Annotated in this window: 213 protein-coding genes, 6 tRNA genes, 1 other RNA gene, 3 pseudogenes and 1 riboswitch (2 of these 224 only partly in view); of the genes and pseudogenes, 117 read left to right on the top strand and 106 right to left on the bottom strand. The window is 61.5% G+C overall.

Going from position 1 to position 225,117, the window contains the following annotated elements; genetic code table 11:
- Both glyA and CKW09_RS18750 read left to right on the top strand, forming a co-directional pair.
- On the top strand, positions 1-1,169 hold the 3' portion of the coding sequence (gene glyA, locus CKW09_RS18755) for a serine hydroxymethyltransferase (RefSeq protein WP_061796459.1). Its footprint begins 85 nt before the window's first position; 1,169 of the gene's 1,254 nt are visible here — the last part of the coding sequence; its start codon lies off the left edge, out of view; its stop codon occupies positions 1,167-1,169.
- Positions 1,170-1,324: 155 nt separating this feature from the next.
- The gene (locus CKW09_RS18750; protein ID WP_061796460.1) at positions 1,325-2,470 is read left to right on the top strand and encodes a 3-phenylpropionate MFS transporter; all 1,146 of its coding nucleotides are present in this window, start codon (positions 1,325-1,327) and stop codon (positions 2,468-2,470) included.
- Here CKW09_RS18750 and csiE read toward each other — a convergent pair whose 3' ends face one another.
- On the bottom strand, positions 2,471-3,736 hold the full coding sequence (gene csiE / locus CKW09_RS18745) for a stationary phase inducible protein CsiE (protein ID WP_061796461.1): 1,266 nt from the start codon (positions 3,734-3,736) through the stop codon (positions 2,471-2,473). It abuts the gene before it with no gap.
- 181 nt (positions 3,737-3,917) lie between these two features.
- On the opposite strand from csiE, the gene CKW09_RS18740 reads away from it, so the two are divergent.
- Both CKW09_RS18740 and CKW09_RS18735 read left to right on the top strand, forming a co-directional pair.
- A complete protein-coding gene (locus CKW09_RS18740) occupies positions 3,918-4,553 on the top strand; it encodes a DUF1007 family protein (protein WP_370671111.1) in 636 nt (211 codons plus the stop codon).
- Positions 4,544-5,566, top strand: coding sequence for a nickel/cobalt transporter (locus tag CKW09_RS18735; RefSeq protein WP_095098843.1), 1,023 nt, complete (start codon positions 4,544-4,546; stop codon positions 5,564-5,566). The genes CKW09_RS18740 and CKW09_RS18735 overlap by 10 nt, the downstream gene beginning before the upstream one ends.
- Positions 5,567-5,636: 70 nt before the next feature.
- Here the strand turns inward: CKW09_RS18735 and suhB are convergent, their stop codons facing one another.
- The gene (gene suhB / locus CKW09_RS18730) at positions 5,637-6,440 is read right to left on the bottom strand and encodes an inositol-1-monophosphatase (RefSeq protein WP_061796468.1); all 804 of its coding nucleotides are present in this window, start codon (positions 6,438-6,440) and stop codon (positions 5,637-5,639) included.
- A 119-nt stretch (positions 6,441-6,559) separates the two neighbouring features.
- Here suhB and trmJ point away from each other — a divergent pair, with 119 nt between their 5' ends.
- From trmJ to CKW09_RS18620, 22 genes are all read left to right on the top strand, one after another.
- Positions 6,560-7,294 carry a tRNA (cytosine(32)/uridine(32)-2'-O)-methyltransferase TrmJ gene (gene trmJ, locus CKW09_RS18725; protein WP_061796470.1) on the top strand — a complete coding sequence of 245 codons (735 nt, stop codon included), beginning with the start codon at positions 6,560-6,562 and terminating at the stop codon, positions 7,292-7,294.
- 193 nt (positions 7,295-7,487) lie between these two features.
- Positions 7,488-7,982, top strand: a complete 495-nt coding sequence (iscR, locus tag CKW09_RS18720; protein WP_020828166.1) for a Fe-S cluster assembly transcriptional regulator IscR — start codon at positions 7,488-7,490, stop codon at positions 7,980-7,982.
- Between the two features lie 55 nt (positions 7,983-8,037).
- Positions 8,038-9,252, top strand: coding sequence for a cysteine desulfurase (iscS, locus tag CKW09_RS18715; RefSeq protein ID WP_061796472.1), 1,215 nt, complete (start codon positions 8,038-8,040; stop codon positions 9,250-9,252).
- A 24-nt stretch (positions 9,253-9,276) separates the two neighbouring features.
- Complete coding sequence (gene iscU / locus CKW09_RS18710) at positions 9,277-9,663, top strand: Fe-S cluster assembly scaffold IscU (protein ID WP_061796473.1); 387 nt, start codon at positions 9,277-9,279, stop codon at positions 9,661-9,663.
- A gap of 62 nt (positions 9,664-9,725) precedes the next feature.
- Positions 9,726-10,049 (top strand): iron-sulfur cluster assembly protein IscA, encoded by a 324-nt coding sequence (gene iscA, locus CKW09_RS18705; RefSeq protein ID WP_061796474.1) that lies wholly within the window; start codon positions 9,726-9,728, stop codon positions 10,047-10,049.
- A gap of 62 nt (positions 10,050-10,111) precedes the next feature.
- Entirely contained in the window at positions 10,112-10,633 is a 522-nt protein-coding gene (gene hscB, locus CKW09_RS18700; RefSeq protein ID WP_061796475.1) for a co-chaperone HscB, read from the top strand.
- Between the two features lie 26 nt (positions 10,634-10,659).
- Entirely contained in the window at positions 10,660-12,510 is a 1,851-nt protein-coding gene (hscA, locus tag CKW09_RS18695; protein ID WP_095098840.1) for a Fe-S protein assembly chaperone HscA, read from the top strand.
- Positions 12,511-12,512: 2 nt separating this feature from the next.
- Positions 12,513-12,848, top strand: coding sequence for an ISC system 2Fe-2S type ferredoxin (gene fdx, locus CKW09_RS18690; protein ID WP_004952086.1), 336 nt, complete (start codon positions 12,513-12,515; stop codon positions 12,846-12,848).
- 32 nt (positions 12,849-12,880) lie between these two features.
- Positions 12,881-13,081, top strand: coding sequence for a Fe-S cluster assembly protein IscX (gene iscX / locus CKW09_RS18685; RefSeq protein ID WP_061796479.1), 201 nt, complete (start codon positions 12,881-12,883; stop codon positions 13,079-13,081).
- An 83-nt stretch (positions 13,082-13,164) separates the two neighbouring features.
- Positions 13,165-14,460, top strand: a complete 1,296-nt coding sequence (gene pepB / locus CKW09_RS18680; protein WP_061796480.1) for an aminopeptidase PepB — start codon at positions 13,165-13,167, stop codon at positions 14,458-14,460.
- A gap of 89 nt (positions 14,461-14,549) precedes the next feature.
- The gene (sseB, locus tag CKW09_RS18675; RefSeq protein ID WP_061796481.1) at positions 14,550-15,380 is read left to right on the top strand and encodes an enhanced serine sensitivity protein SseB; all 831 of its coding nucleotides are present in this window, start codon (positions 14,550-14,552) and stop codon (positions 15,378-15,380) included.
- 164 nt (positions 15,381-15,544) lie between these two features.
- The gene (ndk, locus tag CKW09_RS18670) at positions 15,545-15,970 is read left to right on the top strand and encodes a nucleoside-diphosphate kinase (RefSeq protein WP_004952077.1); all 426 of its coding nucleotides are present in this window, start codon (positions 15,545-15,547) and stop codon (positions 15,968-15,970) included.
- 236 nt (positions 15,971-16,206) lie between these two features.
- Positions 16,207-17,403 carry a bifunctional tRNA (adenosine(37)-C2)-methyltransferase TrmG/ribosomal RNA large subunit methyltransferase RlmN gene (locus tag CKW09_RS18665; protein WP_061796483.1) on the top strand — a complete coding sequence of 399 codons (1,197 nt, stop codon included), beginning with the start codon at positions 16,207-16,209 and terminating at the stop codon, positions 17,401-17,403.
- 97 nt (positions 17,404-17,500) lie between these two features.
- The gene (pilW, locus tag CKW09_RS18660; protein ID WP_061796522.1) at positions 17,501-18,250 is read left to right on the top strand and encodes a type IV pilus biogenesis/stability protein PilW; all 750 of its coding nucleotides are present in this window, start codon (positions 17,501-17,503) and stop codon (positions 18,248-18,250) included.
- Positions 18,240-19,223: a cytoskeleton protein RodZ gene (gene rodZ, locus CKW09_RS18655; RefSeq protein WP_095098834.1), complete on the top strand. Its 984-nt coding sequence runs from the start codon at positions 18,240-18,242 to the stop codon at positions 19,221-19,223. The genes pilW and rodZ overlap by 11 nt, the downstream gene beginning before the upstream one ends.
- A 47-nt stretch (positions 19,224-19,270) precedes the next feature.
- On the top strand, positions 19,271-20,392 hold the full coding sequence (gene ispG / locus CKW09_RS18650; protein ID WP_061796486.1) for a flavodoxin-dependent (E)-4-hydroxy-3-methylbut-2-enyl-diphosphate synthase: 1,122 nt from the start codon (positions 19,271-19,273) through the stop codon (positions 20,390-20,392).
- Positions 20,393-20,531: 139 nt separating this feature from the next.
- Positions 20,532-21,806 carry a histidine--tRNA ligase gene (gene hisS / locus CKW09_RS18645; protein WP_061796487.1) on the top strand — a complete coding sequence of 425 codons (1,275 nt, stop codon included), beginning with the start codon at positions 20,532-20,534 and terminating at the stop codon, positions 21,804-21,806.
- 13 nt (positions 21,807-21,819) lie between these two features.
- Positions 21,820-22,440, top strand: a complete 621-nt coding sequence (locus CKW09_RS18640; protein WP_095098831.1) for a YfgM family protein — start codon at positions 21,820-21,822, stop codon at positions 22,438-22,440.
- Between the two features lie 11 nt (positions 22,441-22,451).
- Positions 22,452-23,633, top strand: a complete 1,182-nt coding sequence (gene bamB, locus CKW09_RS18635) for an outer membrane protein assembly factor BamB (RefSeq protein WP_061796489.1) — start codon at positions 22,452-22,454, stop codon at positions 23,631-23,633.
- A 177-nt stretch (positions 23,634-23,810) separates the two neighbouring features.
- Entirely contained in the window at positions 23,811-25,295 is a 1,485-nt protein-coding gene (gene der, locus CKW09_RS18630) for a ribosome biogenesis GTPase Der (RefSeq protein WP_095098828.1), read from the top strand.
- A gap of 88 nt (positions 25,296-25,383) precedes the next feature.
- Positions 25,384-26,340: an AEC family transporter gene (locus CKW09_RS18625; protein ID WP_061796492.1), complete on the top strand. Its 957-nt coding sequence runs from the start codon at positions 25,384-25,386 to the stop codon at positions 26,338-26,340.
- Positions 26,341-26,492: 152 nt separating this feature from the next.
- Positions 26,493-26,714 (top strand): zinc ribbon domain-containing protein, encoded by a 222-nt coding sequence (locus CKW09_RS18620; RefSeq protein WP_095098825.1) that lies wholly within the window; start codon positions 26,493-26,495, stop codon positions 26,712-26,714.
- Between the two features lie 4 nt (positions 26,715-26,718).
- On the opposite strand, the gene CKW09_RS18615 is transcribed toward CKW09_RS18620, so the two are convergent.
- From CKW09_RS18615 to CKW09_RS18605, 3 genes are all read right to left on the bottom strand, one after another.
- Positions 26,719-27,063: a protealysin inhibitor emfourin gene (locus CKW09_RS18615; protein WP_095098822.1), complete on the bottom strand. Its 345-nt coding sequence runs from the start codon at positions 27,061-27,063 to the stop codon at positions 26,719-26,721.
- The gene (locus CKW09_RS18610) at positions 27,060-28,085 is read right to left on the bottom strand and encodes a M4 family metallopeptidase (protein WP_095098820.1); all 1,026 of its coding nucleotides are present in this window, start codon (positions 28,083-28,085) and stop codon (positions 27,060-27,062) included. The genes CKW09_RS18615 and CKW09_RS18610 overlap by 4 nt, the downstream gene beginning before the upstream one ends.
- 63 nt (positions 28,086-28,148) lie before the next feature.
- The gene (locus CKW09_RS18605) at positions 28,149-29,231 is read right to left on the bottom strand and encodes a LacI family DNA-binding transcriptional regulator (protein WP_061796498.1); all 1,083 of its coding nucleotides are present in this window, start codon (positions 29,229-29,231) and stop codon (positions 28,149-28,151) included.
- Positions 29,232-29,593: 362 nt separating this feature from the next.
- Between CKW09_RS18605 and CKW09_RS18600 the strand changes: the two genes are divergently transcribed.
- Together CKW09_RS18600 and CKW09_RS18595 are read left to right on the top strand one after the other, a co-directional pair.
- Positions 29,594-30,901 carry an MFS transporter gene (locus CKW09_RS18600; RefSeq protein ID WP_061796499.1) on the top strand — a complete coding sequence of 436 codons (1,308 nt, stop codon included), beginning with the start codon at positions 29,594-29,596 and terminating at the stop codon, positions 30,899-30,901.
- An 11-nt stretch (positions 30,902-30,912) separates the two neighbouring features.
- On the top strand, positions 30,913-33,279 hold the full coding sequence (locus CKW09_RS18595; protein WP_061796500.1) for a glycoside hydrolase family 31 protein: 2,367 nt from the start codon (positions 30,913-30,915) through the stop codon (positions 33,277-33,279).
- A 5-nt stretch (positions 33,280-33,284) separates the two neighbouring features.
- On the opposite strand, the gene xseA is transcribed toward CKW09_RS18595, so the two are convergent.
- The gene (gene xseA, locus CKW09_RS18590; RefSeq protein WP_061796501.1) at positions 33,285-34,661 is read right to left on the bottom strand and encodes an exodeoxyribonuclease VII large subunit; all 1,377 of its coding nucleotides are present in this window, start codon (positions 34,659-34,661) and stop codon (positions 33,285-33,287) included.
- Positions 34,662-34,831: 170 nt separating this feature from the next.
- Here xseA and guaB point away from each other — a divergent pair, with 170 nt between their 5' ends.
- The 5 genes from guaB to CKW09_RS18560 all read left to right on the top strand — a co-directional run bounded on the left by guaB (position 34,832) and on the right by CKW09_RS18560 (position 40,717).
- Positions 34,832-36,295: an IMP dehydrogenase gene (gene guaB, locus CKW09_RS18580; protein ID WP_061796503.1), complete on the top strand. Its 1,464-nt coding sequence runs from the start codon at positions 34,832-34,834 to the stop codon at positions 36,293-36,295.
- Positions 36,296-36,419: 124 nt separating this feature from the next.
- Positions 36,420-37,997, top strand: a complete 1,578-nt coding sequence (gene guaA, locus CKW09_RS18575) for a glutamine-hydrolyzing GMP synthase (RefSeq protein ID WP_061796504.1) — start codon at positions 36,420-36,422, stop codon at positions 37,995-37,997.
- Between the two features lie 381 nt (positions 37,998-38,378).
- Positions 38,379-39,056, top strand: a complete 678-nt coding sequence (locus CKW09_RS18570; RefSeq protein ID WP_231922088.1) for an IclR family transcriptional regulator — start codon at positions 38,379-38,381, stop codon at positions 39,054-39,056.
- 81 nt (positions 39,057-39,137) lie between these two features.
- A complete protein-coding gene (locus CKW09_RS18565) occupies positions 39,138-39,533 on the top strand; it encodes a GlcG/HbpS family heme-binding protein (protein WP_095098814.1) in 396 nt (131 codons plus the stop codon).
- Positions 39,530-40,717 (top strand): MFS transporter, encoded by a 1,188-nt coding sequence (locus tag CKW09_RS18560; protein ID WP_095098811.1) that lies wholly within the window; start codon positions 39,530-39,532, stop codon positions 40,715-40,717. The genes CKW09_RS18565 and CKW09_RS18560 overlap by 4 nt, the downstream gene beginning before the upstream one ends.
- 71 nt (positions 40,718-40,788) lie before the next feature.
- Here CKW09_RS18560 and CKW09_RS18555 read toward each other — a convergent pair whose 3' ends face one another.
- Positions 40,789-41,163: a winged helix-turn-helix transcriptional regulator gene (locus CKW09_RS18555; protein WP_061796512.1), complete on the bottom strand. Its 375-nt coding sequence runs from the start codon at positions 41,161-41,163 to the stop codon at positions 40,789-40,791.
- 124 nt (positions 41,164-41,287) lie between these two features.
- Between CKW09_RS18555 and CKW09_RS18550 the strand changes: the two genes are divergently transcribed.
- Positions 41,288-42,121 (top strand): enoyl-CoA hydratase/isomerase family protein, encoded by an 834-nt coding sequence (locus CKW09_RS18550; protein WP_095098808.1) that lies wholly within the window; start codon positions 41,288-41,290, stop codon positions 42,119-42,121.
- A gap of 43 nt (positions 42,122-42,164) precedes the next feature.
- On the opposite strand, the gene CKW09_RS18545 is transcribed toward CKW09_RS18550, so the two are convergent.
- Entirely contained in the window at positions 42,165-43,946 is a 1,782-nt protein-coding gene (locus tag CKW09_RS18545) for a hybrid sensor histidine kinase/response regulator (protein WP_095098805.1), read from the bottom strand.
- Positions 43,943-44,575 (bottom strand): LuxR C-terminal-related transcriptional regulator, encoded by a 633-nt coding sequence (locus CKW09_RS18540; RefSeq protein ID WP_061796516.1) that lies wholly within the window; start codon positions 44,573-44,575, stop codon positions 43,943-43,945. Before CKW09_RS18540 ends, CKW09_RS18545 begins: the two co-directional genes overlap by 4 nt.
- A 178-nt stretch (positions 44,576-44,753) precedes the next feature.
- Here CKW09_RS18540 and CKW09_RS18535 point away from each other — a divergent pair, with 178 nt between their 5' ends.
- Both CKW09_RS18535 and CKW09_RS18530 read left to right on the top strand, forming a co-directional pair.
- The gene (locus CKW09_RS18535; RefSeq protein ID WP_061796517.1) at positions 44,754-45,068 is read left to right on the top strand and encodes a lipoprotein; all 315 of its coding nucleotides are present in this window, start codon (positions 44,754-44,756) and stop codon (positions 45,066-45,068) included.
- A 216-nt stretch (positions 45,069-45,284) separates the two neighbouring features.
- Positions 45,285-48,296, top strand: coding sequence for an autotransporter outer membrane beta-barrel domain-containing protein (locus tag CKW09_RS18530; protein WP_095098802.1), 3,012 nt, complete (start codon positions 45,285-45,287; stop codon positions 48,294-48,296).
- Between the two features lie 15 nt (positions 48,297-48,311).
- Here CKW09_RS18530 and rluF read toward each other — a convergent pair whose 3' ends face one another.
- Entirely contained in the window at positions 48,312-49,091 is a 780-nt protein-coding gene (gene rluF / locus CKW09_RS18525) for a 23S rRNA pseudouridine(2604) synthase RluF (RefSeq protein ID WP_095098791.1), read from the bottom strand.
- Between the two features lie 291 nt (positions 49,092-49,382).
- On the opposite strand from rluF, the gene CKW09_RS18520 reads away from it, so the two are divergent.
- Positions 49,383-49,826: a DUF2778 domain-containing protein gene (locus CKW09_RS18520; protein ID WP_231922086.1), complete on the top strand. Its 444-nt coding sequence runs from the start codon at positions 49,383-49,385 to the stop codon at positions 49,824-49,826.
- The gene (locus CKW09_RS25005) at positions 49,774-50,082 is read left to right on the top strand and encodes a DUF1158 family protein (RefSeq protein ID WP_095098782.1); all 309 of its coding nucleotides are present in this window, start codon (positions 49,774-49,776) and stop codon (positions 50,080-50,082) included. The genes CKW09_RS18520 and CKW09_RS25005 overlap by 53 nt, the downstream gene beginning before the upstream one ends.
- Positions 50,083-50,375: 293 nt before the next feature.
- Here CKW09_RS25005 and CKW09_RS18510 read toward each other — a convergent pair whose 3' ends face one another.
- The 3 genes from CKW09_RS18510 to CKW09_RS18500 form a co-directional block, all read right to left on the bottom strand.
- Positions 50,376-50,690, bottom strand: a complete 315-nt coding sequence (locus CKW09_RS18510) for a CcdB family protein (RefSeq protein ID WP_061800777.1) — start codon at positions 50,688-50,690, stop codon at positions 50,376-50,378.
- Positions 50,690-50,935 (bottom strand): type II toxin-antitoxin system CcdA family antitoxin, encoded by a 246-nt coding sequence (locus CKW09_RS18505; RefSeq protein ID WP_061800779.1) that lies wholly within the window; start codon positions 50,933-50,935, stop codon positions 50,690-50,692. The genes CKW09_RS18510 and CKW09_RS18505 overlap by 1 nt, the downstream gene beginning before the upstream one ends.
- Positions 50,936-51,002: 67 nt before the next feature.
- Positions 51,003-51,452 carry a winged helix-turn-helix transcriptional regulator gene (locus CKW09_RS18500; RefSeq protein WP_095098773.1) on the bottom strand — a complete coding sequence of 150 codons (450 nt, stop codon included), beginning with the start codon at positions 51,450-51,452 and terminating at the stop codon, positions 51,003-51,005.
- 95 nt (positions 51,453-51,547) lie between these two features.
- Between CKW09_RS18500 and CKW09_RS18495 the strand changes: the two genes are divergently transcribed.
- Positions 51,548-52,762, top strand: coding sequence for an MFS transporter (locus CKW09_RS18495; protein WP_095098764.1), 1,215 nt, complete (start codon positions 51,548-51,550; stop codon positions 52,760-52,762).
- A gap of 11 nt (positions 52,763-52,773) precedes the next feature.
- Here the strand turns inward: CKW09_RS18495 and CKW09_RS18490 are convergent, their stop codons facing one another.
- A complete protein-coding gene (locus CKW09_RS18490) occupies positions 52,774-53,199 on the bottom strand; it encodes a GNAT family N-acetyltransferase (protein WP_095098757.1) in 426 nt (141 codons plus the stop codon).
- A 73-nt stretch (positions 53,200-53,272) separates the two neighbouring features.
- Positions 53,273-53,364, top strand: a riboswitch (TPP riboswitch).
- A 35-nt stretch (positions 53,365-53,399) separates the two neighbouring features.
- Here CKW09_RS18490 and thiM point away from each other — a divergent pair.
- The 3 genes from thiM (at position 53,400) to CKW09_RS18475 (ending at position 55,536) form a co-directional block, all read left to right on the top strand.
- On the top strand, positions 53,400-54,194 hold the full coding sequence (thiM, locus tag CKW09_RS18485; protein WP_095098754.1) for a hydroxyethylthiazole kinase: 795 nt from the start codon (positions 53,400-53,402) through the stop codon (positions 54,192-54,194).
- Positions 54,191-54,991 carry a bifunctional hydroxymethylpyrimidine kinase/phosphomethylpyrimidine kinase gene (gene thiD, locus CKW09_RS18480; protein WP_095098751.1) on the top strand — a complete coding sequence of 267 codons (801 nt, stop codon included), beginning with the start codon at positions 54,191-54,193 and terminating at the stop codon, positions 54,989-54,991. The genes thiM and thiD overlap by 4 nt, the downstream gene beginning before the upstream one ends.
- Before the next feature lie 86 nt (positions 54,992-55,077).
- Positions 55,078-55,536: an inhibitor of vertebrate lysozyme family protein gene (locus CKW09_RS18475; RefSeq protein WP_095098748.1), complete on the top strand. Its 459-nt coding sequence runs from the start codon at positions 55,078-55,080 to the stop codon at positions 55,534-55,536.
- A gap of 40 nt (positions 55,537-55,576) precedes the next feature.
- Here the strand turns inward: CKW09_RS18475 and gutQ are convergent, their stop codons facing one another.
- The 15 genes from gutQ to yegS all read right to left on the bottom strand — a co-directional run bounded on the left by gutQ (position 55,577) and on the right by yegS (position 70,359).
- Entirely contained in the window at positions 55,577-56,548 is a 972-nt protein-coding gene (gene gutQ, locus CKW09_RS18470; protein ID WP_095098745.1) for an arabinose-5-phosphate isomerase GutQ, read from the bottom strand.
- On the bottom strand, positions 56,541-57,314 hold the full coding sequence (gene srlR / locus CKW09_RS18465; protein WP_061796540.1) for a glucitol operon DNA-binding transcriptional repressor SrlR: 774 nt from the start codon (positions 57,312-57,314) through the stop codon (positions 56,541-56,543). The genes gutQ and srlR overlap by 8 nt, the downstream gene beginning before the upstream one ends.
- 83 nt (positions 57,315-57,397) lie before the next feature.
- Entirely contained in the window at positions 57,398-57,754 is a 357-nt protein-coding gene (gene gutM / locus CKW09_RS18460) for a transcriptional regulator GutM (protein ID WP_095098742.1), read from the bottom strand.
- Between the two features lie 46 nt (positions 57,755-57,800).
- Positions 57,801-58,580: a sorbitol-6-phosphate dehydrogenase gene (srlD, locus tag CKW09_RS18455; RefSeq protein ID WP_095098739.1), complete on the bottom strand. Its 780-nt coding sequence runs from the start codon at positions 58,578-58,580 to the stop codon at positions 57,801-57,803.
- 10 nt (positions 58,581-58,590) lie between these two features.
- On the bottom strand, positions 58,591-58,953 hold the full coding sequence (gene srlB / locus CKW09_RS18450) for a PTS glucitol/sorbitol transporter subunit IIA (RefSeq protein WP_061796544.1): 363 nt from the start codon (positions 58,951-58,953) through the stop codon (positions 58,591-58,593).
- A 22-nt stretch (positions 58,954-58,975) separates the two neighbouring features.
- Positions 58,976-59,947 (bottom strand): PTS glucitol/sorbitol transporter subunit IIB, encoded by a 972-nt coding sequence (gene srlE, locus CKW09_RS18445; RefSeq protein ID WP_095098736.1) that lies wholly within the window; start codon positions 59,945-59,947, stop codon positions 58,976-58,978.
- Between the two features lie 14 nt (positions 59,948-59,961).
- Positions 59,962-60,510 (bottom strand): PTS glucitol/sorbitol transporter subunit IIC, encoded by a 549-nt coding sequence (gene srlA, locus CKW09_RS18440; protein WP_095098733.1) that lies wholly within the window; start codon positions 60,508-60,510, stop codon positions 59,962-59,964.
- 234 nt (positions 60,511-60,744) lie between these two features.
- Positions 60,745-61,794: a class I fructose-bisphosphate aldolase gene (gene fbaB, locus CKW09_RS18435; protein ID WP_061796546.1), complete on the bottom strand. Its 1,050-nt coding sequence runs from the start codon at positions 61,792-61,794 to the stop codon at positions 60,745-60,747.
- 203 nt (positions 61,795-61,997) lie between these two features.
- Positions 61,998-62,684: a GntR family transcriptional regulator gene (locus CKW09_RS18430; protein ID WP_061796547.1), complete on the bottom strand. Its 687-nt coding sequence runs from the start codon at positions 62,682-62,684 to the stop codon at positions 61,998-62,000.
- Positions 62,685-62,782: 98 nt separating this feature from the next.
- Complete coding sequence (locus CKW09_RS18425) at positions 62,783-64,114, bottom strand: MFS transporter (protein WP_095098730.1); 1,332 nt, start codon at positions 64,112-64,114, stop codon at positions 62,783-62,785.
- 14 nt (positions 64,115-64,128) lie between these two features.
- Positions 64,129-65,607 carry a mannitol dehydrogenase family protein gene (locus CKW09_RS18420; RefSeq protein WP_095098727.1) on the bottom strand — a complete coding sequence of 493 codons (1,479 nt, stop codon included), beginning with the start codon at positions 65,605-65,607 and terminating at the stop codon, positions 64,129-64,131.
- A 54-nt stretch (positions 65,608-65,661) separates the two neighbouring features.
- Positions 65,662-66,951 (bottom strand): MFS transporter, encoded by a 1,290-nt coding sequence (locus tag CKW09_RS18415; protein WP_095098724.1) that lies wholly within the window; start codon positions 66,949-66,951, stop codon positions 65,662-65,664.
- Between the two features lie 89 nt (positions 66,952-67,040).
- Positions 67,041-68,057: a Zn-dependent oxidoreductase gene (locus CKW09_RS18410; RefSeq protein ID WP_095100255.1), complete on the bottom strand. Its 1,017-nt coding sequence runs from the start codon at positions 68,055-68,057 to the stop codon at positions 67,041-67,043.
- Positions 68,058-68,071: 14 nt separating this feature from the next.
- Positions 68,072-69,286, bottom strand: a complete 1,215-nt coding sequence (gene manD, locus CKW09_RS18405; protein ID WP_061796552.1) for a D-mannonate dehydratase ManD — start codon at positions 69,284-69,286, stop codon at positions 68,072-68,074.
- Between the two features lie 173 nt (positions 69,287-69,459).
- A complete protein-coding gene (gene yegS, locus CKW09_RS18400) occupies positions 69,460-70,359 on the bottom strand; it encodes a lipid kinase YegS (RefSeq protein ID WP_061796553.1) in 900 nt (299 codons plus the stop codon).
- Between the two features lie 25 nt (positions 70,360-70,384).
- Here yegS and CKW09_RS24615 point away from each other — a divergent pair, with 25 nt between their 5' ends.
- Positions 70,385-70,600, top strand: coding sequence for a hypothetical protein (locus CKW09_RS24615; protein ID WP_145957255.1), 216 nt, complete (start codon positions 70,385-70,387; stop codon positions 70,598-70,600).
- Between the two features lie 242 nt (positions 70,601-70,842).
- Here CKW09_RS24615 and trhP read toward each other — a convergent pair whose 3' ends face one another.
- The 8 genes from trhP to CKW09_RS18360 form a co-directional block, all read right to left on the bottom strand.
- A complete protein-coding gene (gene trhP / locus CKW09_RS18395) occupies positions 70,843-72,195 on the bottom strand; it encodes a prephenate-dependent tRNA uridine(34) hydroxylase TrhP (protein WP_061796554.1) in 1,353 nt (450 codons plus the stop codon).
- 178 nt (positions 72,196-72,373) lie between these two features.
- Positions 72,374-72,712, bottom strand: coding sequence for a YegP family protein (locus CKW09_RS18390; protein ID WP_095098721.1), 339 nt, complete (start codon positions 72,710-72,712; stop codon positions 72,374-72,376).
- 232 nt (positions 72,713-72,944) lie between these two features.
- Positions 72,945-73,661, bottom strand: a complete 717-nt coding sequence (gene baeR / locus CKW09_RS18385; protein WP_061796591.1) for an envelope stress response regulator BaeR — start codon at positions 73,659-73,661, stop codon at positions 72,945-72,947.
- A complete protein-coding gene (gene baeS / locus CKW09_RS18380; RefSeq protein ID WP_061796593.1) occupies positions 73,661-75,043 on the bottom strand; it encodes an envelope stress sensor histidine kinase BaeS in 1,383 nt (460 codons plus the stop codon). Before baeS ends, baeR begins: the two co-directional genes overlap by 1 nt.
- Positions 75,040-76,470, bottom strand: a complete 1,431-nt coding sequence (gene mdtD, locus CKW09_RS18375) for an MFS transporter (protein ID WP_095098718.1) — start codon at positions 76,468-76,470, stop codon at positions 75,040-75,042. The genes baeS and mdtD overlap by 4 nt, the downstream gene beginning before the upstream one ends.
- A 10-nt stretch (positions 76,471-76,480) precedes the next feature.
- Positions 76,481-79,561, bottom strand: coding sequence for a multidrug efflux RND transporter permease subunit MdtC (gene mdtC / locus CKW09_RS18370; protein WP_095098715.1), 3,081 nt, complete (start codon positions 79,559-79,561; stop codon positions 76,481-76,483).
- Complete coding sequence (locus CKW09_RS18365; protein WP_061796600.1) at positions 79,558-82,677, bottom strand: MdtB/MuxB family multidrug efflux RND transporter permease subunit; 3,120 nt, start codon at positions 82,675-82,677, stop codon at positions 79,558-79,560. The genes mdtC and CKW09_RS18365 overlap by 4 nt, the downstream gene beginning before the upstream one ends.
- Positions 82,677-83,930 carry an MdtA/MuxA family multidrug efflux RND transporter periplasmic adaptor subunit gene (locus CKW09_RS18360; protein ID WP_115939791.1) on the bottom strand — a complete coding sequence of 418 codons (1,254 nt, stop codon included), beginning with the start codon at positions 83,928-83,930 and terminating at the stop codon, positions 82,677-82,679. The genes CKW09_RS18365 and CKW09_RS18360 overlap by 1 nt, the downstream gene beginning before the upstream one ends.
- A 268-nt stretch (positions 83,931-84,198) precedes the next feature.
- Here CKW09_RS18360 and CKW09_RS18355 point away from each other — a divergent pair, with 268 nt between their 5' ends.
- Both CKW09_RS18355 and CKW09_RS18350 read left to right on the top strand, forming a co-directional pair.
- Positions 84,199-85,152 carry an aldo/keto reductase gene (locus CKW09_RS18355; protein ID WP_061796604.1) on the top strand — a complete coding sequence of 318 codons (954 nt, stop codon included), beginning with the start codon at positions 84,199-84,201 and terminating at the stop codon, positions 85,150-85,152.
- A 67-nt stretch (positions 85,153-85,219) separates the two neighbouring features.
- On the top strand, positions 85,220-85,837 hold the full coding sequence (locus tag CKW09_RS18350) for a pyridoxamine 5'-phosphate oxidase family protein (RefSeq protein ID WP_095098709.1): 618 nt from the start codon (positions 85,220-85,222) through the stop codon (positions 85,835-85,837).
- A 28-nt stretch (positions 85,838-85,865) separates the two neighbouring features.
- Here the strand turns inward: CKW09_RS18350 and CKW09_RS18345 are convergent, their stop codons facing one another.
- Together CKW09_RS18345 and yegD are read right to left on the bottom strand one after the other, a co-directional pair.
- On the bottom strand, positions 85,866-86,429 hold the full coding sequence (locus CKW09_RS18345; protein ID WP_061796608.1) for a GNAT family N-acetyltransferase: 564 nt from the start codon (positions 86,427-86,429) through the stop codon (positions 85,866-85,868).
- A gap of 48 nt (positions 86,430-86,477) precedes the next feature.
- Complete coding sequence (gene yegD, locus CKW09_RS18340) at positions 86,478-87,830, bottom strand: molecular chaperone (RefSeq protein ID WP_061796610.1); 1,353 nt, start codon at positions 87,828-87,830, stop codon at positions 86,478-86,480.
- Positions 87,831-88,009: 179 nt separating this feature from the next.
- Here yegD and alkA point away from each other — a divergent pair, with 179 nt between their 5' ends.
- Positions 88,010-89,491, top strand: coding sequence for a DNA-3-methyladenine glycosylase 2 (alkA, locus tag CKW09_RS18335; RefSeq protein WP_061796683.1), 1,482 nt, complete (start codon positions 88,010-88,012; stop codon positions 89,489-89,491).
- 4 nt (positions 89,492-89,495) lie between these two features.
- Here alkA and mgtE read toward each other — a convergent pair whose 3' ends face one another.
- The 4 genes from mgtE to ppk1 all read right to left on the bottom strand — a co-directional run bounded on the left by mgtE (position 89,496) and on the right by ppk1 (position 95,022).
- On the bottom strand, positions 89,496-90,929 hold the full coding sequence (gene mgtE, locus CKW09_RS18330) for a magnesium transporter (protein ID WP_095098706.1): 1,434 nt from the start codon (positions 90,927-90,929) through the stop codon (positions 89,496-89,498).
- Between the two features lie 106 nt (positions 90,930-91,035).
- Entirely contained in the window at positions 91,036-91,215 is a 180-nt protein-coding gene (locus CKW09_RS18325) for a YfgG family protein (protein ID WP_061796615.1), read from the bottom strand.
- A 182-nt stretch (positions 91,216-91,397) separates the two neighbouring features.
- Positions 91,398-92,948: an exopolyphosphatase gene (gene ppx, locus CKW09_RS18320; protein WP_061796616.1), complete on the bottom strand. Its 1,551-nt coding sequence runs from the start codon at positions 92,946-92,948 to the stop codon at positions 91,398-91,400.
- 10 nt (positions 92,949-92,958) lie between these two features.
- Positions 92,959-95,022, bottom strand: a complete 2,064-nt coding sequence (gene ppk1, locus CKW09_RS18315; protein ID WP_061796618.1) for a polyphosphate kinase 1 — start codon at positions 95,020-95,022, stop codon at positions 92,959-92,961.
- A gap of 396 nt (positions 95,023-95,418) precedes the next feature.
- Here ppk1 and CKW09_RS18310 point away from each other — a divergent pair, with 396 nt between their 5' ends.
- From CKW09_RS18310 to CKW09_RS18295, 4 genes are all read left to right on the top strand, one after another.
- Positions 95,419-97,587 carry an ABC transporter permease subunit gene (locus CKW09_RS18310; RefSeq protein WP_095098703.1) on the top strand — a complete coding sequence of 723 codons (2,169 nt, stop codon included), beginning with the start codon at positions 95,419-95,421 and terminating at the stop codon, positions 97,585-97,587.
- Positions 97,584-99,233: a phosphate ABC transporter permease PstA gene (gene pstA / locus CKW09_RS18305; RefSeq protein ID WP_061796622.1), complete on the top strand. Its 1,650-nt coding sequence runs from the start codon at positions 97,584-97,586 to the stop codon at positions 99,231-99,233. Before CKW09_RS18310 ends, pstA begins: the two co-directional genes overlap by 4 nt.
- A gap of 28 nt (positions 99,234-99,261) precedes the next feature.
- A complete protein-coding gene (gene pstB / locus CKW09_RS18300) occupies positions 99,262-100,074 on the top strand; it encodes a phosphate ABC transporter ATP-binding protein PstB (RefSeq protein WP_061796624.1) in 813 nt (270 codons plus the stop codon).
- Between the two features lie 276 nt (positions 100,075-100,350).
- The gene (locus tag CKW09_RS18295) at positions 100,351-101,154 is read left to right on the top strand and encodes a hypothetical protein (protein ID WP_095098700.1); all 804 of its coding nucleotides are present in this window, start codon (positions 100,351-100,353) and stop codon (positions 101,152-101,154) included.
- 30 nt (positions 101,155-101,184) lie between these two features.
- Here CKW09_RS18295 and CKW09_RS18290 read toward each other — a convergent pair whose 3' ends face one another.
- From CKW09_RS18290 to purM, 4 genes are all read right to left on the bottom strand, one after another.
- Positions 101,185-101,400 carry a hypothetical protein gene (locus tag CKW09_RS18290; protein WP_095098697.1) on the bottom strand — a complete coding sequence of 72 codons (216 nt, stop codon included), beginning with the start codon at positions 101,398-101,400 and terminating at the stop codon, positions 101,185-101,187.
- 199 nt (positions 101,401-101,599) lie between these two features.
- On the bottom strand, positions 101,600-102,154 hold the full coding sequence (speG, locus tag CKW09_RS18285; protein WP_061796628.1) for a spermidine N1-acetyltransferase: 555 nt from the start codon (positions 102,152-102,154) through the stop codon (positions 101,600-101,602).
- Between the two features lie 113 nt (positions 102,155-102,267).
- Positions 102,268-102,906, bottom strand: coding sequence for a phosphoribosylglycinamide formyltransferase (gene purN / locus CKW09_RS18280; protein WP_095098694.1), 639 nt, complete (start codon positions 102,904-102,906; stop codon positions 102,268-102,270).
- Positions 102,906-103,943 (bottom strand): phosphoribosylformylglycinamidine cyclo-ligase, encoded by a 1,038-nt coding sequence (purM, locus tag CKW09_RS18275; protein WP_095098691.1) that lies wholly within the window; start codon positions 103,941-103,943, stop codon positions 102,906-102,908. Before purM ends, purN begins: the two co-directional genes overlap by 1 nt.
- A gap of 255 nt (positions 103,944-104,198) precedes the next feature.
- Between purM and upp the strand changes: the two genes are divergently transcribed.
- Together upp and uraA are read left to right on the top strand one after the other, a co-directional pair.
- Positions 104,199-104,825, top strand: coding sequence for a uracil phosphoribosyltransferase (gene upp, locus CKW09_RS18270; RefSeq protein ID WP_006316899.1), 627 nt, complete (start codon positions 104,199-104,201; stop codon positions 104,823-104,825).
- 131 nt (positions 104,826-104,956) lie between these two features.
- Complete coding sequence (uraA, locus tag CKW09_RS18265) at positions 104,957-106,246, top strand: uracil permease (RefSeq protein ID WP_061796632.1); 1,290 nt, start codon at positions 104,957-104,959, stop codon at positions 106,244-106,246.
- Positions 106,247-106,295: 49 nt separating this feature from the next.
- Here uraA and CKW09_RS18260 read toward each other — a convergent pair whose 3' ends face one another.
- The 3 genes from CKW09_RS18260 to CKW09_RS24760 all read right to left on the bottom strand — a co-directional run bounded on the left by CKW09_RS18260 (position 106,296) and on the right by CKW09_RS24760 (position 107,392).
- On the bottom strand, positions 106,296-106,544 hold the full coding sequence (locus CKW09_RS18260; protein ID WP_004951888.1) for a GlsB/YeaQ/YmgE family stress response membrane protein: 249 nt from the start codon (positions 106,542-106,544) through the stop codon (positions 106,296-106,298).
- Positions 106,545-106,583: 39 nt separating this feature from the next.
- Positions 106,584-107,099 carry a hypothetical protein gene (locus CKW09_RS18255; protein WP_061796633.1) on the bottom strand — a complete coding sequence of 172 codons (516 nt, stop codon included), beginning with the start codon at positions 107,097-107,099 and terminating at the stop codon, positions 106,584-106,586.
- Positions 107,100-107,254: 155 nt separating this feature from the next.
- Entirely contained in the window at positions 107,255-107,392 is a 138-nt protein-coding gene (locus CKW09_RS24760; protein WP_157079227.1) for a hypothetical protein, read from the bottom strand.
- Here CKW09_RS24760 and hda point away from each other — a divergent pair.
- The gene (gene hda / locus CKW09_RS18250; RefSeq protein WP_061796634.1) at positions 107,362-108,063 is read left to right on the top strand and encodes a DnaA inactivator Hda; all 702 of its coding nucleotides are present in this window, start codon (positions 107,362-107,364) and stop codon (positions 108,061-108,063) included. The genes CKW09_RS24760 and hda overlap by 31 nt on opposite strands.
- A gap of 43 nt (positions 108,064-108,106) precedes the next feature.
- On the opposite strand, the gene arsC is transcribed toward hda, so the two are convergent.
- Together arsC and bepA are read right to left on the bottom strand one after the other, a co-directional pair.
- Positions 108,107-108,460, bottom strand: coding sequence for an arsenate reductase (glutaredoxin) (gene arsC / locus CKW09_RS18245; protein WP_061796684.1), 354 nt, complete (start codon positions 108,458-108,460; stop codon positions 108,107-108,109).
- Between the two features lie 20 nt (positions 108,461-108,480).
- Entirely contained in the window at positions 108,481-109,950 is a 1,470-nt protein-coding gene (gene bepA / locus CKW09_RS18240; protein WP_061796636.1) for a beta-barrel assembly-enhancing protease, read from the bottom strand.
- A 362-nt stretch (positions 109,951-110,312) separates the two neighbouring features.
- Between bepA and CKW09_RS18230 the strand changes: the two genes are divergently transcribed.
- The 3 genes and pseudogenes from CKW09_RS18230 to CKW09_RS18220 form a co-directional block, all read left to right on the top strand.
- Entirely contained in the window at positions 110,313-110,852 is a 540-nt protein-coding gene (locus tag CKW09_RS18230; protein ID WP_095098688.1) for an RrF2 family transcriptional regulator, read from the top strand.
- A 157-nt stretch (positions 110,853-111,009) separates the two neighbouring features.
- Positions 111,010-112,218, top strand: a complete 1,209-nt coding sequence (locus tag CKW09_RS18225; protein WP_095098685.1) for an NAD(P)/FAD-dependent oxidoreductase — start codon at positions 111,010-111,012, stop codon at positions 112,216-112,218.
- A gap of 23 nt (positions 112,219-112,241) precedes the next feature.
- Positions 112,242-112,433, top strand: a pseudogene (locus CKW09_RS18220) (LysE family translocator); the annotation flags it as partial.
- A gap of 57 nt (positions 112,434-112,490) precedes the next feature.
- Here CKW09_RS18220 and CKW09_RS18215 read toward each other — a convergent pair.
- Together CKW09_RS18215 and CKW09_RS18210 are read right to left on the bottom strand one after the other, a co-directional pair.
- Positions 112,491-112,643, bottom strand: a pseudogene (locus tag CKW09_RS18215) (GNAT family N-acetyltransferase); the annotation flags it as partial.
- A gap of 26 nt (positions 112,644-112,669) precedes the next feature.
- Positions 112,670-113,272 (bottom strand): XRE family transcriptional regulator, encoded by a 603-nt coding sequence (locus tag CKW09_RS18210; protein ID WP_061796639.1) that lies wholly within the window; start codon positions 113,270-113,272, stop codon positions 112,670-112,672.
- 43 nt (positions 113,273-113,315) lie between these two features.
- Here CKW09_RS18210 and CKW09_RS18205 point away from each other — a divergent pair, with 43 nt between their 5' ends.
- The 3 genes from CKW09_RS18205 to CKW09_RS18195 all read left to right on the top strand — a co-directional run bounded on the left by CKW09_RS18205 (position 113,316) and on the right by CKW09_RS18195 (position 117,568).
- On the top strand, positions 113,316-114,011 hold the full coding sequence (locus CKW09_RS18205) for a B3/B4 domain-containing protein (protein WP_095098682.1): 696 nt from the start codon (positions 113,316-113,318) through the stop codon (positions 114,009-114,011).
- Positions 114,012-114,226: 215 nt separating this feature from the next.
- Positions 114,227-115,306 carry a YncE family protein gene (locus tag CKW09_RS18200; protein ID WP_061796643.1) on the top strand — a complete coding sequence of 360 codons (1,080 nt, stop codon included), beginning with the start codon at positions 114,227-114,229 and terminating at the stop codon, positions 115,304-115,306.
- A 60-nt stretch (positions 115,307-115,366) separates the two neighbouring features.
- A complete protein-coding gene (locus tag CKW09_RS18195) occupies positions 115,367-117,568 on the top strand; it encodes a TonB-dependent receptor (protein ID WP_061796645.1) in 2,202 nt (733 codons plus the stop codon).
- 254 nt (positions 117,569-117,822) lie between these two features.
- Here the strand turns inward: CKW09_RS18195 and CKW09_RS18190 are convergent, their stop codons facing one another.
- Positions 117,823-119,799, bottom strand: a complete 1,977-nt coding sequence (locus tag CKW09_RS18190) for an alkyl/aryl-sulfatase (protein WP_061796647.1) — start codon at positions 119,797-119,799, stop codon at positions 117,823-117,825.
- Positions 119,800-120,474: 675 nt separating this feature from the next.
- On the opposite strand from CKW09_RS18190, the gene CKW09_RS18185 reads away from it, so the two are divergent.
- The gene (locus tag CKW09_RS18185) at positions 120,475-121,548 is read left to right on the top strand and encodes an AI-2E family transporter (RefSeq protein WP_061796652.1); all 1,074 of its coding nucleotides are present in this window, start codon (positions 120,475-120,477) and stop codon (positions 121,546-121,548) included.
- Between the two features lie 46 nt (positions 121,549-121,594).
- Here CKW09_RS18185 and bcp read toward each other — a convergent pair whose 3' ends face one another.
- Together bcp and CKW09_RS18175 are read right to left on the bottom strand one after the other, a co-directional pair.
- Positions 121,595-122,059, bottom strand: a complete 465-nt coding sequence (gene bcp / locus CKW09_RS18180) for a thioredoxin-dependent thiol peroxidase (protein ID WP_061796653.1) — start codon at positions 122,057-122,059, stop codon at positions 121,595-121,597.
- A 2-nt stretch (positions 122,060-122,061) separates the two neighbouring features.
- Positions 122,062-122,667: a glycine cleavage system transcriptional repressor gene (locus tag CKW09_RS18175; RefSeq protein WP_197701101.1), complete on the bottom strand. Its 606-nt coding sequence runs from the start codon at positions 122,665-122,667 to the stop codon at positions 122,062-122,064.
- Positions 122,668-122,777: 110 nt separating this feature from the next.
- Here CKW09_RS18175 and dapA point away from each other — a divergent pair, with 110 nt between their 5' ends.
- The 6 genes from dapA (at position 122,778) to ypfH (ending at position 129,527) form a co-directional block, all read left to right on the top strand.
- Entirely contained in the window at positions 122,778-123,659 is an 882-nt protein-coding gene (dapA, locus tag CKW09_RS18170; protein WP_061796655.1) for a 4-hydroxy-tetrahydrodipicolinate synthase, read from the top strand.
- A 17-nt stretch (positions 123,660-123,676) separates the two neighbouring features.
- Complete coding sequence (gene bamC, locus CKW09_RS18165; protein ID WP_061796657.1) at positions 123,677-124,729, top strand: outer membrane protein assembly factor BamC; 1,053 nt, start codon at positions 123,677-123,679, stop codon at positions 124,727-124,729.
- Between the two features lie 189 nt (positions 124,730-124,918).
- Positions 124,919-125,632, top strand: coding sequence for a phosphoribosylaminoimidazolesuccinocarboxamide synthase (gene purC, locus CKW09_RS18160; RefSeq protein ID WP_061796658.1), 714 nt, complete (start codon positions 124,919-124,921; stop codon positions 125,630-125,632).
- A 160-nt stretch (positions 125,633-125,792) separates the two neighbouring features.
- Positions 125,793-126,659 (top strand): KPN_02809 family neutral zinc metallopeptidase, encoded by an 867-nt coding sequence (ypfJ, locus tag CKW09_RS18155; protein WP_061796659.1) that lies wholly within the window; start codon positions 125,793-125,795, stop codon positions 126,657-126,659.
- Positions 126,660-126,711: 52 nt separating this feature from the next.
- Positions 126,712-128,724 carry a tRNA(Met) cytidine acetyltransferase TmcA gene (locus tag CKW09_RS18150; RefSeq protein WP_095098679.1) on the top strand — a complete coding sequence of 671 codons (2,013 nt, stop codon included), beginning with the start codon at positions 126,712-126,714 and terminating at the stop codon, positions 128,722-128,724.
- 113 nt (positions 128,725-128,837) lie between these two features.
- On the top strand, positions 128,838-129,527 hold the full coding sequence (gene ypfH, locus CKW09_RS18145; RefSeq protein WP_061796662.1) for an esterase: 690 nt from the start codon (positions 128,838-128,840) through the stop codon (positions 129,525-129,527).
- A 28-nt stretch (positions 129,528-129,555) separates the two neighbouring features.
- Here the strand turns inward: ypfH and CKW09_RS18140 are convergent, their stop codons facing one another.
- The 6 genes from CKW09_RS18140 to CKW09_RS18115 form a co-directional block, all read right to left on the bottom strand.
- Entirely contained in the window at positions 129,556-129,741 is a 186-nt protein-coding gene (locus CKW09_RS18140) for a YpfN family protein (protein WP_061796664.1), read from the bottom strand.
- 2 nt (positions 129,742-129,743) lie between these two features.
- Entirely contained in the window at positions 129,744-130,418 is a 675-nt protein-coding gene (locus CKW09_RS18135) for a M15 family metallopeptidase (protein ID WP_061796666.1), read from the bottom strand.
- The gene (gene dapE / locus CKW09_RS18130) at positions 130,415-131,542 is read right to left on the bottom strand and encodes a succinyl-diaminopimelate desuccinylase (RefSeq protein WP_061796668.1); all 1,128 of its coding nucleotides are present in this window, start codon (positions 131,540-131,542) and stop codon (positions 130,415-130,417) included. The genes CKW09_RS18135 and dapE overlap by 4 nt, the downstream gene beginning before the upstream one ends.
- On the bottom strand, positions 131,539-131,904 hold the full coding sequence (locus CKW09_RS18125; protein ID WP_061796686.1) for an ArsC family reductase: 366 nt from the start codon (positions 131,902-131,904) through the stop codon (positions 131,539-131,541). The genes dapE and CKW09_RS18125 overlap by 4 nt, the downstream gene beginning before the upstream one ends.
- A 187-nt stretch (positions 131,905-132,091) precedes the next feature.
- Positions 132,092-132,523, bottom strand: coding sequence for a GNAT family N-acetyltransferase (locus CKW09_RS18120; protein ID WP_061796669.1), 432 nt, complete (start codon positions 132,521-132,523; stop codon positions 132,092-132,094).
- Positions 132,524-132,532: 9 nt separating this feature from the next.
- Positions 132,533-133,012: a tetratricopeptide repeat protein gene (locus CKW09_RS18115; protein ID WP_095098675.1), complete on the bottom strand. Its 480-nt coding sequence runs from the start codon at positions 133,010-133,012 to the stop codon at positions 132,533-132,535.
- A 216-nt stretch (positions 133,013-133,228) separates the two neighbouring features.
- Here CKW09_RS18115 and ypfM point away from each other — a divergent pair, with 216 nt between their 5' ends.
- Entirely contained in the window at positions 133,229-133,288 is a 60-nt protein-coding gene (gene ypfM, locus CKW09_RS25000) for a protein YpfM (RefSeq protein ID WP_100396732.1), read from the top strand.
- Positions 133,289-133,409: 121 nt separating this feature from the next.
- Here the strand turns inward: ypfM and acrD are convergent, their stop codons facing one another.
- Positions 133,410-136,547: a multidrug efflux RND transporter permease AcrD gene (gene acrD / locus CKW09_RS18110; RefSeq protein ID WP_061796673.1), complete on the bottom strand. Its 3,138-nt coding sequence runs from the start codon at positions 136,545-136,547 to the stop codon at positions 133,410-133,412.
- Between the two features lie 289 nt (positions 136,548-136,836).
- Between acrD and CKW09_RS18105 the strand changes: the two genes are divergently transcribed.
- Positions 136,837-137,115 carry a winged helix-turn-helix domain-containing protein gene (locus tag CKW09_RS18105; protein ID WP_061796675.1) on the top strand — a complete coding sequence of 93 codons (279 nt, stop codon included), beginning with the start codon at positions 136,837-136,839 and terminating at the stop codon, positions 137,113-137,115.
- Positions 137,116-137,141: 26 nt separating this feature from the next.
- On the opposite strand, the gene CKW09_RS18100 is transcribed toward CKW09_RS18105, so the two are convergent.
- A complete protein-coding gene (locus tag CKW09_RS18100) occupies positions 137,142-137,774 on the bottom strand; it encodes a response regulator (protein ID WP_061796676.1) in 633 nt (210 codons plus the stop codon).
- 163 nt (positions 137,775-137,937) lie between these two features.
- On the bottom strand, positions 137,938-139,620 hold the full coding sequence (gene narQ, locus CKW09_RS18095; RefSeq protein WP_095100249.1) for a nitrate/nitrite two-component system sensor histidine kinase NarQ: 1,683 nt from the start codon (positions 139,618-139,620) through the stop codon (positions 137,938-137,940).
- A gap of 287 nt (positions 139,621-139,907) precedes the next feature.
- Between narQ and nudK the strand changes: the two genes are divergently transcribed.
- Positions 139,908-140,483, top strand: a complete 576-nt coding sequence (gene nudK / locus CKW09_RS18090) for a GDP-mannose pyrophosphatase NudK (protein WP_061796688.1) — start codon at positions 139,908-139,910, stop codon at positions 140,481-140,483.
- 285 nt (positions 140,484-140,768) lie between these two features.
- Here the strand turns inward: nudK and tkt are convergent, their stop codons facing one another.
- The 3 genes from tkt to rpiB form a co-directional block, all read right to left on the bottom strand.
- Positions 140,769-142,763, bottom strand: coding sequence for a transketolase (gene tkt, locus CKW09_RS18085; RefSeq protein WP_095098672.1), 1,995 nt, complete (start codon positions 142,761-142,763; stop codon positions 140,769-140,771).
- Between the two features lie 17 nt (positions 142,764-142,780).
- Positions 142,781-143,731: a transaldolase gene (tal, locus tag CKW09_RS18080; RefSeq protein ID WP_061799409.1), complete on the bottom strand. Its 951-nt coding sequence runs from the start codon at positions 143,729-143,731 to the stop codon at positions 142,781-142,783.
- 194 nt (positions 143,732-143,925) lie between these two features.
- Positions 143,926-144,384, bottom strand: coding sequence for a ribose 5-phosphate isomerase B (rpiB, locus tag CKW09_RS18075; protein ID WP_095098666.1), 459 nt, complete (start codon positions 144,382-144,384; stop codon positions 143,926-143,928).
- Between the two features lie 307 nt (positions 144,385-144,691).
- Between rpiB and CKW09_RS18070 the strand changes: the two genes are divergently transcribed.
- From CKW09_RS18070 to CKW09_RS18045, 6 genes are all read left to right on the top strand, one after another.
- A complete protein-coding gene (locus tag CKW09_RS18070) occupies positions 144,692-145,804 on the top strand; it encodes an MDR/zinc-dependent alcohol dehydrogenase-like family protein (RefSeq protein WP_061799405.1) in 1,113 nt (370 codons plus the stop codon).
- Between the two features lie 65 nt (positions 145,805-145,869).
- Complete coding sequence (locus CKW09_RS18065) at positions 145,870-147,135, top strand: MFS transporter (protein ID WP_061799403.1); 1,266 nt, start codon at positions 145,870-145,872, stop codon at positions 147,133-147,135.
- A gap of 35 nt (positions 147,136-147,170) precedes the next feature.
- Positions 147,171-147,941 (top strand): SDR family oxidoreductase, encoded by a 771-nt coding sequence (locus tag CKW09_RS18060; protein WP_095098662.1) that lies wholly within the window; start codon positions 147,171-147,173, stop codon positions 147,939-147,941.
- Positions 147,942-147,970: 29 nt separating this feature from the next.
- Positions 147,971-148,972 carry a dihydroxyacetone kinase subunit DhaK gene (locus CKW09_RS18055; protein ID WP_061799399.1) on the top strand — a complete coding sequence of 334 codons (1,002 nt, stop codon included), beginning with the start codon at positions 147,971-147,973 and terminating at the stop codon, positions 148,970-148,972.
- A gap of 3 nt (positions 148,973-148,975) precedes the next feature.
- Positions 148,976-149,632, top strand: coding sequence for a dihydroxyacetone kinase subunit DhaL (gene dhaL, locus CKW09_RS18050; RefSeq protein WP_095098661.1), 657 nt, complete (start codon positions 148,976-148,978; stop codon positions 149,630-149,632).
- Positions 149,633-149,732: 100 nt separating this feature from the next.
- Positions 149,733-150,695: a sugar-binding transcriptional regulator gene (locus CKW09_RS18045; RefSeq protein WP_061799396.1), complete on the top strand. Its 963-nt coding sequence runs from the start codon at positions 149,733-149,735 to the stop codon at positions 150,693-150,695.
- 53 nt (positions 150,696-150,748) lie between these two features.
- Here CKW09_RS18045 and CKW09_RS18040 read toward each other — a convergent pair whose 3' ends face one another.
- Positions 150,749-151,342 (bottom strand): lytic polysaccharide monooxygenase, encoded by a 594-nt coding sequence (locus CKW09_RS18040; protein WP_061799395.1) that lies wholly within the window; start codon positions 151,340-151,342, stop codon positions 150,749-150,751.
- A gap of 407 nt (positions 151,343-151,749) precedes the next feature.
- Here CKW09_RS18040 and CKW09_RS18035 point away from each other — a divergent pair, with 407 nt between their 5' ends.
- Positions 151,750-152,691, top strand: coding sequence for a LysR family transcriptional regulator (locus tag CKW09_RS18035; RefSeq protein WP_061799394.1), 942 nt, complete (start codon positions 151,750-151,752; stop codon positions 152,689-152,691).
- Between the two features lie 82 nt (positions 152,692-152,773).
- Here the strand turns inward: CKW09_RS18035 and CKW09_RS18030 are convergent, their stop codons facing one another.
- Positions 152,774-154,273, bottom strand: coding sequence for a glycosyl hydrolase family 18 protein (locus CKW09_RS18030; protein WP_095098654.1), 1,500 nt, complete (start codon positions 154,271-154,273; stop codon positions 152,774-152,776).
- A gap of 361 nt (positions 154,274-154,634) precedes the next feature.
- Here CKW09_RS18030 and CKW09_RS18025 point away from each other — a divergent pair, with 361 nt between their 5' ends.
- The 7 genes from CKW09_RS18025 to CKW09_RS18000 all read left to right on the top strand — a co-directional run bounded on the left by CKW09_RS18025 (position 154,635) and on the right by CKW09_RS18000 (position 158,939).
- Positions 154,635-154,892, top strand: coding sequence for a phage holin, lambda family (locus CKW09_RS18025; protein ID WP_231922082.1), 258 nt, complete (start codon positions 154,635-154,637; stop codon positions 154,890-154,892).
- Positions 154,882-155,283 carry a M15 family metallopeptidase gene (locus CKW09_RS18020; RefSeq protein WP_061799389.1) on the top strand — a complete coding sequence of 134 codons (402 nt, stop codon included), beginning with the start codon at positions 154,882-154,884 and terminating at the stop codon, positions 155,281-155,283. The genes CKW09_RS18025 and CKW09_RS18020 overlap by 11 nt, the downstream gene beginning before the upstream one ends.
- Complete coding sequence (locus tag CKW09_RS18015) at positions 155,280-155,660, top strand: DUF2570 family protein (protein ID WP_061799384.1); 381 nt, start codon at positions 155,280-155,282, stop codon at positions 155,658-155,660. Before CKW09_RS18020 ends, CKW09_RS18015 begins: the two co-directional genes overlap by 4 nt.
- Complete coding sequence (lysC, locus tag CKW09_RS24755; protein WP_165283073.1) at positions 155,641-155,814, top strand: Rz1-like lysis system protein LysC; 174 nt, start codon at positions 155,641-155,643, stop codon at positions 155,812-155,814. The genes CKW09_RS18015 and lysC overlap by 20 nt, the downstream gene beginning before the upstream one ends.
- Before the next feature lie 185 nt (positions 155,815-155,999).
- Positions 156,000-158,279, top strand: coding sequence for an NADP-dependent oxaloacetate-decarboxylating malate dehydrogenase (maeB, locus tag CKW09_RS18010; RefSeq protein WP_095098647.1), 2,280 nt, complete (start codon positions 156,000-156,002; stop codon positions 158,277-158,279).
- Between the two features lie 97 nt (positions 158,280-158,376).
- A complete protein-coding gene (locus CKW09_RS18005) occupies positions 158,377-158,586 on the top strand; it encodes a type II toxin-antitoxin system Phd/YefM family antitoxin (protein ID WP_061799380.1) in 210 nt (69 codons plus the stop codon).
- Positions 158,583-158,939: a type II toxin-antitoxin system death-on-curing family toxin gene (locus CKW09_RS18000; protein WP_061799378.1), complete on the top strand. Its 357-nt coding sequence runs from the start codon at positions 158,583-158,585 to the stop codon at positions 158,937-158,939. Before CKW09_RS18005 ends, CKW09_RS18000 begins: the two co-directional genes overlap by 4 nt.
- 5 nt (positions 158,940-158,944) lie before the next feature.
- On the opposite strand, the gene mmuM is transcribed toward CKW09_RS18000, so the two are convergent.
- Positions 158,945-159,883 (bottom strand): homocysteine S-methyltransferase, encoded by a 939-nt coding sequence (mmuM, locus tag CKW09_RS17995; protein ID WP_061799377.1) that lies wholly within the window; start codon positions 159,881-159,883, stop codon positions 158,945-158,947.
- Positions 159,873-161,282 (bottom strand): S-methylmethionine permease, encoded by a 1,410-nt coding sequence (mmuP, locus tag CKW09_RS17990; RefSeq protein ID WP_095098639.1) that lies wholly within the window; start codon positions 161,280-161,282, stop codon positions 159,873-159,875. Before mmuP ends, mmuM begins: the two co-directional genes overlap by 11 nt.
- A 193-nt stretch (positions 161,283-161,475) precedes the next feature.
- Between mmuP and CKW09_RS17985 the strand changes: the two genes are divergently transcribed.
- Complete coding sequence (locus CKW09_RS17985; protein WP_095098633.1) at positions 161,476-162,315, top strand: ChaN family lipoprotein; 840 nt, start codon at positions 161,476-161,478, stop codon at positions 162,313-162,315.
- An 18-nt stretch (positions 162,316-162,333) separates the two neighbouring features.
- On the opposite strand, the gene CKW09_RS17980 is transcribed toward CKW09_RS17985, so the two are convergent.
- The 3 genes from CKW09_RS17980 to amiA all read right to left on the bottom strand — a co-directional run bounded on the left by CKW09_RS17980 (position 162,334) and on the right by amiA (position 164,669).
- Complete coding sequence (locus CKW09_RS17980) at positions 162,334-162,789, bottom strand: YaiI/YqxD family protein (RefSeq protein WP_061799412.1); 456 nt, start codon at positions 162,787-162,789, stop codon at positions 162,334-162,336.
- On the bottom strand, positions 162,789-163,709 hold the full coding sequence (hemF, locus tag CKW09_RS17975) for an oxygen-dependent coproporphyrinogen oxidase (RefSeq protein WP_095098630.1): 921 nt from the start codon (positions 163,707-163,709) through the stop codon (positions 162,789-162,791). Before hemF ends, CKW09_RS17980 begins: the two co-directional genes overlap by 1 nt.
- A gap of 69 nt (positions 163,710-163,778) precedes the next feature.
- Positions 163,779-164,669: an N-acetylmuramoyl-L-alanine amidase AmiA gene (gene amiA / locus CKW09_RS17970; protein ID WP_095098627.1), complete on the bottom strand. Its 891-nt coding sequence runs from the start codon at positions 164,667-164,669 to the stop codon at positions 163,779-163,781.
- A 204-nt stretch (positions 164,670-164,873) separates the two neighbouring features.
- On the opposite strand from amiA, the gene CKW09_RS17965 reads away from it, so the two are divergent.
- Positions 164,874-165,299, top strand: a complete 426-nt coding sequence (locus CKW09_RS17965; RefSeq protein WP_061799365.1) for a GNAT family acetyltransferase — start codon at positions 164,874-164,876, stop codon at positions 165,297-165,299.
- 42 nt (positions 165,300-165,341) lie between these two features.
- On the opposite strand, the gene CKW09_RS17960 is transcribed toward CKW09_RS17965, so the two are convergent.
- The gene (locus CKW09_RS17960) at positions 165,342-165,740 is read right to left on the bottom strand and encodes a YgiW/YdeI family stress tolerance OB fold protein (protein WP_061799363.1); all 399 of its coding nucleotides are present in this window, start codon (positions 165,738-165,740) and stop codon (positions 165,342-165,344) included.
- 171 nt (positions 165,741-165,911) lie between these two features.
- On the opposite strand from CKW09_RS17960, the gene CKW09_RS17955 reads away from it, so the two are divergent.
- The 8 genes from CKW09_RS17955 to cysM all read left to right on the top strand — a co-directional run bounded on the left by CKW09_RS17955 (position 165,912) and on the right by cysM (position 173,165).
- Complete coding sequence (locus CKW09_RS17955) at positions 165,912-166,376, top strand: DUF2919 domain-containing protein (RefSeq protein WP_061799361.1); 465 nt, start codon at positions 165,912-165,914, stop codon at positions 166,374-166,376.
- Between the two features lie 156 nt (positions 166,377-166,532).
- Positions 166,533-167,117: an RpoE-regulated lipoprotein gene (locus CKW09_RS17950; RefSeq protein WP_061799359.1), complete on the top strand. Its 585-nt coding sequence runs from the start codon at positions 166,533-166,535 to the stop codon at positions 167,115-167,117.
- Positions 167,118-167,285: 168 nt separating this feature from the next.
- Complete coding sequence (locus tag CKW09_RS17945) at positions 167,286-168,185, top strand: Dyp-type peroxidase (RefSeq protein ID WP_061799357.1); 900 nt, start codon at positions 167,286-167,288, stop codon at positions 168,183-168,185.
- Positions 168,186-168,389: 204 nt separating this feature from the next.
- On the top strand, positions 168,390-169,412 hold the full coding sequence (locus tag CKW09_RS17940; protein ID WP_061799355.1) for a sulfate ABC transporter substrate-binding protein: 1,023 nt from the start codon (positions 168,390-168,392) through the stop codon (positions 169,410-169,412).
- Positions 169,413-170,246, top strand: coding sequence for a sulfate/thiosulfate ABC transporter permease CysT (gene cysT / locus CKW09_RS17935; protein ID WP_061799354.1), 834 nt, complete (start codon positions 169,413-169,415; stop codon positions 170,244-170,246).
- Positions 170,246-171,121, top strand: coding sequence for a sulfate/thiosulfate ABC transporter permease CysW (cysW, locus tag CKW09_RS17930; RefSeq protein ID WP_061799353.1), 876 nt, complete (start codon positions 170,246-170,248; stop codon positions 171,119-171,121). Before cysT ends, cysW begins: the two co-directional genes overlap by 1 nt.
- Positions 171,111-172,199, top strand: a complete 1,089-nt coding sequence (gene cysA, locus CKW09_RS17925; protein ID WP_061799350.1) for a sulfate/thiosulfate ABC transporter ATP-binding protein CysA — start codon at positions 171,111-171,113, stop codon at positions 172,197-172,199. Before cysW ends, cysA begins: the two co-directional genes overlap by 11 nt.
- 84 nt (positions 172,200-172,283) lie before the next feature.
- Positions 172,284-173,165: a cysteine synthase CysM gene (gene cysM / locus CKW09_RS17920; protein WP_095100246.1), complete on the top strand. Its 882-nt coding sequence runs from the start codon at positions 172,284-172,286 to the stop codon at positions 173,163-173,165.
- Between the two features lie 2 nt (positions 173,166-173,167).
- On the opposite strand, the gene CKW09_RS17915 is transcribed toward cysM, so the two are convergent.
- Complete coding sequence (locus CKW09_RS17915) at positions 173,168-175,117, bottom strand: MacB family efflux pump subunit (protein WP_167387255.1); 1,950 nt, start codon at positions 175,115-175,117, stop codon at positions 173,168-173,170.
- Between the two features lie 2 nt (positions 175,118-175,119).
- Positions 175,120-176,319 carry an efflux RND transporter periplasmic adaptor subunit gene (locus CKW09_RS17910; RefSeq protein ID WP_061799347.1) on the bottom strand — a complete coding sequence of 400 codons (1,200 nt, stop codon included), beginning with the start codon at positions 176,317-176,319 and terminating at the stop codon, positions 175,120-175,122.
- Positions 176,320-176,493: 174 nt separating this feature from the next.
- On the opposite strand from CKW09_RS17910, the gene CKW09_RS17905 reads away from it, so the two are divergent.
- Positions 176,494-177,174, top strand: a complete 681-nt coding sequence (locus CKW09_RS17905; RefSeq protein WP_061799345.1) for a response regulator transcription factor — start codon at positions 176,494-176,496, stop codon at positions 177,172-177,174.
- Positions 177,175-177,179: 5 nt separating this feature from the next.
- Positions 177,180-178,502 (top strand): ATP-binding protein, encoded by a 1,323-nt coding sequence (locus CKW09_RS17900; protein WP_061799410.1) that lies wholly within the window; start codon positions 177,180-177,182, stop codon positions 178,500-178,502.
- A 299-nt stretch (positions 178,503-178,801) separates the two neighbouring features.
- On the opposite strand, the gene crr is transcribed toward CKW09_RS17900, so the two are convergent.
- The 5 genes from crr to cysZ all read right to left on the bottom strand — a co-directional run bounded on the left by crr (position 178,802) and on the right by cysZ (position 183,704).
- Positions 178,802-179,311 (bottom strand): PTS glucose transporter subunit IIA, encoded by a 510-nt coding sequence (crr, locus tag CKW09_RS17895; protein ID WP_004936467.1) that lies wholly within the window; start codon positions 179,309-179,311, stop codon positions 178,802-178,804.
- Positions 179,312-179,360: 49 nt separating this feature from the next.
- Positions 179,361-181,088, bottom strand: coding sequence for a phosphoenolpyruvate-protein phosphotransferase PtsI (ptsI, locus tag CKW09_RS17890; protein ID WP_061799344.1), 1,728 nt, complete (start codon positions 181,086-181,088; stop codon positions 179,361-179,363).
- Between the two features lie 46 nt (positions 181,089-181,134).
- Positions 181,135-181,392 carry a phosphocarrier protein Hpr gene (gene ptsH, locus CKW09_RS17885; RefSeq protein WP_004936458.1) on the bottom strand — a complete coding sequence of 86 codons (258 nt, stop codon included), beginning with the start codon at positions 181,390-181,392 and terminating at the stop codon, positions 181,135-181,137.
- Between the two features lie 398 nt (positions 181,393-181,790).
- On the bottom strand, positions 181,791-182,759 hold the full coding sequence (gene cysK, locus CKW09_RS17880) for a cysteine synthase A (RefSeq protein WP_061799342.1): 969 nt from the start codon (positions 182,757-182,759) through the stop codon (positions 181,791-181,793).
- Between the two features lie 183 nt (positions 182,760-182,942).
- Positions 182,943-183,704 carry a sulfate transporter CysZ gene (gene cysZ, locus CKW09_RS17875; RefSeq protein ID WP_061799341.1) on the bottom strand — a complete coding sequence of 254 codons (762 nt, stop codon included), beginning with the start codon at positions 183,702-183,704 and terminating at the stop codon, positions 182,943-182,945.
- A gap of 221 nt (positions 183,705-183,925) precedes the next feature.
- On the opposite strand from cysZ, the gene zipA reads away from it, so the two are divergent.
- The 3 genes from zipA (at position 183,926) to CKW09_RS17860 (ending at position 187,248) form a co-directional block, all read left to right on the top strand.
- Positions 183,926-184,933: a cell division protein ZipA gene (gene zipA / locus CKW09_RS17870; protein ID WP_061799338.1), complete on the top strand. Its 1,008-nt coding sequence runs from the start codon at positions 183,926-183,928 to the stop codon at positions 184,931-184,933.
- A 78-nt stretch (positions 184,934-185,011) separates the two neighbouring features.
- On the top strand, positions 185,012-187,033 hold the full coding sequence (ligA, locus tag CKW09_RS17865; RefSeq protein ID WP_061799337.1) for an NAD-dependent DNA ligase LigA: 2,022 nt from the start codon (positions 185,012-185,014) through the stop codon (positions 187,031-187,033).
- Positions 187,033-187,248 carry a DUF3820 family protein gene (locus tag CKW09_RS17860; RefSeq protein WP_061799336.1) on the top strand — a complete coding sequence of 72 codons (216 nt, stop codon included), beginning with the start codon at positions 187,033-187,035 and terminating at the stop codon, positions 187,246-187,248. Before ligA ends, CKW09_RS17860 begins: the two co-directional genes overlap by 1 nt.
- 26 nt (positions 187,249-187,274) lie before the next feature.
- Here CKW09_RS17860 and CKW09_RS17855 read toward each other — a convergent pair whose 3' ends face one another.
- On the bottom strand, positions 187,275-188,267 hold the full coding sequence (locus CKW09_RS17855; protein WP_095098624.1) for a bile acid:sodium symporter family protein: 993 nt from the start codon (positions 188,265-188,267) through the stop codon (positions 187,275-187,277).
- A 97-nt stretch (positions 188,268-188,364) separates the two neighbouring features.
- Between CKW09_RS17855 and CKW09_RS17850 the strand changes: the two genes are divergently transcribed.
- Positions 188,365-189,285, top strand: coding sequence for a LysR family transcriptional regulator (locus tag CKW09_RS17850; protein ID WP_061799331.1), 921 nt, complete (start codon positions 188,365-188,367; stop codon positions 189,283-189,285).
- 94 nt (positions 189,286-189,379) lie between these two features.
- Here the strand turns inward: CKW09_RS17850 and CKW09_RS17845 are convergent, their stop codons facing one another.
- Positions 189,380-189,928, bottom strand: coding sequence for a nucleotidyltransferase family protein (locus tag CKW09_RS17845; RefSeq protein ID WP_095098621.1), 549 nt, complete (start codon positions 189,926-189,928; stop codon positions 189,380-189,382).
- A gap of 198 nt (positions 189,929-190,126) precedes the next feature.
- Between CKW09_RS17845 and CKW09_RS17840 the strand changes: the two genes are divergently transcribed.
- Both CKW09_RS17840 and eutC read left to right on the top strand, forming a co-directional pair.
- Positions 190,127-191,512, top strand: a complete 1,386-nt coding sequence (locus CKW09_RS17840) for an ethanolamine ammonia-lyase subunit EutB (RefSeq protein WP_095098618.1) — start codon at positions 190,127-190,129, stop codon at positions 191,510-191,512.
- Positions 191,509-192,300 carry an ethanolamine ammonia-lyase subunit EutC gene (gene eutC / locus CKW09_RS17835; RefSeq protein ID WP_061799325.1) on the top strand — a complete coding sequence of 264 codons (792 nt, stop codon included), beginning with the start codon at positions 191,509-191,511 and terminating at the stop codon, positions 192,298-192,300. The genes CKW09_RS17840 and eutC overlap by 4 nt, the downstream gene beginning before the upstream one ends.
- On the opposite strand, the gene CKW09_RS17830 is transcribed toward eutC, so the two are convergent.
- Positions 192,279-193,181 (bottom strand): LysR family transcriptional regulator, encoded by a 903-nt coding sequence (locus tag CKW09_RS17830; RefSeq protein WP_061799324.1) that lies wholly within the window; start codon positions 193,179-193,181, stop codon positions 192,279-192,281. The genes eutC and CKW09_RS17830 overlap by 22 nt on opposite strands.
- 452 nt (positions 193,182-193,633) lie before the next feature.
- Between CKW09_RS17830 and budA the strand changes: the two genes are divergently transcribed.
- The 3 genes from budA to CKW09_RS17815 all read left to right on the top strand — a co-directional run bounded on the left by budA (position 193,634) and on the right by CKW09_RS17815 (position 197,865).
- Positions 193,634-194,413, top strand: coding sequence for an acetolactate decarboxylase (budA, locus tag CKW09_RS17825; protein WP_061799322.1), 780 nt, complete (start codon positions 193,634-193,636; stop codon positions 194,411-194,413).
- Between the two features lie 33 nt (positions 194,414-194,446).
- On the top strand, positions 194,447-196,132 hold the full coding sequence (alsS, locus tag CKW09_RS17820) for an acetolactate synthase AlsS (protein ID WP_061799321.1): 1,686 nt from the start codon (positions 194,447-194,449) through the stop codon (positions 196,130-196,132).
- Between the two features lie 143 nt (positions 196,133-196,275).
- Positions 196,276-197,865, top strand: a complete 1,590-nt coding sequence (locus tag CKW09_RS17815) for an ABC transporter substrate-binding protein (RefSeq protein ID WP_095098615.1) — start codon at positions 196,276-196,278, stop codon at positions 197,863-197,865.
- A 28-nt stretch (positions 197,866-197,893) separates the two neighbouring features.
- Here CKW09_RS17815 and CKW09_RS17810 read toward each other — a convergent pair whose 3' ends face one another.
- The 9 genes from CKW09_RS17810 to CKW09_RS17770 form a co-directional block, all read right to left on the bottom strand.
- Positions 197,894-198,697, bottom strand: a complete 804-nt coding sequence (locus CKW09_RS17810) for an ABC transporter ATP-binding protein (protein WP_061799319.1) — start codon at positions 198,695-198,697, stop codon at positions 197,894-197,896.
- A gap of 17 nt (positions 198,698-198,714) precedes the next feature.
- Positions 198,715-199,752 carry an iron-enterobactin ABC transporter permease gene (fepG, locus tag CKW09_RS17805; protein ID WP_061799317.1) on the bottom strand — a complete coding sequence of 346 codons (1,038 nt, stop codon included), beginning with the start codon at positions 199,750-199,752 and terminating at the stop codon, positions 198,715-198,717.
- A complete protein-coding gene (gene fepD / locus CKW09_RS17800) occupies positions 199,752-200,807 on the bottom strand; it encodes a Fe(3+)-siderophore ABC transporter permease (RefSeq protein ID WP_061799316.1) in 1,056 nt (351 codons plus the stop codon). Before fepD ends, fepG begins: the two co-directional genes overlap by 1 nt.
- Before the next feature lie 206 nt (positions 200,808-201,013).
- Positions 201,014-202,021: a Fe2+-enterobactin ABC transporter substrate-binding protein gene (gene fepB, locus CKW09_RS17795; RefSeq protein ID WP_061799315.1), complete on the bottom strand. Its 1,008-nt coding sequence runs from the start codon at positions 202,019-202,021 to the stop codon at positions 201,014-201,016.
- Between the two features lie 186 nt (positions 202,022-202,207).
- Positions 202,208-202,333: non-coding RNA, RtT sRNA (locus CKW09_RS17790), on the bottom strand.
- A 73-nt stretch (positions 202,334-202,406) separates the two neighbouring features.
- Positions 202,407-202,482 (bottom strand) — tRNA-Lys (locus CKW09_RS17785).
- A 7-nt stretch (positions 202,483-202,489) separates the two neighbouring features.
- A tRNA-Val gene (locus tag CKW09_RS17780) sits at positions 202,490-202,565 on the bottom strand.
- Positions 202,566-202,605: 40 nt separating this feature from the next.
- Positions 202,606-202,681, bottom strand: a tRNA-Val gene (locus CKW09_RS17775).
- Between the two features lie 40 nt (positions 202,682-202,721).
- Positions 202,722-202,797: transfer RNA gene (locus CKW09_RS17770), tRNA-Val, on the bottom strand.
- Positions 202,798-202,853: 56 nt separating this feature from the next.
- On the opposite strand from CKW09_RS17770, the gene CKW09_RS24605 reads away from it, so the two are divergent.
- Entirely contained in the window at positions 202,854-203,084 is a 231-nt protein-coding gene (locus tag CKW09_RS24605) for a hypothetical protein (RefSeq protein ID WP_129543125.1), read from the top strand.
- Positions 203,085-203,089: 5 nt separating this feature from the next.
- The gene (gene gltX, locus CKW09_RS17765) at positions 203,090-204,505 is read left to right on the top strand and encodes a glutamate--tRNA ligase (RefSeq protein ID WP_061795690.1); all 1,416 of its coding nucleotides are present in this window, start codon (positions 203,090-203,092) and stop codon (positions 204,503-204,505) included.
- A 75-nt stretch (positions 204,506-204,580) separates the two neighbouring features.
- Here gltX and CKW09_RS17760 read toward each other — a convergent pair whose 3' ends face one another.
- Complete coding sequence (locus CKW09_RS17760) at positions 204,581-205,366, bottom strand: formate/nitrite transporter family protein (RefSeq protein WP_061795691.1); 786 nt, start codon at positions 205,364-205,366, stop codon at positions 204,581-204,583.
- Positions 205,367-205,684: 318 nt separating this feature from the next.
- On the opposite strand from CKW09_RS17760, the gene CKW09_RS17755 reads away from it, so the two are divergent.
- Both CKW09_RS17755 and CKW09_RS17750 read left to right on the top strand, forming a co-directional pair.
- Positions 205,685-205,760: transfer RNA gene (locus tag CKW09_RS17755), tRNA-Ala, on the top strand.
- 60 nt (positions 205,761-205,820) lie between these two features.
- Positions 205,821-205,896 (top strand) — tRNA-Ala (locus CKW09_RS17750).
- A 117-nt stretch (positions 205,897-206,013) separates the two neighbouring features.
- Here the strand turns inward: CKW09_RS17750 and CKW09_RS17745 are convergent.
- Entirely contained in the window at positions 206,014-207,201 is a 1,188-nt protein-coding gene (locus tag CKW09_RS17745) for a NupC/NupG family nucleoside CNT transporter (RefSeq protein WP_061795692.1), read from the bottom strand.
- A gap of 378 nt (positions 207,202-207,579) precedes the next feature.
- Between CKW09_RS17745 and CKW09_RS17740 the strand changes: the two genes are divergently transcribed.
- Positions 207,580-208,815, top strand: coding sequence for an Nramp family divalent metal transporter (locus CKW09_RS17740; protein ID WP_095098612.1), 1,236 nt, complete (start codon positions 207,580-207,582; stop codon positions 208,813-208,815).
- A 42-nt stretch (positions 208,816-208,857) separates the two neighbouring features.
- On the opposite strand, the gene CKW09_RS17735 is transcribed toward CKW09_RS17740, so the two are convergent.
- The gene (locus CKW09_RS17735; protein ID WP_073970245.1) at positions 208,858-209,268 is read right to left on the bottom strand and encodes a DUF2502 domain-containing protein; all 411 of its coding nucleotides are present in this window, start codon (positions 209,266-209,268) and stop codon (positions 208,858-208,860) included.
- Between the two features lie 223 nt (positions 209,269-209,491).
- The gene (gene mgrA / locus CKW09_RS17730; RefSeq protein WP_061795694.1) at positions 209,492-210,481 is read right to left on the bottom strand and encodes an L-glyceraldehyde 3-phosphate reductase; all 990 of its coding nucleotides are present in this window, start codon (positions 210,479-210,481) and stop codon (positions 209,492-209,494) included.
- Positions 210,482-210,705: 224 nt separating this feature from the next.
- Between mgrA and CKW09_RS17725 the strand changes: the two genes are divergently transcribed.
- Positions 210,706-212,367: an alpha-keto acid decarboxylase family protein gene (locus tag CKW09_RS17725; protein ID WP_061795959.1), complete on the top strand. Its 1,662-nt coding sequence runs from the start codon at positions 210,706-210,708 to the stop codon at positions 212,365-212,367.
- On the opposite strand, the pseudogene CKW09_RS17720 reads toward CKW09_RS17725, so the two are convergent.
- Positions 212,343-213,238: pseudogene (locus tag CKW09_RS17720) on the bottom strand (LysR family transcriptional regulator). The gene CKW09_RS17725 and the pseudogene CKW09_RS17720 overlap by 25 nt on opposite strands.
- A 99-nt stretch (positions 213,239-213,337) precedes the next feature.
- Here CKW09_RS17720 and CKW09_RS17715 point away from each other — a divergent pair.
- Positions 213,338-213,790 carry a multidrug/biocide efflux PACE transporter gene (locus tag CKW09_RS17715; protein WP_061795696.1) on the top strand — a complete coding sequence of 151 codons (453 nt, stop codon included), beginning with the start codon at positions 213,338-213,340 and terminating at the stop codon, positions 213,788-213,790.
- Between the two features lie 66 nt (positions 213,791-213,856).
- Complete coding sequence (locus tag CKW09_RS17710) at positions 213,857-214,549, top strand: aspartate/glutamate racemase family protein (RefSeq protein WP_061795697.1); 693 nt, start codon at positions 213,857-213,859, stop codon at positions 214,547-214,549.
- Here the strand turns inward: CKW09_RS17710 and CKW09_RS17705 are convergent.
- Positions 214,546-215,793, bottom strand: coding sequence for an ion channel protein (locus CKW09_RS17705; RefSeq protein ID WP_095098609.1), 1,248 nt, complete (start codon positions 215,791-215,793; stop codon positions 214,546-214,548). The two genes, CKW09_RS17710 and CKW09_RS17705, sit on opposite strands and share 4 nt — an antisense overlap.
- Positions 215,794-216,101: 308 nt before the next feature.
- Between CKW09_RS17705 and glk the strand changes: the two genes are divergently transcribed.
- Positions 216,102-217,064 carry a glucokinase gene (glk, locus tag CKW09_RS17700; protein WP_095098606.1) on the top strand — a complete coding sequence of 321 codons (963 nt, stop codon included), beginning with the start codon at positions 216,102-216,104 and terminating at the stop codon, positions 217,062-217,064.
- Between the two features lie 62 nt (positions 217,065-217,126).
- On the opposite strand, the gene CKW09_RS17695 is transcribed toward glk, so the two are convergent.
- Positions 217,127-218,353, bottom strand: a complete 1,227-nt coding sequence (locus tag CKW09_RS17695; protein ID WP_061795700.1) for an L-lactate MFS transporter — start codon at positions 218,351-218,353, stop codon at positions 217,127-217,129.
- 392 nt (positions 218,354-218,745) lie between these two features.
- Here CKW09_RS17695 and CKW09_RS17690 point away from each other — a divergent pair, with 392 nt between their 5' ends.
- Complete coding sequence (locus CKW09_RS17690; protein ID WP_061795701.1) at positions 218,746-219,078, top strand: DUF2502 domain-containing protein; 333 nt, start codon at positions 218,746-218,748, stop codon at positions 219,076-219,078.
- Positions 219,079-219,082: 4 nt separating this feature from the next.
- On the opposite strand, the gene CKW09_RS17685 is transcribed toward CKW09_RS17690, so the two are convergent.
- The 3 genes from CKW09_RS17685 to CKW09_RS17675 all read right to left on the bottom strand — a co-directional run bounded on the left by CKW09_RS17685 (position 219,083) and on the right by CKW09_RS17675 (position 222,856).
- Positions 219,083-219,817, bottom strand: a complete 735-nt coding sequence (locus tag CKW09_RS17685) for a LytR/AlgR family response regulator transcription factor (protein WP_061795702.1) — start codon at positions 219,815-219,817, stop codon at positions 219,083-219,085.
- The gene (locus CKW09_RS17680) at positions 219,814-221,505 is read right to left on the bottom strand and encodes a sensor histidine kinase (protein WP_061795703.1); all 1,692 of its coding nucleotides are present in this window, start codon (positions 221,503-221,505) and stop codon (positions 219,814-219,816) included. The genes CKW09_RS17685 and CKW09_RS17680 overlap by 4 nt, the downstream gene beginning before the upstream one ends.
- 106 nt (positions 221,506-221,611) lie before the next feature.
- Positions 221,612-222,856 (bottom strand): DUF1479 domain-containing protein, encoded by a 1,245-nt coding sequence (locus CKW09_RS17675; protein ID WP_095098603.1) that lies wholly within the window; start codon positions 222,854-222,856, stop codon positions 221,612-221,614.
- Positions 222,857-223,025: 169 nt separating this feature from the next.
- On the opposite strand from CKW09_RS17675, the gene CKW09_RS17670 reads away from it, so the two are divergent.
- The 3 genes from CKW09_RS17670 to CKW09_RS17660 all read left to right on the top strand — a co-directional run.
- Entirely contained in the window at positions 223,026-223,565 is a 540-nt protein-coding gene (locus tag CKW09_RS17670) for a GNAT family N-acetyltransferase (RefSeq protein ID WP_061795705.1), read from the top strand.
- Between the two features lie 117 nt (positions 223,566-223,682).
- Entirely contained in the window at positions 223,683-224,912 is a 1,230-nt protein-coding gene (alaC, locus tag CKW09_RS17665) for an alanine transaminase (RefSeq protein WP_061795706.1), read from the top strand.
- A 110-nt stretch (positions 224,913-225,022) separates the two neighbouring features.
- On the top strand, positions 225,023-225,117 hold the beginning of the coding sequence (locus CKW09_RS17660; protein ID WP_061795707.1) for a cytochrome b. Its footprint extends 430 nt past the window's final position; 95 of the gene's 525 nt are visible here — the first part of the coding sequence; the start codon lies at positions 225,023-225,025; its stop codon lies off the right edge, out of view.

The raw sequence follows: 225,117 nt of genomic DNA, 5'->3' as shown, positions 1-225,117 counted from the left end.
ACATCGAGCTGATTGCGTCTGAGAACTACACCAGCCCGCGCGTCATGCAGGCTCAGGGTTCCCAGCTGACCAACAAATACGCTGAAGGCTATCCGGGCAAGCGTTACTACGGCGGCTGCGAATACGTGGATATCGTTGAGCAGCTGGCCATCGACCGCGCCAAAGCGCTGTTCGGCGCAGACTACGCCAACGTGCAGCCGCACTCCGGCTCCCAGGCTAACTTCGCCGTTTACACCGCGCTGCTGCAGCCGGGCGACACCATTCTGGGCATGAACCTGGCGCACGGCGGCCACCTGACCCACGGTTCCCCGGTTAACCTGTCCGGCAAACTCTACAACGTGGTGCCTTACGGCATCGACGAAAAAGGCCAAATCGACTATGACGATCTGGCCAAACAGGCGCAGACCCACAAGCCGAAAATGATCATCGGCGGCTTCTCCGCCTTCTCCGGCATCGTAGACTGGGCAAAAATGCGTGAAATCGCCGACAGCATCGGCGCTTACCTGTTCGTCGACATGGCGCACGTCGCCGGCCTGATCGCCGCAGGCGTTTACCCGAACCCGGTGCCGCACGCGCACATCGTCACCACCACCACCCACAAAACCCTGGCGGGTCCGCGCGGCGGCCTGATCCTGGCGAAGGGCGGCGACGAAGATCTGTACAAGAAGCTGAACTCCGCGGTATTCCCGGGCGGCCAGGGCGGCCCGCTGATGCACGTGATCGCCGGCAAGGCGGTAGCGCTGAAAGAAGCGATGGAGCCAGAGTTCAAGATTTACCAGCAGCAAGTGGCCGACAACGCCAAAGCGATGGTGGAAGTGTTCCTGCAGCGCGGTTACAAAGTGGTCTCCGGCGGCACCCACAACCACCTGTTCCTGCTGGATCTGGTGGACAAGAACCTGACCGGTAAAGAAGCCGACGCCGCCCTGGGCCGCGCCAACATCACCGTGAACAAAAACAGCGTGCCTAACGATCCCAAGAGCCCGTTCGTCACCTCCGGCGTGCGTATCGGCACCCCGGCGGTCACCCGCCGCGGCTTCAAGCAAGCCGAAGTGCGCGAACTGGCCGGCTGGATCTGCGACGTGCTGGACAACATCAACGATGAAGCCACCATCGAACGCACCAAGAAGAAAGTGCTGGATATCTGCGCCCGCCTGCCGGTTTACGCATAATTCCGCTTTCGCTTTGAAAAACCCGCTGCGGCGGGTTTTTTTATCGCTGTTGCAAACAAACTGTGAACTGTCTGGCAGTCTAACCCTTTGAACATGAATGAAGATTGCTAGCCGGTGTGAGCTCTGTCAAAGTATCGCCTCACACCGGAGGGATCATGGTTCTGCAATCAACGCGTTGGCTCGCTCTCAGCTATTTCACCTACTTCTTTTCGTATGGCATTTTCTTACCCTTCTGGGGCGTTTGGTTAAAAGGCGAGGGCATCGCGCCCGAAACCATCGGCATGCTGCTCGGCGCCGGCCTGATTGCCCGTTTTCTCGGTAGCTTGCTGATTGCTCCCCGCGTGAAAGACCCCTCTCATCTGGTGAGTGCCCTGCGCCTGTTGGCGCTGCTGGCGCTGGCCTTCGCCGTCGGTTTTTGCTTCGGCAACGGCTGGGGCTGGCTGATGCTGGTGATCGCCGGCTTCAACCTGTTCTTCTCGCCGCTGGTGCCGCTGACCGATGCGCTGGCCGCCACCTGGCAAAAACAAATCACCATGGATTACGGCCGGGTGCGGCTGTGGGGCTCGCTGGCGTTCGTTATCGGCTCGGCGCTGACCGGGCAACTGGTGGCGGTCTGGGGCCATAACGCCATCCTCTACAGCCTGATCGCCAGCGTGCTGGCGATGCTGCTGGGCATGATGCTGAAGCCGAGCGTGATGCCGCAGGGCGAGGCCCGCGCCCACCGCGAACCCGAGCGTTCGCTGTTTGAGCTGTTGAAAGAGGGGCCGGTGTGGCGCTTTCTGCTGTGCGTCACCCTGTTGCAGGGGGCGCACGCCGGTTATTACAGCTTTGGCTCCATCTATTGGCAGGAGGCCGGTTATTCGGCCTCGACCATCGGCTATCTGTGGTCGCTGGGGGTGGTGGCGGAAGTGATCATCTTCGCCGGCAGCAATGTCCTGTTCCGCCGCTGGAATGCGCGTAGCCTGTTGCTGCTCTCGGCCTGCTGCGGGGTGCTGCGCTGGAGCCTGATGGCCTACAGCACCGAGCTGGGCTGGCTGCTGCTGATCCAGATCCTGCACTGCGGCACCTTTACCGTCTGCCACCTGGCGGCGATGCGTTTTATCGCGGCGCGCAAAGGGCCGGAGGTGATCCGCCTGCAGGCGGTCTATTCGGCGCTGGCGATGGGCGGCGGCATTGCGATCATGACGGTGATCGCCGGCTTCCTGTTCGAGCACCTGCAGGGCGGGGTGTTCTGGGTCATGGCGGCGGTGGCGGTGCCGGCGCTGTTTATTCGCCCGCCGGCGGCTAGCGCAGCCCGCTGATCAAGGCGACTCCAGCAGCGCGCGAATGGCTTTGCGCTGCTGGCGTTCCAGCGGCAGTTCGGTATAAACCAGCGGCGGCTGCGGCGCGCTATGCACCGCGGCGTAGGGGCTGATCACCAGCGTGACGCCCTGCGGCGCGCCGGCGCGCAGATAGTCGCGCAGCGGCAGATACTTGATGTTCAGCGGCAGCAGCGTCAATTCCCGGATCTGATACTCCACTTCTTCCTCCAGCTGCGGGTTGTCCAGCGTCAGCAGCAGCACCTGCTTTTCCTGCAGGGCGTTGTCCTGCATCAGCCAGGCGCCGAAGCTGATGGCCACCAGTCCCGCTTCTTCGCTGGAAAAATGAATGCCGTACTCCTGCTCCAGCGGCGCCAGCGCTTCCTGAGTGGTGCGCATCAGGCGCGGATACTTTCGCACCACCTCCTCCAACAGCATGTTGTCGATGCCGATGGCAAAGCGGCAGCGTTCGACCGCGGGCGCCAGATGGGCAAACAGCTGGCTGACCAGATCGTCCTTGCTGCTGAAGGCCATGCCGGAAATCTGCTGGAAGCGCTCGACCATGCGGTCGATCGCCGCCATCAGGCGTCGTTCTTCCGCGGAATCATTGCTGTGATAGCTGTGGTTTTTCAGCATGGTGAACATCAACGCCAAAAAGTCGCGTTCGTCCGCATGGGGCGACTGATTGAACCACTGGCCGAGGGCGTGATGCAGCAGGGCGGCCGCCCGCTGCTCAGGCTTTTGCCGCAGCCAGTCGCGCTGAACGGCGTCGAATTGCGGATGCCGCAGCCGCCGGCTTTCCCAAACGCAGTAGCGCAGGTAGTGCTGCAGGAACCGGCGATCGCGGGCGTCGAAGCTGCGGTTAAGCAGCGTTTCACAGGCGCCGATCTGCTGCTCCAGCTGCGGCGTCAGGCCGGCGTCGGCGCCCAGCGCCTGCAGCAGCAGGGGGGCGTAATAACCTTCGACAAACTGCGGGCTGCAGCGCAACGCCCGCCGCAGCCAGTGGAGCAGGCAGAGGCGTTGATTGAGCGCGCTTCCCCGAATGTGGTAACCGCGGCCAGGATCGACGGCGATCTCCAACTGGTGGAAACGCTGGATTTCGTTGGCGACCTCGGCTATATCTTGCCGGGTAATCGGGGGGGCGACGCCGTTGATTTGGCTGATGGTCTCCAGTTGTACTTCGGGCACCGGCGCATACAGCATCAGTAACAGATGACAGCGCCGTTGTTGACCGGAGAGCTCAGGCACGGGAGCGGTGTCCAGGCTCATATCACCTTCTGGCAGGTAGATGTTCAATTATTATGACTAAGCATAGCAAAAGGCATTGTGACGGTGCGGTTAGCGCCGCGGCTTTTACTCCGGCTTACAACTTTCGTCACAAATATCGGCGGCCGGCGCGACGGTTTAGGCGTGGTTTATGTTACTTTATAACAACAACGAGTATCATTCGATGATGAAGTTACGTCGTATTCTGGCCGGCGCCTGTGCCTTGTTCAGCGCCGGCGCTGGCGCTCACCCGCACAGCTTTATTGATATGAACACCACCTTTGTGGCTAAGGATCAACGGCTGGTCGGCATGAAAATGGTTTGGGTAATGGATGAAATCACCTCGGCGGACCTGCTGTACGATGCCGGCAACGCCAAAAGCGATTCGGTGGTGTGGAAAAAGCTGGCGGCGGAAGTGATGGCCAACGTGCTCGGCCAGCACTACTTCACCGACGTTTATCGCGACGGCAAACCGGTGAAATACCTTAATCTGCCGAGCGAGTATCGCCTGTCGCGGCAGGGCAATCAGGCGGTGCTGGAGTTTGTGCTGCCGCTGGCCGAGCCGCAGCCGCTGGCGGGCAAGCCCTTCGAGATAGCCACCTACGATCCCACCTATTTTGTCGACATGACCTATAAAGACCAGGCGGCGCTGCATCTGCCGCCGGAAATGGCGCAGCAGTGCCAGCTCAGCCTGAAGACGCCGAAGCCCGATGCTTCGCTGCAGGCCTATGCGCTGTCGCTCGATAAGAACGACTCGCCCGGCGAAGATATGGCGTTGGGGCAACAGTTCGCGCAACGGGTGACCCTGCAATGTCAATAAATCTCAGCCAACCGGCCGGCCGCAAACGCCACTGGGCTTTCAGCCTGTGGCCGCTGCTGCTGTTCGCGCTGCTGCTGGCGCTGGCGGCTCAGCTGGCCTGGCATTTTTGGCCGCAGCTGCTGATGCAGAGCGTGGTGTGGCAAAAGGGGCTGCACCAGCAGATGGCGGGGCTGCTGCAGCAGGTAAAGGCCGCGCCGCAGCAGGCCGGCCTGGCATTGATGCTGTTCAGCCTGAGCTACGGCGTGTTGCATGCGCTGGGCCCCGGCCACGGCAAGGTGGTGATCGCCACCTATCTGGCTACCCATCCGGCGCGGCTGAAAAGCAGCCTGAAGCTGACCTTCGCCGCGTCGCTGGTGCAGGGGGGAGTGGCGATCGCGCTGGTGACGCTGATGCTGGGGGTGCTGCAGCTGTCTTCCCGGCAGCTGCATCAGAGCAGCTTCTGGCTGGAGAAGGGCAGTTTTATCCTGGTGATATTGCTCGGGGCGTTGCTGAGCTGGCGCGCAGTGAAACGCCTGCATGCGGCGGTGAAGGCGATGCGCCCGGCGCCGGCGTTGCGCATCAACAGCCTCAAGCCGTTGGCGGCGGATCACGTTCACAGCGCGCACTGCGGCTGCGGGCATCGCCATCTGCCCAACGACAGCGAGCTGCAGGCCGGCGGCGACTGGCGCACCCAGACCGCCATCGTGCTGGCGATGGGCATGCGGCCCTGTTCCGGGGCGATTCTGGTGCTGCTGTTCTCCAAGGTGATCGGCGTATTCGCCTGGGGCGTGATTTCCGCGCTGGCGATGGCGCTCGGCACCTCGCTGACCATTTCCCTGCTGGCGCTGCTGGTGCATTACAGCCGCCGGTTGGCGGTGCGTCTCAGCCGTTCGCGCGCGCCCGCCGCCTGGAGCGCGGTGGCCTGGGGTTCGCTGGCGCTGGCCGGCGGCCTGATACTGCTGTTCGCCGGGCTGTTGTTGTACCTGAGCGCACAGCCGGAATTCGGCGGCGGCATCCGGCCGTTCTCCCGCTAACGGGCATAAAAAAAGCGCTGCAAACGCAGCGCTTCAATAAGCAAAACAGCTTCGGACGTCATAGCCTGAATTAACGCTTCAGCGCTTCGCTCAGTTCTTCACGCATGGTGGACAGCATGGCTTTCACGACGCGCGGGTTGCCGGCGACGATGTTGCCGGAGCTGAAGTGGTTGTGGCCGCCAACGAAGTCGGTCACCAGGCCGCCGGATTCGCGCACCAGCAGTTCGCCCGCGGCGAAGTCCCATGGCTTCAGGCCAATCTCGAAGAAACCGTCCACGCGGCCGGCGGCGACGTAGGCCAGATCCAGCGCGGCGGAGCCGGTGCGGCGGAAGTCCGCGCACTGGGTGAACAGTTTACCGACGACGTTGATGTAAGGGGTAGCGTGCTGTTTGAGCTTGAACGGGAAACCGGTCGCCAGGATGGTGCCATCCAGATCTTTGGCGTTGGTGCCGCGCAGGCGGTAGCCGTTCAGCTGTGCGCCCTGGCCGCGAGTGGCGGTGAACAGTTCGTTGCGCATTGGATCGTAAACCACGGCCACTTCAGTACGGCCTTTGATGCGTACCGCGATGGAAACGGAGAAGTGTGGGAAACGTTTGATAAAGTTTGAGGTGCCATCCAGTGGATCGATCACCCATTGTACATCCTGATCTTCGCCGACCAGCTCACCGCGTTCTTCGGTAATGATAGTGTGTTGCGGATAAGACTTGCGGATCACGTCGATGATCAGATGCTCTGCATCGCGATCGACGTTAGTGACAAAGTCATTGGTCCCTTTCTGGCTCGCTTCGACAGCGTCCGGGGTTTCGTAGTTTTTGGCAATCAGGTTACCGGCCTTGCGCGCAGCGCGCACGGCGATCGTCAGCATCGGATGCATGGGTATCTTCCAACTAGGATGTTAAAGAACAGGAAACGGCGCGGAGTATAGCAGGTGTTCGGCAAATTGCCTACGGCTGTGTTAAGATGCTGTGATTTTCCGCCACGCTCAGAGTTTGTATGCTGCACAATATCCGCATTGTTCTGGTAGAGACCTCCCATACCGGCAACATGGGCTCGACCGCCAGAGCCATGAAAACCATGGGGTTAACCAACCTTTATCTGGTTAACCCGTTGATCAAACCCGATTCTCAGGCGATTGCCCTGGCCGCCGGCGCCAGCGACGTGATCGGCAACGCCACCATCGTCGATACCCTGGATGACGCCATCGCCGGCTGCAGCCTGGTGGTCGGCACCAGCGCGCGTTCGCGCACGCTGCCCTGGCCGATGCTGGAGCCGCGCGAGTGCGGCGTGCGTGCGGTGCACGAAGGCGAGCACGCGCCGGTGGCGCTGGTGTTCGGCCGCGAACGCGTCGGCCTGACCAACGACGAGCTGCAGAAGTGCCACTATCACGTCGCCATTCCGGCCAACCCGGATTACAGCTCGCTGAACCTGGCGATGGCGGTGCAGATCCTGGCGTACGAAGTGCGCGTGGCTTATCTCGATCGCCAGCAGGCGGGCGCGCCGCAGCTGGAAGAAACCCCTTATCCGCTGGTGGACGACCTCGAGCGCTTTTATCAGCACCTGGAGCAGACGCTGCAGCGCACCGGTTTTATTCGCCCGGCGCATCCGGGGCAGGTAATGAGCCGGCTGCGCCGCTTGTTCACCCGCGCGCGGCCGGAAGGGCAGGAGCTGAATATCCTGCGCGGCATGCTGACGTCGATCGAGAAACAGGATAAACATCAAGGTAATTAATTGCCGTGGCGTAACGGCCAACAATAATAGTATTAGTTATCTAAAGGTTATAACATGCATTTTATATGCATTTGCTATGGCTAAGTACAAAACGTGCTAATACTTGAGTAAATTACTAGGTTAAATAGTTGACTGATTTACTCAGGAATGTCAGACTTTCGGCCATGTTTGACCAACAGGTAACCATTGAGCTATGAGACTGACATCCAAAGGCCGTTATGCCGTAACCGCTATGCTTGACGTAGCATTGCACTCCCAGGAAGGGCCCGTACCTCTGGCGGATATTTCCGAACGTCAGGGTATTTCTCTCTCTTATCTGGAACAATTATTCTCCCGTCTGCGCAAGAATGGCCTGGTGGCCAGCGTGCGCGGTCCGGGCGGTGGTTATCTGCTGGGTAAAGACGCGGGTGAGATCGCCGTTGGCGCTGTCATCACTGCCGTCGACGAATCGGTAGATGCAACCCGTTGCCAGGGTAAAGAAGGCTGTCAGGGCGGCGATCGCTGTCTGACCCATACCCTGTGGCGCGATCTGAGCGAGCGCATCAGCGGGTTCCTGAACAACATTACGCTGGCAGAACTGGTCAACAACCAGGAAGTGCTGGTGGTGGCGGATCGTCAAAACAACGATACGCGCCGCACGGCCAACGGCCGTCCGCAAGAAACTATCAACGTTAATCTGCGCGCATAAGCAGCTGGCGGTATTTTTTTTAGTTTTTGGAAGTGATGTACGGAGCATAAGAGCAATGAAATTACCGATTTATCTGGACTACTCAGCGACGACGCCGGTTGACCCGCGCGTTGCTGAGAAGATGATGCAGTGTTTGACCCTGGACGGCACTTTCGGCAACCCGGCTTCCCGTTCCCACCGTTTCGGTTGGCAGGCGGAAGAAGCGGTCGACATCGCCCGTAACCAAATCGCCGAGCTGGTGGGCGCGGATCCGCGCGAAATCGTGTTCACCTCAGGCGCGACCGAATCCGACAACCTGGCGATCAAAGGCGCTGCCAATTTCTATCAGAAAAAAGGCAAGCACGTCATCACCAGCAAAACCGAACACAAAGCCGTGCTGGACACCTGTCGCCAGCTCGAGCGCGAAGGTTTTGAAGTGACCTACCTGGCGCCGCAGAGCAATGGCATCATTGACCTGCAGGCCCTCGAAGCCGCGATGCGCGACGACACCATTCTGGTTTCGATCATGCACGTGAACAACGAAATCGGCGTGGTGCAGGATATCGAAGCGATCGGCGAAATGTGCCGCGCGCGCGGTATCATTTACCACGTTGACGCCACCCAGAGCGTGGGCAAGCTGCCTATCGATCTGAGCAAGCTGAAAGTCGACCTGATGTCGTTCTCCGGCCACAAGATTTACGGCCCGAAAGGCATCGGCGCGCTGTACGTGCGCCGCAAGCCGCGCATCCGCATCGAAGCCCAGATCCACGGCGGCGGCCACGAGCGCGGCATGCGTTCCGGCACCCTGCCGGTGCACCAGATCGTCGGCATGGGCGAAGCCTACCGCATCGCCAAAGAAGAGATGGCGTCGGAAATGGCGCGCCTGCGCACCCTGCGCGATCGTCTGTGGAACGGCGTGAAAGATATGGAAGAAGTGTATCTGAACGGCTCCCTGGAGCATGGCGCTCCGAACATTCTTAACGTCAGCTTCAACTATGTTGAAGGTGAATCGCTGATCATGGCGCTGAAAGACCTGGCCGTGTCCTCCGGCTCCGCCTGTACCTCCGCCAGCCTCGAGCCGTCCTACGTGCTGCGCGCGCTGGGCATGAGTGATGAATTGGCGCACAGCTCGATCCGTTTCTCCCTGGGGCGTTTCACCACGGAAGAAGAGATCGACTACACCATCCAACTGGTGCGCAAGTCCATCGGCCGCCTGCGCGACCTTTCTCCGCTGTGGGAAATGTTCAAGCAGGGCGTGGATATCAACAGCATCGAATGGGCACATCATTAATTCTCAGGATTCAGGAGCAAGGTCATGGCTTACAGCGAAAAAGTAATCGATCATTATGAAAACCCGCGCAACGTGGGTTCTTTCGACAACGAAGATCCCACCGTCGGCAGCGGCATGGTGGGTGCACCGGCCTGTGGCGACGTGATGAAGTTGCAGATCAAGGTCAACAATGAAGGTATCATTGAAGACGCCCGCTTCAAGACTTACGGCTGCGGTTCCGCCATCGCCTCCAGCTCGCTGGTGACCGAATGGATGAAAGGCAAGTCTCTTGATCAGGCCGAAGCGATCAAAAACACCCAGATCGCCGAAGAGCTGGAATTACCGCCGGTTAAAATTCACTGCTCTATCCTGGCCGAAGACGCCATTAAAGCAGCGATCGCCGACTACAAGAGCAAGCATGGCGCCAAGTAGTTTTTCTGAGTCAGTGAACCCGGCCGGCCAGGCTGGGCTTTGATTTGAAGTGTGAGGTTGTGATGTCAATTACCATGAGCGACAGCGCTGCGCAGCGTGTTCAGGCTTTTATGAACAACCGCGGAAAAGGTCTCGGCCTGCGTCTGGGGGTCAGAACCTCCGGCTGCTCCGGGATGGCGTACGTGCTGGAATTTGTTGACGAAATGAACGATGACGACATCGTTTTTGAAGACAAAGGCGTCAGGGTGATCATCGACGGCAAGAGCCTGGTCTACCTTGACGGCACCGAGCTTGATTTCGTTAAGGAAGGCCTGAACGAAGGCTTCAAGTTCAACAACCCGAACGTCTCAAGCGAGTGCGGCTGCGGCGAAAGTTTTAACGTCTGACAGTCCATCGTGCTCCCCCGCGTGCAGCGGGGGAACTTCATCCGCTAACGCCAGAGCACGCTATGGATTACTTTACTTTATTCGGGCTGCCCGTTCGCTATACGCTGGACGGCAGCTTGCTCACATCCCGCTTTCAGGATCTGCAGCGTCAATTCCATCCCGATCGTTTCGCCAATCAGCCGGAGCGCGAACGCCTGATGGCGTTGCAGCAGGCCGCGACCATCAATGAAGCCTACCAGTCGCTGAAGCACCCATTAAAACGCGCGGAGTATATGCTATCTTTGCACGGCTTTGATTTGGGCAACGAGCAGCACACCCTGCGCGATACCGCTTTTCTGATGGAACAGCTGGAGCTGCGCGAGGAGCTCGACGCCATTGAACGCCAGGCGGATGCGGAAAGCCTGCTGGCCGATTTCGGCGCGCGGCTGAGCGGCTCGATCAAACGGCGCAGCGCCCTGATGGTGCAGCAGTTGGACGGCGAACAATGGCCGGACGCCGCCGACACCGTGCGCAAGCTGCGCTTTTTGGACAAACTCCAGCAACAGGTTGAACAACTCGAAGAAAAACTGCTGGGTTTTGAGTAACACATTTCTATTGTGGAAGCTTCAATATGGCCTTATTACAAATTAGTGAGCCTGGCCTCAGCGCCGCGCCGCACCAGCGCCGTTTGGCGGCGGGCATCGATTTAGGCACCACCAATTCGCTGGTCGCCACGGTGCGCAGCGGGCAGGCGGAAACGCTGGCCGACGCACAGGGCCGCCCTCTGCTGCCTTCGGTGGTGCACTATCAGGCCGACGCACAGACGGTCGGCTGGGAGGCGCGCCAACAGGCGGCGCAGGATCCGGCCAACACCGTCAGCTCGGTCAAACGCATGATGGGCCGTTCCCTGGCGGACGTGCAGCAGCGTTACCCGAACCTGCCGTACCAGTTCCAGGCCAGCGACAACGGCTTGCCGATGATCGTCACCGCCGCCGGCCCGGTTAACCCGGTAGGCGTATCCGCCGATATTCTCCGGACCTTGTCCGCCCGCGCTCAGGCGGCGCTGGAAGGGGAGCTGGACGGCGTGGTGATCACCGTTCCCGCTTATTTTGACGACGCGCAGCGCCAGGGCACCAAGGACGCCGCGCGTCTGGCCGGCCTGCACGTGCTGCGTCTGCTGAACGAACCGACCGCCGCGGCGATCGCCTACGGCCTGGACTCCGGTCAGGAAGGGGTGATCGCGGTCTATGATCTGGGCGGCGGCACCTTCGATATTTCCATTCTGCGCCTCAGCCGCGGGGTGTTTGAAGTCTTGGCCACCGGCGGGGATTCCGCGCTGGGCGGCGACGATTTCGACCACCTGTTGGCCGATTGGCTGCGCGAGCAGGCCGGCGTGGCCGACCGCAGCGATCACGGCGTGCAGCGCCAACTGCTGGACGCCGCCATCGCCGCCAAAATCGCGCTGAGCGATACCGACAGCGTGCGCGTCGAGATTGCCGGTTGGCAGGGCGAAGTGACCCGTGCCCAGTTCGACGCGTTGATCGCCCCGCTGGTGAAACGCACGCTGATGGCCTGCCGCCGCGCGCTGAAAGACGCCGGCGTCGGCGCCGAAGAGGTGCTGGAAGCGGTGATGGTCGGCGGTTCCACCCGTGTGCCGCTGGTGCGTGAGCAGGTGGGCGCCTTCTTTGGCCGCACCCCGCTGACCTCTATAGATCCGGATAAAGTCGTCGCCATCGGCGCGGCGATCCAGGCCGACATTCTGGTGGGCAACAAGCCGGACAGCGACATGCTGCTGCTGGACGTGATCCCGCTGTCGCTGGGGCTGGAAACCATGGGCGGCCTGGTCGAGAAGGTGATCCCGCGCAACACCACCATCCCGGTGGCGCGCGCGCAGGAGTTCACCACCTTCAAAGACGGTCAGAGCGCGATGATGATCCACGTGCTGCAGGGCGAACGCGAACTGGTGCAGGACTGCCGCTCGCTGGCGCGCTTCACGCTGCGCGGGCTGCCGCCGCTGCCGGCCGGAGGGGCGCATATCCGCGTCACCTTCCAGGTGGACGCCGACGGCTTGCTGAGCGTCACGGCGATGGAGAAATCCACCGGCGTCGAAGCCTCGATTCAGGTCAAGCCGTCGTACGGCCTGTCCGACAACGAGATTGCCGGCATGATCAAGGATTCGATGGCCAACGCCCAGAGCGACGTCGGCGCGCGCAAGTTGGCGGAACAACGGGTGGAAGCCTCGCGGGTGCTGGAAAGCCTGCAGGGCGCGCTGGCCAGCGACGCCGCGCTGCTGAGCGAAGCGGAAAGCCAGGCGATCGCCGCCGCGTCGCAGGCGCTGCAGCAGGCGGTGCAGGGCGACTCCCCCGCCGCCATCGAAGACGCAATCAAAACATTAGATGCACAAACGCAAGATTTTGCCGCGCGCCGCATGGATGCTTCCATCCGCCGCGCGCTGGCTGGCCATTCTGTGGATGAGGTTTAACCATGCCTAAAATTGTTTTCCTGCCCCATCAAGATTTATGCCCGGAGGGGGCGGTACTGGAAGCCGAACAAGGGGAATCTATCCTCAACGTTGCGCTGCGCAACGGCATTGAAATCGAGCACGCCTGCGAGAAATCCTGCGCCTGCACCACCTGTCACTGCATCGTGCGTGAAGGCTTCGATTCTCTGGAAGAGAGCAGCGAGCTGGAAGACGACATGCTGGACAAGGCCTGGGGCCTGGAGCCGGAAAGCCGCCTGAGCTGTCAGGCGCTGGTCGCCGACGAAGATTTGGTGGTTGAAATGCCGCGTTATACCGTCAACCACGCGCGTGAGCATTAATTGTTAGCCGCGGCGCCAATCAGGAGATCATAATGGGACTGAAGTGGACCGACAGCCGAGAAATCGGCGAAGCCCTGTACGACCAATACCCGGACACCGATCCGAAAACCGTGCGTTTTACCGACATGCACCGGTGGATTTGCGATCTCGAAGAGTTCGACGACGATCCTCAGGCTTCCAACGAAAAAATACTGGAAGCGATCCTGCTGGTCTGGTTAGATGAAGCGGAGTAAATAGCGTAACGGGCTGCCATCGGCGGCCCGTTTATTTTGTATCCGACAAGATTAATAAAAGAATAATCCGGAGTAAGAAGGCTATGACAACAGAATTCATGCAGGTCAGGCTGTCGCAACAGCCTGCCGACGCTCGCTGGGGCGAGAAAGCGCTGCTGAGCACCGACGCGGAAGGGATGACTATTCATCTGATCGGCAACGACAAGCTGGGCGCGGTTCAGCGCGCCGGGCGCAAAATCGACGGTCAGGGCATCAAAAACGTGCAGCTGACCGGCGAAGGTTGGGATCTGGAAAACAGCTGGGCGTTCTGGCAGGGTTACCGCGGGCCGAAGGGCCAACGCAAGGTCGAATGGGCGGAGCTGCCGGCAGCCGAGCGCAAAGAGCTGGATCAGCGCCTGAAGATTATTGACTGGGTGCGCGACACCATCAATATGCCGGCGGAAGAGCTGGGCCCGGAACAGCTGGCGACCCGCGCCGTCGACCTGATGTGCGACGTCGGCTGCGATGCCGTCAGCTATCGCATCACCAAGGGCGAAGATCTGCGCGAGCAGAACTATGCCGGCATCCACACCGTCGGCCGCGGCTCAGACCGTTCGCCGGTGCTGCTGGCGCTGGATTTCAACCCGACCGGCAATCCGGATGCCCCGGTCTTCGCCTGCCTGGTGGGCAAGGGCATCACCTTCGACACCGGCGGCTACAGCCTGAAACAGAGCGCCTTTATGGACTCGATGAAGGCCGACATGGGCGGCGCGGCCACCATCACCGGCGCGCTGGCGCTGGCGGCGGCGCGCGGCCTGCAGCAGCGGGTGAAGCTGTACCTGTGCTGCGCTGACAACATGGTCAGCGGCAACGCCTTCAAGCTGGGCGATATCATTCGCTACCGCAACGGCAAAACCGTCGAGGTGATGAACACCGATGCGGAAGGGCGCCTGGTATTGGCCGACGGCCTGATCGACGCATCCGAGCAGAATCCGCAGCTGATTATCGACTGCGCCACCCTGACCGGCGCGGCGAAGACTGCGGTAGGCAACGACTATCACGCGCTGTTCAGCTTCGACGACGCGCTGGCGCAGGCGCTGCTGAGCAGTGCGGCGGCGGAGCAGGAGCCGTTCTGGCGCCTGCCGCTGGCCGAGTTCCACCGCAGCCAGCTGCCGTCCAACTTCGCCGAGCTGAACAACGTGGCCGGCCCGGCTTACACCGCCGGCGCCAGCACCGCGGCCGCCTTCCTGTCGCACTTTGTGAAGAACTACCAAAAAGGCTGGCTGCACATCGACTGTTCCGCCACCTACCGCAAAGGCGCGGTGGATCAGTGGTCCGCCGGGGCGACCGGCCTGGGCGTGCGCGCCCTGGCGAATCTGCTGCTGAGCAAGGCCAAATAATTGAACGCCCGTTATCGCGGGCGCTAGAATAGGCGTTATCGTCGGGGCCCAGCATGCTGGGCCCCGTTATTTGATCCCTGGAGTTTGCCATGAGTTCCCATCATCAGGATGCCGCCCCCGGCGAGAACGAACTTGAACGCCTGCTGAAGCTGGCGGTAACGGAGCCGGCCCACCGCCCGGCGTTCTTCCGCGAGCTGCTGGAGGCCACGGTATTGATCCTCGGCGACAGCGAACAGGTGCCGCAGGACGGAGACGTCATCCTGAACGCCGATACCCCCATCAATATCCAGCACTGGGAAAAGCAGGACGGCGGCAGCATCATTCCGTTCTTCTCCTCGCTGGAAGCGCTGCAGAAAGCCGTTGAGGACGAACAGCCGTTCATCGCGCTGCCGGCGCGGGTGCTGTTTGAAATCACCCAGGGCGCCGATCTGTTCCTCAACCCGAAGGCGGAGTACGGCAAGGAGTTTTACCCGGAAGAGGTGGCGATGCTGTTGGCCACCGGCGGCGTCGCCAAGCCGGTGGAGCACTATGTCGACAAGGACACGCAGATCCTGCTCGGCCAGCCCGAAGAATACCCTGCGGCGATGGTGGACGCGCTGACCACGCTGTTCAGCCAGCGCAAGCCGGTGCGCCGCGCCTTTCTGGCGCTGATGCACGATCGGGCGGTGGACGAAAAGCCCAATCTGCTGGTCGGCCTGGAGGTGGATGGCGAGCCGGCGGAGATCGACGCCTTGATCAACGAAGCCGGCGGCGTGGCCAGCGAAACGGCGCCCAACGACGAACCGGTGGATTTCTGCCTGGTGTCGGAAAAAGAGCGCGGGGTCAGCCACTATCTGATCACCCATACCCAGCCGTTCTATCAGCGCCGCTGGGGCAGCTGGCTGCGCAACATCATTCCGTCGACCGACAAAACCCAGTAACCCTTGCCGGCGGCGTCGATGATGCCCCATGAAGATCATATTTTTTTAATGAAATGTTGATTTTCCCGTAGGCAAGCGTTAACGGCGCACATATAATCTGCGCCACTTGAGAAGGCCGGCTTTGTTGCAGACCGGCCTGTTTTGGAAGCTATACAGAGGCCATCATGACCGTAGAACGTACCTTTTCCATCATTAAACCAAACGCCGTAGCCAACAACGACATCGGCGCAATCTATGCGCGTTTCGAGCGTGCAGGCTTCAAAATCATCGCATCCAAAATGCTGCGTCTGACCCGCGAACAGGCTGAAGGCTTCTACGCCGAGCACAAAGGTCGCCCATTCTTCGACGGCCTAGTTGAGTTCATGACCTCCGGCCCGATCGTGGTACAGGTTCTGGAAGCGGAAAACGCGGTACAGCGCAACCGTGACATCATGGGCGCAACCAACCCTGACAACGCACTGGCTGGCACCCTGCGCGCCGACTACGCGGACAGCTTCACCGCTAACGCCGTTCACGGTTCCGACGCGGTAGAATCCGCACAGCGCGAAATCGCATACTTCTTCAACGAAAGCGAAATCTGCCCACGTTGATGCTCGGCGTTTCCTGGCAGGAAGCGCGCATTCACCGGCTGAAACAATAAAAATGCCCTGAATGCCTTTCAGACATGGAAACCCGCTACTAAAATTTGTACAATGCCGCGCCCCTGATGAGACGACTCGTCAGGGGCGCGTTTTTAGTGCCGTCCCCGGGGTACCCGGTTTGCACCGCACAACTTACTTTCCATTCTTTAGCGCCATAACGTGTAACAACGAGGCCAGAGATCATTATGTTAGAACCCATCACGTCCGAGCACACCGTGTCTGAAAATAATTCGCTGTCTACTCAATCCGTTAACGCGGAACAACCGGCCGCAGCCAAAATTAACCTGCTGGATCTGAACCGGCAGCAAATGCGCGAATTCTTCGCCAAAATGGGCGAGAAGCCGTTCCGCGCCGATCAGGTGATGAAGTGGATGTACCACTACTGCTGCGACGATTTCGAGCAGATGACCGATATCAACAAGGTCCTGCGTCAAAAATTGCAGCGCGTCGCCGAGATCCGCGCACCGGAAGTGGCCGAAGAACAGCGTTCAGCCGATGGCACCATCAAATGGGCGATCAAAGTGGGCGATCAGCAGGTCGAAACCGTGTATATCCCGGACGGCGACCGCGCTACCCTGTGCGTTTCCTCGCAGGTAGGCTGCGCGCTGGAGTGCAAATTCTGTTCGACCGCGCAGCAGGGCTTTAACCGCAACCTGCGCGTGTCGGAGATCATCGGCCAGGTGTGGCGCGCGGCGAAAATCATCGGCGCGCTGAAAGTCGCCGGCGAACGCCCGATCACCAACGTGGTGATGATGGGCATGGGCGAGCCGCTGCTCAACCTGAACAACGTGGTGCCGGCGATGGAGATCATGCTGGACGACTTCGGCTTCGGCCTGTCCAAACGCCGCGTGACCCTGTCTACCTCCGGCGTGGTGCCGGCGCTGGACAAGCTGGGCGACATGATCGACGTGGCGCTGGCGATCTCGCTGCACGCGCCCAACGATCAGATCCGCGACGAGATCGTGCCGATCAACCGCAAGTACAACATCGAGACCTTCCTGGCCGCGGTGCGCCGCTACCTGGAGAAATCCAACGCCAACCAGGGGCGGGTCACCGTCGAGTACGTGATGCTGGATCACATCAACGACAGCACCGACGACGCGCATCAGCTGGCGGAAGTGCTGAAGGATACGCCGTGCAAGATCAACCTGATCCCATGGAACCCCTTCCCGGGCGCCCCTTACGGCCGCAGCTCCAACAGCCGGGTGGATCGTTTCTCCAAAGTGTTGATGGAATACGGCTTTACGACTATTGTTCGTAAAACCCGCGGTGACGACATCGACGCCGCCTGCGGGCAACTGGCGGGTGAGGTGATCGACCGTACCAAGCGTACCCTGAAAAAGAAAATGGCCGGGGAACCTATCAACGTGCGGGCGGTCTGAATCCTATAGCATTGTTTTTGTTATCTAACAGCCTGTTATGCGAAAAATCACCGCGGCAGGCGAACCGATAACCGCCGATAAGGAAATAAATGCGGGCATGAAGCTGAAACTGTGGGGAGTGTTGCTGGCGGCCGGTTTACTGGCAGGCTGTTCCGGTTCCTCGCCGGAAAAGGACGCGCAGTCTGGCGAAGCGGGCCAGACGCGGCTGCGGCTGGGTCTGGAATATCTGCAGCAGGGCGATATGAACGCCGCGCGGCAGAATCTGGAAAAGGCGCTGGACGCGGCCCCGCAGGATTACCGCAGCCAATTGGGCATGGCGCTCTACGAGCAGCGGATTGGCGAGAACGCCGCTGCCGAACAGCGCTATCGGCAGGCGCTCAAACTTGCGCCGGGCAATGGCACCGTATTGAATAATTACGGTGCGTTTCTTTGCAGTTTAGGGCAGTATGTACCGGCACAACAGCAGTTTAGCGCCGCGGCGCTGGCGCCCGATTACGGTCAGGTCGCCGATAGCCTGGAAAACGCAGGTTACTGTTTTCTCAAGGCCGGACAGAATGACGAAGCGCGCACCTTGTTGACCCGCGCGCTGAAGGTCGATCCGGACAAGGGCACTCCACTGTTGGTGGAGGCAGAAAAGCAATTTGGAGAAGGGAAGCGCATACAGTCGCAACTTTTATTGGATAGTTATCAACATGTTCTGCCGGCCAGCGCCAGCAGCTTATGGTTACAGATTCGTTTCGCCGCGTTAGCCGGGCGTCAGGATAGCGTTCAACGCTATGGCAAGCAGCTAGCGCGAAGTTTTCCACAATCCAAACAGTACCAGCAGTTCTTAGCTAATGAATACTGAAGCCTCCCAAGATAAAACCGAATCGATGACGACGGGCCAACGCCTGCGTCAGGCCCGTGAGCAACTCGGGCTGAGCCAACAGGCGGTAGCAGAGCGCCTGTGCCTCAAAATGTCTACCGTGCGCGACATCGAAGAAGACAGCATTTCCGCCGATCTCGCTTCGACGTTTGTGCGCGGTTATATCCGTTCTTACGCCAAGCTGGTGCATTTGCCGGAAGACGAACTGCTGCCGATCCTGGCCAAGCAGGCTCCGCTGAAAATGGCGAAGGTTGCGCCGATGCAGAGCTTCTCTCTGGGCAAACGCCGCAAAAAACGCGATGGCTGGCTGATGAGCTTCACCTGGCTGATCGTGTTCGTGGTGATCGGCCTGACCGGCGCCTGGTGGTGGCAAAACCACAAGGCGCAGCAGGATGAGATCGCCACCATGGCCGATCAGTCTTCCGCCCAGCTTTCACAAAACAACGAAGGTCAACAGGTTCCGTTGACCGACGGCAACGCCGACGGCGGCACCAGCGTGCCATTGACGGACAACGCCACCACGCCGGTTGATACCGGCGCTGCGCCACAGGCGCCGGCGGCGATCGCTCAGGCGCCTGCCGCCGAAGCGCAGCAGCCCGCCGTGGTGTCGCCAAGCCAGACGACGTTGCCGGAAACGGCGCCGGCGGCACCGTCCGCCCAGGCCCCGTTGCCGACCGCAGACGCGGGCGTGGCGGCGGCCGCAGCCGATCCTAACGCGCTGGTGATGGACTTCTCGGCCGATTGCTGGCTGCAGGTGACCGACGCCAACGGCAAAACCTTGTTCAGCGGCACCCAGAAGAGCGGCGGCAAGCTGAACCTGGCCGGCACCGCGCCGTATAAACTGACCATCGGCGCCCCGGCCGCAGTGCAGATTCAATATCAAGGTAAGCCGGTTGATTTAAGCCGGTTCGTTAAGTCAAACCGTGTTGCTCGCCTGACCGTTGCCGCGCAGTAATTGCGCGGCAGTGGCCGTGATGTCAGAGCAACAATGGAGAGTAAGTAATGCATAACCAAGCGCCCATCAACCGTCGAAAATCAACGCGAATTTACGTCGGCAAGGTGCCTATTGGTGATGGCGCGCCGATTGCCGTACAGTCGATGACCAACACCCGTACCACCGATGTTGAAGCAACGGTTAATCAGATCAAAGCGTTGGAGCGCGTCGGCGTCGATATCGTCCGCGTTTCGGTTCCCACCATGGATGCCGCCGAGGCGTTCAAGCTGATCAAGCAGCAGGTCAACGTGCCGCTGGTCGCCGATATTCATTTCGATTACCGCATCGCGCTGCAGGTCGCCGAATACGGCGTGGATTGCCTGCGCATCAACCCGGGCAACATCGGCAACGAATCGCGCATCCGCTCGGTGGTGGATTGCGCGCGCGACAAGAACATCCCGATCCGCATCGGCGTCAACGGCGGCTCGCTGGAGAAGGACCTGCAGGAAAAGTACGGCGAACCTACGCCGGAAGCGCTGCTCGAGTCCGCCATGCGCCACGTGGATATCCTGGATCGCCTCAACTTTGACCAGTTCAAGGTCAGCGTCAAGGCTTCCGACGTGTTCCTGGCGGTGCAGTCTTACCGCCTGCTGGCGTCGCGCATCGATCAGCCGCTGCACCTCGGCATTACCGAAGCCGGCGGCGCGCGCAGCGGCTCGGTGAAATCGGCTATCGGCCTGGGGCTGCTGCTGTCGGAAGGCATCGGCGATACCCTGCGCATCTCGTTGGCGGCCGATCCGGTGGAAGAAGTGAAGGTCGGTTTCGACATTCTGAAATCGCTGCGCATTCGCGCGCGCGGCATCAACTTCATCGCTTGCCCGACCTGTTCGCGCCAGGAGTTTGACGTGATCGGCACGGTGAACGCGCTGGAGCAGCGTCTGGAAGACATCATCACGCCGATGGACGTATCGATCATCGGCTGCGTGGTCAACGGGCCGGGCGAAGCGCTGGTGTCGACCATGGGCGTCACCGGCGGCCACAACAAGAGCGGCTTCTACGAAGACGGCGTGCGCCAGAAAGAACGTTTCGACAACGAGCAGATGATTGACCAGCTGGAGGCGAAGATCCGCGCCAAGGCTTCGATGATGGATGAAGCCAATCGCATCTCGGTCAACCTGCTGGAAAAATAAGCATCATATCGATATGGCGGGCTGTTTGGCCCGCTGGTTTATGAACCCGCGGGGCAGAAAACCGCATCCGCGTTGAATACGGGGCGGCAAAGTCCCTATAATCGGGTTCATTTTTATAGACAACGGACAGAGAACTCACGTGGCAAAGAACATTCAAGCCATTCGCGGCATGAACGACTACCTGCCGGAAGACACGGCATTATGGCAGCGTATTGAAGGCACCCTCAAGCAGGTGCTTGGCGGCTACGGTTACAGCGAAATCCGGTTGCCGATTGTAGAGCAGACCCCGTTATTCAAACGCGCGATCGGCGAAGTGACCGACGTCGTAGAAAAAGAGATGTATACCTTCGAAGACCGCAACGGCGAAAGCCTGACGCTGCGTCCGGAAGGCACGGCTGGCTGCGTTCGCGCCGGCATCGAACATGGTCTGCTGTACAATCAGGAACAGCGTCTGTGGTACATCGGCCCGATGTTCCGCTATGAGCGTCCGCAAAAAGGCCGCTACCGCCAGTTCAATCAGCTGGGTGTGGAAGTGTTCGGCCTGCAAGGCCCGGACATCGACGCCGAACTGATCCTGCTGACCGCCCGCTGGTGGCGCGCGCTGGGCATCGCCGAGCACGTCAGGCTGGAGCTGAATTCCATCGGCTCGCTGGAGGCCCGCGCCAACTACCGCGATGCGCTGGTGGCCTTCCTCGAGCAGCACGTCGAGGCGCTGGACGAAGACTGCAAACGCCGCATGTACAGCAACCCGCTGCGGGTGCTGGACTCGAAAAACCCGGAGGTGCAGACGCTGTTGAACGACGCGCCGCGCCTGTCCGAGTACCTGGATGAAGAATCCCGCGCTCACTTCGCCGGTCTGTGTGAACTTTTGGCGCAGGCAGGTATCCCATATACCATCAATGAACGCCTGGTGCGCGGTCTGGACTACTACAACCGCACGGTATTCGAGTGGGTGACCACCAGCCTGGGCGCGCAGGGCACGGTGTGCGCGGGCGGCCGTTACGACGGTTTGGTCGAGCAGCTGGGCGGGCGCGCGACGCCTGCCGTAGGCTTTGCGATGGGGTTGGAGCGTCTGGTACTGTTGGTTCAGGCGGTCAACCCGGCGTTCAAGGCGCCGTCCACCATTGATGTATACGTAATTTCTTCCGGCGCCGGCGCTCAGAGCGCGGCGATGCAGCTGGCGGAGCAGGTGCGTGACGCCGCGCCGCAGCTGAAACTGATGACCAACTACGGTGGCGGCAACTTCAAGAAGCAGATCACCCGGGCAGACAAATGGGGCGCGCGCGTCGCATTGATTCTGGGCGAAAACGAAGTTGCGGCACAACAGGTGGTGGTGAAAGACCTGCGCAGTGGTGAACAAGAAACGCTGGCGCAAAGCGAAGTCGCTGAGCGTCTGGCTATGATGTTAGGTTAAGGAGAAGGACACCGTGGAAGTCTATACCACTGAAAACGAACAAGTCGACGCCGTGCGTCGGTTCTTTGCCGAAAACGGCAAAGCGCTGGCGGTGGGCGTGGTGCTCGGAATTGGTGCCCTGGTCGGCTGGCGCTTTTGGCAGAGCAACCAAAACTCCAACATGATGGCAGCGTCGCAATCCTACCAGGAGGCCAGCGATCGCCTGGCGGCCGGTAAGCCGGACGACGTGGCCGCCGCCGAGAAATTCATCCAGGCCAACAGCAACAGCTACGGCGTATTGGCCGCATTGCAGCTGGCCAGGCATTTTGTCGAGCAGAACGATTTCGCCAAGGCGGAACAGCAGTTGGCGCTGGCGCAGGGCCAGACCAAAGACGATAACCTGTTGTCGATGATCAACCTGCGTCTGGCGCGCGTCCAGCTGCAGGAGAAAAAGCTGGATGAAGCGCTGAAAACGCTGGATGGCGTGAAAGGCGAAGGCTGGACGGCGATGACGCAGGATGTGCGCGGCGACGTGTTGCTGGCCAAGGGCGACGCCAAGGGCGCGCGCGAAGCTTACAGCAAAGGCATTGAATCCAACGCTTCTCAGGCGCTGCAGGTACTGCTGCGCATGAAATTGAATAACTTGTCCAGCTAAGGGGAATTCCCATGCAATTGCGTAAAACACTCTTGGTCGGACTGGTTTCCGTTGCCTTGCTGAGTGGTTGCTCGCTGTTTAACAGTGAAGAAGACGTGGTTACCATGTCGCCGCTGCCGAAAGTTGAAAATCAGTTTACGCCGAACAAGGCGTGGAGCACCTCGGTCGGCGACGGCATCGGTGAGTTCTATTCTCACCTGCGCCCGGCCTTCCAGGACAGCACCATTTACGCCGCGGACCGTCACGGCATCGTGAAGGCGCTGGACGCCGACAGCGGCAACGAGAAGTGGAAGGTCGATCTCTCCGAGAAAACCGGCTTCTTCTCCAGCAACCTGCCGGCGCTGCTGTCGGGCGGCATAACGGTTTCAGGCGATAAAGCCTATGTCGGCAGCGAGAAAGCGGTGGTTTACGCGCTGAATACCGCTGACGGCACCGTAGCCTGGCAGACCAAAGTGGCCGGCGAAGCGATTTCTCGCCCGGTGATCAGCGACGGCATGGTGCTGATCCACACCTCCAATGGCCTGCTGCAGGCATTGAACGAGTCTGACGGCGCGGTGAAGTGGACGGTTAACCTGGACATGCCATCGCTGTCGTTGCGCGGCGAGTCCGCGCCGTCCGTCGCCTTCGGCGCAGCCATCGTCGGCGGCGACAACGGCCGCGTCAGCGCCGTGCTGTTGCAGCAGGGCCAGCTGATTTGGCAGCAGCGCATTTCCCAGCCGAGCGGCGCGACCGAGATCGACCGCCTGAACGATGTGGACACCACGCCGGTAATCGTTGAAGGCATCGTCTACGCATTGGGTTACAATGGCAACCTGACGGCGCTGGATCTGCGTTCCGGCCAGATCATCTGGAAACGCGAACTGGGCTCGGTGAACGACTTTATCGTCGACGCGGGCCGCATTTACCTGATCGACCAGAATGACCGGGTGGTGGCGTTGAGCACCGAAGGCGGCGTGACCGTGTGGACGCAGAGCGATCTGCTGCACCGCAACCTGACGCCGCCGGTGATGTATAATGGTTATCTGGTGACCGGCGACGCCGAAGGCTACCTGCACTGGATCAACACCACGGACGGCCGTTTTGTCGCCCAGCAGGAAGTGGACAGCTCCGGCTTCCTGTCTGCGCCGATGGTGGCTGGCGATAAGCTGGTCATCCAGGCCCGCGGCGGGAAAGTTTACGCTTTCACCCGCTAACGTCGGTCGTCGCAACCTTTTCGCTACCCGACAGGCTGCGCGCCGCTGCGGCGCGAAAGATGAAGGGGAAAACGGCTCCTGAGGGTTCAGGGGCCGTTTCGTATTTTATAAGCTGCATTGCCGGTGTCTATCCGGATTGCAGTAACGCATTGATTATTAAGTAATGAGGCTTCAACAATGATACCTGTCGTCGCGCTGGTCGGGCGCCCGAATGTGGGTAAGTCCACCTTGTTTAACCGTTTGACACAGACGCGCGATGCGCTGGTGGCGGATTTCCCCGGGCTAACGCGAGACCGCAAGTATGGTCGTGCTGAAGTTGAGGGCAATGAATTTATCATCGTCGATACCGGCGGTATTGACGGCACCGAAGACGGCGTTGAAACGCGCATGGCCGGCCAATCGCTGTTGGCGATTGAAGAGGCCGATATCGTGCTGTTCATGGTCGACGCCCGCGCCGGCCTGATGCCGGCCGATCAGGGTATCGCCCAGCATTTGCGCAACCGCCAGAAGGCGACCTTCCTGGTGGCCAACAAGACCGACGGCATGGATCCGGACATGGCCACCGCCGATTTCTACTCACTGGGCCTGGGCGACGTTTATGCCATCGCCGCTTCGCACGGCCGCGGCGTCACTCAGCTGATCGAGCACGTGCTGGTGCCGTTCGTTCCGGCTAAAGAGGAAGAAGCCGAGCTGACCGAAGAAGAGGCCAACGCCGCCTATTGGGCCGAGCAGGAAGGCGAAAACCCCGAAGAGTTTGCAGAGCCGGAAGACGACTTCAACCCACAGGATCTGCCGATCAAGCTGGCGATCGTCGGCCGCCCGAACGTAGGCAAGTCTACCCTCACTAACCGCATCCTCGGCGAGGAGCGCGTAGTGGTGTACGACATGCCGGGCACCACGCGCGACAGCATTTATATTCCGATGGTGCGCGACGAGCGCGAATACGTGCTGATCGACACCGCCGGGGTGCGCAAACGCGGCAAGGTAACGGAAACCGTAGAGAAATTCTCGGTAATCAAAACCCTGCAGGCGATCGAAGACGCCAACGTGGTGCTGCTGGTGATCGACGCGCGCGAAGGCATTTCCGATCAGGACCTGTCGCTGCTCGGCTTTATCCTCAATAGTGGGCGCTCGCTGGTGATTGCGGTCAACAAGTGGGACGGCATGAGCGAAGAAGATCGCGAACACGTGAAAGAGATGCTCGATCTGCGCCTGGGCTTTGTCGATTTCGCCCGCGTGCACTTCATCTCCGCGCTGCACGGCAGCGGCGTCGGCAACCTGTTCGAATCGGTGCAGGAAGCTTACGAGTGCGCGACCCGCCGCGTGAACACCTCGATGCTGACCAAAATCATGCAGATGGCCGCCGACGACCATCAGCCGCCGTTGGTGCGCGGCCGCCGCGTGAAGCTGAAATATGCCCACGCCGGCGGGTACAATCCGCCGATCGTGGTGATCCACGGCAACCAGGTGAGCGATCTGGCCGACTCGTACAAGCGTTACCTGATGAACTACTTCCGCCGCTCGCTGAAGGTGATGGGGACGCCGATCCGCATCCAGTTCAAAGAGGGCGACAACCCGTTCGCCGGCAAGCGCAACCTGCTGACGCCAAACCAGATGCGTAAGCGCAAGCGCTTGATGAGCCACCTGAAGAAAAGCAAATAAATCGATAAAAAGGGGTGTGGCAGTGATGCCGCACCCTTTTTTATTGTTTATTATCTGAAGATTACCGCCGCCAGCCTGAAGGAACCTCATGTCCTGGGAAACCTGGAGTTTTGCATTCAACGTCACCGTACCCAATCTGTTAATGATGTTGCTGGGCATCCTGCTGCGCCACTGGCGCCTGATGGACGATCGCTTTATCGACGGCGCCACCAAGCTGGTGTTCAATCTGGCGCTGCCCTGTCTGCTGTTTTTCAGCATCGCCACCAACCATCCGCAGCTGCTGGGCAACCTGTCGCTGGTGATCTTCGGGGCGATAGGCACCCTCGCGACCTTCCTGCTGTTGGAAGTGGCCGCTGTGTGGCTGGTTAAGGAACCGCGCGAGCGGGGCGTGTTCGTGCAGGGCGGCTTCCGCGCCAATACCGCCATCGTCGGCCTGGCCTACGCCATGACCGCCTACGGCAGCGAAGGGGTGGCGCTCGGCTCGCTGTACCTGACGGTGACGGTGATCTTGTTCAACGTACTGTCGGTGATCACCCTGACGCGCAGCCTGCAGGGTGGGAAGGGCAAACGAATCAGCCGCTTGTCGCTGTTGCGCAGCATCGTCACCAACCCGCTGATCATCGGCCTGCTGTGCGGGCTGGCCTATGCGCAGACCGGCCTGGGCATTCCTCAGGTGGTCCGGCAAACCGGCGGCTATATCTCCGCGCTGTCGCTGCCGCTGGCGCTGCTGTGCACCGGCGCCAGCCTGGATCTGCGCGCCATGTTCCGCTCCTCCAACGTGGCGGCGCTGTCGTCGTCGGCCAAGCTGTTTATCGTGCCGATATTGATGACGCTCGGCGGTTGGCTGTGCGGTTTTCACGGCGCGGCGCTGGGGATCATCTTTCTGTTTTCCGCCACGCCGACCGCCTCGGGCAGCTACGTGATGACGCGCGCCATGGGCGGCAACGCCACGCTGGCGGCCAATATTATCGCCATCACCACCGTCGGTTCGTTCTTTACCACCGCGCTGGGGATATATTTTTTGCGCTCGTGGGGCCTCATCTAAAGTCTGTACACCAGGCTATTTTACTTGCCACTTTGGGATTGGGCAGTGCTCGAACTCCTCACGTACTCTGTGTACGCTGCGGGTTCTGCGCGCTGTCCGCACCCAAATTGGCCGCGACAATAACGCCTGCTGAGCAGGCTTTGGGAGTCAGTATGGAAGCGCACTGTCCGCAATGCGAACAAACGATGGAGTGGGTGAATGGTCACTATCATTGCGCCGCGTGCAACGCAGATTATCAGCAGCTGGCCCACTGCCCGGACTGTGGGCAGCCGCTGCAGGAACTGAAGGCCTGCGGCGCGGTGGATTACCTGTGCCAGAGCGGCCACGGGCTGGTATCCAAAAAGCGCGTGCTATTCAGTTATCAGCCGTTGTAAGCGTTCACTCATCAACCTGACCGGTTTTCCACAGGTCCACCAGCGCCTGCGGCGCGCGGGTCTCCGGGATCAGCAGCACGATTTCGCTGCACAGGTTTTGGCTGGCGTAATTGATTTGCACGCGAAAATAGCGTTGGTCGCCACAGCCGGGGGAGTCTGGCTGGCCCGCTTCCCGCGCATAGGGCAGCGTTTGGTTCAGCAGCTGGTTCAGGCGCTGCCGCTGCGCCGGCGTAATATCGGCCAGCGCGATGCGCCGCAGGCCCGCCAGCTTGGGAATAAAGGCAAAGCCGCCCTCGCGCGCCAGTTCAATGACCGTATCCTGATTGAGCGGCGGCAGCGGTTGCGTCATTCCACCCCCACCTGACGCCAGGCCTGCTGCACCTTATCGGCTATCGTCTTATCGAAACGCCGTAGCGCGTGTTTCACCGTGGTGCGGGCGAAGGTGGCGAAGTCGGCGTTCTGCGGCAGCGCCTTGTCGCACAGCGTGTCGTACCAAACGTAGCCGGCTTTTTCCCAGGCGAAGCCGCCCAGCGCGGTGGCCGCCAGATAAAAGGCGCGGTTGGGAATGCCGGAGTTGAGGTGCACGCCGCCGTTGTCTTCCTTGGTCTGCACGTAGCCCTGCATGTCGGCCGGCTGCGGGTCTTTGCCCAGCAGCGGGTCGTCGTAGGCGGTGCCGGGCGCCGACATCGAACGCAGCCCCTTGCCGTTGATGCCCTTGGCCAGCAGGCCGGCGCCGATCAGCCAGTCGGCCTGGCCAGCGGTTTGCCGCAGATGGAATTGCTTGACCAGCGAGCCGAACACGTCGGACAGCGATTCATTCAGCGCGCCGGCCTGCTGGTAGTAAATCAGCCCGGCTTCGCTTTCGGTCACGCCGTGCGCCAGCTCGTGGCCGACCACGTCGATGGCGATGGTAAAGCGGTTGAAGATTTCACCGTCGCCGTCGCCGAACACCATCTGCTGGCCATTCCAGAAGGCGTTCTGGTATTCCTTGCCGTAGTGCACGCTGCCGGTCAGCGGCAGGCCCCGGTTATCCAGCGAATTGCGCTGGAATGCCTGCCAGAAGAAATCGTAGGTGACGCCGAGGTAGTCGTAGGCTTCGTCCACCGCCACGTCGCGGTTGCTGGGCTGGCCCTCTTTGCGCACCTGCTTGCCGGGCAGCTGGGTGCCGTTTTGCGCGTCGTAGATATCGCGGAGCGCCTCCCCGGCGCGGGCGGTCCCGGCGCCGGGGGTGCGCAGCGGCGGGTTGCCGAGCAGGCTCTGGACATGATTCAGGGTGTGCAGGGCGCAATCGCGCTGCGGTGCGCTGCCGTGCTCAACGATGCGTCGCAGCATGTAAGGGGGAATGACGGAACGCGCGCTCAGGGTCGGCATAGTGGCTCTCCTTAGGCAAAAAATTTACCCTCATCGAATGAATGCACTGTGCCTAAGTGTAGCCTACTCGTCATACAGCCGATGATCGTGGGTGCTGACCGCCGGCGACGTGCGGTTGGCGCTGACGCGCCTGACCGACGCGCGCACCGCCAGCCGGCCATGCAGCAGCAGATTGCACGGCGGCGCATCGGCGCGCAGCATGCGCCGCTGCAGCAGCTGGATCGCCTCGTAGCCCAGTTCGTCGCGCGGCACCTGCACCGAGGTCAGCGGCACATCGTGAATCTCCGCCAGGTTGAAGCCGTCGGTGCTCATCACCGAAACGTCGCCCGGCACGCTCAGCCGCAGCTTATTGAGCGCCTTGACCGCCCCCACCGCCATGTAATCGCCGCCCGCCAGCACCGCCGTCGGCAGCGGCGCATGCGCGCCAATGGCGTTGATGTAGGTGGTCAGCGCCTGCTCGGCCTCTTCGCTGCCGAAGCCGGAGGTGGCTACCAGGTGGCGGCCGTCGTCGAAGGGAATATGATGCCGGGCGTAGGCCTGCCTGATGCCCGCCAGCCGCAGCTCCATGGTGTGCCGCCGCAGGCACTGCAGGTGGAGAATATGGCTGTGGCCCTGTTGGAATAAATAATTGGCCGAGTACTCGCCGATCAGCTGATGATCGGGCGACACGCTGTCGAGCCGCATCTGCCGGTCGCTGCAGTTAATCAGCACGCAGGGCTTGTGCAGATCGGCGGCCAGGGTGTGGATGTGCTCGTCGTCGATGCCGATAATCAGCGCCGCTTCGGTCTGCGGATCGCTCATTTTTTCCAGAAACAGCGCGCCGTCGCTGTGTTCCTCCTCCAGCCCGCAGTAGCGAATGCGCACCTCATGCTGCGCCAGCGCGGCGGTGATGCCCTGGATCACCTTGTAATAGAAAATATCGGTGCGCACGTCGAAGGCCCGCTGCGGCGCGAACACCATCACGTTGTTCAGCATCAGCCGGCCGCTGGAAATCCCCTGCAGAATGCCGTTTTGCTGCGCGCAGGCCAGCACCTTTTGCCGGGCTTCGGCGCTGGTGTTGGCTTTACCCGCCAGCACGCGGGAAACGGTGCTGATCGACAGCCCGGTTTGCCGGGCGATTTCCCGTATTTTCAGCTTTCCGTTCATTCTGTGATCTCCTTCAAAGTTGGTCGTGAGAATATTTTCATTGTGATTTCTCAGCATGCTGGCGGCATTTCTTGGGCATTATGACCAGCTTTTGACCACCCTGTGATAATTTTTGCAAAAAATGCCGTTTCGCTGGGCCGGTTCGCTGGTTAGTCTGCATTGGTACACCAATTTTATAGATTTATCAGTCCAATTTTTCGGCTGAATTATAAATAAAACGAAAATAATTCATGAGGTTGTGATTTATTGAGGGCTATTTTTGCGAGCGACATCTCAATTTTTCACCCCCCATACCTTCGATACCACAACGTGCCCTACCAAAAGGCGAGCTGTTTCACCGGGCAGCCGCATGGAGAAGACAGATGAGTGTTGAAATCAATCAGACGGTCGTACAGAGCGGGCGGCGCAAATTCAAATCGCTGCGCTGGTGGATGCTGGCGCTGTTCCTGCTGGGCGTCACGGTCAATTACATTACCCGCAACTCATTGGGCATTCTGGCGCCGGAGTTGAAAACCAGCCTGAACATGACCACCGAGCAATATTCCTGGGTGGTGGCGTCGTTCCAGCTGGCCTACACGGTGTTTCAACCGATCTGCGGCTGGCTGATCGACGTGATCGGCCTGAAGATGGGCTTCCTGATCTGCGCCAGCATCTGGGCGGTGGTGTGCATGCTGCACGCCGGGGCGGGCAGTTGGTTGCAGCTGGCGATCCTGCGCTTCTTTATGGGCGGAGCGGAAGCGGCGGCCACGCCGGCCAACGCCAAAGCGATCTCCGACTGGTTCCCGAAAAAGGAGCGGCCGATCGCCGCCGGCTGGGCGGGCGTCGGTTTCTCGATTGGCGCCATGCTGGCGCCGCCGATCATCGTCATCGCCCACGTTTCCTTCGGCTGGCAGGGCGCCTTCCTGTTCTCCGGCGCGCTGGCGCTGATCTGGGTGGCGCTGTGGTGGCGGTTCTACCACTCGCCGCAGCAGCACCCCAATCTCAGCCAGCAGGAGCTGGATCTGATCCGCGAAGACAATGAGCCGCTGCTGCCCAAGCTGCCGTTCTTCAAATCGCTGGCGATCCTGTGCAAAAACAAAAAGTTTTACGGCATCGCCATTCCGGCCTTCCTCGCCGAACCGGCCTGGGCGGTGTTCAGCTTCTGGGTGCCGCTGTATCTGGCCACCGAACGCGGCATGGATCTGAAACACATCGCCATGTTCGCCTGGCTGCCGTTCCTGGCGGCGGATATCGGCAGCGTCGCCAGCGGCTATCTCACCACGCTGTACCGCAAATGGTTCGGCTGCACCCGCGTCAACTCGGTGGTCGCCAGCTCGGTGACCGGCGCCTTCATGATGGTGTCGCTGGCGTTCGTGGCGATCGCTAAGGATCCCTACGTGGCGATCGCGCTGATCTCGATCGGCGGCTTCGGCCACCAGGTGATCTCCTGCATGCTCAGCGCGCTGGTGGTGGAGTCGTTCGATAAAAACCAGATGGCGACGGTCAACGGCATGCGCGGATCCAGCGCCTGGATCGCCAGCTTCCTGTTCACGCTATTGATCGGTGCGGTGTCCGACACCGTCGGCTTCAACCCGTTGTTTATCGCCATGGGCTTCTTCGATCTGATCGGCGCCCTGTTCCTGATTGCCCTGATCGCCGAGCGCGGCGGCAAAAAAACACTTAACAGCTAAGTTGGATGCTTATGAAAACCTTGAAAAACTGGACGCTGGCGGGCCAGCACGCCGATCGCATTGAGCTGCGGGTCGATGAAAGCCACCTGTTTTGCCTGTACGTGCTGGAAGACAATCTGTTCCGGGTGTTGATCAAACAGCGCGGCGAGCTGGCGCTGGATCGCACCTGGAGCATCGCGCCGCAGGCGGATGTGCCCTGGGAGGGGCGCGACCGGCTGAGCGTCGCCGGTTTCAGCCTGCCGGGCTACCGGCTGCAGCAGCAGGACGACCGGCTGGTGGTGAGCACCGCCGCGCTGCGGGTCACCGTTCACCAGCCGCTGTGGCTGGAGTGGGAACACTGCAACAGTGCCGGCGAATGGCGGCCGCTGGCGGCCGACCGGCCGACCGGCGCCTACCTGCTTAACCCGCACGGCGACGGGGTGGCGCATTATCAGCGGCGCTTCGCCGGCGAACGCTATTATGGCCTGGGCGAGAAGGCCGGCGATTTGGAACGCAGCGGCCGCCGCTTCGAGATGCGCAACCTGGACGCCATGGGCTATAACGCCGCCAGCACCGATCCGCTGTACAAGCACATTCCGTTCACCATCACCCGCGGCGCAGAGGCGAGCTTTGGGCTGTTCTACGACAACCTGAGCAGCTGCTGGCTGGATCTGGGCAACGAGATCGACAACTACCACCTGGCCTATCGCCGCTATCAGGCCGAGGCGGGGGATCTGGATTATTATCTGTTCCTCGGGCCGAAGGTGCTGGACGTCACCAAGGCGTTCGTGCGGCTGACCGGCAAAACCCATTTCGGCCCCAAATGGAGCCTGGGCTACAGCGGCTCGACCATGCATTACACCGACGCGCCGGACGCCCAGCGGCAGCTGCAGCAGTTCATCGCCTTATGCCAACGGCACGACATTCCCTGCGACTCTTTCCAGCTGTCGTCGGGTTATACCTCGATCGGCAACAAGCGTTACGTGTTCAACTGGAACTACGACAAGGTGCCGCAGCCTCAGCGGCTGAGCCAGGCGTTCCACGACGCCGGCCTGAAGCTGGCGGCCAACATCAAGCCCTGCCTGCTGCAGGACCATCCGCAGTATCGGCAGGCGGCGGAGCAGGGGTTGTTCATCCGCGATTCGCAGAGCGAGGCGCCGGAGCGCTCCAGCTTCTGGGACGACGAAGGCTCGCACCTCGATTTCACCAACCCGGCGGCGGTGCGCTGGTGGCAGCAGGGCGTTACGCGGCAGCTGCTGGAGATGGGCATCGATTCCACCTGGAACGACAACAACGAATACGAAGTGTGGGACGGCGAAGCGCGCTGCCACGGCTTTGGCCGGCCGCTCGCCATCAAGCATATCCGCCCGGTGATGCCGCTGCTGATGATGCGCGCCTCGATGGAGGCTCAGCAGCGCTTTGCGCCGCAGCTGCGGCCGTATTTGATTTCGCGCTCCGGCTGCGCCGGCATGCAGCGCTATGTGCAGACCTGGAGCGGCGACAACCGCACCAGCTGGCAGACCCTGCGCTACAACATCCGCATGGGGCTGGGCATGAGCCTGTCCGGGCTGTACAACCTGGGGCACGACGTCGGCGGCTTCTCCGGCGACAAACCGGACGCCGAACTGCTGGTGCGCTGGGTGCAAAACGGCGTGATGCACCCGCGCTTCACCATCCATTCGTGGAACGACGACGCCACGGTCAACGAACCCTGGATGTACCCGGCCGTCACCCCGGCGGTGCGCGAGGCGATCAACCTGCGCTACCGGCTGATGCCGTATTTCTACACCCTGCTGTGGCAGGCCAGCGCCGACGACGAGCCGATGCTGCGCCCGACCTTCCTCGATCATGAGCACGACGCGCGCACGCTGGAGGAAACCGACGATTTCCTGATCGGCCGCGATCTGCTGGTGGCCAGCGTGGTGGAGCAGGGGCAGCGCCGGCGCCCGGTATACCTGCCGGACAACGGTGACGGTTGGTACTGTTTCTACAGCGGGCAATGGTTCAGCGGCGGCCAGACGGTGGTGCTGGACGCGCCGCTGGAGCGCTTGCCGCTGCTGGTGCGCGCCGGGGCCGGGTTGCCGCTGTCGCAGCGGCTGGCGCATGTGGACGCTGCCGCCGACGATCGGCGCGAGCTGCGGCTGTACCCGATTAAAGGCTGTGGCAGCGCGTCAGGGCTGTTGTTCGAAGACGACGGGGAAAGTTATGGCTGGCGGCAGGGCAACGCGCTGTGGTTGCGCTGGGAGCTGCGCAGCGACAATCAGCGGCTCATGCTGACCCTCACCCCCGAAGGGCAGTTCCGCCCGGCGTGGCGTACGCTGCAGCTGAGCCTGCCGGCCGGCGAAACGCGCGCGCTGTGGGTTAACGGCGAGCCGGGCGAGAGTTTTACGTTGGAATAGGGCGGTTACTGGGCCGCGCGCTTCTTGCGCGGCTTCCTGGCGACGGTGATGGTTTTCACCTCGCTTTCCACCCAACCATCCTGCAGACGGGTTTTCAGCAGTTCGCCGACCTGCGCCTGTTGGGTGGTTTTCAGCAGCTCGCCGCGCGGGGTTTGCGTCACGCTGTAGCCGCGCGCCAGCGTCGCCAGCGGGCTGACCGCCTCGAGCTGGCTGCAGGCCACGCCGAAGCGTTGGCGGTAGGCGTTGAGCCGGCGCTCCAGCGCCTGCTGCAGGCGGTATTCCTGCTGCTGCACCCGTTGCTGATAGCGGTGGATGCGGCCCTGCGGCTGCATCTGCGCCAGCCGCTGCTGGGCGCGCTCGCTGCGGCGCGACGCCAGGCGCAGCTGGTTTTGCATGCCGTCTTCCAGGCGGCGCTGCAGCCTGAACAGCAGCGTTTGCTGGCGCGCCAGGCGCAGGTGCGGATGCTGCTGCTGCAAACGGTGGTTGATGCGGGTGAACTGCTGCTGCCGCTGGGCCAGATAGTAGTCCATCGCCATTTCCAACCGCTGCTGCTGCGACTGCAGCTGGCGCAGCAGCTCCAGCTGATTGCGGCTGACCAGCTCGGCGGCGGCGGAGGGGGTAGGGGCGCGCAGATCGGCGACAAAGTCGGCGATGGTCACGTCGGTCTCATGGCCGACGGCGCTGACGATCGGAATGCGGCTGGCGAAAATTGCCCGCGCCACCCGCTCGTCGTTGAAGCTCCACAGGTCTTCCAGCGAACCGCCGCCGCGGCCGACGATCAGCACGTCGCATTCGTCACGGCGGTTGGCGGTGTCGATGGCGCGCACGATCTGCAGCGGCGCTTCCGCGCCCTGCACCGAAGTGGGGTAGATGACGATCGGCAGCGAAGGATCGCGCCGCTGCAGCACCTGCAGGATATCGTGCAGCGCCGCGCCGCTGGCGGAGGTGATCACCCCGACGCGCTTGGCCGGGGCGGGCAGCGGCTGCTTGAACTGCTGATCGAACAGCCCTTCGGCGCTCAGACGCTGCTTCAACTGCTCGAACTGCTGCTGCAGCAGGCCGTCGCCGGCGGGCTGCATGCTCTCGGCGATCAGCTGGTAATCGCCGCGCGGTTCGTACAGCGTAATGCTGGCGCGCACCAGCACCTGCTGGCCGTTCTGCGGCCGGAAGGTGGTGCGGCGGTTGCTGTTGCGGAACATCGCACAGCGCACCTGCGCGCGATCGTCTTTCAGGGTGAAATACCAGTGGCCGGAGGCGGGCTGGGAGAAGTTGGAGATCTCGGCGGAGAGCCAAATCTGCCCCATTTCCATTTCCAGCAGCTGTCGAACCGTCTGATTCAGGCGGCTTACGGTAAAAATGGGCGGCGAGGTAGGTAGCGACATGTGACCCAGATCAAATTTCAAAACAATCACTTAATTGGTCGATACTACATGGCTGAAAAAGGTAATCAAGAGTTTTTGTAAGAAAGTGCTGGAGGCAACCGATTACGCTCTGTATAATGCCGCGGCAATATTTTATCTTTTTCACAGCCCACCCTGGTGAGATATTGCCCATGCTACGTATCGCAAAAGAAGCTCTGACGTTTGACGACGTTCTCCTGGTTCCAGCACACTCCACGGTTCTGCCTAACACTGCAGAGCTCGGCACTCAACTGACCAAAAATATCCGCCTGAATATCCCTATGCTGTCCGCAGCCATGGATACCGTGACCGAATCCGGCCTGGCCATCGCGCTGGCGCAGGAAGGCGGCCTGGGCTTCATTCACAAAAACATGTCCATCGAGCGCCAGGCTGAAGAAGTCAGCCGGGTGAAGAAACATGAAAGCGGCGTAGTCACCGACCCGCAGACCGTTACCCCCGCCACCACCCTGAAAGAAGTGAAAGAGCTGACCGCCCGCAACGGCTTCGCCGGCTACCCGGTCGTGACCGAAGAAAACGAACTGGTCGGCATCATCACCGGCCGCGACGTACGCTTCGTGACCGATCTGAACCAGCCGGTCACCGCGGTGATGACGCCGAAAGGGCGTCTGGTCACGGTGAAAGAAGGCGAAGCGCGTGAAGTGGTGCTGCAGAGAATGCACGAAAAACGCGTTGAGAAAGCGCTGGTGGTGGACGACAGCTTCCACCTGCTGGGCATGATCACCGTTAAAGACTTCCAGAAAGCGGAACGCAAACCGAACGCCTGTAAAGACGAGCACGGCCGCCTGCGCGTAGGCGCGGCGGTAGGCGCGGGCGCCGGCAACGAAGAGCGCGTTGACGCGCTGGTCGCCGCCGGCGTTGACGTACTGCTGATCGACTCTTCCCACGGCCACTCCGAAGGCGTGTTGCAGCGCATTCGCGAAACCCGCGCCAAATACCCGGAGCTGGAAATCGTCGGCGGCAACGTCGCCACCGCGGCGGGCGCCAAGGCGCTGGCTGAAGCCGGCGTGAGCGCGGTTAAAGTGGGTATCGGCCCTGGCTCCATCTGCACCACCCGCATCGTGACCGGCGTGGGCGTACCGCAGATCACCGCCATCGCCGATGCGGTCGAAGCGCTGGAGGGCACCGGCATCCCGGTTATCGCCGACGGCGGCATCCGCTTCTCCGGCGACATCGCCAAGGCCATCGCGGCCGGCGCGTCCTGCGTAATGGTCGGCTCCATGCTGGCGGGCACCGAAGAATCCCCGGGCGAAATCGAGCTGTATCAGGGCCGTTCGTTCAAGTCTTACCGCGGCATGGGCTCTCTGGGCGCGATGTCCAAAGGCTCTTCCGACCGTTACTTCCAGACCGATAACGCCGCCGACAAGCTGGTGCCGGAAGGCATCGAAGGCCGCGTGGCTTACAAAGGCATGCTGAAAGCCATCGTGCACCAGCAGATGGGCGGCCTGCGCTCCTGCATGGGCCTGACCGGCTGCGCCACCATCGACGAGCTGCGCACCAAGGCGGAGTTCGTGCGCATCAGCGGCGCCGGCATTCAGGAAAGCCACGTGCACGACGTGACCATCACCAAAGAGTCACCGAACTACCGCATGGGTTGATTTCAGGGGCTGCGGCCGGCGCATTTGTTCGCGCCGTCCGCTGCCCACTGCCTGGCCTCGCCGACTGAAATCGTCCTGACGATTTAGATTTTTCCTTTTTCTCTGTTGCTGGAATTCGCCTCACATGACAAAAAATATCCATAAGCATCGCATCCTTATTCTGGATTTCGGTTCGCAATACACCCAACTGGTCGCGCGCCGCGTGCGTGAGATCGGCGTTTACTGCGAGCTCTGGGCCTGGGACGTTAGCGAAGAGCAGATCCGCGAATTCAACCCGAGCGGCATCATCCTCTCCGGCGGCCCGGAAAGCACCACCGAAGCCAACAGCCCGCGCGCCCCCGAGTACGTGTTCACCGCCGGCGTGCCGGTGCTGGGCGTGTGCTACGGCATGCAGACCATGGCGATGCAGCTGGGTGGCCATGTGCAGGGTTCCAACGAGCGCGAGTTCGGCTACGCGCAGGTGGAAATCGTCAACGAGAGCGCGCTGCTGCGCGACATCGAAGACGCCATCAGCCCGGCGGGCAAACCGCTGCTGGACGTGTGGATGAGCCACGGCGACAAAGTGACCGCCATCCCGTCCGGCTTCGTGACCGTCGCCAGCACCGACACCTGCCCGTTCGCCATTATGGCCAACGAAGAAAAACGCTTCTACGGCGTGCAGTTCCACCCGGAAGTGACCCACACCCGCCAGGGCCAGCGCATGCTGGAGCGTTTCGTGCTGGATATCTGCCAGTGTGAAGCCCTGTGGACCCCGGCCACCATCATCGAAGACGCGGTTGAACGCATCCGCCAGCAGGTGGGCGAAGACCACGTGATCCTCGGCCTGTCCGGCGGCGTGGATTCCTCGGTGACCGCGATGCTGCTGCACCGCGCCATCGGCAAGCGCCTGACCTGCGTATTCGTCGACAACGGCCTGCTGCGCCTGAACGAAGCCGACCAGGTGCTGGAAATGTTCGGCGACCACTTCGGCCTGAACATCGTGCACGTGGCGGCGGAAAACCGCTTCCTGAGCGAGCTGGCCGGCGTTGACGAGCCGGAAGCCAAGCGCAAGATCATCGGCCGCGTGTTCGTTGAAGTGTTCGACGAAGAAGCCTGCAAGCAAGACGCAGTGAAGTGGCTGGCGCAGGGCACCATCTACCCGGACGTGATCGAATCCGCCGCTTCCGCCACCGGCAAGGCGCACGTGATCAAGTCGCATCACAACGTGGGCGGCCTGCCGAAAGAGATGAAGCTGGGCCTGGTCGAGCCGCTGAAAGAGCTGTTCAAAGACGAAGTGCGCAAGATTGGCCTGGAGCTGGGCCTGCCGTACGACATGCTGTACCGCCACCCGTTCCCGGGCCCGGGTCTGGGCGTGCGCGTGCTGGGCGAAGTGAAGAAAGAGTACTGCGATCTGCTGCGCCGCGCCGACGCCATCTTCATCGAAGAGCTGCACAAAGCCGACCTGTACAACAAGGTCAGCCAGGCGTTCACCGTGTTCCTGCCGGTGCGTTCGGTCGGCGTGATGGGCGACGGCCGCAAATACGACTGGGTCGTTTCACTGCGCGCAGTGGAAACCATCGACTTTATGACCGCGCACTGGGCGCACCTGCCGTACGATTTCCTCGGCCGCGTCTCCAACCGCATCATCAACGAAGTGAACGGCATTTCCCGCGTGGTGTACGACATCAGCGGCAAGCCGCCCGCGACCATTGAGTGGGAATGATCTGAACGCCCCACGGCCTGTTTATAAATAGGTGAAATTAAACGGAACCCTCTGTGTATACAGAGGGTTTTTCTTTATATGCGGCCATGGTCAAGGCAGGTCATTGTTCGTGGCCTGAACCTGCAGGACAGCCGTCTTCCTGGCAGAATGCACTAAGCCGATGTAAATATGTTCATATCTGTATTTAAGAACCCCCGTTGCGGCTGCGCCGTGCGGGGGGGTTCTTTTGCTGGCGGTCAATGGCTGAGGGGCGTAACGCGATGAGGAGACAGAGATCTTTTTATCCTTCTTCATGCGCATTACTCTATCGGCAAGCAGACGACCGACTGAGAGATATTAATGATTGATGAAAGCCGTAAGATCCAGTCAGTGGAGCGGGCGATGAGCCTCCTTGAAACCATTGCGGCGTCAGGGGGGGATGCGCGCCTGGTGGATCTTGCCGAGCGCTCGGGGCTGCATAAAAGCACGGTATATGGGTTGCTTAATACTTTGGCCTCAATGGGGTATATCACCCGCAGCGGCACCCGCTATTCGCTGGGGCTGCGTTTACGGGCGATAGCCCAAACGCTGGTCGACTCGGATCAGGATCTGAAAGCGCATTTTGCCCCGGTGCTTCAGTTCGCCGCCGAGCTGAGCGGCGAGGTGTGCTATCTGGCGGTGCCCTGCGGCACTCGGGAATATCTCTACCTGGACGCCGCTGATGCCAATGGCCCGCAGCCGGTGTTCAGCGGCCGCGGCCGCAGAGAAGGGATGCTGACGTCGGCGATAGGCAAGGTCCTGCTGGCGGATAAGCCGGATATCATTCGCAGCCTGCGGCGGGCGGGCACTCTGCCGACGGGAGTGGATAAAGAGCTGCGGGCCATTCTCCAGCAGGGTTACGCCCTGGATTTGGAAGAGGCGGAGCCCGGATTACACTGCCTGGCATTACCCCTGCGGCAGCAGGGCAAGATTGTCGCCGCTCTGGGGATTTCCGGCCCCGCTCAGCGGCTGGGCCAGGAACGAATGCAGCGGTTTGCCAGTGAGCTCATGCGGAAAAAGTTTGGCATTATCAAACAATAATTGCAGACTTCCCCGGCTGGTTTATTCGCCGCGGCAATTCTGAAATTATCAAAACGCCAATTAATTTGAGGAGTTTTGATAATGAATTTTGAACAAATTTCCCGCACCGTTATTCAACGCGCCTGCGCCCAGGCGGGGGAGAAAGGTTTTTCCGTTTCTGTTTGCGTGGTCGATGATGCCGGATTATTACGTCAGTTCATTCGCATGGACCATGCGGTTGCCGGAACTGTTGACGTTTCCATCAAGAAAGCGCGCACCGCCGCCTTATTCGGCGTCGACAGCATCGATCTGGGGGAGGGCGCTCAGCCCGGCGGCGCCATCTATACCTTAGAAAACACCAATGGTGGCTTAATCAGCTTTGGCGGCGGGATCGTGTTGCGCGGCGCTGACGGCGAAATTCTGGGCGGCGTAGGGGTCGCCGGCGCTACGGTGGAGCAGGATCAGTCCATCGCGTTGGCGGCCGCGGAGGGGATATGAGCGCGAAAACGTCGATGCCCCTTGGGGTCTGGGCTTTAGCCGTCACCTCGTTTGCCATTGGCGTGGCAGAATTTATCGTGGTCGGGGTGTTGCCGGCCATCGCGGCAGATTTGCATGTGTCGTTGGCGGCGGCGGGTAAATTGGTGGGGCTGTATGCGCTGGCGCTGGCGATAGGCACGCCGCTGGCGGTGCTGGGTACCGCGCGTTTACCCCGCAAGGCCGTATTGTTGGGATTGGTCGCCCTGTTTTTTGCCGGCAACCTGCTGTCGGCGTTGTCGGCAAGCTACAGCATGTTATTGGTGGGGCGCATGGTGACTGCGATTGCGCACGGCAGCTTTTTTGCTATCGGGGCGACGGTCGCCTCTCGGCTGGTGCCCAAACGGCAGGCGGGTTCGGCCATTGCGCTGATGTTTTCCGGCTTGACGCTGGCGATGGTCATCGGTGTGCCGGCAGGCAGCCTGCTGGGTAACGGCATGGGGTGGCGGCTGCCGTTTTTCGCCGTCGCCCTGCTGTCGGTTATCGCCTGGGCGGCGACGGCAAAATGGCTGCCTGCATTGCCTGCCGTTGAGCAGGGAAAGGCATCGACGCAGCTCTCCGCCCTGTTTCAGCCGGCGATCCTGGCGATGATGTCGGTAACGATTTTGGGGTTCGGCGCCAGCTTCGCCGTCTTCACGTTTATTACCCCGATCCTGACTAACATCACCGGGTTTTCGTCGCATGGCGCCAGTTTATTGCTCATCGTTTTTGGCATGGCGACGCTGATTGGCAATCAGCTGGGCGGCAGGCTGACGGTGTCGATGGGATGGTCGGCGGCGCTGCATCGCATGCTTGCCCTGTTGTTGGTCACGCTGATTTTTCTGTTCTTCGCGTTGCCCCATCAATACCCGATGGTTATTTTGCTGTTTTTCTGGGGCGTGCTGGCGTTCGGCATATCACCCGCTTTCCAAACCGGGATGCTGAATACGGCAGAGCGCTGGGCCCCACAGGCGGTAGATTTTGCTTCGGCACTGAATATTTCCGCGTTTAACTTAGGGATAACGCTGGGGGAAACCTTAGGGAGCGCGCTTGTGGTTCGAGACAGCCTGGCGTTAACGCCCTGGGTTAGCGTGGCTCTGGTGCTGATGGCCCAGCTTCCCTTGCTATGGCTAAGCGCCAGCTACCGCCGGCTCCAGCGGCTTTCTTGATACCCGCTATCCCTCGGCGAGTTGAACTCGCCGCTGGCGCTTGGCGGGGCCGCGAATAGTCGCGGCCGGTCTCAATTCTGCCGGCGTTGGTTCTGCTCATCATACCTGCGCTGGCTGTCCTGAATCGCCGCCATATTGCCCAGCGTCCAATCGAACAGTATCGAGAACGGCCCCTGCAAGGATTCGCCGAGCGGCGTCAGCGAATACTCGACGCCAAGCACCCGGCCATCCAGCACCTTGCGTTTCACCATGCCGTTGCGTTCCAGCTTGCGCAGCGTCTGGGTCAGTACGCGCTGGGTAACGCCATCCAGGCGACGCTTGATGGCGTTAAAGCGCTGCGGCTCACGCAGCACCTCCAGCACCATCATTGACCATTTGTCGGCGATCTGGTCGAGAACAATGCGGCTCGGGCAGTCTGCGCGGTAGATCGGGTCGGTCTTATCCATCGGTATCCTCCTGTATCCCTGGGATGCTTAAGGTGCGTAATTGACTCCAGGTATGCAAAGTATACCATTCGACGAGCTGCGCGAAAATCCAGCACCGCTACCCTCAGGCAAAAAGGACATTGATATGACAGATACAGATTTCAGCAAACTCAGGCTGTCTCATGCGTACGGCGTATTGACGATTGCTATCGATAATCCGCCGGTAAACGTGCTCGATGTGGCGCTGATGTCAGAAATCAGCCGGTTACTGCTCGCGGTACGCGAGGATCCGCATACGCGGGTGCTGGTTTTCCAGAGCGCGGATCCCGAGTTCTTCATTGCGCATGTCGACATGGCCTTAATCGATGAGCCGCACGCCTTCGATGAGCTGGCGCGCAACGCGCCGGAGGGGCTTAATCCGTTCCAGGCTTTTGGCGAACTGCTGCGCAGCCAGCCGCAGGTCACCATCGTTAAGCTGGCCGGGCTGGCGCGCGGCGGCGGCGCGGAGTTCGTTGCGGCGGCCGACATGGCCTTCGCCGCGGAAGGGCGGGCGGGGCTGGCCCAGTGCGAAGCCCTGATGGGCATTACGCCCGGCGGCGGCGCGACCCAATATCTCACGAGCCGCATGACGCGCGGCCGCGCGCTCGAAGTGATCCTGGGCGCCGATCTGATCGACGCGGCGACCGCAGAGCGCTACGGCTGGATTAACCGCGCATTGCCTGCCGCCGAGCTTGATGAGTTCGTCGATCGGCTGGCGCGCCACATCGCGGCATTGCCAGCGGGCGTTATCGCGGCGGCCAAGCAGGCGATGCCTGCGCCGGATCTGCGGAATGGTTTCTGTCGCGAGCACGACGCCTGGGCGGGATTGTTTGCCCGCCCGGCGGCGGAGCAGCTGATTCGCGCTGGGCTGCAGGCCGGCGCCCAAACCAAAGAGGGAGAGCGCAGTCTCGAGGGGCTGCTGCGCAAGCTTGGGGTTTAAAGCGCTTCGGCGGCGGGGCAAGAGCCCCGCCCCAGGCTGCGCGCTAGCAGGACGACCACTGGCTCAGCAGCGCATGCAGCTTCGCCGGTTCCAGCGGCTTTCTCAATACCAGATACCCCTCCTGCTCGGCCTCCTGCAGGACCGGCGAGTTGAACTCGCCGCTGACCATGGCGCCGCTGACGTTCGGCAGGCGCTCAAACAGCGCCTTCAAGATATCGAATCCGCTCTCGCCGGAGCGCAGCCGCTGATCGCACAGCACGGCGAAAGGCGTGAAACCTTCATCGATGATGGCGAATGCCTCTTCGGCGGAGGCGGCGCAGCGCACGCTAATGCCCCAGGTGCTCATCAGGCTTTCCCAGGCGGAGGTCACCAGCGGGTCGTCGTCCACCACCAGGCAGGCGCCGCGCAGCGAGGCGAAGCGGGCGGGGGCGGCCGCGCTGGCGTAGGCGTTAACGCTTTCCGGCAGCGGGTCTTCGCCGGTATAGAGGGCAAAGCGCATCCAGAAACGCGATCCTTTGCCCTCGATGGAGCGCATGCCGTATTTCACCTTCATCAATTTGGCGCAGCGGGCCACCACCGCCAGCCCCAATCCATGGCCGGCGCTGTCGATTTTCCACGCCAGCTCGGGGCGATAATAGGGGGAGAAAATTTTGCCTTTTTCTTCGTCGGCGATGCCGACGCCGGTGTCCCACACTTCGATTGAACACTGCTCCCGGCGCGGGCGGATCGCTATCAGCACGCCGCCTTGTTGCGTGTAACGCAGCGCATTTTGAATCAGGTTGATCAGCGACTGCCTGATGAGCAACTGATCGCCCATCACGCACACCCGCCGATGGGGGCGCCAGGTGCGCAGGGATAACGCCCGGCTGTTGGCCTCTTCGCGAAACAGCGTAATCACCGAATCGAGCAGCGCGCCGATATCCACGCGGGCCGCCGCGGTGCTGAGGTTGCCGGATTCAATCTTGCTGAGGTCGAGCAGCGAATTGAACATCAGGTGCACGGATCGCACGCTTTGCTGCAGATCCAACAGCTGCGGGATCAGCGTGGCGTCGCGATTTTTATGAATGATGGCCTCGATCAGAAAGCCCATGGCGTGCACCGGTTGGCGCAGGTCGTGGCTGGCGGTAGTCAAAAATTGGTTTTTATCCAGCAGCGCCTGCTCCGCCTCCTCTTTGGCCTGGCGGAATTGTTCCGCCAGACGCGAGCTTTTTTCTTCGAGACGGGCTTGCTGAATAAAAAAGGCGTGTGAGGTTAATGCGTGCCGGTAAATGGCGAACCCGTAAAGCAAATTGAGCATCAACACGATCGGCATGATGTCGTCTAATCGCCAGATAATGCCGAGATTCAGCACCCCCCAGGAGGCGAAGAAAAAGCGCGTAAAGGTGCTTATGACCGGCGTCAGATGGGTTGCGTTGGCTGCGACGATAGCCGCGATGCTGATATTTAATAACAGGAAAAAGTCGAAGCTGTTCTTTTCTGGGGTAATTAAATATAAGGATGAAATACCCAACCCGTGCGCGAAGGCGACTTTATTGATACGCGGCAGCCACCGGCTTAACACCACGCCGGCGTTATTTTCCTCGGATTCATGCCGATAGCGGCGGTGCCATAACCTGATGGCCAGTGCGCAGCCAAGATATATCACTATCCAGCTGACAATTGGCGTGAGTTCTTTCCCCAATAAATAGAGCCAGATGGCGAAGGGCATGCCGACAAAGGGGACGGCGGTAAAGCTGAATACCAAGCGCATGAAGGTATTGTTCAGCAGGCGGATCTGCGCGTGCGGGGAGATCTCATCATTTTGTAATGATTGAAGTAATTTCATTGCGACCGATCCTGCCTGCCATGCAGTAGGGTGATGGCCTCTACCCGGCTGCTGACGCCGATTTTTTTTAGAATGTTGCTGATGTGTTCTTTAACCGTGGGTTCGGAAATAGACAGCTGTGCGGCTATTCTCTTATTGGGGAAACCTCGCATCATCATGATTAATACTTCAATTTGCCGCGGGGTTAAATTAAAATTTTGCAGGTGGCCGTGGGCGTTGGCTGCACATTCGGTATTTTCCAGAGGAAACCATTGCCGGTTTTCCATCAGCGTGGCCACGGCCTGAGCGAATAATTCTGGCGGCTCGTTTTTAAGCACGAAACCGTGCCCGCCGGCAGCGCGAACCTTTTTCCCTATTTCGTTATTTTCATCACCGCTGACGACCAGGAAACGAATTTGCGGATAGAGCTGTTTTATCTCCTTGAGCAATTTTAACGCCGTGCCGCTAGACAACCAAAAATCGATCACCATTAAACGCGGAGCGCCATTTTCCAGAATGTGGCGATAACAACTTTCCTCGTTTGTCGCCACGCCGGTATGTTTAAATCGACAATGCGTATTCAGAAAGTTAGCGATGCCGCTCGCCACTAAAGGATGGTCATCAATGACCAGCGCATAATCCTGCCCCAAAGGTCTCTCCTTTCGCTTTACGTATCAGATGGTTTCTGATGACTTTTTATTATCCACCCTCCCTACTTTAGGAGGGTTTTTTTGTTTAGGAAAGGGAAATATATTATGCGAGGATTTTGATAAGAGAAAACATAAAGCCATTCGGTATTCTGAACTGTTTGGTTACAAAGGACAATTTATGAGAAAACCACTTATCGCTTTAAGTATCACACTTCTGGTCGCCGGCTGTTCGACATTGAAAACCGATCAGGCCATTCCGTTGCTGCAGGCTGAAACCGCCAAAATGCTGGGCCTGGGATCATCGGATGAAATTACCGTGACCAATGTTAACGGCGCTCAGCCCGATGCGTTGGGCGGGCAAAAACTTTCTTACCGCGCCACCACCGAGAAAGGCCGCATCTTCGACTGCTCCTCGTTGATGATGCCGGGGATCCTGGGCTCGGCGCCGTCGCTGAGCGCGCCAACCTGCACGCCGGTCGTCACGCATAAATAACCCGCCTCAGGCGCGAGCCGGGGTGGCAGTCAGGGCCGAACCGCAGTTCCGATAATTTTTGGCGTCGGGGCGTTAGCGCTGGGGGGCAATCAGCTAGCGTCTCGATGACAATCAGTCCGCACCCGCGCTTATCGCGCTACGCATCCTTCATGCATTGGGTTTTTCATATAAATAATAACTTTGATGGCACCAAAATAATTGGGCCGGAGATAGAACATGAAAGATCAAACATCGCATAACTTAGCGGTAAGAAGACCGCTTTCCAAAATTTACCTCGCACTTTTTTCCGCGCCGTTAATATTTATTGGGCCCGCCGACATGGCGCGCGCCGATGATGCTATTTTTGATGGCGAATCCCGTGTTACCGCACCCCTGAGTTACGCCGGTACGGTTTATGTCGGCCGCAATCAAAGCGGGGATCTGTTGATCGATAATGGCGAAGTTAATGGCTACAACATCAATATCGGTACCCGGCATGACGGTCTGATTTATGAAAGCCTGGTGACGGTCAGGGGGCCTAATGCGGTATTGAGCGCCGTCAACGATCAATATGTTCTGCGCGGCGGTTTAAATCTGGGCCTGGGTACGTTGCGGGTTGAAGCAGGGGCGCTGGCCAGCGCGAAAGAGATCGTGGTCGGCGCCAACCGCGGCTACGACAGCCATCTTGTCGCGACGGGCGCCGGTTCCAGAGTCGTCAGCAATTTTCTCAGCGTCGGCACCGATCTGGGGGCCCGCTCTACGCTGTCGATCGAAGACGGCGCGGTGCTGAATACCGCGTTCGATGCGCGCATCGGCAACGGTTCCGGGCCCGGCGAGACCGATAAGCTAAGCCCGAAAGCCACGGTGACGGGGGCGAACTCGCAGTGGCATGTCGGCCGCGCGCTCACGCTGTACGGCGATCTTGACGTGCTGAACGGCGGCGCGGTCAACGTCGGCAGCATCGAGGTGGCGGGCGTCTCAGGCGCGCGTAAAACCGCCGAGCTCTACATCGCGGGCGACGGCTCGCGCGTTACCAGCGGCAGCAGCGTCAACGTCGGCGACTACGGCAACGGCGTACTGTCGGTGGCGGACGGCGGCGTATTTTCCGCCGGCGCCAATGAGCTGCGGCTGGGCGACACCGGCTCCGGCTCGAACCGCGGCGCGCTGATCATCGGCAGCCGCGGCAATATGGATACCGGCACCGGCCTGACTGAGCCGACGCTCGGCGCGGCGGGCGGGGCGGGCAGCATCGACGCCCAAACGGCGATCAATCTGCGGGGCGGGTTGTTCGGCAGCTATGTGTACTTTAACCACACCGCCGGCGACTACGTGTTCGGCAACAAGATGAGCGGCGAAGGCGATGTCATCAACGCCTCAGGGCAGACGACGCTGAACGGCGACCTGTCCCGCCTCAAGGCCAACGTGACCGCCCGCGGCGGCAAAATCATCGTCGCCAGCGATATCAATACGCAGCAAGAAGACAGCCCTTTCGATATTCAAACGCTGAGCGCCGAGAATGGCGGCACGTTGATCCTCAACGCCACCGCCGGTTCTGACGTGAACAACGGGCAGGGCTACAGCAGCGCCGCGTCGATCAAATCCGGCGGCACGCTGGGCGGCAACGGCACCCTGGGCCAGACCGAGATCCAGTCCGGCGGCCATATTTCCCCCGGCGACGGCAATATCGGTACGCTGACGCTGAAACGCTATCTGAACTTTATCGGTGAATCCTTCTACGACGTTGATATCGCCGGCGACGGCGGCAGCGATAAACTGGTCGTTGCGGGTAAAACCACCATCAGCGAGCAGGCCAAGGTGCAGGTCACCGCGCTGGATCCGCAAACCAGCTATAAAACCGGCCAAAGCTACCGCATTTTGACCTCGGACGGCGGAATTGACGGCCAGTTCGCCGAGGCCGTTTCAAAATCTGCCTTCCTGGACGTGGCGCTCAAGCACAACGCCAACGCCGTGGACCTGACGATCGCGCAAAAAGGCGGCGAGAATCCGGGTGGCGAGAACCCGGGCGGCGAGAACCCGGGCGGCGAGAATCCGGGTGGCGAGAACCCGGGCGGCGAGAATCCGGGCGGCGAGAATCCGGGCGGCGAGAACCCGGGCGAGGGTAAGCCCGGCATTTTCCAAACGGTGGCGCAAACCGGCAACCAGTGGAATACCGCCGGCGCGCTCTCAACGCTGGCGCAGAGCGGCCCCTCATTGGCGCTGTATAACTCCGTATTGCTGCTGAGCGCGCCGCAAGCGCGCGAGGCGTTCAATCAGCTGTCGGGCGAAGTTTATCCGTCCATACAGTCCAACCTGATCGCCGGCAGCACCCAGCTGTTCAGCGTGCTGAATCAGCGCATGCTGCGCGCCTTCGACAATGATTCACTGCCCGTTCCACCGCTGGCGATGACGCTGGTTCAGCCCGCCCAGGCTGAAAATAATGGCGTCTGGGGGCAGACCTTCGGCTCTTGGGTAAGAAACAGCGGCAACGACAACGTGGGCAAGCTGGACGGCAACACGCGCGGTTTCCTGATTGGGGCGGATCGCAAATTAGCCGACCACAGCGTTCGCGTTGGGGGATATATGGGGTACAGCCGCGGCGACTACGATATCGATAGCCGCAGCTCCAAGTCCGACAGCGATAATTACCACCTTGGCCTGTATGCCGCAGGGCAGCGGGATGCCTTCTCCTTGCGCGGTGCGCTGGGTTACACCTGGCACCGGCTCGAGAATGAGCGCAGCGTTAACTTCAGCAATTTCTCTGACCGGCTCAAGGCGGACTATGACGCCGACTCGCTGCTGGCATTCACCGAAGCGGGCTACCGTTTTGGGCAGCCGGACGCCAACGTTGAACCCTTCGTTAACCTGAGCTACATCCGCCTGCATACCGATAGCTTCCAGGAAAAAGGCGGCGCCGCCGCGCTGAGCGTCCGCAATGAAACGATGAATACCTTCTATTCGACCCTGGGCGTGCGCGGTACGAAAGATCTGCCGAAAAACGTCAGCCTTTACGGCTCGCTGGGCTGGCAGCATGCCTACGGCGATAAGACGACCTCATCGCGCATGGCATTTGCCGGCAGCGACGCCTTCATCACGCAGGGGCAGGCCGTGGATGACAACCTGATGGTGGCGGATGTCGGGGTGAGCGTGAAACTGTCGCGTTCCAGCGCGCTGGATATCGGCTACCAGGGGCAATACGGTTCCGACACTCGCGTTAATTCGATCAACGCCAATATCCGCTGGTCGTTCTGATTGTCTGAGGCGTAGTTATATCGGGATATCGCTGGGCGACAGGCGGTTGGCGCCTGGCGATATCTCTGCTTCCGACGTGGAGTGCTCCAACAGCGTAAATAACGTGATTCGCTCATCATCGGTCAAATCTCGCCACTCGCCCAATGGCAACCCCGCCAGCTCAATATTCATAATGCGCACCCGCTCAAGCCGGGTGACTTCATAGCCAAAGTATTTGCACATGCGGCGGATTTGGCGGTTAAGCCCCTGCACCAGGATGATGCGAAACACCTGCGGGGACGCTTGCTCCACCCGGCATTTCTGGGTCACCTTGCCCAGTATCGGCACGCCCACGCCCATGCCCTGAATAAATTCATCGGTCAGCGGCTTGTTGACGGTAACCAGATACTCTTTCTCGTGATTATTGCCGGCGCGCAGGATCTTGTTGACCAGTTCGCCGCGGTTGGTCAGGAAAATCAGCCCCTGAGAGGCCTTATCCAGCCGGCCAACGGGGAAAATGCGTTGGCTGTGGTTAACCAGATCGCCGATGTTATCCCGCTCGTGCTTGCCCATGCTGGTGAGGATGCCAACCGGCTTGTTCAGTGCGATCAGCACCAGCTCCTCCGCCGCGCGCGGCGCGATCGGCTGGCCGTTCACTTGCACGATATCCCCGACAAACACCTGTGCGCCCACGGCGGCCGGCCTGCCGTTGATCAGCACGTTGCCCTGCTTGATGTGGCGATCGGCATGGCGGCGGGAACAGATACCGCTGTCGCTGATGTACTTGTTGAGGCGAATGGATGAGTGAGTCGGCATGGTTTCCCCGTAAAACGCGGACTATACCTGACCCGCAGGGGATTGCGAAGGCTGTTCGAAAGCAAATACTGGCGCTAGAGCATAGATTTTCCCCATCGATATAGATTTGGTCGCTATTATTGTCTTTATTATTACGCCCTGTAATTAATATTCATTAAATCAATATGATAGATCAAATCCTTTTGGCCGGGTATTATCAAAATTCAACCAAAGGATGGGGATGAAATGCTTAACTGTTTTTTAGTTCATAATGGGAACAAGATAAACACATTGTTGTGCCAGGGGGTCGGTATGTTTTCCGTTTTTTCTGGCAACAAGCACTATACAAACCAGCCTGGTTGCACAGATGTTCCCAATAACGGAGCTATCCCTGCCGGTACCTATTGGATTGTAGATAGGCCCTCCGGTGGCTTAAAGTCGCAGGCGATGACCCTATTTAAGGACCTTGTAACTAACGTGGATCACAATATCTGGTTTGCTTTATACCGTGACGATGGAACAATTAACGATAGAACGTGGATTAACGGCGTTATGCGCGGGCAGTTCAGGTTGCATCCTATCGGTCCTCTGGGGTTATCAGAAGGGTGTATAACCTTCTATTCCCAGAACGAATTCAGTCGATTGCGAGCCGCGCTGTTGAAAGCCAAAACGGTAAAAGTTCCCGGTACCAGACTACGGGCTTATGGCACTATTGAGATTAAAGGTTATGAAAAAATCTGCGCTGTTTCTCGCTAATGTGATGGCCATCGTCATATTGGCCGTCTTGACGATAAAGCTTTTTCCTATTCCATGGTTTACTCCTCGGCAAACTTCATGGCTGATAGACGCCAGTGAATTTTTCCACGTTGGTGATGTGGAATGGTTTGCAACTGTCGTTTTTGGTGGATGTTATCTGTTGCTCGGATGCCTGGAATGGTTCTTAATCCGCTGGGGAAGCCGGCGCTTCATACTCTCCGTTAAACTTCACCCACCTTCACCACCCGGGTATTGAGCGGGGTGAAGGGTTGCCCGCCGCTGCCGGTCGGCGTCATGCAGCGCTGTTTGATATGACGATCGGCATGGGGTGGTAACAGATACCGCTGTCGCTGATGTACTTGTTGAGGAGAATGGATGAGTGAGTCGGCATGGTTTTATACCTGACCCGCAGGGGATTGCGAAGCGAACTGGGGATGTTCTTTTCTTGCATTGATAATCAATATTATATCAGGGGCGTTATTAAATTTATCATTTCTGTAATTAAGTTAATTCCTTTACCTTCTTCGCATTCAAATTTATCGAGTATATTTAATAGCCATTCATCAAAAAATCGACGGCGCCGCTCAGCAGATAGCGTTGCGCGGTGAGGTCCGCAACCGGTTCACCCAGCTCTTTGTTGTCGATGCCGGCCATCATGTGCGTCATGGCAATGTAGGGTTCACCGGCGATGTCGACGATAGGGCAAATCTTGGCCGGAGGGGGATGGCCGAGGTCGTCGAGTTTTACCAGTGGAGCAACCAATACATGTTTTAAAATGTTGGCCAGCGGGTGCTGCAGATTAATGAGGTAAGGGTAAATTTCATGGCCTGCACCCTTATTTTCATAAGCGTGGAACTGTTCCATCAGAATGCCTTTTGGTAATCCGTGAATGAGCCGTGTTCGTCAGTGAAGGCGTTCACCGCTTCGATAGATGCTTTGTTCTGCTCCTGCCACTCTTCGCGGCTGGTTTGCCGGAGTTTTTCGGTCAGCGCTTCTGTCAGCACTGCAGAAATATTCAAGTTATGTCGCCGCGCCTGCTCTAACAGCTCTTGCGGCAGGGATACATTGACCGATTTTCTTATCGATCCGTCTGGTGTATTAGTGCGCATCTAAACCCCTGTACCAATGCGTGTAATTGGGCTGATTATAAAACGAACAGCGCCAATATGCCATCCGTTAAGCCTCTCCCACCTTCACCACCCGGGTATTGAGCGGGGTGAGGGGCTGCCCGCCGCTGCCGGTCGGCGTCATGCGCGGGATCGGCCGGCCGCCGTCGGTTTCCACCAGCGTTGAATGCGTTTCTCCTTCACTGAACAGATAATCTTCCCCCCACTGGCGCAGGCCGACGATCACCGGGAACAGCGCGCGGCCTTTCGCCGTCAGCGCATATTCCTGGTAGGCGCTGCCATCCGAAGCCGGGACCGTCTCCAGCACCCCGTGCGCCACCAGGGTACGCAGCCGGGTAGAGAGAATGTTCTTGGCCATCCCCAGCCCTTTCTGAAATTCGCTGAAGCGGCGCACGCCGTCGAAGGCGTCGCGCACAATCAGCAGCGACCACCAGTCGCCAATCACATCCAGCGTGCGCGCCACCGGGCACTGCGCGTCTTCCAGGCTTTTACGTTTCATGGCTTTCCACTCCTGCAGCGAGATCTGGTTGCATTATAAAACCTCCGCGCGTAAAGTTCATTAGGTTTAATAATGAAACCAAAATGGAGCGAACGATGAGCGATAAATCGTTGGAGCCCGGCTGTACCGCGTTAAACCGGCTGCCTGCTTCGCTGGTGTTGCTGCTGGCCGGCGCCAGCGCCTTCAGCGTGGCGAACGTCTACTATGCCCAACCGCTGCTGGACGCCATTGCCGAGGATTTCAACATCAGCCTGGCGGCGGTGGGCATGGTGATCGCCGCCACCCAGCTCGGCTGCGCGCTGGCGTTGTTGCTGGTGGTGCCGCTGGGAGATCGGGTTAATCGGCACCGGCTGTTGGCCGCCCAGCAGCTGCTGTTGATTGCCGCCTTGCTGGCGGTGGGTTGGTCGCACGGCAGCGTGCTGCTGCTGGCGGGGATGCTGTTGGTGGGGCTGCTGGGCACCGCGATGACCCAGGGGCTGATCGCCTTTGCCGCCACGCTGGCGGCGCCGCATGAGCGCGGGCGGGTGGTCGGCGCCGCACAGGGCGGCGTGGTGCTGGGGCTGTTGCTGGCGCGCACGCTTTCCGGCGCGCTGGCGGATCTCGGCGGTTGGCGCACGGTGTACTTTTTCTCCGCCGGGGTGACGCTGGTTCTGTTGCCGATCCTGGCGCGCCTGTTGCCCGCGCCGCAGCTGGCACCTTCGACGCTCGGCTATCCGGCCTTGCTGCGCTCGATGCTGACGCTGTTGCTGCGCGATCGCACGCTGCAGATTCGCGGCATGCTGGCGCTGCTGATGTTCGGCACGTTCAGCATTTTCTGGAGCGCGCTGGTGTTGCCGCTCAGCCGGCCGCCGTTTAATTTTTCTCATTCGATGGTGGGCGCGTTCGGGCTGGTGGGGGCGGTAGGGGCGCTGGCGGCGATGCGCGCCGGGCAGCTTGCCGACCGCGGGCTGGGGCAGCTGGCCAGCGGCGTGTGCCTGCTGCTGTTGGCGCTGGCCTGGCTGCCGCTCGGCATGTTGAACCACGGCCTGGCGTGGCTGGTGGCGGGCATCGTACTGTTGGATCTGGCCGGGCAGGCGATCCACGTGCTGAACCAGAGCATGATTTTCAGCGCCCATCCGCAGTCTCACAGCCGGCTGGTGGGGTGTTACATGTTGTTTTACGCCGTCGGCAGCGGGTTGGGTGCCTTCGCCAGCACCCACGTCTACGCCTGGGCCGGCTGGAGCGGCGTGTGCTGGCTGGGGGCCGGCGTCAGCCTGAGCGCGCTGCTGTTCTGGCGGCTGACGCTGCGTTTTATGCCCGGGCGCGCATAACGGGGGCGCCCTTATTTGGCCGGAGAGTGCAGCAGATAGTAGTCTTCGTCGCCGTCGTTGCCGGTCGAGATGATGCGCCAGCCGTGCTTGCGATAGAACGTCAGCGCCTTTTCGTTTTTCACCAGGCATTTCAATGCGCCGGTGGCGGTGAAGGTGCGCTCCGCCGCCTGCAGCAGGGCGCTGCCGACGCCGCGCGGCGGCAAAAGGGGATCGACATACAGGTTATGGATGAAGTTGTCGGCGCGGTAAATCGACACGAACCCCAGCAGCTTGCCGTCCTCCTCCGCCACCCAAATGTCTTCGCCCAGCGTCGCACGATCGAAATCCTCCAGCCGGTAACCGTCGGTATTGCGCCACGGAAACGCCGCCTTGCGCGACGCCAGGTACAGGGTGCGCAGGAACGGGCGATCGGCTTCCCGGTAGGGTCTTGTTTGCATGGCGTCTCCTGGTTGTTTTTTTTGCCACTACTATAGCGCGATTGACCTCGTCGGCGGCAAGCCCAATAATGGCGTTCTTGACTCGGGGTGCCCGTTAGGGCTGAGATTTTACCCGTATTACCTGATCTGGATTATGCCAGCGTAGGGAAGTCTCGGTGCCCAACCGGTACCCGCCTTCTTGAACGCCGGTTGGGAGGAATATGCTCGCTCGACCTGATGCTTTACCCGGCGCCCGCGCCGCGGCCTGTCTGACCCAATTCAAACAGCGACCCCCGCTGATCCACTGCCTGACCAACGAGGTGGTGCAATCGCTCACGGCCAACGTCTTGCTGGCGCTCGGCGCTTCGCCGGCGATGGTGGTGGAGCCGAGCGAAGCGGCGCAGTTCAGCGCAGTGGCCGACGCTTTGCTGATCAATATCGGCACCCTCAATGCGCCGCGCGCCGAATCTATGCTGGCGGCGGTGGCGGCCGCCAACCGGGCGGGTACCCCCTGGGCGCTGGATCCGGTGGCGGTCGGCGGGCTGGCCTATCGCACCGCGTTCGCCAAACGGTTGCTGGATGAGAAACCGGCGGCGATCAGGGGCAACGCGTCCGAGATCATGGCGCTCGGCGGCCTGCAGGCCAGTGGCCGCGGGGTGGACAGCGCCGACGATTCGTTGGCCGCATTGCCCGCCGCACGCGAGCTGGCGCGCAGCAGCGGCGCAATAGTGGCGGTGACCGGCGCGGTGGATTACGTTACCGACGGCCGGCGCGAGTGGGCGGTCGCCGGCGGCGATGCGCTGATGACGCGGGTGGTGGGTACCGGCTGCGCGCTGTCGGCGGTGGTTGCCGCCTTTTGCTGCCTGCCGGGCGAGCGGCTGGATAACGTCGCCACCGCCTGCCGGGTGATGGCGCACTGCGGCGGCCTGGCTGCCGCCGCTGCCGCCGGGCCGGGCAGCTTTACCCCGGCGTTTCTCGACGCGCTGTACCGCCTGCGCGCGGAGGAGCTGCAATGAAACGCATCAACGCTTTGACCATCGCCGGCACCGATCCCAGCGGCGGCGCCGGCATTCAGGCCGATCTGAAAACCTTCTCGGCGCTGGGCGCGTACGGCGCCTCGGCGATCACCGCGCTGGTGGCGCAAAATACCCGCGGCGTGCAGTCGGTTTACCAGATTGAACCGGCGTTCGTTGCCGCCCAGCTGGATTCGGTGTTCAGCGACCTGCGCATCGACAGCGCCAAAATTGGCATGTTGGCCAACGCGGCGATCGTGCAGGCGGTGGCCGAGCGGCTGCGCCATTATCGGCCGGCGTTTGTGGTGCTGGATACCGTGATGCTGGCGAAAAGCGGCGATCCGCTGCTGGCGCCGGAGGCGGTGGACTCGATCCGTCGCGAGCTGCTGCCGTTGGTGTCGATCATCACGCCGAACCTGCCTGAAGCGGCGGCGTTGCTGGAGTGCGCCCCGGCGGAAAACGAGCGGCAGATGCGCGAGCAGGGGCGGGCGCTGCTGGCGATGGGCTGCCAGGCGGTGCTGATGAAGGGCGGCCACCTGAGCGAAAGCGAAAGCCCGGACTGGCTGTTTGCCGCCGGGCAGGAGCAACGCTTTACCGCGCCGCGCGTCGCCACTCGCCATACGCACGGTACCGGCTGCACGCTGTCGGCGGCGTTGGCCGCGCTGCGCCCGCGTCACGATGACTGGGCGGCGACCGTCGCCGCCGCCAAGGACTATCTGCAAAAGGCGCTGCAGCAGGCGGATACGCTGGAAGTGGGGCACGGCATCGGGCCGGTGCATCATTTCCACGCCTGGTGGTGATCCAACTTTTCGCCGTCGTTGTGGTCTGACTGGATCCAGGCCCGGCCGCCGCCGGGCGTGATCGGACTCAACAAGGGAGAAGGGCCATGACAGGACAACGTGCACTCCGCAGCGCCGTTTTCGGCGCGTTACTCAGCTTCAGCGCGGGCGGCTTCGCCCAGCAGATCGTCACCACCTCGGACGTGATCCAGCAGCCGGGTTATCAAACCAGCTGGCAGAATATGATGAAGGGGCAGGCCAGGCTGCCGGGTTGGGCGCGCAAGGGCATCGGCACCTCGACGCCGGCGCAGAGCCTGAGCTGGCAGGGGCAGAACTATCTGGTGGGCAACCTGTGCAAGCCGCATGACTGCGCCAACAACTTTTTGATCGTGGCGTTCAAAGAGGACAAATCGCAGGCCTGGGGCGTGCGCGTCGAGGTGGAAAACCGGCCAGAGGCTATCGATCATCCGAAGAAATACGCCCGCTATCAGTGGCTCGGCAAGCCGAACGATGACATCAAGGCGTTGCTGAAGAAACAGTTCGAGGATAATCCCGACTGGAAGTAACCCCGCAGGGGCGCGGTTCGCCGCGCCCCATGCCCGGGAGTCAGCCGATGCCGGCCTGATGCAGATCGTGCAGGTTGATGGCGCCCACCAGCACGCCCTCCAGGTCGACCACCGGCGCGGCGCTGATATGCTGTTCGTGCAGGGCCTCCAGCGCTTCGCCGGCGCGCCACTGTTCCGGCAGCCGGTAGCCGGGGCGGGTGATCGCCGGGCTCAGCGCATCCTGCAGGCTGTTGCCCTTCACCAGCCAGCGGCGCAGGTCGCCGTCGGTAAATACCCCCACCACCTTCCGCTGCGCATCACATACCGCCACCAGCCCCAGCCCGGTGCGGCTCAGTTCCAGCATCGCCTCCATCACGTTGGCGCTTTCGCTGACCTTCGGCAGGCGATCGCCGGTGCGCATCAGGTGATGCACCCGGTTCAGCAGGCGTGCGCCCAGGCTGCCGCCCGGGTGCGAGCGGGCAAAGTCCTCGGCGTTGAAACCGCGTTGGCGCATCAACGCCATCGCCAGCGCGTCGCCCATCATCAGGGTATTCACCGCGCTGGAGGTGGGCGCCAGCCCCATCGGGCAGGCTTCGCGCTCCACGCTGATGTCCAGCACGCAGGCTGCGCCCTGCGCCAGCGGCGACTCTTTGCCGCCGGTGATGGCGATCACCGGAATGCCGTTTTCCGCCAACAGCGGCAGGATCAGATCCAGCTCTTTGGCGCGGCCGGAGTAAGAGATAAACACCACCACATCGTCGGCGCCGATCATGCCGAGATCGCCGTGCAGCGCCTCCGCCGGGTGAACGAAGAACGACGGGGTGCCGGTGCTGGCCAGCGAAGCGGCGATCTTCTTGCCGATGTGGCCGGATTTGCCGATGCCGGAAATCACCGCCTTGCCGCGGCAGTTCAGCAGCAGTTCGCAGGCGCAGACGAAGTTGTCGTCCAGCCGCGCCAGCAGGCGCTGCGCTTCGGTCAGCTCGATTTCCAGCGTTTCGCGGGCGAAGGTGATCAGGGCGTTCGCGTTACTCATCGGGGTCTCCTACCAGAATGATATTGATGCCTTTTGCCTGCAATGCGGCGAGATAGTCCGGATTGATGTCTTTATCGGTGATCAGCGTGTCGACGGCGCCCAAATCGCACACCACGTTCGGGCTTTTGCGGCCGAACTTCGACGAATCCACCAGCAAAACAATGCGCCCGGCGGCCTCGCACATCGCCTTGCTGACGTTGTGCACCTCGTTGAAGGTGGTGACGCCGGCGTTGAGGTCGACGCCGTCCGCGCCGATGAACAGCTTGTCGAAGCTGAACTGCTGGAAGGCCGACTCCGCCAGGCTGCCGTGGAACGACGCCGATTTTTTGCGGTAGGTGCCGCCGGGCATCAGGATAGTCTGATCGTTATCCAGCTCCACCAGCGCATTGACGATGGTCAGGCTGTTGGTCATCACCGTGATGTTATTGAACTGCGCCAGATGCGGCACCATCTGCAGCACCGTGCTGCCGGCGTCGAAGATCAGCGAATCGCCGTCGTCGATCAGTTTGATGGCGGCATAGGCGATCTGGCGTTTCTTTTCGGTATTGATGTGGGTTTTTCGGTCGATCGGCTGGTCGCCGTCGTCGCGGCTGAGCACCACGCCGCCGTAGGTGCGGATCACTTCACCTTCGTCTTCCAGCAGGGTGAGGTCCTTGCGAATGGTGGTGCCGGTGGTGGAGAAATGCTCGGCCAGGGCGTCCACTGCCGTTTTGCCATGCCGCTGCAGATATTCAAGGATAGCGGCCTGCCGCTGCTTTGGTTTCATCGCGATTCCCGTTCACAAGAGTTGAGCATTTCCCCTCAGCGAATAATTCAATATGAAAGGTAATGTCTTTTAATGTGAAAATATCATGATTTGGGTGCAATCGCTAACGATAGTGCAGACCGGCATGCGCGATCCTCGGGGAAGATCACATCCGGGCGCAAATCCCGCTGATGCAGGCCGTGCAGATGCGCCAGCGGCTGCGGCCGGGCGAAGATGGTCAGGCCGCGCATCAGCATGCTGCCGCATACCCGGCGATCGGCGTCGAAGGCCAGCGCCAGCACCACCCGCGGGCGGAAACGGCCGCCGGAGCGCCCCACGCCGACGGCGCCGAGCCGGCACAGGCGATCGAAGGCGCGGTTGAAGCGCCGCAGCTGCCACCAGCCGAGGGCGATTTGCAGCAGCCAGGCCAGCACCGCGAAGAGAATCAATGCTTGAGTCATAAAGCCTCCGTAGCCCCCCGTTGAGGTGCGGGGGGCGGTGCGGGCGTCAGAACATTATCTGGCCGCCGGTGATGTTGATCGATTGACCGGTGCAATACGACGCCTTGTCGCTGGCGTAGAACAGCAGGGTATTCAGCACGTCCTGGTAGTCGCAGCCGCGCTTCAGCGGCACTTTGTCGGTGTAGTATTTCTCGACCTGGTCCGGCTCGATGCCCAGCTTTTGCGCGTACTGCGGCAGCAGCGACTGGAACATCGGCGACTTCAACAGGTTACCGAGCATCAGCGAATGCACGGTGATGCCGTAATCCGCCAGATCGAGCGCCAGCGACTGCGTCAGCCCCACGCCGCCGAACTTGGCCGCGCTGTAGCCGGCATTGTGCTTGCTGCCCACTTTGCCGGATTTGGAGTTGATTTGAATGATGCGCCCGGCGATGCCGTCGCGGATCATCAGGCGGGAAAACTCGCGGGCGCAGAGGAAATAACCCACCAGGTTGACCTGCAGCGAGCGGTCGAAGTCGCCCAGCAAAAAGTCGGTGATCGGCGCCGCCTTGGCGATGCCGGCGCTGTACACCAGCAAATGGGTTTGGCCGAACTGCCGGTCGACCGCCGCCGCCAGCGCAATCACGCTCCGTTCATCGGTGGCGTCGGCCTGGAAGCCGCAGGCGCTGCCGGCGCCGTATTCGTCGTTAATCTGCTGCGCCACCCGGTGGGCGTTGTCGGCGTTCAAATCGGCCACCGCCACGCGGTAGCCCGCTTGCGCCAGGCCGTGAGATAAAAATGCGCCTAACGTTTGGCCGCCGCCAATCACTACAGCTACTTCAGACATGCTCTACTCCTTATGCGATAAATGACAGCGTGCTGCCGACCGGAATATCGGCCGGCGTTGGGCCGGATACGTGGATCGAACCCGGAAATTCGGCCTGGCTTTCACCGTCGAAGCGCACGGTGACGTGCCCCAGCTCACGCAGGTTCTGGGTGGCGACGCTGCCGACGGCGGTGATGGCGTAGCGCCGCTGCGCCAGCTCCATCACGCCGCCGGCCTGCAGTTCGCCGGTGGTCGCGCCGTGCCGGTGGATAAAGCAGAACGCTTCGATGTCCGCCGGCGCGCCTTCACGGAAGGTGATCAGCATGTCGTCCTGCAGCGCATCGCGGGCGCAGTCGCCGATCTGCGTGATGGTGGTGTGGAAAATGGTGTGCATGAGGTTCTCCCTGCAAGGCAACTTATTGGTAAATGAAGGCCGAAGCGGCCCAGGCCAGCAGCACCGTCGGCGCGCCGGTCAGAAAGCGCCCGACCAACACCGAAGGCACGCCGACCCGCACGGTGTCCTGCTTGGCTTCCGCCAGCGACAGACCGACCGGAATGAAGTCGCAGGCCGCCTGTGCGTTGATGGCGAACAGCGCGGGCAGCGCCAGCTGCGGCGGGATATGGCCGAGGCCGATCTGCACCCCGACCAGCACGCCGATCACCTGGGCGATCACCGCGCCGGGGCCGAGGAACGGCGACAGCAGCGGAAATGAACAGATCAGCGCCAGCGTCACCAGCCCGATCGGGCTGTTGGCCAGCGGCGTCAGGCCGTGGGCGATAAAGTCCCCGAGGCCGGAGGCCATGATGATGCCGATCAGGGCCGAGACGAACGCCATAAACGGCAAAATGGTCTTCAGCACCGTATCTATGGTGTCGCGCCCGGCCTGGAAGAACACCGCCACCACCGAGCCCATGCCCATGCCGACCTTGGCCAGCAGGCCGTCGCTCTGTTCGGTGATCTTCTTGCCGGCGTCGTACTCGCGGGCCTTGGGCGCCGCCTGCGCGGCCGCCGCGGGGCCGCTTTCCACCCGGCTGATGTTGTGGTCGCGCACGCCGGAAACGTAAATGTCTTCGAGGATAAACTGCGCCAGCGGGCCGGACTGGCCGGTGGCGTGAATGTTGACCGTCGGAATGCGGCGCTTCGGATACAGGCCGCAGCGCAGGGTGCCGCCGCAGTCGATCACCGCCACGCCGATCTCTTCCGCCGGCGGTTCGCCTTCCTTGAAACCGTCGACGGCGGGCCAGCCGGTCAATTCGCTGAGGCGATCGACGATCGAAGGCCGGGTGCCGGCGGTGATGTACACCACTTTCTTGCCGGGCTCGATCGGCAGCTCTAACGGGCCGCCCCAGCCGCTGGCGCCTTTTTCAATACGGATATAAGCACTCATGCTGCGCTCCACGATTAAAGTTGCACCTGGCGATCCAGGCGGATGCCCATCTTGCGTTCGAACAGGCTGGTGGTGAGGTCGGTGATCCAGCCGCGGAAGAAGTTGGTGAACAGACCCACCAGGAAATAGCTCACCGCCAGCGGGCCGAGCGGCAGGCCGAGGGTGGTGAGGCCGCTGGCGATGCCGAGGTACACGAACAGCTCGCCGGGGTTGATGTGCGGAAACAGACCGTTCATCGAGTGGCAGCTGTAAGAGGCCGCGGCGTAGTAGCTGGGCTTGTATTTCTCCGGCATGAATCGCCCCAGGCTGAGGGTCATCGGGTTGCAGAAGACAAAGGTGCCGATCAGCGGCAGCAGCAGATAGCGCGAGACCGGGTTGCCCGCGCAGCGCTGCGCCAATCGTTCAATACGTTCCTGGCCGACAAATTTGATCAGCGCGTTCATGATAACCAACAGGCTGATCAACAAAGGTAAAATTCCGGTCACCATGCCGACAAACACTTCACCGCCTTTCTGAAACAGGCCGATAAACCATTCGGCGCCGTGGGTGATTAGATCAATCATTTTTTTCTCCTGTAATGGATGGCATGGCCTGGAGCTAAACGCGGCTCTGTCGCCATGGGCCTTACAGTAGTGGCTTTATGCGGCCATTTGTTTTAAATAGATCACAGTTTGAAAGATAAATATTTTATTTTGAAAGATTAAATCGAAAGGAAAGGAAGTTTTACCGAGGGGGGAGCGGCGAGCGGGCACAAAAAAGCCCGGCGAACCGGGCTGGGAACCCGCGCGTCGCCAGGCTCAGGCAATGGTGACCTGCTTGTCCAGATAGGCGTCCTGCACCGCATTGATCAGCGCCACGCCCTCTGTCATCGATTTCTTGAACGCTTTGCGTCCCAGGATCAGGCCCATGCCGCCGGCGCGTTTGTTGATGACCGCGGTGCGCACCGATTCCTGCAGGTCGTTTTCACCGGCGGCGCCGCCGGAGTTGATCAGCCCGGCGCGGCCCATGTAGCAGTTGGCCAACTGGTAACGCACCAGATCTATCGGATGATCGCTGGTCAGCTTGCTGTAGACGCGGTCATCGGTATAGCCGAATTTCACCGCGCGGTAGCCGCCGTTGTTTTCCGCCATTTTCTGTTTGACGATATCGGCGCCGATGGTGGCGGCGATATGGTTGGCCTGGCCGGTCAGGTCGGCGCTGGAGTGGTAGTCCACGCCGTCCTTGTTGAACGCCGGGTTGCGCAGGTAGGCCCACAGCACGGTGACCATGCCCAGCTCGTGCGCGCGCTCGAAGGCGGCAGAGATCTCTTCAATCTGGCGGCGCGACTGCTCGGAGCCGAAGTAAATGGTGGCGCCGACCGCCACCGCGCCCATGTCGAACGCCTGCTCGACGCTGGCGTACAGGGTCTGGTCGTACTGGGTCGGGTAGCTCAGGGTTTCGTTGTGGTTCAGCTTGACCAGGAACGGGATCTTGTGGGCATAGCGGCGCGAGACGGACGCCAGTACGCCGTAGGTGGAGGCCACGCAGTTGCAGCCGGCCTCGATCGCCAGCTCAACGATGTTTTTCGGATCGAAATACAGCGGGTTGGCGGCGAACGACGCGCCGGCGGAGTGCTCGATGCCCTGATCGACCGGCAGGATCGACAGGTAGCCGGTGCCGGCCAGGCGGCCGTGGTTGAGCAGGGTTTGCATCGAGCGCAGTACGGTATTGGGGCGGTTGTTATCAATCATGATCCGGTCGACGAAGTCGGCGCCCGGCAGGTACAGGTTTTCGGCGGGGATAGTGGTACAGCGGTGTTGCAACAGGTCTTCCGCTTCCTTTCCTAACAACTGTGCTATATCAGTCATGACTTACTCCTGATTGAGCTTTTCATACACCGGCAGCCCAGGGTCTCTGACCACCGGCGCAGTAAAAGCGGTGATTGAAGCCGTTAAAGCGATACTACTGAACTTGCTGTGACAAGGAGAAACAATAGATGCGATTGAGAGGAAATGCCATTTGCGCGGCCAAATACGCGGGAGCGATCGCTCCCGGCGGGATAACTGACTGATTATTCTGCCTCGAACCACTCGGTGTTCTGCAGGGCGATCGGCGTGATCGAATAGATCATCTCCTGCAGATGCTCGTGGATGGCGCGCTCGGCGGCATCCGCGTCCTGCGCCTTCAGCGCCGCGTAAATGCGGTAATGTTGCTGGATCAGGCTTTCCGGCGGCGAGACCTCGCTCAGGCTGAGGAAGCGCACCCGGTCCATGGTGGCCTTGATGGTTTCGATGGTTTCCCAGGCCAGCGGGCAGTCGGCGAACTGGGTCAGCAGCTGGTGGAACGCGTCGTCCAGCGCCAGAAATTCGCGCGTTTGCCGGTTCTGCGCCGCCAGCTCCTGGCGATGCAGATTATGCTCCAGCGTCATCAGCTGTTCGGGCGTGATGCGCTGCGCCACGCGGCGCACGATGGCGCACTCCACCGCCTGGCGGATAAAACGCCCGTCGGCCACCCGCTTGGCGGAGATCTTCATCACGAAGGTGCCGCGCTGCGGCAGGATCTGCACCAGCCCGGCTTCCGCCAGCTTGATAAAGGCCTCGCGCACCGGCTGGCGCGAAACGTTGAAACGGGTGGAGATCTCTTTCTCGGACAGCAGGGTGCCGGGAGGAATGCTGCAGTCGACAATATCCTTGCGCAGGAAACGGTAGATCTGCTGGTTGACCGGGACGGTGTTGGTGAGACTGTACGTTTCAGACATGGCGTCAATCAGGCATCAGGCTGGAATTCGAATGCCACCATACTAGCAGATTATTGTCTGACGGCGGGTGGATAAATCCACCCGCCGAATAGGCCAACTTAATGATGCCAGTCCTGATATTCCTGTTTGCGCCGCTGCGGCGCGGTTTCCGGCATCAGGCTCAGGCCGATGGCCGACACCACCCCCAACACCATCATGTAGCCCGCCAGGCCGTAGTAGTGGCCGCCGGTCACCTGCAGGATTTTCACCGCCACCAGCCCGAGCACGCCGCTGCCGATCAGCGAGCCGATCTGCCAGATCAGCGCGATGCCGCTGCAGCGAATGCGGGTCGGGAACAGCTCGGGGAAGTAGGACGCCTGCGGGGCGTAACACATGCTGTGGCCGAGCGTCAGCACCAGGATCATGGCGATCTGGGTCACCCAATAATTGTCGAGGTTGATGGCCATAAAGAACGGCACTATGCAGATCACCTGCAGCAGCGCGCCGGCGATGTAGACCGGTTTGCGGCCCAGCCGGTCGGAAAGGTGGCCCATCAGCGGGATGGCGAAAATTTCCAGCACCACCGCCACGATCATCGCCTCCAGCAGAATGCTTTCATCGAGGTGGTTAGCCTTGCCGTAGGCCAGCACGATCACCGTGAACATGGCGAAGGCGCAGGCTTCGATCAGCTTGGCGCACACCCCTTTGCCGATCAGGCCGGGGTAGGTGCGGGCCACCTCCACCACCGGCCGGCTTTCCACCGCCTTGGTGGCGCGGATCTGGGTGAAGACCGGCGACTCGTCGATCTTCAGGCGAATGAACAGCCCGACAATCACCAGCAGCAGGCTGAGCAGGAACGGAATGCGCCAGCCCCAGTCGAGCATCTGCGCCGGCGACAGCAGGGCGGTCAACAGGGCGAACAGCCCGGACGGCAACAGAAAGCCGGCCGGCGCGCCGATTTGCACCCAGCTGGCGTAGAAGCCGCGGCGCGCCGGCGGCGAGTATTCGGCGGTCATCAGCACCGCGCCGGCCTGCTCGCCGCCGACGCCGAAGCCCTGCAGCACGCGGATGAAAATCAGCGCGATCGGCGCCCAGATGCCTATTTTTTCATAGGTCGGCAACAGGCCGATGCAGAAGGTGCCGAGGCCGACGATCAGAATGGTGATCACCAGCGCTTTCTTGCGCCCGACCTTATCGCCGATGTGGCCGAATACGATGCCCCCCAGCGGGCGGGCCAGAAAACCGACCGCATAGGTGGCGAAGGCCGCCAGCGTACTGACCAGCGGATCGGCGTTGGGGAAGAACAGCTGGCCGAAGAACAGCACCGCGGCGGTGCCGTAGGCGAAAAAGTCATAGTATTCGGCCGCCGTGCCTATCGCCGAGGCGCTGGCGACGCGCCGCAGCAGCGGTTGGTTGCCGTCGGTCACGGCGTCATGCGGAGTAGCAGTCATCAGGAATCTCCCGGTTAGCTGGCGTGGGTGGGCAGGGCGGCGACGGCGGCTTTGGCGCCCAGCGCCAGCAGCCGTTGATAGGCTTCGCACACGGCGTTGACGAAGACGGGCGTGTCAGGCAGGTCGCGGCCGAATACCGTTTCCAGCTGCAACAGCGCCAGCACCCGCGGCCGGCCTTCCTCGCTGCCGGCCACCAAATCGGCCAGGCGTTCGCTCAGCGGATCGCTGATGGCGATGGCCCGGCCCTGTTCGTCCCGGCCGCCGACGTAGCGCATCCAGCCGGCTACCCCCAACGCCAGGCACGCGAAATTGCCGCCGTGCGCCAGATGCCAGCGAATGGCGTCCAGCAGCCGCTGCGGCAGTTTTTGCGTGCCGTCCATGGCGATCTGCCCGGTGCGGTGTTTCAGCGCGCGGTTGCGGTAGCGTTGCAGCAGCGAGTCGGCGTACTGCGCCAGATCGACGCCCTGCAGCCGCAGGGTCGGCGCCTGTTCCGCCAGCATCAAATGGCGCGCGGCGCGCGCGAAATCCGCATCCTGCATGCAGTCGCTGATATGCTGATAACCGGCCAGATAGCCGAGGTAGGCGAGGAACGAATGGCTGCCGTTCAGCATGCGCAGCTTCATTTCTTCGTACGGCAGCACGTCGCTCACCAGCTCGGCGCCGACCCGTTCCCACGCCGGGCGGCCCTGCGGGAAATTATCTTCGATCACCCACTGGCTGAACGGCTCGCAGGCCACCCCGATCTCGTCGTCGATGCCGCCCAGCAGGCTCTGCAGCTGGCGGCGGGTTTCCGGCGTCACCGCCGGGACGATGCGGTCCACCATGGTGGAAGGGAAGGCCGCTTCGCGCCGTACCCACTCGGCCAGCCCGGCGTCCTGCCGCTGCGCCAGCTGGGTGATCACGGTGCGCGTCACCTGGCCGTTGGCCGGCATGTTGTCGCAGGACATCACCGCGAACGCCGGCAGCCCGCGCTCGCGGCGCAGGCGCAGCGCCGCGAGGATCAACCCGGGCGCCGACCGCGGCTGCAGCGGGTGCGCGATGTCGTGCGCGATGTCCGGATGGTCCGTCATCAGGTCTCCGCCGGCGGGGTGATGGCAATAGCCTTTCTCGCTGACGGTCAGCGAGACGATGGCCACTTCGGGCCGCGTCATGGCCGCCAGCACCGCCGCCAGCCCGTCGGCCTGCAGATGCAGCGCCTGGCGCACCACGCCGATCACCCGGCCCTGCCAGCCGTCGTCGTCCATCTCCGCCACCGAGTACAGCAGCTCTTGCCGCTGCAGGTCGGCGATCTTTTGCTGGCCGTGCTGCAGGCTTATCTCGCAGTAGCCCCAATCGCTGGCGTGCTCGTTGGCCAGTTTTTCGGCATACAGCGCCTGATGGGCGCGGTGAAACGCGCCGAAGCCGAGATGCACGATGCGCGGTTGCAGTCGTTCACGCGGGTAGCCGGGGCGGGCAATGGCCGCCGGCAGCGCGCTGTCGCTGGAAAGTCTCATGCTGAATATCCCTGAAAAGAGGTCTGAAAGGGCCGCGCGCGGCCCCGTGCCGTTTTATGGTTTTAATGTGTGCGCCTGCGCCGCAGGGCGCGGCGCTTTGATCACCAGCAACACCAGCAGCGCGCCGAGCGCCGCCACGCCGCCGGCCAGCATAAAGGCGCTGTCGAACTTGCCGGTGTTTTGCACGATGTAGCCGGTGACGATCGGCCCGACGATGCCGGAAACGCTGCCGACCAGATGAATAAAGCCGCTGGCGCCGCCGACCCGGGATTTATGCACCACGTCCTGAATGATCGCCCAATAAATGGCGCCGGTGATGTAAAGGAAGAAAATGGAAACCGACATCAATATCACCGCCGGCACCACGCTGCTGACGGCGCCCGCCAGCGCCACGCACACCGCCGCCGCCAACAGGCTGGTCACCAGCACTATCTTGCGCGACAGCAGCAGCTTGCCGGTAATGTTGAAAATCTTGTCGGAGATATAGCCGCCGAGCGCCAGCCCGACGAAGCCGACGATCCAGGGGATCACCGTGGTCAGGCTCATCTCTTTGAGATTCAGGTTATGCGCCTGCACCAGGTACGACGGGAACCAACTGAGGAAGAAAAACAGAATATAGTTGTAGCAGAAGAAGGCGAAGGCGGTGACCAGGATGATCGGCTGCTTCAGATAATAGCCCAGCCCGTGGGCGGCGTTGCTCAGCTCTTCTTCCTCGCCGTGGCTTTCCAGCTTTTGCCGGTCGATCAGCGCCAATTCACCGGCGCTGACGCGTTTGCTCTTCGCCGGGTTATCCGCCACCACGAAGAACCACACCAGCATCCAGACGATGCCGATGGAACAGATGATCATGAACGCCGGCCGCCAGCCGAACGCCAGCGCCAGATAGCCGACGATCGGCCCGGCCACCGCGCCGCCCAGCGGCGAGCCGGCGCTGAGCAGGCCCATGGCGGTCGCCGCCTGCTTCTTCGGGAACCAGCCGTTGATCATTTTGTTGGCGGAGGCGCAGATCGGCCCTTCGGCCATGCCGAACAGGATGCGCAGGATCAGCATCGAGTAGAAGCCGGTGGCGACCGCGGTCATGCCGCAGAAAATTGACCACAGGCCGACCGCCACCCCCAGCACCAGGGTGGGGCCGAACTTGTCCACCGCCAGCCCGCCGATAAAGTTGAAAATGGCGTAGCCGAAGAAGAAGCTGCCGAAGATGAAGCCGAACTGCTCGGCGTTCAGCATCAGGTCTTTTTCGATCATCGGCACGGTAATCGACAGCGCGACGCGGTCGAGATAGTTGATCATGTAAACCATGAACAGCAGGAATACGATGGTCCAACGCAGGTTTTTAAACATAAAAGCACTCCACTTGGTGTCGTTTTAATCGTGATGCTTTGTAGTCTGCATGGGCGGCCACAGGCCGCCCGTTGCCCCGGTGATGACAATTAATCGAACTGCAATAACACCTTGCAGCAGGTGCGCTGATCCCGTTCGAACATCAGCATCGCCTGCTCAACCCGATCGGCCGGCAGGCAGTGGGTGAGCAGCCGCTGCGGATCGATTTTTCCCGCCGCCATCCAGTCGATCACCTGCGGAAAGCGCGCGCTGTTGAGGCGCGAGGAGAAGATCGACAGCTCCTTGCTGGTGATGCTCTGTTGGGTGAGGGTGCAGGCCTCGCCGGAGAAGCCCATGATGCCGATGCGCGCCGCCGGCGAGGCCAGGGCGATCGCCTCCTGCAAAATGGCCGGGTGGCAGGCCGCATCGACGATCAGCGTCGGGCGGATGCCGCGTTCCAGCAGCGCCTGCGGCAGCGAAGCCTCGGCGTTGTTGAATGCCCAGTCGGCGCCGTTCTGCCGCGCCATTTCCAGCCGCTCGACGATGCGATCGGTGACGATCACCTGTTTGACGCCATAGACGCCCTTCAGCGTCTGGATCACCGTCAGCCCCATCGGCCCGGCGCCGTAGACCAGCGCGATATCGTCGGCCCTGGGCTGCAGATGAGCGGTGATGTTGGCGGCGATGGTGAAGGGCTCGACCATCGCGGCGTGGCGATCGCTGATGGCGGCCGGGATCGGGTAGGCGTTGCGCGCCGGGGCGCAGGCGTAGTCGCTGAAGCCGCCGTCGCGGTGCACGCCGATCACCTGCAGTTCGGTGCAGACGTTGGGGCGGCCGACCGAGCAGGGGTAACAATGGCCGCAGCTCACCACCGGATCGACCGAGACGCGTTCGCCGATGCGCTGGGGATCGACGCCGGCGCCCACCGCATCGATCAGGCCGAAGAATTCGTGGCCGATCACCCGCGGGTAGTTGGCGAATGGGTTGTGGCCATGATAGATGTGCACGTCGGAGCCGCAGATGCCGGCAAATTTCACCCTCACCCGCACTTCGCCGGCCGCCGGCTGCGGCAGCGCGCGTTGCTGGATGGCCAACCGGCCGGGCTGTTCAATCACTACGCTGCGCATGCCGCGGCGTTCGCTTACCAGTTCCATAAGGTGCCGTCCTCCAGGCGCGCCACCGGCAGGTAGGCCGGCTCATAGGGGTAGCGGGCCGCCCGCTTTTCATCGAACTCGATGCCCAGCCCCGGCTTGTCGCCCGGGTGCATATAGCCGTCGTTGAAGCTCCAGTTGTGCGGGAACACCTCCAGCATCTGCTCGGAATAGCCCATGTATTCCTGCACGCCGAAGTTCGGCACCCACAGGTCGAAGTGCAGCGCCGCCGCCATGCAGATAGGCGACAGGTCGGACGGGCCGTGCGAGCCGGTGCGCACCTGATACAGCGAAGCGAAGTCGGCGATGCGCCGCATGCCGGTAATGCCGCCCGCGTGGGTCAGGGTGGTGCGGATATAGTCGATCAGCTGTTCTTCGATCAGCTGTTTGCAGTCCCAGATGCTGTTGAACACTTCGCCGACGGCGATCGGCGTGACGGTGTGCTGGCGGATCAGGCGGAAACACTCCTGGTTTTCCGCCGGGGTCGGATCTTCCATCCAGAACAGCCGGTACTGCTCGATGCTTTTGCCGAAGCGCGCCGCTTCGATCGGCGTCAGGCGGTGATGCATATCGTGCAGCAGGTGCTGGTCGAAGCCGAATTTGTTGCGCACCGCCTCGAACAGCTTAGGGGTGAAGTCGAGGTACTTTTCCGTCGACCACAGCTGCTCTTCCGGCCAGTCGCCCTTGGTGGCCGGTTCGTAGGCCAGGCCTTTGCCCTTGGCCATGCCGTAGGTGGTTTTCATGCCCGGCACGCCGCACTGGGCGCGGATCGCCTTGAACCCCAGCTCTTTATGCCTGGCGTAGTCGTCGAGCACTTCGTCGATAGAGTGGCCGGTGGTGTGGCAATAGACCATCACGCCGGTGCGCGACGCGCCGCCCAACAGCTGATACAGCGGCATATTGGCGGCTTTGCCCTTGATGTCCCACAGCGCCATGTCGACGGCGGAGATGGCCGACATGGTTACCGGGCCGCGCCGCCAGTAGGCGCCTTTGTAGAAGAATTGCCAGATGTCTTCTATCTGATGCGCATCGCGGCCGATCAGCTGCGGGCAGACGTGATCTTTCAGATAGGACGCCACCGGCAGCTCGCGGCCGTTCAGCGTGGCGTCGCCGATGCCGGTGATGCCGTCGTCGGTGGTGATCTTGAGCGTGACAAAATTTCGGCCCGGACAGGTGACGAACACCTCGGCGTTAACAATTTTCATAACCTTCACATCCTGTAGCTGCGGGTAGAGATAATGGCGAAAAATACGCCATGAACTAACTACCATACAAGTATGAAATGACGAATTTGCCGGGAGGGATCACATTTAATCGCTGCGGGGGAAACGGCGGATCGGGAAAGGCAAGGGGCGCAGAGCAGGCTGCGCCCGGTCAGTCAGCCCAGCAGGGCGCAGTTGGGCGGCAGGCGGCACTCGATCGCCTGCGGCAGCACCTCGATGCGAAAGTGCCGGCCCTTCAGCGGCTCGCCGTCGAGGTTAAAGGTCATTTCATGCGGCGCGTCGATCTCCAGCCACGGCAGCGCGGCGCTGATGATGTTCTTGTTCTCTTCGTCGCTGAACAGGGCGGCCACCAGCGCCGGCAGCAGTTCGTCGGCCATCAGCAGCCGCAGCTGCAGCAGGCCGTCGTTGATCAGCGCGTCCGGGCACAGCTGCTGGCCGCCGCCGGCCTGTTTGCCGTTGCCGATGCCGATCACCAGCGCATTGCCCGACCAGTGGAAGTCCGGCCCGCGGATTTCGCAGCGGTCGGCCTGCAGCTGGTCCATGCGCAGCAGCCCATGGACGAAGTAGGAAACGCCGCCCAGCGCCGCCTTGAGCTTTTCCGGCGTTTCGGTGGTGATGCGGGTGCCGAAGCCGCCGGTGGCCATGTTGATGAAATAGCGCCGATCGTTGACCTTCGCCAGGTCGATCGGCACCGCGCGGCCCTTAATCGCCAGCTGCAGCGCCTGTTCCGGCGCCAGCGGAATATTGCAGGCCACGGCGAAATCATTGGCGGTGCCGAGCGGCAGAATGCCCAGCGCGGGCCGGTGCGGGGCCGGCAACTGAACCAGCGCGGCGGCCACTTCATTGATGGTGCCGTCGCCGCCGCCGGCCACGACCGTGCCGGCGCCCAGCCGGACGGCTTCTTCGACGTAGCGCGCGGCGTCGCCGTGTTCCCAGGTGACGCGCACGTGCAGGGTCAGCTGTTCTTCACGCAGCCGTTGCACGGCGAGGCGCAGCTCTTCGTTGCCGGCGCCTTTTCCATTGATGATAAGCAGCGCTGGTGCTGGTTGATGCATTCCCGATATCCCCGGCTGAAAACAGATGATGACCAACGATAAACTACCCGTCGGCGGCAAACCATCGGAATATTCAGTTAATTCTGATGTTGGTTCGTCCGGCAGTGATTATTTCTGTCGGATTGGCTTAATAGGATATTTGCAGTGGCAACGCAGTCGCATTTTATCCGGGCAGGTTATTCATCGTTATAGCGCTATTTATATATCGATGTTTACCTGTTTGCGTTATTCAAACGAATAAGCTGGATTAAATGAAAATAATACACAGGCCGATTCGCAGGGGGCGGAATGGCCGCCGTGGCAAAGAAAAAGCCAGCCCAAGGGAGATTGGGCTGGCTAAGGAGGTGGTTCCTAGTATTGCTATGCAGATATTTTCGTTATTCGTTTTAAGCAGGCAGATGGTAACCAAGCTGCGCGCACATTGATGTGATCCAATTCTAATATTTGCTAAAAATCGCCACCTCATGATGGCGATTAGGATTTTTACGCCTCGGGGCTATTTCCGTCCGCCAAATTGCGGATCAGCAGCGCGTAATTGAGATCGATATCCTGCGGGATCGGCAAATAAACGATGTGGCCGTTGCCCGGCGCCACCTCAATCGGCTCGTCCTTCTTGTTGCGCATGCTCTCCAGCCTGAACGACACGTTGCCGCCGGGGGTCATCATCTCTACGCTGTCGCCGAGCATGAATTTGTTTTTCACGTCCACCTCGGCCCAGCCGTCGCGCCGCACGCCGGTGAATTCGCCGACGAACTGCTGGCGCTCGGACAGCGACGAACCGTAATCGTAGTTCTGCTGCGCTTCATGCACGTGGCGGCGCAGAAAGCCTTCGGTATAGCCGCGGTGCGCCAGGCCTTCCAGCGTGGTGAGCAGGCTGGGGTCGAAAGGCTTGCCGGCGACGGCGTCGTCGATCGCCCGGCGATAGACCTGCGCGGTGCGTGCGCAGTAGTAGAAGGATTTGGTGCGCCCTTCGATCTTCAGCGAATGCACGCCAAGCTGCGTCAGGCGCTCCACGTGCTGGATGGCGCGCAGATCCTTGGAGTTCATGATGTAGGTGCCGTGCTCATCCTCGAAGGCGCTCATGTACTCGCCCGGTTTTTGCGCTTCGGACAGCATAAACACCTGGTCGGTCGGCGCGCCGATGCCCAGCGTCGGTTCCACGTTCTGCACCGGGATCGGCTCGTGCATGTGCACGATATTGCCGGTGTCGTCTTCCTTGCCTTCCTCGGCCTTGTACTGCCAGCGGCAGGCGTTGGTGCAGGTGCCCTGATTGGGATCGCGCTTGTTGATATAGCCCGACAACAGGCAGCGGCCGGAATAGGCCATGCACAGCGCGCCGTGCACGAAGATCTCCAGCTCCATCTCCGGCACCTGGGCGCGGATTTCGGCGATCTCTTCCAGCGACAGCTCGCGCGACAGGATCACCCGGGTCAGCCCCATCTGCTGCCAGAACTTCACCGTCGCCCAGTTGACCGCATTGGCCTGCACCGACAGGTGGATATCCATCTGCGGGAAGGCTTCGCGCACCATCATGATCAGGCCGGGATCGGACATGATCAGCGCATCCGGGCCCATGTCGATCACCGGCTTCAGATCGCGCAGAAAGGTTTTCAGCTTGGCGTTGTGCGGGGCGATGTTCACCACCACGTAAAACTTCTTGCCGAGCGCATGGGCTTCGTTGATGCCCAGCGCCAGGTTTTCGTGGTTGAACTCGTTGTTGCGTACCCGCAGGCTGTAGCGCGGTTGGCCGGCGTAAACCGCATCGGCGCCATAGGCGAAGGCGTAACGCATGTTTTTCAGCGTTCCGGCCGGGGAGAGAAGTTCCGGTGTAAACATAGTCTGTCTCGGTCTGATTTCAGGTCAGTACTACACCACCCAATGGTGCAGTAAAAGCGGGGAATTGTAGCGGCAGCGCGGCAATAAATCAGCAGTTAACCGGATTTATTCAGGGGAGATTGATCCTGGTCATGAGAAAAACGCGCGATGGGGCCACCGCGCGCGAGGAAAGGCGAAATCAGGCGCTTAAATCACGCACGTCGGTGGCCGGGCCGTTTTTAATGACCGACTGAATGCCGTTTTTGGCCGCGCTTTCGGAGCTGTACATTTCGCTGACGCCGATCACCTGATGGTTCTTGGCTTTCAGCACAAAGTACGGCTGGTTGCTGTTGCTGTGCTTCAATTCATATTGCGCCTTGTGCGGCGAGTTGGTTTGCACCGAGGCGATGCCGTTTTCCGCCGACGCTTTGCTGGCGTACATCTCGCTGGCCAGAATGATCTCGCCGTTACTGGCTTTCAGGTTGAAGTGATACTGTCCGTTCTTTGCTTTTTTCAGCTCATAATGACCGATTGCCATGGTTCTTCTCCTGTTGGTTCCGATAGGTGATGTAAGTGTAGCCAATAGCTTGAAAATCGGCGGCTAATAAACTTCACCAGCGCAAGCATAGACTAAAAAACGCGCGGTTTTTTTGCGCCGGCCTTGAGTTTCGCGCAGCGGATGCCGCTGCAGCACGGGAAGCTAACGGAGGAGGGGGAATAGCGCAAAGTTGCGTGGGGCGCCGAGCGAAGGCTGGGCTCAGCAACCGGGCTTACAGCCCGTTCACCAGCCGGCAGGGCTCGGCCTCCCAGCGGTAACCCACGCCGTATACCGAACGGATAAAGGATTTTTCGCCGTCGATCAGCTCCAGCTTGCGCCGCAGGTTTTTGATGTGGCTGTCGATGGTGCGGTCGGTGACCACCCGGTAATCGTCATAGAGATTGTTCAGCAGCTGCTCGCGTGAAAATACGTTGCCCGGCTGGCTGGCCAGGGTTTTCAACAGGCGGAACTCCGCCGGCGTCAAATCCAGCATCTGCCCCTGATAGCTGGCCTGAAAGCGCGGCTCGTCGATGTGCAGCAGAGAGTCTTCCCGCGCCATCTCCTGCGGCCGGTAGCTGCGGCGCAGAATGGTTTTCACCCGCGCCACCACTTCGCGCGGGCTGTAAGGCTTGCAGATGTAATCGTCGGCGCCGATCTCCAGGCCCAGCAGGCGGTCGATCTCTTCGATCTTCGCCGTCACCATCACGACCGGCACGTCGGTAAAGCGGCGCAGGTCGCGGCATACCGTCAGGCCGTCGCTGCCCGGCAGCATCAGATCCAGCAGGATCAGCGCCGGCGGTTGCTGCTGCACCGCCGGCACCACCTCGCTGCCGTTGGTCAGCCAGTGGGTGGCGTAGCCCGCCGCCTGCAGGTAATCCACCAGCAGTTGGCCCAGCTTGGGCTCGTCTTCGACAATCATGATTTGCAGCGGTTGATTCAGAGATTCCATCATGGCGCCTTATTTTTATTCGGGGTGGCAAATTCTACTGTAATCCGCACGCCGCCCAAAGGCGAGTGCTGCGCGGCGATCTTCCCGTCGTGCGCTTCGACGATATTATGACAGATCGCCAGCCCCAGGCCGGAACCGCCGCTGGCGCGGTTGCGTGAACCTTCGGCGCGGTAGAAGCGTTCGAAAATGCGCACCAGCTGCTGATCGTTGATGCCGGGCGCGCTGTCCTGCCAGTAAATCAGCAGTCGGCCCGGCTGCAGCTCTGCGCCGATCTCCAGCTTGCCGCCGGCGTCGGTGTAACGCAGGCTGTTTTCCAACAGGTTGTTGAACAGCTGATTGAGCCGATCCGGGTCGCCGAACAGCGGCGCCTGAGCCGGCAAACGGGTGACGATCTCCAGCCCTTTGGCGCGGAAGCGTTCGCGGAAGGCGGCGACGGCGATCAGCAGCAGGTGCACGCAGTCGACCGTCGATTTGCGGTAGGCCAGCGCGCCGAGGTCGGAGAGCGAGAGCTGGTGCAGGTCATCCACCAGTTTGGTCAGGGTCGACACCTCGGCCTGCAGCGAGCTGAGCGAGGCGGCGGTCGGCTGGCGCACGCCGTCCTGCAGCGCCTCCAGCTCGCCGCGCAGCACCGCCAGCGGGGTGCGCAGCTCGTGCGACACGTCGGCCATAAAGGCGCGGCGCATCTGTTCGTTTTTTTCCAGCGAGGTGGCCAACTGGTTGAAGTCCTGCGCCAGCCGGCCCAGCTCGTCCTGGCTGCTGACCGCCACGCGGGCGGTAAAATCCCCCGCCGCCAGCCGGTGGGTGCCGGCCACCAGGCGTTTGACCGGCGCCAGCATGCCGCGCGACAGCAGCCAGGTCACCGCCGCCGCCAGCAGGGTGGACAGCGCGACGATAATCCAGCTGGTGCGCCGCTGCTGGCGATCGAAGTTGATGTCGGTATTGCGCGTCAGGCGCTCTACCGGGGTGGTGATCACCCAGCCGACGATCTCGTTGTTGTAGCGGATCGGCAGGCGCGGCCCTTCCTTCGGCACCGGGCCGGAATGGCCCACCAGCCGGTTGAACTGGCTGTCCACCACCCAAAACTGGGTGCGCCAGCCCTTGGGCGGCAGGTTGTGGCTGCTGTCGCTGTTCTGTTCGAACGAGCGCATGATCTGATAAACCACCTGATCGTTGTTGCGCAGGAACACCCAGTTGCCGTGGCGGCCGTATTGCTCTTCCAGCGCTTCGCCCAGCATGCTGATGCGCTGTTCGTTGCTGTGTTTGATGTAATCGATAAAGCCGCGTTCAAAGCTGACGCGCACCCCCCAGTGCATGGTGATCAACACCAGCAGGCAGGTGGCCAAAATGGCCAGGAACAGCTTCCCGGTAATGCCTATCTTCATTGAAGCCTCGTTGAGCCGGTGCCCGGCTCTTTGGTCAGGGTGCGGTTTGGCGCGGTATCGGCCGGCACCCGGGCGAAAGCCAGCGCGGGCAGGGCGATGATGAGCGCCATGCAACAGTAGCTATAAATGAATGCGCTGTGAATGGCCGGGCTGTCGGCCACCACCTGATGATGGGCGAAACTGCCGATCAGAATGCCGGCCACGCTGACGCCCAGGCTCATCGACAGCTGCATCACCATCGACAGCAGGCTGTTGCCGCTGCTGGCCAGCCGGTCCGGCAGATCCTTCAGCGTCAGGGTGTTCATCGCCGAGAAGCGCAGCGAATTGACCATGCCCTGCAAGAACAGCACCAGCGGCAGCAGCCAGACCCCGCCCAGCATCGCCACCAGCGGGAAGCTCAGGCTGAGCAGCGCCAGCATCAGCGTGGCGGCCACCAGCACCTTGCGGTAGCCGAAGCGGTTGACCACCTGCACCACGATGCGTTTCATGCCCATGCTGCCGATGATCATCGGGATCATCATCAGCCCGGCGTGGAACGGGGAGAAGCCCATGCCTACCTGCAGGAACAGCGGCGTCATAAACGGCAGCATGCCGCTGCCGATGCGGCCGAGCAGGCTGGCGATCAGGCCTATTTTATAGGTTGGGGTGCGGAATAAACGCAGCGAGAACAGCGCCCGGCCGTTGCCCTGCGCGTGCCACCAGTAGCCCGCCAGCGCCGCCGCGCCCAGCGCCACCAGCCCGGCGACGGTCAGGCCGGAAAGCCCCATGCCCTTGTGGCCGTCCAGCGCCAGCGTCAGCGTCGCCATGCCGATCGCCAGCATGATGAAGCCGCTGATGTCGAAGCGCCGCGTCTGCATCTGGTAGTTGGGCATCAGCAGCAGGGTGGCGATGGCGCCGGCGATGCCGACCGGGATGTTGATCAGGAAAATCCAGTGCCAGCTGGCGTACTGCACCAAAAAACCGCCCAGCGCCGGCCCCATCAGCGGGCCGATTTGCCCCGGCAGGGTGACGAAGGTCATCGCCGCCATATACTGCTCGCGCGGCACGATTTTCATTACCGTCAGCCGGCCGACCGGCACCATCATCGCGCCGCCGACGCCCTGGATGACCCGCGAGGCGATCAGCTCGTTGAGGGTTTCCGCGCGGGCGCACAGGATAGAGCCGAGGGTGAACAGCACGATGGCGCTGAAAAACACCCGCTGCACGCCGACCCGGTCCGCCAGCCAGCCGCTGGCGGGCAGCATCACAGCCACCGTCAGCACGTAAGAGACGATCACCGACTGCATGCGCAGCGGGTTTTCCCCCAGGCTGACGGCCATCGAGGGCAGGGCGGTGTTGACGATGGTGGTGTCCAGCGTCTGCATAAAGAAACCGAACGCCACTATCCAGAGTTGCCACTGCACCGTGGCAGTGTGTTTCATCAGCATCGTTCGGCCATTATTGGGGCAACGGATCCAGTTTCTTGCCGCGGCGGAATTTCATCTGCAGCCGGTCAAAGTACAGGTAAACCACCGGCGTAGTATACAGCGTCAGCAGCTGGCTCATCACCAGCCCGCCGGCGATGGTGATGCCGAGCGGCTGGCGCAGCTCGGCGCCGTCGCCGCTGGTCAGCACCAGCGGCAGCGCGCCAAACAGCGCCGCCAGCGTGGTCATCATGATCGGCCGAAAGCGCAGCAGGCTGGCCTGGAAAATCGCCTCGCGGGCGCTGATGCCGCCGTTGCGCTGGGCGTCGAGGGCGAAGTCGACCATCATGATGGCGTTTTTCTTCACGATGCCAATCAGCAGCATGATGCCGATCAGCGCGATCAGGCTGAACGGCGCGCCGAACAGCTCCAGCGCCAGCAGCGCGCCCACCCCGGCCGAGGGCAGGGTGGACAGTATGGTCAGCGGGTGGATGTAGCTTTCATACAGCACGCCAAGCACGATATACACCGTGGCGATTGCGGCGGCGATCAGCAGCAGCTGGGATTTCAGCGTCTCCTGGAACACCTGCGCGGTACCGGCGAAGGCGCCGCGCACGGTGGACGGCACGCCGAGCTGGGTCATGGCGCGTTCAACCGCCGCGGTGGCGTCCGACAGGCTGCCGCCGTCCGGCAGGTTAAACGAGATGGTCGACGCCGCCGACAGCCCCTGGTGGTTCACCGACAGCGGCGCATTGGCCGGTTGCCAGCGGGCGAAATAAGACAGCGGGATCGCCTTGCCGTCGTTGTTGATCACGAACATCTTGTCCAGCGAGCTGATGTCCTGGGTATACGGCGGCGCCACCTCCATCACCACCTTGTACTGATTGAGCGGCTGATAGATGGTCGAGATCTGGCGCTGGCCGAAGGCGTTGTTCAGCAGGTTGTTGGCGTCGGCAACCGAAATGCCCAGCCGCGACATGGTTTCGCGGTCATAGATCAGGTCCATTTCCGAACCTTTGTCCTGCTGATCGGAGTTGACGTCCGCCAGTTCCGGCAGCGCGGCCAGCGCGCTGCGGATCTTCGGTTCCCATTCGCGCAGCGCGGCGAGGTCGTCCGCCAGCAGGCTGTACTGATAGCTGGCGTTGGCCTGGCGCCCGCCGACGCGGATATCCTGCACCGCCATCAGGAACAGGCTGGCGCCCGGCTCTTTCGCCAGCCGGGCGCGCAGCCGGGCGATCACCTTCTGCGCGTCGTCGCTACGCACCGACAGCGGCTTCAGCGAGATGAACATCGAACCGCTGTTGGTGCGCGAGCCGCCGGTAAAGCCGGTGACGTTTTCCACGTCCGGATCTTCGCGCACGATCTTCATGAAATCTTCCAGCTTAACGCGCATCGCCTGGAACGAAATGCTTTGGTCGGCCTGAATGAAGCCCATCAGCCGGCCGGTATCCTGCTCGGGAAAGAAGGTTTTCGGGATGCTGACGTACAGCCAGACGTTGAGCGCGATGGTGGCGAGGAACACCGCCAGCACCCAGCGCGAGTGGCCGAGCACCCAGTTCAGCGAGCGGCCGTAGCCCTGCTGCAGCGCCAGCAGCAGCTTGCCGAAGCCGCGCATGCGCCGCTGCGAACGCGGCGGCTGGTGGCGCAACAGGTAGGCGCACATCATCGGCGTCAACGTCAGGGAAATAATCAGCGACAGCCCGATCGACACCGACAGGGTGACGGCGAATTCGCGGAACAGGCGGCCGGGCAGCCCCTCCATCAGCAGCAGCGGGATAAACACCGCCACCAGCGACACGCTCATCGACAGCACGGTGAAGCCGACCTCCCGCACCCCCACCAGCGCGGCGTTGACAGGCTTCATGCCGGCCTCGACGTGGCGGGAGATGTTTTCCAGCACCACGATGGCGTCATCGACCACGAAACCGGTGGCGATGGTCAGCGCCATCAGCGACAGGTTATTCAGGCTGAAGCCGCACAGGTACATGGCGGCGAAGGAGCCGATCAGCGACACCGGCACCGCCACCGCCGGGATCAGCGTGGCGCGGCCGGAGCGCAGGAAGATGAATACCACCAGGATCACCAGCCCGATGGCGATCGCCAGCGACTGCTCCACTTCGGCCAGCGAGGCGCGAATGGTCGGCGAGCGATCCTGCGCGACGTTCAGCTGGATTGACGCCGGAATATTCTCCTGCAGCGCGGGCAGCTCGGCGCGAATGCGGTCGACGGTTTCGATGATGTTGGCGTCCGGCGCGCGGCTGATGGCCAGGATGATCGCCGGCTTGGCGTCGGTCATCCCGGCGTTGCGCACGTCCTGCACCGAGTCCTTGACGTCGGCCACGTCGCTTAACCGCACCGCCGAGCCGTTGTTGTAGTGAATGATCAGCGGGCGATAAACCTCGGCGGTTTTCAGCTCGTCGTTGGCCTGGATCTGCCAGCGCTGCTGCGGGTTTTCAAGGGAACCCTGCGGCCGGCGCACGTTGGCGTCGCTGATGGCCTGGCGCACCGCGTCCAGCGAGACGCCCTGATTGAACAGCGCGCTGGGGTTCAGCTCCACCCGCACCGCGGGCAGGGAACTGCCGCCGACCGAAACGTCGCCGACGCCTTCGGTCTGGGCTATTTTCTGCGCCAGCCGGGTGGAGGCGAAGTCATAAAGCTGGCCCTGGCTGTAGGTCTCCGAAGTCAGCGTCAGGATCATGATCGGCGCGTCGGACGGGTTGACCTTGCGGTAGCTGGGGCGGCTCGGCATGCCGGTGGGCAACAGGCTCTGCGCGGCGTTGATCGCCGCCTGCACGTCGCGTGCGGCGCCGTTGATGTCGCGGTCGAGGTCGAACTGCAAAATGACGCGGGTGCTGCCGAGCGAGCTCATCGAGGTCATCTCATTGACCCCGGCGATGCGCCCCAGCGCGCGTTCCAACGGCGTCGCCACCGACGACGCCATGGTTTCCGGATCGGCGCCCGGCAGCGAGGCGCTGATCGAGATCACCGGGTAATCGACCTGCGGCAACGGCGACACCGGCAGCAGGCGCAAGCCGATGATGCCGCAGATGGCGATGGCCAGCGTCAGCAGCGTGGTGGCCACCGGCCGGTGGATGAACAGGGCGAAGAATTTCACGGCAGCTCCTGCGTTTCCGGCTGGCGGCGGGTATTGCGCGCCAGTTTGTCAAACAGCAGGTAAATCACCGGCGTGGTGAACAGCGTCAGGATCTGGCTCATCACCAGCCCGCCGACCATGCACACCCCGAGCGGGCGGCGCAGCTCCGCGCCGACGCCGGTGCTGAGCATCAGCGGCAGCGCGCCGAGCAGCGCCGCCAGCGTGGTCATCAGAATCGGCCGGAAGCGCAGCAGGCAGGCCTGATAGATAGCCTCGTACGGCGTCAGCCCCTGCTCGCGCTCGGCGGCCAGCGCGAAGTCGATCATCATGATGGCGTTCTTCTTCACGATGCCGATCAGCAGGATGATGCCGATGATGGCGATCACGTCCAGTTCGCTGCCGGCCAGCATCAGCGCCAGCAAGGCGCCGACCCCGGCGGTCGGCAGGGTGGAGAGAATGGTGACCGGATGAATGAAGCTTTCGTACAGCACGCCCAGCACGATGTACATCGCCACCACCGCCGCCAGGATCAGCCACAGCGTGCTGCCGAGCGCCGCCTGGAACGCCAGGGTCGCGCCCTGGAACCGGGTGGTGATGTCCTTCGGCATGTTGAGGTTTTTCTCCGCCTGGGTAACCGCATCCACCGCTTCGCCGAGCGAATAACCGTCGGTGACGTTAAAGGAAACGGTGGTCGACGGGAACTGGTCGAGGTGGTTGACCGACAGCGGGCCGAAGCGCTCTTCGATTTTGGCGATGGCGCTCAGCGGCACCGTGGCGCCGTTGCTGCTGGTCAGGCGGATATCATTCAGCGCCGCCAGCCCCGGGGTGGTGCTGACGTCGTGCTCCAGCACCACCCGATACTGGTTGGCCTGGGTATAGATGGTGGAGATCAGGCGTTGGCCGAAGGCGTTGTACAGCGCGTTGTCCACGTCGCTCATGCTGATGCCGAGGCGCGAAGCCGAGTCGCGGTCGACGTTCACATAGGCCACCAGCCCCTGATCCTGCCAGTCGCTGGTGACGTCCGCCAGCTGCGGCGTCTGCTTCAGTTCGGCCATCAGCTGCGGCACCCACAGGCTGAGATCGTCCAGCGACATCGCCTGCAGGGTGAACTGATACTGGGTGCGGCTGACCTGGGTATCGATGGTCAGATCCTGCACCGGCTGCAGATACAGCTTCACGCCGGGGAACTGCGCCGTCTGCCGCTGCAGGCGGGTGATGATCGCCGGAATGCGGTCGCTGCGTTCGCTCAACGGCTTCAGGTTGATCTGCAGGCGGCCGCTGTTCAGCGTGGCGTTGCTGCCGTCGACGCCGACGAACGAGGTCAGGCTTTCCACCGCCGGGTCTTTGAGGATCTCCGCCGCCACCTGCTGCTGGCGTTCGGCCATATTGCCGAACGATACGGTTTGCGGCGCCTCCAGCGTGCCCTGAATGATGCCGTTGTCCTGCACCGGGAAGAAGCCTTTCGGGATCAGCAGGTACAGCAGCACCGTCAACGCCAGGGTGCTCAGCGCCACGCCGAGCGTCAGCCACGGGTGGTTGAGCACCGTTTTCAGCCATTTGCCATATTGCGCAATCACCCGATCGAAGAAGCGTTCGGAGGCGGCGGAAAAGCGATTTTGCTTGCGCAGCGATTCGTGGCTCAGCATGCGCGCGCACATCATCGGCGTCAGCGTCAGCGAGACCACGGCGGAGATCAAAATCGCCACCGCCAGCGTGACGGCGAACTCGCGGAACAGCCGGCCGACGATGTCGCCCATAAACAGCAGCGGGATCAGCACCGCCACCAGCGAGAAGGTCAGCGAGATAATGGTGAAGCCGATTTCGCCGGCCCCTTTCAGCGCGGCGTCGAGCGGTTTTTCGCCTTTCTCGATATAGCGCGAGATGTTCTCGATCACCACGATGGCGTCGTCCACCACGAAGCCGGTGGCGATGGTCAGCGCCATCAGCGTCAGGTTGTTGATGGAAAAACCGAGGAAATACATGGCGGCGAAGGTGCCGACCAGCGACAGCGGCACCGCCACGCTGGGGATAACGGTGGCCGGCACGTTGCGCAGGAACACGTAAATCACCATCACCACCAGCGCGATCGCCAGCAGCAGCTCAAACTGCACGTCGCTGACCGAGGCGCGAATGGTGGTGGTGCGATCGGTCAGCACCTTGACGTCGACCGACCTGGGCAGGCTTTTGATCAGCTGAGGCAGCATCTCGCGGATGCTGTCGGCGGTGGTGATGACGTTAACGCCGGGCTGGCGCTGGATGTTCAGCACGATGGCCTGCTGCCGGTTGGCCCAGGCCGCCAGGCGGGTATTCTCGGCGCCCTGTTCGATGGTGGCGACGTCCTGCAGCCGGATCGCCGCGCCGTTCTGGTAGGCGACGATCAGCTGGCGGTAATCGTCGGCCGACTTCATCTGGTCGTTGGCGGAAAGCGTCACCGAGCGGGTCGGGCCGTCCAGGCTGCCTTTGGCGGAGTTGACGTTGGCGTTGCTGATGGCGGCGCGAATGGTTTCGCTGTCCAGCCCGTAGGCGGCGACCGCGGCGGCGTTCAGCTTCACGCGCACCGCCGGGCGCTGGCCGCCGGACAGGGTCACCAGGCCGACGCCGGTCACCTGGGAAATTTTTTGCGCCACGCGGGTTTCCACCATGTCTTCCACCTGCGTCATCGGCATGGCGGAGGAGGTGACGGCCAGCGTCAGGATCGGCGGATCGGCCGGGTTAACCTTGCTGTAAATCGGCGGATAGGGCAGGTCGCTCGGCAGCAGGTTGGTGGCGGAGTTGATCGCCGCCTGCACTTCCTGCTCGGCGACGTCGAGCGGCAGCTCCAGCTGGAACTGCAGCGTCACCACCGAGGCGCCGCCGGAGCTTTGCGACGACATCTGTTTCAGGCCGGACATCTGGCCGAACTGGCGCTCGAGCGGCGCGGTGATGGCGGAGGTGACCACGTCCGGGCTGGCGCCGGGGTACAGCGTCACCACCTGAATGGTCGGGTAGTCCACTTCCGGCAGGGCGGATACCGGCAGGGCGCGGTAGCCGATGATCCCCGCCAGCAGGATAGCCACCATCAGCAGGGTGGTGGCGACCGGGCGCAGGATAAACAGGCGGGATGGTCCGCCGCCGGGATTGGGGGGCATCACCTGCATCAGGATTTCCCCTGAACGTCGGGTTTGCGCGTGGCTTTGGCCGCCGTCGGCGCTTCTTTCGGCGCCAGCACCTCCACCTGCATGCCTTCGGTCAGGCGGTCGATGCCGTCGGTCACCACCCGATCGCCGGCGTTCAGGCCGGCGCCGATCACCACCTGCCGGCTGTCCTGAATGCCGGTGGTCACCCGGTGCTTGCTGACCTTGTTGTCTTCGCTCAGGGTCCAGACGAAGTTGCCTTCGTTGCCCATCTGCAGCGCGGCTGTCGGGATCACCACCGCGTCATGCAGGGTGTCCACCTTCAGCCGCGCATTGACGAACTGGTTCGGGAACAGCGCGTCGTCCTCGTTGGTGAAACGCGCCTTCAGCTTGATGGTGCCGGTGGCGGTGTCAATCTGGTTATCCAGGCTCAGCAGCGCGCCGGTCGCCAGGCGGTTCTGATTGGTGCGGTCCCAGGCTTCGACGCTGACCGGGCCGGCCTTTTGCGCCTTGATCAGATCGCCGATGTTGCCCTCCGGCAGCGTGAACACCACGTCGATCGGGTGCGTCTGGGTGATCACCACGATGCCGGTGGTGCTGCCGCTGGTGATGTAGTTGCCGACGTCGACCAGCTTCAGGCCGACCCGGCCGTCGATCGGGGCGGTGATGCGGCTGTAGGTGATCTGCAGCTTGGCGCTGTCGACCGCGCCCCGATCGGCCTTGATGGCGCCTTCGGTCTGGCGCACCAATGAAAGCTGGGTATCCAGATCCTGGCGCGACACCAGGTTGGTTTTCGCCAACTGCTGATAGCGCGCCAGATCTTGTCTGGCGTTGGCCAGCGTCGCCTGGTCCTTGGCCAGCTGGCCCTGCGCCTGGGTCAGCTGCACTTCAAACGGCCGCGGGTCGATCTCGACCAGCAGATCGCCGGCCTTGACCTGTTGGCCCTCGGTAAAGTGCACCGCCATCAGTTGGCCGTCGACCCGGCTGGTGACGGTGACGGTATTGGCCGCGGTGGCGGTGCCCAGCCCGGAGAGGTAGCGCGGCACCGTTTGTCGGGTGGCGCTGGCCGCCTGCACCGGCGACATCGGCGCGCCGCGTCGGCCGCCCGCCGCGCGGCCGGCTCCGGCGTTGCCGGAGGCGTTCTGCGCCCCTGGCGCGGCCCCGTCGGCCGGTTGGGATGCGCTGAAGTGTCGCCAAATTAATACGGCGGCAATAGCCACGATGACGATCGTCAGCAGGCGCAGCATCAGGGAACGACGTGGGGGTTTTGCATTCATGGTGGCGAAAATTCTCTCCAAAAGGCAGGGGCGCGGGCACTCATTGCCACAAAAGTTACAATCCTTACAGGATACTAGTTTAGCCAGCAAAGACGGCATAAAAATGAAGGAAATATGGAGGAATCGTCAGCATTGTCCTAATAAATGGTTGAATTGAACATGCTATGTTTATAAGGGATTCGTTTCGGCTTATAGCCAATGCGTTTTGGCGTTCCTCCCCATTCAACGCTAATAATCAACCCACGAATTTTTCCCACAGGAGCAGGCAATGAGCAACAGAGAGCTGGGCCGTTCGGGCATTAAGGTGCCGGCATTGACCTTCGGCGGCAATGTGTTTGGCTGGACGGCGGATCGTCAGACGTCTTTCAGCCTGCTGGATGCGCTGGTGGAGAACGGGCTTAATTTCATCGACACCGCCGACGTCTATTCGAGCTGGGTGCCGGGCAACCAGGGTGGCGAATCGGAGACGGTGATTGGCGAATGGCTGCAACACAGCGGCAAGCGCGACCGGGTGATCATCGCCACCAAGGTGGGCAAGCCGATGGGCGAAGGCAGGCAGGGGCTGTCGCCGCGCTATATTCGCCAGGCGGTGGAGGACTCCCTGCGCCGCTTGCAGACCGATTACATCGATCTGTACCAGTCGCACGATGACGATCGCGACACGCCGTTGGCGGACACGCTGGCGGCGTTCGATGAACTGATCAAGGCGGGCAAGGTGCGGGCGATCGGCGCCTCCAACTATCAGGCGGATCGGCTGGAAGAGGCGCTGCAGATCAGCGAACAGCGGGGGCTGGCGCGCTACGAAACCCTGCAGCCGGAGTACAACCTCTATGCGCGCGAAGGGTTCGAAAAAACGCTGGCGGCGGTCACGCAGCGCCACGGCCTGGGGGTGATCAACTTCTTCTCGTTGGCCAGCGGTTTCCTGACCGGCAAATACCGCAGCGCGCAGGACGAGGGCAAAAGCCAGCGCGGCGACCGGATCGTCGCCCAGTACCTGAACCCGCGCGGGTTCGCCATCCTGGCGGCGCTGGATCGGGTGGCGGAAAAGCACGGCACCTCGCCGGCGCAGGTCTCGCTGGCCTGGCTGATCGCGCGGCCGGAGATTACCGCGCCGATCGTCAGCGCCACGTCGTTGCCGCAGCTGGATGAATTGGTCAGCGCCACGCGCCTGCGGCTGGATGCCGAAGATATTCAGATATTGAATCAGGCCAGCGCCTGGTAAAGCCGATTGCCCGACGGCAATTTTGCTCTATCCTGAATGGGTCACTGTGACCCATTCAGGAACTGCAATGCAAAGCGATATTATCAACGATCTTGCGGCGCTGGAGCAGCTGTACGGCCAGCCGGCCGCGCCGTCGGTGTTCAAAGAAGTCAGCTATATTCACCCAATCTATCGACCCTTTATCGAAGCGGCGCCGTTCGCCGCGCTGTCTACCGTCGGGCCGGACGGGATGGACGTTTCGCCGCGCGGCGAAACGGCCGGCTTTATCCATATCGAAGACCAGAAAACCCTGCTGCTGCCGGACCGGCGCGGCAACAACCGCATCGACAGCCTGCGCAATATTCTGCATGACGACCGGGTGGCGCTGCTGCTGCTGATCCCCGGCATCGGCGAGACGTTGCGGATCAACGGCCGGGCGGAGATCCTGGTGGCGCCGGCGGTGCTGCAGCGCTTCGCCCACCGCAATATGCTGCCGCGTTCGGTGCTGCGCATTCGGGTGGAAGCGGTGTTTTTCCAATGCAGTCGGGCGATACTGCGTTCCGGATTGTGGGATGAAGCCAGCCGCCTTGAGCGGTCCGCCTTGCCCAGCACCGGCAGCATTCTGGCCGAGGTGAGCAAAACGCGGTTCGATGGCGAAGAATACGACGGCGCGCTGCCGCAGCGGCTGCGGGATACGCTGTACTAACCGCTGCCCGGCAGCCCGGAAAGCACGATCAGCATGTTTGCTCCCGCCATTGTTGCTTGCTCAACCGGTACAATACATGCTTTTGCAGCGGATGGCCTGCGGGCAGGCGCGGGTGCAGGAAGGTTTCGCCGTCGAAGCGCATGCCGATGCGTTCCATCACCCGGCGTGAAGGCAGATTGCGTTCGGCGGTAAAGGACACCACCTCCGGCAGCTGCAGCCGCTCGAACGCGCAGGCCAGCGCCGTGCGGGCCGCTTCGCCGGCGTAGCCCTTGCCCCAGTGCGCCGCCGCCAGCCGCCAGCCGATTTCCACGCAGGGGGAGCAGGGCAGATCGCCCGCCGGAATGGCGAGCCCGACGAAGCCGATAAAGGGCGCGCCGCGTTTTACCTCAACCGCCCACAGCCCCCAACCGCGCTGGCGCATAACATGGCGGATGCCTGCGGCCTGGGCGTGGCTTTGCTCGGCGGACATAACGGCGGGGAAATAGCGCATGACCTGCGGATCGGCGTTGAGCGCGGCGAACGCCGGCACGTCCTCATCGCGCCACGGGCGCAGGATCAGTCGGTCACTGCGCAGGGATATGGGGGCGGACATCGGCGGCCTCCTTAAGACGGGGGCGCGGCAGGCCGCGCCCCATGGCGATTAGCGGAACAGCGTTTGCGCCCAGCGCGCCAACCCGGCGGTCACCGAGCCGAAGTCGTTGCCGCCGACGATCGGAATGCCCGGCAGCTGTTGTTGCAGCGCGGCGCGCAGCAGCGGCGAACGGGCGCTGCCGCCGGTCAGGTAGATCACCTGCGGCGCGCTCTGGCTGCTGGCCAGCGCGGCGTTGACCTGTTCCTGAATGCGCATCAGCGGTTGCGAAATGGCCTCGGCGAGCTGATGCTGGCCGATGGTTTCCGCCAGCTCGGGCTGCACGAAGGCCAGCGGCGCGCTGACGCTCTGCTGGCCGGACAGGGCGATTTTACTCTCCTCGGCCGCGCGCACCAACCGATAGCTCAGGCGCTGCTGGTGCACCTTGAGCAGGCGTTTGACCTTCTCCGGCTCGGCGGCGTCGCGGATCAGGTCGCGCAGCATGCGCCCGTTGGCGGAGCTGTAAAAATCCATCTGCGCCGGCACGTCGTTGGTCGCCACCGCATTCCAGTAGGGCAGCGCCGGCAGGGCGATGCCCTTTTCGGTTTCGCCGCCCATGCCGAACAGCGGCATCAGCTGTTTGAAAGCCAGCATGATATCCAGATCGTTACCGCCGACGCGGCAGCCGCTGTGTCCCAGCAGGCTTTGCTGGCGGTCGGCGCGATCGCGCCACTGCGGGCCCATCAGCAGCACCGAGCAGTCGGTGGTGCCGCCGCCGATATCAACCACCAGCACGGTTTGCTCTTCGCTCAGCGTCGCTTCGAAGTCCAGCCCCGCCGCCACCGGCTCGAACTGGAATTCGATGTCCTTAAAGCCGGCGCGTTCGGCGGCGCGCTGCAGAATGCCCTGTGCCTGGCGGTTGGCTTCTTCGCCGCCGATGCCCTGGAAGTTGATCGGCCGGCCGATCACCGCCTGATCGATGCCGGTCTGCAGCTCGCTTTCCGCCTGGCGCTTGATGTGGAACATCATGGCGCACACCAGGTCTTCAAACAGCGCGATCTGCTGCGGTTTCAGGCCGTTGGCGCCGAGGAAGGACTTCGGCGAGCGCACGAAATACACGTCTTCCGGATCTTCCACATACTGCGCCAACGCCTGCAGGCCAAACTGCAGGCTGTCGCCGCCGACCGGGATGTCCTCTTCGCGGTTGTAGCTTATCGCCCGGCGCAGCAGCTGCTGGTTTTCTTCGCTGCCGGTCGGTACCTGCCAATGGCGATGCAGGCACTCGCTCACCGCTTCGCGGGACGGTGCGCACAGCATCGACGGCAGATACGGCTCGTTATTTTCCAGCGTCAGCAGCTCGGGGCCGTTGTCGCGCATCACTGCGACGGAACAGTTGGCCGTTCCATAATCGAATCCAATAAACATGTCTTTTCTCAGTCCCCATGCCAATGAAGGGGGGCGACTTTACCCGAGACTGCGCCGCCGGGCAACGTGCCTATGCCCGAGTGTGGAAAAATTTAGCGCCGGGCGCGGCGGCATGCTTAACTTAGGAGCACATCTTGATGTCCGAATTCCGCACGTCAGCGCGCCAGGCGGGCGCCATAATGCACAAAAAACTGACCCCGAGCGTTGCCATGAATTATTCACAACAGGCGTTCTACGAGGCATTGCGCGCCCGCGACCGCAAGTTTGACGGCCGTTTCTTCGTCGGCGTTTCCTCTACCGGCATTTACTGTCGTCCGGTATGCAGCGCCCGCACGCCGAAGATTGAAAACTGCACCTTCTACCCGAGCGCGGCCGCCGCCGAGCTGGCGGGTTTTCGCCCCTGTCTGAAGTGCCGGCCCGAGCTGGCGCCCGGCCTGGCGCTGATCGATCTGGGCAACCGTTACGCCCAGGTGGCGGTGCAGCTGATCGAGCAAGGCTATCTGTCTGAGCACAGCTGCGAGCAACTGGCGGCGCGATTGGGCATCTCCGATCGCCATCTGCGGCGCATCTTCGCCGAGCAGTTCGGCGCTTCGCCGATCGATTACGCCCAGTCGCACCGTTTGCTGCAGGCCAAACGGCTGCTGGCCGATACCGATCTGCCGCTGAGCGAGGTGGCATTCGCCGCCGGTTTCGGCAGCCTGCGACGCTTCAACGAGCTGTTCAAGGCGCGCTACCGGCTGATCCCCTCGGCGCTGCGCAGCGGCCGCAACGCACGCACCGCCGCCAGCGGGCTGGTGTTTCATTTGGGGTATCGGCCGCCCTATGACTGGCCGCGGATGCTGAACTTCCTGCAGGCGCGTGCGGTGCAGGGCGTGGAGAGGGTGGAGGGGCGGCAGTATCTGCGCTCTATCGCCGTCAGCCTGGGCGGAACGGAATACCGCGGCTGGATCAGCGTGCAGCCGGAGGAGGCGCACAACCGGGTGCGGGTAGAGATAGCGCCGTCGCTGAGCCGGGCCACCACCGAAGTGCTGCGCCGCATCCGCCAGCTGTTTGACCTGGACGCCGCGCCGGACCTGATAGCCCAGGCGTTGGGCGCGCTGGCCGCCGATGCGCCGGGCCTGCGCCTGCCGGGCTGCGTCAACAGCTTTGAACAGGCGGTGCGCGCGGTGTTGGGGCAACTGGTCAGCGTGAAGATGGCGGCGACCTTCGCCGGCCGCATGGCGGAGCGCTGGGGAACGCCATTGGAACAGCCGCAGGACGGCATCACCCACGTGTTCCCAAGCGCCGAACGGGTGGCGCAGCTGCAGCCGGAAGCGCTGCGCCCGCTCGGCGTGCAGCTGAAGCGCGCGGCGGCGCTGATTGAGATCGCCAGAGCGCACGGCGAAGGGCGGCTGCAGCTCGATAACGTGCTGGATATCGAACAGGGCATCAAGGCGCTGACCGCGTTGCCGGGCATCGGCAGCTGGACCGCCAGCTATATCGCCATGCGCGCCTGGTCATGGCCGGACGTGTTCCTGGCGGGTGATTACCTGATCAAACAACGTTTCCCCGGCATGACGCCGCGCCAGATTGAGCGCTATGCCGAGCGTTGGCGCCCGTGGCGCTCCTACGCCACGCTGCACCTGTGGCACAACGACGGCTGGGCGCCGCTGGCGGAATAAGCGGTTAAAGCAGAAATACCGTGGCGAGGCCGAGGAAGATAAAGAAGCCGCCGGTGTCGGTCAGCGCGGTGATCAGCACGCTGGAGCCCACCGCCGGATCGCGGCCCAGCTTGAGCATGGTCATCGGGATCACCACGCCCATCAGCGCCGCCACCAGCAGGTTGAGGATCATCGCCAGCGTCATCACGCCGCCCATCGCCAGATCGCCATACAGCAGCCAGGTGACCACGCCCATGATGCCGCCCCACACCACGCCGTTGATGATGGCGACCCCCAGCTCTCTGAGCAGCAGGCGCGAGATGTTGCCGACCTCGATCTGGTGCAGCGCCAGCGCGCGGACGATCATGGTGATGGTCTGGTTGCCGGTATTGCCGCCGATGCCGGCGACGATCGGCATCAAGGCCGCCAGCGCCACCAGCTGCGAAATGGTGTGCTCGAACAGGCCGATGACCCGCGAGGCGATAAACGCGGTGCACAGGTTGATGGCCAGCCAGGCCCAACGGGTTTTCACCGCCTTGCTGACCGGCGCGAACACGTCTTCTTCCGGGCTCAGGCCGCCCATGCGGCGCAGGTTGCTGTCGCTTTCCTCGTTGACCGCATCCACGATCTCTTCAATGGTCAGGCGGCCCATCAGCTTGCCTTTGGCATCGACCACCGGCGCGCTGATCAGGTCATAACGTTCGAAGGCGCCGGCCGCTTCGTCGGCCTTTTCTTCGGGCAGGAAACGGGCGGGGTCGCTGTCCATGACCTCCCGCACCGGCGTCTCCGGGTCGTTCAGCAGCACCGCGGTGAGCGGCAGTTCGCCCAGCAGGGTATTCTTGCGATCGGTGACGAACAGTTTGTCGGTGGCGTCCGGAATGGTTTTGCGCATGCGCAGGAAGCGGTGCACCGCGCCGAGGGTGACATCCGGGCGCACCGTCACCAGTTCGAAATCCATCATCCAGCCGACGGTGTCCTTGCCGTAGTGGATCATCTCGCGCACCTGGGCGCGCTGTTCCGGCTCCAGCGAGGTCAACAGGCGGCCCATCAGGTTGCGCGGCAGGTATTGCGCCAGGTAGGCCTGCTCGTCGACGTCCAGCGTTTTGATCGCCTTGAGCAGGTCTTTGTCGCTCATCTCTTCGATCAGGCTGTCCCACACCGGTTCGGCCACTTCCACCAGCGTCTGGCCGCGCTTGGCGTTGCCGACCAGCCGCCACAGCGCCAGGCGTTCGTCCTGCGGCAAGGCTTCCAGCAGGTCCGCCAGGTCGGCGGCGTGCATGTCGTCCAGCAGGCCGGTGATTTCCGCCGTCTGGTTCAGCAGTTCGCTCTTGCCGAGCGAGTTTTCATCCCCCGGGCGGCCGAGAATGCCGTCGACCAGATCCTTGTTGTTTAACAGCAGCGAAAGAATGCGCTGGCGATGTTCAGCGACTTTTTTGACGTTATGCGTAGCGGCAGACATGGTATTCCTTAACGGGCACTCGGGTTCCTTACTGGGGCTCTCTCAAAGATAGAGCATAGCGAGCGCAGGAGTCATTTTTATGAAACGGGCGGGCGCGTTGGGCGCTTCAGGGCGAGCTGTCCGGCTTTTCTCCACTGACTTCGGTGGCGTTTTGATACGGGGCGAGCTTCTTTTCCTGATGATGGGGCACCGCCACCACGGCGGCGTACAGCAGGCGGCCAACCAAAATGATAAAGCTGATAAACAACACGATCTTCGTCATTTGTCCGGTGGTCTTTTTACGCATATATCACCCGGCATGCGGTTTCCTGTGTTGGCTGATGGGGGAAATTGTAACCGGAATTTTAGGGGGCGATGACAAAAATTGTCTATTTATTTCCGGCACGCGGCGCGGCGTATTAGGGTTTCGTTTAGGTTGACGGGACGAGGGCTGAAAGAAAAACCCCCCGGCTGGCAGGGGGCGGGGGATCAGGCTGAGCGCTGTGCGTCCTGCGAGCCTTCTTCCTCGATCATCAGCTTCCAGCCGACGACGTCGTTCCAGTAGGCCTGCTCGCGTTCGAAGTCCAGCTGCACCAGGTTGTTTTGCGTCAGATAACCGTTCGGGAAACGCAGCGTCCAGTGATTGTCGTCGGTGCTCAGGCGCAGCGTCTCGGGCGTGGTGGTCGACTGGCGCTGGTTGTTGAGCAGGGTGCTCAGCCGCAGCAGCTGGATCAGCGGCAGGTAATGCTTTTTCTTGAACAGGTTCAGGCGCGGCAGCTCTTCCAGCTTGATGCCCTTGCGGTGGAAGCGCACCAACGCCGCCAGCAGCAGCTGCTGTTCCTGGTTGAAGCCCGGCAGGTTGGAGTTCTGCAGGATGTAGGCCGAATGGCGGTGCATGCCGCTGTGGTTGATGCTCAGCCCCACCTCGTGCAGCATGGCGGCCCACTTCAGCAAGGCTTCCAGCTGCGGATGCACCAGCTTGGTATTCTGCGCCATCCATTGTGAATACAGCAGTTCGGTGGTTTCCAGCACCCGCTTGGCCTGTTCGCGGTCGATATTGTAGTGATCGGCCAGGCTTTTGGCGGTACGGCTGCGGATGTCCTGATGGCGGAAGCGGCCTTCCATTTCATACAGCACGCCCTCGCGCAGCGCGCCGTCGGACAGGCGCAGATCGCGGATCGCCAGCGCGTCGAATACCCCGCACAGGATGGCCAGCCCCGGCACGAACACCGACTGGCGGTCTTCCGACAGCCCCGGCAGGCTCAATGCGTTGAAGTTTTTGAACTGCAGCACCTGATCGGCGAGCATTTCCAGCCGATCCAGCGTGATCAGGCCGTCTTTTTCGCCCATCGCCACCAGCACTTCGTGCGCGGCCTTGATGGTGCCCGAGGCGCCGAGCGCGTACTGCCAACCCTGAATGCGGTACTGCCAGGCCAGGGTTTCCAGCTTCTGCGCCGCGGCAAGGCGCGCGCGGCGGAAGTTGTTCTTGCTGATTTCCCCGCCCGGGAAGAACATCTGGGCGAAGCTGACGCAGCCCATGCGGCGGCTTTCCGCCAGCAGCGGTTCGAAATCTTCGCCGATCACCAGCTCGGTGGAGCCGCCGCCGATGTCGATCACCAGCTTGCGGCCTTTCTCCGGCTGGGTGTGCTCCACGCCCATGAAGATCAAACGCGCCTCTTCCTGGCCGGCGATGATTTCGATCGGGTAGGGGATGACCTTGGCGGCGCGCTTGAGGAACACCTCGGCATTCACCGCCTGGCGCAGGGTATGGGTGCCGACGATGGTGACGTTATCGGCAGGGAAGCCCTGCAGCCGTTCGGCGAACAGCGCCAGACAGGCCAGGCCGCGTTCTATTGCCTCTTCACTGAGCACATTGTTGCTGTCCAATCCATCGGCGAGGTGCACCCGCTGTTTTAAACGGCCCAACACCTGTAAGGCGCCGTTGACGACGCGGGCTATCACCATGTGGAAGCTGTTCGACCCGAGGTCGATGGCAGCGAATTCCTGCGGTTTGTTCGTTGCGGTGCTTTTTAGCGGCATAGTTGCTGGCCTACTGTCCCGGTTGTTCCAGAGCTTTTAAATACTCGTAAATAGCCACCTGTGAGCGCACCTTGCGGCGGTTGCCGCGCGGCACGTACTGGTTGCTCAGTTCTTTATCTAGATAGCGGGCTTTGACCGTATCGCTGAACAGGATCTCCAGAATGTCCAGAACGCGCTGTTTCAGCGTCGGATCCAGCAGCGATACCGCCACTTCGATGCGGTAATCTATGTTGCGGGTCATCCAGTCCGCGGAGGACAGATACACCCGTTTGTCACCTTTGTTGTCGAAAACGTACACCCGATCGTGTTCCAGATAGCGGTCGACGATGCTGATCACCTGGATATTGTCACTGATCCCCGGCAGGTTGGGAATCAAAGAACACATGCCACGCACCAGCAGGCGTATTTTTACGCCGGCGCCCGATGCGGTATATAACCGATCTACCAGCCCTTTATCCACCAGATTGTTGATTTTCAGCATAATGCCGGCCTGTTCCCCGGCCTGGGCGTTGGCGATTTCGTTGTCGATCAGCTCGTACAGCTTCAGCCGCGAGTTCTGCGGCGATACCATCAGGTTGTCGAAGGTAACCGGGCGATACGGGTTCTCGATAAAGTTGAACACCCGGCGCACTTCGTTGGTAATGCGCGCGTCGGCGGTCAGCAACGAATAGTCGGTGTAAATGCGCGCGGTCTTTTCGTTGAAGTTGCCGGTGCCGATATGAGCATAGCGCACAATTTGGTCGCCTTCACGGCGCGAGATCAGGAACAGCTTGGCGTGAATTTTCAGCCCCGGCGCCGAGAAAATGACGTGCACCCCGGCTTCGGTCAGGCGCTTGGCCCAGTGGATGTTGGCCTCTTCGTCGAAGCGCGCCTGCAGCTCGACCACCACCGTGACCTTTTTGCCGTTGTGCGCCGCGTGGATCATCGATTCGATGATGCGCGAGTCTTTCGCCACGCGGTAGATATTGATTTTGATCGCCAGCACGCTCGGATCGAACGACGCCTGGCGCAGCAGTTCCAGCACGTGCTCGAAGGTGTGGTACGGGTAATACAGCAGCACGTCCTGTTCGCGGATGGCGTCGAAGCCGTTGCGGAAGCGGTCGAACCAGATATGGCGCAGCCGCGGCAGCGGCTTGTTGACCAGGTTGGCCTTGCCGACGTTCGGGAAGCCGATGAAGTCTTTGAAATTATGGTAGCGGCCGCCGGCGATCACCGAATCGTAGTTGGAGATGCCGAGCTTGCCGCGCAGCAGCTCCACCATCTCGTTCGGCATGTCGCGCTGATAAACGAAGCGCACCGGCTCGGCGGTGAGACGCTGCTTCAGGCTGGAGGACATCAGTTCCAGCAGGCTGGACTCCATCTCGGTCACCAGATCGTATTCCGCATCGCGGGTCATTTTCATCGAATAGGCGTTGAGCGCGTCGTAGTCGAAGAAGCCCTTGAAGATGTCGTCCAGGCAGTAGCGCAGAATGTTGTCCAGCAGGATCATCGGCTTGCGGCGGCGCGGCGCTTCCGGCGGCAGGTTGACGAAGCGCGGTACCTTGTCGGACGGGATTTCCAGCAGCGCGTAGTCGATGCGCGCGCCGCGGATAATTTCCACCGCCAGATAGGTGTAATCGTCTTTCAGGAACTGCACCAGATTGGTGTCGTGATTGATCAGGATCGGCGTGATGTGCTGACGCAGATGCTGTTTGAAATATTGCCGCAGCCAAATTTGCTGGTTTTCGGACACCTGGCGTTCGTTGATCAGGAAGATTTGATTGCGCGCCATTTCCAGCAGCAGATCGTTATACAGGCTGTCGAATTCTTGATCGGTTTTTAATACCTTGGCCTGGATCTTTTTCAGCAGGTGGCGCGAGGCGCCGGCGGAGCCTTGCTCTTCGCTGATCAGGATACGCCGCTTGAGATCGGCGAAGCGGACCTTATAGAACTCGTCGAGGTTGTTGGAGTAAATGCCCAGAAAACGCATGCGCTCAATCAGGGGATTGCTCTTATCTGCGGCTTCCTGCAACACGCGTTCATTAAAGGATAACCAGCTTAGTTCTTTTTCGATGTAGAGCTTTTCCTGACCCATTGCCACTCCAGTTCAATTTTAGAAAAGGATCCGGGACGCAGCGCCCGGATGCCGCTCTATTGTCCTGCATCATTATTGCGAGAGATTGACAGGAAAGTCCAACATATCCATTGCGTTGGCGCGCGGCATTTTATCGCGCCGAAAAGTTTTCGGCGGCGGGAGGAAAGTGCGGCGCGCCGGAGCGCTACAAAATGATGGCCGTCGCGCTCGTCATGGGGGGAAGAGGGTGGGATTGCCATCATTTTTCAGCAATATATTCGCGGCATATTGCCCCCGGGCAGTGGAAAATGCTCAGGGCGAATCGGGCAAGTTTGTCATGCAAACGTCACAAAACTGACATAAGATGCCCGGTTATCTTACGGCGCAAGCCCGGTTCCATCAGCGACAGCGAGAGACATGGCACAGACTACGGTAAATCAACATCCCCGGGATCGCTTGCGCGGGCGCATCGACCGTGGCGTGCAGGCGGCGGTGACCGTCAGCGGGCTGCTGGTGCTGATGACGCTGATGCTGATCTTCGTGTATCTGCTGTTTGCGGTGCTGCCGCTGTTCAAACCGGCGTCGATGGGCCAGGCGCAGCCGCTGCCGATCCAGGCCGCTGCGCCGGCGCTGGCGCTGGGCATGGACGTGCAGCAGCGCATCGGTTATCGCATCGATGCCCGGGGCGACGGCCAGTTCTATCGCCTCGCGCCGCCGCAGGGCAAAACCGCCGAACCCTTGGCTCGGCAGGGGCTGCTGGCCAAACCGACGCTGCTCAGCCAGGCGGCCGGCGAACGCGACCTGTTTGCGCTGGCGCAGGCCGATGGCCGGGTTGTGGTGGCGCAGGCGGATTTCGCCGCGGCGGAAACCGCGCTGCCGCGGTGGGCGTTCCCGCTCGGCCAGCGGCCGCTGCCGCTGGACAAACAGGGGCGAGCGCTGAAGTTGCTGTCGTTGGCGCAGGCGCAGCGCGGCCAGTATTTGCTGGCCGGCGTGACGCAAGACAACCGCCTGGTCTTCGGCCGCTTTAGCCCCGATCGGGCGCCGCAGCTGAGCGCGTTTGCGCTGGAAGGCGGCGCGCAGCAGCTGGTGCTGACGCCGGACGGCCGCCAGCTGTACCTGTTGGCGGGTAACCGGCTGGCGCGCTATCAGATCAGCGGCGCACAGCTGGCGCTGCGCGAAACGCGGGTGCTCGGCGAACACCCGCCCTATCGAATGACGGCGTTGCCCGGCGGCAGCGCGTTGCTGATCGCCGGCGCCGACGGCAAGGTGCGCGAATGGTTCGATGTGGAAAAGGACCGGCGTTGGCAACTGATCCCGGTGCAGCATTTCAATCACCCGGCGATGGCGCAGGAGCTGCTGGTGGCCGAGCCGTACCGGCGGGTGTTCGCCACCCTGCGGCCCGACGGCGGTTTTTCGCTGTTTTCCAGCATTCAATCCCAGCCGCTGCTGAATGCGCGGCTCGGCGGCGAGGCGACGCAGATGGCGTTTGCGCCGCGCGGCGACGGGCTGCTGCTGGAAACCGCCCAGGGCTGGCAACGCTACGCCCTCGATAACCCGTATCCGGATGTCACCTGGCGTTCGCTGTGGGGCAAGGTGTGGTACGAGAACTACCCGCAGCCGGCCTATGTCTGGCAGTCCACCTCCGGCGAAGACAGCTACCAGCCCAAGTTCAGCCTGATGCCGGTGATTTTCGGCACTTTCAAGGCGGCGGGCTATGCGATGCTGTTCGCCATTCCGCTGGCGCTGGCCGGCGCAATGTACACCGCCTACTTTATGACGCCGGCGCTGCGCCGGGTGATCAAACCCGCCATCGAAGTGATGGGCGCGCTGCCGACGGTGGTGATCGGCCTGGTGGCCGGCATTTGGCTGGCGCCGGTGATCGAACACTATTTGCTGGCGATGCTGGCGCTGCCATTGCTGCTGGCCGCGGCGGTGCTGCTGTGCGGCGGAGCGGTCAACCGCCTGGCGCCGCGCCGCCGGCCGGGCGGCGATCTGGTGATCCTGCTGCCGTTGCTGGCGCTGACCGTCTGGCTGGCGTTCGGCATCGGGCCGTGGCTGGAAGTGGCGCTGTTCGGCGAGCCGCTGCATTTCTGGCTGGGGGACGACTACGATCAGCGCAACGCGCTGGTGGTGGGGGTGGCGATGGGCTTCGCGCTGGTGCCGATCATCTTCTCGCTGGCGGAGGACGCGCTGTTCAGCGTGCCCGCCACCCTGAGCCAGGGATCGCTGGCGTTGGGGGCGACCCAGTGGCAAACCGTGGTGCGGGTGGTGCTGCCTTCGGCCAGCGCCGGCATTTTCTCCGCGCTGATGATCGGCTTTGGCCGCGCGGTGGGGGAAACCATGATAGTGCTGATGGCCACCGGCAATACGCCGATCATCGACGGCAGCCTGTTCCAGGGGCTGCGCGCGCTGGCGGCCAATATTGCGATCGAGATGCCGGAGGCGGTCTCCGGCAGCAGCCATTACCGCGTGCTGTTCCTCACCGCGCTGGTGCTGTTTATCTTCACCTTTGTGTTCAACACGCTGGCGGAGGCGGTGCGCCTGCGGCTGCGCAAACGCTATACCCCCAATCAGGAGGCGCCGTGAGAGCCTGGGTGAGAAGCGGTTCGCCGTGGGTATGGCTGACCGCCGGATCGGTCGCCGTCAGCCTGCTGGCGCTGATCGGCATCATGCTGCTGCTGGCCGGGCAGGGGATGCGCTATTTTTGGCCCAGCCCGGTGTATCAGTTTGAGCTGAACCAGAGCGCCGCCGGGCCGGTGACGGTGATCGGCGAGCTGTATCAGCAGCAGGACATCTCGCGCCGGCAGTTGGCCGAGTCCGGCGTAACGCCGCCGGATGGGGCGCAGAACCTGGTGCGCTATCTGATCAAGGTGGGCAACCGCGAGCGTGAGGGGCAGGATTTCCGCACGCTGCTGGCCAGCGACATTCGCCGCCAGAGCGCGCCGCGCGACCTGCTGGTGCTGGAACGCAACAGCAACGGCACCGCCTATGGTTATCTGGCGGGCCTGCTGGAGGACGGGCAGCCGCTGACCGGCCGCAATCTCGGCCAGGCGCTGCAGCAGCGTCTGCCGCAGATCGCCGCGCTGTCGCGCCAGGCGCACGATATCCAGTTCCGCGACATGGCGCGCATCAATCAGCGGTTCGATACGCTGCGGCTGCGTGAAAAGCGCCTGCGGCAGGACGATAAGCTGGATGCCCGCGCTCAGGCGTCGATCAAGGCCGAAAGGCTGGAGCTGCGGCGCCAGTACCGCGCGCTGGCCGATCGGCTGAGCGGGCTGAATCGCGATCGCCAACGCGATGCGCTGCTGCTGCGCGATATGCACGGCCAGACGCTGACCATTCCGCTCAGCCAGGTGCGCGACGCCTGGTACCCGAACGCCATGAGCGCCACGCAGAAGCTGGTTCACTGGGGCAGTCAGGTGAAGAAATTCCTCAGCGACAGCCCGCGCGAGGCCAATACCGAAGGCGGGGTGTTCCCGGCGATCTTCGGCACCGTGCTGATGGTGATCCTGATGTCGATCGTGGTGATGCCGTTCGGCGTGATCGCCGCCGTGTATCTGCACGAATATGCCGGCAACAACCTGTTGACCCGGCTGATCCGCATCGCGGTGGTCAACCTGGCCGGCGTGCCGTCGATTGTCTACGGCGTGTTTGGCCTCGGCTTTTTTGTTTATATGATTGGCGGCACGCTCGACCAGCTGTTCTATCCTGAATCCTTGCCCAACCCGACCTTCGGCACCCCCGGGGTGCTGTGGGCGGCGCTGACGCTGGCGCTGCTGACGCTGCCGGTGGTGATCGTCGCCACCGAGGAAGGGCTGTCGCGCATTCCCGCCGCGCTGCGTCAGGGCTCGATGGCGCTGGGCGCCAGCCGCGCCGAAACGCTGTGGCGCATCGTGTTGCCGATGGCGGCGCCGGCGATGATGACCGGTTTGATCCTGGCGGTGGCGCGCGCCGCCGGCGAAACCGCGCCGCTGATGCTGGTGGGCGTGGTGAAGTCGGTGCCGGTGCTGCCGGTGGACGATATTTTCCCGTATCTGCATCTGGAGCGGAAGTTTATGCACCTCAGCTTCCAGATCTACGATATGGCGTTCCAGAGCCCCAGCGTGGAGGCGGCGCGGCCGCTGGTGTTCGCCACCGCCTTTCTGCTGGTGACGATCGTGGTGGGCTTGAATCTGGCGGCGATGGGCATCCGCCATTCGTTGAGGGAGAAGTACAGGGCATGGTCGCAGTAACGATGACGCTATTCTTGGGGAGTGCGTAATGGGTTTGATGACGCCAGGCAGTTTGCCCCGGCTGGATGTCCAGCATTTGGATGATGAACAGACCGCGCTGGCGGTCAATGGCCTGAACCTGTTCTATGGTGAAAAACAGGTGCTGCACGACGTTTCGCTGCGCATCCCGAAGCACCGGGTGACGGCCTTGATCGGCCCTTCGGGCTGCGGAAAATCGACGCTGCTGCGCTGCTTCAACCGCATGAACGATCTGGTGGACAACTGCCGCATCGAGGGGGATTTGCAGCTCGACGGCGCGCCGATCTCCGGCACGCAAATCGACGTTGCGGCGCTGCGGCGGCGGGTGGGCATGGTGTTCCAGCGGCCGAACCCCTTCCCGAAGTCAATCTATGAAAACGTGGTGTACGGCCTGCGCCTGCAGGGCGTGCGCGATCGGCGCCTGCTGGACGAGGCGGTGGAACGATCGCTGCGCGCCGCCGCGCTGTGGCACGAAGTGAAGGACCGGCTGCGCGAAAACGCCTTCCGGCTTTCCAGCGGCCAGCAGCAGCGGCTGGTGATCGCCCGGGCTATCGCCATCGAGCCGGAGGTGCTGCTGCTCGACGAGCCGACCTCGGCGCTGGATCCGATCTCCACCCTGACCATCGAAGAGCTGATCTCGGCGCTGAAGCAGCGCTACAGCGTGGTGCTGGTGACGCACAACATGCAGCAGGCGGCGCGCGTTTCCGATTACACCGCCTTTATTCACCAGGGCCGGCTGGTGGAGTACAACGATACCGACGCCATTTTCACTTCGCCGCGCCAGCGCCGCACCGAGGATTATATTACCGGGCGCTACGGTTGAAGGAGGCGGCGAAGACCCGAGGGTTTTCGCCGCGCAGCGGCGATAAAAATCCGGCCGGCATAACGGGCCCTCGGAGGTGAAAGAACGATTATATTGCTTACAGCCTCCGCGTTATTAATGCTATATAGGTAGCGCTCGCCAATAGTTCAGCTTTTGGTGCGGCATTTATTTATATTTGTTTTCTTGTTATTAATCACCTCAATTATTGATTACTATTATGTTATTTATTTTTGTGGTCGATGAATGGATGCCTATTTATATAAGGAAGATATAAGCATGAATATTGATGAAAATTATATTAAAGAGTTATCCCTCCTGTTATTGCCTATGCTGATCTCTGCGGCGGCATGGTGGTTTTTACGTTGGTTAAAGGGATATGATTCCCGGCGAAATTGCCGGTTCGATCGCGTCAGCGATGCGAAACGCCTGTCGGCGTTGGCGCGTATTCAGGCGCTGCGCGACTGGCCGCAGAACGATATGACGCTGCTGCAAACCAGGGCGCAGTATGAAAGCATTGGCATTCGCCTGCCGGTATGGGTGGCGCACCAGCTGGTGGATTATCTGGGGCGCGCTTCCACGGCATTGGGTGACCGGGATCTTAACTGCTTCCTGCGCCGCGTTTCGCTTACCCTGACCCAGTACGGCGTGTTCACGCTGGATGCCAATCGGCTGCGGCGCCAGCGCGTTTCGCTGATGCTGTTCCTGATCGTCAGCGCGCTGGCTATCGCCTGCGGTTTCTATATCACCGTGCCTCCGTTGGGGGAAAGCGAAGCGACCGCCAGCAATAAGTTTTGGTTTTTATTCTTCTTTTTTGCCTACCTGATGATGGCGATTTTCGTCGTGGCCTGGTCGGTTAATGAATGGGAGTCCCTGCGTCGCGTCAAGGCTTTCTGGCAGAAATGGCGGCCCCATCTGTGCCAAAACGAAGCGGACTATCAGGCGCGTTGTCGGCACCAACGTGACGCGGCGGCTCAGGAAAGCGCAGCCGATATGGCGCTGGAGCCCATCGTCGACTTGCCGCCCGCCAGAAAGCCGCAGCGTGGATGGCTGATGCGCATGTTGGGCAAGAAAGATAAATAACCCATAAGGGCCATATCAGGCAGATGGCCCTTAACGAGCTTTACCGCTCAGCCGCAACACCAAACCCACCAACAGCAATGTGGCTCCCGAGGCATAGAGCGGGAACCAGCGTGCCCACCAGAGTGTGGAAAACAGCGACGCGCTATTGGGTGCAGCGGTCGTGTAGCCGCTATAGATATTCAGAGCGGCGGCTATGGCGAACATCGCCAGGCCGATAAAAAGAAGCAGGTTTGAGGCTGTAGTCATTTAATTTGTCCTTGGTAGGGGAATGCAGCGGTGAACTCTTATTATCACCATTAATTTTTTTGATTAATTATCTCGGTTAAATATTATGTTTTCGTTTCTCGGTAAGCCGTTTTCTGGCGAAAATGTCCCCTTGGATACTAGCGAGTTATTCGCCAATAAAAAACCCGCTTGCGCGGGTTTTTCTTTTTCATGTTCACTGTCATTTAACCAGCGTTTTATCGCCGGTCTGCGTTTTGAACTTCGCCAGATACTGCGGCTGGAAGATGCACATGCGCAGCACGGTGCGGTATTCGCCGTTGACGAAGAACTCGTCGATCAGTTCGCCTTCCACGTTGAAGCCCAGCTTGCTGTAGATGTGGATCGCCTTGGGGTTTTCCTTGTCGACGATCAGGTACAGCTTGTACAGGTTCAGCACCGAGAAGCCGTAGTCCATCGCCAGGCGGGCGGCGGTGCTGGCGTAGCCTTTGCCCTGGTGGGCAGGATCGATGATGATCTGGAATTCCGCGCGGCGGTGGATGTGGTCGATCTCCACCAGTTCCACCAGCCCGACCTTGGCGCCTTCGTGCTCGATGATAAAGCGCCGCTCGCTTTGATCGTGAATGTGCTTGTCGTAGAGATCGGAAAGCTCGACAAAGGCTTCGTAGGGTTCTTCAAACCAATAGCGCATGACGCTGGCGTTGTTGTCCATTTGATGGACGAACGCCAGATCGTCCCGTTCCAGTGGGCGCAATCTGACGCTGGCAGTGCTGGACATGTGTGCTCCTCTATGTCGTGAAATTGCGCAAAGTATAACCTCAGGGCCGGCATTGCGGCGAAAAAAAACGGCGCCGTGAGGGGCGCCGTTTAGCGGGGGTTCAGGTTGCGCCGTCAGTCGGCGGCGTGGCCCTGCGCCGGCAGGCGTTCGCCGTCCAGCCAGGCGGCGCCTTCACGCATCATTAGGCGGCCTTCGACGAACCAGTTCACCACCAGCGGGTAGAGAGTGTGCTCCTGGGCCTGCACCCGTTCGATCACCTCATCTTCCTCGTCGCCGGGGAAGATAGGCACCTTGGCCTGCAGGATCACCGGGCCGCCGTCGAGCTGTTCGGTAACGAAGTGCACCGAGGTACCGTGTTCGCCGTCGCCGTTGTCTATGGCCTGCCGATGGGTATGCAAACCGGGGTATTTCGGCAGCAGGGAAGGGTGGATGTTCAGCATGCGCCCGGCATAACGCTGAACGAACTGCGGGCTGAGGATGCGCATGTAGCCGGCCAACACCACCAGGCTGGGCTGGTATTGGTCGATGGCGTCCGCCAGCGCCGCGTCGAACGCCGCGCGATCTTCATAGGCTTTGGGATCCAGCGCGTGGGCGGCAATGCCTGCCGCCGCGGCGCGCTGCAGGCCGTAAGCCTGCGCCTTGTTGCTGAATACCGCCGCGATCTCGGCGGCGATCCGGCCCTGCTGGCAGGCGTCAATCAGCGCCTGGAGATTGCTCCCCTGGCCGGAGACCAACACCACGATCTTTTTCATCAGTTGATGACCACTTGCTGTTCGTCAGAAGAAGCGGTCAGTTTACCGATCTTCCAGGCTTTTTCACCTGCCGCGGTCAGCAGCGCGATGGCCGCCTCCACTTCGCTTTCCGGCAGGGCGATAACCATGCCCACGCCGCAGTTGAAGGTACGGTACATTTCATGGCGGCTGACGTTGCCGGCCTGCTGCAGCCAGTTGAACACCGCCGGCCACTGCCAGCTTGACTCGTCGATCACCGCCTGCATGCCTTCCGGCAGCACGCGCGGGATGTTCTCCCAGAAGCCGCCGCCGGTCAGGTGGGCGATGGCGTGCACGTCAACTTTCTCGATCAGTTCCAGCACCGATTTCACGTAAATCTTGGTGGGCGCCAGCAGGTGGTCCGCCAGCGGTTTGCCTGCCAGATCGGTGGCGGTCGGGTCGGTGTTGCTGACCTCGAGGATTTTGCGCACCAGCGAATAGCCGTTGGAGTGCGGGCCGGAGGCGCCGAGGGCGATCAGCGCGTCGCCGGACTGCACCTTGCTGCCGTCGATGATTTCCGATTTCTCGACCACGCCGACGCAAAAGCCGGCCACGTCGTAGTCTTCGCCGTGGTACATGCCCGGCATTTCGGCGGTTTCGCCGCCCACCAGCGCGCAGCCGGACTGCTTGCAGCCTTCGGCGATGCCGGTGATGACGCTGGCGGCGGTGTCCACGTCCAGCTTGCCGGTGGCGTAGTAATCGAGGAAGAACAGCGGCTCAGCGCCCTGCACCACCAGATCGTTCACGCACATCGCGACCAGATCGATGCCGATGGTGTCGTGACGTTTCAGGTCCATCGCCAGACGCAGCTTGGTGCCTACGCCGTCGGTACCGGAAACCAGCACCGGCTCGCGGTATTTCTGCGGCAACGCACACAGGGCGCCAAAACCGCCCAGACCACCCATCACTTCCGGGCGGCGGGTCTGTTTAACTACACCTTTGATGCGATCTACCAATGCGTTGCCAGCATCGATATCGACACCTGCGTCTTTATAGCTGAGAGAGGTTTTGTCGGTCACTGCGCGATCCCCACGACGGTTTGCGGTTTGAAAACTGTGCTTCCGATGTTGATTCCGGAAAAAGGCGCGGCAATTCTAACAGCGCAGGCAAACGTTTGCGAGCGGCTTGTGAGGCAGCTCCGCTTTTTCGTCATCTATACTGATATTCAAACTTTTGTTGATCCCGATCGGGCTATTGTGGGTGGCGCGACCAAAAAAAGGAGGTATAATCCCGCGATTTTTTTGGCCGTCAACCGCCTTAATAGGAGAAAAATGATGAAGATCGTTGAGGTGAAACACCCGCTGGTAAAACACAAGCTTGGCCTGATGCGCGAAAATGACATCAGCACCAAACGCTTCCGTGAGCTGGCCTCAGAAGTGGGTAGTTTGCTGACCTATGAAGCGACCGCCGATCTGGAGACGGAGAAAGTCACCATCGAAGGCTGGTGCGGGCCGGTTGAAATCGACCAGATCAAAGGGAAAAAAATTACCGTCGTGCCGATCCTGCGCGCCGGCCTGGGCATGATGGAAGGGGTGCTGGAGCACGTGCCGAGCGCGCGCATCAGCGTGGTCGGCGTTTACCGCGACGAAGAGACCCTGGAACCGGTGCCGTACTTCCAAAAGCTGGTGTCCAACATCGAAGAGCGCCTGGCGTTGGTCGTCGACCCGATGCTGGCCACCGGCGGCTCGATGATCGCCACTATCGATCTGCTGAAGAAAGCCGGCTGCAACAGCATCAAGGTGCTGGTGCTGGTGGCGGCGCCGGAAGGCATCGCCGCGCTGGAGAAGGCGCACCCGGACGTGGAGCTGTACACCGCCTCTATCGATCAGTGCCTCAACGAAAAAGGTTACATCGTGCCGGGCCTGGGTGATGCGGGCGACAAGATATTTGGTACCAAGTAACCCATTAGCCGACTTTAATCAGTCGGCTTTTTTATGCGCTTCGTCTTTCAAGCTACCTGGCCGTAACTTGAAATCCATTGAGCATAGATAACTAAGCTTGCATCACCAATAACGATTAAAGGAAAGCACACATGACCCGTCGCGCCATTGGCGTCAGCGAGCGGCCGCCGCTGCTCCAGACCATACCGCTCAGCTTCCAGCACCTGTTCGCCATGTTCGGCGCCACGGTGCTGGTGCCGATCCTGTTCAAGATCAACCCGGCGACGGTGCTGTTGTTCAACGGCGTCGGCACGCTGCTGTACCTGTTTATCTGCAAGGGCAAGATCCCGGCTTACCTCGGCTCCAGCTTCGCGTTCATTTCGCCGGTGCTGCTGCTGTTGCCGCTGGGCTATGAGGTGGCGCTGGGCGGTTTCATCATGTGCGGCGTGCTGTTCTGCCTGGTGGCGCTGATTGTGAAGAAGGCCGGCACCGGCTGGCTGGACGTGATGTTCCCGCCGGCGGCGATGGGGGCGATAGTCGCCGTTATCGGCCTGGAGCTGGCGGGCGTGGCGGCCAATATGGCGGGCCTGTTGCCGGCGGACGGCGCCAGCGCAGACCCCACCACCATCACCATTTCGCTGGTGACGCTGGGGGTGACGGTATTGGGCTCGGTGCTGTTCCGCGGTTTCCTGGCGATCATTCCTATTCTGATCGGCGTGCTGGTGGGCTACGCGCTGTCGTTCTTTATGGGCGTGGTGGATTTGACCCCGATTCGTGAAGCGCACTGGTTCGCGCTGCCGACCTTCTACACCCCGCGCTTCGAGTGGTTCGCCATCTTCACCATCCTGCCGGCGGCGCTGGTGGTGATCGCCGAACACGTCGGCCACCTGGTGGTGACCGCCAACATCGTCAAAAAAGACCTGATCCGCGATCCGGGCCTGCATCGCTCGATGTTCGCCAACGGCATCTCGACGGTGATTTCCGGCTTCTTTGGTTCGACCCCCAACACCACCTACGGCGAAAACATCGGCGTAATGGCGATCACCAAGGTCTACAGCACCTGGGTAATCGGCGGCGCGGCGATCCTGGCTATCCTGCTGTCCTGCGTCGGCAAGCTGGCGGCGGCGATCCAGGCGGTGCCGGTGCCGGTGATGGGCGGCGTGTCGCTGTTGCTGTACGGGGTGATCGGCGCTTCGGGCATCCGCGTGCTGATCGAATCCAAGGTGGATTACAACAAGGCGCAAAACCTGATCCTGACCTCGGTGATCCTGATCATCGGCGTGAGCGGCGCCAAGGTGCATATCGGCGCGGCGGAGCTGAAGGGCATGGCGCTGGCGACTATCGTCGGCATCGGCCTCAGCCTGTTGTTCAAGGTCATCAGCCTCTATCGCAAGGAAGAGGAGGTGATCGACGCGCCGGACGAGTCGGCGGAGCCGAAGTAAACAAAAGGGCAGCCGATGGCTGCCCTTTTTAATGCGGAATGCGCAGGTATCAGCTGCGGATTTTGCGGTATACGAACAGCACCACGATGGCGCCGATAACCGCGACCACGAAGCTGCCGAAGTTGAAACCGTCAACTTTGCCGTAGCCGAAGAAGGTGCTGATATAGCCGCCGACCACGGCGCCCACGATCCCCAATACGATGGTCAGAATAAAGCCGCCGCCGTCTTTGCCCGGCATAATCCATTTAGCCAAAATACCGGCGATCAGGCCGAAAATAATCCAGGAAATAATTCCCATTTACTGCTCCTCTCTATTGCTGTTGCTACTGAGTGTTGATTACTGCTGGGTGGCCGGCTGCGCGTCGTTGCCGTTCGCGCCGTCGACGTCATTCTTCAACGCTTCCGCTTGGTTTTCAGCGCTGTTTTTGATGGCTTCGGTTTTCGCCTTGGCCCGTTCGGTCAGATCGTTGGCGCCGCTGATGGCATCATTTTTGATGCTCTTGGCCTGGTCGACCAACTGCTGGCTCTGCTTGCCGGCGTCATCCCTGAGGGCGGCGGCCTTGGCCTTGGCGTCGTTGGTGATGGCGTCGGCCTGCTTGGCGGCGTCGTCCTTGATGGCGGACGCCTTGTCTTTCAGCTGATCCGCCTGCGTGGCGGCTTCTTTCTTGATTTCTTCGGCCGTCGCTTTCGCTTTGTCCGTCAGATCGTCCGCTTTTTTCTGAGCGGCGTCTTTCATCTGCTCTGCGCTGTCTTTGGCTTTATCCAGGTTGGCGTCAACCTTGGACGAGTCATCACAGCCGGCAACCAACAACCCAATAATTGAGGCCAAAAGCACTTTATTCCATACTTTCATCGTCTATGTCCTTGAAGAAACCTTGTTGATGGTGATTGCGTTTCGCCCCCCTATACTAGGACAGGTTTGCGTTAAATTACAAATTTCGCCCGCTATGGCAGAGGGTTAGCGGTCGATGTCCGCTGCTTATTTCATCGCTTGGCGGCCGGCAACCTTTAGCCATCGTTCATTATTGCGGCATAAAATCCTGCCGGTTCAACAGCGCCGGTTTTCTGTGTTAAACTGAGCGCGTTTTCCTGCCAGTTTTGGTTGAGGTGCTTTTCTGAATACGCCGGCACAGCTTTCACTGCCACTTTATCTTCCCGATGATGAGACTTTCGCCAGTTTTTATCCGGGCGAGAACCCATCCCTGTTAGCCGCGATCCAGTCTGCCGTCCGTCAGGAACATGGCAGCTATATCTATTTTTGGTCGCGCGAGGGCGGCGGGCGCAGCCATCTGCTGCATGCGGCCTGCGCCGAACTTTCGCAGCGGGGAGAAGCGGTGGGCTACGTGCCGCTGGACAAGCGCGCCTATTTCGTGCCCGAAGTGCTGGACGGCATGGAGCAGCTGGCGCTGGTGTGCATCGACAATATCGAGTGCATCGCCGGCGACGAAGAGTGGGAAATGGCGATCTTCAATCTCTACAACCGCATTCTGGAAACCGGCCGCACGCGGCTGTTCATTACCGGCGATCGCCCGCCGCGCCAGCTGAATCTGCATCTGCCGGATCTGGCGTCGCGTCTGGACTGGGGGCAGATTTACAAGCTGCAGCCGCTGTCGGACGAAGAGAAGCTGCTGGCGCTGCAGCTGCGCGGCAAGCTGCGCGGCTTCGAGCTGCCGGAGGACGTGGGGCGTTTCCTGCTGAAGCGGCTGGATCGCGAGATGCGTACGCTGTTCATGACGCTGGATCAGCTCGATCGCGCATCGATCACCGCCCAGCGCAAACTGACCATCCCGTTCGTCAAAGAGATCCTGGGGCTGTAAATATATTGGGCGCGATATTTATCTATCGCGCTCAAGAGTAACACTACAGGATTTCCAGCACCTGCTCCGGCGGCCGGCCGAGGCGCGCCTTGCCGCCGTTCACCACGATCGGGCGTTCGATCAGCTTCGGGTTGGCCACCATGGCGGCCAGCAGCTGCGGTTCGCTCAGGCTGGCGTCCGCCAGCTTCAATTCCTTGTACACCTCTTCTTTCTTGCGCATCAGATCGCGTGCGGAGCTGAAGCCCAGCGCGTTCAGCAGCTTTTGCAATTCGTCGGCCGACGGCGGGGTGTCCAGATACAGCACCACCCTGGGGTCAACGCCGTGCTGCTCCAGCAGCGCCAGCGTTTCGCGGCTTTTGGAGCAGCGCGGGTTGTGATAAATAGTGACGTTTTTCATGGCGTTCATTCCTTGTTAAATCAGCTGCGCTGGTACTGGCGGAAGCGTTGTTGCAGCTGGCGCAGCTGGTCGATGCGCGCATCGTAACGCGCCTGTTTCAGGCTGCCGAGCTTTTGCAGCGAACTGGCGTTGCTGAGCAGGCCGATGGCCTGATCGAGATTGCCGGTCAGCGCCAGGCTCTCGGCGCGGGCGGAGAGCTCTTCATCGCGCAGCCCTTGGGCGGCGCTGGCCTGCGCCAGCAGATCCCAACCGTTCGGATCGTCCGGATGGGCGAAGGTGTAGCGGTTGAGAATTTTCGACGCCTGGGCCGGCTGGTTGCCTTCAACGTAGGCGTTGGCCAGGTTGAGCTGCAGCACGCTGTTGCTGCTCTGGGCGGCGTTGGCGGCCTGCAGGCGGGCGATGGCCTGCGGCGCGCGTTTCTGACCGAGATCGATGTCGGTCATCAGATCGAGCAGCCAGACGTTTTTCGGCTCCTGCGTCAGCAGCGGCTGGATGATATTGCGCGCGTCATCGTACTTTTTCGCCTGATAGAACAGGATGGCGCGGCCGTATTTGGCGGCCATCTGCTCACGCACGTTGCCTTTGCCGTAGGTGGCGAGCAGTTCCTCCGTCAGCCCATAGCCTTCGGAGCTGTACATGCCCAGCGAACGCACCTTGGCCATCAGGTAATCCTGCGAGGACTGCACGATATGCTTCGGCATCTGGTTGGCGCGGTTGCGCGCATCGGAAAGCCGGCTGTCCGGCAAGGGGTGGGTCAGCAGCATTTCCGGCGGCTTGGAGGCGTAGCGCGACTGATCCGCCAGCTTCTGCAGGAAATCGGGCATCGCTTCCGGATCGAAACCGGCGCGCTGCAGCACCTGAATGCCGATGCGGTCCGCTTCCTGCTCGTTCGATTGGGTAAAGCTGATCATGCCCTGCTGGGTGCCGGCCAGGGTGCCGCTCAGCGCCGCCATGCCCATGGTCGGGTTAGCCATCGCCAGCAGAATGGAGCCGAGCGCGCCCACCCAGGTCAGCGGGGCGCTGCGCTGCTGGTCCTCCATCGCGCGCGCCAGGTGGCGCTGGGTGACGTGCGAAATTTCGTGCGCCAATACCGAAGCCAGCTGGCTTTCGTTTTCACTGACGCGGAACAGCGCGGAGTGCAGCACTACGTTGCCGCCGAAGAAGGCGAAGGCGTTGATCTCGTCGTTGCGCACCAGATAAAAGTGGAACGGAGTGCGCACCGAATAGGCGCTCGCCACCAGCCGGTTGCCCAGCTGATTGATGTATTGGGTCAGCAGCGGATCGTTAATCAACGGGGCGCTGGCGCGCAGTTGGCGAACGTAAAAGTCGCCCATCGCCAGCTCCTGACCGATGCTCAGCGTGCCGCCGGCGGAGGTGCCGATATCCGGCAGCTGATCCTGGCTCTCCGCCAGTGCCGGCGCCAACGCGCTGGCGTTGAGGGTGCCGAGCAACAGTACCGCTATCGCTGTTTTGGTCAACCGGATGGTCATAATCGGGCGTTTCCCTTAAATAGTCATCATCTAAGACGTCAGCATCAGGCAAGAGTTCTTCTTCCGTGCCGGGCTCACCGGTGCAATCCGCGCGAAAGTGCGTTGGCTCACAAAAATGTCCGCGTCACGGCGCCGTTTCAACAGATCACATCATAGTCAGCCGCAGGCCACAATGAAACTTTCGCTCGGGGTTAATCAGGCAAAAATGTTTTATTTTTCATTTCGGAATGCGCATCTCCCGGTTGCCGGAGGCGGGACCTCGCAAATAACAAAGACAAACCTTGTCCGCGTTTTATTGACAGCATAAACGGAGACTAATATAGTCTGTGTTATTGAAGACACTCTCACACCGAAGACGGAATATGGCCTTTATCACAACCAGCGTTGAATATGGCATCCACTGTTTGCTCTGGCTGGTCGGCGACAATCAGCGCGCCCTCAGCAGCCGCGAGCTGGCGGAACTGCAGGGAATTTCCCCCAGCTTCCTCGCCAAGATCTTCCCGAAGCTCGAAAAGGCCGGGATCGTCGCGGCCAGCGAAGGGGTGCGCGGCGGCTACCGGCTGGCGCGCCCGGCGGATGAGATCAGCTTCCTCGAAATTATCGACGCCATCGAGGGGCACAAACCGCTGTTCGACTGCCAGGAAGTGCGCGGCCGCTGCGCGGTGTTCGACAATTCGCCGCCGGACTGGGCGCTCTCCGGCAAGTGCGCGATCCACGCGGTGATGCTGCAGGCGGAGAAGGCGATGCGCGACGCCCTGGCGGCGCAAACCCTCGGCGCCGTCGCCACCCGCTTCGGCCGCAAGGCGCCGCCGGGGTTCTTCAGCGAGGTCAACATCTGGATGGATGAACGCATGACGGAGCGCACCACCCGCAGCGGCAAACCGGCGCGCGCCAAGCCTTAACCGCCGCCGCCTTTCCCCATTGATTTTTACCCGCCGGTCCGGAAAAGGCGGGGGTCCTTCTGCACCCGCTTGACCGGGGGCGGAGCGGGATCGTTCGTCCGGAAAATGTCTCGGGCAGCCCCATGGCCCGGTTAATCAGGTATCAAGGAGTTATGCAATGACACAGAAAATAGCGATCGCCGGGTCTGGTTTTGCCGGTTTCTGGGCCGCGGTTTCCGCCATGCGCGCCATCACCCTGGCCGGTAAGGTGGGCGAAATCGACGTGACCATGGTGTCGCCGACGCCGAACGTCACCATCCGACCGCGCCTGTATGAAGCGGTGCTGGACAACATGAGCCCGGATATCTCCGCCCAGCTCGCCGCCGTCGGGGTCGAGCACCTGGCCGGTTTGGTTGAGCATATCGATGCCGAAAACCACACCCTGACGGTGGCGAAGGCGGGCGGCCAAAAGGTCACGCTGGCTTACGATCGCCTGGTGCTGGCGACCGGCAGCCAGCTGTTCGTGCCTGCGGTGCCCGGTTTTGCGGAGTACGGTTTCAACGTCGATACGCTGGAAAACGCGCAGCGGCTGGACGCCCATCTGAAAGCGCTGGCCGATAAGCCGCACAGCGCGGCGCGCAACACCGCCGTGGTGGTTGGCGGCGGCCTGACCGGGCTGGAAAGCGCCGCCGAAATGCCGCAGCGGCTGCGCGACGTTTTTGGCCGCGAGGCCGAGGTGCGCACGGTGATCGTGGATACCGCGCCGGAGGTGGGCGCCGGAATGGGGGCGGAGCCGGCGGCGGTGATCCGGCAGGCGCTGGCGGAATGCGGCGTCGAGACGCGCGCCGGGGTGCGCGTGACCGCCATCGACGCGCAGGGCGTCACGTTATCGAACGGGGAGCGCATCGCCGCCAATACGGTGATATTGGCCGCGGGCATGCGGGCGAATCCGCTGACGGCGCAGATCCCCGGCGAGCGCGACGGCTCCGGGCGCATTATCGGCGACGCCTTCCTGCGCGCGCCGTCGGCGGCGGGCGTGTTCGTCACCGGGGATACGGTGAAGGCGGCGACCGACGATGCGGGCAACCATAACGTCATGTCCTGCCAACATGCGATGAGCCTCGGGCGCGTCGCCGGCCACAACGCCGCGGCGGAGCTGGCCGGGCTGCCGGTGCATCCTTACAGCCAGCCGAAATATGTCACCTGTCTCGATCTCGGTCCCTGGGGGGCGCTTTACACCGAAGGCTGGGATCGTCAGGTGCGGTTCACCCGGCAAGAGGGCAAGAAGATCAAGCGGGAGATCAATACCCAGTGGATTTATCCGCCGGCGGCGGATCGTGACGCGCTGTTCGCCGTCGCCAATCCGGATTTCGTGATCGTGCCTTAAGCGATAAAACGGGAGCGTTTCCGCTCCCGCTGCAGATCCTGGCGTTGGGGATGCTGCATCTGGTCAGCTGCGGGCTGGTTTATTTGCTGGTGGGGTTTGGCTCGCCATCGGTACTGCGGGCGCGCCCGCAGGCCGCGCGGAGGGTCAGCCGCATTTCCGGCGCCGCCATGCTGATCATTGCGATTGGCCTGCTGCTCGAGCAGGCGCTGAAATAAGACGCTATTTCCAGCCGGCTTGCGCCGCAGCCCCGCTCAGCGGCGGTAAATGTCCGGCCGGGCGAAACCGATTTGCCCGTCGCCGTCAAACAGGCCAAAACACAGGCTGTTGGCGATGGAAAGGCGCACGGTATCCCTGTCGATGCCCTCGGCCCAGGAGGAGCGCGTCAGGTAAGCGGCCCGGCGCCAAACCTGCGGAGTCAGTGCCATAATTTCACCTTGTCAGTCATAAAGGATCAGGAATGAAGCTCGGCGACGGTCATGGTGAACACCAGCTTGTCGTCGCCCTCGTTGGCGTAATGGTGCCGACCATCGGTTTTGGCGACGGCCGAGTTGCCTTTGGCGATGAAAAGTTCGGCATTGTCGACCCCCAGGCTAAGCTCGCCTTGCTCGACATGCAGCAGTTCGAAGGTGCCCTGCGGGTGCCCGCTTGATTCATAGCGTTCGCCCGGAAACATCTCCCAACGCCACATCTCGATCATGTTCGGGCCGCTGGTTCCCGCCAATAAACGGGCGGAGCCGCCGGCATCGCCGGTCCACAGCGTCGGCATATCCTGGCTTGCGATCAGATAGGCCGCCGGCGCGCTGGCGACATTGACAATATCGGCGACCGACAGGCCGAGAGCCGCGGCGAGTTTGCACAAAATGGCGATGCTGGGATTGGCGGCGCCTTTCTCGATTTCGACCAGCATGCCTTTGCTGACCCCGGCGCGCCGGGATAGCTCATCGAGGGAGATTTTCTGGCTTTTCCGGTGCTGCTTGATGCGCCGGGACACCGCTTCGCTGACCGTTTGCACGTCCGCGCCGCAGTCGGTCGGTTTATTGACTTTTTTGGTCATTGGTCGTTAATATGAAATAAATTAGTCATTATAGGATTATCCAATGCTTGCCGTTATTCCGTCAATAGATCCCGCCGTTACGGCTTTGGCCCCCGGGTTTCGCGCCCTGAGCATTACGGTTGAGGCCGCGCCGATCCTTAACCCGGAGGTTGCCGCTCAAGCGTTGGCGAGGGCCTGCCGCGCCGTCGCCTCCGATGAGGCGCCCTGGGCTGAAGCGCACCTGGCCGCCTGGTCCGAAACCTTCAAACAGTTCGGCGCCAAACCCAAGCGCACCCCGTGCTCCGCCGAAGCCCTGCGCAAGCGCGTGCTGCGCGATGGCGCGATGCCCAGCATCGATCCGGTTGTCGATCTCTATAACGCCGTCAGCATTCAGTATGCCGTGCCGGTGGGCGGTGAAAATATCTCAGCCTATGTCGGTGAGCCGAGACTGACCGTCGCCAGCGGCGATGAGCTGTTCGATACCGTTAAAGAGGGGGCGCTGGCCCATGAATCTCCAGAGCCGGGGGAAGTCGTCTGGCGAGATGAACAGGGGGTGACCTGCCGCCGCTGGAACTGGCGCCAGGGCGTTCGAACCCGACTGAGTTCGGACGCCAGCCGGATGTGGTTTATTCTTGAAGGCCTGCCGGCGATGCCGCTGGAGGCGCTGCATGCGGCGGGGGACGAGCTGATCGCAGGGCTGCGGCTCATGATGCCGGGCATGGCGTTCGATACGCGACTCATCGGTTTTGACGGCCGCTGATTACGCTTGATTGCGTAAACAATAATGAGTATGGTTCTCATTCTCTTTGTTATTCGCGGGCGCGCGAGGGACGAATCTGCCCGCTATAGAGTGAAAAACCATTCACAGGGAAACAATGAGACGCGCGGCGGGGCCCGTTTCTCGTTATGAGGAAGCCAAAAACAATCCGCAAGGGCCACCGCTAAATACGTTTTATATGGTCAAGGATTTCCCTGATGAAGATGAAAATCTCTGCGCTCGCCTTGGTGATGACGCTGGCGCTGAGCGGCTGTGTGGCCCACCCGGCGTCTACCGCCAGCCCCGCCGCTCAACCTGCGGCGGCGACTCAACCCGGCAATATCGTTAAGCGCGAACTGGCGAACGGCCTGTATGAAATGGCGCTGACGCCGGCGGGCGATGCGCTGTACGTCGCCAGTTCCGAAGGCTTCAAGGACGTGCAGGGCGGGGTGGTGTACAAGCTGGACGCCAAAACGCTGAAAACCATTGGCGCCAGCCATACCGACCTGAAAAACTTCGCCGCGCAGATCTCGCCGGACGGCAAGACCCTGTATGTCAGCAACTCTCTGGACGGCGGCATCAGCGCGATCGATGCCGCCGACGGCAAAGTGAAGGGCCGGTTGTTGTTCAGCGAACGCAATGACAAGGGGCTGCCGTATGGCGCACGCGAGATCCTGCTGCACAAGGATACGCTGTACGTGGGCGCGGTGGCCGATCCGGCGGTGATTTGGGTAGTTGACGCCAACACGCTGCAACTCAAAACGCGCATCAAAAACACCGGCAAATGGATGACCGGCCTGCATTACTCCGAACGGACCCAGCGTCTGTACGCCGCTAACGGCAGCGGCGAGATCCTGGTGATCAACCCGCGCACCAACCGCATCGAAAAACGCTGGAAGCCGCTGGGCGACAAGCCTGCGCTGTTGCTGAACATGGCGGAGGATGACCAAACCGGGCGCCTGTTCGTGACCGATAATTCCAAGGCCAAGACGACGCTGGTGTTGGACATTCGCACCGGCAAGCTGTTGAAACAGCTTGAGGTCGGCGATTCGCTGGCGGTTAAATTCAATCCGCAGCGCAATGAGATTTACATCTCGCAGCGCGAGTCCGGCAAGGTGCTGAGCCTGGACGCCACCCGCTACGTCGTGAAACAGAGCTGGGATCTGCCGCCGAATCCCAACAGCCTGCTGTTGTCCGCCGATGGCCAAACGCTGTTCGTTACCGTCAAGCAGCCGTTTAACCGAGATCACTCCACCCCGGGCCCCGACAGCGTGGTCCGCATCGATTTGAATAAATAAGCCTTACCGGCCCGGCAACGGGCCATTTTTGTTCTATTTATCCTCATAAATGAGTGAATTATGCACAACACCAGTTCAACGAATTTTCCGTTACGCAAAACGGTATTGGCGCTGGCCATCGGCGCGCTGAGCCATGGTTTGCCGGCGATGGCGGCGGAGAGCGGCGGCAAGAAAAACCAGGAGGAAACCCTGGTGGTGCAGGCGGCGAAAGGCAGTGATTTTAACGCCGGCGGCGACGAGTTGGTTCCCGCCTACCTCGACGGGCAGATTGCGCACGGCGGTCGCCTGGGCATGCTGGGCGAACAAAGGGCGATGGACGTGCCGTTTAACGTGATCGGCTACACCGCGAAGCTGGTGCAGGATCAGCAGGCGAAAACCATCGCCGACGTCGTCAGCAATGATGCGGGCGTTCAGGCGGTGCAGGGGTACGGCAACTTCGCCGAAACCTACCGCATTCGCGGTTTCTCGCTGGACGGCGACGACATGACGATGGGCGGTTTGCCGGGCGTGGTGCCGCGTCAGGTGGTGGATACCCAGATGCTGGAGCGCGTGGAGGTGTTCAAGGGCGCCAACGCCTTGCTGAATGGCCTGGCCTCCAGCGGCGTGGGCGGCATGATCAACCTCGAGCCGAAACGAGCCGAAGACACCCCCACCACGCAGCTGGGCCTCGATTACACCTCCGATTCGCAGGTGGGCGGCACGCTGGATCTGGGGCGCCGTTTTGGCGACAACAACCAGTTCGGCGCGCGCGTCAACCTGGTGCACCGCGAAGGGGAAACGACGGTCGACGCCGACAAGCGCCGCACCACGCTGGCTTCGCTGGGGCTGGACTACCGCGGCGATCGCTTCCGTTCCTCGCTGGACTTCGGCTATCAGAAAAAGACCTTCCATGGCGGCACCATGGGGCTCAACATCAGCGGGGTCGATTTTATTCCCGCGGTGCCGGATACCCGCAAAAATTACAGCCAGAAATGGGGCTACAGCGATATCGAAAATGAATTCGGCATGGCGAAGGCGGAATACAGTCTGACCCCACGCTGGAAAATCTACGCCGGCGCAGGGGCGCAGCATGGTCATGAAACCGGGCTCTACAGCGCGCCGAAGCTGATTAACGCCGACGGCGACGCCACGGTCGGCCGCCTGGACACCAATCGCATTATCGACGCGTTCAGCGGCATGGCGGGCATCAGCGGCGAGTTCGCTACCTGGGATGTTTCGCATAAGGTCAACGTCGGCTATTCCGCGCAGATCAAACGCGACAAAACGGCGTGGCGCATGTCGGCCAACAATCCGACCACCAACATCTATGACAACCATGATGTCCCGGTGCCGGATAACGCCTACTTTGGCGGCAATTATTCCGATCCGCTGACCACCGCGCGCACCCGCACCCAGGGCTGGCTGTTCAGCGATACGCTCGGCTTCTTCAATGACCGGCTGCTGTTTACCGCCGCGGCGCGCCACCAGAAAGTGGTGGTGCGCAACTACAGCAACGCCACCGGCCTGGAGGACACCTCGTCCCGCTATACCCAAAGCCGCTGGATGCCGACCTTTGGCCTGGTGTACAAGCCGTGGGAGGCGCTGTCGCTGTATGCCAACCATACCGAAGCGCTGCAGCCCGGCGGGAATGCGCCGCAGGGGGCGGAAAACTATGGCCAGAGCACCGGCATCGCGCGCTCCAAACAAAACGAAGTGGGGGCGAAAGTCGATTTCGGGCGGGTGGGCGGCTCGCTGGCGCTGTTCGAGATCACCCAGCCTTCCGCCATGCTCAACAGCAGCAATTACTATGCGCTGGACGGCGAGCAACGCAACCGCGGCGTCGAGCTGAACCTGTTCGGCGAACCGACGCTCGGCCTGCGCCTCAACGGCAGCGCCACCTGGCTGGATCCCAAACTGACCAAAACCGGCGGCGGAGCCAACGACGGCAATAACGCCATCGGCGTGGCGAAGTTCTACCTGGCGATGGGAGCCGAATATGACATCAAGCCGGTTGACGGCCTGACGGCGACCGCCAGGGTTCGGCACACCGGCTCGCAATACGCCGATGCCGCCAATACCAAAAAGCTCGATAGCTACACCACGCTGGATCTCGGCCTGCGTTACCGCATGCGCGTGAATGCGGATCAAAACGGCATGGTATGGCGGGTTGGCGTGGACAACGTCACCAACGAGAAATATTGGGCCAGCGTCGAGAACAACGGCACCTATATCTTCCAGGGGCAATCGCGCACTCTGAAAGCCTCGGTAACCTACGACTTCTGATGCTCGCCGCAGCCGCGCGCGGCCTTGCTCCGGCGAGGCCGCCGTTCGTTTTCCCGCGGCGTCACTTGAGAAACTGAAGATTCAGGCCGGCAAAAATCTGCCGGCGAGCCTGACCCGGCCGATGATCCGCAATGGCTGTCGTTCTGGAAGTTATAATTCCAGATGGGCGCCAGGCGCCCAATTTACTCCAGTACTTACGGGTTGCGACAGCGGCAAATAAGGCCCCTGCAGCCGTCGGCCGCAGGGGCGGGAGCTTATGGCGTCACCATGTTGAACCAGAACTCGAACGAGTCCATATAGCTCAGAAGCTCGTTGACTTTTTCTCCGTTGCCGGTGATCTTCACGTCGCCTTTATCTTCCGCCTGCTTAAGCGACTCCTCTTTCAAAATGATTTTGTTGAGCGTGTCGCGCGTCAGCGAGATTGTGGCGTCCGCGTTTTGCGCTTCGGCATTCGCCGTGTGGTTCAGCACGCCGTTTTCCAAATCGAGACGGTACTTTCCGCCATCGTCGCCGAAATCAATATTCAGCACGGCTTTGGCATTGGCCGCTTTCTCCCCGTTGATATGCACGGCCAGGTAGTCAAAGAACATCTCTGGCGTCATCGCGCGCACCGTATCCGGGCTGGCCGTATTCGGCGTCGGCAGTTTTTTCACGCCGTTGCGCAGCTCCTGCGCCCCCGTCAGGTAGAAATTACGCCATGGCCCAGATTCCGCCTGGTAGCCCATCTGTTCAAGCGCATCCGCTTCGAGATCACGCGCGGCTTTATTGTCCGGGTCGGCGAATACCACCTTACTGACCACCTGGGCTACCCAACGGAAATTCCCCTTGTCGTAATCCGCCCTGGCTTTTTGCAGAATGCTGTCGGCGCCGCCCATGTACTCTACAAACTTTTTCGCGGCCTCAGCGGGCGGCAGCTCATCCAGCGTGGCCGGATTGCCGTCAAACCAGCCCAGATAGAGCACGTAGGTGGCCTTGACGTCATGGCTGACGGAGCCGTAGTAGCCCCGGTTGGCCCAGGTGTTTGCCAATCCCGGAGGCAGTTTGAAGTTCGCTGCAATTTCATCACGGGTTAAGCCTTGGTTGGCCATGCGCAGGGTTTGGTCGTTGATGTAGCGGTACAGGTCGCGCTGGCTTTTCAGCAGCTTGACGACGTTTTCGTTACCCCAGGTTGGCCAGTGGTGCTGTGCGAGGATAACCTCGGCCTTGTCACCCCAGATAGCGATGGCGTCGTTGATATATTTTGACCAGGGCAGCGGCTCGCGGATTTTCGCGCCGCGCAGGGAATAGGTATTGTGAAGCGTATGAGTGACGTCCTCGGCGGCTTCGATGAGCTTTTTCTCTTCGATGTACCAGAGCATCTCGGACGGTGCCTCGGATCCCGGCGCCATCATAAAGTCATAGGTCAGCCCGTCGATAACGAGCTTCTCCCCGGTCTTGGTGATGTAATCTGTCGGCGCGATCAGCGTGACGGTGCCGGCTGAGGTGGTGGTCCCCAAGCCCGCACCAACCTGACCTTTCGCATTCGCCGGCAGCAGGTTGCCATACATGTAACTCGCCCTGCGGCTCATGACGTTGCCGGCCATGATGTTTTCAGACACGGCATCTTTCATAAAACCGGCCGGGGCATAGATCTTGATTTTTCCGGCCTTAACGTCCGCTTCGTCAATAACGCCCCGCACCCCGCCGTAGTGGTCCACGTGGCTGTGGGTATAGATCACCGCAACCACCGGTTTTTTGCCGCGGTTTTTGTAGTACAGCTCCATCCCGACCTGCGCCGTTTCGGCCGAAACCAGCGGATCAACCACAGTTATGCCTTCCTTCCCCTCGATAATAGTCATGTTGGAGAGATCCAGATTGCGAATTTGGTATACGCCATCAGTGACTTCAAACAGGCCGCTGATGTTGATCAGCTGTGACTGACGCCAGAGGCTGGGGTTGACCGTATCGGGCGCTTTTTCGCCCTCTTTGATGAAGGCGTATTTTTTGGGATCCCAGACAACGTTGCCCGATTCTCCTTTGATTACGGCATCGGGAAGGGGGGCAATAAACCCCTTGTGCGCGTCGGTAAAGTCGGTCTTGCTGGAAAAGGGGAGAATATTGTAGAGCGCATCGTTCGCCTGCTTGGTCGCCGCGGTTGCGTCTTTTGTGATTTCCTCCGCTGACGCGGGTATCGACAGAAAAGTAAGCAAGCCGGCAAGGGCGAGACAGTGCGCAACAGGTTTGAGTTTCATGTTTGTCCTCGCAGTTGATTAAGTCATTTTCGGATTTGTAAAATAACTGTCGGTGCAAGATAAAACGGATGCTGCAGGCCCGGATAACCGGGAGTTTTCATGGTGAGCGAATGATGTTTTTTATTTACATTTAGTTACTAACGTTAGTCTACAGAGATTTTTTATCAAGCTGAGGTAAAGAAAAAATCAATATTTATGTTGGGGTAGTATAGGTGTATTTTATTGGTTTCTTTATTGTGAGTTATGTAGTTTATTGTTATTCAATTGGTTTTTTGTTTTCACTGACTATTTTATGGAAATATTTATTAATGTGGGTGGTTAATGGGTAAAGGAGGGGAGTTCAACGGATTGAATTCTGTCGTATTTTTAAATTGATTTAGGAATATTATTATTGGCCTTTTTATTTAATATTTGACCATTGAGCCCTTGAGCGATGCGAGAGCCAGCTTCATTCGGTGTAGCCAACCGGGACAACACATACCCTGCGTTTGCCACCCGCTCCCGTATGATAATGGGCATGTAATGCCACTGCTGACGACTGGCCGACCACGCCGGTGTTGATGTAAGGTGGAGGTGTTTTAAGCGCTTTGATTTTCGGTGATCCGTTCACCCCATAAAAATACCAACCCCAGGAACCGCAATGCCCGCCAGTCAAACCTCTAGGAGCACTCTCTGATGCTGGAGATGTTATTACAGTGGTACCGCCGCCGCTTCACCGATCCGCAGGCCATCGCGCTGCTGGTGATCCTGCTCGCCGGTTTCCTCATTCTTTATTTTTTGCACGGCATTCTGACCCCGCTGCTGGTGGCCATCGTGCTGGCGTATCTGCTGGAGTGGCCGACCGCGCGCCTGCAGCGCATCGGCTGTTCGCGCAATTGGGCGGCGAGCATGGTGATGATCATGTTCGCCGGCATCGCGATGCTGCTGGTGTTCGTGGTGGCGCCCACCGCCTGGCAGCAGGGCATCAACCTGATGACCGATCTGCCGGGGATGCTCAATCAGTTCTATAACTTCGCCGCGACGCTGCCGAAGCGCTACCCGGCGCTGGTGGACGCCGGCATCATCGACATGATGGCGGAGAACCTGCGCGGCAGGCTGTCCGGCATGGGCGAGTCGGTGGTGAAGTTCTCGCTGGCTTCGCTGGTCGGGCTGCTGACGTTGGCTATCTACCTGATCCTGGTGCCGATGATGATGTTCTTCCTGCTGAAGGACAAAGAGCAGATGCTCAACGCGGTGCGCCGGGTGCTGCCGCGCAACCGCGGGCTGGCGGGGCAGGTGTGGCAGGAAATGAACCAGCAGATCACCAACTATATCCGCGGCAAGGTGCTGGAGATGGTGATCGTCGGGGTGGCGACCTATCTGGTGTTCGTGGTGCTGGATATGCGCTATTCGCTGCTGTTGGCGGTGCTGGTCGGTTTCTCGGTGCTCATCCCCTACATCGGCGCGGTGCTGGTCACCATTCCGGTAGTGGTGGTGGCGATGTTCCAGTGGGGCGTCGGCGCCGATTTTTGGACGCTGATCGTCGCTTATCTGGTGGTGCAGGGGCTGGACGGCAACCTGCTGGTGCCGATCCTGTTCTCGGAGGCGGTCAACCTGCATCCGCTGGTGATCATTTTGTCGGTGATTATTTTCGGCGGGCTGTGGGGCTTCTGGGGCGTATTCTTCGCCATTCCGCTGGCGACGCTGGTGAAGGCGGTGATCCACGCCTGGCCGGATGAACTGCGGGTGGAAGTGGAAGACAACGCCTGACGGACGGAATAACGAAGCGCAGCGGGGCCGCTGCGCTTCGTGAAGATTACTGCTGCAGGTAGCTCAGAACGATGTCGTGATGATTGGTGGTCTTGAAATCATCGAACACTTTCTCAACCTGGCCTTTGCCGTCGATCAGGAAGCTGATGCGGTGAATGCCGTCGTAGGTTTTGCCCATAAAGGTTTTTTCACCCCACACGCCAAACTGCTGCGCCACCTGATGATCTTCGTCAGACAGCAGCGTGAAGTTGAGTAACTCTTTCTCGGCAAAACGCGACAGTTTTTCCGGCTTGTCGGTGCTGATCCCCAGCACTTCGACACCGGCCTTTTTCAATTCGTCCATGTTATCCCGCAGGCCGCAGGCCTGCACGGTGCAGCCCGGCGTCATCGCCTTGGGGTAAAAATATACCAACACTCGCTGTCCCTGGAAGTCGGCCAAATTAATTTCCTCACCGTCCTGGTCAGGCAAACTAAATTTCGGCGCTGTGTCACCGGCTTTCAATGGGCTCATCACTACTCTCCATCTTTCTCGTCATGCTGTGGATAGTTCACCACGCTAATACTGCCTTGCGCGTTCAATTCTGTACATAGGCGATGAAAGGCTTGCTCAATATTTGAGGCATCCCGGTCGCCGGAGCTGTGCGCGGTGATCTGGATATACAGCTGCGGCGGCAGGTCGCCGTCCGCCGGCTGGGTGCGCGACACCAGCTCGGCGATGTTCATCTGGCTGGAGTCGAACAGGTCGGTGAAGCGTTCGATGATATGCGGTGAGTCTTTCACCTCGACCTGCACCCACACGGTGGCGGGCATGGGCGGTCGCTCATGCGCGTTGGTGCGCTTCATCACAATCAGCAGCTCCAGCTCGGCGCCCTTTTGCGGCAGGGTGGATTCGATCAGCGTGATGGCGTTCCAACTGCCGGACAGCAGCATGATGAAGGTGAACTCCTCTCCCAGCATGGCCAGACGGCTATCTTCGATATTGCATCCGCAACTGCTGACGTGGCGGGTGATGGTATTGACGATCCCGGTGCGGTCGGCGCCGAGCGCGGTAATCACGAGATAGTGTTCATCTGGCTTAGGCAAAATGGCGCTTCCTGTCGTGCTCAATGGGGTTACCATGGTAAACATAAAAAAAACCGCCTGCCAAGCGCTTACAACGCCGTTGTTCGCTTGCTTTTGGATAGGCAGCAAAAGTACCATGAGTGACTTGTTTGTGGAGGGGACGGCCAATGTTTACGGGAAGTATTGTTGCACTGGTTACGCCGATGGACGACAAAGGTGCTGTCGATCGCGCGAGCCTAAAAAAACTGATTGATTATCATGTAGCCAGTGGAACCGCGGCTATCGTTTCCGTAGGGACTACCGGCGAGTCCGCAACGCTTGCCCATGACGAGCACGTCGACGTGGTATTGCAGACGCTGGAGCTGGCCGACGGCCGCATTCCGGTGATCGCCGGTACCGGCGCCAACGCCACCGCTGAAGCCATTTCGCTCACCAGCCGCTTTGCCGATACCGGCGTAGTGGGTTGCCTGACGGTAACGCCGTACTACAATAAGCCGACCCAGGAAGGGCTGTATCAGCACTTCAAGGCGATCGCCGAAAGCACCGAACTGCCGCAGATCCTGTATAACGTGCCTTCGCGCACCGGCTGCGACATGCTGCCGCCGACCATCGCGCGGCTGGCGAAAATCAAGAATATTGTTGCCGTTAAGGAAGCGACGGGGAACTTAAGTCGCGTAAGTCAGATCCAAGTGCTGGTTGACGATGAAGACTTCATCCTGCTGAGCGGCGACGACGCCAGCGGTCTGGACTTCATGCAACTGGGCGGCAAAGGGGTTATTTCCGTTACGGCCAACGTGGCCGCGCGTGAAATGGCGCAGCTTTGCGCGCTGGCGGCGCAGGGCAACTTCGCCGAGGCACGCCGCTTAAATCAGCGCTTGATGCCGTTGCATCAGGATTTATTTGTAGAAGCAAACCCAATTCCGGTGAAGTGGGCCTGTAAGGCATTGGGATTGATGGCAACCGATACGCTGCGTCTGCCGATGACGCCGTTGACCGACGCTGCGCGTCCGGTCGTGGAACGCGCACTGAAAAGTGTCGGTTTGCTGTAACTCTTAAGGGAAATTTGATGGCTTATTCATTGCAAAAGTCGAGAGTAGCGAAAATCGTTGGCGTCTCGTTGGTTATGATGCTGGCGGCCTGTAGCAGCGATCAGCGCTACAAGCGCCAGGTCAGCGGCGACGAGGCCTATCTCGACGCCTCGCCGCTCAAGGCGCTGAACGCGCCTGCTGGCATGATCCTGCCGGTGCAGAGCGGCAACTATGACGTGCCGGCCACCCAGCTGAAAGGCGGCGTCGGCAAGCAGTTGGACATTCGTCCGCCGGTGCAGCCGCTGGCGCTGCTGAGCGGTTCACGCGCGCAGTACAACGGCGACAGCGGCACGCTGCTGCTGGAAAACAGCCCGCAAAACCAGAACCTGTGGTCGCGCGTGGTCAGCCTGCTGCAGGCGAAGAACATCGCCATCGCTTCACGTCAGGACGCCGGTCAGACCCTGACCACCGACTGGGTGAAATGGAACCGTCTGGACGAAGACAACCAGTACGAAGGCCGCTATCAGATCAGCGTGCAACAGCAGGGTTACCAGCAGGCGCTGGTGGTGAAAAGCGTCGGCCTGCAGCAGCAGGGCAAAACCGACCCGGTTACCGACCCTTCTGAAATTCAGCGTTACAACGGCATGATGATGAACACCCTGGTCGAAGGCCTGGATAAACAAGACAACCTGGCGAGCAGCGAATCGGCGAGCCGTTTCGGCGCGCTCGACGTGCAGAGCGGCGCCGATGATACCGGCCTGCCGATGCTGGTGGTGCGCGGCCCTTACACCGTGGTGTGGGATCGCCTGCCGCCGGCGCTGGAGAAACTGGGGATGAAAGTGGGTGACCGCAGCCGTCCGCAGGGCACCGTCGCCGTGACCTACAAAGCGCCGAGCAGCAGCGATTGGGACGCCCTGGGCGTCAAGGATCCTGAGCTGACCGAAGGGGATTACAAGCTGCAGGTCGGTGACCTGAACAACCGCACCAGCCTGCAATTTATCGATCCCAAGGGCAAGCCGTTGACCCAGTCGCAAAACGACGCGCTGGTGGCGGCATTCCAGTCCGCGTTCAGTAAAACCAGCGTTAAATAACTAAAAAGGGGCCCCGGCCCCTTTTTGTTTGCTCAGCACGGTATCGTTTGCGTCGCAGGTTTGGCACAATATACCCAGGTGTGTTGTTAAATAATTCGTTGTATCAATTTTATACCCCCCCGATTTCAAGCGGCAGCCAACGACGCTGTCGTTCGAAAGCTGAAGGGTATCCTTATTGGAGTATGTAAGATGCAAAAGTTAGCTGAGTTGTATCGCGGAAAGGCGAAAACCGTCTACACCACCGAAAATCCCGATCTGCTGGTGTTGGAATTCCGCAACGATACGTCAGCACTGGATGGTCAGCGCATTGAGCAGTTCGACCGCAAAGGCATGGTGAACAACAAGTTCAACCATTTCATCATGAGCAAACTGGAAGAAGCCGGCATCCCGACCCAAATGGAGCGTCTGCTGTCCGACAACGAAGTGCTGGTGAAGAAGCTCGACATGGTGCCGGTCGAATGCGTGATCCGCAACCGCGCCGCCGGTTCGCTGGTGAAGCGTCTGGGCATCGAAGAAGGCCTGGTGCTGAACCCGCCGCTGTTTGATCTGTTTCTGAAGAACGACGCCATGCACGATCCCATGGTTAACGAATCCTACTGCGAAACCTTCGGCTGGGTGGGCAAAGCGCATCTGGCGCGCATGCGCGAGCTGAGCTACCGCGCCAACGACGTGCTGAGCAAGCTGTTCGACGACGCGGGCCTGATCCTGGTCGACTTCAAGCTGGAATTCGGCCTGTTCAACGGCGAAGTGGTGCTGGGCGATGAGTTTTCGCCGGACGGCAGCCGCCTGTGGGACAAAAACACCCTGGACAAGATGGACAAAGACCGTTTCCGCCAGAGCCTGGGCGGCCTGATCGAAGCCTATGAAGAAGTGGCGCGCCGCATCGGCGTGAAGCTGGACTAAGCGTTTTTTGCCATACGGGGCCGTCCGGCCGGATCGCCCCGTCATTGTTTCCCCCGCATTTCCAGAAAAATTCTACATTTCCTCCGCCTCTGACCCTTTATAATGGTAATCAGTGGGCGAATTTCCTACGATTACCAAAAACCTAATCTGGAGTTTACTTATGCGTTGGCAAGGGCGTCGGGAAAGTGACAATGTTGAGGATCGTCGCGGGCAGTCTTCAGGTCTGGGGGGCGGCGGCGGCTTTCGGCCGCCGATCGGCGGCAAGGGCGGGATAGTCATTCTGGTGGTGGTGCTGGTGGCCGGTTATTACGGCATCGATCTGTCGCCGCTGCTGAACGGCGGTGACGTGACGACCCAAAGCCAGCAGCAGAGCGCCACTATCAGTCCGAAGGACGACGAGCTGGCCAAATTCACCTCGGTGGTGCTGGCGTCGACCGAAGATAACTGGAAGGAAGTGTTCCAGCGCATGGGCAAAACTTATCAGCCGCCCAAGCTGGTGATGTACCGCGGCGTAACGCGCACCAGCTGCGGCACCGGCCAGGCGGCGATGGGGCCGTTCTACTGCCCGGGAGACAAAACGGTCTATATCGACCTGTCGTTCTATCAGGACATGAAAACCAAACTGGGCGCGGGCGGCGATTTTGCCCAGGCCTATGTGGTGGCGCACGAGGTCGGCCATCACGTGCAGAACCTGCTGGGCATCGAACCTAAGGTGCGCCAGATGCAGCAGGGCGCCAGCCAGGCGGAAGTTAACCGCCTGTCGGTGAAGATGGAGCTGCAGGCGGACTGCTTCGCCGGCGTGTGGGGCAAATACGCCGAGAAGCAGCAGATGCTGGAAGAAGGGGATTTGCAGGCGGCGCTGAACGCCGCGCAGGCGATCGGCGATGACCGGTTGCAGCAGCAGGGCCAGGGCCGGGTGGTGCCGGACAGCTTTACCCACGGCACCTCGCAACAGCGCTATACCTGGTTCAAGCAGGGCTTCGACAGCGGCGACCCTAATACCTGCAACACCTTCGCATCCCGTTAATACACCCCATGCCGGAGCCTGACTCCGGCATTTTTTTCAGGTCTGGATTCTGATGTTACAGGCAATGCAACAACGTATGCGGCAGCAGGGCATCAGGCGTTTACTGGTGCTCAGCGGCGAAGCGGAATGGTGCCGACAGCAGGCGCGGCAACTGGCCGCGACGCTGCCGGGCGATTGGCCGTGGGTCGGCGACGCTCCGCCGCCCGAGGTGCCGGCGCTGGCGAGCGGCGCGGTGCGCCAGCTGTTGGGGCAGGAGCGGCTGCATGCGGTGTTTGACGCCACCCAGGGGCTGGATGTCGAGGCGCTGGCGGCGCTGTCGGGCGCGCTGCGCGCCGGCAGCTGGCTGCTGCTGCTGACCCCGCCCTGGCGACGGTGGCACCAGTTGCCGGACGCCGACAGCCTGCGCTGGAGCGATTGCCCGCAGCCGATCACCACCCCGCATTTTATTCAGCACCTGCAGCGCCACCTGGCCGCCGACGGCGAAGTGACGCTCTGGCGCCAGGATGAGGCCCTGTCGCTGGCGCCGCTGCCCGAGCGGGCGCGCTGGCGGCCGCCTTCCGGTTTGCCTACCGTCGAACAGCAGGCGATATTGACGCAGTTGCTGAAGGCCGAGTCCGGCATCTGGGTGTTGACCGCCGCGCGCGGCCGCGGCAAGTCGACGCTGGCGGGCATGCTGGTGGCGAATTCGCCGCTGACCTGTTGGATCACCGGGCCGAGCCGGGCCGCGACCGACGTCGCCGCCGAGTGGGCGCAGGGCCGCGCGCAGTTTTGGGCGCCCGATGCGCTGTTGGCGCATTGCCGCGAGCACCGCGTCAGCCGGGCGGGCTGGCTGCTGGTGGATGAAGCGGCCGCCATTCCCGGCCCGCTGTTGCAGCAGTTGGTCAGCCATTTCCCGCGGGTGCTGTTAACCACCACGGTTCAGGGCTACGAGGGCACCGGACGTGGATTTTTACTGAAGTTTTGCGCCGGCCTGCCGGCGTTTCACCCGCTGAGCCTGCAACAGCCGATGCGCTGGGCGCAGGGCGACGCGCTGGAACGGGTGATAGACCATGCGTTGTTGTTCAATGAGCTGCCGGAATGGCGGCCGGCCGGGCAAGCGGTGAGCTTCTGCCAGGCGGAACAGCGTGAACTGTGCGCGGAGCCGCAGCGGCTGGCGCGTTTTTATGCCCTGTTGAGCAGCGCGCACTACCGCACCTCGCCGCTGGATCTGCGCCGCTTGATGGATGCGCCCGGCATGCATTTTGCGCTGGCGCAGGCGGAGCGGGAGGTGGTCGGCGCGCTGTGGCTGGCGGACGAGGGCGGCCTGAGCGCCGAACTGGCGCACGAGGTTTGGGCCGGACGGCGGCGGCCGCGCGGCAATCTGGTGGCGCAGTCGCTGGCGGCGCATGGCGGCCAGTGGTGGGCGCCGACGCTGCGTTCACGGCGCATTACGCGCATTGCGGTGTTGCCTGCGCTGCGGCGGCAGGGCATCGCCCGCCGTATGATAGAGGAGCAGCGCCGTCGGGTGCAGGGGCTGGACTTTCTCTCGGTCAGCTTCGGCTATACCGAACCGCTGTGGCGCTTCTGGCAATCCTGCGGCTTTGAGCTGGCGCGCATTGGCAGCAAGCCGGAGGCCAGCAGCGGCTGCTACACCGCGATGGCCATTCTGCCGCTGAGCGAGCAGGGCGAGGCGCTGCGGCATGCGGCGCACAAGCGTTTGGCGCGCGACTGGCGCTGGCTGCAGCAGCGCATCGATCTGCAGCCGGAAATTCCCGGCGACGACGGCGACCCGCAGCTGGGGGAGGACGACTGGCGCGAACTGGCCGGTTTCGCCTTCGCCCATCGCCCGCTGGAAGCCAGCCTGGGTGCGCTGCAACGCCTGCTGATGGCCAGCGAGCTGCCGTTGCCGGCGCTGCGCCGGCATTTGCAGCGGCAATGGGCGCCGGCGGCGTGCGCCGCGCAGTTCGGCGTCAGCGGCCAGAAAGCGCTGTTGCGCCTTTGGCGACACGAGGCGGCGCAGGCGCTGGAGCAGCTTGACGCGCAGCACTGCCGCTATTGGCGCGGTTGGTCGCAATCGTTGCAATAAATTGAAGAAGTCGCTCAATAAAACCCGATTTTCCTGCGATCTCAACGGCGTATAGTGAAGGGCCGTGGTCCGGGGCGCGCCGGGCGGTAACCCATCAACCTGAGGAGTCATCGATGAAACATGAGCATTTTGTTGTACAAAGCCCGGCCGCGCCGGCTGCACAGCTGATCCTGTTGTTTCACGGCGTGGGCGACAATCCGGTGGCGATGGGCGAGATCGGCAGCTACTTCGCCAAAGATTTTCCGCAGGCGCTGGTGGTCAGCATCGGTGGCCCCGTCGCCGTCGATAACGGCGGCGGCCGCCAGTGGTTTTCGGTACAGGGCGTTAGCGAGGATAACCGCGCGGCGCGCATTGCCGAAGTGATGCCGCAGTTTGTCGAGGCGGTGCGCGCCTGGCAGCGGCAGAGCGGCGTGGACTACGCCGCCACGGCGCTGGTCGGTTTTTCCCAGGGGGCGATCATGGCGCTGGAGGCGCTAAAAGCGGAGCCCAAACTGGCCGGCCGGGTGGTGGCGTTCAGCGGGCGATTCGCCAGCCTGCCGGAACAGGCGTTCGGCGACAGCGTGGTGCACCTGATCCACGGTGAAGAGGATGCGACGATCGCGGTGCAGCATGCTCAGGCCGCGGCGGAAAGCCTGCAGGCCAACGGCGTCGATTTTACGTTGGACGTGGAGCAAGGGGTAGGGCACGCGATCAATCAGGGCATGATGACCAGCGCTCTGGAGCGCCTGCATTACTACGTGCCCCAGCGTTACTGGGATGAGGCGCTGCTCGGCAAACGCGGCGATCTGATCGCCTTTAAATAAAACTCAGGGCGCCGGGTGCGCCCTGATGTCATTTCTTTTTCGGCCAGTCGTCTTCGTCGTCCCACTGGGCGTTGTTATCGCGGTGCGGCGGGATCTCGGGTTTGTCGGCCAGATAGCCTTTCACGTCCACGCGCCGCAGCTCTTTAATGCCGCTGATGATCATCCCCACCAGAATCAACAGGATGATCCACCAGTAATCCGCTAACCATTGCATATTCACTCCTTTCCTTCACTGCGTATAAAACGCGAAAATATCGATGGCAAATGGCGTTCAAGCCATTCGGCACCGGCAACCTCCCTGTCTCGCCAGGCCGCCAGCAGCAGCGCCGGCGTCAGCAGATGCTCGGCCTCGCGCGCCAGCGGGCGGTAGCTCAGATGCCACGGCTCCACCGCAACGCCGTCGCCGTCTTCGGTGAAGGGGCGATAAAAGCCAAATTCCGCCATGTGCGCCGTCAGCCATTGGTTGAGCGCGTGGAAGTATCCCCCTTGCTCATATTCCCATGGCTCCAGCTGCAGCTTTTGGCCTTCCGGCAGCAGCGAAGGATCGTACACATCCAGATCGCTGCCCCAGTGGTGGCGGCTGGCGCCCGGCAACGCCGACCAGCGCAGGATCGCTTCGCAGCGCTCGGCGACCGACAGCGTCGCCACGTCGATCGGTTTGCTGTCCTTATCTAATACTGGGCGCTCGCCGCAGAATTTTCCATTCCAAATCGCCAATTGCCGATCGAAATCGCGGAAGGTGCTGGCGGGCTGCAGATCGAATCCCGCGCTTCGCGCCGCCTGCTGCATGGCGAGAAAGGCCGCCACCGCCGCGGGCTGCAGGCGGTGATTGCCGCTCAGCGGCGCCAGGTGCGCGGCGGAGCGCCCGGTAAGCATTTCCTCGGTGATCATGCGACCAACTGCTCCATGATGCGTTGATACATGCGGCTCAGCAGCTGCAGATCGGCGGCGTTCACGCACTCGTTAACCTTGTGGATAGTGGCGTTGACCGGCCCCAGCTCCACCACCTGCGCGCCCATCAGGGCGATAAAGCGGCCGTCCGAGGTGCCGCCGGTGGTCTGCAGCTGCGGGGTGATTTCAGAATAGTGCTCGACGGCGTTGACCACCGCGTCCACCAACGCGCCGCGCGCGGTGAGGAAGGGTTGGCCGGACAGGCGCCATTCGATGCTGTAGTTCAACTGGTGGCGCTCCAGCAGCTCTTCCACCCGCTGTTTGATCATCGCGTCGGTCAGTTCGGTGCTGAAGCGGAAGTTGAACTGCACGAACAGTTCGCCCGGGATCACGTTGTTGCTGCCGGTGCCGGCCTGCACGTTGGCTATCTGCATGCTGGTCGGCGGGAAAAATTCGTTGCCGCGGTCCCATTCGATCGCCACCAGCTCATTCAGCGCCGGCATGGCGCGGTGCACCGGGTTATCCGCCAGGTGCGGGTAGGCGACGTGGCCCTGCACGCCGTGGATGTGCAGGTTGGCGGTGATTGAACCGCGGCGGCCGTTTTTCACCACGTCGCCGACGCGATCGGTGCTGGACGGTTCGCCGACCAGGCAGTAATCCAGCCGTTCGTTGCGCGCCATCAGCGCTTCCACCACCTTGACCGTGCCGTGGGTGGCGCTGGCCTCTTCATCGGAGGTGATCAGAAACGCCAGCCGGCCCTGATGGTGCGGGTTGGCGGCGACAAAGCGTTCCGCCGCCACCACCATCGCCGCCAGCGAGCCTTTCATGTCCGCCGCGCCGCGGCCGTACAGCATGCCGTCGCGGATGGCCGGCTCAAACGGCGGGTTGTCCCAGCGTTTTTCGTCGCCGGTCGGCACCACGTCGGTGTGGCCGGCAAACGCCAGCGTCCGGCCTTCGCCGCGCCAGGCCCAGAAATTCTGGGTGTCCTCGAAGTCCATCGCTTCGACGGTAAAGCCGATGGCCTGCAGCCGGTCGATCATCAGCTGTTGGCAGCCTTCGTCGCGCGGGCTGAGGGAAGGGCGTTTGATCAACTGTTGAGCCAGTTCGATAACCGGGCAAATCATGCTGCGACCTCGGAGATAAATTGCTGATAGCCCTCGGCGCTGAAGCCGAGCAGGGCGTGGCCCTGGCCGTCGTCCAGCAGCGGACGTTTGATGATAGCCGGCTGGGCCAGCATCAGGGCGATGGCCGCATCGGCGTTATCGCAGGCGCTGCGCTGCGCGTCATCCAGCTTGCGCCAGGTGGTGCCGCGGGTGTTCAACAGCGGCTCCCAACCCAGTCGCTCGACAAAACCGCGCAGCAGCCGTTCATCCAGCCCGTCGGCGCGGTAGTCGTGAAACTGATAGGCCACGCCCTGTTCTTCCAGCCAGCGGCGCGCTTTTTTGATGGTGTCACAATTTTTGATGCCGTACATGGTCAACGTCATGGAGTCAAAACCTTCTCTGCAACCAAACACCGGCGAAACGCCGGTGGTAAACCGCCGGAGCGGAAAATGAAAACCGGCATCCAGCATGCCGAAAAACCGCCGTGAGTTCCACCGTCCAATGGTCCGAAAGCCGGGGAAAACGCGAAAAAATGCGGCGAGCATTCGCCGTGGAGGATTTTGTGCGGATTCAGCGTACGTAGCCGCTGTCCTGCAGGCGCTGCAGGGCGGCGCCGTCGGCGTACACCATGCCGGTAGTCAGGCTGCGGAAGCCGTATTTCTTATAGAATTCAAGCTTGTCCGGTACCGAATAGATGAACACCTTGCCGAGCGGCGCCAGGTCCCGCATCACCCGGTCCATCAGCCGCCGGCCCAGCCCCTGGCCCTGAAAGCGCGGATCGACGGCCACGTCGGCCAGATAGGCCACCGAGGTCATGTCGCTGATGGCGTGAGCGGTGGCCATCAGCTCACCGTCAATAAATCCCCAATAGCAAAACTGGCTGTGTTGATACACCCGCTGCATCACCTGCGGGTCGCGCTCGCCCAGCCCGGCGTCTGCCAGCAGCCGACTCAGTCGCCGCCAATCGACGGCGCAGCGCTGCGGATCGGTGATGATTTCCATCGTTCCTCCCTAGCCGATACGGTCGAGATCGGCGGCGTACTGCCGAATGGCGCGTTGGTAACTGCTGATGTCGCTATGCGACGAGGTTTCCGCCAGCAGCAACAGCAGGTCGGCCACCGCCTGTTTGGTTTCCCCCAGGTTGTACAACGTCATGGCGCGGAACAGCGTCAGCTCCTTGGCCTGCGGAAATTCCGCCAGCCCCCGGTCGAAGGCGTCCAGCGAGGGTTGGTACTGCCCGAGCGCCCGGTAGGTGCTGCCGAGGCCCAGCCAGGCCTCCTGCCGCCGGGCGGCCGGCAGGGCGCGCGCCAATGCGGCCAGGTAGCAGGGAATGGCCTGCTGTTCCAGCCCCTGCACGTCGTACAGACAGGCCAGCTGGTAGTGCAACTCGGCGTCTTCCGGCTGCTGCCGCAGCTGATGTTGCGCCAGCTCGGTGGCTTCAGGATAACGGCCCAGCCTTTTCAGTTGTTCGATGGTCAGCGTCGCGGACATGACATAGCCTCAGGTGGGGGATTTTTGTACCTCTGGCACGCTACTACGGAAGAATTGATAGCACAAGGGCATAGAAGAGCCGGTTATTGATAAGATAAATACGAAAATGTGCGCTAACCCCGGTTTCCGAGGGCGGCATCGTTCCCGAATGGCTTCACTTGCTCAAAAAACAGGCGTAGAATCCGCTTCGTCTAATAATTGAGGTTGTAAAGCATTATGGTCGATCGCGAGTTAGGGAACTGGAAAGACTTCATTGATGAGATGTTGGGTAACTGACGCTGCGGTGAAGCGCATGACCAGGCGGATTTATTGGCTATCGCCTGAAGCGCCCTGGGAACGAAGCCTTCGTTCGAGATAAGCAGCATCGGTTGCCCGACGCTGCTTTTTTATTGGCTTGTTACTCGCCGGCGTTTTCCGCCGGCGCCGCGTGAGCCTGCTTGCCGGGGAAGCGACGGCGCACCAGCACGAAGAACAGCGGCACGAAGAAGATAGCCAGCAGGGTGGCGGAGATCATGCCGCCCATCACGCCGGTGCCGACCGCATGCTGGCTGCCCGAGCCGGCGCCGCTGCTGGTGGCCATCGGCAGCACGCCGAAGATAAACGCCAGCGACGTCATCAGGATCGGCCGCAGGCGCATGCGCGAGGCTTCGAGCGTCGCCGACATCAGATCCTGCCCCTTGCTGTTCAGCTCGTTGGCGAATTCGACGATCAGAATGGCGTTTTTCGCCGAGAGCCCGATGATGGTCAGCAGCCCGACCTGGAAGTAAACGTCATTTTCCAACCCGCGCATCCAGGTGGCCGCCACGGCGCCGATCACCCCCAGCGGCACCACCAGCATCACCGAGAACGGGATCGACCAGCTCTCATACAGCGCCGCCAGGCACAGGAACACCACCAGCAGCGAGATGGCGTACAGCGCCGGCGCCTGCGAACCGGACAGGCGTTCCTGATAGGACATCGCCGTCCATTCCAGGCCGAAGCCGGTCGGCAGCTGGCTGACGATTTTCTCCATTTCGGCCATCGCGGTGCCGGTGCTGACGCCCTCGGCCGCTTCGCCGACGATCTCCAGCGCCGAGCTGCCGTTGTAGCGCTCCAGCCGCGGCGAGCCGTACTCCCAATGCGAGGTGGCGAAGGCCGAGAACGGCACCATGCCGCCGGCGCTGTTGCGCACGTACCATTTGTCGATGTCGCCCGGCAGCATGCGGTACGGCGCGGCCGCCTGCACGTAGACCTTCTTCACCCGGCCGCGGTCGACGAAGTCGTTAACGTAGGTCGATCCCCAGGCGGTCGACAGCGTGTTGTTGATGTCGTCGATAGCAACCCCCAGCGTCTGCGCCTTGCGCTGGTCGATGTCTATCTGCAGCTGCGGACTGTCGTCCAGGCCGTTGTGACGCACCCGCGCCAGCAGCGGGTTTTCCCCGGCTAGCTGCAGCAGCTGGTTGCGGGCCGCCATCAGCTTGTCGTGGCCCAGGCCGGCGTGATCTTCCAGTTCCATATCGAAACCGGCGGAGTTGCCCAACCCGGTGATCGCCGGCGGGCTGCTGGCGATCACCCGCGCCTCGTTGATTTTTTCGAACGCCTTGGTGGCGCGCTCGATGATGTCGAACGAGGTATTGGCGCCCGAGGTGCGCAGGTCCCAGTCCTTCAGGCGGATATACAGGCGCGCCACGTTCTGGCCGTTGCCGCCCGGGCCGGCGCCGATGATGGCGAAGGCCGACAGCACGTCCTCTTTTTCCTTGGTCAGGAAGTAGTGCTCCACTTTCTCCACCACTTTGGAGGTCTGCTGCAGGGTCGAGCCCGGCGGCAGCTGCACCTGCACGGTAAAGATGCCGCGGTCTTCCTGCGGCAGGAACGAGGTCGGCAGCTTGATGAACAGCAGCGCCATGCCGCCGAGCAGCAGCAGGTAAATCACCATATAGCGGGTGCTGGCGTGCAGCACGCGCCCCACGCCGCGCTCATAGCGATCGGCGTTGCGGTTGAACATGCGGTTGAACCAGCCGAAGAAGCCGCGCTTGCCGTGGTGATGGCCCTTGGCGATCGGTTTGAGCAGCGTGGCGCACAGGGCGGGGGTCAGGATCATCGCCACCAGCACCGACAGCACCATGGCGGAAACGATGGTGATGGAAAATTGGCGGTAGATGGCGCCGGTGGTGCCGCCGAAGAACGCCATCGGCACGAACACCGCCGACAGCACCAGAGCGATGCCGACCAGCGCGCTCTGGATCTGCCCCATGGATTTTCGCGTGGCCTCGCGCGGCGGCAGGCCTTCTTCGCTCATCACGCGCTCGACGTTTTCCACCACCACGATGGCGTCGTCCACCAGCAGGCCGATCGCCAGCACCATGGCGAACATGGTCAGGGTATTGATGCTGAACCCGCAGGCGGAAAGGATGGCGAAGGTGCCCATCAGCACCACCGGCACGGCGATGGTGGGGATCAGGGTGGCGCGGAAGTTTTGCAGGAACAGGTACATCACCAGGAACACCAGCAAAATGGCTTCCAGCAGGGTTTGCACCACGTCCTTGATCGAGGCTTTGACGAACGGCGTGGTTTCATAGGCCACCTTGGCCTCCAGCCCGTGCGGGAAATACTGCGACAGCTCGGCGATTTTGTCCTTCACCAGCTGGTCGGTTTGCAGCTCGTTGGCGCCGGAGGCCAGCTTGATGTTCATGCCCGCCGCCTGCATGCCGTTATAGCGGCTGAGATAGTTGTAGTTTTCGCCGCCCAGCTCGATGGTGGAGACATCGCCCAGCGTCACCAGCGAACCGTCCTTGTTGACCCGCAGGGTGATTTGGCGGAACTGCTCCGGCGTTTGCAGCTGCGACTGCGCGTTGATGGTGGCGTTGAGCGCCTGCTTATCGACCGACGGCGTGCCGCCGAGCTGGCCGACCGCCACCTGGGCGTTCTGCGACTGAATGGCGCTGACCACGTCCTGGGTCGTGAGCTGATAGCTGTTCAGCTTGTTGGGATCGAGCCAGATGCGCATGGCGTACTGCGAACCGTAAACGTCCATGCTGCCCACGCCGTTAATGCGGCTGAGCGGATCCTGCAGGTTGGAAACGATGTAATCGGCGATGTCCTGCTTGTCCATGCTGCCGTCGGTGGAAACGAACGCCACCATCATCAGGGTGGTGTCGCCGGATTTCGATACCGTAACCCCCTGGTTTTGCACCGCCTGCGGCAGGCGTTTGATCGCCGCCTGCAGCTGGTTTTGCACCTGCTGCATCGCCTCGTTGGGGTCGGTGCCGGCTTCAAAGGTCAAGGTCACGGTGGCCTGGCCGGTGTTGGTGCTTTGAGACGACATGTACATCATGTTGTCCAGGCCGGTCATGTTCTGTTCGATGATTTGGGTAACGGTGTTTTCCAGCGTCTTCGCCGAGGCGCCGGGGTAGGTGGCGCTGATGCGCACGTTAGGCGGCGCCAGGTTTGGGTATTGCTCAACGGGCAAGGAAAAAATCGCCAAGGCGCCGGTCAGGCAAAGAATAATTGCCAGAACCCAGGCGAAAATCGGGCGATCAATAAAAAAATTGGCCATGCAGCGCGAACCTCGTTATGACTTGTTCTATCTTTAAGACGCATCGGGATTATGCATTTCAGCGGCTGGGAAGGATTCCGGCGCTATTGCACTTTACTCGGGATGGTCGGGTAAAGCGTGGAGAAAAAAAGGAGATAATGTAAATAACGGTAGTAGAAACCTGCGGTGCAGCACCCGTACGGGTTAAAAAATATCATTAAGACATTTTTATTACTATCAACGACCTTGCATATCCTTTGGGCAGGGAACCTAAGCGCAAACGGGAATCATTTCGAGGCAGGAGCTTGGCATGGCAATTAATCCGGTATTCGCCCGACGACTTTACCTGTGCTGGCTGATCGGCCACAGCGAACGGCCAAACGTGCCGCGGCTGATGGCGCTGACCGGCTGGCCGCGCCGCACGCTGCAAGATGTGCTCAAGGCGTTGCCCGGCATGGGCGTGGAGCTGCAGTTCGTGCAGCAGGGCGTGCGCAATAACGACGGTTTTTACCGGCTTGAAAGCTGGGGGCCGCTTAACAAGAGCTGGATCCACCAGCATCACCAGGCGCTGCTCGCCGCGATAGAATAAGGCTCCCCGGCCGGGGAGCGCTGCGGTTATTGGCTTTTATGTTCCAGGTACATCACCGTCGCCGCCACGCGCGAGCGCACGTCCAGCTTGCGCAGCATGTTGCGGATATGCACCTTCACCGTTTCTTCCGAAATATGCAGCTGCGCCGCCACCTGTTTGTTGGACATGCCGCGCGCCACTTCCTGCAGCACATCCAGCTCTCGCTCGGTCAGTTCGGCGAAGGGGTCGCGTTGCTCGCCGCGCGACAGCAGATAATCCGCCACCGCCTCGCTGATGACGTTCTGCCCGGCGGCTGCGGCGCGGATGTGCTCCAGCAGCAGTTCCGGCTCGCTGTCCTTCAGCAGATAACCGTCGGCGCCGGCGTCGATCAGGGCATACAGGTCGCTGCGCGCATCGGACACCGTCAGCACGATGATGCGGGCGTCCACGCCCTCATGGCGCAGCGCTTTCAGCGTATCCAGCCCCGACATGCCCTTCATGTTCAGATCCAGCAGGATGACGTCCGGGGCGTGCTGCTGCGCCAGAGCGATCGCTTCGTCGCCGCTGCCGGCTTCCGCCGCCACGCTAAACAGCGGATCCAGTCCCAGCAGCTGTTTGATGCCGCGCCGCATCAGCGGGTGGTCGTCAACGATCATTACTCGGTAGTGCTTCATCACCATGAAATATGCTCCCTGTAGCAAGTAAAGCCACTCAAACGCGCCCTGAGGGCGTGCTCCACAGTGGGACGGACTCTTTTAAAATAGTGGCAATCGGCGCCACGGACATCCTGAAACGGCCGCCAGCCGGCGCGCAAGCGTAACGCAGGGTGGACAGCCATGCGGGTTATGACGGAAACGTCAGGCAGACCTCGGTGCCGCCCGCGGCCCGCCGTTGGATGCGCAGCGTGCCCGCCAACCGCGCGGCGCGCTCGCTCATGATGGTTAAACCATAATGGCCTTCCGGCTCTTCCAGGCTGGCGATGCCGCAGCCGTCGTCGGCGATGCTGAACGCGTTATCGCCGGCGGCGTTCACTTCGCAGCGAACGACGATCTCGTCGGCCCCGGCGTGTTTGACGGCGTTGAGCACCGCTTCGCGCACAATCTGCAGCGCATGCACCTGCTGCTGGGCGTTGAGCGCCTGTGAGGAGAGCCGACAGTGTAACTGAATCCGCGCGCTGCTCAGAGCCTTTAATGGCTGCAGCAGCTGCTGCAGCGCGCCGTGCAAGTCCGCCTCCTGAATGTTCAGGCGGAAGGTCGCCAGCAGTTCGCGCAGCTGGCGATAGGCATCGGCCAGCGTGCGCTCGACATCGTCGATAATCTCCCGCGCCTGCGCCGGATTATCGTTGACGCTGCGCTTGAGCAGCGTCAGCTGAATGCGCAGGAACGACAGCGCCTGCGCCAGTGAATCGTGCAGCTCGCGGGCGATGGTCGCACGCTCTTCCATCAGCGCCAGCTGCTGATGCTGTTTCTGCGCTCGGTTGAAATAGACCGCGCGGCTCAGCATGTTGGCCAGGCTCTGCATCAGGTGCGGGTGCGGCGGGCACTCGCGCGCCTGCCAGCGCAGCTCCCCCAGGATTTTTCCGTCCTGCAGGATAGGCAACCGCTGCCATGCCCCGGCGGGCGCCGGTTCGCCGCAGCCGAGCCGCCATTGGCTGACGCTGTCCGCCACCTCCAGCCTGATGCTGTGCAGCCGTTCGCTCTGCCGCACGATATCGAGGATTTGTTCAAACGCCTGCTGATCGATCTGACGCACGCTCAGCGCCTGAGAGCAGCGGTACAGCACCTCCAGCGTTTTATTGGCCTGCTGCAGGCGCTGGGTTTTTTCCTGCACCTTGTGCTCCAGCGACAGATACAGCTTGGCCAGGTCGTCGGTCATGGCGGTGAAGGCCTGCGACAATACGCCCAGTTCGTTCGGCAGCCTGACATCCAGCGGCGGGTGGTTGAAATCGCGCCGCTGTACGCGCTGGCTGGCGTCCACCAGGCGTTGCAGCGGCGCCACCACCTGGCGGCGCATAAAGCGGATGCAAAACAGCACCAGGCCGATGATGGCGGCGTAGCCCAGCACGCTGATGGCGGCCACCAGGGTCAGTTTCAGCTCGGAGTAGTGCTGCAGTGCGGAAACAAAGTGGTCAATCTGGTTAACATGGTTAACGACGTTGGCCTGATAGGCGCGGGTCCGGCCGGCGCGGATCTGCTGCGCCAGGCCCTGCCAGGATTGCCGCAGGGTCAGGTATTCATCCCGCACCTCGGCCGGCACGTAGAAACGATCCAGCTTCAGCAGCGACGGGGCCTGCAGCGATTGTTGATACTGCTGCAAATGCCGCTCCAGTTCGGCGGACCGAGTGTCGAGATCGTACGCCAGCCGATAACTCTGCATGCGCAGCGAGCCGGCGATGTTGATCGCTTCGGCGTCGTTTTGGCTGCCGGCGACGGTGATCAGGGCCAATCCGGTGGAGAGCACCGACAGGATCACCATGCAAAACAGCGCCCTGGCCAGGCTGCCGGTCACGGAACGTTTAACAAGCAATCGCGGATCCTTTTCTGTGCGGGCGACGCGCATCGTCAGTTTCATTCGAAAGCAAAACTATAACTTTTGCAACTAAAATGCGCCGCGATTTGTATCAAGTTGTCAACAAGGCGGAAACAATTGTCGTTGTGTAATCAAATAAATAGCGAGTTCGGCCGGTTACCCCTCAACCATGCGCCGCCGCCGCTCGCCGAATGACCATTGACGGCTTTTGTTGCAAATCGCTTGCCGCAGCGGTGCGCAATCGCGGTATGATTTTCACGTTTCAGCCAACGGAAGAAGAGTTCATGTCATCGAAAATTGAGAATGTGAAGAAAGAGCTGCTGTCGGACAACTGGTATGTACTGCACAAGTACACCTTTGATTTGAAACGCAAGGATGGCGGTTCAGTTCAGCAGATGCGCGAGGTGTACGACCGCGGCAACGGCGCCACCATCTTGCTGTACAACCGCGCCAGGGGCACCGTGGTGCTGACCCATCAGTTCCGCATGCCGACCTACGTCAACGGCAATGACAGCGGCATGCTGCTGGAGGCCTGCGCCGGCCTGCTGGACGCCGACTCGCCGGAGCAGTGCGCGCGCCGCGAGGCGGTGGAGGAGACCGGATTCCAGGTCGGCGAGGTGAAGAAAATATTCGAGGCTTACATGTCGCCGGGCGGCGTGACCGAGATCGTGCACTTCTTCATCGCCGAATACCATGAAGATGAGCGGCGGGCGGCGGGCGGCGGCATCGAGGATGAAGATATCGAAGTGGTCGAACTGCCGTTCAGCGAAGCGGTGGCGATGATCGCCGACGGCCGCATCAAGGACGGCAAAACCATCATGCTGCTGCAGTACCTGCAAATCCACCGCATCATGGAATAGAAAAAGCCCGGCGTTGCCGTAATGCTGAACAGTTAGCGTTTTTCTGACGGTGTTGGTGAAGTTTTCGGTCGATAAAGGTGAGATGCGTCATGAGGCTCACGCGCCTCGACCGAGCCTTCGGCCCCTCCAATTGCCGTACATTGCGGTAGCAGAGAAATGCAGGGTATTTACGGCAATTCCGCCTGCACGGAGCATACAGAAATTGGATAAAAAAATGCCAGTCAGGCTTAACTGACTGGCATTGCGGCGTTGCCGGGCTTTTTATTGGCTAACGCCAGGGGCCGCTTACTTCAGCAGCGCCTGCGCCTTGGCCACCACGTTGTCCACGGTGAAGCCGAACTCCTTGAACAGCTGCTCCGCCGGCGCCGACTCGCCAAAGGTGGTCATGCCCACGATGGCGCCGTTCAGCCCCACGTACTTGTACCAGTAGTCCGCGATACCCGCTTCCACCGCCACGCGCGCGCTCACCGCCGCCGGCAGCACCGATTCGCGGTACGCCGCATCCTGCTTGTCGAACGCGTCCGTCGACGGCATCGACACCACGCGTACCTTACGGCCCGCAGCAGTCAGTTGGTCCGCCGCTTCCACCGTGATACCCACTTCCGAACCGGTGGCAATCAGGATGACCTCCGGCGTGCCGGCGCAGTCTTTCAGCACGTAGCCGCCGCGGTACACGTTCGCCAGCTGCTCCGCGCTGCGCGGCTGCTGGGTCAGGTTCTGACGCGAGAAAATCAGCGTGGTCGGGCCGTCGTTGCGCTCGATGCCGTACTGCCAGGCAATCGCCGATTCCACCTGGTCGCACGGGCGCCAGGTGCTCATGTTCGGGGTCACCCGCAGGCTGGCAATCTGCTCCACCGGCTGGTGGGTCGGGCCGTCTTCGCCCAGACCGATGGAGTCGTGGGTGTAGACGAACACGTTGCGCAGCTTCATCAGCGCCGCCATGCGCACCGCGTTGCGGGCGTATTCCACGAACATCAGGAAGGTCGCCGAGTACGGCAGGAAGCCGCCGTGCAGCGCGATGCCGTTGGTGATGGCGGTCATGCCGAACTCGCGCACGCCGTAGTGGATGTAGTTGCCCGCCGGGTCGACGTTCAGCGCTTTCGAACCGGACCATAGGGTCAGGTTGCTCGGCGCCAGGTCGGCGGAGCCGCCGAGGAACTCGGGCAGTACCTTGCCGAACGCTTCCAGCGCGTTCTGCGACGCCTTGCGGCTGGCGATGTTGGCCGGGTTGGCCTGCAGCTGCTCGACGAATTTCTGCGCGTCGGCTTTCCAGTTCGCCGGCAGTTCGCCGTTCATGCGGCGCTTGAACTCGGCGGCCAGCTCAGGGAAAGCCTGGGCGTAGGCGGCGAACCTGTCGTTCCAGGCCGCTTCTTTGGCCTGGCCGGCTTCTTTGGCGTCCCACTGGGCATAGATGTCCTGCGGGATTTCGAAGGCGGCGTATTTCCAGCCCAGGGCTTCGCGGGTGGCGGCCACTTCGGCGGCGCCCAGCGCGGCGCCGTGCACGTCGTGGGTGCCGGCCTTGTTCGGTGAGCCGAAACCGATGACGGTCTTGCACATCAGCAGGGACGGCTTGTCGGCCACCTTGCGGGCTTCCTCAATCGCCGCCTTGATGGCGTCCGGGTTGTGGCCGTCGACGTGGCGCACCACGTGCCAGCCGTAGGCTTCGAAGCGCTCGGCGGTGTCGTCGGTGAACCAGCCGTCGACGTGGCCGTCGATGGAGATGCCGTTGTCATCGTAGAAGGCGGTCAGCTTGCCGAGCTTGAGGGTGCCGGCCAGCGAACAGACTTCGTGAGAGATGCCTTCCATCATGCAGCCGTCGCCCATAAAGGCGTAGGTGTGGTGGTCGACGACGTCATGGCCCGGGCGGTTGAACTGCGCGGCCAGGGTGCGTTCGGCGATGGCGAAGCCGACGGCGTTGGCGATGCCCTGGCCGAGCGGGCCGGTGGTGGTTTCCACGCCTGGGGTATAGCCGTATTCCGGGTGGCCCGGCGTTTTGGAGTGGAGCTGACGGAAGTTTTCCAGCTCGCTCATCGGCAGGTCATAGCCGGTGAGGTGCAGCAGGCTGTAAATCAACATGGAGCCGTGGCCGTTGGAGAGCACGAAACGGTCGCGGTCAGCCCAGTGCGGGTTGGTCGGGTTGTGGTTCAGGTAGTCGCGCCACAGGACTTCGGCGATGTCCGCCATGCCCATAGGTGCGCCCGGGTGGCCGGAATTCGCTTTTTGTACGGCGTCCATGCTGAGTGCGCGGATGGCGTTGGCCAGTTCTTTACGGGAAGACATAACGATACTCCAGGTAATTACAGTTCAGCGGCCAGCATGTCTTCCAGCTTTTGCTGGTCAACGGCGAACAGGCGGATGCCTTCGGCCAGTTTTTCCACCGCCATGGCGTCCTGATTGTGCAGCCAGCGGAATTCGGCTTCGGCAAGCGGGGCGGGTTGGTGGAAGCCTTCGGTCGACGGCGTCAGCTTGCGCTCGACCGGCTGGTCGCCGTTTTTCAGCTGTTCCAGCAGGTTCGGCGCGATAGTCAGCCGATCGCAGCCGGCCAGCGCCAGGATTTGTTCAACCTTGCGGAAGCTGGCGCCCATGATCACCGTCTGATAACGGTGCCGTTTGTAGTATTCATAGATGGTGCGTACCGATTTCACGCCCGGATCCTGCTCGGCGTCGTAGGCGGCGGCGGGCTGTTTGGCCTGATACCAATCGTAGATGCGGCCGACGAACGGTGAAATCAGATAGACGCCGGCTTCGGCGCAGGCGCGGGCCTGGGCGAAGGAGAACAGCAGCGTCAGGTTGGTGTTGATGCCTTCTTTTTCCAGCTCCTCGGCGGCTTTGATGCCTTCCCAGGTAGAGGCCAGCTTGATCAGGATGCGCGATTTGTCGACGCCCTGTTCCTGATACAGGCCGATCAGCTTGCGCGCCTTGGCGACGCACATGCCGCGATCAAACGACAGGCGCGCGTCCACCTCGGTGGAGATGCGGCCCGGCACGCTTTTCAGGATCTCGACGCCGATATTGACCGCCAGCTTGTCGCTGGCGTTGATCAGCTGGGTTTCCTTGCTGCCGCCCTGGCGGCGGGCGTAGTCCAGCGCTTCGGTAATCAGCGGCTGGTACTGCGGCAGCGCGGCGGCTTTCAGGATCAGTGAAGGGTTGGTGGTGGCGTCCTGGGGTTCGAACTGGCGGATGGATTCGATATCGCCGCTGTCGGCTACCACCGTGGTCAGCTGCTTGAGTGCGTCTAACTGATTCATTTGTAAGCTCCTTGACCAAGCTTCAATGTAGGGAAATGAGAACCTTTTTCATCGTAGGGGGAACACACTGCATCATAAGGGTGATAAATAAAATGCGCTTTTTCTGATTGTTGCGATGGATAAGAACAATGAATCCCGAACCAAGCCAGACGGGCCGCGGCTTGCGCGCGGCCACTGCCGGCCCTGAGGCGCGATCAGCGCGGATCGACGGCCTGTTCGTAATAGCCGATCCGGGCGACTTTCGGCGCCGATCCCCCTCCTTCAAACTCTGACTCCAGCCAGGCGGCGACGATGGTTTTCGCCAGTTCGGCGCCGATCACGCGCGCGCCGAGCGTGATGATTTGCGCATCGTTGCTTTTGCGCGCCCGCTGCGCGGAGTAGGTGTCGTGACATTGGGCCGCGCGGATGCCCGGCACTTTATTCGCCACGATGCTCATGCCGATGCCGGTGCCGCACAGCAGGATGCCGCGCTGGTGTTGCTCCGCCTTGATCGCCTGGGCAACCCGGTAGGCGATATCGGGGTAGATCCCGCCGCCGGCGGCGCGATCCTCGGTGTAGTCGGTGACGGGAATGTCCCGCTGTCGCAAATAAGCAACGATCAGATCCTTCAGTTCAATGGCGGCGTCATCGGCGCCGATGGCAATAGGCAGCATAGCGATCTCCAGGTTGAAAGCGGAAAGGCTGACGATCCTCTCGGCGCGTCATGGTGCTTACCATAATCATATGCAATCAAATGTTCAATAGTTGATCTTTTGATTGTTACTTTTAATGGGGTGTTGAGAGGATGATGGTGACTAATATCGCAATTACTTGCCTTAAACGGCTATTTAGGTGGCTTTTTGAGCGAAATCACACTTTGAGAAGTTCATGGTGGGCAAAAACGGCGCTTGGCGTTAGTGTTCATTTGTTCTTATTGTGTATTTATGATCATAAAGATAACCCTACCAGAGGATAGAACTTATGTGTCAGACCTGCGTAACAGCGGCAAAAATGGCAGACGGCATCCCTGAAACCATGAAAGCGGTGGTGGCCTATGCGCCAAAGGATTACCGCCTGGAACAGGTGGCGGTGCCGGACATCGGCCCAAAAGAGATCCTGGTGAAGATCGAAGCCTGCGGCATCTGCGCCGGGGATATCAAGGCGTTCGAAGGGGCGCCCAGCTTTTGGGGCGATGAAAAACAGCCGGCTTATATCAAGGCGCCGATGATCCCCGGGCACGAGTTTATCGGCCATGTGGTCGGCTATGGCGAAGGCGTGGAAGGTTTCAAGCTGGGCGATCGGGTGATCTCCGAACAGATCGTCCCCTGCTGGCAGTGCCGCTTCTGCAACCGCGGCCAGTATTGGATGTGTGAGAAGCACGACCTGTACGGCTTCCAGAAAAACGTCAACGGCGGCATGGCCGAATACATGAAGTTCACCAAAGAGGCGATCAACTACCTGGTGCCGGCCGATCTGCCGATCGAAAAAGCCATTCTTATCGAACCTTACGCCTGTTCATTCCACGCGGTGCAACGCGCCAACATCAAGCTGGGCGATGTGGTGGTGCTGGCCGGCGCCGGCACGCTGGGGCTGGGAATGATCGGCGCCATCAAGAAGTCCGGCCCCGCGAAGCTGGTGGTGCTCGACCTTTCCGACGACCGCCTGGCGCTGGCGAAGCGGTTTGGCGCCGATGTGGTGCTCAATCCGACCCGCGATGATGTGCCGGCGGCGATCAAAGAGATGACCGAAGGGTACGGCTGCGACATCTATATCGAAGCCACCGGCGCGCAAAAATCGGTGGAGCAGGGGCTGACGCTGATCCGCAAGCTCGGCACTTTCGTCGAATTCTCGGTGTTCAAGGATCCGGTCACCGTCGACTGGAGCATTATCAGCGATCGCAAAGAGCTGGACGTGCTCGGCTCGCACCTCGGCCCTTATTGCTACCCGCTGGTGATTGAAGGCATCAGCAACGGCGATCTGCCGACCGAAGGGGTGGTGACCCATACGCTGCCGCTGGAACAGTTTGCCGAAGGCTTTGAATTGATGAAGCGCGGCATAGGTTCGATCAAAGTGGTGCTCAACCCGAATCTTTGAGGCCGCATCATTCGTCGGGTGCGGGCTAGCCTGCGCCTCCACTGTCAAACGTGCTGGGGTGTTCTATGTTGCATGGACTGATTCATCGCATTGGTCTGTCGCCGAAACTGCTGCTCGGCTACGCCGGCGTGCTGGTGTTTATGATGGGCGAAGGGTTGGAGCAGGGATGGCTTTCACCTTATTTAATCGGCAAGGGATTAACCATTCAGGAGTCGGCGCTGCTGTTCAGCGTCTACGGTTTCGCCGCGGCGATCGCCGCGTGGTTCTCCGGCGTGCTGGCGGAGATTTTCACCGCCCGCCGGGTGATGCTGGCCGGCCTGATCCTGTTTCTGATCGGGTCGGTGTGTTTCCTGGCGTTTGGCCTGCCGAGCAACAACCTGTCGATCATGGTGCCGACCTATGCGCTGCGCGGCCTGGGTTACCCGCTGTTCGCCTACGGCTTTCTGGTGTGGGTGGCCTATGAAGCGCCGCCGGAGAGGCTGGGATCGGCGGTGGGCATTTTCTGGTTCGTCTACAGCGGCGGGCTGAGCGTGCTGGGCGTGCTGTACTCCAGCATCATGCTGCCTTACCTCGGCGAGATCCACACCCTGTGGAGCGCGCTGATTTTCGTGGTGCTGGGCGCGATGATCGCCCTGATGCTCAACCGCAACGAAGGCGCGGCGGAACGCGGCAACCGGGAAAAAGCCTCGCTGAGCTACGTATTGAAAGGCATCACCATCGCGTTTGAGAACCCGAAAATCGGCCTGGGCGGCATCGTGCGCACCATCAATACCTCGGCGGCGTACGGCTTTGTGGTGTTTATGCCGATGTACATGATGGATATGGGCTTTACCCGCACCCACTGGCTGCAGATGTACGCCGCGCTGTGGACGGTGAACATCATTTTCAACCTGATTTTCGGCGTGATCAGCGACGGCCTCGGCTGGCGCAACGTGGTGATGTGGTTCGGCTGCGTCGGCTGCGCGCTGACCACGCTGATGTTCTATTACGTGCCGCAGTTCTTCGGCGCCAACTACCTGCTGACCGTCTGCGCCGCCGGGCTGTTCGGCGCCTGCCTGGCGGCGTTCGTGCCGCTGTCGGCCATCATGCCGTCGCTGGCGCCGGAGAATAAGGGCGCGGCGATGTCGATCCTCAACCTCGGCGCCGGCCTCAGCACCTTTGTCGGGCCGGCGGTGGTGGGGCTGTTTATCGGCAGCCTCGGCAGCGTGGGCGTGATCTGGATCTTCACCGGCCTGTACCTGTTCAGCGGCGTACTGATGAAGTTCGTCACCCTGCCGAAGGAAAGCGCGGCGGCGGAAGAGAAGAATCCGAGTTTGGCGAAAATATCCTGACCGCGGGTGAAGTTCACAGTTTTAGGGAGAAACCTATGTTTAATAACCAGAGCGAAGCGCCCGCCGGGCCGACTTTATGCGGCAAAGTGGCGTTGATCACCGGCGGCGCGGCGGGCATCGGCTATGCCATCGCCGAGCGATTTCTGCACGACGGCGCGCGGGTGGTGCTGATGGATCGCGCGCCGCAGGTGGCGGAACAGGCGCGGCAGCTCGGCGGCGATGCGGCGTTGGGCATCCTGACCGACGTGACCGACCCGGCGTCGGTGGAGCGGGCGACGGCGCAGGCCGAAGCGCACTTTGGCCGGCTTGACGTGCTGGTCAACAGCGCCGGCATCGTGGCGCTGCACCCGGCCGAAACGCTGCCGGAAGAGGCCTGGGACGCCACCCTGGCGGTAAATCTGAAAGGGGTGTTTCTTACCTGCCAGGCGGCGGGGCGGCGTTTCATTCGTCAGCGCAGCGGCAGCATCGTCAACCTGGCTTCCCAGGCCGGGGTGGTGGCCTTGCCGAATCACCTGGCCTATTGCGCCAGCAAGGCCGGCGTGATCGGCCTGACCCAGGTTCTGGCGCTGGAGTGGGGGCCGCACAACGTGCGGATCAACGCCATTTCGCCCACCGTGGTGCTGACCGAGCTGGGGCGCAAGGCCTGGTCCGGCGAGGTGGCCGAGCAGATGAAACAGAAAATTCCGCTGCGGCGCTTTGCCGAACCGCAGGACATTGCCGCCGGCGCGCTGTTCCTGGCCGGCGACGCCGCCGCGATGATCACCGGCGCCAACCTGGTGGTCGACGGCGGCTACACCATTCAATAATTCACTATTCAGGCGACAGAGAGGCCGCGATGAACAGAATCATTAACGATCCCGATCAGGTAGTGGAAGACGCCATTCAGGGCTACCGGCTGGCGCACCCGGAGTATTACGCCGCCACCGATAACGCGCGGGTGCTGAAGCATCCGACGGCGCCGATCGCCGGCAAGGTCGGCATCGTCACCGGCGGCGGCTCCGGCCATGAGCCGGCGTTTCTCGGCTATGTCGGCAAGAACATGCTGGACGCGGTGGCGATCGGCGAGATCTTTTCCTCCCCGACGGCGGGCGCCTTCCTCGACGCCTTCAAGGCGGCGGACAGCGGCGCCGGGGTAGCCTGCCTGTACGGCAACTACGCCGGCGACAACATGAACGTCAAGATGGCGATCAAGAAGGCCACCGCGGCCGGCATCAGGGTGAAAACCGTGGTGGCGAACGACGATGTGGCCTCGGCGCCGGCCAGCGAAATCGACAAGCGCCGCGGCGTGGCCGGCGAAATCCTGATGTGGAAGATCGGCGCGGCGGCGGCGGCCAGGGGCTACGATCTGGACGGGGTGATCGGCGCGGCGCAGAAGGCGATCGGCAACTGCCGCTCGATCGGCGTCGGCCTGAGCTCCTGCACCATTCCGGCGGTCGGCAAGCCCAACTTCCATATTGAAGACGGCAAAATGGAGATCGGCATCGGCCACCACGGCGAGCCGGGCATCGAGGTGTCGCCTATCCAGCCGGCTTGCGCCATGGCCGGCACCATGCTCGATTTTGTGCTCAACGACATGCCGCTGGACAACGGCCAGGAGGTGGCGCTGCTGATCTCCGGCCTCGGCGCCACGCCGGTGATGGAGCTGTACATCTACTACGCCGAGATCGAACGGCGGCTGACGGCCCGGGGGATCAAGGTGCACCGGCGCTACGTCGGCAACTATTTTACCTCGCTGGAAATGATGGGGGTGACGCTGACGCTGATGAAGCTGGATGACGAACTGAAAACCCTGATTGACATGCCGGCGCAATCCTTAGGCTTAACCCAGGTGGAGTGAACCATGACAGAACATCTTTCTACCCGCTACGGCAATGAGGTCGTCTCCGGCCTGATCGACGTCATCGTCAGCAACCGTGAATACTTGAGCGAGATCGACGGCGCGATCGGCGACGGCGATCACGGCATCAATATGGCGAAGGGGTTTTCCATGTGCGGCGCGGCGATCGCGGGCCGGCAACTGACGCTGGCGCAGGCGTTCGATGCGGTGTCCGATGCGCTGATGGAAGGCATCGGCGGCTCGATGGGGCCGCTGTACGGCAGCCTGTTCATGGGCATGGCCGACAGCGTGCGGGATAAGGAAACGCTGGATCAGCGGGCGTTTCTGGCGATGCTGCGCAACGGGCTGAGCGAACTGCAGGACATCAGCAGCGCCAGCGTGGGCGACAAGTGCCTGATGGATACCCTGATCCCGGCGGTGGCGGCGTTCGAAGGCGCGGTGCAGCGCGGCGACGGCTTCAGCGCGGCGCTGGAGCAGCTGAAGCGGGCCGCCGCGCAGGGGCGGGATTCGACCCGCGACCTGGTGGCGAAAATCGGCCGCGCCAGCCGCCTGGGCGAACGTTCGCGCGGCGTGCTGGACGCGGGCGCGGTCTCCTGCTGCCTGCTGCTCAGCCGGTTGGCCGACGGCGTAGAGCAACGGTTGAATACCGTTACCGCATGAACGCGTTATACTAGCGGGCAATTCAGCGATGGCCGGTGGGGCCGGCTTGCCGCCTCATCCGCCATCGATAACCGGCCTGCCGTGGGGAAACGTCTAACGGATGGAAAAACAAACAGTGTCCCAGGATAACGAACTGCTGACCGAAATCGCCGTCGCTTACTATCAGGATGAGATCACGCAGGAAGAAATCGCCAAAAAGTTCGGCATTTCGCGGATCAAAGTCGGGCGTTTGCTCAAACGCGCCAAGGAAGAGGGCATCGTCGAGATCACCGTGCGTTATCACCCGGTGTTCAGCACCCGGCTGGAGCAGCAGATGATGGAGCGCTTTCCCATCAGCCGCGCGCTGATCGCGCTCGACCATCAGGATGAAGAAGAGCAGCGTCGGCAGGTGGCGGCGCTGGTGTCCAACTATCTGGCGATGTCGCTGAAAGACGATATGGTGCTGGCGGTGGGGCAGGGGCGCAACGTGGCGGCGATCGCCGATCACGTCGGCAGCGTGGCGGAGCGAAACTGCAAGTTTATCTGCGGCATCGGCGGCACCCATCGCCCCGGCGACGCGATCAACGCCGACCACATCAGCCGCCGGCTGGCGAAGAAGTTCGGCGGCAGCAGCGAAACCCTGTACGCCCCGGCCTACGTCGAAAACCGCGCGCTGAAAGACGCCTTTATGCAAAACGGCACCATCAAGGAAACGTTGGATCGGGCGCGCAAGGCCGACGTGGCGCTGGTGGGCATTGGCGATATGAACGAAAACAGCTATATGGTGAAGCTGGGCTGGTTCACGCCGCACGAGATTATCGACGCCAGCCTCAATCAGGGGGTGATCGGCGATATCGCCGGCTACGACTTCTTCAACGCCCAGGGGCAGCACGTGGATACGGTGATGAACGATCGGGTGATCGGCCTGAGCATCGACGAACTGCGTAAAATCCCCTGCGTGATCGCCATTGCTTCGGAAAACACCAAGGCGATGGCGATACTCGGCGCGCTGCGCACCGGCGCCATCGACATTATCGCCACCAGCGCGCTTAACGTGCGCACCCTCCTCAATATGTCGCAGTAGCCGACAAAAAAAGGGTTCAGCCTGCGCTGAACCCTCTCTGCATTTCCCCCGGATTAATGGCTCAGATTGACGTCTATCGCCTGGTAGAAGGCGTTGGCGGTGTCGGCCACATCCCACACGGCGAGGATCACGTGCGAACCGGTGCGGTCTGCGGGTATGTTGCACTGGTGGGTGACCTTGGCGGCCGGGATGGCGCCGCCGTCGTTGTACTGACAGAACGGCGTCAGGTCAAAGGAGGCGCGGGTCAGCGGCTGCGAGGCGTCCCAGTTCGGCTTGGTGATGAAATAACGCCAGCTGGCGGTGCTGTGGCGCGCGGTCAGCGTCCAACTGAAGCTGTTGGCGCCGGTCTTCAGGTTGATCTTGTTCCAGCGGGTCGGCGTTTGTTGGTCCAGCTCGAAGAAGGTGGGCTTGTCGGCGCTGGCGATATGGCCGTCCGCCGGACCGGCCTGCGGGAAGCCTTTCAGCCCTTCAACGCTCTGCGGTTCGTACTGCACGCTGCCGCATTGGGTGTTGAGCTGCAGTTTGCACTGATAGGCGCGGCTGGCCGGCGTTTCGACGTAGCCGTGCGCGTTGGCCTGTTGCGAGGCGCCGAACAGGGCCGCGCTCAGCAGGCCCAGGGACATAAGGGTACGAGAGGTCTGGTTCATAAGTCACTCCTGACTGAAGTTATAATGTGAAAGTCATGTATTTCTCACCGGCCAGATGAGAGGACAGTAACGAAACTAAAATAATCATTCTTGCCGGCTTGTTTTATTTTTATCATTTGCACTCGGCCGTAGAATGGAAAGTTTTATAGGCTATTAACTAAAATTATGATGATGATTATCTTTGTTTGGCTGGTTGAATTTATTTAACTTCTGCTGTCTAAAAACGCATCGCCATGATGAATTTTATTTGACGGGTTGATGAATAGTCTTTCAGATGGCGTTCTCCGTTATGGAGTATATTGCTTGTTGCTTAAAGAACTCTTGCAGAACTTGATCGATTTTTGCGCGCCGATTGCCTGGGAATTTAGTGTCAATTTTTCTTGTTTTTATGTCAAAGAGGAATTTGTATGACTAGATTATCCCTGGATGCGATTAAAATAATCAGCACCATCAAAAGTACCGGTTCTTTCTCCATGGCTGCGGAGGCGTTGCATAAAACGCCTTCGGCCATCTCGTACCGGGTTTCAAATATTGAAAGCAAGCTCTGCGTGAAACTTTTTCATCGTAATGGACCTATGATTACCCTGACCGATGAAGGGGAATTCCTGCTGCAGGAGGGCAGCTGGATATTAAATGCGGTGCAGGATCTGGAAAGCCGGGTGCGCAACATACCCAAGCTGGAAAATAATATCCGCATCGTGGTCGACAAGTACTTTCCGCTGGAGGCGCTCACCCAGGATATCCGCGACTATATTCAGCACAGCCCGAACGCCAATATCTCGGTGCAGCGTGAGGCGCTGAACGGCACCTGGGATGCGTTGAAGAACAACCGCGCCGACCTGATCATCGCCATCGGCCAGATCCCGGACAGCGTGCAGGCCAAAACCCTGATGCTGGGCAAGCTGGACTTTGTGCTGTGCGTCTCGCCGTCCCACCCCTTTGCGGCGCAGAAAAAGGCGGTGTGCAAGAAGCAACGGCTGAACGACATCGTGGTGGTGATCGCCGACAGCAGCCACGACCTGCCAAAGCGCAACCACGGCACGCTGCCGCTGCAGCGGCAGCTGGTGGTGTGCGACGTGGAAAGCAAACTGGCGCTGCTCAAACGCGGCATCGGCCACGCCTTCCTGCCGCCGGCGCTGATTGAAAAAGAGCTGGCCAGCGGCGAGCTGGTCAGGGTGCCGGTGGAGATGCAAAAAGGGGATGAAATGATCTGGCTGGCCTGGCACCCGGCCAGCAAGGGCGGCGGCTTTAGCTGGTGGCACGAGCGCCTGACGCGCAAAAGCGACGTTTTAAGCCTGCTGGGGCGTGAAGTGGTGCGGGACGGCGGTTACCCCTGGTGCAACAACTGAGGGCGCAAGGCCAAAGGATGCGACATTAAACGGTTAACGCAATAACCCCCCGCAGCGCCAGGCTGCGGGGTTTTTTTATGGCTCAGGCCGCGCGGCCCACCTTCAGCCAGGCGCTGTCGGCGCCCGGCGCCGCCGTAACCGAGCCCCACTTGGTCTGCCAGACATAGCCCTGATAAGACACCAGCGCGCCCTGCGCGTAGGTGGTGCCCGGCGTATAGGCCGGCGCGGCCATGATCGGCAGGTTGCCGGGGCCAACGCCGGTGTAACGCAGGCCGGTGCCCATGTCCAACTGGCTGTCGTCGTAATCCGCCGCGTTGAAGTAGCGATCCAGCGCGGCCAGCAGGTCGCCGTTGCGGTTGTCCTGCCCCAGATGCCAGAACATCACGCCGCCCAACTGCTGCTGCTTGATGTACTTGGCCTTGTACTTGAAGCTTTCCACATCGTCATAGGTGACGAACAGCCCCCGTTCCGCATGGTACAGGTACGGGGTTTTGGTCTTGTCGTTCCACAGGCGCTGGTAGCCGTAGTTGCCGAGCAGCATTTGCTCCAGCTGGCGGTAGGAGGCGATGCGCGGATCCTTGTCGCGCACGCATTCGTCGCAGCCCACCAGCCAGTAGTCGGTGCCCGGGAACGGGTCTTCCCCCGGCGTGGCGTGGCTGCCGTATTGGCCGCCGTTGCCGCCGCCGACGCCTTTGAACGCGCGGCCGTAGAACGGCACGCCCATCACAATCTTGGCGCTCGGCACGCCCTCCATCATCAGGTGCTGCTGGACGGCGGCGTCGACCGTCAGGCTGAACGGGCTGGGGAAGGCGCGGGTCAGCTCTTCCCAGCTCCAGCCCAGGTTGGCTTCACGCAGCGCGTTGTAGAAGGTCGGCCCGGCCGCGTCGCCGAACAGCGCCGCCTGGTGGTTGGTTATCTTCTCCCAGGGGCCGGCCAGATCGTAGGTCATCAGGTTGATGTAGTCGAGCTGGGCGACGATCTGCGGCAGCTTGCTGTAGTAGCGCGACAGGAAAAACGCGCCGCCGGCGCCGGCGATGGTCAACTGGTAGGGCAGCGCCTGACGGCCGTCGGCCTGGGTTTGCCTATCCAGCAGGGTGCGGATCTCCTGCAGCGCGGCGACGAAGCCGTCCACTTCCGCCGCTTGGGGATATTCCCAGTCGATGTCCACGCCGTCGAAACCGTACGCCTTCATGATGCGCACGCAGGACTGGGCGAACTTGCTGCGGGCGGCCGGGGTCTTGACCGCATTGACGTAGTTGGCGTGGGACACCCCCAGATCGTTGGAATAATACCAGCCACCGATGGAGAACATGATGCGCAGGCTGGGGTTGTGCGCCTTCAGTGCGGTCAGGCGGCCGACGACTTCGCGCGCCTTGGCGTCGTTGGTGGCCGGATCCCAGGCGCATTCCAGATCGCCGTTGATATCGAGGAACGAGAAGTTGATGTGGGTCAGCTGCCGGGCCTTGGCCGGCGTAATGTTCGATACCGGGAACGGCACGATCGCGGTATCGGATTCGGTATAGTTATTAATCTGAACGGTCGGGATAAAATAATAGCCAATAACGGCTTTACGTGTAGACATGGCGTTTCTCCAGAGTGAATGGTTTTTATCATGAGAGAATAACTCCCGGAGTCATTAGCCATTATTTATGGAATAAAGAGAAGTCGAAATAAATCACCATAAGCATGAGTTTTTATTAATTGGCCCGCACGGGGCGATATGGGTTGTGTCAGTCGTCAGCGTGAATGAATTTGACCCTAGGCCATGTATTTATTCATTTGCTTTGTTATAGCATCCTTCACTAGATTCAAACTGTCCGATGTCCCAGCGGCCGTGATTGGCATTTGATTAAAAATAAAACCGGAGGAGAGCGATGTCCAGCTTAGAGCCAGACGCTGTCGGCTTAATTATTCAGCGAGCCTGTGAATACCTGCAGCCGGTAATGAACGCCATCCTGGCGGGGGTGATGGCGTTATTGCACGGCGCCTATCGCAACGTGGGCATTCGGCGGCGTTTATTAAATGCCGCCATGTGCGCGCTGTTGGCGTGGACGGTGCGAGATGCCCTGGCATTGATGGGCTGGGAATTAAAGTGGGCCAATTTAGCCAGCGTGTTGATTGGCTTTATGGGGGCGGATTATATCGGCGCCTTGATTAAAAAATTCATTGGCAAAAAAACGGGGTTTAAAAATGTTAAATGAAATTGAGGATATTCGCTTCACCGCCCGCAGCGAAGAAAATCTGGCGGGCGTGCATCCCGATCTGGTGCGGGTGATCCGCCTGGCGCTGCGTTATTCGCTGGTGCCGTTCTCCGTCAGCGAAGGCTTGCGCAGCATGGCGCGCCAGCGCGAAATGCTGCGCGCCGGCAAAAGCCAAACCTTGCGCAGCCGCCATCTGACCGGCCACGCGGTGGACGTGGTGGCGATGCCGGCGGGCGTGGTGTCCTGGGAGTGGGATTATTACGCGCAGATCGCGGTGGCGGTGCGGCGCGCGGCGCGCGAGTGCGGCGTTGGCGTTGAATGGGGCGGCGAATGGAAAACGCTGAAGGACGGGCCGCATTTCCAGCTTTCGTTCCGGGACTACCCGGCATGAGCGCCTGGCTGCAGCGCTTGGCGCAGGGCGGGATGTTGCTGCTGTTGCTGGCGGCCATTTGCCTCGGCGGCTACAGCTCGCTGCTGTCGCACCGGCTGGAGCTGGCGCGGCAGCAGGCGGCGGAGCAGCAAAAGAGCCTGGCGCAGCAGGCCGGGCTGATCGCCGCCTTGCAAACCCAGGAGGCGCAGAATCGCGCGCTGATGGCGGCGCAGCAGCGGCAGGAACGCCAGCTGCGTCAGCAAGGCGACATTTATCAGAGGAAATACCGTGAAGCGATTAAACATGATCCCTGCGCCGCTCAGCCTATGCCTGGCGCTGTGCTTGAGCTCCTGCGCCAATCCGCCGGCGGCGCGGCCGGTGCCGCTGTTGCCCCCTGAGTCGGTGTTCGTTCCCTGCGAACTGCCGCCCCTGCCGGGCGAGACCTGGGGGGATGCGCTGAGCTACGCCCTGGCGTTACAAACCTCGTTACAAATCTGCGCCGGCCAGGTGGCGGCGCTCAACGCCTGGCGCGCCGCGCTGCCGTCGCATTGACGGCAGTTTTTTTCTTGCCCGTCCTGTGGTACTTCTTTTTTTACTTTTATAAAAGTATTTCGACCAAGGTTATGGCCCGCTTCAAAGTTTGTGACGTTTCTCTCACTATACTGGTCTAGCCTTAAAGCTTTACCGATCTGACAAGCCTTACCTCAACATAAAAGCAAAAAGCAAAGGAATCCATAATGGACGAACAGCTCAAACAGAGTGCCCTTGATTTCCATCAGTTTCCGGTCCCAGGGAAGATCCAGGTATCTCCGACCAAACCGCTGGCCACCCAGCGCGATCTGGCGCTGGCCTATTCGCCGGGCGTCGCCGCGCCCTGTCTGGAAATTGCCGCAGATCCGCTGGCGGCCTATAAATACACCGCGCGCGGCAACCTGGTGGCGGTCATTTCCAACGGCACGGCGGTGCTGGGCCTGGGCAATATCGGCGCGTTGGCCGGTAAGCCGGTGATGGAGGGCAAGGGCGTCCTGTTCAAGAAGTTTTCCGGTATCGACGTGTTCGATATCGAAGTGGACGAGCATAACCCCGACAAGCTAATCGATATTATCGCCGCGCTGGAGCCGACCTTCGGCGGCATCAACCTGGAAGACATCAAGGCGCCGGAGTGTTTCTACATCGAGCAGAAACTGCGCGAACGCATGAAGATCCCGGTGTTTCACGACGATCAGCACGGCACGGCGATCATCACTACCGCCGCGGTGCTCAACGGCCTGCGGGTGGTGAAAAAGAACATCTCCGACGTGCGGCTGGTGGTGTCCGGCGCCGGCGCGGCGTCGATCGCCTGTCTGAACCTGCTGGTGGCGTTGGGCCTGCGCCAGCAGAACATCACCGTTTGCGATTCCAAAGGGGTGATCTACAAGGGCCGCGAGGCCAACATGGAGCAGACCAAAGCGGCCTACGCGATCGACGATAACGGCCGGCGCACGCTGGCCGACGCCATTCCGGACGCCGACATCTTCCTCGGCTGTTCCGGCCCCGGCGTGCTGACGCAGGACATGGTGAAAACCATGGCGCGCGATCCGCTGATCATGGCGCTGGCCAACCCGGAACCGGAAATTCTGCCGCCGCTGGCCAAAGCGGTGCGCCCGGACGCCATCATCTGCACCGGCCGTTCCGACTACCCGAACCAGGTGAACAACGTATTGTGCTTCCCGTTCATCTTCCGCGGCGCGCTGGACGTGGGCGCTACCACCATCAACGAAGAGATGAAGCTGGCCTGCGTGCACGCCATCGCCGACCTGGCGCTGGCGGAACAGAGCGACGTGGTGGCCTCCGCCTATGACGATCAGGATCTGTCCTTCGGCCCGGACTACATCATTCCCAAGCCTTTCGACCCGCGCCTGATTGTCAAAATCGCGCCGGCGGTGGCCAGGGCGGCGATGGACTCCGGCGTGGCGACGCGCCCGATCGAGGACTTCGACGCCTACGTGGAGAAGCTGGCCGAGTTCGTCTACAAAACCAACCTGTTCATGAAACCGATCTTCTCGCAGGCGCGCAAAGAGGTGAAGCGCGTGGTGCTGGCGGAAGGCGAAGAAGAGCGCGTGCTGCACGCCACTCAGGAGCTGGTGTCGCAGGGCCTGGCCTACCCGATCCTGGTCGGCCGCCCGAGCGTGATCGAGATGCGCCTGAAAAAGCTTGGCCTGCAGCTGACGCCGGGCCAGGATTTCGAGGTGGTGAACAACGAATCCGACCCGCGCTTCAACGAATACTGGGGCGAGTACTACCAGATCATGAAGCGTCGCGGCGTTTCGCAGGAGCAGGCGCGCCGCGCGGTGATCGGCAACCCGACGCTGATCGCCGCCATCATGCTGCACCGCGGCGAAGCGGACGCGATGATCTGCGGTACCATCGGCAGCTACCATGAACACTACGAGGTGGTGAAAAACGTGTTCGGCTTCCGCGAAGGAGCGCACGTCGCCGGCGCGATGAACGCGCTGCTGCTGCCGAGCGGCAACACCTTTATCGCCGATACCTACGTCAACGACGATCCGACGCCGGAACAGCTGGCGGAAATCACCCTGATGGCGGCGGAAACCGTGCGCCGCTTCGGCATCGAGCCGAAGGTGGCGTTGCTGTCCCATTCCAGCTTCGGCTCGTCCGACTGTCCGGCGGCGCGCAAGATGCGCAAGACGCTGGAGCTGGTGAATGAGCTGGCGCCGGAGCTGGAGATCGACGGCGAAATGCACGGCGACGCCGCGCTGGTGGAGAGCATTCGTCACGATCTGATGCCGGACAGCCCGCTGAAAGGCTCGGCCAACCTGCTGATCATGCCGAACATGGAAGCGGCGCGCATCAGCTACAACCTGCTGCGCGTTTCCTGCTCGGAAGGGGTGACCGTCGGGCCGGTGCTGATGGGGGTGTCCAAGCCGGTGCATATCCTGACGCCGATCGCCTCGGTGCGCCGCATCGTCAATATGGTGGCGCTGGCGGTGGTGGAAGCCCAGACCGAACCGCTATAAGCCCGGCGTGATATCGCGCCCCCTGCCGCCGTTGGCGCAGGGGGCTTTTTTATGGTACAAATATCGCTCAAACATGTACATGTACAGGTAATGCCACATGACGACAATCAGCTATACCTCGGCGAGAAATAACTTGGCTGAGGTTTTTCAGGAAGCGCAAAATCAACCGGTCGAAGTCACCCGCCGCGGCCACGACGAGGTCTATATCATCAGCAAGGCAGACTATGAGGTATTGGTTAAAGCCAAAGTGAAAGCGCGTATTCAGCTCAAACATGCAGATACCATTAATGCATTGGCGGATAGATGATTTTTTTGACCGCAGAGGATATTGCGGAATTCAATGCTGAAATTGTGCCTCAAGGGCGCCAGGATGGCAGCAAGGTTGAGGCCGTGGCCAATAGAGTGCTTAATGCCTACCATTATGACAACGTCTCGGATATCTATCATCTCGCCGCTATCTATCTGATAGCTATCAGCCAGGGGCATATCTTCCTCGATGGCAATAAACGAACGGCTTTTCAGAGCATGGCGCTGTTTCTCGGCATCAATGGCATCGCATTACGGGAAGATGCGAAATTGGTCGAGTTAACGGTTGAGGCGGCGAAAGGCCGCCTCAATGCTGTAGAAACTGCAAAGCAGTTGCGCCAGTTAACTGAATAGTTGGTTTATGCCCTGCAGCGCTCGGCGATGGCGCGGATATCCCGCGGGGTAGTGCGGCAGCAGCCGCCAATCAGCCGTGCGCCGAGGGCTTGCCATTCAGCGGCCTGTTCCGTCAGGCTGCCGTGTTCGCCGCCGCAGGCGTGCCAGGTTTTGCTGACCGCGTCGTAATGCTCGCCGGAGTTCGGATAGACCAGCAGCGGTTTATCGGCCAGCCCGGCCAACTGCCGCAGCGCCGGGGCGACCTGATCCAGCGCGATGCAGTTGAGGCCGATGGCCAGCACCTGCGGGTTGCCGCGCAGCGCCGCCAGCACCTCGGCCAGCGGCGTGCCGTCGCTGAGGTGCCGGCTGTCGCGCAGCGTGAAAGCGAACCAGGCGCCGAGCGTCGGGAATTCCCGCAGCAGCGCCAGCAACGCCTGCAGTTCGCCGAACGACGGCAGCGTCTCGCAGGCCAGCAGATCGACGCCGGCGGCGGCCAGCGCGGCGATGCGCGGGCGGTGGAAGGCCATCATCTCTTCCTGCGGCAGCCGGTAGTCGCCGCGGTATTCGGAGCCGTCGGCCAGATAGGCGCCGTAGGGGCCTACCGAACCGGCGACCAGCAGCGGCGCGGCCTGCGGCTGGGCCGCCAGATAATCGCTGCGCGCCTGCTGCGCCAGCTGCACGCTTTTGGCGATCAGCGCCAGCGACTGCGCGTGATCCAGCCCGCGGCGCAGAAAGCCCTGCGGCGTGGCCTGGTAGCTGGCGGTAATGGCGCACTGCGCCCCGGCGTTGAAATAGTCGAGATGCACCTGATAAATCAGCTCGGGATTTTCAATCAGCACCTTGGCGGACCACAGCGGATCGCTGAGATCGCAGCCGCGCGCCTCCAGCTCGGTGGCCAGGGCGCCGTCCAGGATCAGGGTAGGGTGGTCGGCCAACAGTTGGGCGACGGGGTTGTTAACCGGCATGGTTTTCTCCCAAAGCGTTTTTTTGCCCGGCGCGGCGGGTCAGGTAATAGGCGGCGTAACACAGGGCGACAAACGGCAGCCCGCAATACAGGGCGATGCGCTGTTCCGGATCGAACGCCAGCCCGATACAGGCCAGCAGGCACAGCGCGAAGCCGAGGATCGGCGTCAGCGGGTAGCCCGGCGCACGGTACTTCAGCCCGTCGATCGGCTGGCCGCTGCGCAGGTAATGGCGACGGAAGGCATAATGCGCGGCGCAGATGCTCAGCCACACCGCCACCACCGCGAAGCCGGAGATCGCCGACAGCGCAACGAACACCGTGTCGGGGGCGATCACGCTGGTCAGCAGCGCCAATACGCCGCCGAGCATGCTGAAGGTCAGCGCGTTGATCGGGATGCCGCGCCGGTTGACGCGGGAAAAATAGGCCGGCAGGGTGCGCTGGTTGGCCAGCGACCACAGCATGCGCCCGGAGGCGTAGAGGCCGGAGTTGGCCGCCGACAGAATGGCGGTCAGGATCACGAAGTTGAAAATATCGGCGGCGTAGGGCACGCCGATGCGCTCGAACACCAGCACGAACGGGCTTTTGACGATCCCGGCCTGATCCATCGGGATCAGCGCCGCCAGAATAAACACCGTGCCGATAAAGAACAGCATCAGGCGGACTACCGTGGTGCGGATCGCCAGCGGCACGACCTTTTCCGGGTTCTCGGTTTCGCCGGCGGCGATGCCGATAAGCTCGGTGCCGGAAAAGGCGAAGTTCACCGCCACCATGGTCATCAGGATGGGCAGGGTGCCGTTCGGCAGCCAGCCGGAGGCGGTCAGGTTGTGCAGGAACGGCGCCGGCGTGCCGTCCTTCATCGGCAGCAGGCCGAACATGGCGGCGCCGCCCAAAATGATGAACGCCAGAATGGTCACCACCTTGATCAGCGAGAACCAGAATTCGCTTTCGGCGAAGAAGCGGGTGGTCACCACGTTAAGCAGGAAAATGGCCGCGCAGAAAATCAGGCACCACAGCCACACCGGCGACTGCGGGAACCAATACTGCATGCAGAAACCGGCGGCGGTCAGGCTGGAGCCCAGCGCCACCGTCCAGGTCAGCCAGTACAGCCAGGCCACGGTATAGCCGGTGGCCGGGCCCAGATAGCGCGAAGCGTAGACGTGAAAGGCGCCGGTTTCCGGCATCGCTACCGACAGCTCCCCCAGGCACAGCATCACCAGATACACCACCAGCGCGCCGATCAGATAGGCCAGCAGGGTGCCGAGGGCGCCGGTGGTGGAAATGATGTAGCCGGTGTTGAAGAACAACCCGGTGCCGATCACGCCGCCCAGCGACAGCATCACCAGATGCCGGGCCTTCATGCTGCGTTTGAATTGCCCTGTGGCGGGAGCGGGTGAGTGCATAATAATTTATCCGTATGGACGTCTAAGCTGCTAAATGGCTATTGGTTATACCCGCAATGTTCGGTGAAATCAATGCGCGGCACGCGGACCGCGGATAAAAAATCGTTAACCGGGCCGCAGGAGCGAAAGCGCTCTATATGCAAATGATAATTATTATCTATAATGGCGCCACTTTTGATAACAGGGCAACAGCATGAGATTTCTGATTTTACTGGCCGCATTGGCGCTTGCCGCCTGTAGCCATAGGCCGCCGACGCCGCCGCAAAACGACGTGCAGCGCCTGGGCAGCATCACCGATTTGCGCAGCGGCGCAACCCTGACGCCCGAGCAGCTGCTGGCCCGGCTGGCGGCGCAGCCGCGGGTGATCGTCGGCGAAAAACACGACAACCCATACCACCATCGGATTGAGCTGTGGCTGGTGCAGCAGCTGCCGCAGCTGCGGCCGCAGGGCAGCGTGCTGATGGAGATGATCAATCCGAATCAGCAGGCCAGGGTGGATAAGGTCAAAAGCTGGCTGCAGGGCAATACGGCGGTGCGCGATACCCGCGTCGCCGAGCTGATTGACTGGCAGCCGGGCTGGAAATGGGCAGGCTATGGCGAAGTGACGATGGCGGCGATGCGCGCGCCGTACCCGCTGTGGTCGGCCAACCTGGATCGCAGCGAGATAGTGGCGTTTTATCAGCGGCCAGAATTCCCGCCGGGCGTGCTGTCGGTGCGGCCGGAGGTGCGGCGGGCGCTGGCGGAGACCATCCGCAATTCGCACGGCGGTGAGATCGAGGCCGGGCAACTGCGCGCGATGCTGGCGATCCAACAGCAGCGCGACCGGCGCATGGCCGAGCGGTTGCTGGCGGCGCCGACGCCGGCGCTGCTGATCGCCGGCGGTTATCACGCGGCGAAAACGCTGGGGGTGCCGCTGCACGTGCAGGATCTGCAGCCGGCGGCGCTGCCGACGGTGCTGATGCTGGCTGAGCCTGGCGTGCAGGTGGATAAGCAGGTCGCGGACTATCTGTGGATCACACCATCAGTCAAATGAATGTGTTAAAACGGCAAGTCACTGCGCCCGTTTCGCCTGCTGCAGCCACTTGTCCAGTTCGTTGGCGAACTGCTGGCGGTCGCGCTGGTTCAGCGCATTCGGGCCGCCGGTCTGGATGCCGCTGGAGCGCAGGGTATCCATAAAGTCGCGCATGTTGAGGCGTTCGCGGATGGTGTCCGGCGTGTAACGTTCGCCGCGCGGATTCAGCGCGATGGCGCCTTTTTCTATCACCTCCGCCGCCAGCGGGATGTCGGCGGTGATCACCAGATCGCCTTTTGCGCAGCGGCGCACGATCTCGTTATCCGCCACGTCGAAGCCGGCCGCCACCTGCAGGGTACGGATAAACTTCGACGGCGGGGTTTTCAGCGGCTGGTTGGCCACCAGCGTCACCGGCACGGCGGTGCGATCGGCGGCGCGGAACAGCACTTCCTTGATGACGTTCGGACAGGCGTCCGCATCGACCCAAATCTGCATCATTCAGGCTCCTTCAGCCAGTCGCGCACCGGCAGGAAATCGCGGTACAGCGCGGCTTCCGGGCCGTCGGCCGGCGGCTGGTAGTTGTATTCCCAGCGCACCAGCGGCGGCATCGACATCAGGATGGATTCGGTGCGGCCGCCGGTTTGCAGGCCGAACAGCGTGCCGCGGTCCCACACCAGGTTGAACTCCACGTAGCGGCCGCGGCGATACAGCTGGAACTGGCGCTCGCGCTCGCCCCAGGCCCGCGTTTTGCGCTTTTCGACGATCGGCAGGTAGGCGTCGAGGAAGCCTTCCCCCACCGCGCGGGTGAAGGCGAAGCAGTGGTCAAAGTCCGGCGTGTTCAGGTCGTCGAAGAACAGGCCGCCGATGCCGCGCGCCTCGTTGCGGTGCTTGATGAAGAAGTAATCGTCGCACCACTTTTTGTATTTGGGGTAGACCTCGTCGCCGAAGGGGGCGCACAGCCGTTCGGCGGTGCGGTGCCAGTGCACCGCGTCCTCTTCGAAGCCGTAGAACGGCGTCAGGTCGAAGCCGCCGCCGAACCACCACACCGGCTCTTCACCCGGTTTTTCGGCGATAAAGAAGCGCACGTTGGCATGGCTGGTGGGAATGTACGGGCTGAGCGGGTGCACCACCAGCGAGACGCCCATCGCCTGGAAGCTGCGGCCGGCCAGTTCCGGGCGGTGCGCGGTGGCGGAGGCGGGCAGGGTGGCGCCGGATACGTGGGAAAAGTTTACCCCCGCCTGTTCGAACACCGCGCCGTTGGTCAGCACGCGGCTGCGGCCGCCGCCGCCCTCTTCACGCGTCCATTGGTCTTCGGCGAAAACGGCGCCGCCGTCGGCCTGCGCCAGCTGCGCGCAGATGCGGTCCTGCAGCGCCAGCAGGAAGGATTTTACTTCAGCGATGGTGGGTAAACTCATGCGGGATTATTCACAGCGTCTGACTGAACAAGGTGCAGAGTATACCTTTATTCGCCGCCGTCGGCAGCATCAGCGCGGTTTTCGCTGATGGCTGTCGTAATAGCTGAAGAAATTGATCACCCCGTCGGCGATGGCGCGGGCGATTTTTTCGCGGAAGGCGGTGGTGCCCAGCAGCCGCTCCTCGCCCGGGTTGGTGATGAACGAGGTTTCCACCAGCACCGAGGGAATGGACGGGGATTTCAACACCGCAAACGCCGCCTGCTCGGTGCTGTCGCTGTGCAGATGGTGCACCGGGCGGATTTGGCCGAGCACGTGGCGGCCAAGCGTCAGGCTGTTGTTGATGGTGTCGGTCTGCACCAGATCGAACAGCACCTGCTGCAGGTAGTTGTCCTGATCCTTGTATTTGCCGCCGGCCACGTCATCGGCGGCGTTCTCGCGGTTGGACAGATAGCGCGCCATGGCGCTGCTGGCGCCGCGGTTGGAGAGGGCGAACACCGAGGCGCCCGAGGCCGTCGGGCTGGTGAAGCCGTCGGCGTGGATCGAGATGAACAGGTCGGCCTGGTGCTGGTGCGCGATCTCCACCCGCTGGAACAGCGGAATGAATTCGTCTTCCTCGCGCGTCAGGCGCGCCTCGACGTGATCGTGTTCGTGCAGGAAGCGGCGCACGTGGTTGGCTATCTCCAGCACCACGTGTTTTTCCTGTGAACCTTCATGGCCGACCGCGCCGGAATCGATGCCGCCGTGGCCGGGATCGATCATCACCACCCGCTTGCTGCCGGTCGGTTTTGGCGCCGGTTTGCTGTGCTGCTGGCTGCGCAGCATGCCGCCGGATTCGGCCGTGGCGCTGCGGCTGTTGGCGCCGAGCAGCGCCACGGCCAGGCCGGAGAGCAAAAGTTGACGTCGCGTGGGGGAAACGGAAAGCGGTTTAAAATTGAGGAATTGTTTAACCTGCTTTTTCATTACGCGACGCTCCATCGATAATTTCTATTTTGCGACGTTATATCGTATTGATAATCATTAATCGACCTGATAACTATTTCCATTTATTACGCCGGTTACCGGCAAAACCTGTCAAATAGCGCGGTAAATCGCAGTTTGATATTGCGTATGTGAATAATCACGCGATAATCAGATAAACACCTTAATTAACAGCGGCCAACATCGATGGAAATTCGCGTATTTCGACAAGACGACTTTGAAGAGGTCATTACCCTGTGGGAGCGCTGCGACCTGCTGCGGCCGTGGAACGATCCGGAGATGGATATCGAGCGCAAGCTGAACCACGATCCCGAGCTGTTCCTGGTGGCGGAAGTGGGCGGTGAGGTGGTCGGTTCGGTGATGGGCGGTTACGACGGCCACCGCGGCTCGGCCTATTACCTGGGCGTGCACCCGGATTACCGCGGGCGCGGCATCGCCAATGCGTTGATTAACCGCTTGGAGAAGAAACTGATCGCCCGCGGCTGCCCGAAGATCCAGCTGATGGTGCGCGAAGACAACGACACCGTGGTAGAGATGTACGAAAAGCTCGGCTACGAGATCCAGGGCGTGACCAGCCTGGGCAAGCGGTTGATCGAAGATCAGGAATATTGAGCCGCGCCGGGGCGGCGTCGTTTCTCCGCCCCGGGCCAGCCGTCACGGCAGCTTTTTGAGCGTTTTCACGTCCACTTCCACGCTGCTCCAGTCCTTGTCCACCTTGCCTTCCAGCTGCACTTTGTCCTTCGGCGTGATGGTCTGGCCGTTCCAGCGTTTCTTGTCGATCTCGACCGTCAGGGTGCCGCTGGCGTCGCGGAAGGTATAGGTATCGTCGCCGACGCGCTGCTCGATGTTGCCCTGCAGCATCACCCAGGCGTCGTCACTCATCGATTTTACCTTGTCGACGGTGGTCAGCGCGGCGCTGGGGCCGGAGAAACCGCCTTGCGGTTGGGTCTGCGTTTGCGCCTGCGGGGCGGAAGGGTCGAGGAACCCGCCCTGTTGAGCCAATACCGGTGCGCTGCACAGCGCGATCAATGCGGCCAGAGTCAGTTTTTTCATTTTTAGCTTCCTTATTTAATTCAAAAATCAGCACCCGGTCATTCGGGATTGCTTACGGGGTGATAATGATTAAAGCACAAGGATCTTAAGAGCTTCTTAAGCCGACGCATTGAAAAGCCCAACCTTGGCGCCCATGTGAAGGAGTCATCACCCTTTTGAAAGGAACGGCAGTTGAAGCAACGGGCATACCGATTTTCCCCTGACGACTACGATCAGCACGGCGCGTTGCGCCTGCCGGCGTGGTTTTGGGGCGTATTGATTTTACAGGCGCGCACCTGGCTGCTGTTTGTGATGGCCGGCGTTTCGCGCGAGCAGGGAAGCGGGCTGCTGACGCTGTTTTATCCGGATACCCAGCGCTTTTGGTACGGCATGCTGCTCGGGTTGCCGGCCGCGCTGGCGTTTCTACTCAGCGGCCGCCGTCATCCATGGCCGCGGCTGTGGCGCGCCTGGCGCTGGGTGCTGATCTGTTCGCTGCTGGCGGCGCTGGGCGGCTCGCTGTTCAGCCTGTGGCAGCAGGACGGCAATTCGCCGGCGCTGGAGCTGATGCTGGTGATGCTGGATGCGCTGGCGCTGGGCTATTTGCTGCTGAACGCGCGGCTGAAAGCCTGCTTCGCGCCGCAGGACGAAGCCGGGTAATTGCGGCGAAGTGCGGCACTTTTCGCATTTTGCGCACTCCAAGCTGGCAACCGATGGCGTAGCGCGCACAGTTGTGAGAGGCTGGCACGCAGCAAAACGCCGAGTGCGGCAGGGCGATCCCAGCGCCCCATGCCATTGATGTTAAGGAGCTATGAGATGAATATTCGCCCACTGCTGTTAGGGCTCCCGCTGTTACTGACCGGCTGTTCGACCATGTCCAACTTTTCCTGGTCCAGCCTGTCGCCGTTCAACTGGTTCGGCAGCAGCCTTGAAGTCGGCGCCAGGGGCGTTGGCAATCTTAACGCCGGCACGCCGATGTCGGAAACCGCCATCAACGACGGGCTGGACGGCAACTATCGCCTGCGCGGCGGCATGGCGACCAGCAATGGCCAGATCGTTTCCTACTATCAGGCGCTGTCCGGCGACGAGGTGAAGCTGGTGATCACCGGCGAACCCAAGGGCCACGTGCAGCGGGTGGACGTGATGGACCAAAAAGTGGCGACCGAATGGGGCAACAAGCTCGGCACGCCGTTCGGCGACATGTACAGCAAGGCTTTCGGCGCCTGCAAACCGGCCGAAGGCGAAGACGCCGGCAAGGTGGAGTGCGTGGCGGAGCAGAGCAAATACGTCTCCTACATCTTCAGCGGCAAGTGGGCCGGCCCGCAGGACATCATCCCGCCGGACGACACGCTGAAAAGCTGGACGGTCAGCAAGATTATCTGGCACGCCAAACCGCAGTAACCCTTTCGCCAACGGGCGCCTCGTGCGCGGCGCCCGCATTCCATACCGGGTACCCCCATTTTCTTTGCGCTGATGCAAGGCAATCCCGCGACCATGCGTTATGATAGCGCGTTCGTAACAGGGACCTCGGGCGGCGACCGCCCCGATTCAGGCATTGAGGAAAACAACATGACACAGGTTCAGAGCGGCATTTTATTGGAACACTGCCGTTTCGCCATTTTTATGGAAGCTACCGTACAGGGTGAATTTGCCGATTTGCGCCAGGGCTGCAAACAGTTTTGCCAGCGGCTGAGCGAGCTGCAGCAGCAGTTCCCGGATGCGCGTCTGGGCGCGGTGATCGCCTTCGGCTATGACGTCTGGCACGATCTGTCCAGCGGCCAGGGCGCCAAAGAGCTGAAACCCTTCACGCCGCTTGGCAAAGGGCTGGCGCCGGCCACCCAGCGCGACATGCTGATTCATATTCAATCCCTGCGTCATGACGTTAACTTCACGCTGGCGCAGGCCGCGCTGGCGGCGTTCGGCAATGCGGTCAAAATCGAAGAGGAAACCCATGGCTTCCGCTGGGTGGAAGAGCGCGATCTGAGCGGCTTCATCGACGGTACCGAAAATCCGCAGGGCGAGCAGCGCCCGGCAGTGGCGACCATCGCCGCAGGCGAAGAAGATGAGGGCGGCAGCTACGTGCTGGTGCAGCGCTACGAGCATAATCTGCGCCAGTGGCAGCGCTTCACCACCGAGCAGCAGGAGCAGATCATCGGCCGCACCAAGCACGACAGCGAAGAGCTGCCGGCGGACCAACGCCCGGAGACCTCGCACGTCAGCCGCGTCGATCTGCAGGAAAACGGCCAGGGCCTGAAGATATTGCGCCAGAGCCTGCCTTACGGCACCGCCAGCGGCAAGCACGGGCTGTACTTCATCGCCTACTGCGCGCGCCTGCACAACATCGAGCGGCAGTTGCTGAGCATGTTCGGCGAGCTGGACGGCAAACGCGACGCGATGCTGCGCTTCAGCCGCGCGGTCACCGGCAGCTACTACTTCGCCCCTTCGCTGACGCGCCTGCTGTCACTTTGACGCCTTCACCGGGGCCGGCGACGCCGGCTTCGGTGCCTGCCTTCCGCCTCGGCGAAACCGCTCCGCCCCTGCCTTATAGCGTTTGATGCTTGAAAATCACTAAACGGTATATAAAAGCGTTACAGCTCCGCACCTAGTTATAAATACACTGGTCATCAATAAGGCGAAAGCCTGAAAGATTGACTCAGTGAGCTAAGGTGCAGAATGAAACAAACCCGGGTTAAAAATATCGTGCTGAAAGGATGGCTGGCGGCGGCGCTGCTGGCCGGCGGCACCGCGTCGGCGGCGGAATTGCTGAACAGCTCCTATGACGTTTCCCGTGAATTGTTTACCGCGCTGAACCCCGGCTTCGAACAGCAGTGGAATCAGCAGCACCCGAACGACAAGCTGACCATCAAGCAATCTCACGCCGGCTCCTCCAAACAGGCGCTGGCGATCCTGCAAGGGCTGCGCGCCGACGTGGTGACCTACAACCAGGTCACCGACGTGCAGATCCTGCACGACCGCGGCCAGCTGATCCCGGCCGACTGGCAGTCGCGCCTGCCGAACAACAGCTCGCCGTTCTATTCCACCATGGCGTTCCTGGTGCGCAAGGACAACCCGAAGGGCATCCGCACCTGGAACGACCTGGTGCGCGACGACGTGAAGCTGGTGTTCCCGAACCCGAAAACCTCCGGCAACGGCCGTTACACCTATCTGGCCGCCTGGGGCGCAGCCAGCCAGGCCGACGGCAACGACCAGGCCAAGACCCGCGCCTTTATGACCCGTTTCCTGAAAAACGTGGTGGTCTTCGACACCGGCGGCCGCGGCGCGACCACCACCTTCGTCGAACGTGGCCTGGGCGACGTGCTGATCAGCTTCGAGTCTGAGGTGAACAACATCCGCAAGCAGTACGGCGAAGACAAATATGCAGTGATCGTACCGCCGGTCGATATCCTGGCGGAGTTCCCGGTGGCCTGGGTGGACAAAAACGTCGAGAGAAACGGCACCGCACAGGCGGCCAAGGACTACCTGAACTACCTCTACAGCCCGGCGGCGCAGCAGGTGATCACCAGCTTCTATTACCGCGTCTACGACCAGAAGGCGATGGCGGCGGCCAAAGGGCAGTTCCCGGACACCAGGCTGTTCCGGGTGGAAGATCAATTCGGCGGCTGGCCGCAGGTGATGAAAACCCATTTCGCCACCGGCGGCGAGTTGGACCGGCTGTTAGCGGCAGGGCATAAGTAAATGTTGTCGTTGTCCAGTAAACGGGTTCTGCCCGGATTCGGTCTCAGCCTCGGCAGCAGCCTGTTTTATACCTGCCTGATCCTGCTGCTGCCGCTCAGCGCGCTGGTGATGCAGCTGGCGCAGATGAGCCTGGCGCAGTATTGGGAGGTGATTTCCAATCCGCAGGTGGTGGCGGCCTATAAGGTCACGCTGCTGGCGGCGGGCGTCGCCAGCCTGTTCAACGCGGTGTTCGGCATGCTGATGGCCTGGATCCTGACCCGCTACCGTTTCCCCGGCCGTTCGCTGCTGGATGGCCTGATCGACCTGCCGTTCGCATTGCCGACGGCGGTGGCCGGCCTCACGCTGGCGGGGCTGTTCTCCACCACCGGCTGGTATGGCCAATGGCTGGCGCATTTTGACATCAAGGTCACCTTTACCTGGCTGGGTATCGCGGTGGCGATGGCCTTCACCAGCCTGCCGTTCGTGGTGCGCACCGTGCAACCGGTGCTGGAGGAGCTGGGGCCGGAATACGAAGAGGCGGCCGAAACTCTGGGCGCCACCCGCTGGCAAAGCTTCCGCCGCGTGGTGTTGCCCGAAGTGGCGCCGGCGCTGTTGGCCGGCACGGCGATCTCCTTTACCCGCAGCCTGGGCGAGTTCGGCGCGGTGATTTTCATCGCCGGCAACATCGCCTGGAAGACGGAAGTGACCTCGCTGATGATTTTTGTGCGCCTGCAGGAGTTCGATTATCCGGCGGCCAGCGCCATCGCATCGGTGATCCTGGCGGCGTCGCTGCTGCTGCTGTTCAGCATTAACGTTCTGCAGAGCCGCTTCGGCCGACGCATCGGGGGGCACTGATGGCTGATATTTCCGAGTTCAACGGCGTCGAGCGCCCGCGCGTCAACTGGGCCAAATGGTCGCTGATCGCCGTCGGCGTACTGTTCTCGGTGCTGCTGCTGGTGGTGCCGATGATTTCGATTTTCGCCGAGGCCTTCTCCAAGGGCGTTGGCGCGATGTGGGGCAACCTGCTCGATCCGGACATGCTGCACGCTATCTGGCTGACGGTATTGATCGCCTTGATCACCGTGCCGTTCAACCTGATTTTCGGCACGCTGCTGGCGTGGCTGGTGACGCGGTTCACCTTCCCGGGCCGCCAGCTGCTGCTGACGCTGATCGACATCCCGTTCGCCGTTTCGCCGGTGGTGGCGGGGCTGATTTATCTGCTGTTTTACGGCAGCAACGGCCTGCTGGGCGGCTGGCTGGATGCGCACAACGTCCAGATCATGTTCTCCTGGCCGGGCATGGTATTGGTGACCATCTTCGTCACCTGTCCGTTCGTGGTGCGAGAGCTGGTGCCGATGATGCTCAGCCAGGGCAGCCAGGAAGACGAAGCCGCCATTTTGCTGGGCGCCTCCGGCTGGCAGATGTTCCGCCGCGTGACGCTGCCGAACATTCGCTGGGCGCTGCTGTACGGCGTAGTGCTGACCAACGCGCGCGCCATCGGCGAATTCGGCGCGGTCTCGGTGGTGTCCGGTTCGATTCGCGGCGAAACCTACAGCCTGCCGCTGCAGGTTGAGCTGCTGCAGCAGGATTACAACACCGTCGGCTCCTTTACCGCCGCCGCGCTGCTGACCCTGATGGCGATAGTGACCCTATTTTTGAAAAGCGCTCTGCAATGGCGTCTGGAGCGTCAGAACGCACGGCTCGAGCGGGAGGAAAATCATGAGCATTGAGATTAACGGCATTAACAAGTTCTTCGGCCGCACCAAGGTATTGAACGACATCTCGCTCGATATTTCTTCCGGCGAGATGGTGGCGCTGCTGGGCCCGTCCGGCTCCGGCAAGACCACGCTGCTGCGCATTATCGCCGGGCTGGAAAGCCAGAGCGGCGGCAAGCTGGGCTTCCACGGCACCGACGTCAGCCGCATGCACGCGCGCGATCGGCGGGTGGGCTTCGTGTTCCAGCATTACGCGCTGTTCCGCCACATGACGGTGTTCGACAACATCGCCTTCGGCCTGAGCGTGCTGCCGCGTCGCGAACGCCCGAACGCCGCGGCGATCAAACAGAAAGTCACCCAGCTGCTGGAAATGGTGCAGCTGGGCCACCTGGCCAACCGCTATCCGTCGCAGCTGTCCGGCGGCCAGAAACAGCGCGTGGCGCTGGCGCGCGCGTTGGCGGTGGAACCGCAGATCCTGCTGCTGGATGAGCCTTTCGGCGCGCTGGACGCGCAGGTGCGCAAAGAGCTGCGCCGCTGGCTGCGTCAGCTGCACGAAGAGCTGAAATTCACCAGCGTGTTCGTTACCCACGATCAGGAAGAGGCGATGGAAGTGGCCGATCGCATCGTGGTGATGAGCCAGGGCAATATTGAACAGGTCGGTTCGCCGGTCGACATCATGCGCGAGCCGGCCAGCCGCTTCGTGCTGGAATTTATGGGCGAAGTGAACCGCCTGAACGGTGAAATCCGCGGGTCGCAGCTGTTCGTCGGCGCGCACCAATGGCCGCTGTCGTTCCAGCCGATGCATCAGGGCAGCGTCGATCTGTTCCTGCGCCCGTGGGAAATGGAGATCGCGACCGAGAGCAGCGAGCGTTGCCCGCTGCCGGTGCAGGTGCTGGAAGTCAGCCCGCGCGGGCATTTCTGGCAGCTGACGGTACAGCCGATCGGCTGGCATCAGGAGCCGATCAGCGTGGTGCTGCCGGAAGGCAACGCCACCCCGGTGCGCGGCGGCCGTTACTACGTCGGCAGCCTCAATGCGCGGCTGTACGCCGGCGATCAACTGCTGCAACCTGTTGCGTTAGCCAAAAGCGCCTGATAGTTTTTAGCAGCCAAGATTATTTTAAAGGCAACCCCGGGGTTGCCTTTTTACATTACGCACACCAACACACAGGCCAAAAGAGTGACAACGCTGGAACAATGCATCGGGAATACCCCGCTGGTAAAATTACAACGACTGGCCGCCGCCGCGGGCAGCGAGGTTTGGGTCAAGCTGGAAGGCAATAATCCGGCGGGCTCGGTGAAGGATCGCGCCGCGTTGGCGATGATCCAGCAGGCGGAGCTGCGCGGCGAGATACGACCGGGCGACGTGCTGATAGAAGCCACCAGCGGCAATACCGGCATCGCGCTGGCGATGATCGCCGCGCTGAAAGGCTATCCGTTGAAGCTATTGATGCCGGAAAACATGAGCCAGGAACGCCAGGCGGCGATGCGCGCCTATGGCGCCGAACTGATCCTGGTCAGCCGCGAGCAGGGCATGGAGGGCGCGCGCGATCTGGCGCTGGAGATGCAGCGCCGGGGGCAGGGCAAGGTGCTGGATCAGTTCAATAACCTGGATAATCCTTATGCTCACTTCACCACCACCGGCCCGGAAATCTGGCGCCAGACCGAAGGCCGCATCACGCATTTCGTTTCCAGCATGGGCACGACCGGCACCATCACCGGCGTGGGCGGCTACCTGAAAAGCCAGAACCCGCAGGTGCAGATTATCGGCCTGCAGCCGGCGGAGGGCAGCAGCATTCCCGGCATTCGCCGTTGGGCGCCGGCCTATCTGCCGGGCATTTTCCGCCCGGATCTGGTGGATCAGGTGCTGGACATCGAACAGCGCGACGCCGAGCAGACCATGCGCCGGCTGGCGCAGCGGGAGGGCATCTTCTGCGGCGTCAGCTCCGGCGGCGCGGTGGCCGGCGCCTTGCGCATCGCGGCGGCCAACCCCGGCAGCCTGATCGTGGCGATTATCTGCGATCGCGGCGATCGTTACCTGTCCACCGGGGTCTTCGACTGAGGCTATTCCCGTTCCAGCGCGTGAATAGGATCCATCCCGGCGGCGCGTTTCGCCGGGAAAAAACCGAAGATCACGCCGATCAGCGTCGAGCAGGCGAAAGCGGCGACGATTGATCCGGCGGAATACACCATCGAGAAATTGCCGCTGAACTGGCTGAAGGCCAGGCCTATCGCCAGCGACAGCAGCACCCCCAGCGTTCCGCCCAGCAGGCAAACCAGCACCGCCTCGATCAAAAACTGCTGCATGATGTCGCCGGCGCGCGCGCCGACCGCCATGCGCACGCCGATTTCCCGGGTGCGCTCGGTCACCGACACCAGCATGATGTTCATCACGCCAATGCCGCCGACCACCAGCGAGATCAGCGCAATCATCGACACCAGCAGCGTCAGGGTGGCGGTGGTTTTCTCGATGGTCTGGCGAATGCTGTCGGTGTTCATGACGAAAAAGTCCTTGCTGCCGTGGCGTTGCTGCAGCAGACGGGTGACGCCGTCTTCGGCGCTGCCGAGATCGATATCGTCATTCACCCGTACGGTAATGCTCTTCAGGTAGCTCTGGCCGAGCATGCGCTTCATCGCGGTGGTGTAGGGGATCCAGACGCTCAGCGTTTCATCGCTGCCGAAGCCGCTTTGCTGCTTGGCCGCAATGCCGATGATGCGGCACGGCAGCGAGCCGAGCAGGATCACCTCACCCAGCGGATTGGCGCCGTCGGGGAACAACGCGTTGCGGGTGTTTTCGTCGATCACCGCTTCCTGCATCAGTCCCTCGACGCTGCGGCGATTAAAGGCCATGCCGCCGTCGATGCGGTAGCCGCGCACCACAAAATACTGCTCACCCACGCCGTTGACCGTGCCGCTGACCGACCGATTGCCGTAGCGCAAGGTGACGCTGCCGGCGACGGTGGGCGTCACGCTGTGCACATAGCCCTGCTGCGCCAGCGCGTCGGCGTCGGTGGCGCGCAGCGTCTGGATGGCGGAGGAGCGCATGTCGCCGAAGTCTTTGCCCGGATAGATCTCCAGCGTGCTGGTGCCCATGGCGTTGATATCCGCCAGCACCCGCTGCTGAGACCCCTTGCCCAGCGCGACCACCGAGACCACCGAGGCGATGCCGATGATAATGCCGAGCATGGTCAGCAGGGTGCGCAGCCGCTGCGACGCCATCGCCAGCAGCGCCATTTTGAACGCTTCGCGCAGCCGATCGCGCTGCGAGTGCCACCGGCCTGCGGCGGCGTGCGGCGTCTGCGGCAGGCGGGCGGCTGCCGCGGGCGTTTTCCGCCGATCGGCGACGATCGCGCCGTCGCTGATTTCGATGATCCGTTGGGCGTGTTCGGCTACCTGCATATCGTGGGTGACGATCACCACCGTGTGGCCGCGCGCATTCAGCGCTTTGAGGATCGCCATCACCTCCTGACCGCTGTGGCTGTCCAGCGCGCCGGTCGGTTCGTCCGCCAGGATCACCTGCCCGCCGTTCATCAGCGCCCGGGCGATGCTGACGCGCTGCTGCTGCCCGCCGGAAAGTTGGCTGGGGCGATAGTTCAGCCGCTCCTTCAGCCCCAGCCGCTGCAGCAGGTCCGCGGCCCGCTGCCGCCGCTCGGTGCGCGGGATGCCGGCGTACACCGCCGGCACTTCCACGTTGCCCAGCGCGCTCAGATCGCCCAGCAAATGATAGCGCTGGAAGATAAAGCCGAAGTGTTCCCGGCGCAGTTCGGCCAGGCTATCGCTGTCCAGCAGGGCGGTGCTGCGGCCGGCCACCCGATAATCCCCTGCGCTGGGGCGATCCAGGCAGCCGAGGAGGTTCATCAGGGTGGATTTGCCGGAGCCGGAGGCGCCGACGATGGCCACCATTTCGCCCCGGTCGATGCTGAGGTTGATTCCGCTCAGCACTTCGCTGGTCTGTTCGCCGGCCTGAAATCGGCGGCTGACGCCGCGCAGCTGCAGCAAAGGCGGTTGGCTCATGTTCACATCCCCATCGGCGGCGGGCCCATGCGCCGGGCGCCGCTTGACGCGCCGGCGCTGACCCGGCTGACGATGACCTTTTCGCCGGCCAGCAGACCGCTGACAATCTGCGCGTCGACGTTGTTGTTGATGCCGACCTTGACCGGGCGCCGGGCGACGTTGCCCCGTTCGTCGACCACCTCGACCTCGTCGCCGCGCAGCGCGGTGGCCGGGATCACCACCGCGCCTTTCGCCCGGCTCAGCACGATATACACCTGCGCGGTCATCGAAATGCGCAGGGCGCCGTCCGGGTTGGCGACGTCGAACAGCCCGACGTAGTAAATGGCGGTGCTCGACGAGGAAGACGAGCTGCTGGAGCTGGTACTGGTGCTGGATGAGGTGGTGTCGTCATTGATCGAATCCGGCGCCGGTTCGATGGCCCGCAGCCTGGCCCGATAGCGTTTGGCCGGTTCGCCGAGAATGGTGAAATAGACCGGCATGCCGGTTTTCACCTTCACCACGTCGGCCTCGGAGATCTGCGCTTCGATGGTCATGGTGTCCAGCTGCGCCACCTTGACGAGGGTCGGCGCGCTTTGCACGGCGTTCACCGTCTGGCCCGCTTCGACCGGCAACGCCACGATAGTGCCGTCGATGGGCGAGGTGATTTTGGTGTAGCCGAGGTTGACCTGCGCGGTGTTCACCGCGATTTTCGCCTGGACCGTCTGCGCATCCAGCGCTTCGATGTCGGCGCGGGTCGCCTCAAGCGCGGCTCTGGCGGCGTCGTAATCCGCCGGCACACCGACGCCGCGCGCCACTATGCTTCGCTGGCGCCGATAGCCGAGCTGGTCGTTGCGCAGCGTCGCCAGTTTTGAAGCGCGCTGCGCCCGTATGTTCTTCAATGCCGCTTCCGCGTCCTGCAGGGCGTTTTGCTGGGTTAAATCGTCGATCTCGGCCACCAGTTGCCCCTTGCGCACCCGATCGCCCAGCGCCACGTGCAGCGCTTTTATTTGGCCCGAGACCTGCGCGCCGACGCTGACCTGCTTCTGCGCCGCGAGCGTGCCGTCGGCCAGCACCGTTTGCTCCAGATCGCGCGTTTGCGCCACGGCGGTGATATAACGGGGGGCATCGGCGGCGCCCTGCGTTCTGAAGTAGAGAAATAGCGCGATAGCGGCCACAATAACCAGGGGCAGCAGATAGCGTTTTGGGCGTGACGACGAAGACATGAAAAAGAGCTTCCCTGGCATGATGCGCGGCAAAAATCGATACGCACTAATTTAGCGCGCCGCCGTTCGGGCTGCGGTTAAGTGGCGTTCAGGAATGTGTAAGGATTGAGTAAAACCGGCTGCGGACTGAACCAATAGGCGGGAAAATGATGAAAATCAGTGAAGGAGCAAGGCATGAAAATTTTATTGGTCGATGATGACCTGGAACTTGGCACCATGCTGAGTGAATACCTGACCGCCGAAGGCTTTAACGCCACTCTGGTGCTGACCGGCAAGGCCGGGGTAGAGGGCGCGTTATCGGGCGACTACACCGCGATGATCCTCGACATCATGCTGCCGGACATGAGCGGCATCGACGTGCTGCGCGACGTGCGCAAGAAAAGCCGCATGCCGATCATCATGCTGACCGCCAAGGGCGACAACATCGATCGGGTGATCGGCCTGGAGATGGGCGCCGACGACTATATGCCCAAGCCGTGCTATCCGCGCGAGCTGGTGGCGCGCCTGCGTGCGGTGCTGCGGCGGTTTGACGAGCGCCCGGACGAAGTGGACGACGAGATTGCCATCAGCTTCGGCGATTTGACGCTCAACCCTTCGACCCGCAGCAGCGAATGGCGCGGCAAGGCGTTCGACCTGACCGCCTCCGAATTCAATCTGCTGGAGCTGCTGCTGCGCGCGCCGGAGCGGGTGGTTTCCAAGGACGAGCTGTCCGAGAAGGGGTTGGGGCGCCCGCGTGAAGCCTACGACCGCAGCGTGGATGTGCACATCAGCAACATCCGCCAGAAGCTGGGCGCCTTGACCGACAACGCCCTGGGCATTGAAACGGTGCGCAGCATCGGTTATCGAATTCGCTAATGCCGATGCGCGGAAGACTCTTCTGGAAAATCCTGCTCGGCTTCTGGCTGACCTTCATCATCATGACGCAGGCGCTGTGGGTGGCGTTTTCCCTGTATGGCGATCGCTACGAGCCGCCGGAAAACGCCATGGCCCGCCGGGTGATTGGCCTGCAGCTGACCTCGGCGGCCACGCAGCTGCGCAGCGGCGGCATGCCGGCGCTGGAGGCGATGATGAAAGACTGGCCGGACGGCGACCGGCGGCTGTTGTCGATAGCGCCGATGGCGCAACCGCCGGCGCCTGACGCCGACGAGCCGGCTTTCGAAGGCCGCCGAATGCCGAAAACCATCAGCGCCTGGGGGCAGGACAAGGACGGCAAGGGCTACCTGCTGAGCTACGACGTGCGCAGCCTGCGGGAAGAATATCGGCCAAACCGGCGTTCGCACTTCTTCAATATTCCTGCGCCGATGCTGTGGGTCGGCGGGCTTGGCGGCCTGCTGTTCAGCGCGGTGCTGGCCTGGAACCTCACGCGGCCGATGCGCCAGCTGCGCGGCGGTTTGGACCGGGTGGCGCAGGGCGATCTGTCGGTGCGCCTGTTCCCGCAGATGCGCCGTCGGCACGATGAACTGTCCGAGGTGGCGCGCGATTTCGACACCATGGCCGAGCGGCTGCAGCTGCTGGTCAGCGACCGCGAGCAGCTGTTGCACGACGTATCGCACGAGCTGCGCTCGCCGCTGGCGCGCCTGCAGTTGGCTATCGGCCTGGCGCGGCAGAATGCCGGCAACGTCGAGAATTCGCTGCAGCGCATCGAGCATGAGTCGGGCAGGCTGGACAAAATGATCGGCGAACTGCTGGCGCTGTCGCGCGCCGAACACAGCCGGCTGCCGGACGAAGAATATTTCGACCTGTACGGCCTGGTGGATGCGGTGGTGAGCGACGCGCGCTACGAGGCGCAGGTTCCCGGCGTGGAGATCGTGCTGCAGGCCAATTCTGACGTGGAATATACCGTCAAGGGCAACGCCGAGCTGATGCGGCGCGCGGTAGACAACATCGTGCGCAATGCGCTGCGTTTTTCCGGCCAGGGGCAGCGGGTGACGGTGGCGCTGTCGCGCGTCGACCAGCTGTTCCAGATCGAAGTCAGCGATCAGGGGCCCGGAGTGGAGGAGTCGAAGTTGTCGAGCATCTTCGATCCCTTCGTGCGGGTGAAGTCGGCGCAGTCGGGCAAGGGCTACGGCCTGGGGCTGGCGATCACCCGCAAGGTGGTGCTGGCGCACGGCGGGCAGGTCGAGGCGCGCAACGGCGAAAAAGAGGGGTTAATCATTACCCTGCGCATCCCGCGCTGGCAATAATAGACTATCTTACTTGCCATTTTGAACTAGGGCAGTGCTCGCCTTCGTCACGTACTGCGTGTACGCTCCGAAGGCTGTGCGCTGTCCATGTTCAAACTGCCTGCGCCGATAACGTCTATTATCCGCGGTATGTCCAAAGGATTTCGAATTGCAGCTAGGCGGCAAGCGGGGGAATCCCCGGGAGCTTACTCCGGTAAGTGACCGGGGTGAGCACGTGCGGCCAACAACGCTGCGGTTCGAAAGACGAAGGGGATAAAAAAAACGGCGCCGAGGGCGCCGTTTTTCTTGCTCATTCGCGATTACTTCTTGATGCGGATGATCGGGGTCTCGCCTACGGTAACGCTGCCGGACAGTTTGATCAGCTCTTTGATCTCGTCCATGTTGGAGATAACCACCGGCGTCAGGGTCGACTTGGCTTTCTCTTCCAGCAACGGCAGGTTGAACTCGATAACGACGTCGCCTTTCTTGACGCGCTGGCCTTCTTCGGCGATGCGTTTGAAGCCTTCGCCTTTCAGCTCAACGGTATCGATGCCGAAGTGCACGAACAGCTCGATGCCGCTGTCGGATTCGATAGAGAAAGCATGGTTGGTTTCGAAAATTTTGCCGATGGTGCCGTCAACCGGCGCCACCATTTTGTTGCCGGCCGGTTTGATGGCGATACCGTCGCCAACGATCTTTTCAGCGAACACTACGTCCGGCACATCTTCGATGTTGACGATCTCGCCAGAAAGCGGAGCGACGATCTCGATAGTGCCCGTGTCTTTCTTGTCATCAGAAACCAGAGATTTCAGTTTATCGAACAAACCCATGATCTTCTCCTAAGCATTAAATTGGGCGGCGTTCCAGTGTCGTGGAAGTTTAGCAGAGCGTTTTTTCTTCGATGAATTTATTAACGCAATTCATCAGGTCTTGTGCCGTTGGCTGTGCCAAGGCCTGCGCTGCCAACGCCTTCACATCTTCGAAATTCGTGTTACGAATAATTTTCTTGATGCGCGGGATTGAAATCGCACTCATGCTGAACTCATCCAGCCCCATGCCCAATAACAACAGTGTAGCACGCTCATCGCCAGCCAGTTCGCCGCACATGCCGGTCCACTTGCCTTCCGCGTGAGATGCATCGATAACCTGTTTGATCAGGCCAAGCACTGATGGGGACATCGGGTTATAGAGATGAGAAATCAGCTCATTGCCGCGATCTACCGCCAGAGTATACTGGGTTAGATCGTTTGTCCCAATACTAAAGAAGTCGACTTCTTTCGCCAGGTGGTGAGCGATGACCGCCGCAGCCGGCGTTTCCACCATCACGCCCACTTCAATGGTCTCGTCAAACGCCTTGCCTTCTTCGCGCAGCTGCGCCTTCAGCGTTTCGATTTCGCCTTTCAAATCGCGCACTTCTTCCACGGAAATAATCATCGGGAACATGATGCGCAGTTTGCCGAATGCCGAGGCGCGCAGGATGGCGCGCAGCTGGGCGTGCAGAATTTCACGGCGGTCCATCGCGATGCGGATGGCGCGCCAGCCGAGGAACGGGTTCTCTTCCTTCGGCAGGTTCATGTAAGGCAGGTCTTTGTCGCCGCCGATGTCCATGGTACGGACGATCACGGCCTGCGAGCCCATGGCTTCCGCAACGGCTTTGTAAGCCTGGAACTGCTCGTCTTCGGTCGGCAGCGAGTCGCGGTCCATGAACAGGAATTCGGTACGATACAGGCCGACGCCTTCCGCGCCGTTGCGCTCTGCACCCGCGACGTCGCGCACGGTGCCGATGTTGGCGCAGACTTCAACCTGATGGCCGTCCAGCGTAATCGCCGGCAGGTCCTTCAGCTTGGCCAGATCGTTTTTCTCGGTGACGTACTGATTCTGGGCGGCTTTCAGCTGATCGATGACGTCAGCGGTAGGGTTAACGTAAATTTTGTTGTTAACCGCGTCCAGGATCAGGTAATCGTCGTTCTTCACCTGCTTGGTCACGTCGCTGGTGCCTACGATTGCCGGCAGTTCCAGGGAGCGCGCCATGATGGAGGTGTGGGAGGTACGGCCGCCGAGATCGGTGATGAAGCCCAGCACCTTGTCGAGGTTCAGCTGTGCGGTCTCGGACGGGGTCAGATCGGTGGCCACCAGGATCACTTCGTCCTGAATGGAGCTCAGATCGACGATCGGCATGCCCAGAATGTTCTGCAGCAGGCGTTTGCCGATGTCACGCACGTCGGCCGCGCGCTCTTTCAGATATTCGTCGTCCAGCTCTTCCAGCGCTTTCGCCTGGCCTTCGATCACGGTGTAGGCGGCTGCGTCCGCAGAGGCCAGATCGTCTTTGATTAGGGCTATGATTTCCTGCTCAAGCTCTTCGTCTTCCAGCAACATGATGTGGCCTTCGAAGATAGCTTCCTTCTCTTCGCCGAAGGTTTCGCCAGCTTTGGTCTTGATCGCTTCCAGCTGCTCGGACGCCTTAGCGCGGCCCGCCAGAAAACGTGAGACTTCCTGCTCTACTTGATCAGCAGAGATTTTCTTCCGGTTGATGACAATTTCATCTTCTTTCAGTAGGAGAGCCTTACCAAAAGCGATACCCGGTGATACTAAAATGCCTGAAATCATAACCCTACCTTACTCTTGACTGGTGTTAACTAAAAAGACGGGCCGATTACTCAAGCTCTGCCATCAGTTTTACCAAGTGCTCAACGGCTTTCTGCTCGTCTTCACCTTCAGCAGAGATGGTCACTACGGTCCCTTGAGTCAGCCCCAGAGTTTGCAGTTTGAACAGGCTTTTGGCGCTGGCGCTTTTGCCGTTGGAAGTCACGGTGATGTCAGACGTGAAGCCTTTGGCTTCTTTGACGAACTGAGCGGCAGGGCGAGTGTGCAGACCATTCGGAGCGGTAATAGTAACTTCTTGCTGGAACATTGATGTTTCCCCAACTTATTGGATTAATGTTGTGGAGCTAAAGTTTAGCCCACGAGCATCACTTTAGCTTGTCTGGTTAGCGCCTGACTATGGTACAGGGGCGAGCGTTGATGCAACAGAAAACGACGAATTAGGCACTTCAGATCAAAAAAATCTGGCTTCTGACGTCGTTTCAATCAGCTCCCCATTATGCCCGGTTTAACGCCTGCGCGACAAACGAGTAAATCGATTCAGCCTAAACCAGAACGGAGGGTGATTAATTTTGCGCATCGAAATAATGCACCGTTAAATACTAAAGCCCGCGGGCAAAATCAATCTTCGACTGCTATAAACTTTGATCCAGCCCACAAAAAAGCACCCCGGAAGGTGCTTTTTTAGCGTTTTGTGCACTGTTGGCATTACTGCTGCAATTCTTGCTCGGTGAACAGATCGGCGAACAGGGCGGTACTCAGATAGCGCTCGCCGGAAGACGGCAGGATCACCACGATGGTCTTGTCGGCAAAGTCGGCTTCTTCGGTCAGTTTCACCGCCGCCGCCACCGCCGCGCCGGAGGAAATGCCGGCCAGAATGCCTTCTTCATCCATCAGGCGGCGCGCCATGCTGATGGCTTCGTCGTTGGTGATCTGCTCGACGCGATCCACCAGGTCCAAATCCAGGTTGCCGGGAATAAAACCGGCGCCGATGCCCTGGATTTTGTGCGGGCCGGGCTTCAGCTCTTCGCCGGCCAGCGCCTGGGTGATCACCGGAGAATCGGTCGGCTCGACCGCCACGGTAGTGATGGCTTTGCCTTTGGTGTGCTTGATGTAGCGGCTGACGCCGGTCAGGGTGCCGCCGGTGCCTACGCCGGAGATAAATACGTCGACCGCGCCGTCGGTGTCTTCCCAGATTTCCGGGCCGGTGGTTTTTTCATGGATCGCCGGGTTGGCCGGGTTGCTGAACTGCTGCAGGATGATGTAGCGGTTCGGGTCGGTGGCGACGATTTCTTCCGCCTTGGCGATGGCGCCCTTCATGCCTTTCGCGCCCTCGGTCAGCACCAGGTTGGCGCCCAGCGCCTTGAGCAGCTTGCGGCGCTCGATGCTCATGGTTTCCGGCATGGTCAGCGTCAGCTTGTAGCCGCGCGCCGCGGCCACGAAGGCCAGCGCGATGCCGGTGTTGCCGCTGGTCGGTTCCACCAGCTCTTTACCGGCGGTCAGGATGCCGCGTTGTTCCGCATCCCAGATCATATTGGCACCGATGCGGCATTTGACGCTGAAGCTCGGGTTGCGCGATTCAACCTTGGCCAGAATGCGTCCGTTGCCGATACGGTTCAGACGAACCAGCGGCGTATGGCCGATCGTTAATGAGTTGTCTTCATATATCTTGCTCATAGCCCGTCCTTTAACTCTATGAAAATGTGGGGAACATCGAAAGCATACGCTAACAGTACCGGCAGGGAAGTAAAGAATTGGTATATCTATATGTTATTAGGAAATAAGTTTTAAGCACAATGATAAGGGCGCAAAATGCGCGCCCTGTAGAAGAATCAATCGGAGTTTGCCGCCAAAAACGGCTCAGGAACGGACGAATTGCGGGCGGTAACGGTCCACCCACATGGCGGTGGCGCCGCAAACCGCCACCGGCAGGATCACCAGATTGAGGATCGGGATCATGGTGAACAGGCTGACCAGCGCGCCGAACTGCAGGTTGTCGGTTTTGTGCCGGCGCAGCGCGCGGCGCATGTCGGCGAAGCTGACCTTATGGTTGTCGAACGGGTAATCGCAATATTGAATCGCCAGCATCCAGGCGCTGAACAGGAACCACAGCACCGGCGCCACCGTCTGGCCGATGCCCGGTATGAAGTACAGGATCAATAGCAGCAGCGCGCGCGGCAGGTAATACGCCAGCTTGCGCCATTCGCGCGCCATGATACGCGGCAAGTCTTTCACGATGCCGAAGATGCCGGTGTCCGGCAGCGGCTTGCCGGTCAGGCTGCCCTCCAGCTGTTCCGCCAGCAGCCCGCAGAACGGCGCGGCGATCAGGTTGGTGATGGTGCTGAACAGATAGCTGAACACCAGCAGCACCGACACGACCGCCAGCGGCCACAGCAGGTAGCTCAGCCATTGCAGCCAATGGGGGACGTGGCTCATCATCGCCGGGATCCAGTCGCCGAGCTGGCTGAACAGCCACCAAAAGGCGGAGCCCATCAGCAGCACGTTGACCAGCAACGGCAAGACCACATAGCGTTTAATCCCCGGGCGCGAAATCAGGCGCCAGCCTTCGGCGAAATAGTGAAAGCCGCTGGTGGATTTTGAAGGGGGCTGCGTATAGGACATATCTTAAGTTATCTCGTTGTCTGAACAGGCATCATTATCATATAGGGATGATTTTCTACTGGCTAGGGTAGGGTTGGCTGAAAAAACAGCAAAAAAAGGCAGTATAATCATCTTTATTGGCATAAAGTTCAGCACGGACTTGCACTTGTGTGCGCGGGCAAATAGAGTTAAAGAGTGAATGTTTGCCGCGGTGGCAATGTATTGGAACAACAGAGATAGCAATGATGCAGGATTTGCGTCTGATATTAATCGTTGTTGGCGCGATCGCCATAATAGCGTTGTTATTGCACGGTCTTTGGACCAGTCGTAAAGAACGCTCATCGCTTTTCCGCGATCGCCCAGCCAAACGTTCCAAAAAGGAACGTGAACAAACCCCGATCGACGATCTCGATGAAGGCGTGGGGGAGGTGCGTGTACGCGCCGCTCACCCGCAGGACGAGCCGACGTTTGGTCATCTTGATGCCGCACGCGAAGAACCCGTGGTTGCGCCCAAGCCCGCTCCGGCGGCTGAGCCTGCGCCACGTGCCGTTCAGCCGGCTGCTCATCAGACTCCGCCTCCGCTTTCGCAGCGGCCGGATTATGACGACATCCTGCTGGACAACTACGCGCAGGACGAAGACGACGAGCCGCAGCAACAGCCTGCGCCGCGCCGCGAGCCGCGCGTTGACGATCTGCCGCCTCCGGCGCCGCATGCCGCAGAACCGGCGTTCCACGCCGAACCTGCGCATCAGCCGCAGCCGGAAGTGAAACCGACGTCGGCCGCGCCCGAAGCGCAACCGGCTCCGGCGGCGCCGATTCCGGCCAAGCTGAAAGAAACCGTACTGGTGCTGCACGTCGCGGCCCATCAGGGCGGCGTGATCGGCGGCGAAGTATTGCTGCAGAGCGTGCTGCAGGCGGGCTTCCAGTTCGGCGAAATGGGCATTTTCCATCGCCATATCAGCCCGGCCGGCAGCGGCCCGGTGCTGTTCAGCCTGGCGAACATGGTCAAGCCGGGATCTTTCGATCCTGACATGATGTCCGATTTCTCCACGCCGGGCGTGTCGATGTTCATGATGGTGCCGTCTTACGGCGACGCCAATCAGAACTTCAAGCTGATGCTGCAGTCGGCGCAGCGCATCGCCGACGACGTGGGCGGCGTGGTGCTCGACGACGAACGCCGCATGATGACGCCGCAGAAGCTGGAAACCTACAAAGCGCGCATCCGTGAAGTGTTGGACAACAACGCCTGATCGGCTGCCACGCGCACTGAACGTCTATAATCCTAAAGCCCCCGCTAGTCGGGGGTTTTTTATCTTCGATGGTGAGCCATGGAATCGATAATCCAAAAAATCAATCAACTACGAGCCTCATTGCGCCATCACGAATACCAGTATCACGTGCTCGACGCGCCGGAAGTGCCGGATGCGGAATACGACCGCCTGATGCGCGAACTGCGCGAGCTGGAAAACGCCCATCCGGCGCTGATCACCGCCGATTCGCCGACCCAGCGGGTGGGCGCGGCGCCGCTGGCGGCCTTTGATCAGGTGCGCCATGAGGTACCGATGCTGTCGCTGGACAACGTGTTCGATGAAGAAAGCTTCCTTGCGTTCTACAAGCGCGTGCAGGATCGGCTGAAAAGCAGCGAGCCGCTGACTTTCTGCTGCGAGCTGAAGCTGGACGGCCTGGCGGTCAGCCTGTTGTACGAAGACGGCGAACTGGTGCGCGCGGCTACCCGCGGCGACGGCACCACCGGCGAGAATATTACCTCCAACGTGCGCACCATCCGCGCCATCCCGCTGCGGCTGAGCGGCGACAACATTCCGCGTCGGCTGGAAGTGCGCGGCGAAGTGTTCATGCCGCAGGCCGGCTTTGAGCAGATGAACGAAGAGGCGCGGCGCAAGGACGGCAAGATTTTCGCCAACCCGCGCAACGCCGCCGCCGGCTCGCTGCGCCAGCTCGATCCGCGCATCACCGCCAAGCGCCCGCTGACCTTCTTCTGCTACGGCGTCGGCCTGCTGGAAGGCGGCGAGCTGCCGCGCAGCCACTTCGCGCGGCTGATGCAGTTCCGGGCCTGGGGATTGCCGGTCAGCGATCGCGCGCAATGCTGCACCGGCAGCGATGAGGTGCTGGCGTTTTACCGCCAGGTGGAGCAGGACCGTGCGCAGCTCGGTTTCGACATCGACGGCGTGGTGGTGAAAATCGACGATATCGATCTGCAGGAAACCCTCGGTTTCGTGGCGCGCGCGCCGCGCTGGGCGACGGCGTTCAAATTCCCGGCGCAGGAACAGATTACGCTGGTGCGCGAAGTCGAATTTCAGGTGGGGCGCACCGGCGCCATCACCCCGGTGGCGCGGCTGGAGCCGGTGTTGGTGGCCGGCGTCACCGTCAGCAACGCCACCTTGCACAACGCCGATGAGATTGAACGCCTGGGCCTGCGCATTGGCGATACGGTGATCGTGCGCCGCGCCGGCGACGTGATCCCGCAGGTGGTGGGGGTGCTGGAAGACCGCCGCCCGCAGGACGCGCGCGAAGTGGTGTTCCCGCAGCACTGCCCGGTGTGCGGCTCCGACGTCGAACGGGTGGAGGGCGAAGCGGTGGCGCGCTGCACCGGCGGGCTGATCTGCGCCGCGCAGCGTAAAGAAGCGCTGAAGCATTTCGTTTCCCGCCGGGCGTTGGACGTCGAAGGCATGGGCGACAAAATCATCGAACAGCTGGTGGAAAAAGAATACGTCAAGAACCCGGCCGATCTGTTCCGCCTGTCCGCCGGCATTCTGACCGGGCTGGATCGCATGGGGCCGAAATCGGCGCAGAATCTGGTCAACGCGCTGGAGAAATCCAAGCAGACCACCTTCGCGCGTTTCCTGTATGCGCTGGGCATTCGCGAGGTCGGCGAATCGACCGCCGCCAACCTGGCTGCGCACTTCGGCTCGCTGGAGAAGCTGTTCGCCGCCGATATCGAGGCGCTGAAAGAAGTGCCGGACGTCGGTGAAGTGGTGGCGAAGCACACGCGTCATTTCCTCGACGAAGCGCTTAATCAAAAGGTTATCGATGAGCTGGTGGGCGCCGAAATCGGCATCAGCTGGCCGGCGCCGGTGGCGGTGGCGGCGGAAGAGATCGACAGCCCGTTCGCCGGCAAAACCGTGGTGCTGACCGGTTCGCTCAGCCAGCTGTCGCGCGACGAAGCCAAGGATCGCCTGACGGCGCTGGGCGCCAAGGTCAGCGGCAGCGTGTCGAAGAAGACCGATCTGGTGATCGCCGGCGAAGCGGCCGGTTCCAAATTGGCGAAGGCGCAGGAGCTGGGCATCGAAGTGATCGACGAAGCGGAAATGATCCGCCTGTTGGGGGCCTGATGGAAAAGGAAAACCTGCTGGAAATCGCCAACACCCCGATGCCGTTCGGCAAGTATCAGGGGCGGGTGCTGATCGACCTGCCCGAGGAGTACCTGCTGTGGTTCGCCCGCAAGGGCGAATTCCCCCAGGGCAAGCTCGGCATGCTGATGGAAATGACGCTGGCGATTAAAATCGAAGGGCTTGACCACCTGGTCAAGCCGCTGAAAAAGAGCTGAATGGACGGGCGCCAGCCCGTCTTTTTTTACCCGCGTGAAGCCTGTGAGTTCAACACCGCCTGCTTATCCTGCTGTTTGCGCTGGTACCTTTTGGCCAGCACCGCACAGGTCATCAGCTGCACCTGATGGAACACCATCAGCGGCAGCACCATAATGCCCACCGTCGCCGCCGGGAACAGGATGTTGGCCATCGGAATGCCGTTGGCCAGGCTTTTCTTCGAACCGCAGAACACGATGGTGATCTCATCCGCCTTGCTGAAACCCAGCCAGCGCGCCATGTAGGTGTTCACCAACAGCACGAGGGTCAGCAGCAGGATGCTGCCGCCGACGATGAAAGCCAGCGAGCCGATGCCCACCTGGTGCCAGATGCCGTGCGTCACCGCCTCGCTGAAGGCCGAATAGACCACCAGCAGAATGGAGGTCTGATCGGTTTTGCCGATAAGCTTGCGGTTGCGCTCGATCCATTTGCCGATCAGCGGCCGCGACAGGTGGCCGGCGACAAACGGCACCAGCAGCTGCAGCACGATGGAGCCCACCTGCTGCAGGCTGCCGGTTTCGCCGTGCACGTTCATCAGCAGGCCGACCAGCAGCGGCGACACGAAGATCCCCAACAGGCTGGAAGCGGAGGCGCTGCACACCGCCGCCGCCACGTTGCCGCCCGCCAGCGAAGTGAAGGCGATGGCGGATTGCACGGTGGCGGGCAGGATGCACAGATAGATAAAGCCGGAATACAGCTCGGGGCTGACGTCGATCGGCGACCACCATTTAAACAGCACCCCCAACGCCGGGAAGATGATGAAGGTGCTGAACATCACCCACAGATGCAGCCGCCAGTTGTTGCTGCCGGCCAAAATGGCCTCGCGCGACAGTTTGGCGCCGTGCATGAAGAACAGCAGGGCGATGGCGGCGATGGTCAGGGTATTCAGCCAGCCGACAAACTCGCCGCGCGCCGGCAGGAACGAAGCCAGCAGCACGGTGGCGATCAGCGTTAAGGTAAAGCGGTCGGGCAGAAATCTCATGGCGGCGTACTCGCAGCAGAAAATCGATAGGCGTATTCTCCCGCGGCGGGATATAATAATTAAATTGATTTATTTAATTAATTTATGAAAAAAACACATGAATTATTCACTCAAGCAGCTAAAGGTCTTCGTCGCCATCGCCCGGCACGGCAGTTTCAGCCGCGCCGGCGAAGCGATAGGCCTGACTCAGTCGGCGGTCAGCCACAGCGTGAAGGAACTGGAAGCGGAGGTCGGCGTGCGCCTGCTGGACCGCACCACCCGCGAAGTGGTGCTGACCGACGCCGGCCGGCGGCTGGCCAACCGGGTCGAACGGCTGCTGGACGAGCTGCAGGCGTCGTTGCTGGATGCGCGCAGCTTCGGCGTGCAGCGCAGCGGCACGGTGCGGGTGGCGTCGAGCCAGACCATCTCCGCGCACCTGATGCCGCAGTGCATCGCCGCCGGCGAGCGGCAGTATCCGGAGATCCGCATCATGCTGCGCGATCAGGCGCAGCAGCAGGTGCTGCACAGCATCCGCAACGCCGAGGTGGATTTCGGCATCGTGGTCGATCCGGTGCAGGCGGTGGATCTGGATTGCGAGCCGGTGTTGCACGAACCTTTCCTGCTGCTGTGTCGTAACGATCATCCGTTCGCCGCGCAGCCTGAGGTGCATTGGTCGGCGCTGAACGGCTGCCGCCTGGTGCTGCAGGATTACGCCTCCGGCAGCCGGCCGCTGATCGACAGCGCGCTGCGTCAGCAGGGCGTCGAGGCGCCGGTGGTGCAGGAAATCGGCCACCCGGCGACGTTGTTCCCGATGGTGGCGGCGGGCATCGGCATCAGCATTTTCCCGGCGCTGGCGTTGCCGCTGCCGGAAGGCGGGCAGCTGAAGGTGCGGCGGCTGGTGCCGGAAATCAATCGCGCGCTGATGCTGGTGCGGCGCAAGAACCGCTCGCTGACGCCGGCGGCGGAGGCCATCTGGCAGGTGGTGCGCCAGCAGGCGGCGCTGCTGCAGCAGCAGCGCCAACAACAGGCGGATTACTGAGTCAGATATAGACATCCACGGCGTTGAGCGCGGTCGGGCGATTGACGCTCTCCCTGAGCCCTGACATCGCTGCTCGGGGTATCGGCAGCGGCGGCTAAAACTTTACCTGCCGCAGGCGCGGCCAACGCGCCAACCAGCCTTTTTCGGCCACCCGCCGTTGATAGGCGCTCAGATCGCCGTTTTTGGCGTTGAAGGTGATGCTGTCATTGAACAGCGCATCGAGGCCGAAGGGCGCCACCAGCGTGAGACTGTCGTCGGCGTTCAGCCGCACGCCGATCGCCGTTTCCACCTCGGTCCAGAAGCTGATGGCGTCCTCGCTGTCGCGGTACGGCGCCCGGCCGCCGCGCAGGTGCATGCGCGCCTGATTCTTCACCGACCAGGGCTGCGGCAGCCACTGCTGCAGGCGCGCTTCCAGCATGCGATCGCGTTCGGCCTCCGGCCGCTGCGGGTCGAAATGAATCACGTCGATATCGTTGAGCGGCGTGGCGTCGGCATAGCCGTGCCGCCGATCCCACACCAGATTGCGCACGAACCCGGCGCCCAGACACCAGTCGTTCAGGCCGAGCCGGCGCGCGGTGCGCAATGCGATCATTCTTTGGTTATCTTGCTGTAACCACAGGATAATTTGTTGTTGCCTATCCATTATCTCTCCTTTGCTGCGGCTACTGTACTCCGCCGCGCCCGCCGGCGGAAGCGCATGCATGATTTCAGTGCAGCCCGGCTGGCGCTGCCTTTGGGTTAACGGGCTGATTTTATGCGGAAAACAAAAAACGCCGCCGACTGACTACACTTGGTACAGGGTTTGCAACATAACACCCTCAACCAGGCAACAGGGGACGCTATGTATCAGGCAACGCTTGGCCGACGCGGCTACCGTTTTAGCGACTTGCGCCAACTGATGGCCAAGGCTTCGCCGGCGCGTTCCGGCGACTATTTGGCGGAAGTGGCGGCGGAAAGCGCCGAAGAGCGGATGGCGGCGCGCATCGCGCTGGCGGATCTGCCGCTGAAGGTTTTTCTGCAGCAGCCGCTGGTACCTTACGAGCAGGATGAGGTGACGCGTCTGATCGTCGACGGCCATGACGCCGCGGCCTTTGAGCCGATTTCCCACCTGACGGTCGGCGACTTCCGCGACTGGCTGCTGAGCGAGCAGGCGGACAGCGCCATGCTGGCGCAGGTGGCCGCCGGCATTACCCCGGAGATGGCGGCGGCGGTGAGTAAAATCATGCGCAATCAGGACCTGATCCTGGTGGCGAAGAAGTGCCGGGTGGTGACGCGCTTTCGCAACACCCTCGGCCTGCCGGGCCACCTCAGCGTCAGGCTGCAGCCCAATCACCCGACCGACAGCCTGCAGGGCATCGCCGCCAGCATGCTCGACGGGCTGCTGTACGGCAGCGGCGACGCGGTGGTCGGCATCAATCCCGCCAGCGACAGCCTGCCGCTGCTGGAAAAACTCAACTACATGCTGGACGAGGTGATCCAGCGCTTCGCCATTCCCACCCAGTCCTGCGTGCTGACCCACGTCACCAACACGCTGCGAATGATTGAACACGGCGCGCCGGTGGATCTGGTGTTTCAGTCGATCGCCGGCACCGAGGCGGCCAACCGCGGCTTCGGCATCAGCCTGGCGTTGCTGGCCGAGGCGCAGCAGGCGGCGCTGAGCCTCAACCGCGGCACGCTCGGTAATAACGTCATGTATTTCGAAACCGGGCAGGGCAGCTGCCTGTCGGCCAATGCGCATCACGGCGTCGATCAGCAAACCTGCGAAGCGCGCGCCTATGCGGTGGCGCGCCATTTCTCTCCGCTGCTGATCAACACCGTGGTGGGGTTTATCGGCCCGGAATACCTGTATGACGGCAAACAGATCATTCGCGCCGGGCTGGAAGATCACTTCTGCGGCAAGCTGCTCGGCCTGCCGTTGGGCTGCGACGTGTGCTATACCAACCACGCCGAGGCCGATCAGGACGACATGGATACCCTGCTGACGCTGCTGGGCACCGCCGGCCTGACCTTCCTGATCGGCGTGCCGGGGGCGGACGACATCATGCTCAATTACCAGAGCACCTCGTTCCACGACGCGCTCTACATTCGCGAGCTGCTGGGGCTGAAACATGCGCCGGAGTTCGCCGTGTGGCTGGCGAAAATGAACATCATCGACGATCGCGGGCGGCTGCGCGACACCGCCGCCAATCATCCGCTGTTGCTGGCGCTGCAGGGAGAAAGGCCATGAAAAAACCGGTACACCTCAACGGCTGGGACGCGCTGCGCGCCTTTACCGACGCGCGCATCGCCCTGGGGCGCACCGGCGCCAGCCTGCCGACCGACGCGCTGCTGCGTTTCGGGCTGGCGCATGCGCAGGCGCGCGACGCCGTTCATCAGCCTTTCGACAGCGATCGCCTGGCGCAGGCGTTGCAGGACGACGGCTGGTCAACGTTGACCGTGCACAGCCAGGCGGAAGATCGCGCCGCCTACCTGCGCCGGCCGGATCGGGGGCGCCGGCTGGCGCCGGACAGCCGCAAACTGTTGCTCGGCCTGCCGCAGCAGGGGGCCGACCTGCTGCTGGTGGTGGCGGACGGCCTGTCTTCCACGGCGGTGCATCGCCAGGCGCTGCCGCTGCTGCGGGCGCTGCGGCCTTATCTTGACGCGTTGGGCGTTTCCTTGGCGCCGCTGGTGCTGGCGCATCAGTCGCGGGTGGCGCTGGGGGACGACATTGGCGAGTGCCTGCGGGCAAAGGCGGTGGCTATCCTGATTGGCGAGCGGCCGGGCCTGTCGTCACCCGACAGCCTGGGCATTTACCTGACCTGGGGGCCGAATACCCAAAGAAGGGAGTCCGAACGCAATTGCATCTCCAACGTGCGCCCGGAAGGGCTGGGCTATCCGCAGGCGGCGTTCAAGCTGGCATGGTTGCTGGAGCAGGCCTTGCAGCGGCGGCTGACCGGCATTGAATTGAAGGACGAAAGCGACAACCCGGCGCTGTATGGGCGGGTGACGCCGCTTCACTCCCAGCTGGGCGGCTGACCGATGCCCTGCTGCAGCAGGGTGATGAAGGCCGCCAGCCGGGCGGAGACTTTCGCTACCGGCCGCAGCAGGTAGATGCCCTGTTGTTCGTCGCGCGGGTCTTCGAGCAGCCGCAGCAGCCGCCCGTTTTGAATGTCCGGCCCCACCACCCAGTTAGGCAGAAAAGCGATGCCCACGCCGAGCAGCGCCGCCTGGCGTTGGGCGGTAAAGTCGTCGCAGCGCAGCACCATGCTGCAGCGGCTCATCAGCGGTACGCTGAGGATCTGCGCCCAGCAGGCCGGCTGCTGTTTGTGGTAGCGGGCGATCAGCCGGTGATGCGGCAGGGCCTCCAGACTGGCCGGCCGGCCATAGCGGGCGACATAACCGGGGCTGGCGCACATCGCCCAGCGTTGGGTGGCGATGCGGCTGGCGTACAGCCCGCTGTCTTTCTGTTCGCCGATGCGGATGGCGGCGTCCAGCAGTTCCTGGGTCGGATCGGTGTGGCGTTCGGTCAGATCCAGATCGACAAACAGCCGCGGGCAGCGTTCGGTCAGCGTCGGCAGCAGCGGCAGAATATAGGTTTTGCCGAAGGTCGGCAGGCAGCTGATGCGCAGCGTGCCCTGCGGCGTATCGCCCAGCGCGCTCAGCTCGGCGTGGATGCCGGTAATATTCGCCAGCAGCGACGCGGCGCGCGTCAGCAGCAGTTCGCCGGCGTCGGTCAGCATCAGGCCGCGGGTGGAGCGGATAAACAGCCTGGCGCCAAGCGCGGCCTCCAGCGCGTCGATATGGCGCACCAGAGAAGAGGGCACCATGCCCAGTTTGCGCGCGGCGGCGGAGAAGCTGCCCAATCGGGCCACGTCGAGAAAAATCGGCAGATGTTCAACATAACGGGCATCATTCATTTTTGCATTATATGCAAAAGCGTTTCTTATGAATACCCGCTTCTCAGTTATCTGCCGCGAGGCTACTCTTCTCCTGTGCTTACGGACGGCAGCAGCGCCGTCGCACTTGGGTCGCATAGAGAAAAAATGCATAAACCTCGCGGCCTTTAGCACAAAACATGGAACATTTTCCCCAGGTTTGCCTAGCGGCCTGCGGGATTGATTGCCGCTTCAACACCAGATAAACCGTTCAATTTGGCGTCCGGCTCAGCAGTAATGATTAGTAAGTCTTCATATTCTCTAATCCCTCGTTGAACCCGTACGCCAGCCGGCCCGCCGTGCCGGTTTTTTTGTCGCCTCAGGCTGAATCGTTCCAACTCTGGAACGCGTCGGTGGCGGCATCTTTGCTCACCGCCGGTGGGCATTTTTGAACGCGTGGGGCATTTTGCTTCGCGCCGGTGGAGGAGTAGGTCATGAACGAAAACCGCGGTTGTTCCTGTGCGCACCATTTGGTGCAGGGTTTTGCCAGGCAGTCGGTAAGCGCCGGGGAGGGCGAAATCTATCAAATCTCGCTGATGAGCGCGTTAATCGGCGGCGTGTACGAAGGCGAAGTCACCATCGCCGAATTGCTGAAGCACGGCAACTTTGGCCTCGGCACCTTCAATCATCTGGACGGCGAGCTGATCGCCTTCGACCACGAAATACACCAGCTGCGCGCCGACGGCAGCGCCCGGCCGGCCGGCCTGCAACAGAAAACCCCCTTTGCCGTCGTCACCTTTTTCCGGCCCAGCGTCAGCCAGCAGTTCGACCGGCCGATCACCAAGGCCCAGCTGCACCAGTGCATCGACGAACAGGTCGCTTCGCCGAACCTGTTCTGCGCGGTGCGCGTCGACGGCGAATTCAGCCACGTGGAAACCCGCACCGTGCCGCGCCAGGAGCGGCCGTATCGCCCGATGCTGGAGGCGATCGAGGAACAGCCGACCTTTTCCTTCCATCAGCGCCAGGGCACCCTGGTCGGCTTCCGTTCGCCGGACTATATGCAGGGCATCGGCGTGGCCGGCTACCACGAACATTTCGTGACCGACGATCGCAGCGGCGGCGGCCACGTGCTGGATTACCAGCTCGATCACGGCCGCCTGCAGTTTGGCGTCATCACCCGTCTCAATCTTCAGTTGCCGCATGATGCGGATTTCTTGCGCGCCGACCTCTGCCCAGAGGATTTGGACCGCGCGATTCGTTCCGCCGAGGGTTAATGCCCCGGCGACCGTTTTTTAGGAGGTGGAACCATGGCACAGGTAAAAACAGACAATAACTGGCAATGCGGCGCAGATTTGGTGGTGAAAAATCTGCAGGCGCAGGGCGTGAAGCACGTATTCGGCATTCCGGGCGCCAAGATTGACCGGGTGTTCGATTCGCTGGAGGATGCGCCCTCGATCGAAACGGTGGTGGTGCGCCACGAGGCCAACGCCGCCTTTATGGCGGCGGCGGTGGGCCGTTTGACCGGCAAGGCCGGGGTGGCGCTGGTCACCTCCGGGCCGGGCAGCTCCAACCTGATCACCGGGCTGGCGACCGCCACCTCGGAAGGGGATGCGGTGGTGGCCTTCGGCGGGGCGGTGAAGCGCGCCGACAACCTGAAGCAGACGCACCAAAGCATGGACACCGTCAGCATGTTCCGCCCGGTGACCAAATACTGCGCCGAGGTGCACGCCGGCTCGGCGATCTCCGAGGTGATCGCCAACGCCTTCCGCCACGCCGAGTTCGGCCGGCCCGGCGCCTCGTTCGTTAGCCTGCCGATGGACATCGTCAATGAGCCGGTCAGCGCGCCGGTGTTGGCCGGCTGCCGTTTGCCGCGCATGGGCGCCGCGGCGGCGGACGACATCCAGGCGGCGGTGAAGTTGATCCAACAGGCGAAATGCCCGGTGCTGCTGCTGGGCCTGCAGGCCAGCCGGCCGGAAAACAGCGAAGCGGTGCGCCAGCTGCTGTATCGCACCCATATGCCGGTGGTCGGCACCTATCAGGCGGCCGGGGTGATCGACGTCAATCACTTCGCCCGCTTTGCCGGCCGGGTCGGGCTGTTCAACAACCAGCCCGCCGACCAGCTGTTGCAGAAGGCCGACCTGGTGGTCAGCGTCGGCTATGGCCCGATCGAATACGATCCCTGCATGTGGAACAGCCAGGGCCGCCTGAAGCTGGTGCACATCGACGTGCTGCCGGCGGACATCGACACCTGCTATCGCCCGGATATTGAGCTGGTGGGCAATATCAGCGCCACCCTCGACATGCTGACCGAAGCCTTCAGCGGGGCGGTGAGCGTGCCGGCCGAGGTGGAACTGATCCTCACCGATCTGGGCCGCCAGCGCAGCGAGCTGGCGGAGCGCGCGGCGCGGCGCGGCGGCATGCCGATCCACCCGCTGCGCATCGTGAAAGAGCTGCAGGACATCGTCAGCGACGACGTGACGCTGTGCGTCGACATGGGCAGCTTCCATATCTGGATCGCCCGCTACCTCTACAGCTTCCGCGCCCGTCAGCTGCTGATCTCCAACGGCCAGCAGACCATGGGGGTGGCGCTGCCATGGGCGATCGGCGCGGCGCTGGTGCGCCCCGGCGACAAGGTGGTGTCGATATCCGGCGACGGCGGTTTTATGCAGTCGAGCATGGAGCTGGAAACCGCAGTGCGGCTGAAAAACAACATCGTTCACGTGATCTGGGTGGATAACGCCTACAACATGGTGGAAATGCAGGAGGTAAACAAATACCAGCGCAAATCCGGCGTGGAGTTCGGGCCGATCGACTTTAAAGCCTATGCGGAATCCTGCGGCGCGGTCGGTTTTGCCGTGCGGTCGGTAGAGGATCTGCGGCCGATGCTGCGCAAGGCGATGGAGATTCGGGGGCCGGTGGTGGTGGCGATCCCGGTCGACTACGCCGACAACTACAAGCTGATGGCGCAGATGAACTTCAGCCAGATGATTTAAATTCATGATCTCGTGCGAACCACGGGGAAGGCCAGCTGCGCGCCTCCCCGTTTTTTTATGCTCACAATTTGTGCTTTACATCGCTAACTGCATGATTTATTGGTATCGGTCGGGTCTGTTTTCTTACCACTGGGGATGGCACGATGAATAAAAAAGCGATAACGATAGGGCTGTTGGCGTTGGCGGTCACCGGCGGGGCGCAGGCCAGCACGCTGGTCTATTGTTCGGAAGGTTCACCGGAAGGCTTCAACCCGCAGCTGTTTACCTCCGGCACCACGGTGGACGCCAGCTCGGCGGCGATTTATAACCGGCTGGTGGATTTCAAAACCGGCACCGTCGAACTGCAGCCCAGCCTGGCGGAGCGCTGGGAGGTGAGCGAAGACGGCAAAACTTACACCTTCCACCTGCGCAAAGGGGTGAAATTCCAGAGCAACAAATATTTTACCCCCACCCGCGATTTCAACGCCGACGACGTCATTTTCTCCTTCATGCGCCAGAAGGACGCCAATAACCCCTACCACAAGGTGTCCAACGGCGCCTACACCAACTTTGAATCGATGGAGTTCGGCAGCCTGATCGAGCGCATCGTCAAGCTGGACGACAACACCCTGCGCTTCGAGCTTTCCCGCGCCGAAGCGCCGTTCGTCGCCGACCTGGGCATGTACTTCGCCACCATTCTCTCGGCGGAATACGCCGAGGCGATGCTGAAGGCCGGCACCCCGGAGCGCGTGGACAACGATCCGATCGGCACCGGGCCGTTCCAACTGGTGCAGTACCAGAAGGACGCCAAAATTCTTTACAAGGCGTTCGACAACTATTGGGAAGGCAGGCCGAAAATCGATCGGCTGGTATTCTCGATCACGCCGGACGCCGCGGTGCGCTACGCCAAGCTGCAAAAGAACGAGTGTCAGGTGATGCCGTTCCCCAATCCGGCGGATCTGGCGCGCATGCGGCAGGACAAAAATATTCGGGTGCTGGAAAAGTCCGGGCTGAATATCGGCTTCCTGGCGTTCAACACCCAGAAGAAACCGTTGGATAACGTCAAGGTGCGGCAGGCGCTGGCGCTGGCGGTCAACAAGCCGGCGATTATCGAGGCGGTGTTCCACGGCGCCGGCCAGCCGGCTAAAAACCTGCTGCCGCCGACCCAATGGGGCAGCAACGACAAGATAGAAGACTACCCGTACGCGCCGGATAAGGCTAAACGGCTGCTGCAGGAGGCGGGGTTGGGGCAAGGGTTCGACATCGACCTGTGGGCGATGCCGGTGCAGCGGCCCTATAACCCCAACGCCAAACGCATGGCGGAGATGATCCAGTCCGACTGGGCCGACATCGGCGTACGGGCAAAAATCGTCACCTTCGAGTGGGGCGAATACCTGCAGCGGATTAAAAACGGCGAGCACCAGACGGCGTTAGTGGGCTGGACCACCGCCAACGGCGACCCGGATAACTTCTTCGGCCCGCTGTTCACCTGCGTGTCGGCCGACGGCGGTTCCAACTCCGCCAAGTGGTGCTACAAGCCGTTCGACCAACTGATCCTGCAGGCGCGCGAAGAGAACGACCACGCCAAGCGGGTGGCGATGTATGAGCAGGCGCAGGTGATGATGCATGAGCAAATGCCGGCGCTGATGATTGCCCATTCGACCATCTTCGAGCCGGTGCGCAAGGAAGTGAAGGGCTACGAAATCGATCCGTTCGGCAAACACATTTTTAAGCAGGTCTCGCTGGAGAAATAGAGAAAAGGCCGGGAAACCGGCCTTTTCCTTACTGCGCGGGATCGCAGTGGAAGCGGCCGCGCGGGATCACCAGCGGGGTATGCGACAGCGGATCGTCGATGATCATGCAGGGCATGCCGAACACCTGCTCTACCAGCTCGGCGGTAATGATCTCGGCCGGTTTCCCCTGCGCCACAATCTTGCCGTCGCGCATGGCGATGATATGGTCGGCATAGCGGCAGGCGTGGTTCAGATCGTGCAGTACGGCGATCATGGTTTGGCCGCGCTCCTGATTCAGCTGGCGGAACAGATCCAGCAGCTCAATTTGGTGGGCGATGTCCAGGTAGGTGGTCGGCTCATCCAGCAGCAGCAGCGGGGTCTGCTGCGCCAGCACCATCGCCACCCACACGCGCTGACGTTGGCCGCCGGACAGCTCGTCGACGCTGCGCTCGGCCAACTGGCTGACGTTGGTGGCCGCCATGGCTTCCTCTACCGCCTGCCGGTCGGCGTGGGTCCACTGCTTCAGCAGGCTTTGGTGCGGATAACGCCCGCGCGAAACCAGGTCCGCCACGGTAATGCTGTCCGGCGCGATTGAGGTCTGCGGCAGCAGCCCCAGCTCGCGCGCCAGCGCCTTGGTGGCGAAGCTGCTGATGCTCTTGCCGTCCAGCATCACTTCGCCGGCGCTGGGTTTCAGCAGGCGGCACAGCGCGCGCAGCAGGGTGGATTTTCCGCAGGCGTTCGGCCCGACAATCACCGTGAAAGCGCCGTCGGGAATGGCCACGCTCAGGTCGTTGGCGATGATTTTACTGTCGTAGCCCAGCGTCAGGTGCGAGGCGTGCAGGCGGTGGCTCATGGCATTCTTACTCTTCATTATCTGCGGGACTCACGGATTAACAGCCAGATCAGATACAGGCCGCCGATGCTGACGGTCACGACGCCCACCGGCAGTTGGGTCGGCGCGAACAGATGCTGGGAAGCCACGTCGGCCCCCAGCAGCAAAGTGGCCCCCATCAGCGCCGACGACGTCAGGGTAACCGACGATTGGCCGGTCAGCCGGCGGGCGATCTGCGGGGCGGCCAGCGCGATAAACGAGATCGGCCCGGCGGTGGCGGTAACGGCGGCGGTCAGGGTCACGCCGAACAGCATCAGCCACAGCCGGCTGCTTTCGGCATTGACCCCCAGCGCGCGCGCCGCGTCGTCGCCCATTTCCAGCAGCTGCAGCCGTTTGCCCATCAGCAGCGCGGCGGCGGCGGCCAGGCTGATAAACGCCATGGCCGGCCGCGATTTCTGCCAGGTCATGCCGTTCAACGAGCCGGCCTGCCACATGGCGGCATCCATGGCGCGCTCCAGCGAAGCGGTGATGATCAGCCAGGTATTGGTGGAGACCAGCACCGCGCTGATGGCGATGCCGACGATGATCAACCGGAAGCCGACCACCCCCCGCCGCCAGGCGAGCAGGTAGATCAGCAGAGCGGAGAGGATGCCGCCGGCCAGCGCGCCGCCGGCGATGGTGTAATAGCCGCCGCTGAACAGCGTAATGGCGATCAGCGCGCCGGTGTAGGCGCCCATGTTGAAGCCGATCACGTCCGGGCTGCCCAGCGGGTTGCGGATGATCGACTGGAAGATGGCGCCGCTCATGCCGAGCGCGCCGCCCAACAGCAACGCCATGCTGATGCGCGGCAGGCGCCACTGGGTGACCACGGTCACCAGGTTCTTCGGCGCCTGGCCGCCGAGCGCCGAGAACACCTGCTCCAGCGACAGCTGCAGCGTGCCGTAGCACAGCGCCGCCATGGCCAACAGCAGGCACAGCGCCAGCAGCGATAAATTAACCACCAGCACGCGCAGCGGCATGCGCCAACTGATCATGCCGTCCGGGCGGCCGATCAGCAGGGTGCGAGGCATCGACATTACAGGCCCCCCAGCGTTTTCTTGCGACGCACCAGCCAGATCAGGACCGGCGCGCCGATAAAGGCGGTGACGATGGAGACCCGCAGCTCGCCGGGCACCAGCAAACGGCCGATGATGTCGGCGCACAGCAGCAGCACCGGCGCCATCAGCATTGAGTAGGGCAGTATCCAGCGCTGGTCGGGGCCGACCCACCAGCGGGCGATGTGCGGCACCATCAGGCCGACAAAGGCGATCGGGCCGACGGTGGCGGTCGCCGCGCCGCACAGCAGCGTGATGGCGACAACCGAAACGATTTGGGTCAGCACCACCCGCGCGCCGAGCGCAATGGCCAGGTCTTCCCCCATGCTGATGGTGTTCAGCGGCCGGGCGATGGCCAGCGTCAGCAGGGCGCCGATCAGGATGGCGGGCGCGGTGACGGCCAGGCTGGCCAGGGTGCGGATATCCAGCGTACCGGCCTGCCAGAAACGCAGTTGGTCGAAGGTTTGCGGATCGAGCAGCGACAGCCCGGTGGTGATGCCGCTCAACACCGCGCCTATCGCCACGCCGGCCAGCGTCAGCCGCACCGGGTTGATGCGCCCCCCCGCCAGGGTGCCGATCAGGTAGACCAGCAGGGTGGTGATGGCCGCGCCGGCAAAGGCCCAGCTCATATAGCCTTCGGTGGAGGCGGCGCCAAAAAACATAATGCCCAGCACCACGGCGAAGCTGGCGCCGGCGTTGATGCCGAGCACGCCGGGATCGGCCAGCGGGTTGCGCGTCAGCGCCTGGATCAGCGCGCCGGCGCCGCCCAGCGCCACGCCGGCCAGCATGCCCGCCAGGGTGCGGGGCAGGCGGGCATCGAGAATAATGGTGCTGTCCGCGCCGCTGAACTGGCCCTGCAGGCTAAGCCAAACGGTATGAAAGGGAATGGATTTGGATCCCAGCATCAGGCTGGCCATTACGCACAGCAGCAGCAGCGCCAGGCAAAAACCCAGCCCGGAAACGCGCTTCAGGCCGCTGGCGTAGGCTGTGCGAGTCGTGGACGAAGGCGTCCGCGTAGTCGGAGTGGGTAAGCTCACACCGTTAACTCCTTTATAATTTTGATTCTCATTATTATTAGCGTTCTTGAAGACCGGCTTATAGTAGCATGAGTTTACGCCGCAATGCATCCGTCGGATAAGGGGAGTCAGTGATTCGCGATGTTAATGATTCTTTATATTTCAATAGATTGAATGTAATCATTGCGCCGTGAAACGCGGCAGGCGCCGGGCCTGCCGGGGGGACGTCAGGATTTCTTGAACTGCCGTTCGATGCTGTTCAGCATGTTGGTCGCGCTGTAATAATCGAGGCGGAAAGTATCGGTGCCGACGGCATAGACATGATGTTGTTCAACCGGCTCCAGGTGCCGGAGGAACGGGTTGGCCAACAGCTCCCCGACCTTGCGTTGATCGGCGGAGAATAGCATCAGCGTCTTGCCGTTCAGGCCTTCCGCCATCTTTTCGCCCGACAGCTGAATGATGTCCTGGCGTTTGCCCATGCTGGTATTGCCCTTGGCGCTTTCCGGCGGCGTGGCCAGCCGGAAGCCGAGCTGGGTCAGCAATTTCCCCTGGGCGGAGTCCGGCGTCCACAGCTTGGCCTCACGCCCGTTGTCGTCATAGACCAGCGGAGAAGTGGGCTGCGGCGGCAGGGCGATGGACTGTTTTACCTGTTCCACCCGCTGTTCAAAGCGCGCTTCGGCCTGTTTGGCCCCCTGTTCGTGGCCGGTGATCTCGCCCAGTTGGGTGGCTAACTGCTGCCAGCTTTTATCGCCGTAGTTGAGCACCAAGGTGGGCGCGACGGTCGACAGCTGATCGTACAGCTTCAGCGCCGAATCGCCGCCGGTGGAGGAGATGACGATCAGATCGGGGTTGGCGGCGGCGACCGCTTCGGCATTGGGCTCAACCTGATACAGCGGTTTGACGTTGCGCCGTTTCGCCACTTCGCCCCACTGGGTGAAGAAACCCTGGTCGTCAGACACCGACGAGTTGGCGCTGGTGGCGCCGCTGGCGATCACCGGCGCGTCGATCGCCAGCAGGGTGCCGGTGAGGGTGACGCTGGTGGAGACGATGCGCAGCGGCGGTTTTTCCAGCGTAAACGGGCCCTTGGCGCTGTTGATGGTGCGCGGCCAGCCGCCGTTTGCGGCGTCGGAGGCCGGCGTTTGCGCCCCGGCTTGGTCGTCCGGGCCGCAGCCGCTGAGCAGCAGGCCGGAAGCGGCGATCAGTGAAATAAACAGGTGGCGTAAGGATAGGGTCATGAGCGGGCTCTTTCTTTCCTTGAACTAAGACGTGTCTTGGCTGGGTTAGGCATACCCGCTAATTTACCACTCAATATTTTAAAATGATAACCATTCGTATCCCAGGTGGCGGGGCGGTGATTTTGGCAGGGGCGAATCGGGCGGGGCAGAAACGAAAAAAGCGCCTAAAGGCGCTTTTCTCTGAATTGGTGGGTCGTGCAGGATTGATTCGGCCTTTGGCCTCACCCTGCGGGCAACGCTGCGCGTTGTCGTCTCGCTTCGCTCGGCTCGAACCTGAACGCAGGTTCTTATCCAACACGACGTCGTGCACCATGCGATAAAAGGGTTGGGGCGAATTAGGTGGAATAGAAACGAAAAAAGCGCCTGAAGGCGCTTTTCTCTGAATTGGTGGGTCGTGCAGGATTCGAACCTGCGACCAATTGATTAAAAGTCAACTGCTCTACCAACTGAGCTAACGACCCGCAGAAGTGGTGGGTGATGACGGGCTCGAACCGCCGACCCCCTCCGTGTAAAGGAGATGCTCTACCAACTGAGCTAATCACCCACTTCAGGACTTCCAGGTTACTGCTAAACGAGAGAATGAGTGGTGGGTGATGACGGGCTCGAACCGCCGACCCCCTCCGTGTAAAGGAGATGCTCTACCAACTGAGCTAATCACCCTCATTTTTCTCATTTCTTACTGCTTTACCGCTCAACAAGATGGTGGGCGATGACGGGCTCGAACCGCCGACCCCCTCCGTGTAAAGGAGATGCTCTACCAACTGAGCTAATCGCCCCGTCTTGTTGGAGTCGCATTATAGGGATAGTTCAAAGTGAGTCAACGGTTTTTAAAATGATTTCAATCGTTCGCCGCAAATTTAAACAGGATGCGATAATTATCGCCAGCGCCGTCGATTCTTTGCCCGTTGTTATGCGCAATGGGCCGCAGAAAGAGCGAAATCCGCCGCCGCAATATCGTGTCAGCGTTGAGGAATTAGCGCGTGGTGGTACAATGTTGCCCACTTTTTTCAATTCCGAGCAATCGTCGGCAATCGCCGACACGCGTTGCGTAATAAGGCCGTGAACCCAATGAAAATCAAAACCCGTTTTGCCCCGAGCCCAACCGGCTATCTGCACGTCGGTGGCGCCCGTACTGCGTTGTATTCCTGGCTGTTCAGCCGCCATGCCGGCGGCGAGTTCGTTCTGCGCATCGAAGACACCGATCTGGAACGCTCCACCCAGGAGGCTATCGACGCAATTATGGATGGCATGAACTGGTTGAATCTGGATTGGGACGAAGGCCCGTATTTCCAGACCAAACGTTTCGATCGTTACAACGCGGTCATCGACGACATGCTGGTGCAGGGCACTGCCTATAAATGCTATTGCTCCAAAGAGCGTCTGGAAGCGCTGCGCGAAAAGCAGATGGAAAACGGCGAGAAGCCGCGTTACGACGGCCACTGCCGCGACAGCCAATGCAGCCATACCGACGACGAACCGCACGTGGTGCGCTTCCGCAACCCGCAGGAAGGCTCGGTGATCTTCGACGACAAGATCCGCGGCCCGATCGAATTCAGCAACCAGGAGCTGGACGATCTGATCATTCGCCGCACCGACGGCTCGCCGACCTATAACTTCTGCGTGGTGGTGGACGACTGGGATATGGAAATCAGCCACGTGATCCGCGGCGAAGACCACATCAACAACACCCCGCGCCAGATCAACATCCTGAAAGCGCTGGGCGCGCCGGTACCGGAATACGCGCACGTTTCCATGATCCTCGGCGACGACGGCAAGAAACTGTCCAAGCGCCACGGCGCGGTAGGCGTGATGCAGTACCGCGACGACGGCTATCTGCCGCAGGCGCTGCTGAACTACCTGGTGCGTCTGGGCTGGTCCCACGGCGATCAGGAAATTTTCTCCATCGACGAGATGAAAGAGTTCTTCACCCTGGAAGCGATCAACAAATCCGCCAGCGCCTTCAACACCGAAAAGCTGCAGTGGCTGAACCATCACTACATCAACCATATGCCGGCGGAAGAAGTGGCGGTGCATCTGGCGTGGCACGTTGAGCAACTGGGCATCGAAACCCGCAACGGCCCTGAGCTGAAGGATATCGTCAAGCTGCTGGGCGAGCGCTGCAAAACCCTGAAGGAAATGGCCGCATCCTGCCGCTACTTCTACGAAGACTTCAGCGAGTTCGACGCCGACGCCGCCAAGAAACACCTGCGTCCGGTGGCTCGCCAACCGCTGGAGGCGGTGCGCGCCAAGCTGGCCGCCATCAGCGCCTGGACGCCGGAAAACGTGCACGACGCCATCCAGGGCACCGCGGATGAGCTGGGCGTCGGCATGGGCAAGGTCGGTATGCCGCTGCGCGTAGCGGTAACCGGCGCCGGCCAGTCGCCGGGCATGGACGTGACCGTGCACGCCATTGGCCAGGCGCGTTCGCTGCAGCGTATCGATATGGCGCTGGCCTATATTGCCGGGCGCGAAGCGCAGGGCTGATTGTCGCCCAGACGCGATAGGCTATAATGAAAAAGCCCCGTGGATCGCTCCACGGGGCTTTTTTATGGCTGCCTGTCAGGCCTGCTCGCTGGCCGGCGAGGCGGGGCGGTAGGCGAGAAAATACATCAGGCCGACAAAGCCGGCGCCGCCCAGCGCATTGCCGAGGAATACCGCGACAAAGTTGGGCAGGTACTGATCCCAGCTCATGCCGCCGGCAAAAATGGCGGCCGGGATAATAAACATGTTGGCCACCACGTGCTGAAAACCGATGGCGACGAAGGCCATGACCGGGAACCACATGCCGATCACCTTGCCCGGCACGTCCCTGCTGGCGAAGGCCAGCCAGACCGCCAGACAGACCAGCCAGTTGCAGCCCACGCCGGAAATAAAGGCGTGCAGGAAGTCGGCGTCCACCTTGGCCTGCGCGATGGCCAGGGTTTTATGCAGGAATGCGCCCTCGGTCAATCCGAGCAGGTGGCCAAAGAAATAGGCCACGGCCACGCTGCCGGCCAGGTTGGCCAGGGTGACCCAGAACCAGTTGCGCAGAATGGCCAGGGCGGGAATTTCCCGGGCGAACCAGGCCATCGGCAGGGTCATCATGTTGCCGGTCAGCAGTTCGCCGCCGGCCAAAATCGTCAGGATCAGCCCGACAGGAAATACCGCCGCGCCCAGTAAGGCGCCAAAGGAGCCCCATTCGGCCGGCAGGGTGCCGATAACGTGGATATCCAGCAGGAAGCCGGTAGCGATAAAGGCGCCGGCGAGAAAGCCCAGGATCAGCAGGTTGGCGAGGGTGGCGCGGCTTTTATTCACCCCGGCCTGAACGGCGAGGGCGGCGATTTCTTTTGGTGAATGCAAAGACATAACGGACTCGGTTTATCTCGGTTTATAGTAATTGAGTTTATGGCGCGGGCAGTCTATGCCTGTCGTGGAAGGGACTCAAGCGCATTTCGCTAACATTTCATTAATTAAAAATCAACGCAATTTATAAGGGTTATCTGTTTTCTGTGAGCCGGCTCGCACAGCGCTTGATTTATACCCACATTGTCGGTTTTTTAGCGTTAAACGTGCTGATTTGGCGGCTTTTTCAGCGCTTGATCGAGGAATTCAATTTAGCCGTTGACAGTGTTTCCGCGGTTTCATATTATGCGCCCCGTTCACAGCACAAAGTGATTGTGGAACGGGGCTATAGCTCAGCTGGGAGAGCGCTTGCATGGCATGCAAGAGGTCGACGGTTCGATCCCGTCTAGCTCCACCAACCTTTATCTCAGAAGGGTTGGGGAATACCGTAACGCCGGTCAATGCGTACCACTTTTGTGGGGCTATAGCTCAGCTGGGAGAGCGCTTGCATGGCATGCAAGAGGTCGACGGTTCGATCCCGTCTAGCTCCACCACCATTTGAAAAGCCGACCCTTGGGTCGGCTTTTTGCTTTGCGCGGTTTATCCGCACCGAATTTCAGGCAACAAAAAAGGCCGCCGCAGCGACCTTTTTACCCTTGCCGCAGTGCGGCTTAGCCCAGCACCAGCCCGGCGATAGAGGCGGACAGGATGCTGACCAGCGTTGACCCATACACCAGCTTCAGGCCAAAGCGCGACACCACGTTGCCCTGATGTTCGTTCAGCCCTTTGATCGCACCGGCCACGATGCCGATGGAAGAGAAGTTGGCGAAGGACACCAGGAACACCGACAGGATGCCCATGCTGCGCGGCGACAGCTCGGCAGAGACTTTCTGCAGTTCCATCATCGCCACGAATTCGTTGGACACCAGCTTGGTCGCCATAATGCTGCCGACCTGCAGGGCTTCGTGCTTGGGAATGCCCATGATCCAGGCGAACGGGTAGAAGAAGTAACCGAGGATTTCCTGGAAGCTCAGGCCGAAGATGGCGCTGAACAGGCCGTTGAGCGCGGCGATCAGGGCGATAAAGCCGATCAGCATCGCAGCAACGATAATCGCTACTTTGAAACCAGCCAGGATGTATTCACCCAGCATTTCAAAGAAGCTTTGGCCTTCGTGCAGGTTACCCAGGTGCAGCTCTTCTTCTTTATTGGTGTCATACGGGTTAACCAGGGACAGCACGATAAAGGTGCTGAACATGTTAAGCACCAGCGCCGCCACCACGAACTTGGCGTCCAGCATGGTCATGTAGGCGCCGACGATGGACATGGAAACCGTAGACATCGCGGTCGCCGCCATGGTGTACATGCGCTTTTCCGACATCTTGCCCAGAATATCTTTGTAGGCGATGAAGTTTTCAGACTGGCCGAGGATCAGCGAACTGACGGCGTTGAACGATTCCAGCTTGCCCATGCCATTCACCTTGGACAGCACGGTACCGATAATGCGGATCACAAACGGCAGCACTTTGATGTATTGCAGAATACCGATCAGCGCAGAGATGAAGACGATAGGGCACAGCACCTTCAGGAAGAAGAACGCCAGGCCTTTGTCACCCATGCCGCCGAATACAAAATCAGTCCCTTGCCCAGCAAACCCGAGCAGCTTGTCGAACAGCGCCGCGAATCCTTTTACAAAGCCCAAGCCCGCTTCCGAATGCAGGAAAAAATAGGCCAGCAGTACTTCAATAACCAACAATTGAATAACATAGCGAATGCGGATGCTTTTGCGATCGCGGCACACCAACAGGGCCAGGATCGCCACCACCACCAACGCTAACGCAAAGTGCGCAATATGGGACATGTTTGCTCCAAATTTGAGGCAGGCTGAATTTCGGCTGTCATTCTATGTAACGCCACGTTTAAAAACGAGACTTCGATTGCAAATATGGAAAGTCATTGTGGGAATTCTCCTAAACTATTGCGCAAAAGCATAAAAAATCAAGATGTTAATGAGGCCATATGAAATTCGTATTCTTGTGCTAACCTGCCTTTCAGCGGCATTGCGCGCCGAATAGGCTGAAATAAAGCACGGAAAGCGGCGCGCCTGGCGCTGAACCCTTCGATAAAACCTAAATTCCCGCCTATCGCAGAGATAAGTATTACCGCCTCAAATGCGTTTGATAATTATTATCATCTATATAGACTGTTGATAAACGCATTATCCATAAGGGTTCACCCTATGCTGAACGGCCGCGTGGTTGAAACCACCCGCAATGGCTCGTCGAGAAAGCTCAAGCTTTCCCTGATGGGGCCCGCCTTTATCGCCGCCATCGGCTATATCGATCCCGGCAACTTCGCCACCAATATCCAGGCCGGCGCCGCTTTCGGCTACAGCCTGCTGTGGGTGGTGGTATGGGCCAACCTGATGGCGATGCTGATCCAGCTGCTGTCGGCCAAGCTGGGCATCGCTACCGGTAAAAATTTGGCGGAGCATATCCGCGATCGCTTCCCGCGCCCGGCGGTGTGGGCCTATTGGGTGCAGGCGGAGATCATCGCCATGGCCACCGATCTGGCCGAGTTCATCGGCGCGGCGATCGGTTTCAAGCTGTTGCTCGGCGTCTCGTTGCTGCAGGGGGCGATTCTGACCGGCATCGCCACCCTCCTGATCCTCGCGCTGCAAAAACGCGGGCAGAAGCCGCTCGAGCGGGTGATTGGCGGGCTGCTGCTGTTCGTCGCCGCCGCTTATATCGTTGAACTGGCGTTTTCTCAACCGCAGATCGGCCCGTTGCTGAAAGGCATGGCGCTGCCGGATCTGCCCAACGGCGATGCGGTGTTCCTGGCGGCGGGGGTGCTCGGCGCCACCATCATGCCGCACGTGATCTATCTGCACTCTTCATTAACCCAGCGCGGCGATGCCGACAGCCGCGCAGTGCGCTATGCCGCCACCAAGGTGGATGTCGCCATCGCCATGACCATCGCCGGCTTCGTCAATCTGGCGATGATGGCCACCGCCGCGGCGGCGTTCCACTTTAGCGGCCACAGCGGCATTGCCGATCTCGATCGCGCCTATCTGACGCTGCAGCCGCTGCTGGGGCAGGCCGCCGCCACCGTGTTCGGCCTGAGCCTGGTGGCGGCGGGGCTGTCTTCCACCGTGGTGGGCACGCTGGCGGGGCAGGTGGTGATGCAGGGATTCATCCGTTTTCGTATCCCGCTGTGGCTGCGCCGCCTGGTCACCATGGCGCCGTCGTTTATCGTCATCTGGATGGGCATGGACGCCACGCGCATTCTGTTGCTGAGCCAGGTGTTGTTGAGCTTCGGCATTGCGCTGGCGCTGGTGCCGCTGCTGTCTTTCACCGGCAATCGGCAGCTGATGGGGGATATGGTCAACGGCCGCGGGGTGCAAAGCCTCGGCAGGCTGATCGTGCTGGTGGTGGTGGGGTTGAATGGCTACCTGCTGTTCGGCGGCCTGCTGTAGGCGAGGCAATGAAAAGGCCGGCGCGATGCCGGCCTGCCGCTGTCAGTCGTCGTCATGATGGCCGCGGCGCCAGTGGTCGCGATCGTCGTCGTGGTGTTTCTTCTTCCAGTGGTGCTTATCGTGATGCTTGTAGTAGTGCTTGTCGAACTTGCGATAGCGGCCGTCACGGTAATAGTAATTCTTGCGCCAGTAGTCGTTGTCGCGCCAGCGATAGCCGTCCCAGTAATATCCCCGACGGCTGCGATCGCCCAGATAGCGTCCCTGATGGCCCTGCCACCAATCGCGGTCGCGCCAGTCGTAGCCGTCCCAGTAGCGGCCGCGGTTATCCTGTTCGCCGATGCGCAACGACACGCCCGGCAGCAGATCGATGCTGAGGCCATCGGCATGCGCTTGCTGAGTCACCGGCAAGGTGGTCGCCACCAGTACGGCGGCCAATAACAGAGGTTTAAACATGGCTTCTCCTTTCCGCCGCGGCGGGTTGGCCGGTTTGCGCGGTTAATGCAGCGCGTGCACGCGGCCTTATCATTATTTGTTCTGCAATATCGGCATATTAGCCTCGGCGAATGGGGTTGAATCTTAGAGGAACTCTGAAAAGCGGGCGGGGCGGCGGGATTTAAGATTTGTCTGGAGGGCGGGAGAAGCCGCCGGCCGTCGGGCCGGCGTTTTTTGTAAGCGATTACATCAAGATTTCTTCGATCAGGGCGATCTCGTCGGCGCTGAAGCTGCGATTAGCCAGCATGCCGACGGCGTCGTCGATCTGGCCGGTCTTGCTGGCGCCGATCAGCACCGAGGTGACGCGATCGCCGCGCAATACCCAGGCCAGCGCCATCTGCGACAGCTTCTGCCCGCGCTGCTGCGCCAGCGCGTTGAGCCGGCGCACTTTGTCCAGCCGCGCGTCGGTCAGCTGTTCCGCCTGCAGGAACCGGCTGCCGCTGGCGGCGCGGGAATCCGGCGGGATGCCCTGCAGATAGCGGTCGGTCAGTAGGCCGCCCGCCAGCGGCGAGAAGGCGATGGAACCGACGCCGTGTTCCTCCAGCGTATCCAGCAGTTCGGCTTCCGCCCAACGTTCGAACAGGGAATATTTGGGCTGGTGGATCACGCACGGCGTGCCGAGCCGCTGCAGGATGGCGAACGCCTGGCGGGCGCGATCGGCGGGGTAATTGGACAAGCCGACATACAGCGCCTTGCCCTGGCGCACCAGCAGATCCAACGCCGCCATGGTTTCCTCCAGCGGCGTGTCCGGGTCCGGGCGGTGATGGTAGAAAATGTCGACGTACTCCAATCCCATGCGTTTCAGGCTCTGATCGAGGCTGGCGACCAGATACTTTTTCGACCCCCAGTCACCGTAGGGGCCGGGCCACATGGTATAGCCGGCTTTGGAAGCGACGATCAGCTCGTCGCGCCAGCTTTTCAGATCGTCCCTGAGAATGCGGCCAAAATTTTCCTCGGCGGCGCCGGGCGGCGGGCCGTAGTTATTGGCCAGGTCGAAGTGGGTGATGCCTTGGTCGAAGGCGCGATGGATCAGCTTGCGCGCGTTGTCGTACAGCGTGGTGTCGCCAAAGTTGTGCCACAGCCCGAGGGAAATCGCCGGCAGCTTCAGCCCGCTGCGGCCGCAGCGCCGGTATTCCATGTTCTGATAACGCGAAGAGTCAGCTTGGTACGGCATACAGATCCTTATCGGCGGAGAGGGAGTCGCCTTTGAGTGTATGCGTTTTCACAGCGCGCCGCCGCGCTGGCGATCACGCCAATACGATTAAAATTGCCGTTCAGGCTGCGCTGGGGGCGGGTGTAACGCAGAGTTGCCGGGGTTTTTTAAACGCAAAGCTCGAAATTCGTACGGCAGCTTCAATACTTGATAGTGATGTTCCCTTCCTCAGGCAGGTGATGATCATGAGCAAAAACTATAGGGTCGCCGATTATCTTCTCGATCGTTTAGCCCAGATTGGCATTCGCCATTTCTTCGGCGTACCGGGCGATTACAACCTGCAGTTTCTCGATCACGTGATAGCCCACCGGCAAATCACCTGGGTGGGCTGCGCCAACGAGCTGAATGCCGCCTACGCCGCAGACGGCTACGCGCGCTGCAAGCCGGCGGCGGCGCTGCTGACCACCTTCGGGGTGGGAGAACTGAGCGCGGTGAACGGCATCGCCGGCAGCTATGCCGAATATCTGCCGGTGATCCACGTGGTCGGCACGCCGGCGCTGCGCGCCCAGCGAGCCGGTGATTTGCTGCACCATTCGTTGGGCGATGGCGATTTCGGGCATTTTGCCCGCATGGCGCGGGAGGTGACGGTGGCGCAGGCCAACCTGACCGCCGACAACGCCGCAGCGGAAATCGATCGCCTGCTGACCACCGCGCTGTTTGAGCATCGCCCGGTGTATCTGATGTTGCCGAGCGACGTGGCGGAAGCGCCGCTGGCTTCCCGGCCGGCGCCGCTGATGCTGCGGCAGGCCAGGCTGTCGCAGACGTCGCTGCAGGCCTTTATCGCCGCGGCGCGTGAAAAACTGCAGGGTGCGCGGCGGGTGTCGCTGCTGGCGGATTTCCTGGCGGAACGCTTTGGCGCCGAAGCAGCGCTGGACCGCTGGATGAATGAGGTGGCGATGCCGCATTCAACCCTGCTGCTGGGCAAAAGCGTGCTGGACGAGACCCGCGCCGGGTTTATCGGCACCTATACCGGCGCCGCCAGCGATCCGCAGGTCAAACAGTTGATAGAGAATGCGGACGTGGTGATTAACGTCGGGGTGCGTTTCACCGACACCATCACCGCCGGCTTCAGCCATAACCTGCCGCCGGAGAAGTGCATCGACGTCCAGCCGTTCGAGGCGCGGGTCGGCCAGCAGGTGTTCGGCCAGATCCCGATGCGCGCTGCGGTTAACGCGCTGCATCAGCTGAGCCTGTCGCTGGCTGAGCGGTGGCAACTGCCGCCGATGACCCGCCCGTCGCTGCCGGCCGCCGGCGACGCCGGGCTGGATCAGCACGGCTTCTGGCAACAGCTGCAGGATTTCTTGCGGCCGGGCGATATGCTGATCGCCGATCAGGGCACCGCCTGCTTTGGCGCCGCCGGGTTGAGCTTGCCGCAGGGATGCCGGTTTATCGTCCAGTCGCTGTGGGGATCGATAGGCTATACCCTGCCGGCGGCGTTTGGCGCGCAGACCGCCGAGCCTGAGCGGCGGGTGCTGCTGGTGATCGGCGACGGCGCCGCGCAGCTCACCGTGCAGGAGCTGGGGTCTATGCTGCGCGACGGCCTGAAGCCGGTGATCTTCCTGCTGAATAACCAGGGGTACACCGTCGAACGGGCGATCCACGGGCCGGAACAGCGTTACAACGACATCGCCCAGTGGAACTGGACGCAGCTGCCGCAGGCGCTGGCCGGCCAGCGCCCGGTGAACATCCTGCGCGTCAGCGAGCCGGAGCAGCTGCGCCAGGCGCTGCGCGAGGTGGCGGACAGCCGCCAGCTGGCGTTTATCGAAGTGGTGTTGCCGAAAATGGATATTCCGGAGCTGCTGGATACCGTTTCGCGCGCCATTCAGTCACGCAACGCCGCGGCCTGATGTTCATCGCTTTCCAGCAGCCGCTCCAGCATCCAATACCCCGCCGGCCCCGGCGGGGTCAGCTTTGACCACACCGCATCCACCGAAATCAGCCTGGGCCAGCCGCGCGGCCGCAGCTCGGTCAGCTTGCCGTGCCCGTATTGCCGCACCAGCCAGTGCGGCAATACCGCCCAGCCGAACCCCTGTTCCGCCATTTCCAACAGCAGCAGATAGCTGGGCGCCGACCACACCAGGCCGCCGGCGCGCGTCGCGTCGCGTCGCTGCCGGTATAGGTGTTCAATGTGAGCTGTCGGGTGCCGGATAGCTGATCCGGCGTAGGGGCGGCAACCTGCGCCAGCGGATGGCGGTGGGCGACGAACAGGCCCATCTCCGTTTGTTCCGGCAGCCGGGCGAAAGCAATATCCGGCGGGTAGTGTTTTTGCACCTCGACCATGCCCAGCTGCGCGCGGCCGCTTTGCAGCAGATCGATCACGTCGCCTTCTTCGGCGATCATCCACTCCAGCTCGATATCCTGATAGCGCCGCTCGAAGTGCTGCATCAGGCGGTCATGGTGCTTGGGTTGATAGGTATCGGAGAACACCATGCTGAGACGCGGTTCGACATTGCCCGCCAGCCGGATGCTCAGCGCGTCAAGCCGCTCGCCGGCGGCGAGTATTTCCCGCACGTGGCCCAGCACCTTGTGGCCGGCGGCGGTCAGCACCGGCTGGCGCGAACTGCGATCAAACAGCGTCAGCGCCAGATCGGCCTCCAGGTTGGCGATGGCGGTGCTGATGGTCGACTGGCTCTTGCGCAGCTTGCGCGCCGCCGCGGAGAAAGAGCCAAGGGCGGCGGCTTCAACGAAGGCCTGAAGTGCTTCGGGAGAATAGCGCATAAACTATCTATTTTATCGATGGAACATATTTTTAATCTACCCGAAAAAACGATGATAATCACCTGGCTTTCACGATATCCGTCAGAACACAGGTGATGTATGCAACTGCAAAACAAGTCTTTCATTGAACGTATCGTCCACGCCGTCGGCTTCGAAGCCATCGCCGTGATGGTTTGCGCCCCGCTGGGCGCGTGGCTGCTCAACCGCTCGATGATGCAGGTCGGCGCTCTGGCGGTGATGCTGTCCACCGTCGCCATGGTCTGGAACATGGTCTACAACACGGCGTTCGACCGCCTGTGGCCGGTAAGCCGGGTGGCGCGTAATCTGAAGGTGCGGGTGCTGCACGCCGTCGGTTTCGAAGCCGGCTTTATCCTGATCGGCGTGCCGATCGCCGCCTGGATGCTGAGCATTACGCTGGTGCAGGCCTTTATGCTGGAACTTGGTTTCTTCCTGTTCTTCCTGCCGTACACCATGTTCTACAACTGGTTGTACGATACGCTGCGTCAGCGCTGGTTCGAGGCGCGTCAGCCGCTCAATTCCGGTGCCAAATAAGGCGTCGCCAACCTGCGGCTCCTCAGGTAATGTCAGGGGATAGTCTGATAACGCGGAGAAAGAGCGATGAAAGTGTTGGGTTTGCTGGGCGGCATGAGCTGGGAATCGACCATCCCTTATTACCGCATGATCAATGAACAGGTGAAGGAGCGCCTCGGCGGTCTGCATTCGGCCAAAATCGTGCTCTACAGCGTCGATTTCCAGCAGGTGGAACGCCTGCAGCATCAGGGCGACTGGGAAGGGGCCGGGCAACTGCTGGCCGCCGCCGCCGTCTCGCTGCGCGCCGCCGGCGCCGAGGCGCTGGTGATTTGCACCAACACCATGCACAAGGTGGCGGAGGCGGTTGAGCTGGCCAGCGGCCTGCCGCTGATCCACATCGCCGACGCCACGGCGCGGCAGGTGCGGCAGCAGGATATTCGCCGCGTCGGGCTATTGGGAACCCGCTTCACCATGGAGCAGGAGTTTTACCGCGGCCGCTTGCAGCAGCGGCATGGTATCGAGGTGGTGACGCCGGTCGCCGCCGATCGCGATATCGTCCACCGCATAATCTACGAAGAGCTGTGTCTGGGGAAAGTTCGCGATGCGTCGCGCGACGAGTATCGCCGCATTATCAGCGATTTAGAGCAACAGGGCGCGAACGGCATTATCTTCGGCTGCACCGAGATCGGTTTGCTGGTCGGCGCGCAGGATGCCTCGGTGCCGGTGTTCGACACCACCGCCATCCATGCGCGCGCCGCCGCGGAGTATGCGCTGGCCTAGTCGCCGCGCGGCGGCTGGCGTTTGTTCACCAGCATCAACGGCTTGCCCGCCAGCACCAGCCAGGCGGGCAGCATCACCACGCACAATACCGGCAGCAGGTGCAGGTCCGGCACCACCGCTATCGCCATGAACAGGCTGAGCCAGCCGTCGCGCGTGACCACCAGCACCAGCCCCATGATGGCGCAGGAAACGGTGATCGCCGCCGGCACCGCCGGCACGTGCTGATGCAGCATCAGCCCCAGCGCCACGCCGACAAACACCGCCGGGAAGATGCGACCGCCGCGAAAACCGCTGGCGGCGGCGATCACCAGCGCCGCCAGCTTGGTCAGCGTAATGGTCAGCAACGCCGCCACCGAATAGCCGTCGTCTGCGGCCAGGCGCTTCATCTCATCCAGCCCCTTGAACAGGGTGATCTCACCGCCGAACAACGCCAGCACGCCGAGCGCGAAACCGCCCAGCCCCAGCATCAGCACCGGATTTTTTATCGAGTGGAACAGCCGATGGGCGTGGGGAAAGCACCACAGCGCCACCATGCCCAGGGCGATGGCGATCAGCGCCACCACCGCGCCGCTGAAAATGTCCGGCAGCCGGGTGATGTCGTAGGCGTCGAGCCGCAGCGCGAAATTCGGGGTGAAAAACAGCTGGGTAGTCACCGCGCCGGCCGCGGCGGCCATCAGCGGCGCAAACAGCCGGTCCCACAGCGGCACCTCATTATTGCCCGCCAGGGTTTGTGAAAAAATCAGCGCCGCGGCCACCGGGGTGCCGAACATGGCGCCGATGGTGCCCGCCGCCGCCAGAATGATCCAGTCCATGCGCGGCACCTTCGGCAGCAGGCGAGAGCCTGCGGCCACCACCAGCGCGATATTGATGGCGGTGATCGGGTTCTCCGGCCCCAGGCTGACGCCGCCGGCCAGCCCGATAATCAACGCCAGCCCCAGGCCGGGCACCGCGGCCAGCGGCAACGGCATGCCGATCAGCGATTCCGTCGCCGGATCCGGCCCGGCGTGGCCGGGCATGTAGCGCACGATCAGCCCGACCGCCACGCCGGCCAGCGTCAGAATGCCGAGCAGCCACCAGGGGGAAGCGCTATCGATGTTCAGCGCGGCGGGAATGTTGACCCACAGCAGCCGCTGCAGCGCTTCGGCGAACTTTATCACCAGAATGAGCACCAGGCTGGAGGCGGAACCGATAATCAGCGCGGGCAGAGCGAAGGCCAACATGGCATTGGCGCGCGGGTGCAGCATGAATGATCCTTGTCTATGGCCCCCTGAACGGCAGGGCGGCGGGCGGTTGGAAGTGACCACAGCTTGCCAGACAATCGGCCGGCAGGCACGCATTGATATTGCCCGGCGCCGATGACGGTTAACAGCCGCCGCCGCGCGTTTTTTTGCCGCAATTTGTTTCAAACCGCGGCGACATCGCCAGGCTGAAACGTTTTTTGTGATCGAGATCGCTAATGGATGGCAGACCGGAGGATGGTGATTGTTGTTTTCGCAGCGGGATTTTACAGTGTGGGCAGCTTTTTATTTTTCATTTTGCGGAGAAGATATCGATGACCTATGCCCTCGTAGGTGATGTTGGCGGCACCAATGCCCGCCTGGCGCTGTGCACTGTTGCGACGGGTGAAATTACCCAGGCAAAAACCTATTCCGGCCTCGAATTCGACAGCCTGGAGGCGGTGATCCGCCACTATCTGCAAGAACGGGGTATCGCGGTGCAGGACGCCTGCATCGCGATCGCCTGCCCGGTGACCGAAGACTGGGTGGCGATGACCAACCACAGCTGGGCGTTCTCGATCAAGGAGATGAAGGCCAACCTGGGGCTGAGCCACCTGGAGGTGATCAACGACTTTACCGCGGTGTCGATGGCGATCCCGATGCTGTCGCCGGACGACGTGCTGCAGTTTGGCGGCGGCAGCGCGCAGCACGACAAGCCGATTGCGGTTTACGGCGCCGGCACCGGGCTGGGCGTCGCCCATCTGGTGCAGGTCAACCGCCGCTGGGTCAGCCTGCCGGGTGAGGGCGGCCACGTCGATTTTGCGCCGAACAGCGAAGAAGAAGACGTCATTCTGGAGGTGCTGCGCGCCGAAGTGGGGCACGTTTCCGCCGAGCGGGTCTTGTCCGGTCCGGGATTGCTCAATCTGTACCGCGCCATCGTCAAGGCGGATGACCGCCTGCCGGAGAAGCTGGAGCCGAAGGACGTCACCGAACGCGCGCTGGCCGACAGCTGTATCGACTGCCGCCGCGCCCTGTCGCTGTTCTGCGTGATCATGGGGCGTTTTGGCGGCAACCTGGCGCTGAACCTCGGCACCTTCGGCGGCGTATATATCGCCGGCGGCATCGTGCCGCGCTTTATGGAGTTTTTCAAAGCCTCCGGGTTCCGCGCCGCTTTCGAAGACAAAGGGCGGTTCCGGGATTACGTGCGCGACATCCCGGTGTTCATGATCACCCACGGCCAGCCGGGCCTGCTGGGGGCGGGCGCCCACCTGCGCCAGACGCTGGGCATGCATCTGTAACGTTCGACGCGTAAAAAAGGGGCGTAGCCGTCAGGCTGCGCCCCTTTTGTCTTTTCGGCGTATCAGGCTTTGGCCAGCTCCGCCGCCTGGCGGCCTTCCTCTTCCTGCTCCACCGCTTTCGGCGCCTTGATGAACAGGGTAATCAGCAGTGATGCAGCCGACAGCACGCCAATCACCATAAAGGTGGCGTGGAAGCCGCCGAAGTATTTGGCGACGAACGAACCGGCCAGCGCGCCCAGGCCGAAGCCCTGGTAGATGATGCCGTAGTTCTTGCTGTGGTTTTTCAGGCCGAAGAAGTCGCCGACAATCGCCGGGAATACGGTGATGTTGCCGCCGAAGCAGAAGGCGACCGCGCCGACGCAGATAAAGAACAGCGTATGGTTCAGGGTCAGGAAGCTCAGCGCGACGATCGCCAGCACCGTCACCAGCATGGTGAAGCTGATAACGCGCATGCGGCCCACCTTATCGGACAGGGTGCCGAGGATGATGCGGCCGGCGGTGTTGAAGATAGCCACCGCAGAGACGGTGTTGGCGGCGGTGGCCAGATCCATCCCGGCCAGCTGTACGCCCATGTCTTTCACGATGCCAATCAGGTACAGGCCGCTCATGCAGGCCGCGAAGAAAATGATGAACAGCAGGTAGGCTTCCTTGGTGGCCAGCATCTGGCGCACGCTGAAGTCGTTGCCCAGGCCGTTGGCGTTGCGTTGCGCCGGCTGGTTGGCCAGCACCGGCTCTTTCAGCAGCAGCGAGCCCAGCACGATCAAGGCCATCACGATGGCGCCCCAGTAGAAGAAGGCGCCGGAGACGCCGACGTCGGCAATCAGCGCGGCGTTGACGTATTTGAACAGCAGGCTGCCGCTGCCGAAGGCGCCGACGGAGATGCCGGAAATCAGCCCCTTGTTGGCCGGGAACCATTTAATCAGGTTGGACAGGGTAGAGATGTAGGCGATGCCGACCGCGAAGCCCACCACCACGCCGGCCAGCAGGTAAATCATGTCGAGCGAGCTGACGTGGGCGCTGGCGATCAATCCCAGGCCGACCAGCACGCCGGCGCACAGCGTCAGGTTGCGGATGCCGAAGCGTTCCTGCAGCTTGCCGGCGAACAGCGTGGCGAAGGCCAGGAAGAAGCTGGTGATGGAGAAGGTGGTGGCGACGTCCGCCAGGCCCCAGTGGAACTTGTCGACCAACGGCTGGTTGAACAGGCTCCAGGTATAGATGGTCCCCAGACCCATCTGACAGATGATGGTGCCGAGAACGATTAAGCTGCGATTTGCCGGTTTGGTGTTCATGGCCGGTCTCCTTCCTGTGTGTGTTGCCGGGCGTCAGCCGTTGGCGGAAATTTGCGGGGAAATCGGGGCCCGCGGTATGGGTTTATTATATGGGGGGGAGTACCAGCCAACGGCGGATCGGGAATGAGTTGCACGGCAGCGGGAATGAAATGCATCTGGCGCTGCATGAGTTGCCGTTTTAGCGCCGAAACGGGTGTGAAATGCAGCGAGTGACACGTGATCTACATCAAATATATCAACGATTTATTGTGAATCGGCGGTGATGGATTGTGGCGAGATTGTGAAGGATTTGTCTGGAAGGCGTAAATCGGCCTTGCTCCTATAGAGCGGCGGCGGGCGCGGGCCTATGTTATCCGGGAACGGACAGGTTCCGCTCTGCAGGAGTCCTTGAGATGAAAAAAACACTGTTGTTACTGGCGGCGCTGCTGGCGCTGCCGCTGGCGAGCCACGCCGGAGTGTCGATCGGCGTTAACGTTCCGGGTCTGTCATTGCATATCGGCGACCGCGACAATCGCGGCCACTACTGGGACGGTTACCGCTGGCGCGATCCGCGCTGGTGGTCTGAGCATCGCGTCTATCAACGGCCGCGCGGCCACTATTACGGGCCGCCGCCGCGGGTGATCTACTATGAGCCGCCGCGGCGCGAATGGCGCGGACGGCCGCACTACCGCATGCCGCCCCCGCCGCCGCCAGGCTATTACCATCGCCCGGGGCCGCGCTGGTAACGGGCTACAAGCGCATCAGCTGGCGGAATTCCTTCACCTTGCTGCGGCTGACCGGCACTTCAAACTCCAGGTCGCTCAGCCGCAGAATGTAGGTGTTGTTGAACCAGGGCACGATCTCGCGGATTTTCGACAGGTTGACGCAGTAGGAGCGGTGGCAGCGGAAGAAATGCTCCTCCGGCAGGCGGCCGTAAAACTCCGTGAGGTTCATCGGCATCACAAACTCTTCGCGGCGGGTGTAGACCCGCGTCACTTTCTCGTCGGCGGCGGCGTAGTAGATGTCGTTGATGTCGGTAACGATGATCCGTTCGTCTTTAATCAGGTTGATGCTGTGGCCGCCGCGCCCCGGCGCCGCGCTGTGCTCCGGCGCGCTGGCGGGGCGGTTGTGCAGCGCCTCCAGCTTTTGCAGCATGGTGACGATGCGCGCCTCGTGATAGGGCTTGAGGATATAGTCGAACGCCTCGATCTCGAACGCCTCCACCGCATGCTCTTTGTAGGCGGTGATGAACACGATCGACGGGCGATGGGCGAATTTGCTGATGTTCTGCGCCAGCAGCACGCCGTCCAGCGACGGAATATTGATGTCGAGGAAGATGGCGTCGACCTGATGATTCTGCAGGTACTTCAGCACGTCCAGGCCGTCTTCGAAGGTGGCTTCGATCGCGATGTTGCTGTGCTTTTTGATCAGGTAGCTGAGCTCTTCCTGCGCGAGGAATTCGTCCTCCACGATGATGGCTTTCATGAGGCCTCCCCGGCCGGCAAGACGCCGCGTTCCGCCGGCAGCTTGCCGCCGTTTTTGCTGATGTAAAAGGCGATTTCGGTGCCGGGCTCCAGGCGGCGGATGCGCAAGCCCTGGCCGTACAGCAGCGAAACCCGGTGATGCACGTTGAGCAGGCCGATATTGTGGCCCGGCATTTCGTTGCGCGCCACCCGGGCGATGGTTTCCCCGTCGATGCCGTGCCCGGTGTCCTTGACCGAAATCTTCACCCGATCGCCGCCGTCTTTCACCGCGATCACCACCACCCCTTTGCCCTTGCAGGGCTGGATGCCGTGCACGATGGCGTTCTCCACCAGCGGTTGGATCAGCAGGCTGGGAATGCGCACCGAAATATCGTCGTCGATGTCGTAAATCACCGTCAGTTTGGCGCCGAAGCGCGCCTGTTCGATGGCGATATAGTCCTGGATCTGGTGCAGTTCCTTGCGGATGTCGATCAGTTCGTCGTTCAGCTCCAGGTTGTAACGCAGGTAGCGCGACAGGTTGATGATCAGCTGGCGGGCGGTGTCCGGATTGAGCCGAATCGACGAAGAAATGGCGTTCAGCGCGTTGAACAGGAAGTGCGGATTGATCTTGCTCTGCAGCGCGCGCATTTCAGCCTTGTCCGCCATCTGGCGCAGGTGCTCGATGCGCGACACCTCCATCTGGGTGGAGATGATCTGCGACAGGCCGACCGCCATCACCTTCAGCGTGTTGGTTATCTGGTGCGCGTGGCAGTAGTAAATCTTCAGCACGCCGGTCACTTCGCCCTTTTCCCACAGCGGCACCACCAGCTGCGAGTGGATCTGCGGCGTGGCCGGGTTCTCCAGGTTATTCTTGATGATGATCTTGCCGTGGCGGATGCTCTCGCGGGTGACGCGGCTCAGCCCCTCGCGGCCGATCGGGTAGGCTTCCTGGCCCACGCCGACGTAGGCCAGCACCCGGTGGGTATCGGTGATCGCCACCGCGTCGGCCTGAATGTCCTGGCGGATAATGTTGCAGATGGTGCCCAGCGACTCGTTGTTGATGTTGCGGAAGTAGGGCAGGGTTTTATGGGCTATATCCAGCGCCAGCTTGGCCTGGCGGGCGGCGATCACCTCTTTTTCATCCTCGACGCTCTGCACCAGCAGCACGATCAGCCCGATGCACACCGTGCCGAGGATCATCGGCAGCGCAATCTGCGAGATGATGTCCAGCCCGAGCGAGGTCGGGGTGGCCCACAGCGCGATCAGCAGCATCGTCAGGGATTCGCACAGCATGCCGCCGATGATGCCGGCGCGCCAGCGCTGCTCCTTCTTTACCTTGAGGTTGATGTAACCGGCGCTGATGCCGGCGATGATGCTGGTGATCAGGCAAGGCACCGAAGTGATGCCGCCGATGTCGATCAGATAGCGATGCACCCCGGCGATGATGCCGGTAATGATGCCCACCCAGGGGCCGAACAGGATGCCGCCGGCCATGATGGCGATCACCCGCACGTTGACCAGCGAGCCTTCGACGTTGATGCCGGAATAGGTGCTGAACAGCGCGAACAGCGAGAAGATCGCCGTGACGATGCCCAGCTCGAGCGGCGTATGGTCTTCTTTCTGCAGCAGTTGGCGGAACAGCCGGGTGCGGGTCAGGAAAAACAGGCAGATTAACATCAGCGCGGCGCGATCAAACACCGCTAACAGCATTTCAAAAAAAGGGTGCACGACGGGCTCTCGCTGCGGCGGACAGATGGCGGCAGTATATCACAGCGAAACAGGCCCGTGGCGTCGGGGGCGCGCCACGGGCCGGCGGTCAGTTAACGCCGAGCTGCCGTTTGCCCAGCGGGGTCAGCAGGCTGAGCGTGGCGCGGCCGACGAAGTCCACTTCGAAGTCATCGGAGGCGAAATCCGGCGGCGTCTTGCCGGCGATAAAGCTCGGCAGCTGGCGCTGCAGATAGGCGTCGTTCTTCGCGCAGCCCGGCGCGGCGGCGATGTACATCACGTTGCTGTCGAACTCGCCGTTATGTTCGTTTTCCACCGCGTGGATCACGTCGCAGTGCCAGAACACCGTATCGCCCGGCTCCAGGTCGGGAATAGGGGAAATCCCACTGAGCAAAAGGGGATGCCATTTTTCCGAGATCGACAGCGCACGGCCCGGCGCCGCGCCGCACAGATCGTCGTCGGCGACGTCGTCCTGCAGCGCGCGCAGCAGCACATAGGCCATGGCGTTGGCGACCGGCACCAGGTTGAGCGTGCCGGCGTTGGTGCGCTGCGGCGTCAGCGCCGTCCAGCCCTGGAAGGTGCGGAACATCGAGCACACCGCCGGCGAGGCGATCTCGCGCACCTCGGTGCGGCCGTCGGCGGCGAAAGGATCGTAGCGCTGCCAGTCGCCGGAGAACACGTGGCGGTAAACGTAGCGGAAGTTTTCGTCCAGCCAGCGCTCGATGGTGCCGCTGTCGACGTGCGGCGACAAACCCAGCGACGACGAGTTCGGCGGGCGGCGGCGGGTGCGATCGGCATAGGTGGCGACCCGCGTCGGGTCGAAGTGCTGTTTGCCGTTGCTTTCGGTTTCCCACAGGCTGTTGAGGAACACCTGCACCGCATGCATGCGCGCATCCTGCCGCGCTTCGACCTGCGGTTTGGACCAGTAGATGCCGTAGATCTGCGGCTTGCTGGCGGCCAGCTTGCCGAAGTAGTTGTCTTCGGCGGCGTTTTTCAGCCGTTCGACGAAGTTATTGCGATCGAGGTAATCGCCGACCTCGCGGTTCCAGGCTTCGGCCCTGGCGCGCGGAAAGACGCCGCGGATGGCGCAGGCGCCGCGCTGTTTGATCAGCGCTTTTTGCCGCTCGCTGACGCGCTGCTGCAGAATGTCTTCGGCGTCGATTTGCGGCACCGGATTTTCTCCGGCGGCCAGCTCCTGGCGGATCTGTTCCACCTGGCCGCGGATATTGTCTTCCAGCGCCAAAAACACCTCGCGGTAGTTGGGCAACGCCTGGCGCAGCTGCTGTTTGACGCTTTTAATCGCTGCCGGGATGTCGTCGATGCGTAATGAAGCCATGGTGTTCTCCTCATGCCGCGTTCGCACGGCGGCGGGCAGTTGTAGGGGACGAGGTTAGACGTTATGGTTTTGTGGTTTTATCGTTAATGATTATCTGGATTTAATCGAGGAAAATAAAGGGATATCTTTCATTCGTAAGTTCCTCTTTTTCGTTTTTCGGAGATTTTGCATGAAGCTGAGTACGGAACGTTTGACCCTGCAGTCCATGACCCGTGATGACTGGCCATTGTTTTTAAGGCTGAATCAGGATCCCGAGGTGATCCGTTATATTTCCGACCCGCGCAGCGAGGAGGAAATCCGCACGCGCTTTGAGGCGCGCCTGCCGGAGTGGCATAAGCATGGGGAGCAGTGGCTGTGCCTGGTGATGCGTGAAAAGGCCGGCGGGGAGGCGGTGGGCATCACCGGCTTTCGGCCGATGTGGCTGCCGTGCCAACAGGCGGAGGTGGGGTACGGCATTTTGCCGTCCGGGCACGGCAAGGGCTACGGCAAGGAGTCGCTGCGGGCGGTGCTGGATTTTGGCTTCAACGCCTGCGGCTTCCACAAGCTGACCGCCACCGTAACCGCCGGCAACATCGCCTCGCGCCGGCTGTTGGGATCCTGCGGTTTTCAGCTGGAGGGCACGCTGCGCGATAATTTCCGCCTGGGGGGGCAGTGGCACGCCGACTGGCTGTTCGGGCTGTTGGCGGCGGAGTTCCGGGCGGGAAAATAAAAATATTGCGGCGGGTATCGACAATGCCGTCGCCGCTGCGATATGTTCGATATTCGACCTGAAAACGGGTCAGCGTCGCTCGGACGGTCCGGGCGCTAACGTCTCCTCGAGGAACCTATGGCTGATAACAGTCCACAACGCCGTTTTACGCGTATTGAACGCCTCCCCCCCTACGTATTCAACATCACCGCCGAACTGAAGATGGCCGCACGCCGTCGCGGCGAGGATATTATCGATTTCAGCATGGGCAACCCCGACGGCCCGACGCCGCCGCACATTGTGGAAAAACTCTGTACCGTCGCCCAGCGCGACGATACCCATGGCTATTCGACCTCGCGCGGCATTCCGCGCCTGCGCCGCGCTATCTCGCGCTGGTACGCCGATCGCTACCAGGTGGATATCGATCCGGAAAGCGAGGCCATCGTCACCATCGGCTCGAAAGAGGGGCTGGCGCACCTGATGCTGGCGACCCTCGATCACGGCGATACCGTGCTGGTGCCTAACCCAAGCTACCCGATCCACATCTACGGCGCGGTGATCGCCGGCGCCCAGGTGCGTTCGGTGCCGCTGGTGGACGGCGTGGATTTCTTCGGCGAACTGGAACGCGCCATTCGCGAAACCATTCCGCGGCCGAAAATGATGATCCTCGGCTTCCCGTCCAACCCGACCGCCCAGTGCGTCGAGCTGGACTTCTTTGAGCGGGTGGTGGCGTTGGCCAGGCAGTACAACGTGCTGGTGATCCACGATCTGGCCTACGCCGACATCGTCTACGACGGCTGGAAAGCGCCGTCGATCATGCAGGTGCCGGGCGCCAAGGACATCGCGGTAGAGTTCTTCACCCTGTCGAAAAGCTACAACATGGCCGGCTGGCGCATCGGCTTTATGGTCGGCAACCCGGAGCTGGTCAACGCGCTGGCGCGCATCAAGAGCTACCACGACTACGGCACCTTTACCCCGCTGCAGGTGGCGGCGATCGCCGCGCTGGAAGGCGATCAGCAATGCGTGCGCGATATCGCCGAGCAGTACCGCCAGCGCCGCAACGTGCTGGTGAAGGGGCTGCACGAAGCCGGCTGGATGGTCGAAAACCCGAAAGCCTCGATGTACGTGTGGGCGAAAATTCCCGAGCCATACGCTCATCTGGGGTCACTGGAGTTCGCCAAACGCCTGCTGGCGGAGGCCAAGGTGTGCGTCTCGCCGGGCATCGGCTTTGGCGACTACGGCGACACCCACGTGCGTTTCGCGCTGATCGAGAATCAGGATCGCATTCGGCAGGCGGTGCGCGGCATCAAGGCGATGTTCCGCGCCGACGGCCTGATCAAGCCGGGCAAGGCCGGCGCCGGCAAATAATCCCCGCAGGTCGGGCGGCGTCCCGGCCTTATTTTTGTCTGCCCTAAGGTTTTCTTCATTATTTCCCCATTATGCTCGACTACTCTTTTTTTATTTATCGGGAAGAGTCGATGCGCAACCGCTACGCGAGATCGCAAATTGCTTTGCACTGGCTGACGCTGCTGATGGTGATCCTCACCTATGCGGCAATGCTGCTGAGGGATCA

Origin of the sequence: Serratia ficaria (assembly GCF_900187015.1) — a bacterium.
GTDB classification, from domain to species: Bacteria; Pseudomonadota; Gammaproteobacteria; order Enterobacterales; family Enterobacteriaceae; genus Serratia; species Serratia ficaria.
Note: the sequence above shows the minus strand (reverse complement) of the source record. Positions and strands in the feature narration are given on the sequence as shown.

Coding starts and splice junctions, on each gene's coding strand:
- CKW09_RS18570 (WP_231922088.1), top strand. CDS start 38,379: ATGAGCCTCCTTGAAACCATTGCGGCGTCAGGGGGGGATGCGCGCCTG.
- suhB (WP_061796468.1), bottom strand. CDS start 6,440: ATGCATCCGATGCTGACGATCGCCGTGCGCGCTGCGCGCAAGGCCGGT.
- CKW09_RS18140 (WP_061796664.1), bottom strand. CDS start 129,741: ATGCAATGGTTAGCGGATTACTGGTGGATCATCCTGTTGATTCTGGTG.
- CKW09_RS24615 (WP_145957255.1), top strand. CDS start 70,385: ATGATGACCAACGATAAACTACCCGTCGGCGGCAAACCATCGGAATAT.
- eutC (WP_061799325.1), top strand. CDS start 191,509: ATGAAAAAACCGGTACACCTCAACGGCTGGGACGCGCTGCGCGCCTTT.
- bepA (WP_061796636.1), bottom strand. CDS start 109,950: ATGACCATCCGGTTGACCAAAACAGCGATAGCGGTACTGTTGCTCGGC.
- CKW09_RS18610 (WP_095098820.1), bottom strand. CDS start 28,085: ATGCCGACCCTGAGCGCGCGTTCCGTCATTCCCCCTTACATGCTGCGA.
- CKW09_RS18345 (WP_061796608.1), bottom strand. CDS start 86,429: ATGTCCGCCCCCATATCCCTGCGCAGTGACCGACTGATCCTGCGCCCG.
- CKW09_RS17815 (WP_095098615.1), top strand. CDS start 196,276: ATGAATAAAAAAGCGATAACGATAGGGCTGTTGGCGTTGGCGGTCACC.
- cysZ (WP_061799341.1), bottom strand. CDS start 183,704: ATGTCCTATACGCAGCCCCCTTCAAAATCCACCAGCGGCTTTCACTAT.
- CKW09_RS18390 (WP_095098721.1), bottom strand. CDS start 72,712: ATGGCAATCGGTCATTATGAGCTGAAAAAAGCAAAGAACGGACAGTAT.
- iscU (WP_061796473.1), top strand. CDS start 9,277: ATGGCTTACAGCGAAAAAGTAATCGATCATTATGAAAACCCGCGCAAC.
- gltX (WP_061795690.1), top strand. CDS start 203,090: ATGAAAATCAAAACCCGTTTTGCCCCGAGCCCAACCGGCTATCTGCAC.
- hemF (WP_095098630.1), bottom strand. CDS start 163,709: ATGAGTTTACCCACCATCGCTGAAGTAAAATCCTTCCTGCTGGCGCTG.
- cysT (WP_061799354.1), top strand. CDS start 169,413: ATGTTGTCGTTGTCCAGTAAACGGGTTCTGCCCGGATTCGGTCTCAGC.
- rluF (WP_095098791.1), bottom strand. CDS start 49,091: ATGCCGACTCACTCATCCATTCGCCTCAACAAGTACATCAGCGACAGC.
- CKW09_RS18555 (WP_061796512.1), bottom strand. CDS start 41,163: ATGGATAAGACCGACCCGATCTACCGCGCAGACTGCCCGAGCCGCATT.
- CKW09_RS18750 (WP_061796460.1), top strand. CDS start 1,325: ATGGTTCTGCAATCAACGCGTTGGCTCGCTCTCAGCTATTTCACCTAC.
- thiM (WP_095098754.1), top strand. CDS start 53,400: ATGCTCGCTCGACCTGATGCTTTACCCGGCGCCCGCGCCGCGGCCTGT.
- CKW09_RS17830 (WP_061799324.1), bottom strand. CDS start 193,181: ATGAATGATGCCCGTTATGTTGAACATCTGCCGATTTTTCTCGACGTG.
- CKW09_RS18040 (WP_061799395.1), bottom strand. CDS start 151,342: ATGAACCAGACCTCTCGTACCCTTATGTCCCTGGGCCTGCTGAGCGCG.
- cysW (WP_061799353.1), top strand. CDS start 170,246: ATGGCTGATATTTCCGAGTTCAACGGCGTCGAGCGCCCGCGCGTCAAC.
- CKW09_RS17965 (WP_061799365.1), top strand. CDS start 164,874: ATGGAAATTCGCGTATTTCGACAAGACGACTTTGAAGAGGTCATTACC.
- CKW09_RS18310 (WP_095098703.1), top strand. CDS start 95,419: ATGGCACAGACTACGGTAAATCAACATCCCCGGGATCGCTTGCGCGGG.
- CKW09_RS18365 (WP_061796600.1), bottom strand. CDS start 82,677: ATGCAGGTGATGCCCCCCAATCCCGGCGGCGGACCATCCCGCCTGTTT.
- CKW09_RS18100 (WP_061796676.1), bottom strand. CDS start 137,774: ATGGTGATGAAGCACTACCGAGTAATGATCGTTGACGACCACCCGCTG.
- fepB (WP_061799315.1), bottom strand. CDS start 202,021: ATGACCCTATCCTTACGCCACCTGTTTATTTCACTGATCGCCGCTTCC.
- mgrA (WP_061795694.1), bottom strand. CDS start 210,481: ATGCCGTACCAAGCTGACTCTTCGCGTTATCAGAACATGGAATACCGG.
- CKW09_RS18355 (WP_061796604.1), top strand. CDS start 84,199: ATGAGCAACAGAGAGCTGGGCCGTTCGGGCATTAAGGTGCCGGCATTG.
- CKW09_RS18030 (WP_095098654.1), bottom strand. CDS start 154,273: ATGTCTACACGTAAAGCCGTTATTGGCTATTATTTTATCCCGACCGTT.
- CKW09_RS18020 (WP_061799389.1), top strand. CDS start 154,882: ATGTTAAATGAAATTGAGGATATTCGCTTCACCGCCCGCAGCGAAGAA.
- CKW09_RS17680 (WP_061795703.1), bottom strand. CDS start 221,505: ATGCTGTTAGCGGTGTTTGATCGCGCCGCGCTGATGTTAATCTGCCTG.
- rpiB (WP_095098666.1), bottom strand. CDS start 144,384: ATGCTGCCTATTGCCATCGGCGCCGATGACGCCGCCATTGAACTGAAG.
- CKW09_RS18530 (WP_095098802.1), top strand. CDS start 45,285: ATGAAAGATCAAACATCGCATAACTTAGCGGTAAGAAGACCGCTTTCC.
- CKW09_RS18045 (WP_061799396.1), top strand. CDS start 149,733: ATGGAAAAACAAACAGTGTCCCAGGATAACGAACTGCTGACCGAAATC.
- CKW09_RS18120 (WP_061796669.1), bottom strand. CDS start 132,523: ATGGAAATCATCACCGATCCGCAGCGCTGCGCCGTCGATTGGCGGCGA.
- CKW09_RS18185 (WP_061796652.1), top strand. CDS start 120,475: ATGCTGGAGATGTTATTACAGTGGTACCGCCGCCGCTTCACCGATCCG.
- CKW09_RS17705 (WP_095098609.1), bottom strand. CDS start 215,793: ATGCTGCACCCGCGCGCCAATGCCATGTTGGCCTTCGCTCTGCCCGCG.
- CKW09_RS18410 (WP_095100255.1), bottom strand. CDS start 68,057: ATGCGCAGCGTAGTGATTGAACAGCCCGGCCGGTTGGCCATCCAGCAA.
- maeB (WP_095098647.1), top strand. CDS start 156,000: ATGGACGAACAGCTCAAACAGAGTGCCCTTGATTTCCATCAGTTTCCG.
- CKW09_RS17910 (WP_061799347.1), bottom strand. CDS start 176,319: ATGTCTTCGTCGTCACGCCCAAAACGCTATCTGCTGCCCCTGGTTATT.
- crr (WP_004936467.1), bottom strand. CDS start 179,311: ATGGGTTTGTTCGATAAACTGAAATCTCTGGTTTCTGATGACAAGAAA.
- CKW09_RS17850 (WP_061799331.1), top strand. CDS start 188,365: ATGAATTATTCACTCAAGCAGCTAAAGGTCTTCGTCGCCATCGCCCGG.
- CKW09_RS18620 (WP_095098825.1), top strand. CDS start 26,493: ATGGAAGCGCACTGTCCGCAATGCGAACAAACGATGGAGTGGGTGAAT.
- CKW09_RS17675 (WP_095098603.1), bottom strand. CDS start 222,856: ATGGCTTCATTACGCATCGACGACATCCCGGCAGCGATTAAAAGCGTC.
- CKW09_RS18565 (WP_095098814.1), top strand. CDS start 39,138: ATGAATTTTGAACAAATTTCCCGCACCGTTATTCAACGCGCCTGCGCC.
- CKW09_RS18545 (WP_095098805.1), bottom strand. CDS start 43,946: ATGAAATTACTTCAATCATTACAAAATGATGAGATCTCCCCGCACGCG.
- srlD (WP_095098739.1), bottom strand. CDS start 58,580: ATGTCTGAAGTAGCTGTAGTGATTGGCGGCGGCCAAACGTTAGGCGCA.
- CKW09_RS17900 (WP_061799410.1), top strand. CDS start 177,180: ATGCGCGGAAGACTCTTCTGGAAAATCCTGCTCGGCTTCTGGCTGACC.
- CKW09_RS17710 (WP_061795697.1), top strand. CDS start 213,857: ATGAAAGTGTTGGGTTTGCTGGGCGGCATGAGCTGGGAATCGACCATC.
- CKW09_RS18025 (WP_231922082.1), top strand. CDS start 154,635: ATGAACGCCATCCTGGCGGGGGTGATGGCGTTATTGCACGGCGCCTAT.
- alsS (WP_061799321.1), top strand. CDS start 194,447: ATGGCACAGGTAAAAACAGACAATAACTGGCAATGCGGCGCAGATTTG.
- CKW09_RS17980 (WP_061799412.1), bottom strand. CDS start 162,789: ATGCAGATTTGGGTCGATGCGGACGCCTGTCCGAACGTCATCAAGGAA.
- guaB (WP_061796503.1), top strand. CDS start 34,832: ATGCTACGTATCGCAAAAGAAGCTCTGACGTTTGACGACGTTCTCCTG.
- thiD (WP_095098751.1), top strand. CDS start 54,191: ATGAAACGCATCAACGCTTTGACCATCGCCGGCACCGATCCCAGCGGC.
- yegS (WP_061796553.1), bottom strand. CDS start 70,359: ATGCATCAACCAGCACCAGCGCTGCTTATCATCAATGGAAAAGGCGCC.
- alaC (WP_061795706.1), top strand. CDS start 223,683: ATGGCTGATAACAGTCCACAACGCCGTTTTACGCGTATTGAACGCCTC.
- CKW09_RS17915 (WP_167387255.1), bottom strand. CDS start 175,117: ATGAGCCAACCGCCTTTGCTGCAGCTGCGCGGCGTCAGCCGCCGATTT.
- CKW09_RS18115 (WP_095098675.1), bottom strand. CDS start 133,012: ATGTCCGCGACGCTGACCATCGAACAACTGAAAAGGCTGGGCCGTTAT.
- upp (WP_006316899.1), top strand. CDS start 104,199: ATGAAGATCGTTGAGGTGAAACACCCGCTGGTAAAACACAAGCTTGGC.
- CKW09_RS18200 (WP_061796643.1), top strand. CDS start 114,227: ATGAAGATGAAAATCTCTGCGCTCGCCTTGGTGATGACGCTGGCGCTG.
- CKW09_RS18360 (WP_115939791.1), bottom strand. CDS start 83,930: ATGAATGCAAAACCCCCACGTCGTTCCCTGATGCTGCGCCTGCTGACG.
- CKW09_RS18495 (WP_095098764.1), top strand. CDS start 51,548: ATGAGCGATAAATCGTTGGAGCCCGGCTGTACCGCGTTAAACCGGCTG.
- CKW09_RS18420 (WP_095098727.1), bottom strand. CDS start 65,607: ATGAGACTTTCCAGCGACAGCGCGCTGCCGGCGGCCATTGCCCGCCCC.
- CKW09_RS17860 (WP_061799336.1), top strand. CDS start 187,033: ATGGAAAAGGAAAACCTGCTGGAAATCGCCAACACCCCGATGCCGTTC.
- srlB (WP_061796544.1), bottom strand. CDS start 58,953: ATGCACACCATTTTCCACACCACCATCACGCAGATCGGCGACTGCGCC.
- CKW09_RS18060 (WP_095098662.1), top strand. CDS start 147,171: ATGTTTAATAACCAGAGCGAAGCGCCCGCCGGGCCGACTTTATGCGGC.
- CKW09_RS18255 (WP_061796633.1), bottom strand. CDS start 107,099: ATGAAAGTATGGAATAAAGTGCTTTTGGCCTCAATTATTGGGTTGTTG.
- CKW09_RS18205 (WP_095098682.1), top strand. CDS start 113,316: ATGCTTGCCGTTATTCCGTCAATAGATCCCGCCGTTACGGCTTTGGCC.
- CKW09_RS18290 (WP_095098697.1), bottom strand. CDS start 101,400: ATGACTACAGCCTCAAACCTGCTTCTTTTTATCGGCCTGGCGATGTTC.
- CKW09_RS18065 (WP_061799403.1), top strand. CDS start 145,870: ATGTTGCATGGACTGATTCATCGCATTGGTCTGTCGCCGAAACTGCTG.
- ptsI (WP_061799344.1), bottom strand. CDS start 181,088: ATGATTTCAGGCATTTTAGTATCACCGGGTATCGCTTTTGGTAAGGCT.
- fbaB (WP_061796546.1), bottom strand. CDS start 61,794: ATGACTGATATAGCACAGTTGTTAGGAAAGGAAGCGGAAGACCTGTTG.
- CKW09_RS18350 (WP_095098709.1), top strand. CDS start 85,220: ATGCAAAGCGATATTATCAACGATCTTGCGGCGCTGGAGCAGCTGTAC.
- CKW09_RS18230 (WP_095098688.1), top strand. CDS start 110,313: ATGGCCTTTATCACAACCAGCGTTGAATATGGCATCCACTGTTTGCTC.
- iscA (WP_061796474.1), top strand. CDS start 9,726: ATGTCAATTACCATGAGCGACAGCGCTGCGCAGCGTGTTCAGGCTTTT.
- bamB (WP_061796489.1), top strand. CDS start 22,452: ATGCAATTGCGTAAAACACTCTTGGTCGGACTGGTTTCCGTTGCCTTG.
- baeS (WP_061796593.1), bottom strand. CDS start 75,043: ATGAAGATAGGCATTACCGGGAAGCTGTTCCTGGCCATTTTGGCCACC.
- CKW09_RS18035 (WP_061799394.1), top strand. CDS start 151,750: ATGACTAGATTATCCCTGGATGCGATTAAAATAATCAGCACCATCAAA.
- tal (WP_061799409.1), bottom strand. CDS start 143,731: ATGAATCAGTTAGACGCACTCAAGCAGCTGACCACGGTGGTAGCCGAC.
- glk (WP_095098606.1), top strand. CDS start 216,102: ATGACCTATGCCCTCGTAGGTGATGTTGGCGGCACCAATGCCCGCCTG.
- der (WP_095098828.1), top strand. CDS start 23,811: ATGATACCTGTCGTCGCGCTGGTCGGGCGCCCGAATGTGGGTAAGTCC.
- CKW09_RS18510 (WP_061800777.1), bottom strand. CDS start 50,690: ATGGAACAGTTCCACGCTTATGAAAATAAGGGTGCAGGCCATGAAATT.
- CKW09_RS18490 (WP_095098757.1), bottom strand. CDS start 53,199: ATGCAAACAAGACCCTACCGGGAAGCCGATCGCCCGTTCCTGCGCACC.
- CKW09_RS18425 (WP_095098730.1), bottom strand. CDS start 64,114: ATGACTGCTACTCCGCATGACGCCGTGACCGACGGCAACCAACCGCTG.
- CKW09_RS24605 (WP_129543125.1), top strand. CDS start 202,854: ATGATTTCAATCGTTCGCCGCAAATTTAAACAGGATGCGATAATTATC.
- dapA (WP_061796655.1), top strand. CDS start 122,778: ATGTTTACGGGAAGTATTGTTGCACTGGTTACGCCGATGGACGACAAA.
- dapE (WP_061796668.1), bottom strand. CDS start 131,542: ATGATTTGCCCGGTTATCGAACTGGCTCAACAGTTGATCAAACGCCCT.
- ypfH (WP_061796662.1), top strand. CDS start 128,838: ATGAAACATGAGCATTTTGTTGTACAAAGCCCGGCCGCGCCGGCTGCA.
- tkt (WP_095098672.1), bottom strand. CDS start 142,763: ATGTCTTCCCGTAAAGAACTGGCCAACGCCATCCGCGCACTCAGCATG.
- ligA (WP_061799337.1), top strand. CDS start 185,012: ATGGAATCGATAATCCAAAAAATCAATCAACTACGAGCCTCATTGCGC.
- CKW09_RS18735 (WP_095098843.1), top strand. CDS start 4,544: ATGTCAATAAATCTCAGCCAACCGGCCGGCCGCAAACGCCACTGGGCT.
- amiA (WP_095098627.1), bottom strand. CDS start 164,669: ATGAAAAAGCAGGTTAAACAATTCCTCAATTTTAAACCGCTTTCCGTT.
- nudK (WP_061796688.1), top strand. CDS start 139,908: ATGTCATCGAAAATTGAGAATGTGAAGAAAGAGCTGCTGTCGGACAAC.
- CKW09_RS18295 (WP_095098700.1), top strand. CDS start 100,351: ATGAATATTGATGAAAATTATATTAAAGAGTTATCCCTCCTGTTATTG.
- iscX (WP_061796479.1), top strand. CDS start 12,881: ATGGGACTGAAGTGGACCGACAGCCGAGAAATCGGCGAAGCCCTGTAC.
- gutM (WP_095098742.1), bottom strand. CDS start 57,754: ATGACTCAAGCATTGATTCTCTTCGCGGTGCTGGCCTGGCTGCTGCAA.
- guaA (WP_061796504.1), top strand. CDS start 36,420: ATGACAAAAAATATCCATAAGCATCGCATCCTTATTCTGGATTTCGGT.
- ptsH (WP_004936458.1), bottom strand. CDS start 181,392: ATGTTCCAGCAAGAAGTTACTATTACCGCTCCGAATGGTCTGCACACT.
- CKW09_RS18005 (WP_061799380.1), top strand. CDS start 158,377: ATGACGACAATCAGCTATACCTCGGCGAGAAATAACTTGGCTGAGGTT.
- srlE (WP_095098736.1), bottom strand. CDS start 59,947: ATGAGTGCTTATATCCGTATTGAAAAAGGCGCCAGCGGCTGGGGCGGC.
- pstB (WP_061796624.1), top strand. CDS start 99,262: ATGGGTTTGATGACGCCAGGCAGTTTGCCCCGGCTGGATGTCCAGCAT.
- yegD (WP_061796610.1), bottom strand. CDS start 87,830: ATGTTTATTGGATTCGATTATGGAACGGCCAACTGTTCCGTCGCAGTG.
- CKW09_RS18595 (WP_061796500.1), top strand. CDS start 30,913: ATGAAAACCTTGAAAAACTGGACGCTGGCGGGCCAGCACGCCGATCGC.
- mmuM (WP_061799377.1), bottom strand. CDS start 159,883: ATGCCGGTTAACAACCCCGTCGCCCAACTGTTGGCCGACCACCCTACC.
- CKW09_RS18125 (WP_061796686.1), bottom strand. CDS start 131,904: ATGACGTTGACCATGTACGGCATCAAAAATTGTGACACCATCAAAAAA.
- hscB (WP_061796475.1), top strand. CDS start 10,112: ATGGATTACTTTACTTTATTCGGGCTGCCCGTTCGCTATACGCTGGAC.
- CKW09_RS17690 (WP_061795701.1), top strand. CDS start 218,746: ATGAAAAAAACACTGTTGTTACTGGCGGCGCTGCTGGCGCTGCCGCTG.
- srlR (WP_061796540.1), bottom strand. CDS start 57,314: ATGAAACCAAAGCAGCGGCAGGCCGCTATCCTTGAATATCTGCAGCGG.
- CKW09_RS18415 (WP_095098724.1), bottom strand. CDS start 66,951: ATGTTTAAAAACCTGCGTTGGACCATCGTATTCCTGCTGTTCATGGTT.
- srlA (WP_095098733.1), bottom strand. CDS start 60,510: ATGATTGATCTAATCACCCACGGCGCCGAATGGTTTATCGGCCTGTTT.
- CKW09_RS17735 (WP_073970245.1), bottom strand. CDS start 209,268: ATGTTTAAACCTCTGTTATTGGCCGCCGTACTGGTGGCGACCACCTTG.
- trmJ (WP_061796470.1), top strand. CDS start 6,560: ATGCTGCACAATATCCGCATTGTTCTGGTAGAGACCTCCCATACCGGC.
- speG (WP_061796628.1), bottom strand. CDS start 102,154: ATGTCCAGCACTGCCAGCGTCAGATTGCGCCCACTGGAACGGGACGAT.
- ppx (WP_061796616.1), bottom strand. CDS start 92,948: ATGCCGCTAAAAAGCACCGCAACGAACAAACCGCAGGAATTCGCTGCC.
- CKW09_RS17670 (WP_061795705.1), top strand. CDS start 223,026: ATGAAGCTGAGTACGGAACGTTTGACCCTGCAGTCCATGACCCGTGAT.
- CKW09_RS18500 (WP_095098773.1), bottom strand. CDS start 51,452: ATGAAACGTAAAAGCCTGGAAGACGCGCAGTGCCCGGTGGCGCGCACG.
- CKW09_RS18195 (WP_061796645.1), top strand. CDS start 115,367: ATGCACAACACCAGTTCAACGAATTTTCCGTTACGCAAAACGGTATTG.
- CKW09_RS18000 (WP_061799378.1), top strand. CDS start 158,583: ATGATTTTTTTGACCGCAGAGGATATTGCGGAATTCAATGCTGAAATT.
- purN (WP_095098694.1), bottom strand. CDS start 102,906: ATGAAAAAGATCGTGGTGTTGGTCTCCGGCCAGGGGAGCAATCTCCAG.
- CKW09_RS17905 (WP_061799345.1), top strand. CDS start 176,494: ATGAAAATTTTATTGGTCGATGATGACCTGGAACTTGGCACCATGCTG.
- fepG (WP_061799317.1), bottom strand. CDS start 199,752: ATGTCGATGCCTCGCACCCTGCTGATCGGCCGCCCGGACGGCATGATC.
- CKW09_RS18740 (WP_370671111.1), top strand. CDS start 3,918: ATGATGAAGTTACGTCGTATTCTGGCCGGCGCCTGTGCCTTGTTCAGC.
- baeR (WP_061796591.1), bottom strand. CDS start 73,661: ATGGAATCTCTGAATCAACCGCTGCAAATCATGATTGTCGAAGACGAG.
- CKW09_RS17855 (WP_095098624.1), bottom strand. CDS start 188,267: ATGAGATTTCTGCCCGACCGCTTTACCTTAACGCTGATCGCCACCGTG.
- CKW09_RS18210 (WP_061796639.1), bottom strand. CDS start 113,272: ATGACCAAAAAAGTCAATAAACCGACCGACTGCGGCGCGGACGTGCAA.
- CKW09_RS18190 (WP_061796647.1), bottom strand. CDS start 119,799: ATGAAACTCAAACCTGTTGCGCACTGTCTCGCCCTTGCCGGCTTGCTT.
- CKW09_RS17760 (WP_061795691.1), bottom strand. CDS start 205,366: ATGTCTTTGCATTCACCAAAAGAAATCGCCGCCCTCGCCGTTCAGGCC.
- CKW09_RS17845 (WP_095098621.1), bottom strand. CDS start 189,928: ATGGATAGGCAACAACAAATTATCCTGTGGTTACAGCAAGATAACCAA.
- iscS (WP_061796472.1), top strand. CDS start 8,038: ATGAAATTACCGATTTATCTGGACTACTCAGCGACGACGCCGGTTGAC.
- ndk (WP_004952077.1), top strand. CDS start 15,545: ATGACCGTAGAACGTACCTTTTCCATCATTAAACCAAACGCCGTAGCC.
- trhP (WP_061796554.1), bottom strand. CDS start 72,195: ATGTTTACACCGGAACTTCTCTCCCCGGCCGGAACGCTGAAAAACATG.
- ypfJ (WP_061796659.1), top strand. CDS start 125,793: ATGCGTTGGCAAGGGCGTCGGGAAAGTGACAATGTTGAGGATCGTCGC.
- CKW09_RS18070 (WP_061799405.1), top strand. CDS start 144,692: ATGTGTCAGACCTGCGTAACAGCGGCAAAAATGGCAGACGGCATCCCT.
- bamC (WP_061796657.1), top strand. CDS start 123,677: ATGGCTTATTCATTGCAAAAGTCGAGAGTAGCGAAAATCGTTGGCGTC.
- CKW09_RS18175 (WP_197701101.1), bottom strand. CDS start 122,667: ATGGTAACCCCATTGAGCACGACAGGAAGCGCCATTTTGCCTAAGCCA.
- dhaL (WP_095098661.1), top strand. CDS start 148,976: ATGACAGAACATCTTTCTACCCGCTACGGCAATGAGGTCGTCTCCGGC.
- CKW09_RS18600 (WP_061796499.1), top strand. CDS start 29,594: ATGAGTGTTGAAATCAATCAGACGGTCGTACAGAGCGGGCGGCGCAAA.
- iscR (WP_020828166.1), top strand. CDS start 7,488: ATGAGACTGACATCCAAAGGCCGTTATGCCGTAACCGCTATGCTTGAC.
- CKW09_RS17740 (WP_095098612.1), top strand. CDS start 207,580: ATGCTGAACGGCCGCGTGGTTGAAACCACCCGCAATGGCTCGTCGAGA.
- CKW09_RS18135 (WP_061796666.1), bottom strand. CDS start 130,418: ATGATCACCGAGGAAATGCTTACCGGGCGCTCCGCCGCGCACCTGGCG.
- pepB (WP_061796480.1), top strand. CDS start 13,165: ATGACAACAGAATTCATGCAGGTCAGGCTGTCGCAACAGCCTGCCGAC.
- pilW (WP_061796522.1), top strand. CDS start 17,501: ATGAAGCTGAAACTGTGGGGAGTGTTGCTGGCGGCCGGTTTACTGGCA.
- hscA (WP_095098840.1), top strand. CDS start 10,660: ATGGCCTTATTACAAATTAGTGAGCCTGGCCTCAGCGCCGCGCCGCAC.
- xseA (WP_061796501.1), bottom strand. CDS start 34,661: ATGTCGCTACCTACCTCGCCGCCCATTTTTACCGTAAGCCGCCTGAAT.
- CKW09_RS18505 (WP_061800779.1), bottom strand. CDS start 50,935: ATGCGCACTAATACACCAGACGGATCGATAAGAAAATCGGTCAATGTA.
- budA (WP_061799322.1), top strand. CDS start 193,634: ATGAACGAAAACCGCGGTTGTTCCTGTGCGCACCATTTGGTGCAGGGT.
- CKW09_RS18150 (WP_095098679.1), top strand. CDS start 126,712: ATGTTACAGGCAATGCAACAACGTATGCGGCAGCAGGGCATCAGGCGT.
- CKW09_RS17960 (WP_061799363.1), bottom strand. CDS start 165,740: ATGAAAAAACTGACTCTGGCCGCATTGATCGCGCTGTGCAGCGCACCG.
- CKW09_RS17715 (WP_061795696.1), top strand. CDS start 213,338: ATGCAACTGCAAAACAAGTCTTTCATTGAACGTATCGTCCACGCCGTC.
- CKW09_RS18535 (WP_061796517.1), top strand. CDS start 44,754: ATGAGAAAACCACTTATCGCTTTAAGTATCACACTTCTGGTCGCCGGC.
- CKW09_RS17810 (WP_061799319.1), bottom strand. CDS start 198,697: ATGAGCCACCGCCTGCACGCCTCGCACCTGACGCTGGGCTACGACAGT.
- ispG (WP_061796486.1), top strand. CDS start 19,271: ATGCATAACCAAGCGCCCATCAACCGTCGAAAATCAACGCGAATTTAC.
- manD (WP_061796552.1), bottom strand. CDS start 69,286: ATGAAAATTGTTAACGCCGAGGTGTTCGTCACCTGTCCGGGCCGAAAT.
- cysK (WP_061799342.1), bottom strand. CDS start 182,759: ATGAGCAAGATATATGAAGACAACTCATTAACGATCGGCCATACGCCG.
- purC (WP_061796658.1), top strand. CDS start 124,919: ATGCAAAAGTTAGCTGAGTTGTATCGCGGAAAGGCGAAAACCGTCTAC.
- uraA (WP_061796632.1), top strand. CDS start 104,957: ATGACCCGTCGCGCCATTGGCGTCAGCGAGCGGCCGCCGCTGCTCCAG.
- CKW09_RS17940 (WP_061799355.1), top strand. CDS start 168,390: ATGAAACAAACCCGGGTTAAAAATATCGTGCTGAAAGGATGGCTGGCG.
- alkA (WP_061796683.1), top strand. CDS start 88,010: ATGCACAAAAAACTGACCCCGAGCGTTGCCATGAATTATTCACAACAG.
- CKW09_RS18015 (WP_061799384.1), top strand. CDS start 155,280: ATGAGCGCCTGGCTGCAGCGCTTGGCGCAGGGCGGGATGTTGCTGCTG.
- CKW09_RS18225 (WP_095098685.1), top strand. CDS start 111,010: ATGACACAGAAAATAGCGATCGCCGGGTCTGGTTTTGCCGGTTTCTGG.
- CKW09_RS18625 (WP_061796492.1), top strand. CDS start 25,384: ATGTCCTGGGAAACCTGGAGTTTTGCATTCAACGTCACCGTACCCAAT.
- CKW09_RS18325 (WP_061796615.1), bottom strand. CDS start 91,215: ATGCGTAAAAAGACCACCGGACAAATGACGAAGATCGTGTTGTTTATC.
- ppk1 (WP_061796618.1), bottom strand. CDS start 95,022: ATGGGTCAGGAAAAGCTCTACATCGAAAAAGAACTAAGCTGGTTATCC.
- zipA (WP_061799338.1), top strand. CDS start 183,926: ATGATGCAGGATTTGCGTCTGATATTAATCGTTGTTGGCGCGATCGCC.
- CKW09_RS18105 (WP_061796675.1), top strand. CDS start 136,837: ATGGCAATTAATCCGGTATTCGCCCGACGACTTTACCTGTGCTGGCTG.
- CKW09_RS17695 (WP_061795700.1), bottom strand. CDS start 218,353: ATGAACACCAAACCGGCAAATCGCAGCTTAATCGTTCTCGGCACCATC.
- CKW09_RS17945 (WP_061799357.1), top strand. CDS start 167,286: ATGACACAGGTTCAGAGCGGCATTTTATTGGAACACTGCCGTTTCGCC.
- CKW09_RS18055 (WP_061799399.1), top strand. CDS start 147,971: ATGAACAGAATCATTAACGATCCCGATCAGGTAGTGGAAGACGCCATT.
- CKW09_RS18605 (WP_061796498.1), bottom strand. CDS start 29,231: ATGAACGGAAAGCTGAAAATACGGGAAATCGCCCGGCAAACCGGGCTG.
- fdx (WP_004952086.1), top strand. CDS start 12,513: ATGCCTAAAATTGTTTTCCTGCCCCATCAAGATTTATGCCCGGAGGGG.
- CKW09_RS18475 (WP_095098748.1), top strand. CDS start 55,078: ATGACAGGACAACGTGCACTCCGCAGCGCCGTTTTCGGCGCGTTACTC.
- mdtD (WP_095098718.1), bottom strand. CDS start 76,470: ATGCTGATGAAACACACTGCCACGGTGCAGTGGCAACTCTGGATAGTG.
- CKW09_RS18550 (WP_095098808.1), top strand. CDS start 41,288: ATGACAGATACAGATTTCAGCAAACTCAGGCTGTCTCATGCGTACGGC.
- CKW09_RS25005 (WP_095098782.1), top strand. CDS start 49,774: ATGGCACTATTGAGATTAAAGGTTATGAAAAAATCTGCGCTGTTTCTC.
- CKW09_RS17745 (WP_061795692.1), bottom strand. CDS start 207,201: ATGTCCCATATTGCGCACTTTGCGTTAGCGTTGGTGGTGGTGGCGATC.
- bcp (WP_061796653.1), bottom strand. CDS start 122,059: ATGAGCCCATTGAAAGCCGGTGACACAGCGCCGAAATTTAGTTTGCCT.
- mgtE (WP_095098706.1), bottom strand. CDS start 90,929: ATGTCTGCCGCTACGCATAACGTCAAAAAAGTCGCTGAACATCGCCAG.
- cysA (WP_061799350.1), top strand. CDS start 171,111: ATGAGCATTGAGATTAACGGCATTAACAAGTTCTTCGGCCGCACCAAG.
- sseB (WP_061796481.1), top strand. CDS start 14,550: ATGAGTTCCCATCATCAGGATGCCGCCCCCGGCGAGAACGAACTTGAA.
- CKW09_RS17950 (WP_061799359.1), top strand. CDS start 166,533: ATGAATATTCGCCCACTGCTGTTAGGGCTCCCGCTGTTACTGACCGGC.
- CKW09_RS17985 (WP_095098633.1), top strand. CDS start 161,476: ATGAGATTTCTGATTTTACTGGCCGCATTGGCGCTTGCCGCCTGTAGC.
- gutQ (WP_095098745.1), bottom strand. CDS start 56,548: ATGAGTAACGCGAACGCCCTGATCACCTTCGCCCGCGAAACGCTGGAA.
- acrD (WP_061796673.1), bottom strand. CDS start 136,547: ATGGCCAATTTTTTTATTGATCGCCCGATTTTCGCCTGGGTTCTGGCA.
- CKW09_RS18560 (WP_095098811.1), top strand. CDS start 39,530: ATGAGCGCGAAAACGTCGATGCCCCTTGGGGTCTGGGCTTTAGCCGTC.
- CKW09_RS18260 (WP_004951888.1), bottom strand. CDS start 106,544: ATGGGAATTATTTCCTGGATTATTTTCGGCCTGATCGCCGGTATTTTG.
- CKW09_RS18430 (WP_061796547.1), bottom strand. CDS start 62,684: ATGTCTGAAACGTACAGTCTCACCAACACCGTCCCGGTCAACCAGCAG.
- CKW09_RS18520 (WP_231922086.1), top strand. CDS start 49,383: ATGTTTTCCGTTTTTTCTGGCAACAAGCACTATACAAACCAGCCTGGT.
- CKW09_RS17840 (WP_095098618.1), top strand. CDS start 190,127: ATGTATCAGGCAACGCTTGGCCGACGCGGCTACCGTTTTAGCGACTTG.
- CKW09_RS17725 (WP_061795959.1), top strand. CDS start 210,706: ATGAGCAAAAACTATAGGGTCGCCGATTATCTTCTCGATCGTTTAGCC.
- mmuP (WP_095098639.1), bottom strand. CDS start 161,282: ATGCACTCACCCGCTCCCGCCACAGGGCAATTCAAACGCAGCATGAAG.
- rodZ (WP_095098834.1), top strand. CDS start 18,240: ATGAATACTGAAGCCTCCCAAGATAAAACCGAATCGATGACGACGGGC.
- CKW09_RS18665 (WP_061796483.1), top strand. CDS start 16,207: ATGTTAGAACCCATCACGTCCGAGCACACCGTGTCTGAAAATAATTCG.
- csiE (WP_061796461.1), bottom strand. CDS start 3,736: ATGAGCCTGGACACCGCTCCCGTGCCTGAGCTCTCCGGTCAACAACGG.
- CKW09_RS18615 (WP_095098822.1), bottom strand. CDS start 27,063: ATGACGCAACCGCTGCCGCCGCTCAATCAGGATACGGTCATTGAACTG.
- arsC (WP_061796684.1), bottom strand. CDS start 108,460: ATGAAAAACGTCACTATTTATCACAACCCGCGCTGCTCCAAAAGCCGC.
- CKW09_RS17685 (WP_061795702.1), bottom strand. CDS start 219,817: ATGAAAGCCATCATCGTGGAGGACGAATTCCTCGCGCAGGAAGAGCTC.